This window comes from Acidimangrovimonas pyrenivorans (assembly GCF_042643245.1).
GTDB classification, from domain to species: domain Bacteria; phylum Pseudomonadota; class Alphaproteobacteria; order Rhodobacterales; family Rhodobacteraceae; genus Acidimangrovimonas; species Acidimangrovimonas pyrenivorans.
Window position 1 is genome coordinate 1,004,704 of the sequence record NZ_JBHRSK010000004.1, and the last position, 223,178, is coordinate 1,227,881.

Annotated in this window: 214 protein-coding genes and 1 tRNA gene (2 of these 215 only partly in view); 100 read left to right on the forward strand and 115 right to left on the reverse strand. The window is 68.2% G+C overall.

Features of this window, described 5'->3' with window-relative positions; translation table 11 throughout:
* The 7 genes from ACFOES_RS07775 to ACFOES_RS07805 form a co-directional block, all read right to left on the reverse strand.
* Positions 1–731, reverse strand: partial view of a phosphatase PAP2 family protein gene (locus ACFOES_RS07775; protein WP_377832635.1) — the 5' portion only. The gene continues 28 nt to the left of window position 1, outside the view; the window shows 731 of its 759 coding nt (coding positions 1–731); it begins with the start codon at positions 729–731; the stop codon falls past the left edge of the window.
* A 7-nt stretch (positions 732–738) separates the two neighbouring features.
* Positions 739–2,241, reverse strand: a complete 1,503-nt coding sequence (locus tag ACFOES_RS07780; protein ID WP_377832636.1) for an ArnT family glycosyltransferase — start codon at positions 2,239–2,241, stop codon at positions 739–741.
* Positions 2,213–2,464 (reverse strand): lipid-A-disaccharide synthase N-terminal domain-containing protein, encoded by a 252-nt coding sequence (locus ACFOES_RS07785; RefSeq protein ID WP_377833015.1) that lies wholly within the window; start codon positions 2,462–2,464, stop codon positions 2,213–2,215. Before ACFOES_RS07785 ends, ACFOES_RS07780 begins: the two co-directional genes overlap by 29 nt.
* A gap of 56 nt (positions 2,465–2,520) precedes the next feature.
* The gene (locus ACFOES_RS07790; RefSeq protein ID WP_377832637.1) at positions 2,521–3,282 is read right to left on the reverse strand and encodes a glycosyltransferase family 2 protein; all 762 of its coding nucleotides are present in this window, start codon (positions 3,280–3,282) and stop codon (positions 2,521–2,523) included.
* Positions 3,283–3,583: 301 nt separating this feature from the next.
* Positions 3,584–4,168: a histidine phosphatase family protein gene (locus ACFOES_RS07795; RefSeq protein ID WP_377832638.1), complete on the reverse strand. Its 585-nt coding sequence runs from the start codon at positions 4,166–4,168 to the stop codon at positions 3,584–3,586.
* A complete protein-coding gene (soxR, locus tag ACFOES_RS07800) occupies positions 4,161–4,643 on the reverse strand; it encodes a redox-sensitive transcriptional activator SoxR (RefSeq protein WP_377832639.1) in 483 nt (160 codons plus the stop codon). Before soxR ends, ACFOES_RS07795 begins: the two co-directional genes overlap by 8 nt.
* Before the next feature lie 147 nt (positions 4,644–4,790).
* Positions 4,791–5,186 (reverse strand): DUF3775 domain-containing protein, encoded by a 396-nt coding sequence (locus ACFOES_RS07805; RefSeq protein ID WP_377832640.1) that lies wholly within the window; start codon positions 5,184–5,186, stop codon positions 4,791–4,793.
* 149 nt (positions 5,187–5,335) lie between these two features.
* Between ACFOES_RS07805 and ACFOES_RS07810 the strand changes: the two genes are divergently transcribed.
* The gene (locus ACFOES_RS07810; protein ID WP_377832641.1) at positions 5,336–5,896 is read left to right on the forward strand and encodes a tetratricopeptide repeat protein; all 561 of its coding nucleotides are present in this window, start codon (positions 5,336–5,338) and stop codon (positions 5,894–5,896) included.
* 200 nt (positions 5,897–6,096) lie between these two features.
* Here ACFOES_RS07810 and ACFOES_RS07815 read toward each other — a convergent pair whose 3' ends face one another.
* The 7 genes from ACFOES_RS07815 to ACFOES_RS07845 form a co-directional block, all read right to left on the reverse strand.
* Positions 6,097–6,789 (reverse strand): hypothetical protein, encoded by a 693-nt coding sequence (locus ACFOES_RS07815; RefSeq protein ID WP_377832642.1) that lies wholly within the window; start codon positions 6,787–6,789, stop codon positions 6,097–6,099.
* Positions 6,786–7,625 carry an ABC transporter permease gene (locus ACFOES_RS07820; RefSeq protein ID WP_377832643.1) on the reverse strand — a complete coding sequence of 280 codons (840 nt, stop codon included), beginning with the start codon at positions 7,623–7,625 and terminating at the stop codon, positions 6,786–6,788. The genes ACFOES_RS07815 and ACFOES_RS07820 overlap by 4 nt, the downstream gene beginning before the upstream one ends.
* Complete coding sequence (locus ACFOES_RS07825) at positions 7,622–9,040, reverse strand: ABC transporter permease (RefSeq protein ID WP_377832644.1); 1,419 nt, start codon at positions 9,038–9,040, stop codon at positions 7,622–7,624. The genes ACFOES_RS07820 and ACFOES_RS07825 overlap by 4 nt, the downstream gene beginning before the upstream one ends.
* Positions 9,037–10,134 (reverse strand): ABC transporter ATP-binding protein, encoded by a 1,098-nt coding sequence (locus ACFOES_RS07830; RefSeq protein ID WP_377832645.1) that lies wholly within the window; start codon positions 10,132–10,134, stop codon positions 9,037–9,039. The genes ACFOES_RS07825 and ACFOES_RS07830 overlap by 4 nt, the downstream gene beginning before the upstream one ends.
* Before the next feature lie 128 nt (positions 10,135–10,262).
* Positions 10,263–11,387 (reverse strand): extracellular solute-binding protein, encoded by a 1,125-nt coding sequence (locus ACFOES_RS07835; RefSeq protein WP_377832646.1) that lies wholly within the window; start codon positions 11,385–11,387, stop codon positions 10,263–10,265.
* Between the two features lie 528 nt (positions 11,388–11,915).
* A complete protein-coding gene (locus ACFOES_RS07840) occupies positions 11,916–13,841 on the reverse strand; it encodes an elongation factor G (RefSeq protein ID WP_377832647.1) in 1,926 nt (641 codons plus the stop codon).
* 324 nt (positions 13,842–14,165) lie between these two features.
* Complete coding sequence (locus ACFOES_RS07845) at positions 14,166–15,551, reverse strand: M20/M25/M40 family metallo-hydrolase (protein ID WP_377832648.1); 1,386 nt, start codon at positions 15,549–15,551, stop codon at positions 14,166–14,168.
* Between the two features lie 209 nt (positions 15,552–15,760).
* Here ACFOES_RS07845 and ACFOES_RS07850 point away from each other — a divergent pair, with 209 nt between their 5' ends.
* The 12 genes from ACFOES_RS07850 to ACFOES_RS07905 all read left to right on the forward strand — a co-directional run bounded on the left by ACFOES_RS07850 (position 15,761) and on the right by ACFOES_RS07905 (position 28,832).
* Positions 15,761–17,047: a serine/threonine-protein kinase gene (locus ACFOES_RS07850; RefSeq protein WP_377832650.1), complete on the forward strand. Its 1,287-nt coding sequence runs from the start codon at positions 15,761–15,763 to the stop codon at positions 17,045–17,047.
* Positions 17,048–17,124: 77 nt separating this feature from the next.
* Entirely contained in the window at positions 17,125–18,375 is a 1,251-nt protein-coding gene (locus ACFOES_RS07855) for an FHA domain-containing protein (RefSeq protein WP_377832651.1), read from the forward strand.
* Entirely contained in the window at positions 18,359–19,318 is a 960-nt protein-coding gene (locus ACFOES_RS07860) for a PP2C family protein-serine/threonine phosphatase (RefSeq protein ID WP_377832652.1), read from the forward strand. The genes ACFOES_RS07855 and ACFOES_RS07860 overlap by 17 nt, the downstream gene beginning before the upstream one ends.
* A complete protein-coding gene (locus ACFOES_RS07865) occupies positions 19,315–20,727 on the forward strand; it encodes a hypothetical protein (RefSeq protein ID WP_377832653.1) in 1,413 nt (470 codons plus the stop codon). Before ACFOES_RS07860 ends, ACFOES_RS07865 begins: the two co-directional genes overlap by 4 nt.
* Before the next feature lie 126 nt (positions 20,728–20,853).
* On the forward strand, positions 20,854–22,905 hold the full coding sequence (locus ACFOES_RS07870; protein ID WP_377832654.1) for a dynamin family protein: 2,052 nt from the start codon (positions 20,854–20,856) through the stop codon (positions 22,903–22,905).
* Between the two features lie 26 nt (positions 22,906–22,931).
* The gene (locus ACFOES_RS07875) at positions 22,932–23,936 is read left to right on the forward strand and encodes a dynamin family protein (protein WP_377832655.1); all 1,005 of its coding nucleotides are present in this window, start codon (positions 22,932–22,934) and stop codon (positions 23,934–23,936) included.
* A gap of 73 nt (positions 23,937–24,009) precedes the next feature.
* Positions 24,010–24,435, forward strand: coding sequence for a hypothetical protein (locus ACFOES_RS07880; RefSeq protein WP_377832656.1), 426 nt, complete (start codon positions 24,010–24,012; stop codon positions 24,433–24,435).
* Between the two features lie 79 nt (positions 24,436–24,514).
* Entirely contained in the window at positions 24,515–25,276 is a 762-nt protein-coding gene (locus tag ACFOES_RS07885; RefSeq protein WP_377832657.1) for a hypothetical protein, read from the forward strand.
* 82 nt (positions 25,277–25,358) lie between these two features.
* Positions 25,359–26,084: a phosphatidylserine decarboxylase gene (locus tag ACFOES_RS07890; RefSeq protein ID WP_377833016.1), complete on the forward strand. Its 726-nt coding sequence runs from the start codon at positions 25,359–25,361 to the stop codon at positions 26,082–26,084.
* A 3-nt stretch (positions 26,085–26,087) separates the two neighbouring features.
* On the forward strand, positions 26,088–26,846 hold the full coding sequence (pssA, locus tag ACFOES_RS07895) for a CDP-diacylglycerol--serine O-phosphatidyltransferase (RefSeq protein WP_377832658.1): 759 nt from the start codon (positions 26,088–26,090) through the stop codon (positions 26,844–26,846).
* Positions 26,836–27,453 (forward strand): class I SAM-dependent methyltransferase, encoded by a 618-nt coding sequence (locus ACFOES_RS07900; protein ID WP_377832659.1) that lies wholly within the window; start codon positions 26,836–26,838, stop codon positions 27,451–27,453. The genes pssA and ACFOES_RS07900 overlap by 11 nt, the downstream gene beginning before the upstream one ends.
* 284 nt (positions 27,454–27,737) lie before the next feature.
* Positions 27,738–28,832 carry a YeeE/YedE family protein gene (locus tag ACFOES_RS07905; RefSeq protein WP_377832660.1) on the forward strand — a complete coding sequence of 365 codons (1,095 nt, stop codon included), beginning with the start codon at positions 27,738–27,740 and terminating at the stop codon, positions 28,830–28,832.
* Between the two features lie 179 nt (positions 28,833–29,011).
* Here ACFOES_RS07905 and ACFOES_RS07910 read toward each other — a convergent pair whose 3' ends face one another.
* Positions 29,012–31,378 carry a transketolase gene (locus ACFOES_RS07910; RefSeq protein WP_377832661.1) on the reverse strand — a complete coding sequence of 789 codons (2,367 nt, stop codon included), beginning with the start codon at positions 31,376–31,378 and terminating at the stop codon, positions 29,012–29,014.
* 120 nt (positions 31,379–31,498) lie between these two features.
* Between ACFOES_RS07910 and ACFOES_RS07915 the strand changes: the two genes are divergently transcribed.
* Positions 31,499–32,110, forward strand: a complete 612-nt coding sequence (locus ACFOES_RS07915) for an Lrp/AsnC family transcriptional regulator (RefSeq protein WP_377832662.1) — start codon at positions 31,499–31,501, stop codon at positions 32,108–32,110.
* 30 nt (positions 32,111–32,140) lie between these two features.
* Here the strand turns inward: ACFOES_RS07915 and ACFOES_RS07920 are convergent, their stop codons facing one another.
* Positions 32,141–33,340 carry a methionine gamma-lyase gene (locus ACFOES_RS07920; RefSeq protein ID WP_377832663.1) on the reverse strand — a complete coding sequence of 400 codons (1,200 nt, stop codon included), beginning with the start codon at positions 33,338–33,340 and terminating at the stop codon, positions 32,141–32,143.
* Between the two features lie 114 nt (positions 33,341–33,454).
* Here ACFOES_RS07920 and ACFOES_RS07925 point away from each other — a divergent pair, with 114 nt between their 5' ends.
* From ACFOES_RS07925 to ACFOES_RS07935, 3 genes are all read left to right on the forward strand, one after another.
* Positions 33,455–33,913: an Lrp/AsnC family transcriptional regulator gene (locus ACFOES_RS07925; protein ID WP_377832664.1), complete on the forward strand. Its 459-nt coding sequence runs from the start codon at positions 33,455–33,457 to the stop codon at positions 33,911–33,913.
* A 229-nt stretch (positions 33,914–34,142) separates the two neighbouring features.
* Positions 34,143–35,261 carry a THUMP domain-containing class I SAM-dependent RNA methyltransferase gene (locus tag ACFOES_RS07930; protein WP_377832666.1) on the forward strand — a complete coding sequence of 373 codons (1,119 nt, stop codon included), beginning with the start codon at positions 34,143–34,145 and terminating at the stop codon, positions 35,259–35,261.
* A gap of 93 nt (positions 35,262–35,354) precedes the next feature.
* The gene (locus tag ACFOES_RS07935; RefSeq protein ID WP_377832667.1) at positions 35,355–36,536 is read left to right on the forward strand and encodes a CaiB/BaiF CoA transferase family protein; all 1,182 of its coding nucleotides are present in this window, start codon (positions 35,355–35,357) and stop codon (positions 36,534–36,536) included.
* A gap of 396 nt (positions 36,537–36,932) precedes the next feature.
* Here ACFOES_RS07935 and ACFOES_RS07940 read toward each other — a convergent pair whose 3' ends face one another.
* Positions 36,933–38,351 carry an MBL fold metallo-hydrolase RNA specificity domain-containing protein gene (locus ACFOES_RS07940; protein WP_377832668.1) on the reverse strand — a complete coding sequence of 473 codons (1,419 nt, stop codon included), beginning with the start codon at positions 38,349–38,351 and terminating at the stop codon, positions 36,933–36,935.
* Between the two features lie 183 nt (positions 38,352–38,534).
* On the opposite strand from ACFOES_RS07940, the gene ACFOES_RS07945 reads away from it, so the two are divergent.
* The 3 genes from ACFOES_RS07945 to ACFOES_RS07955 all read left to right on the forward strand — a co-directional run bounded on the left by ACFOES_RS07945 (position 38,535) and on the right by ACFOES_RS07955 (position 41,354).
* Complete coding sequence (locus tag ACFOES_RS07945) at positions 38,535–39,026, forward strand: nucleoside deaminase (protein WP_377832669.1); 492 nt, start codon at positions 38,535–38,537, stop codon at positions 39,024–39,026.
* Between the two features lie 37 nt (positions 39,027–39,063).
* A complete protein-coding gene (locus ACFOES_RS07950; protein ID WP_377832670.1) occupies positions 39,064–39,765 on the forward strand; it encodes a creatininase family protein in 702 nt (233 codons plus the stop codon).
* 137 nt (positions 39,766–39,902) lie between these two features.
* Positions 39,903–41,354: a bifunctional enoyl-CoA hydratase/phosphate acetyltransferase gene (locus ACFOES_RS07955; protein ID WP_377832671.1), complete on the forward strand. Its 1,452-nt coding sequence runs from the start codon at positions 39,903–39,905 to the stop codon at positions 41,352–41,354.
* A 28-nt stretch (positions 41,355–41,382) separates the two neighbouring features.
* Here the strand turns inward: ACFOES_RS07955 and ACFOES_RS07960 are convergent, their stop codons facing one another.
* Complete coding sequence (locus tag ACFOES_RS07960; protein WP_377832672.1) at positions 41,383–42,099, reverse strand: GntR family transcriptional regulator; 717 nt, start codon at positions 42,097–42,099, stop codon at positions 41,383–41,385.
* Positions 42,100–42,390: 291 nt separating this feature from the next.
* Here ACFOES_RS07960 and ACFOES_RS07965 point away from each other — a divergent pair, with 291 nt between their 5' ends.
* From ACFOES_RS07965 to ACFOES_RS08005, 9 genes are all read left to right on the forward strand, one after another.
* On the forward strand, positions 42,391–43,941 hold the full coding sequence (locus ACFOES_RS07965) for an ABC transporter substrate-binding protein (RefSeq protein WP_377832673.1): 1,551 nt from the start codon (positions 42,391–42,393) through the stop codon (positions 43,939–43,941).
* Between the two features lie 82 nt (positions 43,942–44,023).
* Positions 44,024–45,004, forward strand: coding sequence for an ABC transporter permease (locus ACFOES_RS07970; RefSeq protein ID WP_377832674.1), 981 nt, complete (start codon positions 44,024–44,026; stop codon positions 45,002–45,004).
* Positions 45,001–45,840 carry an ABC transporter permease gene (locus tag ACFOES_RS07975; protein ID WP_377832676.1) on the forward strand — a complete coding sequence of 280 codons (840 nt, stop codon included), beginning with the start codon at positions 45,001–45,003 and terminating at the stop codon, positions 45,838–45,840. Before ACFOES_RS07970 ends, ACFOES_RS07975 begins: the two co-directional genes overlap by 4 nt.
* 1 nt (position 45,841) lies before the next feature.
* Positions 45,842–47,458: an ABC transporter ATP-binding protein gene (locus ACFOES_RS07980; RefSeq protein ID WP_377832678.1), complete on the forward strand. Its 1,617-nt coding sequence runs from the start codon at positions 45,842–45,844 to the stop codon at positions 47,456–47,458.
* 68 nt (positions 47,459–47,526) lie between these two features.
* A complete protein-coding gene (locus tag ACFOES_RS07985; RefSeq protein WP_377832679.1) occupies positions 47,527–48,915 on the forward strand; it encodes an amidase in 1,389 nt (462 codons plus the stop codon).
* Positions 48,916–48,986: 71 nt separating this feature from the next.
* The gene (locus ACFOES_RS07990) at positions 48,987–50,378 is read left to right on the forward strand and encodes an aspartate aminotransferase family protein (RefSeq protein WP_377832680.1); all 1,392 of its coding nucleotides are present in this window, start codon (positions 48,987–48,989) and stop codon (positions 50,376–50,378) included.
* A 337-nt stretch (positions 50,379–50,715) separates the two neighbouring features.
* On the forward strand, positions 50,716–51,270 hold the full coding sequence (locus tag ACFOES_RS07995) for a biotin transporter BioY (protein WP_377832681.1): 555 nt from the start codon (positions 50,716–50,718) through the stop codon (positions 51,268–51,270).
* Between the two features lie 8 nt (positions 51,271–51,278).
* Positions 51,279–51,968 carry an energy-coupling factor ABC transporter ATP-binding protein gene (locus ACFOES_RS08000; RefSeq protein WP_377832682.1) on the forward strand — a complete coding sequence of 230 codons (690 nt, stop codon included), beginning with the start codon at positions 51,279–51,281 and terminating at the stop codon, positions 51,966–51,968.
* Entirely contained in the window at positions 51,962–52,564 is a 603-nt protein-coding gene (locus ACFOES_RS08005; protein WP_377832683.1) for an energy-coupling factor transporter transmembrane component T family protein, read from the forward strand. The genes ACFOES_RS08000 and ACFOES_RS08005 overlap by 7 nt, the downstream gene beginning before the upstream one ends.
* Positions 52,565–52,573: 9 nt before the next feature.
* Here ACFOES_RS08005 and ACFOES_RS08010 read toward each other — a convergent pair whose 3' ends face one another.
* Positions 52,574–52,948: a RidA family protein gene (locus tag ACFOES_RS08010; protein ID WP_377832684.1), complete on the reverse strand. Its 375-nt coding sequence runs from the start codon at positions 52,946–52,948 to the stop codon at positions 52,574–52,576.
* Positions 52,949–53,137: 189 nt separating this feature from the next.
* On the opposite strand from ACFOES_RS08010, the gene pip reads away from it, so the two are divergent.
* Together pip and ACFOES_RS08020 are read left to right on the forward strand one after the other, a co-directional pair.
* A complete protein-coding gene (gene pip, locus ACFOES_RS08015; RefSeq protein WP_377832685.1) occupies positions 53,138–55,921 on the forward strand; it encodes a prolyl aminopeptidase in 2,784 nt (927 codons plus the stop codon).
* A gap of 245 nt (positions 55,922–56,166) precedes the next feature.
* Positions 56,167–56,319, forward strand: coding sequence for a hypothetical protein (locus tag ACFOES_RS08020; RefSeq protein ID WP_377832686.1), 153 nt, complete (start codon positions 56,167–56,169; stop codon positions 56,317–56,319).
* Between the two features lie 9 nt (positions 56,320–56,328).
* On the opposite strand, the gene ACFOES_RS08025 is transcribed toward ACFOES_RS08020, so the two are convergent.
* The gene (locus ACFOES_RS08025) at positions 56,329–57,516 is read right to left on the reverse strand and encodes an acetate/propionate family kinase (protein WP_377832687.1); all 1,188 of its coding nucleotides are present in this window, start codon (positions 57,514–57,516) and stop codon (positions 56,329–56,331) included.
* A 240-nt stretch (positions 57,517–57,756) separates the two neighbouring features.
* Here ACFOES_RS08025 and ACFOES_RS08030 point away from each other — a divergent pair, with 240 nt between their 5' ends.
* The 4 genes from ACFOES_RS08030 (at position 57,757) to ACFOES_RS08045 (ending at position 60,188) form a co-directional block, all read left to right on the forward strand.
* A complete protein-coding gene (locus ACFOES_RS08030) occupies positions 57,757–58,218 on the forward strand; it encodes an SspB family protein (protein ID WP_377832689.1) in 462 nt (153 codons plus the stop codon).
* A gap of 138 nt (positions 58,219–58,356) precedes the next feature.
* Positions 58,357–59,751: a class II fumarate hydratase gene (gene fumC, locus ACFOES_RS08035; RefSeq protein ID WP_377832690.1), complete on the forward strand. Its 1,395-nt coding sequence runs from the start codon at positions 58,357–58,359 to the stop codon at positions 59,749–59,751.
* Positions 59,752–59,766: 15 nt separating this feature from the next.
* Positions 59,767–59,973: a DUF4169 family protein gene (locus ACFOES_RS08040; protein ID WP_377832691.1), complete on the forward strand. Its 207-nt coding sequence runs from the start codon at positions 59,767–59,769 to the stop codon at positions 59,971–59,973.
* On the forward strand, positions 59,970–60,188 hold the full coding sequence (locus tag ACFOES_RS08045; protein WP_377832692.1) for a ribbon-helix-helix domain-containing protein: 219 nt from the start codon (positions 59,970–59,972) through the stop codon (positions 60,186–60,188). Before ACFOES_RS08040 ends, ACFOES_RS08045 begins: the two co-directional genes overlap by 4 nt.
* Positions 60,189–60,314: 126 nt before the next feature.
* Here the strand turns inward: ACFOES_RS08045 and ACFOES_RS08050 are convergent, their stop codons facing one another.
* From ACFOES_RS08050 to rplU, 3 genes are all read right to left on the reverse strand, one after another.
* A complete protein-coding gene (locus ACFOES_RS08050; RefSeq protein WP_377833017.1) occupies positions 60,315–60,854 on the reverse strand; it encodes a GNAT family N-acetyltransferase in 540 nt (179 codons plus the stop codon).
* Positions 60,855–61,160: 306 nt separating this feature from the next.
* Positions 61,161–61,430 carry a 50S ribosomal protein L27 gene (gene rpmA, locus ACFOES_RS08055; protein WP_377832693.1) on the reverse strand — a complete coding sequence of 90 codons (270 nt, stop codon included), beginning with the start codon at positions 61,428–61,430 and terminating at the stop codon, positions 61,161–61,163.
* A 6-nt stretch (positions 61,431–61,436) separates the two neighbouring features.
* Positions 61,437–61,883, reverse strand: a complete 447-nt coding sequence (gene rplU / locus ACFOES_RS08060; RefSeq protein WP_377832694.1) for a 50S ribosomal protein L21 — start codon at positions 61,881–61,883, stop codon at positions 61,437–61,439.
* A gap of 403 nt (positions 61,884–62,286) precedes the next feature.
* Between rplU and ACFOES_RS08065 the strand changes: the two genes are divergently transcribed.
* A tRNA-Ser gene (locus ACFOES_RS08065) sits at positions 62,287–62,376 on the forward strand.
* 263 nt (positions 62,377–62,639) lie between these two features.
* On the opposite strand, the gene ACFOES_RS08070 is transcribed toward ACFOES_RS08065, so the two are convergent.
* The 7 genes from ACFOES_RS08070 to ACFOES_RS08100 form a co-directional block, all read right to left on the reverse strand.
* Positions 62,640–65,744, reverse strand: coding sequence for a type I restriction endonuclease subunit R (locus ACFOES_RS08070; RefSeq protein WP_377832695.1), 3,105 nt, complete (start codon positions 65,742–65,744; stop codon positions 62,640–62,642).
* Positions 65,744–66,880: a DUF4268 domain-containing protein gene (locus tag ACFOES_RS08075; RefSeq protein ID WP_377832696.1), complete on the reverse strand. Its 1,137-nt coding sequence runs from the start codon at positions 66,878–66,880 to the stop codon at positions 65,744–65,746. The genes ACFOES_RS08070 and ACFOES_RS08075 overlap by 1 nt, the downstream gene beginning before the upstream one ends.
* A complete protein-coding gene (locus ACFOES_RS08080) occupies positions 66,881–67,456 on the reverse strand; it encodes a hypothetical protein (RefSeq protein WP_377832697.1) in 576 nt (191 codons plus the stop codon).
* Entirely contained in the window at positions 67,453–68,754 is a 1,302-nt protein-coding gene (locus ACFOES_RS08085; protein ID WP_377832699.1) for a hypothetical protein, read from the reverse strand. The genes ACFOES_RS08080 and ACFOES_RS08085 overlap by 4 nt, the downstream gene beginning before the upstream one ends.
* The gene (locus ACFOES_RS08090) at positions 68,754–70,274 is read right to left on the reverse strand and encodes a type I restriction-modification system subunit M (protein ID WP_377832700.1); all 1,521 of its coding nucleotides are present in this window, start codon (positions 70,272–70,274) and stop codon (positions 68,754–68,756) included. The genes ACFOES_RS08085 and ACFOES_RS08090 overlap by 1 nt, the downstream gene beginning before the upstream one ends.
* Before the next feature lie 172 nt (positions 70,275–70,446).
* Complete coding sequence (locus ACFOES_RS08095) at positions 70,447–70,710, reverse strand: hypothetical protein (protein ID WP_377832701.1); 264 nt, start codon at positions 70,708–70,710, stop codon at positions 70,447–70,449.
* Between the two features lie 61 nt (positions 70,711–70,771).
* The gene (locus ACFOES_RS08100; RefSeq protein ID WP_377832702.1) at positions 70,772–71,344 is read right to left on the reverse strand and encodes a hypothetical protein; all 573 of its coding nucleotides are present in this window, start codon (positions 71,342–71,344) and stop codon (positions 70,772–70,774) included.
* A gap of 158 nt (positions 71,345–71,502) precedes the next feature.
* Between ACFOES_RS08100 and ACFOES_RS08105 the strand changes: the two genes are divergently transcribed.
* Positions 71,503–72,810, forward strand: coding sequence for a hypothetical protein (locus ACFOES_RS08105; protein WP_377832705.1), 1,308 nt, complete (start codon positions 71,503–71,505; stop codon positions 72,808–72,810).
* 215 nt (positions 72,811–73,025) lie between these two features.
* On the opposite strand, the gene ACFOES_RS08110 is transcribed toward ACFOES_RS08105, so the two are convergent.
* Positions 73,026–73,643: an SOS response-associated peptidase gene (locus tag ACFOES_RS08110; protein ID WP_377832707.1), complete on the reverse strand. Its 618-nt coding sequence runs from the start codon at positions 73,641–73,643 to the stop codon at positions 73,026–73,028.
* A gap of 542 nt (positions 73,644–74,185) precedes the next feature.
* On the opposite strand from ACFOES_RS08110, the gene ACFOES_RS08115 reads away from it, so the two are divergent.
* The 14 genes from ACFOES_RS08115 to ACFOES_RS08180 all read left to right on the forward strand — a co-directional run bounded on the left by ACFOES_RS08115 (position 74,186) and on the right by ACFOES_RS08180 (position 85,458).
* Positions 74,186–74,413 (forward strand): hypothetical protein, encoded by a 228-nt coding sequence (locus ACFOES_RS08115; protein WP_377832710.1) that lies wholly within the window; start codon positions 74,186–74,188, stop codon positions 74,411–74,413.
* 270 nt (positions 74,414–74,683) lie between these two features.
* Positions 74,684–75,913 carry a DUF262 domain-containing protein gene (locus tag ACFOES_RS08120; RefSeq protein ID WP_377832712.1) on the forward strand — a complete coding sequence of 410 codons (1,230 nt, stop codon included), beginning with the start codon at positions 74,684–74,686 and terminating at the stop codon, positions 75,911–75,913.
* Positions 75,900–76,685, forward strand: a complete 786-nt coding sequence (locus tag ACFOES_RS08125; RefSeq protein WP_377832713.1) for a HEPN domain-containing protein — start codon at positions 75,900–75,902, stop codon at positions 76,683–76,685. The genes ACFOES_RS08120 and ACFOES_RS08125 overlap by 14 nt, the downstream gene beginning before the upstream one ends.
* 141 nt (positions 76,686–76,826) lie before the next feature.
* Positions 76,827–77,210 (forward strand): helix-turn-helix domain-containing protein, encoded by a 384-nt coding sequence (locus ACFOES_RS08130; RefSeq protein ID WP_377832715.1) that lies wholly within the window; start codon positions 76,827–76,829, stop codon positions 77,208–77,210.
* Between the two features lie 172 nt (positions 77,211–77,382).
* On the forward strand, positions 77,383–79,218 hold the full coding sequence (locus ACFOES_RS08135; RefSeq protein WP_377832716.1) for a hypothetical protein: 1,836 nt from the start codon (positions 77,383–77,385) through the stop codon (positions 79,216–79,218).
* Between the two features lie 8 nt (positions 79,219–79,226).
* Positions 79,227–80,648, forward strand: a complete 1,422-nt coding sequence (locus tag ACFOES_RS08140; protein WP_377832718.1) for a hypothetical protein — start codon at positions 79,227–79,229, stop codon at positions 80,646–80,648.
* A gap of 126 nt (positions 80,649–80,774) precedes the next feature.
* Positions 80,775–81,233, forward strand: coding sequence for a hypothetical protein (locus ACFOES_RS08145; protein ID WP_377832719.1), 459 nt, complete (start codon positions 80,775–80,777; stop codon positions 81,231–81,233).
* Positions 81,234–81,425: 192 nt separating this feature from the next.
* On the forward strand, positions 81,426–81,566 hold the full coding sequence (locus ACFOES_RS08150; protein WP_377832720.1) for a TA system antitoxin ParD family protein: 141 nt from the start codon (positions 81,426–81,428) through the stop codon (positions 81,564–81,566).
* A gap of 131 nt (positions 81,567–81,697) precedes the next feature.
* The gene (locus ACFOES_RS08155; RefSeq protein WP_377832722.1) at positions 81,698–82,099 is read left to right on the forward strand and encodes a hypothetical protein; all 402 of its coding nucleotides are present in this window, start codon (positions 81,698–81,700) and stop codon (positions 82,097–82,099) included.
* A 79-nt stretch (positions 82,100–82,178) separates the two neighbouring features.
* Positions 82,179–82,610, forward strand: coding sequence for a hypothetical protein (locus ACFOES_RS08160; RefSeq protein WP_377832723.1), 432 nt, complete (start codon positions 82,179–82,181; stop codon positions 82,608–82,610).
* A 356-nt stretch (positions 82,611–82,966) separates the two neighbouring features.
* The gene (locus tag ACFOES_RS08165) at positions 82,967–83,146 is read left to right on the forward strand and encodes a hypothetical protein (RefSeq protein ID WP_377832725.1); all 180 of its coding nucleotides are present in this window, start codon (positions 82,967–82,969) and stop codon (positions 83,144–83,146) included.
* Between the two features lie 58 nt (positions 83,147–83,204).
* On the forward strand, positions 83,205–83,747 hold the full coding sequence (locus tag ACFOES_RS08170) for a hypothetical protein (protein ID WP_377832726.1): 543 nt from the start codon (positions 83,205–83,207) through the stop codon (positions 83,745–83,747).
* 408 nt (positions 83,748–84,155) lie between these two features.
* Positions 84,156–84,566 (forward strand): Cu(I)-responsive transcriptional regulator, encoded by a 411-nt coding sequence (cueR, locus tag ACFOES_RS08175; protein WP_377832727.1) that lies wholly within the window; start codon positions 84,156–84,158, stop codon positions 84,564–84,566.
* Positions 84,567–84,615: 49 nt separating this feature from the next.
* A complete protein-coding gene (locus tag ACFOES_RS08180; protein ID WP_377832728.1) occupies positions 84,616–85,458 on the forward strand; it encodes a DUF4396 domain-containing protein in 843 nt (280 codons plus the stop codon).
* Positions 85,459–85,475: 17 nt separating this feature from the next.
* Here ACFOES_RS08180 and ACFOES_RS08185 read toward each other — a convergent pair whose 3' ends face one another.
* Together ACFOES_RS08185 and ACFOES_RS08190 are read right to left on the reverse strand one after the other, a co-directional pair.
* A complete protein-coding gene (locus ACFOES_RS08185; RefSeq protein WP_377832730.1) occupies positions 85,476–86,333 on the reverse strand; it encodes a class I SAM-dependent methyltransferase in 858 nt (285 codons plus the stop codon).
* A gap of 416 nt (positions 86,334–86,749) precedes the next feature.
* Entirely contained in the window at positions 86,750–87,292 is a 543-nt protein-coding gene (locus ACFOES_RS08190; protein WP_377832732.1) for a phosphatase PAP2 family protein, read from the reverse strand.
* A 34-nt stretch (positions 87,293–87,326) separates the two neighbouring features.
* Here ACFOES_RS08190 and ACFOES_RS08195 point away from each other — a divergent pair, with 34 nt between their 5' ends.
* Positions 87,327–87,809, forward strand: a complete 483-nt coding sequence (locus tag ACFOES_RS08195) for a DUF2127 domain-containing protein (RefSeq protein ID WP_377832734.1) — start codon at positions 87,327–87,329, stop codon at positions 87,807–87,809.
* A gap of 121 nt (positions 87,810–87,930) precedes the next feature.
* Here the strand turns inward: ACFOES_RS08195 and ACFOES_RS08200 are convergent, their stop codons facing one another.
* The 7 genes from ACFOES_RS08200 to ACFOES_RS08230 form a co-directional block, all read right to left on the reverse strand.
* Complete coding sequence (locus ACFOES_RS08200; protein WP_377832736.1) at positions 87,931–88,599, reverse strand: sulfocyanin-like copper-binding protein; 669 nt, start codon at positions 88,597–88,599, stop codon at positions 87,931–87,933.
* A gap of 24 nt (positions 88,600–88,623) precedes the next feature.
* Positions 88,624–88,869 carry a glutaredoxin family protein gene (locus ACFOES_RS08205; protein WP_377832738.1) on the reverse strand — a complete coding sequence of 82 codons (246 nt, stop codon included), beginning with the start codon at positions 88,867–88,869 and terminating at the stop codon, positions 88,624–88,626.
* 1 nt (position 88,870) lies between these two features.
* Positions 88,871–89,074, reverse strand: coding sequence for a CopZ family metallochaperone (locus tag ACFOES_RS08210; protein ID WP_377832740.1), 204 nt, complete (start codon positions 89,072–89,074; stop codon positions 88,871–88,873).
* A 30-nt stretch (positions 89,075–89,104) separates the two neighbouring features.
* Positions 89,105–89,500 carry a DUF302 domain-containing protein gene (locus tag ACFOES_RS08215; RefSeq protein ID WP_377832742.1) on the reverse strand — a complete coding sequence of 132 codons (396 nt, stop codon included), beginning with the start codon at positions 89,498–89,500 and terminating at the stop codon, positions 89,105–89,107.
* A 30-nt stretch (positions 89,501–89,530) separates the two neighbouring features.
* Positions 89,531–92,026 (reverse strand): heavy metal translocating P-type ATPase, encoded by a 2,496-nt coding sequence (locus tag ACFOES_RS08220; RefSeq protein ID WP_377832744.1) that lies wholly within the window; start codon positions 92,024–92,026, stop codon positions 89,531–89,533.
* A gap of 260 nt (positions 92,027–92,286) precedes the next feature.
* On the reverse strand, positions 92,287–92,895 hold the full coding sequence (locus ACFOES_RS08225) for a response regulator (RefSeq protein ID WP_377832746.1): 609 nt from the start codon (positions 92,893–92,895) through the stop codon (positions 92,287–92,289).
* A gap of 50 nt (positions 92,896–92,945) precedes the next feature.
* Complete coding sequence (locus ACFOES_RS08230) at positions 92,946–94,559, reverse strand: sensor histidine kinase (RefSeq protein ID WP_377832747.1); 1,614 nt, start codon at positions 94,557–94,559, stop codon at positions 92,946–92,948.
* A gap of 138 nt (positions 94,560–94,697) precedes the next feature.
* Here ACFOES_RS08230 and ACFOES_RS08235 point away from each other — a divergent pair, with 138 nt between their 5' ends.
* The 8 genes from ACFOES_RS08235 to ACFOES_RS08270 all read left to right on the forward strand — a co-directional run bounded on the left by ACFOES_RS08235 (position 94,698) and on the right by ACFOES_RS08270 (position 100,969).
* The gene (locus tag ACFOES_RS08235; RefSeq protein WP_377832749.1) at positions 94,698–95,330 is read left to right on the forward strand and encodes a hypothetical protein; all 633 of its coding nucleotides are present in this window, start codon (positions 94,698–94,700) and stop codon (positions 95,328–95,330) included.
* A gap of 13 nt (positions 95,331–95,343) precedes the next feature.
* Positions 95,344–96,438 (forward strand): cytochrome c oxidase subunit II, encoded by a 1,095-nt coding sequence (locus ACFOES_RS08240; protein ID WP_377832751.1) that lies wholly within the window; start codon positions 95,344–95,346, stop codon positions 96,436–96,438.
* A 27-nt stretch (positions 96,439–96,465) separates the two neighbouring features.
* On the forward strand, positions 96,466–98,295 hold the full coding sequence (locus ACFOES_RS08245) for a cytochrome c oxidase subunit I (protein ID WP_377832753.1): 1,830 nt from the start codon (positions 96,466–96,468) through the stop codon (positions 98,293–98,295).
* Complete coding sequence (locus tag ACFOES_RS08250) at positions 98,292–98,849, forward strand: cytochrome c oxidase subunit 3 (RefSeq protein ID WP_377832756.1); 558 nt, start codon at positions 98,292–98,294, stop codon at positions 98,847–98,849. The genes ACFOES_RS08245 and ACFOES_RS08250 overlap by 4 nt, the downstream gene beginning before the upstream one ends.
* 13 nt (positions 98,850–98,862) lie before the next feature.
* Positions 98,863–99,039, forward strand: coding sequence for a hypothetical protein (locus ACFOES_RS08255; protein ID WP_377832757.1), 177 nt, complete (start codon positions 98,863–98,865; stop codon positions 99,037–99,039).
* Positions 99,036–99,983, forward strand: a complete 948-nt coding sequence (cyoE, locus tag ACFOES_RS08260; protein ID WP_377832759.1) for a heme o synthase — start codon at positions 99,036–99,038, stop codon at positions 99,981–99,983. Before ACFOES_RS08255 ends, cyoE begins: the two co-directional genes overlap by 4 nt.
* Positions 99,984–100,076: 93 nt before the next feature.
* Positions 100,077–100,406, forward strand: coding sequence for an SHOCT domain-containing protein (locus ACFOES_RS08265; protein ID WP_377832760.1), 330 nt, complete (start codon positions 100,077–100,079; stop codon positions 100,404–100,406).
* A 101-nt stretch (positions 100,407–100,507) separates the two neighbouring features.
* The gene (locus ACFOES_RS08270) at positions 100,508–100,969 is read left to right on the forward strand and encodes a c-type cytochrome (RefSeq protein ID WP_377832761.1); all 462 of its coding nucleotides are present in this window, start codon (positions 100,508–100,510) and stop codon (positions 100,967–100,969) included.
* A gap of 19 nt (positions 100,970–100,988) precedes the next feature.
* Here the strand turns inward: ACFOES_RS08270 and petA are convergent, their stop codons facing one another.
* The 4 genes from petA to ACFOES_RS08290 all read right to left on the reverse strand — a co-directional run bounded on the left by petA (position 100,989) and on the right by ACFOES_RS08290 (position 103,487).
* Positions 100,989–101,543, reverse strand: a complete 555-nt coding sequence (gene petA / locus ACFOES_RS08275) for a ubiquinol-cytochrome c reductase iron-sulfur subunit (RefSeq protein ID WP_377832762.1) — start codon at positions 101,541–101,543, stop codon at positions 100,989–100,991.
* Between the two features lie 198 nt (positions 101,544–101,741).
* Entirely contained in the window at positions 101,742–102,284 is a 543-nt protein-coding gene (locus ACFOES_RS08280; protein ID WP_377832763.1) for a DsbE family thiol:disulfide interchange protein, read from the reverse strand.
* A 31-nt stretch (positions 102,285–102,315) separates the two neighbouring features.
* The gene (locus ACFOES_RS08285) at positions 102,316–102,702 is read right to left on the reverse strand and encodes a DUF302 domain-containing protein (RefSeq protein ID WP_377832764.1); all 387 of its coding nucleotides are present in this window, start codon (positions 102,700–102,702) and stop codon (positions 102,316–102,318) included.
* Positions 102,703–102,887: 185 nt separating this feature from the next.
* Positions 102,888–103,487, reverse strand: coding sequence for an EF-hand domain-containing protein (locus tag ACFOES_RS08290; protein WP_377832765.1), 600 nt, complete (start codon positions 103,485–103,487; stop codon positions 102,888–102,890).
* A gap of 308 nt (positions 103,488–103,795) precedes the next feature.
* Here ACFOES_RS08290 and ACFOES_RS08295 point away from each other — a divergent pair, with 308 nt between their 5' ends.
* From ACFOES_RS08295 to ACFOES_RS08305, 3 genes are all read left to right on the forward strand, one after another.
* Positions 103,796–104,518, forward strand: a complete 723-nt coding sequence (locus ACFOES_RS08295; protein WP_377833018.1) for a response regulator — start codon at positions 103,796–103,798, stop codon at positions 104,516–104,518.
* Complete coding sequence (locus ACFOES_RS08300; protein WP_377832766.1) at positions 104,515–105,936, forward strand: ATP-binding protein; 1,422 nt, start codon at positions 104,515–104,517, stop codon at positions 105,934–105,936. The genes ACFOES_RS08295 and ACFOES_RS08300 overlap by 4 nt, the downstream gene beginning before the upstream one ends.
* A 261-nt stretch (positions 105,937–106,197) precedes the next feature.
* Positions 106,198–106,818 (forward strand): class I SAM-dependent methyltransferase, encoded by a 621-nt coding sequence (locus ACFOES_RS08305; protein ID WP_377832767.1) that lies wholly within the window; start codon positions 106,198–106,200, stop codon positions 106,816–106,818.
* Between the two features lie 270 nt (positions 106,819–107,088).
* On the opposite strand, the gene ACFOES_RS08310 is transcribed toward ACFOES_RS08305, so the two are convergent.
* The 3 genes from ACFOES_RS08310 to ACFOES_RS08320 form a co-directional block, all read right to left on the reverse strand.
* On the reverse strand, positions 107,089–109,425 hold the full coding sequence (locus ACFOES_RS08310) for a heavy metal translocating P-type ATPase (RefSeq protein ID WP_377832768.1): 2,337 nt from the start codon (positions 109,423–109,425) through the stop codon (positions 107,089–107,091).
* A 120-nt stretch (positions 109,426–109,545) separates the two neighbouring features.
* Positions 109,546–110,001 carry a c-type cytochrome gene (locus ACFOES_RS08315; protein WP_377832769.1) on the reverse strand — a complete coding sequence of 152 codons (456 nt, stop codon included), beginning with the start codon at positions 109,999–110,001 and terminating at the stop codon, positions 109,546–109,548.
* 85 nt (positions 110,002–110,086) lie between these two features.
* Entirely contained in the window at positions 110,087–110,419 is a 333-nt protein-coding gene (locus tag ACFOES_RS08320) for a hypothetical protein (RefSeq protein ID WP_377832770.1), read from the reverse strand.
* Positions 110,420–110,632: 213 nt separating this feature from the next.
* Here ACFOES_RS08320 and ACFOES_RS08325 point away from each other — a divergent pair, with 213 nt between their 5' ends.
* From ACFOES_RS08325 to ACFOES_RS08335, 3 genes are all read left to right on the forward strand, one after another.
* Positions 110,633–110,998 (forward strand): hypothetical protein, encoded by a 366-nt coding sequence (locus ACFOES_RS08325; protein WP_377832771.1) that lies wholly within the window; start codon positions 110,633–110,635, stop codon positions 110,996–110,998.
* Between the two features lie 128 nt (positions 110,999–111,126).
* Entirely contained in the window at positions 111,127–112,473 is a 1,347-nt protein-coding gene (locus ACFOES_RS08330; RefSeq protein ID WP_449222433.1) for a multicopper oxidase family protein, read from the forward strand.
* Entirely contained in the window at positions 112,470–112,946 is a 477-nt protein-coding gene (locus tag ACFOES_RS08335; protein ID WP_377832773.1) for a c-type cytochrome, read from the forward strand. The genes ACFOES_RS08330 and ACFOES_RS08335 overlap by 4 nt, the downstream gene beginning before the upstream one ends.
* 44 nt (positions 112,947–112,990) lie before the next feature.
* On the opposite strand, the gene ACFOES_RS08340 is transcribed toward ACFOES_RS08335, so the two are convergent.
* From ACFOES_RS08340 to ACFOES_RS08365, 6 genes are all read right to left on the reverse strand, one after another.
* A complete protein-coding gene (locus ACFOES_RS08340; protein WP_377832774.1) occupies positions 112,991–113,218 on the reverse strand; it encodes a hypothetical protein in 228 nt (75 codons plus the stop codon).
* A 127-nt stretch (positions 113,219–113,345) separates the two neighbouring features.
* Positions 113,346–114,563 (reverse strand): chromate efflux transporter, encoded by a 1,218-nt coding sequence (chrA, locus tag ACFOES_RS08345; RefSeq protein WP_377832775.1) that lies wholly within the window; start codon positions 114,561–114,563, stop codon positions 113,346–113,348.
* Between the two features lie 108 nt (positions 114,564–114,671).
* Positions 114,672–115,685: a HoxN/HupN/NixA family nickel/cobalt transporter gene (locus ACFOES_RS08350; protein WP_377832776.1), complete on the reverse strand. Its 1,014-nt coding sequence runs from the start codon at positions 115,683–115,685 to the stop codon at positions 114,672–114,674.
* Positions 115,686–115,735: 50 nt separating this feature from the next.
* Positions 115,736–116,110 carry a hypothetical protein gene (locus ACFOES_RS08355; protein WP_377832777.1) on the reverse strand — a complete coding sequence of 125 codons (375 nt, stop codon included), beginning with the start codon at positions 116,108–116,110 and terminating at the stop codon, positions 115,736–115,738.
* 113 nt (positions 116,111–116,223) lie between these two features.
* Positions 116,224–116,502: a hypothetical protein gene (locus ACFOES_RS08360; protein WP_377832778.1), complete on the reverse strand. Its 279-nt coding sequence runs from the start codon at positions 116,500–116,502 to the stop codon at positions 116,224–116,226.
* A gap of 315 nt (positions 116,503–116,817) precedes the next feature.
* Positions 116,818–117,255 carry a MerR family transcriptional regulator gene (locus ACFOES_RS08365; RefSeq protein WP_377832779.1) on the reverse strand — a complete coding sequence of 146 codons (438 nt, stop codon included), beginning with the start codon at positions 117,253–117,255 and terminating at the stop codon, positions 116,818–116,820.
* Positions 117,256–117,323: 68 nt separating this feature from the next.
* Here ACFOES_RS08365 and ACFOES_RS08370 point away from each other — a divergent pair, with 68 nt between their 5' ends.
* The 4 genes from ACFOES_RS08370 to ACFOES_RS08385 all read left to right on the forward strand — a co-directional run bounded on the left by ACFOES_RS08370 (position 117,324) and on the right by ACFOES_RS08385 (position 120,723).
* A complete protein-coding gene (locus ACFOES_RS08370; protein WP_377832780.1) occupies positions 117,324–117,737 on the forward strand; it encodes a mercuric transporter MerT family protein in 414 nt (137 codons plus the stop codon).
* 22 nt (positions 117,738–117,759) lie between these two features.
* Complete coding sequence (locus ACFOES_RS08375) at positions 117,760–118,062, forward strand: heavy-metal-associated domain-containing protein (protein ID WP_377832781.1); 303 nt, start codon at positions 117,760–117,762, stop codon at positions 118,060–118,062.
* A 94-nt stretch (positions 118,063–118,156) separates the two neighbouring features.
* Positions 118,157–119,845, forward strand: a complete 1,689-nt coding sequence (gene merA / locus ACFOES_RS08380) for a mercury(II) reductase (protein WP_377832782.1) — start codon at positions 118,157–118,159, stop codon at positions 119,843–119,845.
* A gap of 167 nt (positions 119,846–120,012) precedes the next feature.
* Positions 120,013–120,723, forward strand: a complete 711-nt coding sequence (locus ACFOES_RS08385; protein ID WP_377832783.1) for an alkylmercury lyase family protein — start codon at positions 120,013–120,015, stop codon at positions 120,721–120,723.
* 264 nt (positions 120,724–120,987) lie between these two features.
* On the opposite strand, the gene ACFOES_RS08390 is transcribed toward ACFOES_RS08385, so the two are convergent.
* From ACFOES_RS08390 to ACFOES_RS08440, 11 genes are all read right to left on the reverse strand, one after another.
* Positions 120,988–122,013: an IS1595 family transposase gene (locus ACFOES_RS08390; protein ID WP_377832784.1), complete on the reverse strand. Its 1,026-nt coding sequence runs from the start codon at positions 122,011–122,013 to the stop codon at positions 120,988–120,990.
* A gap of 209 nt (positions 122,014–122,222) precedes the next feature.
* The gene (locus tag ACFOES_RS08395) at positions 122,223–122,378 is read right to left on the reverse strand and encodes a hypothetical protein (RefSeq protein WP_377832785.1); all 156 of its coding nucleotides are present in this window, start codon (positions 122,376–122,378) and stop codon (positions 122,223–122,225) included.
* A 178-nt stretch (positions 122,379–122,556) separates the two neighbouring features.
* On the reverse strand, positions 122,557–123,882 hold the full coding sequence (locus tag ACFOES_RS08400; RefSeq protein ID WP_377832786.1) for a DUF6538 domain-containing protein: 1,326 nt from the start codon (positions 123,880–123,882) through the stop codon (positions 122,557–122,559).
* Positions 123,883–124,275: 393 nt separating this feature from the next.
* Positions 124,276–125,007: an alpha/beta fold hydrolase gene (locus ACFOES_RS08405; protein WP_377832787.1), complete on the reverse strand. Its 732-nt coding sequence runs from the start codon at positions 125,005–125,007 to the stop codon at positions 124,276–124,278.
* Positions 125,008–125,233: 226 nt separating this feature from the next.
* Positions 125,234–125,536 (reverse strand): hypothetical protein, encoded by a 303-nt coding sequence (locus tag ACFOES_RS08410; RefSeq protein ID WP_377832788.1) that lies wholly within the window; start codon positions 125,534–125,536, stop codon positions 125,234–125,236.
* A gap of 226 nt (positions 125,537–125,762) precedes the next feature.
* Complete coding sequence (locus ACFOES_RS08415) at positions 125,763–126,914, reverse strand: methionine adenosyltransferase domain-containing protein (RefSeq protein WP_377832789.1); 1,152 nt, start codon at positions 126,912–126,914, stop codon at positions 125,763–125,765.
* Positions 126,896–129,886 (reverse strand): cation-translocating P-type ATPase, encoded by a 2,991-nt coding sequence (locus ACFOES_RS08420; RefSeq protein WP_377832790.1) that lies wholly within the window; start codon positions 129,884–129,886, stop codon positions 126,896–126,898. The genes ACFOES_RS08415 and ACFOES_RS08420 overlap by 19 nt, the downstream gene beginning before the upstream one ends.
* 66 nt (positions 129,887–129,952) lie before the next feature.
* Positions 129,953–130,243 (reverse strand): DUF2934 domain-containing protein, encoded by a 291-nt coding sequence (locus tag ACFOES_RS08425; protein ID WP_377832791.1) that lies wholly within the window; start codon positions 130,241–130,243, stop codon positions 129,953–129,955.
* A 231-nt stretch (positions 130,244–130,474) separates the two neighbouring features.
* Positions 130,475–131,668, reverse strand: coding sequence for an MFS transporter (locus tag ACFOES_RS08430; RefSeq protein WP_377832792.1), 1,194 nt, complete (start codon positions 131,666–131,668; stop codon positions 130,475–130,477).
* A complete protein-coding gene (locus ACFOES_RS08435) occupies positions 131,665–133,101 on the reverse strand; it encodes an FAD-dependent oxidoreductase (protein ID WP_377832793.1) in 1,437 nt (478 codons plus the stop codon). The genes ACFOES_RS08430 and ACFOES_RS08435 overlap by 4 nt, the downstream gene beginning before the upstream one ends.
* 42 nt (positions 133,102–133,143) lie before the next feature.
* Positions 133,144–133,467 carry an ArsR/SmtB family transcription factor gene (locus tag ACFOES_RS08440; RefSeq protein WP_377832794.1) on the reverse strand — a complete coding sequence of 108 codons (324 nt, stop codon included), beginning with the start codon at positions 133,465–133,467 and terminating at the stop codon, positions 133,144–133,146.
* Positions 133,468–133,945: 478 nt separating this feature from the next.
* On the opposite strand from ACFOES_RS08440, the gene ACFOES_RS08445 reads away from it, so the two are divergent.
* Both ACFOES_RS08445 and ACFOES_RS08450 read left to right on the forward strand, forming a co-directional pair.
* Complete coding sequence (locus tag ACFOES_RS08445; protein ID WP_377832795.1) at positions 133,946–134,410, forward strand: outer membrane lipoprotein; 465 nt, start codon at positions 133,946–133,948, stop codon at positions 134,408–134,410.
* 161 nt (positions 134,411–134,571) lie between these two features.
* Positions 134,572–135,363, forward strand: a complete 792-nt coding sequence (locus tag ACFOES_RS08450) for a dimethylarginine dimethylaminohydrolase family protein (protein WP_377832796.1) — start codon at positions 134,572–134,574, stop codon at positions 135,361–135,363.
* A 17-nt stretch (positions 135,364–135,380) separates the two neighbouring features.
* Here ACFOES_RS08450 and ACFOES_RS08455 read toward each other — a convergent pair whose 3' ends face one another.
* Positions 135,381–135,791: a hypothetical protein gene (locus ACFOES_RS08455; protein ID WP_377832797.1), complete on the reverse strand. Its 411-nt coding sequence runs from the start codon at positions 135,789–135,791 to the stop codon at positions 135,381–135,383.
* Between the two features lie 81 nt (positions 135,792–135,872).
* Here ACFOES_RS08455 and ACFOES_RS08460 point away from each other — a divergent pair, with 81 nt between their 5' ends.
* Together ACFOES_RS08460 and ACFOES_RS08465 are read left to right on the forward strand one after the other, a co-directional pair.
* Positions 135,873–136,877, forward strand: a complete 1,005-nt coding sequence (locus ACFOES_RS08460; RefSeq protein WP_377832798.1) for a hypothetical protein — start codon at positions 135,873–135,875, stop codon at positions 136,875–136,877.
* Between the two features lie 184 nt (positions 136,878–137,061).
* The gene (locus ACFOES_RS08465) at positions 137,062–138,348 is read left to right on the forward strand and encodes an O-acetylhomoserine aminocarboxypropyltransferase/cysteine synthase family protein (protein WP_377832799.1); all 1,287 of its coding nucleotides are present in this window, start codon (positions 137,062–137,064) and stop codon (positions 138,346–138,348) included.
* 93 nt (positions 138,349–138,441) lie between these two features.
* Here ACFOES_RS08465 and ACFOES_RS08470 read toward each other — a convergent pair whose 3' ends face one another.
* Complete coding sequence (locus ACFOES_RS08470) at positions 138,442–139,182, reverse strand: SIMPL domain-containing protein (RefSeq protein WP_377832800.1); 741 nt, start codon at positions 139,180–139,182, stop codon at positions 138,442–138,444.
* A 159-nt stretch (positions 139,183–139,341) separates the two neighbouring features.
* On the opposite strand from ACFOES_RS08470, the gene ACFOES_RS08475 reads away from it, so the two are divergent.
* Complete coding sequence (locus ACFOES_RS08475; protein WP_377832801.1) at positions 139,342–142,755, forward strand: hypothetical protein; 3,414 nt, start codon at positions 139,342–139,344, stop codon at positions 142,753–142,755.
* A gap of 48 nt (positions 142,756–142,803) precedes the next feature.
* Here the strand turns inward: ACFOES_RS08475 and hppD are convergent, their stop codons facing one another.
* Positions 142,804–143,898: a 4-hydroxyphenylpyruvate dioxygenase gene (hppD, locus tag ACFOES_RS08480; protein ID WP_377832802.1), complete on the reverse strand. Its 1,095-nt coding sequence runs from the start codon at positions 143,896–143,898 to the stop codon at positions 142,804–142,806.
* A gap of 115 nt (positions 143,899–144,013) precedes the next feature.
* Between hppD and ACFOES_RS08485 the strand changes: the two genes are divergently transcribed.
* Together ACFOES_RS08485 and ACFOES_RS08490 are read left to right on the forward strand one after the other, a co-directional pair.
* Entirely contained in the window at positions 144,014–144,490 is a 477-nt protein-coding gene (locus ACFOES_RS08485) for an Lrp/AsnC family transcriptional regulator (protein ID WP_377832803.1), read from the forward strand.
* A gap of 18 nt (positions 144,491–144,508) precedes the next feature.
* A complete protein-coding gene (locus tag ACFOES_RS08490; RefSeq protein ID WP_377832804.1) occupies positions 144,509–146,416 on the forward strand; it encodes a cation:proton antiporter domain-containing protein in 1,908 nt (635 codons plus the stop codon).
* A gap of 224 nt (positions 146,417–146,640) precedes the next feature.
* Here ACFOES_RS08490 and ACFOES_RS08495 read toward each other — a convergent pair whose 3' ends face one another.
* The 5 genes from ACFOES_RS08495 to ACFOES_RS08515 form a co-directional block, all read right to left on the reverse strand.
* On the reverse strand, positions 146,641–147,150 hold the full coding sequence (locus ACFOES_RS08495; protein ID WP_377832805.1) for a CarD family transcriptional regulator: 510 nt from the start codon (positions 147,148–147,150) through the stop codon (positions 146,641–146,643).
* Between the two features lie 290 nt (positions 147,151–147,440).
* Positions 147,441–147,779, reverse strand: coding sequence for a ferredoxin FdxA (fdxA, locus tag ACFOES_RS08500; protein WP_377832806.1), 339 nt, complete (start codon positions 147,777–147,779; stop codon positions 147,441–147,443).
* 48 nt (positions 147,780–147,827) lie between these two features.
* On the reverse strand, positions 147,828–148,223 hold the full coding sequence (locus tag ACFOES_RS08505; RefSeq protein WP_377832807.1) for an RNA-binding S4 domain-containing protein: 396 nt from the start codon (positions 148,221–148,223) through the stop codon (positions 147,828–147,830).
* A gap of 4 nt (positions 148,224–148,227) precedes the next feature.
* Positions 148,228–151,275 (reverse strand): helicase-related protein, encoded by a 3,048-nt coding sequence (locus tag ACFOES_RS08510; protein ID WP_377832808.1) that lies wholly within the window; start codon positions 151,273–151,275, stop codon positions 148,228–148,230.
* A 10-nt stretch (positions 151,276–151,285) separates the two neighbouring features.
* Positions 151,286–151,804 carry a tetratricopeptide repeat protein gene (locus tag ACFOES_RS08515; protein WP_377832809.1) on the reverse strand — a complete coding sequence of 173 codons (519 nt, stop codon included), beginning with the start codon at positions 151,802–151,804 and terminating at the stop codon, positions 151,286–151,288.
* A gap of 131 nt (positions 151,805–151,935) precedes the next feature.
* Here ACFOES_RS08515 and ACFOES_RS08520 point away from each other — a divergent pair, with 131 nt between their 5' ends.
* Positions 151,936–152,229 (forward strand): SCP2 sterol-binding domain-containing protein, encoded by a 294-nt coding sequence (locus ACFOES_RS08520; RefSeq protein ID WP_377832810.1) that lies wholly within the window; start codon positions 151,936–151,938, stop codon positions 152,227–152,229.
* A gap of 4 nt (positions 152,230–152,233) precedes the next feature.
* Entirely contained in the window at positions 152,234–153,181 is a 948-nt protein-coding gene (locus ACFOES_RS08525) for an alpha/beta fold hydrolase (protein ID WP_377832811.1), read from the forward strand.
* Positions 153,182–153,279: 98 nt separating this feature from the next.
* Here ACFOES_RS08525 and ACFOES_RS08530 read toward each other — a convergent pair whose 3' ends face one another.
* The 6 genes from ACFOES_RS08530 to ACFOES_RS08555 all read right to left on the reverse strand — a co-directional run bounded on the left by ACFOES_RS08530 (position 153,280) and on the right by ACFOES_RS08555 (position 159,304).
* Positions 153,280–154,107: a fumarylacetoacetate hydrolase family protein gene (locus ACFOES_RS08530; RefSeq protein WP_377832812.1), complete on the reverse strand. Its 828-nt coding sequence runs from the start codon at positions 154,105–154,107 to the stop codon at positions 153,280–153,282.
* Positions 154,108–154,208: 101 nt separating this feature from the next.
* Positions 154,209–155,123, reverse strand: a complete 915-nt coding sequence (locus ACFOES_RS08535; protein ID WP_377832813.1) for a hydroxyacid dehydrogenase — start codon at positions 155,121–155,123, stop codon at positions 154,209–154,211.
* A 220-nt stretch (positions 155,124–155,343) separates the two neighbouring features.
* A complete protein-coding gene (locus ACFOES_RS08540; protein ID WP_377832814.1) occupies positions 155,344–156,072 on the reverse strand; it encodes a peptidase in 729 nt (242 codons plus the stop codon).
* A gap of 43 nt (positions 156,073–156,115) precedes the next feature.
* Positions 156,116–156,931, reverse strand: a complete 816-nt coding sequence (locus ACFOES_RS08545; protein WP_377832815.1) for a transglutaminase family protein — start codon at positions 156,929–156,931, stop codon at positions 156,116–156,118.
* Positions 156,928–157,884 carry an alpha-E domain-containing protein gene (locus ACFOES_RS08550; protein ID WP_377832816.1) on the reverse strand — a complete coding sequence of 319 codons (957 nt, stop codon included), beginning with the start codon at positions 157,882–157,884 and terminating at the stop codon, positions 156,928–156,930. Before ACFOES_RS08550 ends, ACFOES_RS08545 begins: the two co-directional genes overlap by 4 nt.
* Positions 157,885–157,888: 4 nt before the next feature.
* Positions 157,889–159,304: a circularly permuted type 2 ATP-grasp protein gene (locus ACFOES_RS08555; protein WP_377832817.1), complete on the reverse strand. Its 1,416-nt coding sequence runs from the start codon at positions 159,302–159,304 to the stop codon at positions 157,889–157,891.
* A 430-nt stretch (positions 159,305–159,734) separates the two neighbouring features.
* On the opposite strand from ACFOES_RS08555, the gene ACFOES_RS08560 reads away from it, so the two are divergent.
* Positions 159,735–161,564 (forward strand): M3 family oligoendopeptidase, encoded by a 1,830-nt coding sequence (locus ACFOES_RS08560; protein WP_377832818.1) that lies wholly within the window; start codon positions 159,735–159,737, stop codon positions 161,562–161,564.
* 106 nt (positions 161,565–161,670) lie between these two features.
* Positions 161,671–162,840, forward strand: a complete 1,170-nt coding sequence (locus tag ACFOES_RS08565; protein ID WP_377832819.1) for a dipeptidase — start codon at positions 161,671–161,673, stop codon at positions 162,838–162,840.
* 27 nt (positions 162,841–162,867) lie between these two features.
* On the opposite strand, the gene ACFOES_RS08570 is transcribed toward ACFOES_RS08565, so the two are convergent.
* The 4 genes from ACFOES_RS08570 to ACFOES_RS08585 form a co-directional block, all read right to left on the reverse strand.
* Positions 162,868–163,374: a host attachment protein gene (locus tag ACFOES_RS08570; protein ID WP_377832820.1), complete on the reverse strand. Its 507-nt coding sequence runs from the start codon at positions 163,372–163,374 to the stop codon at positions 162,868–162,870.
* Between the two features lie 9 nt (positions 163,375–163,383).
* Positions 163,384–164,346 carry a Gfo/Idh/MocA family protein gene (locus ACFOES_RS08575; RefSeq protein ID WP_377832821.1) on the reverse strand — a complete coding sequence of 321 codons (963 nt, stop codon included), beginning with the start codon at positions 164,344–164,346 and terminating at the stop codon, positions 163,384–163,386.
* Between the two features lie 443 nt (positions 164,347–164,789).
* The gene (gene rpoH / locus ACFOES_RS08580; RefSeq protein WP_377832822.1) at positions 164,790–165,683 is read right to left on the reverse strand and encodes an RNA polymerase sigma factor RpoH; all 894 of its coding nucleotides are present in this window, start codon (positions 165,681–165,683) and stop codon (positions 164,790–164,792) included.
* 189 nt (positions 165,684–165,872) lie between these two features.
* Complete coding sequence (locus tag ACFOES_RS08585) at positions 165,873–166,925, reverse strand: RluA family pseudouridine synthase (protein ID WP_377832823.1); 1,053 nt, start codon at positions 166,923–166,925, stop codon at positions 165,873–165,875.
* Between ACFOES_RS08585 and ACFOES_RS08590 the strand changes: the two genes are divergently transcribed.
* The gene (locus tag ACFOES_RS08590; RefSeq protein ID WP_377832824.1) at positions 166,924–167,235 is read left to right on the forward strand and encodes a DUF6476 family protein; all 312 of its coding nucleotides are present in this window, start codon (positions 166,924–166,926) and stop codon (positions 167,233–167,235) included. The two genes, ACFOES_RS08585 and ACFOES_RS08590, sit on opposite strands and share 2 nt — an antisense overlap.
* Positions 167,236–167,256: 21 nt before the next feature.
* On the opposite strand, the gene ACFOES_RS08595 is transcribed toward ACFOES_RS08590, so the two are convergent.
* From ACFOES_RS08595 to ACFOES_RS08625, 7 genes are all read right to left on the reverse strand, one after another.
* Positions 167,257–167,787 carry a DUF2478 domain-containing protein gene (locus tag ACFOES_RS08595; RefSeq protein ID WP_377832825.1) on the reverse strand — a complete coding sequence of 177 codons (531 nt, stop codon included), beginning with the start codon at positions 167,785–167,787 and terminating at the stop codon, positions 167,257–167,259.
* A gap of 114 nt (positions 167,788–167,901) precedes the next feature.
* The gene (locus tag ACFOES_RS08600; protein WP_377832826.1) at positions 167,902–168,261 is read right to left on the reverse strand and encodes an Hpt domain-containing protein; all 360 of its coding nucleotides are present in this window, start codon (positions 168,259–168,261) and stop codon (positions 167,902–167,904) included.
* Between the two features lie 20 nt (positions 168,262–168,281).
* Positions 168,282–169,271, reverse strand: a complete 990-nt coding sequence (locus ACFOES_RS08605; protein ID WP_377832827.1) for a response regulator — start codon at positions 169,269–169,271, stop codon at positions 168,282–168,284.
* Positions 169,272–169,477: 206 nt separating this feature from the next.
* Positions 169,478–169,867, reverse strand: a complete 390-nt coding sequence (locus ACFOES_RS08610) for a response regulator (RefSeq protein WP_377832828.1) — start codon at positions 169,865–169,867, stop codon at positions 169,478–169,480.
* 89 nt (positions 169,868–169,956) lie between these two features.
* A complete protein-coding gene (locus ACFOES_RS08615) occupies positions 169,957–171,537 on the reverse strand; it encodes an ATP-binding protein (RefSeq protein ID WP_377832829.1) in 1,581 nt (526 codons plus the stop codon).
* A 192-nt stretch (positions 171,538–171,729) separates the two neighbouring features.
* Positions 171,730–175,323 carry a CHASE domain-containing protein gene (locus tag ACFOES_RS08620; RefSeq protein WP_377832830.1) on the reverse strand — a complete coding sequence of 1,198 codons (3,594 nt, stop codon included), beginning with the start codon at positions 175,321–175,323 and terminating at the stop codon, positions 171,730–171,732.
* A gap of 10 nt (positions 175,324–175,333) precedes the next feature.
* The gene (locus ACFOES_RS08625; protein WP_377832831.1) at positions 175,334–177,394 is read right to left on the reverse strand and encodes an ATP-binding protein; all 2,061 of its coding nucleotides are present in this window, start codon (positions 177,392–177,394) and stop codon (positions 175,334–175,336) included.
* A 518-nt stretch (positions 177,395–177,912) separates the two neighbouring features.
* Here ACFOES_RS08625 and ACFOES_RS08630 point away from each other — a divergent pair.
* Positions 177,913–178,188 carry a FeoA family protein gene (locus ACFOES_RS08630; RefSeq protein WP_377832832.1) on the forward strand — a complete coding sequence of 92 codons (276 nt, stop codon included), beginning with the start codon at positions 177,913–177,915 and terminating at the stop codon, positions 178,186–178,188.
* 7 nt (positions 178,189–178,195) lie between these two features.
* Positions 178,196–180,079: a ferrous iron transporter B gene (gene feoB, locus ACFOES_RS08635; protein WP_377832833.1), complete on the forward strand. Its 1,884-nt coding sequence runs from the start codon at positions 178,196–178,198 to the stop codon at positions 180,077–180,079.
* A 203-nt stretch (positions 180,080–180,282) separates the two neighbouring features.
* On the opposite strand, the gene ACFOES_RS08640 is transcribed toward feoB, so the two are convergent.
* Genes ACFOES_RS08640 through nthA form a run of 3 tightly spaced genes read right to left on the reverse strand, consistent with a single transcriptional unit; the run spans position 180,283 to position 181,900 of the window.
* Positions 180,283–180,609: a nitrile hydratase accessory protein gene (locus ACFOES_RS08640; protein ID WP_377832834.1), complete on the reverse strand. Its 327-nt coding sequence runs from the start codon at positions 180,607–180,609 to the stop codon at positions 180,283–180,285.
* Complete coding sequence (gene nthB, locus ACFOES_RS08645; protein WP_377832835.1) at positions 180,606–181,277, reverse strand: nitrile hydratase subunit beta; 672 nt, start codon at positions 181,275–181,277, stop codon at positions 180,606–180,608. The genes ACFOES_RS08640 and nthB overlap by 4 nt, the downstream gene beginning before the upstream one ends.
* The gene (nthA, locus tag ACFOES_RS08650) at positions 181,274–181,900 is read right to left on the reverse strand and encodes a nitrile hydratase subunit alpha (protein WP_377832836.1); all 627 of its coding nucleotides are present in this window, start codon (positions 181,898–181,900) and stop codon (positions 181,274–181,276) included. The genes nthB and nthA overlap by 4 nt, the downstream gene beginning before the upstream one ends.
* Before the next feature lie 230 nt (positions 181,901–182,130).
* Here nthA and ACFOES_RS08655 point away from each other — a divergent pair, with 230 nt between their 5' ends.
* Together ACFOES_RS08655 and serS are read left to right on the forward strand one after the other, a co-directional pair.
* Positions 182,131–183,147: a Hint domain-containing protein gene (locus ACFOES_RS08655; RefSeq protein ID WP_377832837.1), complete on the forward strand. Its 1,017-nt coding sequence runs from the start codon at positions 182,131–182,133 to the stop codon at positions 183,145–183,147.
* Between the two features lie 126 nt (positions 183,148–183,273).
* The gene (gene serS, locus ACFOES_RS08660; RefSeq protein ID WP_377832838.1) at positions 183,274–184,566 is read left to right on the forward strand and encodes a serine--tRNA ligase; all 1,293 of its coding nucleotides are present in this window, start codon (positions 183,274–183,276) and stop codon (positions 184,564–184,566) included.
* Positions 184,567–184,765: 199 nt separating this feature from the next.
* Here serS and ureG read toward each other — a convergent pair whose 3' ends face one another.
* From ureG to ACFOES_RS08705, 9 genes are all read right to left on the reverse strand, one after another.
* Positions 184,766–185,389, reverse strand: coding sequence for an urease accessory protein UreG (gene ureG, locus ACFOES_RS08665; protein WP_377832839.1), 624 nt, complete (start codon positions 185,387–185,389; stop codon positions 184,766–184,768).
* Positions 185,386–186,084, reverse strand: a complete 699-nt coding sequence (locus ACFOES_RS08670) for an urease accessory protein UreF (RefSeq protein WP_377832840.1) — start codon at positions 186,082–186,084, stop codon at positions 185,386–185,388. The genes ureG and ACFOES_RS08670 overlap by 4 nt, the downstream gene beginning before the upstream one ends.
* Positions 186,077–186,358: a YrhK family protein gene (locus ACFOES_RS08675; protein WP_377832841.1), complete on the reverse strand. Its 282-nt coding sequence runs from the start codon at positions 186,356–186,358 to the stop codon at positions 186,077–186,079. The genes ACFOES_RS08670 and ACFOES_RS08675 overlap by 8 nt, the downstream gene beginning before the upstream one ends.
* Complete coding sequence (gene ureE, locus ACFOES_RS08680; protein ID WP_377832842.1) at positions 186,355–186,921, reverse strand: urease accessory protein UreE; 567 nt, start codon at positions 186,919–186,921, stop codon at positions 186,355–186,357. Before ureE ends, ACFOES_RS08675 begins: the two co-directional genes overlap by 4 nt.
* A 159-nt stretch (positions 186,922–187,080) precedes the next feature.
* Complete coding sequence (ureC, locus tag ACFOES_RS08685) at positions 187,081–188,790, reverse strand: urease subunit alpha (protein WP_377832843.1); 1,710 nt, start codon at positions 188,788–188,790, stop codon at positions 187,081–187,083.
* 12 nt (positions 188,791–188,802) lie between these two features.
* Positions 188,803–189,051 carry a hypothetical protein gene (locus ACFOES_RS08690; protein ID WP_377832844.1) on the reverse strand — a complete coding sequence of 83 codons (249 nt, stop codon included), beginning with the start codon at positions 189,049–189,051 and terminating at the stop codon, positions 188,803–188,805.
* 63 nt (positions 189,052–189,114) lie between these two features.
* Positions 189,115–189,420, reverse strand: a complete 306-nt coding sequence (locus ACFOES_RS08695; RefSeq protein ID WP_377832845.1) for an urease subunit beta — start codon at positions 189,418–189,420, stop codon at positions 189,115–189,117.
* A 73-nt stretch (positions 189,421–189,493) separates the two neighbouring features.
* Entirely contained in the window at positions 189,494–189,796 is a 303-nt protein-coding gene (locus ACFOES_RS08700; protein WP_377832846.1) for an urease subunit gamma, read from the reverse strand.
* A gap of 10 nt (positions 189,797–189,806) precedes the next feature.
* Positions 189,807–190,628 carry an urease accessory protein UreD gene (locus tag ACFOES_RS08705; RefSeq protein ID WP_377832847.1) on the reverse strand — a complete coding sequence of 274 codons (822 nt, stop codon included), beginning with the start codon at positions 190,626–190,628 and terminating at the stop codon, positions 189,807–189,809.
* Positions 190,629–190,804: 176 nt separating this feature from the next.
* Here ACFOES_RS08705 and pyrC point away from each other — a divergent pair, with 176 nt between their 5' ends.
* The 4 genes from pyrC to ACFOES_RS08725 all read left to right on the forward strand — a co-directional run bounded on the left by pyrC (position 190,805) and on the right by ACFOES_RS08725 (position 196,341).
* On the forward strand, positions 190,805–191,842 hold the full coding sequence (pyrC, locus tag ACFOES_RS08710) for a dihydroorotase (protein ID WP_377832848.1): 1,038 nt from the start codon (positions 190,805–190,807) through the stop codon (positions 191,840–191,842).
* 169 nt (positions 191,843–192,011) lie between these two features.
* Positions 192,012–193,793, forward strand: coding sequence for a calcium-binding protein (locus ACFOES_RS08715; protein WP_377832849.1), 1,782 nt, complete (start codon positions 192,012–192,014; stop codon positions 193,791–193,793).
* 119 nt (positions 193,794–193,912) lie between these two features.
* Entirely contained in the window at positions 193,913–194,590 is a 678-nt protein-coding gene (locus ACFOES_RS08720; protein ID WP_377832850.1) for an orotate phosphoribosyltransferase, read from the forward strand.
* A gap of 257 nt (positions 194,591–194,847) precedes the next feature.
* On the forward strand, positions 194,848–196,341 hold the full coding sequence (locus ACFOES_RS08725; protein ID WP_377832851.1) for a replicative DNA helicase: 1,494 nt from the start codon (positions 194,848–194,850) through the stop codon (positions 196,339–196,341).
* Positions 196,342–196,428: 87 nt separating this feature from the next.
* Here ACFOES_RS08725 and ACFOES_RS08730 read toward each other — a convergent pair whose 3' ends face one another.
* Positions 196,429–198,066: an AMP-binding protein gene (locus tag ACFOES_RS08730; protein WP_377832852.1), complete on the reverse strand. Its 1,638-nt coding sequence runs from the start codon at positions 198,064–198,066 to the stop codon at positions 196,429–196,431.
* An 89-nt stretch (positions 198,067–198,155) separates the two neighbouring features.
* The gene (locus ACFOES_RS08735; RefSeq protein WP_377832853.1) at positions 198,156–198,608 is read right to left on the reverse strand and encodes a hypothetical protein; all 453 of its coding nucleotides are present in this window, start codon (positions 198,606–198,608) and stop codon (positions 198,156–198,158) included.
* A gap of 180 nt (positions 198,609–198,788) precedes the next feature.
* Here ACFOES_RS08735 and moaA point away from each other — a divergent pair, with 180 nt between their 5' ends.
* Together moaA and ACFOES_RS08745 are read left to right on the forward strand one after the other, a co-directional pair.
* A complete protein-coding gene (moaA, locus tag ACFOES_RS08740) occupies positions 198,789–199,793 on the forward strand; it encodes a GTP 3',8-cyclase MoaA (protein ID WP_377832854.1) in 1,005 nt (334 codons plus the stop codon).
* 1 nt (position 199,794) lies between these two features.
* On the forward strand, positions 199,795–200,238 hold the full coding sequence (locus ACFOES_RS08745) for a DUF1810 domain-containing protein (protein WP_377832855.1): 444 nt from the start codon (positions 199,795–199,797) through the stop codon (positions 200,236–200,238).
* Between the two features lie 6 nt (positions 200,239–200,244).
* Here the strand turns inward: ACFOES_RS08745 and ACFOES_RS08750 are convergent, their stop codons facing one another.
* From ACFOES_RS08750 to argE, 4 genes are all read right to left on the reverse strand, one after another.
* The gene (locus ACFOES_RS08750) at positions 200,245–200,985 is read right to left on the reverse strand and encodes a glutamine amidotransferase (protein WP_377832856.1); all 741 of its coding nucleotides are present in this window, start codon (positions 200,983–200,985) and stop codon (positions 200,245–200,247) included.
* Positions 200,986–201,103: 118 nt separating this feature from the next.
* Positions 201,104–202,270, reverse strand: coding sequence for a M20 aminoacylase family protein (locus ACFOES_RS08755; protein WP_377832857.1), 1,167 nt, complete (start codon positions 202,268–202,270; stop codon positions 201,104–201,106).
* A 301-nt stretch (positions 202,271–202,571) separates the two neighbouring features.
* Complete coding sequence (locus ACFOES_RS08760; protein WP_377832858.1) at positions 202,572–203,927, reverse strand: NAD(P)/FAD-dependent oxidoreductase; 1,356 nt, start codon at positions 203,925–203,927, stop codon at positions 202,572–202,574.
* Between the two features lie 4 nt (positions 203,928–203,931).
* Positions 203,932–205,095 carry an acetylornithine deacetylase gene (gene argE, locus ACFOES_RS08765; protein ID WP_377832859.1) on the reverse strand — a complete coding sequence of 388 codons (1,164 nt, stop codon included), beginning with the start codon at positions 205,093–205,095 and terminating at the stop codon, positions 203,932–203,934.
* A 225-nt stretch (positions 205,096–205,320) separates the two neighbouring features.
* Between argE and ACFOES_RS08770 the strand changes: the two genes are divergently transcribed.
* The 6 genes from ACFOES_RS08770 (at position 205,321) to ACFOES_RS08795 (ending at position 212,472) form a co-directional block, all read left to right on the forward strand.
* Positions 205,321–206,325: an ABC transporter ATP-binding protein gene (locus tag ACFOES_RS08770; protein ID WP_377832860.1), complete on the forward strand. Its 1,005-nt coding sequence runs from the start codon at positions 205,321–205,323 to the stop codon at positions 206,323–206,325.
* Positions 206,318–207,385, forward strand: a complete 1,068-nt coding sequence (locus tag ACFOES_RS08775) for an ABC transporter ATP-binding protein (RefSeq protein ID WP_377832861.1) — start codon at positions 206,318–206,320, stop codon at positions 207,383–207,385. Before ACFOES_RS08770 ends, ACFOES_RS08775 begins: the two co-directional genes overlap by 8 nt.
* Positions 207,382–209,082, forward strand: a complete 1,701-nt coding sequence (locus ACFOES_RS08780; RefSeq protein ID WP_377832862.1) for a peptide ABC transporter substrate-binding protein — start codon at positions 207,382–207,384, stop codon at positions 209,080–209,082. Before ACFOES_RS08775 ends, ACFOES_RS08780 begins: the two co-directional genes overlap by 4 nt.
* A 121-nt stretch (positions 209,083–209,203) precedes the next feature.
* Complete coding sequence (locus ACFOES_RS08785) at positions 209,204–210,211, forward strand: ABC transporter permease (protein WP_377832863.1); 1,008 nt, start codon at positions 209,204–209,206, stop codon at positions 210,209–210,211.
* Between the two features lie 106 nt (positions 210,212–210,317).
* Positions 210,318–211,202 (forward strand): ABC transporter permease, encoded by an 885-nt coding sequence (locus ACFOES_RS08790; RefSeq protein ID WP_377833019.1) that lies wholly within the window; start codon positions 210,318–210,320, stop codon positions 211,200–211,202.
* A gap of 211 nt (positions 211,203–211,413) precedes the next feature.
* Positions 211,414–212,472, forward strand: coding sequence for a YeeE/YedE family protein (locus ACFOES_RS08795; protein WP_377832864.1), 1,059 nt, complete (start codon positions 211,414–211,416; stop codon positions 212,470–212,472).
* On the opposite strand, the gene ACFOES_RS08800 is transcribed toward ACFOES_RS08795, so the two are convergent.
* The 4 genes from ACFOES_RS08800 to ACFOES_RS08815 form a co-directional block, all read right to left on the reverse strand.
* Positions 212,429–213,712, reverse strand: coding sequence for a DUF3422 family protein (locus ACFOES_RS08800; protein WP_377832865.1), 1,284 nt, complete (start codon positions 213,710–213,712; stop codon positions 212,429–212,431). The two genes, ACFOES_RS08795 and ACFOES_RS08800, sit on opposite strands and share 44 nt — an antisense overlap.
* Positions 213,713–213,840: 128 nt before the next feature.
* The gene (locus tag ACFOES_RS08805; RefSeq protein ID WP_377832866.1) at positions 213,841–214,506 is read right to left on the reverse strand and encodes a Crp/Fnr family transcriptional regulator; all 666 of its coding nucleotides are present in this window, start codon (positions 214,504–214,506) and stop codon (positions 213,841–213,843) included.
* A 75-nt stretch (positions 214,507–214,581) separates the two neighbouring features.
* Entirely contained in the window at positions 214,582–216,822 is a 2,241-nt protein-coding gene (locus ACFOES_RS08810; RefSeq protein WP_377832867.1) for a xanthine dehydrogenase family protein molybdopterin-binding subunit, read from the reverse strand.
* Position 216,823: 1 nt separating this feature from the next.
* On the reverse strand, positions 216,824–217,282 hold the full coding sequence (locus ACFOES_RS08815; RefSeq protein ID WP_377832868.1) for a (2Fe-2S)-binding protein: 459 nt from the start codon (positions 217,280–217,282) through the stop codon (positions 216,824–216,826).
* A gap of 223 nt (positions 217,283–217,505) precedes the next feature.
* On the opposite strand from ACFOES_RS08815, the gene ACFOES_RS08820 reads away from it, so the two are divergent.
* Together ACFOES_RS08820 and ACFOES_RS08825 are read left to right on the forward strand one after the other, a co-directional pair.
* Positions 217,506–219,179 carry a SulP family inorganic anion transporter gene (locus ACFOES_RS08820; RefSeq protein ID WP_377832869.1) on the forward strand — a complete coding sequence of 558 codons (1,674 nt, stop codon included), beginning with the start codon at positions 217,506–217,508 and terminating at the stop codon, positions 219,177–219,179.
* Positions 219,180–219,359: 180 nt separating this feature from the next.
* Positions 219,360–219,938 (forward strand): isochorismatase family protein, encoded by a 579-nt coding sequence (locus ACFOES_RS08825; RefSeq protein WP_377832870.1) that lies wholly within the window; start codon positions 219,360–219,362, stop codon positions 219,936–219,938.
* 64 nt (positions 219,939–220,002) lie between these two features.
* Here ACFOES_RS08825 and arsJ read toward each other — a convergent pair whose 3' ends face one another.
* The 4 genes in view from arsJ to ACFOES_RS08845 are tightly spaced (at most 41 nt apart) and all read right to left on the reverse strand, a layout consistent with a single transcriptional unit that may run on beyond the window.
* Positions 220,003–221,232: an organoarsenical effux MFS transporter ArsJ gene (arsJ, locus tag ACFOES_RS08830; RefSeq protein WP_377833020.1), complete on the reverse strand. Its 1,230-nt coding sequence runs from the start codon at positions 221,230–221,232 to the stop codon at positions 220,003–220,005.
* Positions 221,233–221,249: 17 nt separating this feature from the next.
* Positions 221,250–222,257 carry an ArsJ-associated glyceraldehyde-3-phosphate dehydrogenase gene (locus ACFOES_RS08835; protein WP_377832871.1) on the reverse strand — a complete coding sequence of 336 codons (1,008 nt, stop codon included), beginning with the start codon at positions 222,255–222,257 and terminating at the stop codon, positions 221,250–221,252.
* Positions 222,258–222,272: 15 nt separating this feature from the next.
* A complete protein-coding gene (locus ACFOES_RS08840; protein WP_377832872.1) occupies positions 222,273–223,115 on the reverse strand; it encodes an arsenate reductase/protein-tyrosine-phosphatase family protein in 843 nt (280 codons plus the stop codon).
* 41 nt (positions 223,116–223,156) lie between these two features.
* Positions 223,157–223,178 carry the end of a GntR family transcriptional regulator gene (locus tag ACFOES_RS08845; RefSeq protein ID WP_377832873.1) on the reverse strand. The gene runs 674 nt beyond the window's last position, so only the last 22 of its 696 coding nucleotides appear in the window; its start codon lies beyond the right edge, outside the window; it ends in the stop codon at positions 223,157–223,159.

Consider the following 223,178-nt stretch of genomic DNA (forward strand, 5'->3'; position numbering starts at 1 on the left):
AGCGCGCGCAGGTCGGCGCGCAGCGCGGCGGCGGTGAGATGCGGCAGCGCCGTGCGCAGCCGCAGCAGGCGGTAGAGGGCCAGTGCGACATAGGCGTCGAGGAAGCCGGCGAAGACAACGTCGGAGAGGAAATGCCCGCCGACCGCCACCCGCAGCCCGGCGCCGAGGGCGAAGAACAGCCCCAGGCCGGCGGCGAAGGCCGGGCGCCGGCGGCGCGCGACAAGCGGCCAGAGCAGCACGCAGGCGACCAGCGCCACCATCGCCGCCCCCGCCGCCTCGCCCGAGACGAAGGAGCAGTTGCGGTGGCAGGCGTCGGAGATCTGCCAGGCCGGCGTGAACTGCGCCGCGCCGCCGAACTCGGTCACCTGCCACGGCCGCGCCCGGCCCCAATGGGCCTTGAACAGCGCGTTGACCAGCAGCGCCGGGCCGATCAGGAAGCCGAGCACGCCAAAGCCCCAGATCCGCGCCGGCACCTGCCGCGCCCGGCCCAGCAGCAGCGAGGCCGCCAGCGCCAGGCAAAGGCCGAGGAAGACGACATAGGAGCCGGTCCAGTAGACCTGCCGCAGCGCCTCCATCAGTGGCAGCCGGCCGAGCGGGAAGCCGATGCCGGGGCGGTAGAACAGAGCCGAGACCCAAAGGTCGATCCATGGCGCGGCGGCGAAGAGCGCCTGGCTCAGCGCCAGTGCCGCGGTCAGGGACAGGGTCAGGCGCGTCTGCTGCGCGCCGCCCATCCCGGCGTCAATCCTCGTCGCGGGCACAGCGCGCCGGCACCTTGTAGAGCGCGATGCGCAAGCCGCGATAGGCGCCGACCTGCGGCGTGGTCTCGGCCTGCGGCTTCTCGTCGGGGTCGCAGGCCAGCTGGCCCTCACCGGTCTGGACCAGCAGCACCTCTCCCGTCATCTCGTCGGGGAACGGGTGGGTCAGCTCGTAATGGTCCTGCGGCGGGCCGTCGGGATCGGTGGAATAGAAGCGCAGCCCGCTGTCGCGGCCGCTATAGAACAGGTCGGCCAGGATATCGCGGCGCGAGGCGACGACGGTGCTCACGCCGACCTTCTGCGCCTCGGCGATGATCCAGTCGGACAGGGCGGCGCGGCCGAGATAGCGGTGCATGGCGTAGCGGCCGTCGCGCATCACCACCGCCTCGGGCCAGATCGTCATCGCCGGCAGCGCCAGGCAGACGGCGGCGTTGATCGCGATCGCCGCCAGCTTGGGAAAGCGCCCGGCCCGGGCGAAGACCAGCACCGTGCCTGCCAGGTAGGCCGCCGCCGCCCAGTTGGCATAGGCCCGCGACAGCAGCGCCTGGACGCAGATGATGGCGAGGATCGGCAGCGAGAAGGCCAGCAGCAGCCGGCCCTTCTGGCCCAGGTGGCCCCGCCTGCCCGGTCCCAACGCCCGCAGCGCGATCAGCAGCAGCAGGGCGAAGACCACCGGCCCGACCACGGCGAACTGGTTGGCCAGGAACTCGGCCAGCTTATCCCAGTGCAGCCCGGCCCGCTTGGCCGGCGCCTTGACCCAGCCGATATTGTGCTCGGTGTGATAGAGCGTCGGGAAGCCCATCAGCGCGTTCCAGATCACGTTGGGCGACAGGGTGAGCAGGAAGGCGAGCAGGCCGAGCCCGGCCGCCCGCCGGCTCGGCCGCAGCGCCGGCGCGACCAGCGCGGCGATCCCGGCGCAGATCAGGTAGTAGACGGCGGCGTATTTCGCCATGAAGCCCAGCCCGAGCGCGAGGCCGCAGGCCAGCGCCAGCCCGGTTTCGTGCCGCCGGTCCGGAGCGGGCCGCTCGCCCAGCCGCAGCCACAGCAGCAGCGCCAGCGCCAGGAACGGGAACATGATCGTGTCGGTCGAGATCGTCAGGCTGGCCAGCGCCACCATCGGCAGGGTGATGTAGCCCGCCGCCACCCAGACCGCCGCCCGCCGGCCGTAGAGCCGCGCCGCGACGGCGCCGAGCAGCAGCGCGGTGGCCCCGTGGAACAGCGGTCCCGGCAGCCGGACCCAGAACTGGCCGTCCGAGCCCGCCAGCGTGGTGAAGGCCCGGATCACCCAGCCGATCAGCGGCGGCTTGGAATAGTAGCCGAAGGCCAGCTCCTGACCCCAGAACCAGTATTGGGTCTCGTCGACGAAGAGATCGGCACGATTGAAGGCCAGCAGCAGGATGCGCAGCGCGGTGACGGCGCCGACCACCGCCAGCGCCGGCCCGAGCCAGCCGGCCCGCTCAGACGCTGTTGCGCTTGCGCTCGGCATGGATCAGCCACAGGTTCCGGGCATAGATCACGATCCCCATCGACTGGCCCAGCATGAAGACCGGATCGCGGCGATAGATCGCGTAGGTCAGCAGGATCAGCCCGCCGCCGATCGAGAAATACCAGAACATCACCGGCACGACCGAGCGCCGGACGCGTTCCGAGGCGATCCATTGCACCAGGAAGCGGGCGGTGAACATCAACTGGCCGCAGAGCCCGACCATCACCCAGGTGAATTCGCCCAGGCTGTCGACGTCGAACCATTCAAGCAGACTGTGAATCACGTGCCGCCCCCCGCTCTGGTTCCGGCCTTGCCCGGGCGCCGCTCCTCGCTCGGACGCGCCTTCTTGCGCCGGCGGATCAGCCAGGCGACGCCGGCGAGGTCGGAGATTCCGACCAGCGCGCGCTGGAAATTGTTGTATTTCGACCGTCCGGTCTCGCGTTCCCGATGCGCCACGTCGACCAGCACCACCTCCCAGCCGTCGCGCTTGGCCAGCGCCGGCAGGTAGCGGTGCATGTGGTCGAAATAGGGAAAGGCCAAGAAGGCCTCGCGGCGGAAGCCCTTGAGGCCGCAGCCGGTGTCGCGCGTCCCGTCCTTCAGGATGCGCTTGCGCAGCCCGTTGGCGAAGCGCGAGGCCAGCCGCTTCGACAGCGTGTCCTGGCGCTTGACCCGCTGGCCGGCGACCAGCCCGACATTGCCGGTGGCGTCCTCGAGCAACGGCCGGAACAGCTTGGGCAGTTCCGAGGGCGGGTTCTGGCCGTCGCCGTCCAGCGTGCAGCAGATCGGTGCCTCGGCCGCCAGCACGCCGCTATGGACCGCCGCGCTCTGGCCGCCGGCCTTGCGGTGGCGGATCAGGCGCAGCATCGGCACCGTCGCCATCAGGGCGCGCAGCCGCTCGGCAGTGTCGTCGGTCGAGCCGTCGTCGACGGCGATGATCTCGAAATCGGGCAGCTCGGCGCAGGCCGCGGCGATGCCCTCGATCAGCGGGGCGGCGGCCTCGGCCTCGTTATGCATGGGAATCACGATGGCGACTGATTTCACCGCACGGCCCGTCCTGTTTCGTCCGTTCGACTGCGCCCCCTCTACGGCGCGCCGGCGGGGGTGTCAATCGACCGGCCCCCGATCGCGAGGCGGCGGCGCCGATTGGCCGAGGCTGTGGCGTCGGCGCCGTGCCGGGGCCGCTTTGGCCTGAGCCGCAGGGCGGCGCGCGCTCTCTCGCTGCAGCTCGATCCGCCGGGTGCGCGCGGCAAACGCGCGGGGCGAACCCCTGCCCTGCCGACGTCGTGCCAGGTGGGAAGGTCGGAAAACTGCTCGGGCCGACAGGTCTTCGCCCCGCCCCGCCTCAACGCGCCCAGAGCCAGTCCTGCCGACCGTCCGCGACCCGGGCCACCAGCCCCTGGCCACCGCCGGGGGAGGTCATCCGGGCCGGATCGCCCCCGGTCAGGGCGGCGCGCAGGAAGCGCGAGGTGATACCGTGGGTGACGACGACGGTCGGCCGGCGCAACTCGGACAGGAAGGCGGCGCAGCGCGCGGTGATCGCGGCCACGCCCTCGCCGCCCGGGGCGCTGTCGTACCAGTCGAGCAGCCGCTCCTCGTCATAGCCGGCCCCGGGCCAGCGCGCGGCGACCTCGTCGCGGCTCAGCCCCTGCCAGTCGCCCATGTGGATCTCGGCCAGCCGCGCATCGGGCCGCGCCGCGGCCAGCCCCTCGAGCGCCAGTTCGGCGGTGTGGCGGGCCCGGCCGAGCGGGCTGGTGAAGAAATCCCATTCGGCCGTCACCCCCTCGGCGCGCAGGATTTTCCCCTGTTCGACCGCCTGGGCCCGGCCGCGGGCGGTCAGCGGCGAATCGAGCTGGCCCTGCATCCGGCCGTCGCGGTTCCAGGTCGTCTGGCCGTGGCGCAGGATCAGCAGCAGCGGCGTCTCAGTCATCGAGGCTCTCCCGCTCCTCCGGCCGGCCGAGCCAGCGCCGCGGCCCGGCGCCGTTGGCCCCCAGCCGGTCGTCGGCATTGTAGAGCGGGCAGTTGGTGAGCGACAGGCAGCCGCAACCGACGCAATGGCCCATCTGGTCGCGCAGCCGCTGCATCAGCTCGATGCGTTCGTCCAGCATCGCCTGCCAGGGCTCGGCCGCCGCCGCCCAGTCGGCGGCGCTGACGGCGCGGTCGCGCGGGATGCGGTCGAGCACGGTGCGGATCTCGGCCAAAGGCACGCCGACCGACTGGGCGACGCGGACGATCGCCACCCGGCGCAGCTCGCGCCGGTCGTAGCGGCGATGGTTGGCCGGCGTGCGCCAGCTTTCGATCAGGCCCTCGGCCTCGTAGTAATGCAGCGTCGAGACCGGCACGCCGGCCCGGGCCGCCATCTCGCCGACGCTCAGATCGTTGGGGCGTGCCCTCACCCGTGCCATCGCCATACCTCAAGCAAACTTCAGGTGCCAACCCTCCCAGTTCGCGCCGTTTTGCGCAAGTCCAGACATGCGAAGGGGGCGACATGCGAAGGGGGCGGAGGGGCCGCACCCGACCTCCGCCCCCTGTGGCATCCTGGGAGCCGGACCTCAGTCCAGCTCGCCGGATTCGCGCAGCCGCTCGATCCCGTCGGCGATATAGGTCGACACCAAGGGCTTGCTGAGCAGGTAGCTGCTCGCCATCCCGGTGTGACGCTCGCGCGCCAGGGACAACAGATCGTCCCATTCCTCGGGATCGGAATCGCCGCGGCCGATCCAGAACAGGGCGATGAGCGCATCCTGCTGCTCGTCGTTCATGCTCTCGATCTCCTGGGTGATCTCGTCTTCGGTCAGATCGCCCTCGACCTCCTGCAAGGTCTCCTCGACCTCGTCATCCGAGGGGTTGCCGCCCGCATCGGGAATATCGGTCCCCTCCTTCGCCATGACAGCGTTCAGACGCAGAAGCAGGGCGTCCAGTTCGGTAGATTCAAAGGGAAGCGTGGCCATATCTATCTCTCCCGTCCTTCCTTCTTATATGTAATGTTTTCGCCCGCATTCCATTGATTTAGATCACGTGGCGCGGCTTTTTCGCGCGTTTGCGCCCCAGGCCGGCGGCAGGCCTTGCGACAGCGCGCGCGGGCGGGCAGAACAGGGCCATGACCGGGCTTGAGAAACTCCCCGCGCTGTTAGCGGCGCAGGACTGGGCGGGCGCAGAGAAGCTGCTGCGCCGGGCCGCGCGGGCGCGCAAGGCCGATGCCTCGGTGCTCTACAATCTCGGCCGGGTGCTGATCGAACGCGGCGACTGGCGCGGCGCGCTGAGCTGGCTGAAGAAGGCGGTGGCGGCGAAGCCGACCCACGCCCATGCCTGGTTCGAGATCGGCCGCTGCGCGCTGGAAACCGGCGACCTGGCGCTGGCCTGCAAGGGGTTCGAAAGGGCGCTGGCGCTCGATCCATCGGACGCGGACGCGCGGCGCAATCTCGGCCGGGTGGCGCTGCGGCTGGGGCGCTACGAGCTGGCACGGGAAGCCTGGGCGCCGCTCGACGGCCAGGACGCCGAGGCGGACGCGGCGCTCTACCGCGTCGCCGCCGAGACCCGGTCGCCCGAGGCGGAAGCGCGGCGCGTGGCCCTGCTCGCCCGGCCGGAGGCGCGGGCGCTGGCGATCACCACGCTGGGCCGGGTGTCGAAGGGCAAGCTGCCGTTGAATTTGCGGGGCTGACCCTGTTTCGCCCGGCGGCACGCCGGGTGGTGCCTTCTACACGATTGCACCTTGTCCCGAGAAGCGCGCCCGGCCCGGGGTGGGCGCAATCGCGCGCCCCGTCGTGCCAGAGGCACGCCTCTGGCACGACGGGGGCGGCTCGGGCGCGATCCGGGGCTGAAGCCCCGGACGGCCGGATGGACAGTTCTCGCTCTATGGTTTCAGTGCCGGAACCGCTTGCGATAGACCCCGGCCGCATCCTGCAGCGCCTGCTGCACCTGGCGGTTGGCGTCAACCTGATCGGGCGTCATCGTCTCGACCGCCAGCCCCTGCGCGTCACGCGGGATCGCGATCACCTGCGCCACCGGGGTCCCCTTGGGCAGCACGCCCGAGAACCCGGCCTCCTGCCACAGCGCCGGAAAATGGACATAGCCGTCGCGGAACAGGTCGCAATCGACCACGCCCGACAGGGTGCGGAACGGCAGGTCCTCGCGGTTCAGCGGATGGGTGAAGAGCAGCGACCAGCCTTCCGGCGCCTCCAGCGTCCAGAAATTCATGAATTTCAGCACCGCGCCGACGGCCAGCCTGAGCGGCGCGCCCGTGGCCTGCTCGGGCACGTGCAGCCCGACCGGGGCGCGGGCGATCTGCGCGTCCGCCAATACCGGCGGGTCCCAGTCCCAGGCGACCTCTCCGCCCTCGACGGTCAGGTCGGTGGCCAAGGGGATCAGCACCCCCAGCGACAGCGCGTCGATCAGCGGCGGGCAATGCTTCAGCGTCCGCACCCGCTCGCCGCCCAGCGACGGCGCCGCGACCTCGGACGGCATCGCGCGCAGCCAGTCGGGCAGCATCCGTCCCGCCGGCTGAGGGCGGGGCAGCAGCGGTTCCAGCAGGGGATGGCAGCGGGCGGTGATCATCCCCCCGCCTTACCCTTCTCGCGCTTGAGAAGAAAGGTATGGGCCAGCGTCGCCGCCACCGTCAGCAGGATGATCGCGGTGCCGACGGCGTTGATCACCGGCGGGTGGCCGTTCGGGTTGCGCGCCATCGCCCCGATCTCGGTGGCGAAGGTGCACGAGCCGCCCTTGGCGAACATCGTCGTGTTGTAGTTCTCCATCGAGGCGAGGAAGGCGATGACGGCGGCCGAGGCCAGCGCCGGCAGCAGGAACGGCAGGGTGATCCGGCGGAAGACCCGGAACGGCGAGGCGCCGAGGTCGAGCGCGGCCTCTTCGAGCTCGACCGGCTGGCGCTGCAGCCGCGCCATCAGGATCAGCATCGGGTAGCCGGCGACGAAGGTCACCTGTGCCATGATGATGGTGAACAGCCCGGCATTGACGCCCAGCCGGCCCCAGAACACCAGCGCCGACAGGCCAAGCACGATCCCCGGCGCCAGCATCGGCGACAGCAGCACCCACCACAGCAGCCCGTTGGCCTTGCTGCGCCAGCGGGTCAGCATCACCGCCCCGGCAAGGCCGAGGACCAGCGACAGCGGCACCACCGCCGCCGCCACCTGCAGCGAATTGCCGAAACAGCCGACGAAGCGGCCGCGGTCGAGGGCGCGCAGCACCGGATCGGCGCGCAGTCGGGCCTCGTCCATCCAGAAGAAGGCGTACCACTTGTCGGTCAGCCCGTGCCATTCGGTCACCGAGGGCGGCGAGGCGTCGTTGACCGACGACAGGATCATCAGGATCAGCGGGCCGAACATGAACAGCAGAAAGGCCGCCATGTAGAGGTTGAGCAGGCGGTTGGATGTCATTGGACCCTCGCGAAGTCTTTCAGCCGGGTGCGCATGAGCCACATGAACAGCCCAACCACCGCGAAACAGACCAGCGTGAAGGCAAAGGAATAGGCCGCGCCGGTATTGGTGTTCTGGGATTCGAAGAACTTGTTGTAGATGGTCTGGCTGAACCATTCCGCCTGCAGCCCGCGGCTGATGATGCGCGGCACCGAGAAGGCGCCGGCCGAGAGCATGAAGGTGGCGATGCAGCCGACCGCGATGCCGGGCTTGGCGTGGGGCATGATCACCCGCCAATGCACCCGCCACGGCTTGGCGCCCAGATCCTTGGCCGCCTCGATCTGGTTGCGGTCCAGCGTCGACATGACGTTGAAGATCGGGAAGACCATGAACAGCACGTAGGTGTAGACGATGACGACGAAGATCGTCCCCGCCATGCGCTTGAACTGGATCGGGTCGGAAATCGCGCCGATCCACATCAGCAGGCTGTTGAGTAGGCCCTGGTTGTCGATGATCGCGGTCCAGGCGTAGATCCGCATCAGCTCGACGATGGCGTAGGGGATGACGAGGCCGAGGAACAGCCACTTGGCCCGGTCGGGCGGCGTCGCCAGCGCCACCTTGTAGGCGACGGGATAGCACAGCACCAGCGCCAGCAGCGTCGCGGCGACGGCGAAGGCCAGCGTCCGCGCCAGGGTGATCAGGCCGAGCCGCTTGTAGACATGGCCGTCCTGCTGGTAGCGCAGCCCGACCAGCTCGAACAGCTTGTTCGACAGCTTGGCATCCTCGACCGCCTTCTGATCGGGGCTGAGCGGGATCATCGTCGGCGCGGTCAGGGTGCGGAAATTGGCCAGGGTAAGCTGGGATTCGCTGGCCTCGCGATGCTCCAGCTCGCCGCGCAGCCCGGAGGCCAGCGTCGCGATCTTCTGCGCCGTCTCGATCTGCCGGGCGATCGGGGCGGTGTCGGAGACCTTCATCCGCGGCAGGTCGTAGAGCTGGTCGAGCCACTCGGTCTGCCCGGCCGGGCGGACCATCGACATATGCGTGTCGCTGCGGTCGCATTGCAGGATGTAGGGCCGGGCCGCCCCGGCCTTGGTCCCGCCCATCGACGGGATCGCCATCCCGCCCGGCGAGGGCACCGCCATGGCGCTGGCCGAGGGCACGGCCATGCCGCCCGGCGACGGGATCGCCAGGCCGCCATTGCTGACCGGGGCCGCATCGGCGGGTTTCTCGTAGGTCTTGAGCACGTTGATGCAGGTCCGCGCGTCGCGCTCCAGCGCCGCGGCGACCGAGCTGTCGAGCGCCCGCTTGGGCGGGGTGACGGCGCGTTCCAGCATGGTCAGCTGCGGCAGCACGATCAGCATCAGGCCCCAGCCCAGCACCGCCGCGACGAAGACGGCGACCAGCCCGCGCCCGTATCCGCGAATGAGATCGGTCATTGTGCCGCCATCTCCTGCCCGGTCGCCGCCAGCGCGCCCTCGGGCAGCACCAGCGCGTCCTCGGCCGCGAAGCTCAGCGCGACATCGCCGTCGAGCGCCGGCAGGGCGCCGGAATTGGTCAGGTGGACGGCGATTTCCTGCCCGCCTGCGGCGAAGAACAGGTTGACGAAGGGGCCTTCGAGGTCGCGCCGGGTCAGCTGGCCGGCAACGGTGTTCTCGCCGCCGCCCAGCCGCATCGCCTCGGGCCGGACGAAGAGCAGCGCCCCCGCCCCCGCCGGCAGGCCCTGCGGGTTGCGGGCGCGGAAGCCGCCCAGCGCGGTCTCGATGGCGGCATAGCCATCCTCGGAGCGGTCGATCCGGCCGGCCAGGATGTTGCTCTCGCCGACGAAGGAGGCGGCGAAGGCGGTGGCCGGCTCGGCATAGACCGCGTCGCCGGTGCCGACCTGCTCGATCCGTCCCTCGTTCATCACCGCGATCCGGTCGGACATGGTCAGCGCCTCGCCCTGGTCGTGGGTGATGTAGATGAAGGTGACGCCGGTCTGCTTCTGGATCGCCCGCAGCTCGGCCCGCATGTGCTGGCGCAGCTTGAGGTCGAGCGCCGAGAGCGGCTCGTCGAGCAGCAGCACGGCGGGCTCGACCGCCAGCGCCCGGGCGATCGCCACCCGCTGGCGCTGGCCGCCCGAGAGCTCGGTCGGTTTCTTGTCGGCCTGGTCGTGCAGCGCCACCAGCGCCAGCAGCTCGTCGGCCTTGTCGTGGCGGGCGCGGCGCGAGATGCCGCGCGCCTCGAGCCCGAAGGCGACGTTGTCGCGCACGCTCATCAGCGGGAACAGGGCGAGGTTCTGGAAGATCAGCGCGGTGTTGCGGTCGTTCGGCGTCCGGCCGCGCTGGTCCTCGCCGCCGATCAGCACCCGGCCCGCCGTCGGCTCGACGAAGCCCGAGACCGAGCGCAGGATCGTCGTCTTGCCGCAGCCCGAGGGGCCGAGGATGGAAAAGAATTCGCCCGCCTCGACCGTCAGGTCGGTCGGATGCACGGCGGTGAAACCGTTGGGATAGGTGATCGATACGCCCTCGAGGGTGACGTCCTTGCCGCGCATCTGTCGCTCCTGCGGGGCTGCCCCTGGGGCGCACCCGTCTTGCTTGTTTCAATGGGAAGCCCCGGCCGACGCCTGTCGGCCGGGGTGCAGGCCGGCGCCCCACGGGGAGAGGGGGCAGCCGCGCCGAATCAGGCGTTGGTGATGATCTCGACGTATTTGTCGCGGATCGGCGCGAAGAAGGCGGTATCCGCCTGCCACCACCACATGTTGTTGAGCACCGCCGGGGTGTAGACCTCGTTGAACTGGGTCTTGAACTCCGCCGTGGCGTGGTCGGCGGCGCCGTTGACGGCCGAGTTGTAGCCGGTGTTGTTGGCGAACATGCCGCCGACTTCCGGCTGCAGCATGAAGTTCATGAAGGCGACCGCCTGTTCCTTGTTCTCGGCGCCCTTGAGCATGGCCATCGAGTCCATCCAGGTGATGATGCCCTCTTTCGGCGCGCGGTAGACGAAATCGGCGTTTTCGCGGTTCAGCAGCAGGCCGGTGGTGTCCCAGGTCTGGCCGATGACGCAGCCGGCCTGCTTGAAGGCCGAGGTCGCTTCGGTGGCGTTGTTCCAGAAGGCGCCGATGTTTTCCTTGTGGGCCAGGATCCACTTGGTGACGGCGGCCCAGACGCGGTTGGCGTCCTCTTCCGACTTGTAGACGTCGAGCATGCGGTTCGACGGCACTTCGCCGATGGCGTCGAGGTAGAGGCCGACGCCCATGATCACCGACTTCTGGCGGAACGCAGCCTTGCCCTTAGCGGCTTCCTGCAGGAACAGGTCGCTGAAGGACAGGTCGGCATCCGCGATCGGCAGGACCTTGTGGTTCAGGGTGATGCCCTCGGTGCCCCAGTCGAAGGGCAGCGCGACCTGCTTGCCGGCATGGACGCCGCCCAGGGTGCCGCTGTCGCGCAGGAAGGACGGGATGATGTTGCCGGTGGTGACGTCGGCCGGCACTTCGGCGAAGAAGCTGTCGCCGTTGTCGTCAAGGTAGCCCGGCACGTTGGTGATCGACGGGAAGACGATGTCGAAGCCCTTGCCGCCATTGGCGCGCACGGTCGATTCCGCCTCGTCGTTCGAGCCGAAGGTGGTCAGCTCCATCTTGATGCCGGTGTCTTTCTCGAACTTCTCGACGATGTTCGGCTGGATGTAGTCCTGCCAGGCGAAGACCTTGACCGAGCCCGACGAGGCCAGCGCATCGGTGGCGCGCAGGATCATCGGCGCGGCGAGCGCGGCGGAAGACAGCTTGAGAACGCTGCGGCGGGTGAACGACATGGGTGTTTCCTCTCCTTGAGGCCGCGGGTCGTGCGGCCGGACTTGAGAGCGCGTAGTGCAACCATGTGACGTCCAGTCGATGGTTTGGTTAAGACTATGTGACAGTTGCGGTTGGGAAGAGCGGCCTCGGCAGCGAAGCCCTGGCCTCGAGGAAACGGGGCAAAGCCCCCAAAGCGCCCGCGCGGGTCCCTGCCAGGGCAAGAAGAGAGGTGACCCCGGGCGGGGCCGGCGTTTGCGAAAAGCGGAACGCGAGACGCGCGGCGCCTGCCCGTGGGGAGGCGCGCCGAACGCTTGAGCGGTGCGGTTTATGGGGCCAGATACCTCGTCTGCCCGAGGTCAGCGCGCGGCCCCCAAAGCGCCTCCCCGTCACGCCAAAGGCGTGCCGACGATATGCGGCGCACCTCTGGTGCGACGGGACGGGCAGGCGCTGCGCGGCGGCTGCGCCTTGATTCCGCGCCATCAGCGCACCGCAACCACTGTCGAGAGAACCGCCCGCGAAAGACGCCGGGAACCGAAGCCCCCCGCCGCTTACGCCTGTGCCGCCTCGGCGCGCTTGACGTCCTTGGCCGCGACCTCCTCGTAGTGGTCGAATTCGACCTCGAACCAGGCGGTGCCGCGGGTCGCGCTGCCCAGGCTGCGGAACAGGTTGTCCTGCTCGGCCGCCGGCAGGAGCGCGGTGAACACGTCCCAGCCCGCCGCCGTCGGATGGGCGTCGAAGCCCAGCACCTGGCCCTTGAGGCCGCTGACCGCCGGCACCAGCGCGCCGGAATAGATCGAGGGCACCTGGATCTCGGCCCGCAGGATCGGCTGCAGCACGAAGGGCCTGGCCTCGGCCAGCGCCTCGCGCACCGCGTTCTTGCCCGCCGTGCGGAAGGCGAAATCCGAGGAATCGACGGCATGGCTCTTGCCGTCCTTCAGCACCACGGCGACGTCGACGACCGGAAAGCCGTTCGGCCCGGCGGCGAGCGCCTCGCGCACCCCGGCCTCGACCGCCGGGATGTAGTTGCGCGGCACCGCGCCGCCCTTGACCTCTTCCGAGAACTCGACCCCGGCACCGCGCGCCAGCGGCCGCAGTTCGATCACCACGTCGGCGAACTGCCCCGCCCCGCCCGATTGCTTGCGGTGGCGGTGATGCCACTCGACCTTGCGCGCCACCGTCTCGCGGAAGGCGGGCGGCACCGCGCCGGCCTCGGTCTCGAGCCCGAACTGGCCCTCGAGCCGCTCGACCAGCCGCCGGGCATGGAGCTGGCCCTGGGTGCCCAGCACCACCCGGCCGCTGAGCTCGTCCTGGCCGACCGACAGGCCGGGGTCGATCTCGGCCAGCCGGGCCAGCGCCGTCGACAGCCTGGCATCGTCGCGCTCATGCGTGGCGGTCAGGATCTCGCGGAACATCGCCGGGCGCGGCCGGGCCCAGTCGGGCAGCGGCGCGGTGCCGGCGGCGCTGTAGAGCTGCCCCGGCACGAGGTGATCGGACTTCACCGTCAGCGCCACCTGGCCGGGCTCCAGCGCCGCGACCTGGGTCTTGCCGTCGATTGCGGTCAGGCTGCCCAGCGTCTCGCCCGCCAGCTCGGCCCCGGCGGCCACGCCCGGGCCCAGCGTCCGGACCATGACCATCTTGCCGAGGTGCTTCTTGACGTCGCCGAGGCAGCCGATGGCGGCGATCTCGGCATCGGCCCCCAGCCGCTCGCGCGCGACCTCGTGGCCCGGCGCCTCGTGGCGCAGGGTCTTCATCAGCCGCGTGATGCCGTTGGCGTGGCTGGCGGCGCCGACCAGGGTCTCGACCAGGTCGTGATGCTGCAGCACCTTGGCTGCGACCTCGTAGATCTCCTCGGTCATCGGCTGCTGATCCTCGATCAGCTCCTCCATCAGCGTGTCGTCGAAATCGGCCAGCGATTCCAGCAGTTCGGTCCGCGCCTCCCGCTCGCGCCCGGCCATGTCGGCGGGCAGCTCGATCAGCGCCGAGGGCTCGCCCTCGCGGTATTTCCACGCCCGTTCCGAGATCAGGTCGACGGCGCCGACCACCGCGCCGCCCTCGCGGATCGGCACCTGGCGCAGCACCAGCTTGTGGGTGCTGTAGGCCTGCAGCGCGGCGACGATGTCGGCCAGCCGCTCCTCGGTCGCGTCCATCTTGTTGACGAAGACGAGGCAGGGAATCCCCGCCTCCTCGATCAGCCGCAGGTAAGGGGCCGAGAGCACCGCCGCATCGGCCTCGGGCGGGACGCAGAGCACGGCGGCATCGCTGGCCGCCAGCGCCGGGCCGGTGAAGCAGAGCGCGTCGGGCCCGCCGGCGATGTCGATCGCCGCCCAGTCGTCGCCGAGATAGCCGAAGCTCTGCAGCGTCACCGCATCCGACAGGGTGAATCTGTCCGGGCTGCCGCCCTCGAGCCGGCCGAGCGCCTCGACCAGCGTCGACTTGCCCGCGTTGGACGGCCCCAGCACCGTGAATACTCTCATGATGAACTCCCCCGATCCTCTGTCGCGCCCGGTTGCTTCTTTGCACGATCTGATCGCGGAACGAGGATCCCCCGGGGCGCCTGACGTGGCGGCGCCGGCCCATGGCCAGCCTCGGCCCGCAGCGCGCTCGCCCCGCCCGACGGCGGAACCCGCCGCGCCCTCAGGTCATGTTCCGACTGTCCCCGAAAGCGGGAACCGCCGTCAAGGGGAAGCGGGCGGAACGGCGATCACGGCTGGCAGATCGGCGGCCCTCCCCAAGCTGGCTCGATGTCCAGGCGAGGCTGGCACGAAGGCACGCCGGGCGAAAGGGTGGAGCTGTTCCCCCTACCCCTTCGCCAACCCAGCCGGCTGCCGGCCGATGGCGTCGAGCAGCGCCGCCCCGCTGCGGATGCCGTTGAGGAAGCACTTCACCTCGAGATTCTCGTTCGGCGCGTGGTTGGCCTCGTCGGCATTGGCGTAGGGAATGACGAAGGCCGGCAGGCCGAGGATCTTGGTGAAGACGTAATCCGGAAGGCTGCCGCCCATGCAGGGAATGACGATCGGCTCGACGCCATGCGCCTCTCTCAGCGCCCCCTGCAGCACCGGCGACCAGGGCGAGTCGACCGGGGTTTTCGACGGCAGCATGCCGCCCTGCGCCACGACCTCGACATCCGGCGCATGGCGGCGGACATGGGCGCGGACGCAGTCCAGCGCCTGATCCGGCGTCATCGCCTCGACCAGCCTTATGTCGCATTTCGCCACCGCCTCGCAGGGCAGCACCGATTTCGAGCCCGGCCCGCCATAGCCGCCATGCAGCCCGTTGATCGTCAGCGTCGGCCGGAACATCAGCCGCTCGTAGAACGGCCGCCCGGCGGGAGCGTCGAGCTCCGCCATCCCCATCTCGGCTTTCAGCCCCTCGACATCGAGCGGCAGCGCCGCCATCGCCGCCAGGTCGGCCTCGGTCGGCGGCACGATCGGATCGGCCAGCCCGTCGATGGTGATGGTGCCGTCGGGCGCCTTCATCGTCGCCAAGAGCTGGACCAGCTTCCACACCGCGTTCGGCATCACGCCGCCGAAATTGCCCGAATGGGCGTCGCGCTTCGCCGTCCGCGCCCGCAGCTCGAACCCCATCATGCCGCGCACGCCATAGGTGATCGTCGGCAGGCCGGTCGGGTGCATCGGCCCGTCGGCGGTGATGACGAGATCGGCGCGCAGCTTGTCGCCGTGATCGCGGATGATCCGGGCGATGTGCGGGCTACCGACCTCTTCCTCTCCTTCCAGCAGGAACAACACGTTGCAGGGCAGAGTTCCCGTGACCTTGAGGTGGGATTCGATCGCCAGCAGCTGGGCGAAATGCTGGCCCTTGTTGTCGCCGACGCCGCGGCCGTAGATGCGGCCGTCGCGGATTTCCGGCTCGAAGGGCGGGCTGTCCCACAGCTCCAGCGGCTCGGGCGGCTGGACGTCGTAATGGCCGTAGAACAGCACCGTCGGCTTGGCCGGATCGACCGTGTAGCGGCCGAGCAGCACCGGATGGCCCGGCGCCGCCAGCCGCTCGACCTCCATCCCCAGCCCCTCCAGCATCCCGGTCACCAGGTCGGCGACCTCGGCGATGCCGATGTTCTGGGCGCTGATGCTGGGATGGCGGACATAGTCGATCAGCCGGGCAAGCGCCGCCTCGCGCCCGGCATCGATGTGGTCGAAAATCGCGTTCAGGCCGCTGTCCGTCGTCATGCCCCGTCCCTCCTGGCTGTCGGGCGCAGAGTAGCCGCTGGCACCGCGAGGTCCAGCCTCGAGACCGCCGGCGCCCGCCCTTCCGGCGCGGGAACGCATTCTGCCCCAATGGCTCCATGATTTGGTCAAATTCAACCGCAACGATCCGTGCAGGTACGGCTGTCGCGAACCGCACGGGATTCGGCGGGCACGGAGGCACACGGGAATAGATGAAAGCGGCATTGGACATGGACGGCGTTTCGAGCGCGGAGGAGTTCACCGACGAACTCAAGCCCGGCACCCGCCTGCTGCATGGCCAGTACACGATCGAGAGGTTCCTCAAGGTCGGCGGCTTCGGCCTGACCTATCTCGCCCGCGACAGCCTCGACCGCACCGTGGTGATCAAGGAATGCTTTCCCGGCACGATGTGCAGCCGCAGCGACCGCGAGGTCCGCGCCCGCTCGCGCGTGCACCAGGACGAGTTCAACTCGGTCGTGCGGCTGTTCGTGCAGGAGGCGCGGCGGCTGGCCAAGGTGCGCCACCCCAATATCGTCGGCGTCCACCAGGTGTTCGAGGATAACGGCACCGCCTACATGGCGCTCGACTATGTCGAGGGCGACGACCTGCTCGACATCGTCGAGGAGGCGCCGCAATTGCTGGGCCCCGCCGAGATCAGCGAGATGCTGCAGAAGCTGCTGCGCGCCATCGGCTTCGTCCACGACCACGGCCTGCTGCACCGCGACATCGCGCCCGACAACATCCTGCTGGGGCCGACCGACGAGCCGGTGCTGATCGATTTCGGCGCCGCGCGCGAGCAGGCGACCAAGGCCAGCCGGGTGCTGTCGGCGCTGCAGGTGGTCAAGGACGGCTATTCGCCCCAGGAATTCTACATCTCCAACGGTCCGCAGGCGCCGGCCAGCGATCTCTATTCCCTGGCCGCCACCTTCTACCACCTGATCGCGGGCCATGCCCCGGTGAACAGCCAGATGCGGCTCGCCGTCGTCGCCGCGCAGGAGCCCGATCCCTACCAGCCGCTGGCCGGCCGGTTCCCGGATTACGACAAGGACCTGCTGGCCTCGATCGACAGGGCGATGGCGCTGTTTCCCAAGCAGCGGCCGCAGACCGCGCAGGAATGGCTGGCGCTGATCGACGCCCGGCAGCGGCGCGAGGCGGCGCAGGCCCGCGTGCGCAACGACGCGCGCATCGACGAGTCGATCTCGCAGCTGGTGCAGGAGGTCAACCGCGCGGTGGAGGATGCCACCGAGGCGGACAAGCGCAAGAAGCGCGACATGGCACGGGTGCCGGCCAAGCCCGAGAAGAAGGTCTATTTCGCGTGGCAGCTCGAGGGCGACGGCAGTCTTTACAACTTCGAGGAAGGGGCGGAGGCGCCGGCCTCCGGCAAAGGCCAGTGGCGACAGGTGCCCGGCGCGGCATCCCAGCCCGTGCAGCGTCCCCGTCGCCTGGGGCTGCTGGGGTTTTTCTTCGGCCGCGGCCTGAAGCCCCGCCTGCGGGACTGAAGCGGCACTGAGATGGCACTGAGACGGCACTGAGGCGGGACTGAGGCGATACGGGGCAGAACAGGAAAGGCAGAGACATGAAGCTGTTCAGACGCAAGAGCGCAGGCACCTCCTCGGCCCAGGCCCCGGACGGCGCGGCGCAGGCCAAGCGCGGCGACGCCCCGGTCGGCCTGCAGCTCACGCCCGAGGCCAGTGCCGCCGAGATGCTGTCGTTCCGGCGCACGCTCGCCGGGGGCGACTGGGCCCCGTCGGTTCCCGTCATGCCCTCCGACTCCGCGCCTGCCGCCGCCGCGACGGAACCTGCCGCCGCCCCGGCTCCCGCACCGGACATCGCGGCCGCGGAGGATGACGCGGGGCTCGCGCCCCCGGCCGACAATGTCGCGCCCCTGTCTCTTGAGCGACCGGCGGTCGCGCCGGAGCCGGCGGCGGCGGTGGTCGACAAATACGTCACCTCGCGCCCGCGTGGCGCGCGGGCACCGTCGCAGCCGCCGCAGAGCCCGTTCTCGAACAGCTCGCGCCGCCAGCCGCCGCGCTCCTCGCGCACGGCGGATGCCGCGGAGGCGGAGGCCGGGGCCACGACCGCGCGCGCGCCGACCTCGCGGCCCCGGCCCTCCCAGCCCCGGTCGTACCAGAGCCGGGGCTCCCAGCCGCTTCCCCCTCAGGGCGCCGCCGCGCCATCGCCGGCGCCCGAGCCCGCCTCCCCACCGCCGTCAGCGCCGCCCTCACAGGCGTCGTCACAGGCGTCGTCACCGGCGCCGGCGGCCGCGCCGGCGGAACCGCTGCCCGATCTGTCGCTGGTCGAGATGCCCGGCGCCACCGCCGGCCGCACCGCGCGCCGCGCCGGCCGGGTCAAGACCCGGCTGATGGGCTTCGAGCACAGCGGCGAGGCCAGCGACCCGTTCGCCGCGGCGGGCGCGGAGGCCGGCAGCACGGCGGCGCCGGACGGGCGGCGCTGCCCGGTGGGCTGGATCGTGGTCGTCGCCGGCCCCGGCCGCGGCGCCTGCTTCACCCTGTTCAACGGCGTCTCGCCGATCGGCCGCGGCAGCGACCAGGCCGTCCGGCTCGACTTCGGCGACACCGCCATCTCGCGCAACAGCCACGCGGTCGTGGCCTATGACCCGGAGCAGCGGAAATACTTCCTCGGCCATGGCGGCAAGGCCAATATCGTCCGGCTCAACGACATGCCGGTGCTGAGCACCGAGGAAATCAGCGACGGCGACGAGATCCGGATCGGCGAAACCACCCTGCGCTTCGTCGCCTTCTGCAAGGACGGCTTCGACTGGCGTGACGGCGAAGAAGAGGAGGTCGACGATGTCGACGGTCTCTGAGATCGGCTTCGACACGGCCACGGCGACCAGCCGCGGCAGCCGCCCGCACCAGGAGGATGCGATCGTCACCGATTTCCCGATCGGCGGCGAGCTGGCGCTGGCGGTTCTGGCCGACGGCATGGGCGGCCACGCCGCCGGCGACGTCGCCAGCAAGATCGCGGTCACCGAGGTGTTCAGCGAGCTCAAGCTGCAGAGCGGCGATCCGACGCGGCTCGAGACCGAACTGCCGGGGCTGCTGCGCGAGGCCGCCTTGTCGGCGAACGACTGCATCAAGAGCCATGCCGACAACCACGAGGGCACCCGTGGCATGGGCACGACGCTGGTTGCGCTGGCGCTGCTCGACACGCGGCTCTACTGGCTCTCGGTCGGGGATTCGCCGCTGCTCTTGCATCGCGACGGCGCGCTGCGGCAGCTCAACGAGGATCACTCGATGGCGCCGCAGATCGACATGCTGGTCCAGGCCGGCCAGATGTCGCAGGCCGAGGCGAGCGGCCATCCCGACCGCAATTGCCTGACTTCGGCGCTGTGCGGCATCCACGTGCCGCGGATCGACTGCCCCGACACGCCCTTCGCGCTGCGCGAGGGCGATACCGTGATCCTGGCCAGCGACGGTCTGCAATTCCTGCCCGAGGCCCAGATCTCGGCGATCCTCGCCCGCCATGCCGCCGAGGGCAGCGCCCGCGTCGCCCAGGCGCTGCTGGCGGCGCTGGACGCCCAGGCCCATCCCGACCAGGACAACGCCACCTTCGCCGTGATCCGCGCCATTCCCGCCGCCCGGACCGGACGGGTGATGCCGCTGCGCGTCGAACCCACCCGCGCCGAGACCGTCGCCAGCAATTCCGAGCGCCCGCCGCGCGGCGCCACCGGCACCGGCCGGCCGGCCCGCTGGCGCACCGGCTTCCTGTTCGGCCGCACCGCCTTGCCGCGGAGCGGTTCGCAATGAAGCGGGAAGGCACGGTCGAAACGGTTCTCGCCAGTCTCGAGGCGATGCTGGCCGCGCCCGATCTGGCGCCGGCGCTGCGCGACCAGGGGGCGCGGCTGCGCGCCCGGCTGACCGCGCCGGTGCGGATCGCCGTCACCGGGCCGGCGGCCAGCGGCAAGAGCCGGCTGTTCAACCTGCTGGCCGGGCGGGAAATCCTGCCCGAGCGGCCGCCGCGCGCCGACCTGGCGCTGGTCCACGGCGCCGCCGCCGAGACGGTGCTGACCCTGGCCGACGGCGGCGAAGAGCGCCTGCCCGGCCACCAGTTCCCCGCCGACCGGCTCGCGGCGGCCGGGACGATCACCCTGACCGACCCGGCGCCGATCCTGAAGCGGATCAGCCTGTTCGAGCCGGCCACCGCGCCCTCGGTCGAAAGCCTGCGCGCCGCGCTCGAGCGGGCGGTGGCGCGGGCCGATATCCTGGTCTGGTGCAGCCAGGACTTCGGCCCCGAGGAACGGCTGCTGTGGCAGCACGTGCCCGACGCGCTCAAGGATCACGGCTTCCTGGCGCTGACCAAGGCCGACGCCCTGCACCGCGCCGGTGCGTTGCAGGATCGCCTCTCGAACCTGGCCGAGATCGTCGCCGAGGAGTTCCACAGCCTGCACCCGGTGGCGACGCTGCAGGCGCTCGCCGCGCTCGGCCGAAGCGCCGGGCCCGACGCCGCGGCGCTGGCGGCCAGCGGCGGCAAGGGGTTGATCGGGGCGCTGTTGCGCGATGCCGACCAGGGCCGGCGCGCCGATCTCGACAACGCGCTGCTGTTCCTGCGCCGCCACGGCGCGCTGCGGCCCGCGCCGCCGCGGCCCGGCCCGGAGACGAGCGGCCCCGACACTGGTGGCCCCGACACTGGCGCCCCGAAGGCGGCCCTTCCCGACGGGATAAGCGCCGTCGCGGCGCCCGCGCCGGCCAATCCCGACCCGGCGCCGGCAGCCGCGCCGGAGCCGCCCGGGGCCCCGCTCGCGGCGCTTCAAGACGAGATGGGGCCGCCGGAACTGCGGGCCGAGGCGGTGCGGATGCTGCGCGACAGGGCCGAGGCGCTCGATGCCCTGCGCGACGCCGCCGACTCGGACGACCACGGCCCGCTGCTCGAACACTGTGCCGAAAGCGTCGAGGCGCTCGACGCGCTGTTCGGCGCCGACGCGGAGGCCGCTTGCGGCGCCTATTGCGACGAGATCATGGACGCCTCGGAAATGCTGCTTCTGCTGCGGCTCGAGAACTCCGCCGCCGCGGCCGAGGACGCGGTGACGCTGCTGCTGCAACTGCGGCGCGAGATCGGCCAGGGCCTGTCCGCCGAGCGCGCCGCCTGCCCCGGCCCGCACCGCGCCGGGGCAGCTGTCGAATTGCGCCGGGAAACCGCCTTAGAATCGCCACGTTAACCCGCGTTAATGATTAAAATTGCGCCCGCTCGGCGAGTCCACGGTGAGTCTGCTTGCGACGATGGGGCCCGCAGCCCCCAAGGTTCCCGATACCGGTGCGCGCGACCTGGAACTGGGACATGCGACATGAATGCTGAGAGCGGCTTTCCCGAAATGCACGGTGCCATCGCCGATGCGGAAAACGCCCGCCTGCTGACCCTCGGCTTCGACGGTCTGCAGGGGCTCCTCGACAAGCTGTCCGAGCTCGACGACGCGCTCGGAACCCTGGCAGAGGTCGGCGACGAGGCCACCCGCAACGGCGCCCGGCGGCTGAAGGCCCAGATCGCCGGGTTCGAGCCGGGCGTGACCATGATCGGCCAGGTCAAGTCGGGCAAGACCTCGCTGGTCAACGCGATGATCGGCCGGCCCGACCTGCTGCCCGCCGACGTCAATCCCTGGACCTCGGTCGTCACCTCGCTGCATCTCGACCCGCAGGCGCCGCACGACGCCGGCAGCGCCGTGTTCCGCTTCTTCGAGACCGACGAATGGGCCAAGCTGCTGGACAAGGGCGGCCGGCTGGGCGAGCTGGCCAGCCGCGCCGGCGCCGACGAGGAGCTGGAAAAGCTCCAGCGCCAGATCGAGGAGATGCGCGAGAAGTCCCGCACCCGTCTGGGCGAGCGTTTCGAGCTGCTGCTCGGCCAGGAGCACGACTACGCCAGCTTCGACGCCGACCTGATCGAGCGCTATGTCTGCCTGGGCGATTTCTTCGACGACGCGGAAGAGGACGAAGACGCCCTGCAGCAGGGCCGATTTGCCGACATCACCAAGTCGGCCGATCTCCAGCTGCGCCGCGCCGAATACCCGATGAAGCTGTGCATCCGCGACACGCCGGGCGTCAACGACACCTTCATGATGCGCGAGCAGATCACGATCCGGGCGATCCGCGACAGCCGGCTCTGCGTCGTCGTGCTGTCGGCCCACCAGGCGCTGTCCTCGGTCGACATGGCGCTGATCCGGCTGATCTCGAACATCAAGTCGCGCGAGGTGATCGTCTTCGTCAACCGCATCGACGAGCTCTCCGACCCGGGCAAGCAGATCCCCGAGATCGACGCCTCGATCCGCGAGACCCTGCGCCTGCACCAGGGCCCGACCGATGCCCAGATCCTGTTCGGCAGCGCCTACTGGGCCCAGCACGCGCTGGCCGGCACGCTCGAGGAGATGGCGCCGGAAAGCACCGCCGCGCTGCTCAACTGGGCCGAGGCCTGCCTCGACAGCGGCGTGCCCGAGGGCTCGCCGCTGGAACTGGTCTGGAAGCTGTCGGGCATCTCGGCGCTGTTCAACGCCCTGTCGGACCGGATCGGCGCCGGCGTCGGGCAGGAACTGGTCGACCGCGTCGCGCGCAGCACCGCCAACCTCGCCAAGGGGGTCCAGACCGCCAGCGGCGCGCTGGCCACCCGCGACGGCGGCGCCCCCAAGCTGATCCTTCCGCGCGCCGAACTGCTGGCCGAGATCGACCGGATCGGCGGGCTCGGGCGGGATATGCTCGACAGCCAGTTCGAGAAGGTGATCGGCGACTACCGCGGGCGGATCGACCGCTCGCATACCAGTTTCCTCGAACGCGCCACCGCGGCGCTGATCTCGCATCTCGAGACCAAGGGCGACAAGGTGGTCTGGAGCTACGATCCGACCGGGCTGCGGATGCTGCTGCGCAGCGGTCACCAGCTGTTCAGCGCCCGCGCCCAGAAGGCCGCCAAGCTGGTCTACGAGGGCATGGCGGTCGAACTGGGCCAGCTTTACCAGCGCGCCTTCGACCTGAGCGAGGAGGTCCAGATCGCCGCGCCGCCGCCGCCGAGCATCGCCCCGCCGGTGGAGATCGGCCAGACCATCGCGCTGGACATCCGCGGCAACTGGTGGCGCAGCTGGTGGCAGCGCCGGCGCGGCTACCAGGCCTATGCCGCCAGCTTCTACCAGATGATCATGGCCGAGACCGAGCCGCTGATCCGCGACCTCAAGCAGGCCCAGGCCGAGGCGGTGCATGCCGATGCCGTGGCGGCGCTGCAGGGCTTCATGGACGAGCAGCGCGAGATCCTGGTCGGGCTGGCCGACCGGTCCGGCGCCGGCCCGGCCGACAACGGCGCCGAGGCCCGGCTGGCGGCGATCACCGACGTCATGGCCTCGCTGGCCCGCGACGCGGCCTGAACCGACAGGGAGCACAGGACATGTACATGGGAAATCCCCCTCCCGCGGAGGCCGCGACGGAAGATGGCGCCGGGTCGCAGACGCGCAAGCCGCGGATCGCCTTCATGGGCGAGTTCAGCGCCGGCAAGAGCACCCTGTCGAACATGCTGATCGGCGCCAGCCCGCTGCCGACCAAGATCACCGCAACCCAGCTGCCGCCGGTCTGGATCTCCTATGGCGACGAGGCGGCCTATTGCGAGGATCTCGACGGCACCCGCCGGCCGGTCTCGCTTGACGATCTGGGCGCGATCCGGCCCGAGGAAACGCGGGTGATCCGGATTTTCCAGAAGTCCGACATCCTCGAGCTGTGCGACCTGATCGACATGCCCGGCATCTCGGACCCGAACATGTCGCCCGAGGTCTGGCAGCCGGTGGTCGGCCATGCCGACATGGTGGTCTGGTGCACCCATGCCACCCAGGCCTGGCGCCAGAGCGAGGCGGCGGTGTGGGAATCGATGGCGCCGAAGCTGCGCGCCCACAGCCTGCTGCTGCTGACCCGCTTCGACAAGCTGTTGACCGACAAGGACCGGACCCGGGTGCTGCGCCGCGTCGCACGCGAGACCGAGGGGCTGTTCGCCGACTGCTTCCCGATCTCGCTGACCGAGGCGCTGGAAGCCCGCGACGACCGCGAGCGTTGGGAACGCAGCGGCGCCGAGGCCTTCATGGAGGCCCTGGTCGAACGGCTGCACAGCGTCTCGCAGACCCTCGGCATCGAGGTCACCGCGGGCATGGAACGGTCGCTGAACCAGCACGAGCCGCATGATTTCGGCGACGGCACCGGCGCGGCCGGGGGCGGCGAGGTCGAAACCGCCGTGGCGGCGGTGATGCCGCAATCGACGGTGCGGATCGTGCCGCGCCGGGTCCGGGTCGCGATTTCCAACCACCGCCGGCCGGCCCGGCCCGATCCCGACCAGGCGGCCGAGGCCGCGACGCTTGCCCAGGCGGCCTCGGCCGCGTATTACGGCGACGACGACGGGCCGATGCAGCCATAGGGCCGTCGCCGCGCCGCTCCCGCACGGCCCGCAAGGCTCCGCGGGGGCACGGCAGAACCGTCAGGGGGCAGGAATGGACATCGCGGCTCGGCTCGACAGTCTGCGGCAGGACGCGCCGGGCTGTGCCATGATCGCCTTCGGCGACATCTCGACCGGGCTCATCCTCTGCTCCAGTTCCGACCGCAAGCCGCCGCAGGAGCGGCTCGACCGGCTGTGCCGCACCGCGCAGGAGCTGCTCAACGGTGCCGCCGGTGCCAGTGCCGAGATCGCGCTCGACCGCGCCCCGGGCAGCGGCATCGACGCGGCGATCGCGTTCAACGGCGACATGGTCGAGGTCTTCCTGCGCTCGCCCGCGGTGGCGACCGACGCGCTCTGCTGCATTTGCGCCGCCGACATGGACGTCGAGAGCCTGATCGAGCGCGCCCGCGACAGCCTGGGCGCCATCGGCGGCCAGGACGGCTCCAAGGGTGGCGCCGGGGAAGAGGCGTGCGGCAAGTGACGGGAATGGGCAAGACGGCCAGGGTGAAGGCCAGGGCGATGGCCAGGGTAACGGGGTCAGGGTGACGGGGACGGACGGAGTGAAGGACAAGCTGGGGCAGCTGCGCGGCCGGACGGCGGCGGAGCGCGATGGCGGCCGGCTGCTCGATCTTGCCGGCCCGGGCGACGGCACCGCCGCGATCCTGCGCGAGATCGACGAGACCGTGCTGGGCCGCGAGCTCGACTTCACCAACGACGCCGGCGCGGTGCTGGGGCTCGACGTCTCGGGCCGGCGCCTGCTGCGGGTCCGCAGCGTGCCCGACGCGGCCTTCGCCGCACTGGCCGGCCAGGCGCTGTCGGGTACGCGCGACGAGACGGCCGCGACGCTGCACGGGCTGATCGAGCGTTTCGCCGGCACCAGCGCGGCGCTGACCGTGACCGCGCGCAAGCTGGCCCGGCGGCCGCAGGTCGGCGAGGAGCTGGGCTGCGCCCCCGCCGCCCTGGCCGAGGCCTGGCAGGTTTCACTGACGGCCCCGCCGCGCGGCGGCGGGCTCGACGGCTTTCTCGCCACGGCCGCGCCGCTGTCGCGCGCCTGGTTCGTGCTCGACGGCGACGAGATCACCGACCAGGCCGGCGACGACGCCCTGCTCCAGCGTCTCTACGCCGCCGCCGAGGCCGGCATCCCGCTGCCCGAGCCCGAGGGCGGCGACGCCGAGGCCCCGGTCTGCCTGATCCAGCGCGGCCCCGACCCGGACGCCCCGGCGGTGCTGTTCGGCGCCGCGGGGGCGCGCAGCCTGCTGATGCTGTTTCCGCCCGACCGGCTGCGGGCGCTGCGGCTGGCCTGGCGGCGCGCCTTCGGCTGATCTCTGCCCACGCGGCAGCGCCGGCAGCCCGGCCCGGCGCCGAACGCGACCGATTGGCGATTGAATCCGACCCCTCGCCCCGATACCACAGGCGCAAAGCAAAAGGGCCGCCCCGATGAAGATGCACGAGACCTTCCTCAAGCCGATGCACCCCGAAGGCTGGCGTTTCGTCGGCATCTTCGCCCTCGCCACGCTGGTGCTGTTCTGGATCTGGACGCCGCTGGGGCTGATCGGCACCGGGCTGACGATCTGGTGCTACTACTTCTTCCGCAACCCGGTGCGCAGCGTGCCGCAGCGCGACGGCCTCATCGTCAGCCCCGCCGACGGCATCGTCTCGATGATCGAACCGGCGGTGCCGCCGGCCGAGCTCGGGCTGGAGCCGATCGCCCTGACCCGGGTCAGCGTCTTCATGAGCGTGTTCAACGTCCATGTGAACCGCAGCCCGGTCGACGGCACCCTGGCCAAGATGGCCTACCGGCCGGGCAAGTTTCTCAACGCCTCGCTCGACAAGGCCAGCGAGGACAACGAGCGCAACAGCCTGCTGATCACCCTGCCCGACGGCCGCGACCTGGTCGTGGTCCAGATCGCCGGGCTGGTGGCGCGGCGCATCGTGCCCTTCGTCACTGCCGGCCAGAGCCTCGCCCGCGGCGAGCGTTTCGGGTTGATCCGCTTCGGCTCGCGGCTCGACGTCTACCTGCCGCCTGGCGTCTCGCCGCTGGTGGCCGAGGGCCAGACCATGATCGCCGGCGAGACCGTGCTGGCCGACCTGGCCAGCGAGGAAGCGCCGCGCCTCGGCCGGGCCGACTGATCCATGGCGCGCGACCGCAGAACCCGGCGCCCGGCGGCGCAGACGCTGACCCAGATGCTGCCCAACCTGCTGACGGTGGGGGCGATCTGCGCCGGGCTGACGGCGATCCGCTTCGCCATGTCGGGCCGGTTCGACATGGCGGTGGCGCTGATCCTGCTGGCGGCGCTGCTCGACGGCATCGACGGCCGCATCGCGCGGCTGCTGAAATCGGAAAGCGCGATCGGGGCGGAGCTCGACTCGCTGGCCGATTTCCTCAATTTCGGCGTCGCGCCGGGGCTGTTCCTCTATGCCTGGTCGATGCAGGAGGCCCCGCGCGAAGGCTGGATCGCGGTGCTGATCTACGCCGTCTGCTGCGTGCTGCGCCTGGCCCGGTTCAACGTCGATTCCAAGTCCTCGGCCAGCGATGCCGACCGCGCCTTCTTCGTCGGCATCCCGGCGCCGGCCGGCGCCTTCCTGGCGCTGATGCCCTATTTCATCTGGCGGCTGTTCCCCGACCACGCCCTACCCCATTTCGCGCTGGTCGCCGGCTGGATCGTGCTGATCGGCCTGTTGCTGATCAGCCGGCTGCCGACGCCGTCGCTCAAGGCAGTGCGAGTCCGCACCGAACGGGTCCGTTACCTGGTCATCGCCCTGGTCGCCGTCGCCGCGACCCTGTTCACCTATCCCTGGGCCGTGCTGATCGCGCTGGACGTCGCCTACCTGGCGCTGGTCGTGGCCTCGGTCCGCAAAGTCAGAAGGAGCCGCCGCGCCAATGGACATTGACGCCGTCCGCCGATCCTACCGCCGCTGGGCCCCGGTCTACGACCGCACCTTCGGCGCCGCCACCAATCCCGGCCGCCGCCGCGCCGCCGCCTATCTGAGCAAGCGGGGCGGCAGCCTGCTGGAAGTCGGCGTCGGCACCGGGCTGGTGCTGCCGCTCTATGGCGGCGACCTGGCCGTGACCGGGGTCGATTACTCGGAAGAGATGCTGGCCAAGGCCGAGGAGAAGGTCCGCGATCAGGGCCTGACCCGGATCAAGGCGCTGCGCCAGATGGATGCGCGCCAGCTCGACTTTCCCGACGCCAGCTTCGATTCCGTCGCCGCGATGCATGTGCTCTCGGTGGTGCCCGAGCCGGAACGGGTGCTGAGCGAGATGGCGCGGGTCTGCAAGCCCGGCGGCAAGGTGGTGATCGTCAACCATTTCTCGGGCAATGGCGGGCTGCTTGGGCTGCTCGAGAAGCTCTCGGCCCGGCTCGAGAACGTCATCGGCTGGCAGTCGGATTTCGCCATCGAGCACGTGCTGGGCGAGCCGCGGCTGGTCGAGCTGGAACGCGACCGCCTGCCGCCGATCGGGATGATGACCTGGCTGCTGCTCGAGCGGAAGGGCTGAGGGCGCGGCCGGCTGCTTGTTCGGGACTGCGGCGCAGTGGCCTTTTTGTGCGAACGGGGGGCGCCCCCGTCGGGCTCACAGGTGAGCCACGCCCTATACTGAAGTATCGGGCCAAATCTGGCCCGCCAGGCGGGATGCGGGCGCTGTCGCCCCCTCCAACCCCATGTCCTCAATGCGGAAAATTGTGCCGACCCCGGGGCCACGCGACACATTAACAAAATTCTATGCGATAATTTGTCGCAATGTTACAAAGGAAGCCGGGGAGGAACCGCAGGGAGGAGAACATGCTTGCGACCTTGAAGGAGACCGTTGTCGATTCAGCGGCGTTCTATCTCGGCTGGGGCGGGCTGATCATCGGCATCGTCTTCGGCTTCATCGTCTACCGGACCAATTTCTGCACCATGGGCTCGATCTCGGACATCCTGTCCTTCGGCGATTACCGCCGCTTCCGCTCGTGGCTGCTGGCCGTGGCCGTCGCCATGCTCGGCGTTGCCGGCATCGAGTGGCTGGGCGTCGCCGACATGTCGCAGACCATGTACGAGGCCTCGACCCTGACCTGGGGCGCCAACATGGTCGGCGGGCTGATCTTCGGCGTCGGCATGGTGCTGTCGGGCGGCTGCATCAGCCGCAACCTGGTCCGGGCCGGCAGCGGCGACCTGCGCTCCTGCGTGGTGTTGGTGATCACCGGCATCTTCGCCTACATGACCATCGGCGGGCTGATCGCGCCCTTGCGGGTGTCGCTGTTCACGCCGCTCTCGACCGACCTGACCGGGATGGGGATGCAGACCCAGAGCCTCGGCGCCCTGCTCGCCGCCGAGACCGGCATCTCGGTCCAGGCCGCGACGCTGGGCAGCGCCATCGTCGTCGCGCTGGCGGTGCTGGCCTATTGCCTCAAGGATGCCGGCTTCCGCAGCTCGCCGCGCCACATCGCCGCCGGGGTCGGGCTCGGCCTCTGCGTCACCGCCGGCTGGGCGCTGACCGGGCTGGCCTTCGACGATTTCGCCGACGTGCCGGTGCAGCTGGTTTCGCTCAGCTATGTCCGGCCGTCGGGCGACAGCCTCGACTACCTGATGCGCTTCACCGCGCTCGGCGCGCCGGGCTTCGGCGTGGTGACGACGGCGGGGGCGCTGATCGGCGGCTTCCTCGGCGCGCTGAGCGAGGGACGGCTGCACCTGACCACCTTCGCCGACACCTCGGATTCGTTCCGCAACATGGTCGGCGCGGCGCTGATGGGCGTCGGCGGCGTGCTGGCGCTGGGCTGCACCGTCGGCCAGGCGATGAGCGGCGTCTCGACGCTGGCGCTCGGCTCGTTCCTGACCTTCGCCTTCATCTTCGCCGGCGGCGTCGTCGGGGTGAAGGTGATGGAGCGGATCGCCTGATCCGCACCGGGAGTTCGTCACGGGCTAATCGCTCCGGGAACCGGCCACCGGTTTCCGGAGCGTCACGAAGCCAAGCAATGCCCGTCTGAAGAAGCCTACAGCGGCCCTCGCCCTGCATGTTTCACGTGCACACCGGGCGGAGTGCCGCAAGGTGCGGCGAGCTTTGGAAACCGATTGCTCTACCCCACCGTCAGCGGCCGGCCCGCGGTCAGGCCGCCGACTTTCTCGACCATCGCCTCGGCGTCGATGCCGTAATGGCGGTAGAGGTCGCCGATGGTGCCGGTCTGGCCGAAATGCTCGACGCCGAGCGGGATCGTCACATGCCCCGCCACCGCCCCCAGCCAGGACAGCGTCGCCGGGTGGCCGTCGAGCACGGTCAGCAGCCGGCAGTGCGGCGGCAGCTCGGACATCAGCCGCTCGACATGGCTGACGGCCCGCGCATTGCCCCGCGCCCGCGCCCGTTGCGCCGCGGTCCAGCCGGCGTTGAGCCGGTCGGCCGAGGTGACGGCCAGCACGCCGATATCGCGGCGCTGGCCGGCGATGATCCCCGCCGCCTTGATCGCCTCGCCCGCCACCGCGCCCTGATAGGCGATGACCAGCTCGCAATTCGGCCCCGGCTTGCGCAGCCAGTAGGCGCCGTCGATGGCGCCCTGGCGGAAGGCGTCGTCGGCGCGCTTGCCGGGCTGTTCGAGCGGGTTCGTCGTCAGCCGCAGATAGACCGAGCCGCCGGTCTCGTCACGCAGCCAGGTGCGCTCGTCCGGGTCGCCCTCGCCGTCGCGCTGGAGGTAGTCGAAGGCCCATTCCAGGATCACCGCCAGCTCGTCGGCGAAGGCGGGTTCGAAGGCGGCCAGCCCGTCCTGGCTCATGCCGATCAGCGGCGTGCCGATCGACTGGTGCGCCCCGCCCTCGGGCGCCAGCGTTACCCCGGACGGGGTGCCGACGATGAGGAAGCGGGCGTCCTGGTAGCAGGCATAGGTCAGGGCATCGAGGCCGCGGGCGACGAAGGGGTCGTAGACCGTGCCGATCGGGATCAGGCGCTTGCCGAACAACGAATGCGACAGCCCGGCGGCGCCGAGCGCGAGGAACAGGTTCATCTCGGCGATGCCCAATTCGAGGTGCTGGCCCTCGGGCGCGAAGGTCCACTTCGCCATCGACGGGATCCGGTGCTCGATGAAGGCGTCGGCCAGCGCGGTGCGGGCGAAGAGCTTGCGGCGGTTGACCCAGGGACCGAGGCTGGTGGTGCCGGTGACATCGGGCGACATGGTGACGATGCGGGCGGCCAGGTCGCTGTCGCCGCGCGCCAGGTCGTCGAGGATCTTGCCGAAGGCGGCCTGGGTCGAGGTCTCGCGCTCGGTCTGCGCCGCGATGGCGGGCACCGGCAGCCGGGCGCCGGAATAGCGCCGCGGCCCCTTGGCGAAGAACGGCACCTCGGAGAGGAAGGCGCGCAGAGCCGCCGGGTCGTCGACGGTGGCGAAGGGCTCCCATTCCTGGCCCTCGGCCACGCCCATCTCCTGCTGCCACGCGGCCATCTGGGCCTTGGTCATCAGCCCGCCATGGTTGTCCTTGTGGCCGGCGATCGGCGTGCCCCAGCCCTTGACGGTATAGGCGAGGAAGCAGGTGGGCCGGTCATGGTCGATGGCGGCGAAGGTCTCGGCCATGGTGGCGACGCAATTGCCGCCGAGATTCTCCATCAGCTCCGCCAGCTCGGCGTCCGAGCGCCGCTCGATCAGCGCGCTCACGTCGCCCTGGTCGCCCAGGTCCTCCATCAGCCGGGCGCGCCAGACCGCGCCGCCCTGATAGGTCAGCGCCGAGTATTCCTGGTTCGGGCAGGCGTCGATCCAGTCGCGCAGCTTCTCCCCGCCCGGCTCCTCGAAGGCGGCGCGCTGCAACACCCCGTATTTCACCCGCACCACGTCCCAGCCGAAGGCGTCGAAGATCTTCTCGACCCGGCTCCACAGCCCCTCGCGCACGATCCCGTCCAGCGACTGGCGGTTGTAGTCGATCACCCACCAGACATTGCGCAGCTCGTTCTTCCAGCCCTCCTGCAGGCATTCGTAGATATTGCCCTCGTCGAGCTCGGCATCGCCGACCAGCGCCACCATCCGGCCCATCGGCGCGTCGCCGCCCCAGTCCTTGGCCTTGATGTAGTCCTGGATCAGCGACGCGAAGGAGGTGATGGCGACGCCAAGGCCGACCGAGCCGGTCGAGAAGTCGACATCGTCGACATCCTTGGTCCGCGACGGGTAGCTCTGGACGCCGCCGAAGCCGCGGAAATTCTCCATCCGCGCGCGGTCGAGATTGCCCATCAGGTATTGCATCGCGTGGAAGATCGGCGAGGCGTGCGGCTTGACCGCCACCCGGTCCTCGGGCTTCAGCGCCGAGAAATAGAGCGCGGTCAGGATCGAGACCATCGAGGCCGAGGAAGCCTGGTGCCCGCCCACCTTGATCCCGTCCACCTTGGGCCGGACGTGGTTGGCATTGTGGATCATCCAGTGCGACAGCCACAGCAGCCGCTGTTCGATGGTCTTCAGAGGGTCGGTAGGCATGGCCATGTCCTGATGCTGGGTGGCGCGCAGTCTAGCGCGGCGGCGGGGTGGATTTCTTGCTATTGGCGCGGCTGCGGGGCTATCCCTTGGCGGGATGCGCTACGAAATGGGGAATACGTGGTGGAAAGCGACAAGATCGACAGTTTCGATATCCAGATCCTGCGGGAATTGCGCAAGGACGGGCGAATCTCGATCCAGGAGCTGGCCGAGCGCATCGGCCTCAGCCCGACCCCGGTGGCGCGGCGGCTGCGCCAGCTCGAGGGGCGCGGCATCATCACCGGCTATTGCGCCCTGATCGACGAGGTGGCGCTGGGATACGAGGTCTCGGTCTTCGTCTCGGTCAAGCTGGACAAGCAGATGGACCTGTCGATGGACCAGTTCGAGGCGGCGATCCGCAGCTTTCCCGAGGTGGTCGATTGCTGGCTGATGACCGGCAACCGCGACTACCTGATGCGGGTCGCGACCACCGGGCTGGCGGCCTTCGAGACCTTCCTGACCGGCAAGCTGACCAAGGTGCCCGGGGTGGCGAATATCGAAAGCTCGCTGCCGTTGCGGCGGGTGAAGTCGGGCGTGGCGCGGACGCCGCAAGCGACCCTGGGCGCAGTGTCGGCGCCCGCAGCTTTGAACGAAGGATCGCGCCCGTCCCGTGGGTGGGCGCAATCGCGCCCGCCCTGGGGGGCGGGTCGGGCGCGATCCGGGGCTGACGCCCCGGAGAACAGCAGAATAGAATAGCTTCATCTTCAGACCTGCCCGGCCATCGCCTCACGCCGCCCGCTCTGCCGCCGCACCCGGCAGCGCCTGCTCCAGATCGGCAAGGATGTCCGCGACATCCTCGAGCCCGACCGACAGCCGGATCAGCCCGTCCGAGATGCCGTGCTCGGCCCGTTCCTCGGCGGTGTAAGTCGAATGGGTCATGCTGGCGGGATGCTGGATCAGCGTCTCGGCATCGCCCAGAGACACCGCCCGGGCGATCATCCGCAGCCGGTTCATCATCTCGCGCCCCGCCGCGATGCCACCCTCGAGCTCGAAGGCGATCATGGCGCCGAAGCCGGGCATCTGGCGCCGGGCGAGATCGTGCTGCGGGAAGCTGTCGAGCCCCGGGTAGTGGACCGCCGTCACCCCCGGACTGGCCGCCAGCATCTCCGCCACCTGCTGGGCGTTGGCGCAATGCCGCTCCATCCGCAGCGCCAGCGTCTTCAGCCCGCGCAGGATCAGGAGCGCGTTGAACGGCGCCATCACCGCCCCGGTCATGTCCTTCATGCCGTAGAGCCGGATCGCGGCGACCTGCTCGGCCCCACCGACGACCAGCCCGGCGACGACATCGCCATGACCGCCGAGGTATTTCGTCGCCGAATGGACGACGAGGTCGGCGCCGAGCTCGATCGGCCGGGTCAGGCAGGGGGTGGCATAGGTGTTGTCGACCACCACCGTCGCCCCGGCGTCATGGGCGATGCGCGAGACCGCCGCGATATCCACCAGCCGCATGTTCGGGTTGGCCGGGGTCTCGAAATAGACGACGCGGGTGCGCTCGGTGAGCGCCTCGGCCAGCGCCTCGGGCCGGGTGAGGTCGACATGGGTCACGGTGATGCCGAACTTCGCCAACCCGTGGCGCAGGAAGGCGAAGGTGCAGCCGTAGAGCGTGGTGTCGACGATCACCTCGTCGCCCGGGCTCAGCAGGGTCCACAGCGTCGCCGTGATCGCCCCCATGCCCGAGGCCAGCGCCAGCCCGGCCTCGGCCCCTTCCAGCGCCGCGATCCGACGTTCGAGCAGGTCGAGCGTCGGGTTCGAGATCCGGGAATAGATGTGGCCGGGGCGGTCGCCGGCGAACATCTCGCCCCCGGCCTCGGCGCTCTCGAAGGCGAAGGTCGAGGTCAGGTGCAGCGGCGGCGTCAGCGCGCCCTCATTGGCCATCGGGTCATAGCCGTGATGGATGGCGCGGGTGGCGAAACCTTTCGGGGTCATGGCGGGAACCTTTGCTGTTGTCCGCGCCATGTTGCGCCTTCCAGAACGGCAAGAGATTGCTAAATATGCCACCATATGAATAACAATTGGCATAACCTGCCAATAGGGACCGCCATGGACCAGAAGGACCGCCAGATCATCCGCGCCCTGCAACGCAACGGGCGGGCGACGAATCTCGAACTGGCCGAGCAGGTGAACCTGTCGCCCTCGCCCTGCCTGCGCCGGCTGCGGCTGCTGGAGGAGCGCGGGGTGATCCGCGGCTACAGCGCCGAGGTCGACGCCAAGGCCTATGGCCTTCCGGTGACCGTGTTCATCCGGATCCGGCTCGAGCGGCATTCGGGCGAGCTGATCGAGCAGTTCGAGAGCCGGATCAAGGCGCTGGACGAGGTGCTGGAATGCCACCTGCTGACCGGCCCGGCGGACTATTTCCTCAAGGTCATGGTCGCCGACCTGGAAGCCTACGAGGATTTCATCCGCAATCGCATCCACCCGATCGGCGGCATCGGCTCGATCGATTCCAGCTTCGTCTACGGCACGGTGAAGAAGACCGGGGTCTATCCGGCGGTGGATTGAGGCGGCATTGCCGCAGCGTGGGCGGTGCAACGGTCGCATCCGCCCCCCGGGCACGCGCCCGCCTGTGGGGCGGGCGGCCGGGCGCCCGGCGAAAACGCCGGGCGGGAGGTCTGGCCATCGGGACCACGCTGCCGATCCAGGGCCTGACTGGACAACCCAAGCCCCGACCGCCAACAGACCCCCGCAAAAGGGTATCGCTGCCGCCCCGATTTGCGGCTAAGCAGGCCGGATGGAAACCGAGTTCGAGATATTCCTCGCCGCCCCGCCCGGGCTGGAAGAGGTGCTGCGCGACGAGGCCGCAGCGGCGGGTTTCGCGCACCCCGTGGCCGTGCCCGGCGGCGTCACCCTGCGCGGCGGCTGGCCCGAGGTCTGGCGCGCCAACCTGCAGCTGCGCGGCGCCGGCCGGGTGCTGGCCCGGCTCGGCGCGTTCCGGGCGATGCACCTGGCCCAGCTCGACAAGCGGGCGCGAAAATTCCCCTGGGGCGAGACCCTGCGCCCCGACCTGCCGGTCCATGTCGAGGTGACGTGCCGCAAGTCGCGCATCTACCATGCCAGGGCCGCCAGCCAGCGCATCGAGCGCGCCATCGCCGAGGAGCTGGGCGCGCCGGTGGTCTCGGACCCGGCCGAGGCCGAGGTAAGGATCAAGGCACGGATCGAGGACGACCTGTGCACGCTCAGCATCGACAGCTCGGGCGAACCGCTGCACAAGCGCGGCCACAAGGAGGCGGTCGGCAAGGCGCCGATGCGCGAGACGCTGGCGTCCCTGTTCCTGCGCCAATGCGGCTATAGCGGAACCGAGCCGGTGCTGGACCCGATGTGCGGCTCGGGCACCTTCGTCATCGAGGCGGCGGAAATTGCCGCCGGGCTGCAGCCGGGCCGGTCGCGCGCCTTCGCCTTCGAGAAGCTGGCCAGCTTCGATGCCGCCGCCTGGGACAGGCTGCGCGGGGCGACCGCGGCCGTCACGCCCGAATGCCGCTTCCATGGCTTCGACCGCGACGCCGGGGCGATCCGGATGAGCCAGGCCAATGCCGAACGCGCCGGGGTGGCGGCGTTCACCACCTTCCGCTGCCAGCCGGTCAGCGAGTTGCAGCGGCCCGAGGGCCCGCCCGGCCTGGTCATGGTCAACCCGCCCTACGGTGCCCGGATCGGCAACAAGAAGCTGCTGTTCTCGGTCTACGGCGCGCTCGGCAAGGTGCTGCTCGAGCGATTCTCGGGCTGGCGCGTCGGCCTTGTCACCAGCGAGGCGGGCCTCGCCCGCGCCACCGCCCTGCCCTTTCGCCCGCCGGGGCCGCCGGTCGCCCATGGCGGGCTGCGGATCACGCTGTTCCAGACCGATCCGCTGCCCTGACACCCGGCTTGACATCGCCGCCCCGGCGCCCGTTAGTTCCCGCGTCGCCTGTCATGGCGAGCATGGCGCGCGCGCAAGGGGGGAGAGCCGCAGATGAGAAGCCGCAGGGGGCCGCTGACCGGGATCACCATCGTCGAGCTGACCGGGATCGGCCCGGCGCCCTACGCCGCGATGCTGCTGGCCGACCTGGGCGCGCGGGTGATCCGCATCGACCGGCCGGGCGGCTATCCCGCCCTCGGGCCGGGGCTCGACTTCGAGAAGATGGAGGCCGCCTCGGTCTTCTACCGCTCGCGCCCGCTGGTCCGGGTCGATCTGAAATCCGAGGCCGGCCGGGCGTTGCTGTTGCGGCTGGTCGGCGAGGCCGACGCGCTGATCGAGGGCTATCGGCCCGGCACGATGGAGCGGCTGGGGCTGGGACCGGAGGAGTGCCACGCGGTCAATCCCGCCCTGGCCTATGTCCGCGTCACCGGCTGGGGCCAGGACGGCCCGCGCGCGCTCACCGCCGGGCACGACCTCAACTATATCGGCCTCTCCGGCGCGCTGTCGCTGTTCGGCCGCGACGGGGTGCCGCCGCGCGGGGTGCCGCCGCTGATCGGCGACATGGCCGGCGGCGCGCTGTTCGCCGTCATCGGGCTGCTCAGCGCCGTCCTTCATGCCCGCGCCAGCGGCGAGGGCCAGGTGGTCGATGCCGCGATCACCGACGGCTCGGCCAGCCTCTACAGCCTGCTGACCGCGCTGGCGGCGATGGGCGCCCACGATCCGCGTGGCGGGGTCAACGTGCTCGACGGCGGCCGGCATTACTACCGGACCTATGCCTGCGCCGACGGCCAGCATATCGCGGTCGGCGCGATCGAGCCGGCCTTCCGCAAGGTGCTACTGGAGAAACTGGGCCTGATGGGCGATCCGCGCTTTCTCAGCGGCGCGCCGGAGGACGAGAGCCATTGCACCCAGCTCCTCACCGCCCTGTTCCGCAGCAAGCCGCGCGCCCATTGGGTGGCGCTGTTCGAGGGCACGGATGGCTGCGTCACCCCGGTGCTGTCGCTGACCGAGGCGCCGCAGGACGCCCATAACCGGGCCCGCGGCAGCTTCGTCGAGATCGACGACATCCCCCAGCCCGCCCCGGCGCCGCGCTTCGCCGCCACCCCGGGCGTGGTGTCGCGGAGCCCGGCCGAGGCCGGCCGCGCCGATCCGGTGGCGCTGGCCGACTGGGGCCTGACCCGCGACGAGATCGAGACGCTGGTGGCACGCGGGACGGTCGAGCCCGGCCAGGGGTGAGGGGGGAGTTCAAGACCATGATACCCAGCCGAGTCGCCCCGTCCTGAGTGGACTCGGAACATCGGGGGCAACCGAGGATCGCGCCCGGCCCCGAGGGTGGGCGCGGTGACGCTCTTTCAGGCTTCTCCGCGAAGCGCCGAGGGCGCAGCAAACGGACAGGGCGGTACAAATCGCGCCCGCCCTGGGGGGCGGGGTCGGGCGCGATCCGGGCCGCAAGCGGCCCGGGAAAGGCAGGCAAGCGCGGTGCTCCAACATGCGCAGAGTCCCGCGAAACGGGGCGACACTCGTCGCAAGCATACCCCGATTTCATCTGCTCGAAGCGACCGGAGCGGATCGGACGGCTCAGCCTCGTCGAAATGGCCGCGGCCGATCCCTTCCCAGGCTGACGCCCCGCGCTTACCCCTCTCCCGCCGGTGGCGCCAGCAGGTCGACCCTTTCGTGCAGCCGCGGCCGGTAGCTGGGCCAGCCGCGCTCTTCCAGCGTGTCGCGGATCGCCGCCATCCCGGCCTCGTGCTCGCCATGGACGAGGAAGGTGAGCCGCGGCTTGCCGGTATGGGAGAGCCAGTCGAGCAGCTCGCTGCGGTCGGCATGGGCCGAGAAGCCGTTGATGGTGTGGATCGCGGCCTCGACCTGCACCTCCTCGCCCGAGATCCGCACCGATTTCGCGCCGTCGATGATCTGCCGCGCCAGCGTCCCCTCGGCGGCGAAGCCGACGAAGACCACGCTGCATTCGGGCCGCCACAGGTTGTGCTTGAGGTGGTGGCGCACCCGGCCACCGGTGCACATGCCCGACCCGGCCATGATCACCGCACCGCGATTGACGTGGTTGATCTCCATCGAATCCGAGACCTGGCGGGTGAAGTGCAGCCCCGGCAGCCTGAACGGCTCGCGCCCCGCGCGCAGCTGGCCGCCGACCTCCTCCGACAAGGCCTCGGCGTGGCGGCGGAAGATCTGGGTGGCCGAGATCGCCATCGGGCTGTCGAGATAGACCGCCAGCCCGACCGGCAGCAGGTCCTGGCGGATGCCCTCTTTGAGGTAGAACAGGATCTCCTGCGTCCGTTCCAGCGCGAAGGTCGGGATCACCACGTTGCCGCCCCGCGCCAGCGTCCGGCGGATGGCGTCGTAGAGTTCCTCGACCGACTCCTCCAGCCCGCGGTGGTCGCGGTCGCCATAGGTGGTTTCGGTGACGACGAAATCGGCCTCGGGCGGCCAGGCCGGATCGCTGAGGAGGCGGTGGCCGCGATTGCCCAGGTCGCCCGAGAAGACGATGCGCCGGCTCTCCTCGCCCTCGGTCGCCTCGATCACGATCGCGGCCGAACCGAGGATATGGCCGGCATTGATGAAACGCGCGCTCACGCCCTCGCCCAGCCGGATCACCTGGTCGTATTGCGCGATCCGGCCGAAATAGTCGAGCGCGTCGAGCACGTCGGTCTCGTCGTAGAGCGGCGCGATCCCCGGCTTGCCCTGGCGGCGCATCCTGCGCGAGGCATGGTCGGCATCCTCCTCCTGGATATGCGCCGAATCCATCATGATCAGCTTGGCCAGGTCGCGGCTGGCGGCGGTGGTGATGATCTCGCCAGTGAAGCCGCGCTTGACCAGGAGCGGAATGCGGCCGCAATGGTCGAGATGGGCATGGGTGAGCAGCAGGAGATCGATCTTCGCCGGGTCGAAGCCGAAATCGCCGGCATTCTCCTCGTCGGTATGGCGGCTGCCCTGGAACATGCCGCAATCGATCAGGATGCGCATCCCGGCGACCTCGAGCAGGTGGCACGAGCCGGTGACCCCGCGCGCCGCGCCGTGAAAGGATAGTTTCATGCCGCCCTCCCGCTGTTGGCGGCCGCCCGCGGCGCCGCACTGCCCAGTTGTTGGCCCTGCCCGGCCGGGGGTCAAGAGCCCGGCGCGCCGGCAACGCGGCCGTGATACCGCGACCGTCGCCCGGCCGGGCTTGCGCCGGCGCGCCGGCCGGGCGACAGTCGCGGCGGCGACAGGAGGCCCGAGATGACGCAAACCGGCACAGAGCTCGACCACGCGGCGCTGCTGCGGCTGACGATCGCGGAATCGCGCAAGGCACGGGAGGCGGGCAGCCATCCCTTCGCCGCGATCCTGGTCGGGCCGGACGGCAGCGTGCTGATGACCCAGCACAACGCCTATCTGCCCGATCACGACATGACCGGCCATGCCGAACGAGTGCTGATGACGCGGGCCTCGACCAGCTTTCCGATGGAGCTGCTGAGGGATTGCACCATCTACAGCTCGGCCGAGCCCTGCGCGATGTGCGCCGGCGCGATCTACTGGTGGGCCGGGCTCAAGCGGGTGGTCTACGGGCTGTCCGAGACGGCGCTGAAGGCGATCACCGGCGACCACCCGGAAAACCCGACGCTCGACCTGCCCTGCCGCGAGGTCTTCGCCGCCGGCCAGCGCACTGTCGAGGTGATCGGGCCGATGCTGGAGGACGAGGCCGCCGCCCCGCATGCCGGGGTCTGGGACTGAGACGCCGCCGGGCGCGTCAACGAGGAAAGGGCAGGACGTGAAAATCTCCGATATGAACTGGCAACAGGTCGAGGATTACCTCAAGGCCGACGACCGGGCGATCCTGCCGCTGGGCTGCACCGAGCAGCATGCCGGGCTGTCGCTGGCCACCGACTCGATCCTGTCCGAGAAGGTCGCGCTCGACGCCGCCGAACCGCTGGGCATCCCGGTCTTCCCGGCCGTGCCCTACGGCCTTACCCCCTATTTCCTGTCCTATCCCGGCTCGGTCTCGCTACGGATCGAGACCTATGTCCGGCTGCTGCGCGACATCCTCGACAGCCTGGCGCGGCAGGGCTTTCGCCGCATCCTGCTGGTCAACGGCCATGGCGGCAACCAGCCCGCCGGCAACCTGGCGGTGGAATGGATGGCCGACAATCCCGGCCACGCGGTCAAGTTCCACAACTGGTGGAACGCGCCCGCCACCCTGGGCAAGGTGCATCAAATCGACCCGGTCGCCTCGCATGCCTCGTGGATGGAGAATTTCGCCTGGACCCGGCTCGACGGCGTCGAGCCGCCGCAGCAGCGCAAGCCGATGATCGACCTCGCCCGGCTGCGGGTGAAGGCCCCCGAGGCCGCCCGCGCCTATCTCGGCGACGGCAATTTCGGCGGCTACTACCAGCGCGACGACGCCGAGATGGAGGCGATCTGGCAGGTCGCGGTCGCGGAAACCCGGGCGCTGCTCGAAGGGGGCTGGGACTGACCCCCGGGCACCGGCGCGCGCCTGCCGCAAGGTCAGGTGATGCGCTCTGGACTGCGGGGCCGGGGCTGCTACCTTGGCCGCGAGGCAACCGGACAGGGCGCCGCTGCACGCCCCGCCCCAATCAGGGAAACGCGTCGATGCAATATATCGAGAACCACACCTTCGACGAAATCCAGGTCGGCGACAGCGCGCATCTGGTCCGCACGCTCAAGCCCGAGGATATCGAGCTCTTCGCGGTGATGTCGGGCGACGTCAACCCGGCCCATGTCGATGCCGAGTTCACCCATTCGGACCTGTTCCACAAGGTCATCGTCCACGGCATGTGGGGCGGCGCGCTGATCTCGGCCCTGCTGGGCACCGAGCTGCCCGGGCCCGGCGCCGTCTACCGCAACCAGAACCTGACCTATCACCACCCGGTCGGCATCGGCGACACCGTCGACGTGCGAGTCACCGTGGTCGCCAAGGACGCCGCCAGCCAGGCGCTGACGCTCGACTGCCTGTGCACCAACGAAGCCGGCGAGACGGTGATCGCCGGCCAGGCCGAGGTGATCGCCCCGGCCGAGAAGCTGCGCCGGCCGCGCGCCGTGCTGCCAGAGATGCACCTGCACGAGCCCGGCGCCCGTTACCGCGAGCTGATCGACGCCACCAGCGACATCGCCCCGGTCTGCACCGCCGTCGTCCATCCCTGCGACGACGTCTCGCTCGAAGGCGCGCTGGAAGCGGCCTCGCAGGGGCTGATCGAGCCGATCCTGGTCGGGCCGCGCGGCAAGATCGAGGCGACGGCGCGCGCCGCCGGGCTGAAGCTCGACGGCATCGCGATCGAGGACGTGCCGCACAGCCACGCCGCCGCCGACCGCGCCGTGGCGCTGGTGCGCGAGGGCAAGGCGGCGGCGCTGATGAAGGGCAAGCTGCATACCGACGAGCTGATGGAGGCGGTGGTGCGCCACGATACCGGGCTGCGGACCGAGCGCCGGATCAGCCATGTCTTCGCGCTCGACGTGCCGCATTACCCCAAGCCGCTCTTCGTCACCGACGCGGCGATCAACATCTTCCCCGACCTTGATACCAAGCGCGACATCGTCCAGAACGCGATCGAGCTGGCCCATGCCCTCGGCATCGCCCGGCCCAAGGTGGCGATCCTGTCGGCGGTCGAGACGGTCTATCCCAAGATCCCCTCGACGCTGGATGCCGCCGCGCTGTGCAAGATGGCCGATCGCGGCCAGATCACCGGCGGCATCCTCGACGGTCCGCTGGCCTTCGACAACGCGGTGTCGAAGGCGGCGGCCGAGACCAAGGGCATCGTCTCCGAGGTCGCCGGCGACGCCGATATCCTGGTCGTGCCCGACCTCGAGGCCGGCAACATGGTCGCCAAGCAGCTGATCCACCTTGCCGGGGCCGAGGCCGCCGGCATCGCGCTGGGGGCACGGGTGCCGATCATGCTGACCAGCCGCGCCGACGGGGTGATGTCGCGGCTGGCCTCCTGCGCCATGGCGCAGCTGCTGACGGCGCACCGGCTGCACCGCGCCGCCCGGCTGGCCGCCAAGGCGGCGGCCGAGGACGCGGCCGAGGCTGCGGCGGCGCAAGGCTAGCGGGCAACGCCGACAGCGGCGGCGGCGGTTACGCCGAGCTCGCCGCCTCCCCGTCCCGCTCCAGCTCGCGGAAGCGGGCGACGACGGTCGCGCGGGCGACACCGATGTGATAGTCCATCGCGGCGCGCACTTCCGCCTCGTCGCCGGTCTCGAGCGCGTCGATGATCAGGTAGTGGTTCTGCGCGATCTGGCCCGGCTCGTCATAGAGCATGCGCTCGATCAGCGCGACGCAGGCGCGGATCTCCGAGGCGATCTGCTCGAACACCGCCAGGAAGCGGCTGTTGCCCGAGGCGGCGCAGATCAGCCGGTGGAACTCGAGATCGACGACGACCTGGTCGAAGAGCTGCTCCTGCGCCGACAGCGCCAGCATTTCCTCGATCTGCCGGCGCAGCTGCGGGATCACCTCATGCTGCGCCCCGGCCCGGACCAGCCGGGCGGCGGCCTCGCGCTCGATGCAGATCCGCAGCTCGTAGAGCGAATCCAGATCCTCGGCCGTCACCGTGCGGACGAAGAAGCCGCGATTGGGCTGCGACACCAGGAGGCCCGTGCTTTCCAATAGCCGCGCCGCCTCGCGCACCGGCGCCCGGCTTACGCCCAGGTCGCGCGCCACCACCGATTCCGCCACCCGGTCGCCGGGCTTGAGCTGGCCGGACACGATGGCGTCGGTCAGCAGCCGGGCGATGCGCTGCGACAGGGCATCGCGCGCCAGCGGCGCAAAATGCGGGGATGCTTTTTTTTCGCTCATGGGGGCAGCATAATTGTCCATCTGTCGTCTGTCGACAATTTTACCTTGACAGAAGCAAGCCCCCCCGTCGAGGCTGGTCCCGGATGGATGATCGCGGGCCGGCCGGCAGCGGCGGCTCCGGATTGCCATTGTCGTGCGATGCGGGTCCGGGGTCGCGACGCCACCGTCACGGGCCGCACCGCGCGGATCGAACTTTGCGGCACAGAAGGGGAATCCTCGGCCGCCCGCAGCATGGCCGGCCCGACGCGGGGCGGCTGCCGAAAGACCCTCCAATCAACAGGGAGCGTGAAAATGGAACTACGCAAAATCCTGGCCACGGCCTTGGTCGCCCTCAGCCTGGGCACCGCGGCACAGGCACAAGAGGCGGGGGGGCGGCTCGACGTCGTCGTCCAGCCCGAGCCGCCCAGCCTGATGCTCGGGCTGGTGACCAACGGCCCGACCCAGCTGGTCGCGGGCGAGATCTACGAAAGCCTGCTGCGCTACGGCACCGACCTCAAGCCGCAGCCGTCGCTGGCCGAGTCCTGGGAAATCTCGAAGGACGGGCTGACCTACACCTTCCACCTGCATCACGGCGTGAAGTGGCATGACGGCAAGCCGTTCACCTCGGCCGACGTGGTGTTCTCGGCCGACAAGTTCCTGCGCAAGACCAACGCCCGGCTGCGGGTCAGCCTGGCCCATGTCGCCTCGATCACCGCGCCGGACGACTACACGGTGGTGTTCAAGCTGAAGGAACCCTTCGGCCCGTTCATCAATGCCTTCGAAGCCTCGACCATGCCGATCGTGCCCAAGCACATCTACGAGGGCACGGATTACGCCACCAACCCGATGAACAACACGCCGATCGGCACCGGCCCGTTCAAGTTCGACAAGTGGGTCAAGGGCTCGTACATCCACCTGGTCAAGAACAAGGACTACTACCTCGAGGGCAAGCCCTATCTCGACGAGATCTATTACCGGGTGATCCCCGACGCCGCCTCGCGCGCGGTGGCGTTCGAGAACGGCGACGTCCAGGTCCTGCCCGGCGGCTCGATCGAGAACTGGGACGTCAAGCGGCTGACCGCGATGAAGGGCGTCTGCTCGACCGGCAAGGGCTGGGAATTCTTCGCCCCGCATGCCTTCGCATGGCTGAACAACCGCGAGGGCTGGACCGCGAAGAAGAAGTTCCGCCAGGCGATCATGTACGCGATGGATCGCGACTTCATGAAGGACGTGATCTGGAACGGCTTCGGCAAGGTCGCCACCGGACCGATCTCCTCGGCCACCAACTTCTATTCCTCGGACGTGCCGAAATACCCGCACGATCCGGCCAAGGCCAAGGAACTGCTGAAGGAAATCGGCTATGACGGCACCCCGGTGCGGATCCTGCCGCTGCCCTATGGCGAGACCTGGCAGCGTTGGGCCGAGGCGATGAAGCAGAACCTCGAGGAAGTCGGCATCAAGGTCGACATGGTGTCCTCGGACGTCGCCGGCTGGAACCAGAAGCTGAGCGACTGGGATTACGACATCGCCTTCACCTATCTCTACCAGTATGGCGATCCGGCACTCGGCGTCTCGCGCAGCTACCTGGCCAAGAACATCGCCAAGGGCAGCCCGTGGAACAATGTCGAGGGCTACAACAACCCCGAGCTCGACAAGAAATGGGCGGCGGCGGCGGTTTCGGCCGACCCGGCCGAGCGCGAGAAGATCTACGCCGAGATCCAGAAGGAGATCGTCGCCGACGTGCCGGTGGCCTGGCTGCTCGAGCTGCAGTTCCCGACCATCTATCGCTGCAACATCAAGAACCCGGTCAGCACCGCGATCGGGCTGAACGACAGCCTGCGCGATACCTGGATCGAGAAGTAACGACGCTTGCCTCACCGTCGCGGCGGCCCGGGACAGGCTCCCGGGCCGCCGCCCCCTGAAATGCCAAGACCGGACGCCCCGCATGTCCCTCGCCCTCATGATCCTCAGCCGGATCGCCAAGGCCGTGATCACCCTGCTGCTGATCGCGGTGCTCAATTTCTTCCTGATCCATGCCGCCCCCGGCGACCCGGCCAAGGTGATGGCCGGCGAGGCCGGCGCGGCGGACCCGCAATTCCTCGAGCAACTGCGCAGCCGCTTCGGCCTCGACCAGCCGCTGCACATCCAGTTCGCCAAATACATGTGGAACGTGCTGCATCTCGATCTCGGCATGTCCTACCGCCAGCAGATCCCGGTCCTGACCCTGATCCTGCAGCGCCTGCCCGCCACCCTGCTGCTGACCCTGACCGCCTTCGGCGTCTCGCTGGTGATGGGCATCGCGCTGGGGCTGGCCGCCGCCGCCCGGGTCGGCAAATGGGGCGACAGCGTGATCACCGGCATGGCGCTCTTGTTCTACGCCACGCCGCTCTACTGGGTGGCGCTGATGGCGGTGCTGCTGTTCTCGGTCCAGCTCGAATGGCTGCCCGCCTTCGGCTATGACAGCGTCGGCGCCGGCTATACCGGCCTTGCCATGGCGCTCGACCGGCTCAAGCACCTGATCCTGCCGGCGCTGACGCTGGGGCTGTTCTTCATGGCGGTCTACCTGCGCATGACCCGCTCCTCGGTGCTCGAGGTCAGCCAGATGGACTTCGTCAAGACCGCCCGCGCCAAGGGCGTGGCCGAGGGCACGATCCGCCGCCGCCACATCCTGCGCAACGCGCTGTTGCCGGTCGTCACCCTGGCCGGGTTGCAGGCCGGGCAGCTGGTCGGCGGCGCGGTGCTGACCGAGACCGTCTTCGCCTGGCCCGGCATCGGCCGGCTGATGTTCGACAGCCTCGCGGCGCGCGACTACAACACCCTGCTCGGCGTCTTCCTCGTTTCCGCGGCGATGGTGATCCTGTTCAACATCATCACCGATATCGTCTATCGCCTGATCGACCCGCGCATCGGAGGCGCCTCGCGATGACCGGTTTCCTCAAGCGTTTCGCCCGCAACCGCGGCGCCCTCGTCGGCCTGCTGATCCTGCTGATCGTGGTCGTCGTCGCCATCTTCGCGCCCATTATCGAGCCGCGCAGCCCGTGGCAGATGGTCCAGCGCCCGTTCCTGCCGCCCTTTACCATGTCCGGCCTGCCGCTGGGCACCGACACGCTGGGCCGCGACGTCGCCTCGGGCCTCGTCCACGGCGCCAGGGTGTCGCTGATCGTCGGCCTGGTCTCGACCCTGGTCGCGCTACTGATCGGCGTGCCGCTGGGTGCCGTCGCCGGCTTCTACGGCGGCTGGATCGACGAGGCGGCGATGCGCGTCACCGAGTTCTTCCAGACCATCCCCAGCTTCGCCCTCGCCATCGTGCTGGTGGCGATCATGGAGCCCAGCCTGACCTCGATCACCCTCGCCATCGCCATCGTCAGCTGGCCGCCCGTCGCCCGCCTGGTGCGTGGCGAGGTGATGGCCCTGCGCCACCGCGAATTCGTCGACGCGGCGCGGCTGGCGGGGCTGTCGAACCGGCGCATCCTGTTCGGCCATATCCTGCCCAACGCGATGTCGCCGATCATCGTCATGGCCTCGCTGATGGTCGCCACCGCGATCCTGCTGGAAAGCTCGCTCTCCTTCCTCGGCCTCGGCGATCCCAACATCATGTCCTGGGGCTACATGATCGGCGCCGCCCGCACCGTGATCCGCTCGGCCTGGTGGCTGAGCTTCATCCCCGGCGTCGCCATCCTGCTGACGGTGCTGGCACTGAACCTGATCGGCGAAGGGCTGAACGACGCGCTGAACCCGCGCCTGGCCAGAAAGGGACGTTGAGATGGCCGTTCTTTCGATCCGCGACCTGACCATCGCCCTGCCCCCCGGCGCCGACCGCGAAGACGCCGTGCGCGACATCAATTTCGACCTCGACGCCGGCGAGATCCTCTGCGTCGTCGGCGAAAGCGGCTCGGGCAAGTCGATGACCGCCAACGCGCTGATGGGGCTGCTGCCGCAGGAGGTGAAGATCCGCTCCGGCCGTGCCGAGTTCGAGGGCCACGACCTGCTCGCCCTGCCCGAGGCCCAGCGCCGGGCGCTGCGCGGCGACCGCATCGGCATGATCTTCCAGGAGCCGATGTCGGCGCTCAACCCGCTGATGCGGATCGGCGACCAGATCGTCGAGGTCTACGAGGCCCATGGCCGCTTTTCCGGGGCCGAGCGCCGGGCCAGGGCGCTGGCCCTGATCAAGGAGGTCGGCCTGCCCGACCCGGAAAAGATCATCCGCGCCTATCCGTTCCAGCTCTCGGGCGGCCAGCGCCAGCGGGCGATGATCGCGATGGCGCTGGCGCTCGACCCGGCGATCCTGATCGCCGACGAGCCGACGACGGCGCTCGACGTCACCACCCAGGCCCAGATCCTCGACCTGATCCGCCGCATCCAGCAAAAGCACGGCACCGCGGTGATGTTCATCACCCACGATTTCGGCGTCGTCGCCGAGATCGCCGACCGGGTGATCGTGATGCGGCAGGGCGAGATCGTCGAGGCCGGCAGCGCCGAGGTGGTGCTGAACGCACCCCAGCATCCCTATACCCGCGACCTGCTGGCGGCGATCCCGTCGAACGCGATCCCCGAACCCGAGCAGGTCGCCGCGAGGCCGGTGCTGGAGGTCCGCGAGCTGCGCAAGACCTACCAGACCGGCGGCGGCTTCCTGCGCCCGGCGCGCGAGGTCAAGGCGATCGACGGCGTCTCCTTCGCGGTCGCCAAGGGCGAGGTGCTGGGCATCGTCGGCGAATCCGGCTCGGGCAAGTCGACGGTCGGCCGCGCCATCGTCCGGCTGGTCGAGCCCGACAGCGGCCAGATCCTGCTCGACGGCCGGGACATGAACACGCTCGACCCCGAGGCGCTGCGCGCCGCCCGGCGCCGGGTCCAGATGGTGTTCCAGGACCCCTATGCCTCGCTCAACCCGCGCAAGAAGATCGCCCAGGCGATCACCGAGGGGCCGATCGCCGCCGGCACGCCCAAGGCCGAGGCCGAGGCCCGCGCCCTGCAGCTGCTGGAAACCGTCGGTCTCGACGCCGGCGCCGCCGACCGCTTCCCGCACGAGTTCTCGGGCGGGCAGCGCCAGCGCATCGGCATCGCCCGGGCGCTGGCGATGGAGCCCGAGCTGATCATCGCCGACGAGGCGGTCTCGGCCCTCGACGTCTCGATCCAGGCCCAGGTGCTGGAACTGCTGCGCGACCTGCGCACGCGGTTCGAGCTGTCGCTGATCTTCATCACCCACGACCTGCGCGTCGCCGCCCAGCTCTGCGACCGGATCGCGGTGATGCGGCACGGAAGGCTGGTCGAGATCGGCCCGGTCGATGCCGTCTTCCGCAATCCGCAGGACGACTACACCCGCAACCTGCTGGCCGCCGTGCCCGGGGCCGACTGGGGCACCGAGCTGGCCGCCCCCGGCTGACGCCCGCCTGTCTTTGGCGTAACAGGAAGCAAAGGCCGCGCGGGCGGCACAACAGGGACGGGCGAGAGATGACGGAGATTTGGGCGCTGACGGCCGAGGAAATGGCGGCCGGGGTGAAATCGGGCGAGATGACAGCGCGCGGGCTGGCCGAGGCGACATTGGCACGGATCGACGCTGCCAACGGGCCCTTGAACGCGGTCGTCGCGCGCTTCGACGACGAGGCGCTGGCGGCGGCCGATGCCGTCGACGCGGCGTGGGCGCGGGGCGAGACGCTGGGCCCGCTGGCCGGGGTGCCGGTGACGGTCAAGGTCAATGTCGACCAGCAGGGCCAGGCCACCACCAACGGGTTGCGCAAGCAGGCCGGGCTGATCGCCGAGGACGACAACCCCGTCGTCGCCAACCTGCGCAAGGCCGGGGCGGTGATCGTCGGACGCACGAACACGCCCGCCTTCTCGCTGCGCTGGTTCACCCGCAACAGCCTGCACGGCCACACCAGGAACCCGCTGAACCCGGCCCTGACCCCCGGCGGCTCGTCGGGCGGGGCCTCGGCCGCGGTGGCGGCCGGGATGGCGCCGATCGGCCACGGCAACGACATCGCCGGCTCGGTCCGCTACCCGGCCTATGCCTGCGGCATCCACGGGCTGCGGCCCTCCTTCGGCCGGGTGCCCGCCTATAACGGCTCGGCCGGCGACCGGCCGATCGGCGGCCAGCTGATGTCGACCCAGGGGCCGCTGGCGCGCTCGATCGGCGATCTGCGGCTGGCGCTGGCCGCGATGGCGGCGCCCGATACCCGCGATCCGTGGTGGATGCCGGTGCCGCTGACCGGGCCCGAAGCGCCGCGCCGCGCCGCGCTCTGCCTCGCGCCCGACGGCATGGCGGTGGCGCCCGAAGTCAAGGCGGCGCTGCGGGCGGCGGCGGACAAGCTGGCCGCGGCCGGCTGGCAGGTCGAGGAAGTCGCCCCGCCGCCGATCCGCGAGGCGCAGGAGCTGCAGCTGCGGCTGTGGCTGGCCGATTTCCGCCGCTCCGCCGGCATGGTGGCGGCCGAGGACGACCCGGACGCCAATTTCGTCTATGCCCAGCTCTGCCGCCTCAGCCCCGAGATCGACCGCGACGCCCTGCTCGACACGCTGCAGGCCCGGGCCCGGCTGGTCCGGCTGTGGCGCGGTTTCTTCGAGCGCACGCCGCTGCTGCTCTGCCCGGTCTCGGGCGAATTGCCCTTCGCCGACCTGCGTGACGTCGCCTCGGAGGCCGATTTCGACGCCATCATCGAGGCCCAGATGACGATGATCGGCCTGCCCTTCATGGGCCTGCCCGGGCTGACCGTCACCACCGGCCGCGCCGAGGGCCCGCTGGGCCCGGCGCCGGTCGGCGTCCAGCTGGTCGCGGCGCAGTTCCGCGAGGACATCCTGCTCGAGGCCGGCGAGCTCCTCGGCCCGACCGTGCCCGCCCTCGCCTGACGCCCCTTGCCTGCACCCCGCCGCCCGGCTAGGCCGGACGGGCCCGCCACTTGATCTGAAAGGACCGCGCGATGAAACCGCTTTCCAATTCGCTCCAGCACATGGACGTCACCACGACGCTGCACCCCTATACCGACGCCCGCGTCCACGAGGAGAAGGGCCCGCTGGTGATCGAGCGCGGCGAGGGCATCCACGTCATCGACTCGACCGGCAAGAAATACATCGAGGCCCTGTCCGGCCTGTGGTCGGTGGCGGTCGGCTTCAGCCAGACCCGGCTGCGCGACGCGGCGGCGGCGCAGATGGAAAAGCTGCCCTACTACCACACCTTCGCCGGCAAGGGGCACGAGCCCTCGATCCGGCTGTCGGAAAAGCTGGTCGAGATGACGCCGGAGAACCTGACCCGGGTGTTCTTCACCTCGTCGGGCTCGGAGGCCAACGACACCGTCGTCAAGATGGTCTGGTACATGAACAACGCCCTCGGCCGGCCCGAGAAGAAGAAGTTCCTGGCCCGCAACAAGGCCTATCACGGCATCACCGTCGCCTCCGGCAGCCTGACCGGCCTGCCCGCCAACCACCGCGATTTCGACCTGCCGGCGATCCCGGTCGTGCACCTGACCTGCCCGCATTTCTACCGCTTCGGCCATGACGGCGAGACCGAGGCCGAGTTCTCGGCCCGGCTGGTCAAGGAGGCCGAGGACACCATCCTGCGCGAGGGCCCGAAAACCATCGCCGCCTTCATCGGCGAGCCGGTGATGGGCGCCGGCGGCGTCATGGTGCCGCCCGCGGGCTACTGGGAAGGCATCGCGGCGCTGTGCAAGAAATACGATATCCTGCTGGTCGCCGACGAGGTCATCAACGGCTTCGGCCGCACCGGCGCGCGCTGGGGCTGCGAGAAGATGGGCTTCACCCCGGACATCCTGGTGACCTCGAAGCAGCTGACCTCGTCCTACATGCCGCTGGCGGCCGTGCTGTTCAGCGAGGCGATCTACGACGCCATCGCCGACAACAGCCACAAGATCGGCACCTTCGGCCATGGCTACACCGCGACGGGCCACCCGGTGGCCACCGCCGTCGGGCTCGAGAACCTCGCCATCATCGAGGAGCAGGGCCTGATCGAGAACGCCGCCAGGATGGGCGAGCAGCTGCAGGCCGGGCTGGCGAAATTCGCCGATCACCCGCTGGTCGGCGAGGTCCGCGGCACCGGGCTGATCGCGGCGATCGAGCTGGTGGCCGACAAGGCGACCAAGCGGCCCTTCGATCCGCTCGGCAAGGTCGGTGCCAAGGCCTTCGAGATCGGCCACGAGGAAGGCATGATCATCCGCAACCTCGGCGACTCGCTGGCGCTGTGCCCGCCGCTGATCGCCACCGCGGCCGATGTCGACGAGATCGTCCGCATCATGGGCGTCATCCTCGACCGCACCGCCGAATGGCTGGCCGGCGACGGCGCCGACGTGGTGCGCTGAGCGGCCCTCGGACCGGACTGACCAACGCCCCTGCCGGATCGGCGGGGGCGTTTTTCGTTGCAGGAGCGGCCCCGAAGACCCGGCATCGCGGTGCCTGCCCCCTGCCCTCAGGCAGCGGGCAGCGGGCGCGCACCCGCCCGGATGGGCGCCACCCGTTCGCGTCCCTCCCCCCGCAATATTGCACTTGTAAACAAGGTCTCCCGCGCCGCTGCCTTCCCCTACGCAAGGGGTTGACGTAGCGGAACCGGCGCGGGCACAAGGGCACGCCGGAAAGCGGCGCCCGCGATCGGGCGCCCACCGGACCGGCACAAGGGACACCGCAAAAGGGAGAGCGGTCATGGACACCAGGGATATCGTTTTCGTCGCATTGTTCGCGGCCATCATGGCCGCCTTGGCCGTCTTTCCGCCGATCACCCTGCCGGTGATCGCCGTGCCGATCACCGCCCAGTCGCTGGGCGTGATGCTGGCCGGCGGCGTCCTCGGCGCCAAGCGCGGCGGGCTGGCGCTGCTGCTGTTCCTCGGCCTCGTCGCCATCGGCCTGCCGCTGCTGGCCGGCGGCCGCGGCGGCTTCGGCGTCTTCCTCGGCCCGACCGGCGGCTACCTGATCGGCTGGTTCGTCGCCGCCTGGGCCATCGGTTTGATGACCGAGATGTTCTGGAACCGGCTCAACTACCTCAACGCCTTCTTCAGCTGCTTCGTCGGCGGCATCGTGCTGCTCTACGGCATCGGCATCCCGTGGAGCGCCTTCGTCGCCAAGATCCCGCTGACCACCGCCTTCATGGGCTCGATGCCCTTCGTGCCGGGCGACATCGTCAAGTGCCTGATCGCGGCGATGGTCATGGTCGCGGTCAAGCGCAGCTACCCGATCATCGAGCCCCGGCAGGAGGCCTGAGCCGCAAGATGACCGACACCACCCGCCCGGTGCTCAGCTTCCGGGGCGTCTCCGTCAGCAAGGGCGGCCGGCCGATCCTGCGCGATGTCGACCTCGACCTGGGCGAGCGCCGGATCGGCATCGTCGGCCGCAACGGCTCGGGCAAGAGCACGCTGGCGCGGCTGTGCAACGGCATCGAGCGGCCGACGCAGGGCACGGTGGCGGTGGACGGCCAGAGCGACCGCAAGGCGTTGCGCCGGGCGGTCGGCTTCGTCTTCCAGAACCCCGACAGCCAGATCGTCTACCCGATCGTCAGCGAGGACCTGGAATTCGGGCTGAAGAATCTCGGCCTGCCCAAGGACGAGATCCGCGCCCGGATCGACGCCATTCTTGCCCGCTTCGGCCTCGAGCCCCTGCGCGACCGCCTCACCCACCAGCTCAGCGGCGGCGAGAAGCAGATGGTGGCGCTGGCCGGGGTGCTGGTGATGCAACCGCGGGTGATCGTGCTCGACGAACCGGCGACGCTGCTCGACCTGTGGAACCGCAACCGGCTGATGACGGTGCTGCGCGAGCTCGACCAGACCGTGATCATGGTCTCGCATCACCTCGACCTGCTCGACGGCTTCGACCGCGTCCTGCATATCGGCGACGGCACCCTCCTCGACGACGGCCCGCCGGAGCGGGTGATCCCGGCCTACGTGGCGCGCGAGACATGCTAGGCGAGGCCTATGTCCCCGGCGCCAGCCCGCTGCACCGGGCACCGCCGCTTTACAAGATCCTCGGCCTGATCGCGGTCTGCACGGCGCTGTTCCTGGTCGAGGGCTGGGGCATGATCGCGGCCGGTGCCGCCGTCGTCGGCGCCGGCTTCGGCCTCGCCGGCCTGCATCCGCGCCATGCCGGACGGGCGCTGCGGCCGCTGTGGTGGATCTTCGCCGTCATCTTCGCGGTCCAGCTCTTGCTGGCCGACCTGTCGCTGGCCGGCTATGTCACCGCGCGCTTCGCCCTGCTGATCCTCGCCGCGACGCTGGTGACGCTGACGACGCGGTCGAGCGATTTCGTCGACGGCATCCTCGCCGCGCTGCGCTACGCCCCGCGCTGGGTGCCCAGGCGCAAGATCGCGCTGGCGATCTCGCTCTGCCTGCGCTTCATTCCGCTGGTCGCCGAGGTGCTGGAAGAGGTCCGCCAGGCCCAGGCCGCGCGCGGACTCGAGCGCAACATCCTCGCCCTGATGGTGCCGCTGCTGGTGCGGACGCTGAAAAGCGCCGACGAGACCGCGCAGGCGATCTATGCCCGCTCGGGCGGCGAGGCCGACTAGCCGGGCCGCCTAGCCGGGTCGCCGCACGATCAGGTCGATCTCGACCAGCGCGTCATAGGCCAGGCCGGTGACGCCGACGCAGGTCCGGGCCGGCAGCCGATCCGCGGCGAAATAGCTGCGGTAGACGGCGTTCATCGACTCGAAATCGCGTTTGAACTCGGTCAGGTAAACCCTTGCCATGACGACATCTTCCAGCCCCAGCCCGAGGCCCTTTAGGACCACGGAAAGGTTGTTCATCACGTTGCGGGTCTGGGCCTCGATGCCCTCGGGCAGGACGCCCTGCGCCGCCGGCGTGTCGGGCATCTGACCGGTGACGAAGACGAAACCGTCGGTCTCGACGGCATGGCTGAAAGGCGCGACCGGCTTGGGACCGGCTGCGATCATGTGAAACTCGATGGCTCCGTCCTCCTGCTGCCCGGCGACCCCGGGTCTGCACAGGCTAGAGGCATCGGCACGCCCCGGCAACGCCGGCCGCGCGGTTTCCGTCCCGGTGGCCTTGCGCCCGCGCAACTGCGGGACGATCCTGCGCCCGACTCCTCCCGGCCCTCGCGGCCCCAAAGACAAGGACCGACGATGACCGACGCGGCGCTCTATCCCCCGATCCGGCCTTACGCCACCCACGCGCTGCGGGTCGATCCGCCCCATGTCCTGCATGTCGAGGAAGCGGGCAATCCCGACGGCATCCCGGTGGTCTTCCTGCATGGCGGGCCCGGCGCCGGGGTCAGGCCGGCGCAGCGCCAGACCTTCGATCCCGCCCGCTACCGCATCGTCACCTTCGACCAGCGCGGCTGTGGCCGCTCGACCCCCTCGGCCGAGTTGGCGGGCAACGACACCCAGGCGCTGATCGCCGATATCGAGCGCATCCGCCAGCATCTCGGCATCGAGACCTGGATGGTCGCCGGCGGCTCCTGGGGCAGCCTGCTGAGCCTGTCCTACGCCATCGCCCATTCCGAGCGTTGCCGCAGCCTGCGCCTGCGCGGCGTCTTCCTCGGCCGGCCGCAGGAGGTGGAAAGCTGGTTCAGCGATATCGGCAAGCTGTTCCCCGATGCCTTCGAGGGCCTTGCCGGCCCGATCCCGGAGGCCGAGCGCGGCGACCTGCTGGCGGCCTATTACGTCCGCCTGACCGACCCCGACCCGGCCGTGCACATGCCGGCGGCGCAAGCCCTGCGCGGCTTCTCGGCCCGGACCCAGACGCTGGTTCCCAGCGTCGCCCATGTCCATGCCCTGACCGAGCCCAAGGCGGCGCTCGAGATCGCCCGCCTCTTCACCCATTACTGCGTCAACGGCTTCTTCCTGCCCGAGAACCACGTGCTGGCCAATATCGACCGCATCCGCCACATCCCCTGCGAGATCGTCCAGGGCCGCTACGACGTGGTGACGCCGCCGCGCAGCGCCTGGGACCTGCACCGCGCCTGGCCCGAGGCGCGCTTCACCCTGGTGACGCTAGCCAATCACAACGCCACGCCCGATGCGCCCGACCTGAACGCCGCGCTGCGCGCCGCCTCGGACCGGCTGGCCGACCGGGCGGAGGATGCCGCCCTGCCGCCGATCGAGACCTACCTCGCCCCGCGCGCCCATCAGTCGCCCGCCGTGTCCGAGGATGGCACCGTGCTGGCCTGGCTGGCCGACGAGACCGGCTTCAACCAGATCTGGTCGCTCGACCTGACCGAGGCCGGGGCCAAGCCGGAACTGCGCACCGCGCTGACCGAGCCGGTCGGAAGCCTGGCCTTCCGCCCCGGCAGCCGCGACCTGCTGTTCACAACGGATTGCGGCGGCGACGAGCATCTCCAGCTCCACCTGCTGCGCGACGGGGCGCTGACGCCGGAGGCGCTGACCGAGGCGCCCGGCACCGTCCATGCCTGGGGCTGCTTCGACGCCACCGGCAAACGCATCGCCTATGCCAGCAATGCCGAGACGGCGACCGACATGCAGATCCACCTGCGCGACCTCGAGACCGGCGCAGACGCGGTGATCCTGCGCGGCCCCGGCTGGCGCACGCCGCGCAGCTTCACCCCGGACGGCGCTGCGCTGCTGATCGAGGACGACCGCGACGGCATGTACGATGCGGCGCTGCATCTGCTGCCCTTGGACGGCGGGGCGGCGCGGGTGCTGCTCGCGGGCGGCAAGGGCACCGGCAAGGGCGCCCATGTCAACGCCGCGCGCTGGCTCGACGAGGGCGCGGCGCTGCTCTTGGCCACCGATGCCGGGCAGGAGTTCCACGGCCTCGCCGCGCTGGACCCGGAGACGGGCGCGCTGGACTGGCTGGCGCAGCCGGCGGGCGATGTCGAGCAGCTCGCCCTGTCGAAGGACGGCCGGCGGATCGTCTATGCCTGGAACGATGCCGGCTACAGCCGCCTTGTCGTCCTCGACCGCGACAGCGGTGCCGAGACCGAGCTCGCCCTGCCGGTCCCCGGCCGCGTCACCACCCTGCTCTTCGCCCCCGACCAGCAGGGGCTGATCGTCGCCGCGACCGGCTTCGCCACCCCGTCGCGCGTGCTGCGGATCGGGCTCGGCGGCACGGCGACGACGCTCTGCGCCGGCGCGCCGGTGCTGGGCGCGGCCGACACGGTCGAGCCGACACGCGCCAGCTTCCCCAGCTTCGACGGCGCCGAGGTGCCGGCCTTCGTCTTCACCCCGAACACGCCCGCCCCGGCCGAAGGCTACCCCACCTTCGTCATCGTCCATGGCGGCCCGGAATCGCAATATGCCGCCCATTGGCGGTCCGACGTCCAATACCTGGTCCGGCGCGGCTGGCTGGTGGTGGCGCCGAACGTGCGCGGCTCGACCGGCTATGGCCGGGCCTGGCAGGCGGGCGACGACCTCGACAGGCGCATGGACGCGGTGCGCGATCTCAAGGCGGTGCGTGACGGGCTGGCGGCGCGGGCCGATGTCGACAGCGACCGCATGGTCGTCTCGGGCCAGAGCTATGGCGGCTTCATGGTGCTGGCGGCGATCAGCGAATATCCCGACGACTGGCGCGCGGCAGCCGAGCTTTACGGCATCGCCGATTTCAACACCCTGCTGGCGGCGACCGGGCCGTGGCGGCGCAGGCTGCGGGCGGTGGAATACGGCGACCCGGAGACGGCGGAGGGCCGGGCGATGCTGGCCGGCTTCTCGCCGCTGGCCAAGGTCGACGCGATCCGGGCGCCGCTGTTCATCGTCCATGGCGGCGACGATCCCCGGGTCTCGCCGGCCGAGAGCGAACTGCTCTACGCCGCCCTGCGCGGCCGGGGCCATGATTGCGAATTGCTGCGGATCGACCACGAGGGTCACGGCTTCGCCCGGCTGCCCAACCGCGAAAGGGTCTTCGCCGCGATGATGCGCTTCCTCGAGACCCGCACCCGGCCCCGGCGCTGAAACCCCGGCGCTGAGAATCGGGACGCGCAGCCCCGTCGAGCGACCTTTCGCCGATCGGCGGGGCCCGGCGGAGGCCGTCACGGAAGGGTCACAGTCCGGCGGCAGAGTCCCGGCGCATTTCGATTCATCTAAAGCGACCATGACCGATGTCTTTGCACAGCCGCGCCCTCCGCGCCCCGCCCTGCCGGCCCGAAACCGGGCATGATCCCCGCAGCTGTCCCGATTGCCCCCGGATCGCCGAGCGGATGGCCCCCGATCCCGGTGCCGTCCTCGCCGCCTTCCTCGATCTCGGCATCACCCTGGCCGAGACCGCGCGCTATTTCGACATCCCGCTGCCCTGCCTCGTGCATCACCTGGTGTCGGAGAACGCGCCCGGACCGAGGGTCCGCGCCGCCTGAGCACACCGGCTAAACCGCCGCGTCGAGGAACCCCTTGGCGGCGCGGGCGATCACCAGTTCCTCGTTGGTCGGGATGACGAGGATGCGGGCCCGGCTGAGATCGGTCGAGATCACCGTCGCGTTCTCGGTATTGCGGCCACGGTCGAGCTCGATCCCGAGCCAGCCCATGCCCTCGCAGACCCGTTCGCGGATCAGGCGCGAGTTCTCGCCGATGCCGCCGCAGAAGACCAGCGCGTCAAGCCCGCCCAACGCGGCGGCCAGCCCGCCCAGCTCGCGCCGGATGCGGAAGACGAAATAGTCGATCGCCTCGTTCGCCTCTTGCGTGCCGGCGGCCTCGAGCGTGCGCATGTCGTTCGACAGGCCCGACAGGCCCAGCAGGCCGGACTTGGTGTAGAAAAGCTGGCGCACCTCGTCGATGCTCAGCCCCTCCTGCTGGACGAGGTAGAAGATCACCCCGGGGTCGATCTGCCCGGTCCGCGTCCCCATCGGCAGCCCGTCGAGCGCGGTGAAGCCCATCGTCGAGGCGATCGAGCGGCCGTTCTGCAGCGCGCACATCGAGGCGCCGTTGCCGAGATGGGCGACGATCACCCGGCCGTCATGGAGCAGCGGCGCGATCCGGCCCAGCTCGCCCGAGATGTAGTCGTAGCTCAGGCCGTGGAAGCCGTAGCGGCGCACGCCCTTGTCGTAATACTCGCGCGGCAGGGCGAAGACGTCGTTGACCTTGGGATGGCGGCGGTGGAAGGCGGTGTCGAAACAGGCGACCTGGAGCGCATCGGGAAAGGCCGCCTGCGCCGCCTCGATGCCGGCGATGTTGTGCGGCTGGTGCAGCGGCGCGAAGGGCGACAGGCGCTTGAGCTCGGCCATCACCGCATCGTCGACCACCACCGGCGCGTCGAAGCCCGGCCCGCCATGGACGACACGATGGCCGACCGCCGTCGCCTGCGCCTGCGGGAACTGCGCCCGCAGCAGGCCAAGCGCGGTGTCCAGCGCGCTGGCATGGTCGGCCGCCTCGGCCGCCGCCAGGTCGCGCGTCACCGCCGGGGCGGCACCGCCGAATTCGGCCTTCAGCCGCGGCTGGCGGCCGATCGCCTCGATCAGCCCCATCGCCATCTCGACCGGGGCGCCGTCGATGGCGTAGAGGCCGAATTTCAGCGACGAGGAGCCGGCATTGAGGGTGAGGACGACGGGATGTGTCATGGCGCAGCGGCCCCTGCTGTTGACCCGCCGGTCCCTGTCTGCCCGCAGGGCCGCCCGGCGCTGCCGACGGTAGCCGCGGCGGCCGGCGCCGACAAGCCCGGCCCGCCCTGGGCGCGTCCCGGGCGCGTCCCGAACCGCCCCGCATCGGCCCGGCGGGCATCGAAAAAATCCCGCGAGCCACCCTTTCCTTCGTCCTCGAATCCCCTATGCTGACCGCAAGACTTGGCGAAAGGGCGGACGATGTCGCGGTCGATCGATTACGGCAACCTGATGCACCGCGCGATGCGCGGGCTGATCCAGGAGGTCCTTACCGGCGTGGCCGAAAACGGCCTGCCCGGCGCCCATCACTTCTTCATTACCTTCGACACCCGCCACGCCGATGTCGACATGGCCGACTGGCTGAAACAGCGTTACCCGGCCGAGATGACCATCGTCATCCAGCACTGGTACGAGAACCTCGTCGTCACCGACGAGGGCTTCTCGATCACGCTGAATTTCGGCAACCAGCCCGAGCCGCTCTACGTCCCCTTCGACTCGGTGCGCACCTTCGTCGACCCCTCGGTTGAGTTCGGCCTGCGCTTCGAGACCAACGACGAGGATGAGGACGAGACGGACGAGGCCGAGGATACCGCCGAGGCGGCGGAGGACGAGGGCCAGCCGCGCGACGCCGAGGTGGTCAGCCTCGACAGCTTCCGCAAGTAGGACTGCCGGCGCCCCGGGGCGGCGCCTGGGGACGGAGAGCCGCCCGACAACGGTATGCCAAGGTATGCCGATTGATTTCGGCCCCCCGCGGGGCTATGACGGCGCCGTAACAGCCGTCATGCCAAGGAGGCCCGCCCGATGACCGCGACCCGCACCGAGACCGACAGCTTCGGCCCGCTCGAGGTTCCCGCCGACAAGTACTGGGGCGCCCAGACCCAGCGGTCGATCATGAACTTCCCGATCGGCTGGGAGCGTCAGCCGGTGCCGATCATCCGCGCCCTCGGCGTGATCAAGAAGGCGGCGGCGCTGACCAACAAGGCCCAGGGCGACCTGCCCGGCGAGATCGCCGACGCCATCGCCGCCGCGGCGCAGGAAGTCATCGACGGCAAGTTCGACAACAACTTCCCGCTGGTGGTCTGGCAGACCGGCTCGGGCACCCAGTCGAACATGAACGCCAACGAGGTGATCTCGAACCGCGCCATCGAGATGCTGGGCGGCGAGAAGGGCTCGAAGAAACCGGTCCACCCGAACGACCACTGCAACATGGGCCAGTCGTCGAATGACACCTTCCCGACCGCGATGCATGTCGCCATCGCCATGCAGGCGCGCGACGTGCTGATCCCGGGGCTGACCAAGCTCTACGAGGCGCTGGTCGCCAAGTCGGACGCGTTCAAGGACATCATCAAGATCGGCCGCACCCACACCCAGGACGCGACGCCGCTGACCCTGGGCCAGGAATTCTCGGGCTATGCCCACCAGGTCGCGATGGGCATCCGCCGGGTCGAGATGTGCCTGCCGGCGATTTACGAGCTCGCCCAGGGCGGCACCGCCGTCGGCACCGGCCTCAACACCCGCGCCGGCTGGGACCGCAGCATCGCCGCCAAGATCGCCGAGATCACCGGCCTGCCCTTCGTCACCGCGCCGAACAAGTTCGAGGCGCTGGCCGCCCATGACGCGATGGTGATGTTCTCGGGCGCGCTCAAGACCGTCGCCGCCTCGCTGTTCAAGATCGCCAACGACATCCGCCTGCTGGGCTCGGGCCCGCGCTCGGGGCTGGGCGAGCTGATCCTGCCCGAGAACGAGCCGGGCAGCTCGATCATGCCGGGCAAGGTCAACCCGACCCAGGCCGAGGCGCTGACCATGGTCTGCGCCCATGTCATGGGCAACGACGCCGCCGTCGGCTTCGCCGGCAGCCAGGGCCATTTCGAGCTCAACGTCTACAACCCGATGATGAGCTACAACGTGCTGCAGTCGATGCAGCTCTTGGGCGACAGCGCCGCGGCCTTCACCGACAACATGGTCGCAGGGATCCAGGCCAACGAGGCCCGGATCGAAAGGCTGATGAAGGAATCGCTGATGCTGGTGACGGCGCTGGCGCCGACCATCGGCTACGACGCCGCGACCAAGGTCGCCAAGACCGCGCACAAGAACGGCACCACCCTGCGCGAGGAGGCCGTCGCGCTCGGCTATGTCGACGAAGAGACCTTCGACCGCGTGGTGCGGCCCGAGCAGATGATCGGCCCCAAGGGCTGAGCCGGACGGAGACGCATGGCCGAACTCGTCAACCTCAACAAGGCCCGCAAGGCACGCGCCCGCGCCGCCAAGCGCGCCCGGGCGGACGAGAACGCGGTCAGGTTCGGCCGCAGCAAGGCCGAGAAATCCCTCGATGAGGCGCGGGCCGACAAGGCCCGCGCCACCCTCGACGCCCATCGCCGCGACCGGGACAGGCGTGACGAGACGCCGGAAGAGACATGAGCGGCCGGCCGGTCAAGCATTCGCTGACGCTGCACGGCCACCGCACCTCGGTGTCGCTGGAAGAGGAATTCTGGCGCGCCTTCCGCGCCATCGCCGCCGAGAAGAACCTGCCGCTGAACGTCCTCGCCGCCGAGATCGACGAGGCCCGCGGCACCGATGCCGGCCTCGCCTCGGCGATCCGGGTCTATGTCCTCAACCACTATCGCAACGGCTAGCGCGGGACGCCTCCGGCGGGAGTATTTGGGGCAAAGAAGAAGGGCAAGGAGCGCCCCTGCCCTTTCATCTTCACGCAAATATCCCAGGGGTCCGGGGGCGGCGCCCCCGACTTGCCTGCCGGCCCCTCACCCCAGCTTGCGCAGGTAGGTCCAGGTCGGCACCCTTGCGTCGCGGGCGACCGAGTAGCTCTCGGCATCGCCGAGATATTCGAAGCCGCAATTGGTCAGCACCCGGGCCGAGACCGGGTTGTCCTGGAAGACCTCGGCGAACAGCGTGCGCGCGCCCTGCGGGTTGGCCTCGACCAGCGCCCGCACCGCCTCGCTGGCGAAGCCGGTGTTCCAGAAGGCGGGCGCGATCCAGTAGCCGATTTCCGACTGGCCCCGGTCCATCTTGCGCAGCCCGATCATGCCCAGCACCTCGGCCGAGCCATGGGCCGAGCCGTCCAGCACCCAGACATCCTCGGCCCGGTCCTCGGCCGTCACCCGGTCGATATAGGCCTCGGTGGCGCCCGGCGGCAGCGGATGGGGGATCGACCGCGTCGCCTCGGCTACTCGCTTGTCGGCGGTGTAGAGGGCGATGAGACCGGCATCCGAACGGCGGATCGGCCGCAGTTCGAAGCGGTCCGCCCGGATGCTGGGCTGCGCGGGGATCGTGTCGAATTTCATGCCTTCCCTCCTCTGAAGCGCACGATTGACCAGGTCACCGGAGGCCGAACCACGGGGAGCGAGGGCGCGGCCGAAATCCACCTCCCCGCCCGGGATCAGCTCGTCCCGGTAGCCGGCCGCGATCAGCGGCCGCAGTTTCATCTGGGGTTTCGAGGCCGCCGGCACAAGCCGGCCGCCCGGGGTGACGGTCTGCGCCGCCACCGGTTTGTCCATCGCTCCGCCCATAGTCAGGGCCCTCCCGAAAACGAGGAAGGGGACCGGCCTTTCAGCCGATCCCCCCTGAACATTCACCTTGTCAGGTACGGCTTACTCGGCTGCCTCCGCGACCGGGAGTACCGAAATGAACGTGCGGCCCTTGAGACCCTTCTTGAAGGTCACCTGGCCCGGCACGGTCGCAAAGATGGTATGGTCCTTGCCCATGCCGACGCCTTCGCCCGGGAACCACTTGGTCCCGCGCTGGCGCACGATGATGTTGCCCGGCTCGACCGACTGGCCGCCATAGAGTTTCACGCCGAGACGACGACCGGCCGAATCGCGACCGTTGCGGGAGGAACCGCCTGCCTTCTTGTGTGCCATCTGGTGTTACTCCTTCGCTTCGGCGGCCGGCTTCTTGGCGGCGCGCTTCTTCGGTTTCGCGGGGGCCGCCTCGGCATTGTGGGCGGCGACGCGGGCAGCGGCGGTGCCGGTGGCGGCCGCGACGCCCGACTTGTCGGCGCCCTTCTCGAGGATCTCGGTCACGCGCAGCAGGGTCAGCTGCTGGCGGTGGCCCTTGGTGCGCTGCGACGAATGCTTGCGGCGGCGCTTGACGTAGTGGATGACCTTGTCGGCCTTGATCTGGTCGATGACCTCGGCCTGCACCGCGGCGCCGTCCACCAGGGGCGCGCCGACGGTCGGCTTGTCGCCGCCGATCATCAGAATCTCGTTGAACTGGACTTTGTCGCCAGCATTGGCCGCAAGCTTCTCCACGCGGAGCACGTCGCCCGCCTGGACCTTGTATTGCTTGCCGCCCGTCTTGAGGACCGCGAACATGGGTCTTTCCTTCTTCCGGTTTCCGCGCCCTGCGGCCCCCTTGCGGGTGTTCGTGCCGGGCCTGAGCCGCGGCGCCTTCGGACAGCGCGCCCCCCGTGCGGGAGCGATATTGCACAAACCCGGCCGGCACGGGGCCGTCCGAGATGGCGGCTTATCGGGGATCGTCCGGGCAAAGTCAAGCCTCGGAACGGGCCGAAGCCCAATATTCTCAGGCCCTGAGCCCCGTCCCTATGCCGGCGTACCGCTGCTGGCAGGCAACGCTTCCGCCTGTCTCCGGGTCGCGCCACCTCAGCCTTCCCTGCACGCCTGGCCGAAGGATACCGCGGTCGGCGCAGGAAATGTGAAATCGGGGCTTGCACCCGCCGTCCGGGGCCGCTAAATCGCTGCCCGTCGACCCCGATGCGGAGAGGTGCCGGAGCGGTCGAACGGGGCGGTCTCGAAAACCGTTGACCCTTCACGGGGTCCCAGGGTTCGAATCCCTGTCTCTCCGCCACTTGCCCTTACCGATAGGGCGACAATATTCCTTATTTCACAGGACTTCCAGCCAGAACTGACGGGCTATCACTCGTTTTACGCTACACATCTTGCTACACTTTTCTTAAGGCGTGCCGTTCCCGCGACAGGCTGTTTTCGCTCTGAGGCCCCTCCCCATGGGTCACCTTCGGACAACACATGTGCTCCTCTACGCGTTGCCGAACCTCGTCGCTTCATCATTCTGCCATCACGACCGCCCAGTTTTCAAAATGGGCGGAGGGTCTAACGAGAATCGTTGACGCTCTGAGCGAGTGCTTCCGCCTGCTTGATTACGGTCCTCACGGCATCGCTCTCCAAGTCTGGCGGATACCCATGGCGCCGGAGGATCTTGCGCACCGCGACCCGCATCTTGCTCCGGACGTTCTCCCGCCGCCACCAGTCCACCCCGGCGTTCCGCCGCACAGTGGCAACCAGTTCGGCGGCGATGACCCGGAGTTCCTCGTTAGACATGACCTCGACAGCGCTCTCGTTCTGCGCCAGCGCATCGTAGAACGAGCGCTCCTCCTCGCTGAGCGTGTCATCCGGCTCCTTCCGGAGGTCCTTCGCGATCTCGATCAGCTCCTGGATCACCTGGAGGGCGTCGACGCTGCGGTTGTGGTAGCGAGCGATCGCCTGCCGCAGACGGTTCGAGAAGGCCTCCTGCTGGACAACGTTGGTCCGGGTTCGCGCCGAGATCTCACCGTTCAGGAGTTGGCGGAGCGCCTCGACCGCGAGGTTCTTGCGGTTCATCTGCTGGAGCTCGAGTAGGAACTCATCGGACAGGACGCTGATGTCGGGGCGATCAACACCGCACATCGCCAGGATGTCTACGACCTCGATCGACGCGACGGCCTTGTTGACGAGCTGCTCGATCGCGAAATCCGCTCCCCCGGTCTTCGAAGTCTTCCCGATCCCCAACTTGTCGAGCCCGGCACGCACGGCCACGAAGAACCCCACCTCCAAAGCAAGTGCCTTCGCTTCTGCCGAGCCCGAAGCGAGCTTGAACGCGCGGACCAGCGCCGCCACAGCGTCACGGAACCGTTTCGCCTCGAGCCCATCTTCGTCGGTGGTTTCGTCTTCGATCGCCTGCCGCACGATATGGTCGATGGCAGCCGGGAGAAGGCGCAGACGATCCTCGGCCGTGCCGGAGAGCGCCAGGGCATAATCGAATCCGTGGAAAAGGCTCCGCGCCACATCGAGGGCGTCGAAGAGAGCGGCGACGGCCTCGCGCTCGTCGATGCCGGTCTGGTCACGATCCCCCTGCGAGTAGTAGGCCAGAGCGGACTTCAACTCCGCGGCCAGGCCGATGTAGTCGACAACGAGGCCGGAGGGCTTGTCGTGGAAGACGCGGTTTACCCGGGCGATCGCCTGCATCAGCCCGTGGCCTTTCATCGGCTTGTCGACGTAGAGCGTGTGCATGCTCGGGGCATCGAAGCCGGTCAACCACATGTCCCGGACGATCACCAGCTTCAGCTCGTCCTTCGGATCCTTGAAGCGATTGCGCAGCGTCTCCTGCCTCGTTTTCGAGCGGATGTGCGGCTGGAAGGCGGCCGGGTCCGTCGCATTGCCCGTCATCACCACCTTCACTTGGCCGGCATCGTCGGTCTCGCCGTGCCAGTCGGGCCGGGCCGCGACGATCCGGTCGTAGATCTCGACGCAGATCCGGCGGCTCATGCCGACGATCATGGCCTTGCCGTCCATCGCCTCGAGGCGGGCCTCGAAATGCTGGAGTATGTCGGCCACCACCGCGTCGAGCCGCTTGTCGGCACCGACCAATGCCTCCACCCGTGCCCATTTCTTTGCCGCGGCGCCCGCGGCCTCCTCGGGAAGAGTCTCGGTGGCCTCATCGAACTCCTCGTCTATCGAGGCGATCATGTCCTCGTCGAGTTCGATCTTGGCAACCCGGCCTTCGTAGTAGATCGGCACCGTGGCACCGTCCTCGACCGCCTGGGCAATGTCGTAGACGTCGATGTAATCGCCGAATACGCCCCTGGTGTTCGCCCCTACGAGTTCCACTGGCGTGCCGGTGAAGGCCACGAAGACCGCGTTCGGAAGCGCGCTGCGCAGGTGGTAGGCGAGACCATGGCGGACCTCACCCGTCGCGCGGTCGATCTTGGCGTCGAAGCCGTATTGGGTTCGGTGGGCCTCATCGACCAAGACGACGACATTGGACCGCGCCGTGAGTTCCGGGAAGCTATCGCCGGCGTCCGGACGGAACTTCTGGATCGTCGAGAAGACGATCCCCCCGACCTCCCTGTTCAGGAGTGTCCTTAGGTCAGCGACGCTGTCGGCCTGCACCGGGGCCTCACCGAGTAGCCCCTTGCAACGACCGAAGGTGGCGAAGAGCTGGTTGTCGAGGTCGTTGCGGTCAGTCAGCACCAGAAGGGTCGGGTTCTGCATCTCCGCGTGGTGCATCATCCGCCCGGCAAGAAACGCCATCAGAAGCGACTTCCCGGAGCCCTGAGTGTGCCAGATCACCCCGCCCTTGCCATCGCCCCCACGGGCTGCAAGCACCGTTTCCACGGCCTTCCTGACGGCGTGGAACTGGTGGTAGCCCGCGATCTTCTTGACCGGCCCCTTGCCCTCGTCTTCGAAGACCACGAACCAGCGCAGCAGATCGAGCAGCGTCCCGCGGGTCAGGAGCCCTTGGGTCAGCGTGTCGAGTTCCAGCGTCACGTGGCCCTTCACGACGGTCTCACCATCGACCGTGCGCCACCGCATAAAGCGCTCGAAGTCGGCGGAGAACGACCCATAGCGGGCGCTGAAGCCGTCCGAGATCACTGAGATCAGGTTGGTGCGGAAGAGGTCGGGAATGTGGGTCTTGTAGGTCTCGATTTGATTGAAGGCCGCAGGCAAATCGGCGCCCTCAGTCCCCTTGAGCTCGACCACCACGATCGGCAGGCCATTGAGGAACAGGACGACGTCGGGGATCCGGGGCGTCTTGCCGACGATGTCCATCTGGTTGACGGCGTGCCATTCGTTCAGCCCGTCGTCCCAGTCGACCAGGCGGGCGCGGTCACCCACCTCCTCGCCGTCGCGCAGGTAGGTGATGGGCACACCATCGTGCAGCGCGTCGTGCAAGCGCTTGTTCTCCTGGATCGGGTCGCCGGCGAAAACGGTATCGGTGAGCCGCGCCATGACCTCGGTGATGGCTCCGTCGGGCAGATGTGAGTTCAGCTTGTGCAGGGATCGCTCCAGGATCACCGGTAGAACCGGATCCCGGAAGCTCTCCCGAAGAGGCGAGCGCATCTCCGGGGAGACATCGGCACCATGAAGCACCGCGAAGCCCTGCCCCTTGAGGTTGGACAGGAACATGGCCTCGAGGTCGGCTTCCGAAATGAATGCCATTACACGTCTGCCCCAGAGGAGTTCGATAGGGTTCGGATTTCCGCGAGGGGCTTCTCGAACGCCGCTTGGAAGAGGGCCATGTTGTCAGCGATCCAGGCGCTCATGTCCGGCCATGCGTCCCTGTTGAAGCCATCAAACGGCGCATGGATTCCAATCCATGACATTTTCAGATGATCCAGCCGGTCCCAGTCGAGTGGTTTGCCGAAGGCCGCTTCGATCTCGACCTTCTTCGCCAAGAGCCCGTCGAAGATCACCTTGTTCCTCTCCTTGTCGTTCGAGGCGATCACGAGGCCGACGTTTGCCTTGCTTTGAGTGAACGACGTGTTGAAGACGGCGCCGCCAAGCCCGCTCCCGCAGTTGATCCAGTTGTCCTTGCTCGGGCTAATCGCCTCGTAGCGCTTCAGACCCTTGGCACGGAGGGCCTCAAGGGCGATTGGCCAAAACGCCAGCCGCATCGCATGGCTGCGCCGCTTCGCACCCAGCGTGGTCTTGGCTTCGCTCTCCTTCTCCGCCATGCCGATCATGAAGTCGGCCGCCTCTTGCGTCGGGATGACCGGCTGGATGTCGATCAGGATTTCCTCGCCCAGTTGCCAAGGCGTCACCTTGAAGCACCGCGCGTCGATCTGGTGCTCGCGCAGCCACAGCACCGTTGCGGTCACCTCCTTGCGGAAGTTCGCCGCGATGAACATCAGTCGCTGGCTGTAGCCGGGGTTGAGGGTCACCTCATCCAGTTCCTCGGTTTCGAGGAAGTCGCAGATGTTCTGTGCAGCATTGCCCCCACCGGCGTAGCGGTCGAGATACTGCTGGTAGATGTCGACGATCTGCGCCTTGGTCAGGCTCGAGACATAGGCGGTGTATTTTAACGCCTGCCAAGTCACGTCGCGCCCGCTGTCGTCGAGCTTGTTTTCGATGATGACGAGCTGCCCGTCCTTGTCCAGCGCCAGCAGGTCGAGACGCTCGCGGGTGTCAGCGAAGCCGTCGAACTCCTTCTGGATGATCAGGAGATCCTCCCCGAGGGCGTCCGGCTGGTTGGCCAGCCATTCCTGCAGGTGGTCACGCTCGCGCAGATTCAGGTCGGCGAACCGGCGCTTCTCGAGGCGCTGGAGCCGGTTGGAGGGGCGGTCGACCTGAAACATCTACTCGGCGGCCTCCCTCTGTCGATTTTTCCGCCAGACTTTGTCGAGCGCCTCGAAAGTCAGCGTCAAAGCGTCCCTCAGGGCCACGAAGTCCACCCAGATCTCGGGGGCATCCAAAGGCGCCTGTCCAAAGCTGACGACGGCACCATCTCGATAGCGGAAGGCCATACCCTTGGGGTCAAGCATGGCAAACTGTTCGAGGAAGTCAGAAAGCGCTCCGACCTCGACCTCGTCATAGTCTTCGAGCAGCCGCTCGCGCAGGATGTCGGACAGATAGTCGATGTGATGGCTGGTCTTGTCGCCTCGCCTGCTTTTCCAATCCGGCACAAGGCCTTTCAAATACAGCTCCAGCGTGTGCCGGGCCATGTAGAGAGCCGGGAACGCCGCCTCCGGCGTCCCCAAGTTCTCAAGGCCGAACTCAATGCTTCTGAGCGTGTTCTGTGCGTATGACCATGCCAGATCCTCTGGAGTCGCTGTCTCCGTGCGACCATGGTTCACAAGCAGAAAGCCAGGGAACGTGTCGCCAGAACCGTCGTGGTCAGAAAAGACTCGATGAAATGGCAAGGCCTTGGTCATGCGACTTCCTCCACCTGTTCGCGGGCCTCACCTACTCGGAGCTCACCGGACATCAGTTTCGGCAGTAGAGTGTCGCGCAGGACCGCGAGGGTCTCGGCCTCTTCTCGCGCTTCTTCCTGCCTCGCAATCATGGGTTTCACGATCCTGTCGAATGCGATGACCACCTCCCTCGGAGGGATCGGAATAGCCGGGATTTCGAAGGCATCCTGAGGGAGCATGTTGACTGTCGTTCCATTGGAGAACGAACGAATCTTGACGCCGATCCATGAGGCGTTCAGCGCGTAATACAGCCACTCCTTGCTCAGTGGTGAGTCTGCCTTGATCCCGACCTTGAAGAGATGCTGGGAGAAGAGCCCGCTCGGTCCGAAACTCGAAGGCACGAGCGCGGCGAACCCGATCAGTTCCAGGTCAAAGGCTTGCTCGGTGTTGGCAACGATGAGGTCCCCCGCCCTGATCTCGTGTCTGGCTTTGTGTTCCCCGTGGTAGAACTTGATGCCCTCCCTCTTGTATCCACCGCCCTCGAAGATCGAGTTCAGGTTGTGCATGGGAAGGCCGAAACCCTCTTCGCACAGGCCGCTGCCCTTGTAGCTGAGCCCACGGCTGACATCGACGTGGTCGCCGATCAATTTGTAGGTCCACCCTGCGGGCAGCCCGTCCGGACCGAAGGTGTCGGGAAAGAGCGCGGCGATGGCGGCGTCCACGTGGGCGGGCGCGCGGCCGGCGGCCTTGGCCTCGACCGGGTCGAAATCGACGAACCATGACCGGAAGAGCGCCCGCGCCATCTCCTCCAGCGTCGCCGCTGTTTTGCGGTTCAGCTCGATCTTGTCGTCGAGGGCGCCAAGAACTTCCCCGACACTCTTTCGTGTAACCCTTGGCAGGTCCGGGACCTCGATACTGGCCAACTGCTGCCAAGAAACACGCTGCCTGCCGGAAGTCCCCTCCATCCGCGAAATCGCAACCTCGCGGAACGCTTCGCTTCTCGATGCGTAGTAGACGAACTTCTCATCCGACGCGATTCTTGCTCTGGCGACAACGAACTCTGTTGAACCAAATGCCGAGTTCCCTGCCCCCAAACCACTGACCATTGCGCCTTTTCCATTCTCAAGACACGGCGTAATGCGCGCAATGAGAGTGTCCCCGTCTTGAAAGCGCGAACCCGAGCCGTTGAAGGAACGCACGGCGAAGTGCAGGATCCCTCTGTCATGCTCTGGCAATGACGCCATATCAATGAATGGGGCGTCTTCACCCTTCTGGATAGGAACCGTTGGGTTCAGTTCGGCGATGTGATCGAAGCGCATTATTCCAGTGCCCCCAACCGAGCCTCGATCTCGGCTTCCAGTTGCCGCCCCTCGGCAAACTGCTCACGCAGGTTCATGGTGAGGCGTTCGAACGTGACCCCGAAGGGCTCGTGGTCCTCTTCGGCGGCATCAGCGCCGACATAACGGCCTGGCGTCAGAACGAAGTTGTGGATGCGGATTTCGTCCAGTGTCGCTGACTTGCAAAATCCGGGCTCATCAGCGTAGGTGCCGGCCTCAGGCTCGCCCCGCCAAGCATGGTAGGCGCCGGCGATCTTGGCAATCTCGTCGTCCGAGAGCTGTTTCTGTCTGCGGCTTCCGGGGATCAAGGCACCCATCTTGCGGGCGTTAACGAATAGGATTTCCCCACGCCGATCACGCAACTTTGCGTCCATCGCGATACCGTTCGATTTGTCTTTGGCCAAGATCCACATGCAGGCCGGGATCTGGGTGCCGAAGAAGAGCTGACTGGGAAGGGCAACCACCGCGTCAACGGCGTCGCCCTCGACCATGGCGCGGCGGATCTCGCCTTCACCGCCGATCATCGAGGACATCGAGCCGTTCGCCAGCACGACGCCCGCCACACCGGCCGCGGAGAGGTGGGCGTAGATGTGCTGGAGCCAGGCGAAGTTCGCGTTGCCGACCGGGGGCGCCCCATAGCTCCAACGTCGATCCTCGCGCAAGAGGTTGCCCGACCAGTCGGAGATGTTGAAGGGGGGATTGGCGAGAATGTAGTCGAAGCGCTCGTCCGGGAAGGCGTCGCGCAGGAGCGTGCCCTCCTGATTCCAGCGCAGCTCCGCGAAGATGCCGCGGATCGCGAGGTTCATACGGGCGAGGCTGAGCGTGGTGTGGTTGCGCTCCTGGCCGTAGATGGCGATGTCGGCCTTTTGGCCAGCGTGGGCGTCGATGAACTTCTCGGACTGGACGAAGAACCCCCCGGTGCCGCAGCAGGGATCGTAGACGCGCCCGCGGGTCGGCTCGATCATCTCGATCAGCGTGCCGACGACGGATTTCGGGGTGTAGAACTCACCCCCGCGCTTGCCCTCGTTCGAGGCGAACTCGCCAATGAAGTATTCGTAGATGCGGCCGATCAGGTCGAAGTCGGCGCCGGTGCCCCCGAGCTTGAGATTGGTGAAGAGGTCGATGAGGCCCGAGACGATCGACTTGTCGAGGCTCTCCCGGCCGTAGACCTTGGGCAGCGCGCCCTTGAGGGAGCTGTTGTCCGCTTCGATCGCCCGCATGGCGTCGTCGACCATGACACCAATCCGGGGATCCTTGGCGTGACCGGCGAGGTAGGACCAGCGCGCCTTCTCGGGCACCCAGAAGACGTTCTCGGCGATGTATTCCTCGGGATCCTCGGCGTCGGCATAATCGTCGGCCACGAGCTGTTCATGCATCTTCTCGAAGGCGGCGGAGACGTATCGCAGGAACAGCAGGCCCAGGGCCACATGCTTGTATTCGCCTGCGTCCATCGCGCCGCGCATCTTGTCCGCGGCCGCGAATAGTGTCTTCTCGATGCTCACTCGTCCATCCCTGTTGTAGATCTGCTGCGTCTACGATCAGCCGACGCAGCAGACAACTTTTCGGGGAAACGTGCCCTGAAACTGGGCAAGGATCAATCCTTGGGGCGAGGTGCCTATTGATCCAGCCCATGGTCGGCGAGCTCGCTCGGCCCCTCGAGGACATCTTTATTGATCATGCCGCACCTTCGGTCGGCTGGTTGGCAGTCAACGCATCGACAATGCGGCCAACGCGGTCCTCAACATTGTAGGATTGGAACACGAAGCCGGGGCCACGTTTCCCGCTGCGGCTTTTCTTGAGCCCGATCTCGCGGGCGGCGTTCGAGCCAGGCTCCACGGGGAGAGCGTAGGCAGGGATGAAGTAGCGGGGATTGCCATAGATGTCGCGGTCGATGCGAACGGTCATCTCCAGGATTTCAGATTTGTTCAGGGTTTTCATTTCGGTGCTCTTGAGTTGTCAGGGTGAATGGGATGCTGTCTTTGGCAGTGACGCCCGGTGATCATTCCGGTTCGTCTTCGACCTCGTCGTCAGCCTCGAGAAGCGAACGCAGGTAGGTGACCTCCTGCCGGTAGCGTTCGGCCTCGGCCTTGGCCTTGCTGAGCTCTTCGGCATGATCGCGGTGCTGCAGCGCGAGCTGCCGTTGATGTTCTTCGAGAAGACTGCTGCGCTGGTTCAGCAGAAGGGTCTCAACCCCCTGCTTCAACCGCGCGAGACCGGACGCGAGTGCTTCCTGGAGGACAGTCGGCAGCGGGACCTCGGGCTGATGAAGTTCCGCCTCCTTTTCCCGGGTGGCCAGATGCTGCATCCAGATGCCCTCGACGCGGCCCAGATTGCCTACGCTCCCCATGTGCTTGTGAATCTCCCAGCTCGAGACCTCGCCCCCCTTGTCGGCCTCCAGGGCCTTGCCTGCCTGAATGATTTCTTCGCTACTGAAGATCGGTTTGCGTGCCATGTTGCGATCCTTTCGTGGTTGGCATGCATGAAAAGGGAGCGGTTCGGCGAAAACCAAAGCAAAAAGATTCTCCCCTCGCCCAGCCAGATCGCGGGGCGCGAAAGAGACGATCTTTTGCATTGTCTGATGTGTTCGTAAGTATGTTTGTCAGGTTGGTAAGTCAGTTCGATTGGTCGGTTTGAAAGTCACTGAACGGAACCGAGCCGTCTTCGTGGGAGCGGGTTCAGTTCCGACCGTGACACGCTTCTGCATTCTGGCTCTGGGCGCACTTCCGGGGGATGCAAAATCTGCCCTCCCGCGCCGCAGCGCCCCGTCTCGACCTCGCCGACCTCCAGCCCGAGGATTACGTCGACCTACTCCATCCTGCAGGCCAGCATGGCCGACCCGCGCTGTTGTGGTTCCAGGAAGATGCCCCTCGGAACCTCTGCGCTTCATCGGCCAGTTTGAACCTGGCCATGCCGGGCCTGATCGACGGCCGCGCCTATCTGTCGATGAATCGCTTCCGGGCCCGGCGCTGCTCCAGCCAGATCACTGCGCTCAATGCGCTCTACGCGGATCTCGACTGGCACAAGACAGCGCTTTGGAGGGATCATCCAACGGAGGATGTGGAGGACGCCATCTTCCGGCGCCTCGATGCCGCAAACGTGCCGCTCCCTTCGGTGCTGCTAAGCAGTGGTCGTGGAACCGCGGCTATCTGGCTTGTCCACGAGATGCCCACAGCGGCTCTGAGCCGATGGCAGGCCGCGATCGGGGCATTGAACGAATTCCTGCGGCCCTTTGGTGCGGACCGCGCAAGCCAGGATCCCGCACGTGTGTTCCGTGTGCCCGGAACCATCAACGAGAAATCCGGCAGACGGGTGCGAGTCGCGGGCGGATCCGGCCTGCGCCACGACTTCGACAGCTTGGCCGACATCATCTTTCGCGCCGTGGGGCGCCCGACGCGGGACGAACTGCAAGCAGCGCGGTTGTCGACGGCGAGGCGGTCGCGTCTCGCCCCCACGGGGGGCAACATGCCGCGCGGCCTTTCGCCCAGGGAACGGTTCCGGCAGATAAGGGAGGATCTCGACCGGGTTCGCATTGCCTGGGGCGGCGAGGTCCCGGAGGGAAAGCGCAACACTTGGCTCCACCTGTATGCGACTGCCCTGACACACGATCCAGACATCAAGGAGATCGCGCATGAGATCGCCGACGCGGCGCAGCGCGGCACGCCCGATCTGCCCGACAAGGAAGTCGCCGTCATCATCCGCGCAGGCGAGCGGCAGGCAAACAGCAGCATCGGCACCGGTGTGATGTCGGACGGGAGATACCACTATTCAGGGGATCGGATCGCGGAAATGCTCGACATCTCCGGCGAGGACGCACGCGCGCTCGGCCTGCGCCAGGTCATTCCGACGAATGCCCGTAGGGAAAGACGGGCAGACGCAGAGCGCGAACGCCGCGCTCGGAAGGGAGCGAAGTCACGGGCGGAGTGGCTCGCCGCCAACAGCGCGTCGCGCACCAGGCCGTGGGAACAACTCGGCATGGGTCGCAGCACCTACTACAAACACCTGAAGTCCGGCACCCTGCCAGAACTGCCCGTGGGCTGAGGCTGGACAGGTCCGTGTCCGCGACAAGGGGAACCACCGGGATGGGGCGACGGCCTTGGGAGCTTTTCTACCCAAAACCTCTACCCATGAAGGCTCCTCCACCAACTCACCACAAGAGCCTGAAACCGGCTGAACTGGCGCACATCCGACCGCTCAACACCAACTGGGCAACCTGTGCTCCCTGTGCTCCCTGCTCTCGCTGCCGCAAAACGACCCTACTCGTCGTCGATCAAGACCAGGAAGTGATCAGGCAACGGCCGCTGCAACTCGCAGGCAGTGCCAATGGGGGCGTTCAGCCAAGTCTCCCATTCTATCGGCTCGGTCAAGACCACGGGCATGGCCTTGGGGTGAAAGGCCCTCACCACGGCATTCGGCGCGCAGGTCAAGAACGCGAACAGGTCATCCTGGGTCTCACCGTCCTTGACTTTACGAACCGAGCGCCATCCACGGGTCTCGATCCCCGCGAAGAACATCTTCAGGCTTGGATCAGCCGGGCCGAACCACTGGTTCCCGCCCTTGACCGGCTCCGCGAAGGAGGTGACCGGCACGAGGCAGCGATGCTCCGGTCCCAGCCAACGCCGCCAGTGGGGCGAGCTTAGGTTGCGCACGTTGGTGACACCGGGATCGCGCTGCGTCTTGAGGACGGATGGCGGAGACGGCATGCCCCATCGCGCCTTAACCAGTTCAAGACCGTCGCGATCATGACGGATGATCGGTGCCATCTGGTCCGGGTAGAACCTGTCGGGTCCCAGGTTGCCCGCCCTATCCGACAGGCCCTTGAAAAGGCTGCGCATCGCTTCTTGGGCAGTGGTGCTGGAATAGAGGTTACACACCGCTCAGGCCCTCTCATCGCGCCATATCCAGCGAACAATCTGTCTGACGGGCCTGCGCACCGTCAAGTCAGGCAGATCGCTGGGCGCGGGAACGCGCCAGCTGACGTCCAAATCGGTTGTCTTGCACCTGGAACAGGGAAACGGCGCCATGTGCAGGGGATGGTCCGGCCCCAGCACCTTGACAAGATCCGAGGCCCAGTAGTGCGCCCTCTTCCGGCAAAATGGACAGCGCAGTGTGATCAACACACCTGAGGTCGCACCATCGACGAGACGCTGGGCACGAAAAGGGTTGGCTGATGGTCGCGGCACTGGCATGAGAGGAACATACCAGGAACATTTATTGATCTCAATCAACGCAGAGCCAAGCTGCACAAACGCATATGGCCCGCCGTTGCGCAGTGGGCCCCTGGCGCACAGTAAGAAAAAGAGAAGCAAAGAAAGTCAAAAAAACGGCGCGATTCTTCTTAGCTCGCGGCCGAGCTTCTCCATTTCCTTTCTTGGGGCAGGAAGACCAGACCCCGCGACAAGAGAAAGGCACGACAATGACCAAGAGTTATACGATCACCGGCAACTTCCAAATCCTCAAGCATCTTGGCCACACCAAGATGGGCAATCCGCGCTACCTCGTCGCGATCGACGGCGAGGTGTTCAAGACACTCCCGAACAGTGGAGAGGTCCACGGGTTGCGCGACTTGGCTGGGAAGACGGTTACCGCAAGCTACAAGTCCTACCGCAACGACCTCGCGGCCTTCAACTTCCGCGCCACCTGACACATCGGCAGTGCCGTCTCGGTCGCGACGGCATCCCTGGGTGTCGGCCCTCCCTCACGCTTCCGGCACAACAGATCTTTGAAGTGCCAAAGAGGACCGTCCGCATGCAATAGATGCGCTTGTCGCGAATGGGTAAAGAAGATATCGAAGTCGGAGGCTTCCAACTATATGTAGGTAGATCCAGATCTTGCGAGTTACGAACAAGTTTGCACGGTCGATCAAGTATAGTGCGCTCCGGATTGGACAGTCTTAAAGAGAAGGCCAAACGAGATGACTGAAATCGAAGGTTTGCAAGATGAGGATGAACCTCTTGGCGTTGGAAAAATGGTCATCGCGGCCGGAGCCTCTGACAAGGAAATAGAAAAGCATTTCGAAACTGGGCGTTTACGGGTCGTCCAAGAAAAGAACGACTTCTTCTTGGCGCATGTGCTCAGCTTCATCCAAGGAGGTAGTGAGAGTCGCGTCTGGGGGAACCTGCGGCCAGAATATCAGCGGCGTCTCAGGTGGGACAATAAGAAGAAGAGTAAGCTCATCGAGAGCTTCATAATGAACATACCGGTTCCACCGATCTTTCTTTACGAGAAGACGTTAGGAAAGTTCGAGGTCATGGACGGTCAGCAACGCCTCAATGCGATTTCTGAGTTCTGGGCAGGGAACTTTGCTTTGGAGGGATTGAAGATATGGGAAGCATTGAACGGTCGGACTTACGCTCAACTGCCACCACTTGTTCGGCGAGGGCTGGAGCGCGCCAAGATCTCGGCCATAACCTTAATGTCCGACACATCCGGAAGTGAGGACAATAGCATTGAACTGAGGGCTCAGGTCTTCGAGAGATTGAACACGGGAGGAGAGCGGCTAAACCCGCAAGAACTGCGGAACTCCCTATATTCTGGACCATTCAACGACATGATCGTTTCTCTTTCGAAAGAGAGCGATTTTACAGGTTCGTGGGACATTCCAAACCATGAAGAAAATACTCTGGCAGATGAGAGTGTTACTGAAGCTCTGCGGAACAACATCCTTTTTAAGAGGATGACAGACGTCGAGATCGTCCTGCGCTTTTACGCCTTTCAGAATGACGAAAAGATTTCCGGTTCCGTGCGATCCATGTTGGACACAACAATGAAGGTCAATCGGACCATGGATAGCGCGGGGATCGCAAAGGCAAGAAAAGAGTTTCTCGATACGATTTCGCTTGCACGTGACGTGTTCGGCGACGATGTGTTTCGGCTACCCTCAACGGCAGAAGGGAAGCCTGGGAAGTTGTCCAAGCCGCTCTATGATGCAGAAATAGTCTCCCTTTTCCGGCTTCTCGACCGCGCGGACAACATCAGGGCTCATGCGCCAGAGATTAAGGTTGCGGTGATGAATCTCGCGCTACCCGATGCCCCTACCTACGAACTGATGGTCGGACGAGGCAATACCGCACTTACAATCAAGGAAAGGATCACCAAGGTTCAAGATGTAATCCAAGGTATCCTCAACAATGGCGAGTCTTGATACAGCCAAAAGTCGCGCACTTGATTATGCCGCGGAGCTTCGAGCGACATCGGAAGTGCGTCAATACTTTACCGAAATCATCATTGGCAGAAATGGCCAGTTGATGGGTGCCTTCCAGCATGAGCCTGCGGCGAAAGCCAGATTGGTCGAGGCGGCAAAGCTCAAGGCCACACCTTCGTCCGCTCTCTACCGCGGCCTCTTCATTCAAGCCAACTCGATATTCGAGGCCTATGTTCGCGACCTCTCCTCAATAGTCGTAGAGCACAAGGCCTCCCGCGCCAAGAAATACTCTGAGCTTCCACACAGTTTCCGTCTCCAGCACATCTACTTCTCTGGACAAATCCTACAGCATATGAAAACAGGAACATTGGCAGGTCAGAAGTTCAACTTTGACGGCCTTACAGATGCACTCGGAAAGTGTTTCTCTGATGCACAACCATTCTCGATCATGCCAGAAGTCTTTACTCTGATGATGGGGAACGTGACTCCCGACAGGCTGGACAGCCTATTCCAAAAGATCGGGCTCCCTGAGCCCTTCAATCCTGGCGTCGGTCGAAATGCCGCAATCAAGAAAGTTCTCAACGAAACACGTCAACCCAGCGCAGCCAAGTTAGCCAGCGAGAAGCTCTTGGCCATAGTTGGCCTCAGAAACACACTCGTCCATGGCGACTTGAGCGCAACGGTAGAGCAATCTGACTTCGAAGAGGCGCTTGGTTTTCTGGAGGCCATGGTCGAGGCTCTGGACGAACTTGCGAGGCCGGTGCTCGTGTAGCCGTGAGAAGTTGAGCGACAATGGCAGGTTCTGCCCACCGCACGCTTTCTGATCAGAATATCACCCGCCGCCAACACTGATCAGCAAAATTTGGATTTGAACGGCGCTTTCCCTTTCTCCCCGGGAGAAAGGAAACCGCCGATGCAAAAAACCTCTATCCCCTCGCCCCAACCGACCGCCCTTCTCAGCCCGAGAGACCTGATCCGCCGCTGGCAGGCAGGCAGCCCGGCGACGTTCTGGCGCGCCGAGAAGGATGGCCTGCTGATCCCACGCCGCGAAGGTCGGCGTCGAGGCTACGACTGGGAGTCGGTTTGGGCGTTTGAAGGCGGCCAGCCCCCAGCAGGTTTGGAACAGGCCTATCGCAGAAATCTCCTGACCCCCGAGGAAGCCGCCGAACGCTGCCCACTGAAGCCCTCGACACTCGTCGCCAAGGCCAAGGGTGGCGTGTTGCCTTGCCGAAAAGTCGGCCGGCGCATCCTGTTCGTCCCTGCCGAATTCGACCTTTGGCTGGGGACCTGGAAGTGAGCGCGCACCTCTCCCATGAACGGTCAAATCGCCGTTTGAGCCCTATTCGCCCCCGTCTGAACGGAACGGCCCTGCAAGTTCATGGGCCAAATCTACGGGGCCGTCCCGTTCATCTTCCTGCGAATGAACGGTCCCGCCCAGCAGATGAAACCCCCACTGAAAGGATGAAACCATGAATCTTCAAGACGTCTACCTTGCCCTGCCCAGCCTCTACTCCGAGAAATCGGCCAAGACCTATGAAGCTGCCTTCCGCCGTGTCGAAACCCTCACTGGACGCAAGCTGCACCAGATCCCGGCCAATGACGTGGCCTGGTTTGAGATCGCCAAACACATCGTTTGGGCCGGCAGCTTCCGTGCAGCGACTCCGGAGGCAGCCGCACGCGCATTCAACACCTGGAGCAAGAAGATCGGTGCCGCGATCCGACTGGCGACTGCGGAAGAAACCCAGACCCCCGCGAACCCTGACGCTCGCCTCGCCTGGGACCGGCTGATCGCCTACGCCAAGGAAGTCCAGAACCGTCCCGACGAGACCGGCGAGAAGATCCTGCCTGGCATGGCCGACATGTCGCTGTTCAACCTGCGCGCGCGCGTCGGACATGTGTTGCCCGCGAAGCTCGACACCGCGACGGCGACTGAGACGCTTGCCTCCATCCCAGCGAACAAAGCGGACTCCTACCGCCGGGCGCTCCGGGCCTTCAACAACATCATCATTGAAAGGGAGCGCCACCAGCCGATTGCAGCGCTGTTGCCGGTGGCGCCCGTTGGTCCGCTTCCCGGGATGCGCGATGCTCCTCTGAACTGGACCTCCCTATCTCACTCGCTCGTCGTAGCCTGCGACGCCGCGATCGAGAAGGCCGTTCTGGGCGAGCGCGCCAAGCGCGACCGCTTCAGCGGCAAGCTGGGCGCAGACCCATTGCCGCGACGCACCAAGGGCAAGCGCAAGGTGGGCAACCCTGTGAACCGTCGCAAAGCGCACCGCAATGCGCTGTCCTGGCTGATCCGGCACGCGTGGGATGACCGCACCAAAGCCTGCCGGATCGAACGCCTCGACGACCTCCTAACCGCCCAGAATATCCAGAACGCCGTCAACCGCTATCAGGCGCGCGCGGCGCAGAGCAGTATCCTCAAGGCGACGGATGAAACCTCGTCGATGAACACCTGGCTTGCAAATCTCGAAACTCTGTCGACCCGTAACGGGCTCGGTGAGGAAGTTCTCGACACGCTCGCCGATCTGCGTTTCTCCGACGAGATGCACAGCGACTACGCGGGCGAGATGGCCGCCGCGCGGGCGGCCTTCGTGAAACTGATCGACCGCGATCCGGCCATCGTCCGGACAATCATAACCGGGCCGCGCCTGCTGGAACGCGAGGTCCGGCGCGGTCTCGAGCGGTGGGATGCACTGCGGAAGCACGGCCGCACCGAGGTGCTACATCTCTGCATTGCGGCCGGGATGATGGCGCTGCAGCTGTCGCGGCCACTGCGGACGCGTAACCTGCACGAGTTGACCTGCGACGGCGAGTCTGCGGAGCTTCTGGCCCCCCGGCGCGCGGGAGCCCCCGCGACCGTGGATATTCCCGGAAGCAAGGTGAAGAACGGGCAGGACCTCTGGCATGAGATCCCGGCAATGCAGTGGCAGATCCTGAGGCTGTGGCTCGACGAGGGTCGGGCCCTTTGGGCGACGGAGAAGGGGATCGCCCACGAGGCGAACCCCTATCTCGTCCCGGGCCTCAAGAAAGGCCAGCCGGTCTCCCGAAGCACGCTCAACAAGGCCTGGAACCGCGGTATGTCCCGGCTGGGTCTCACAGACATGACGCCGCACATGATGCGTCATGTCGGCGCGACGATCTACATCGCGGAGAACCCCGGACAATATGGCGTCGTCGCCGATCTCCTGGCGGACAAGCTCGACACCGTTCAGAGCTTCTATGCAAAGGGCGCCGGCAAGGAAGCCGCGCGTCTCTTCGCCGAGGTCCTGGCACGCCGCGATCCAACCCTGAACCTGTTCTGAGGCGACCGATGTCCCATCCTCCCTACTGCCGGGCCGAGCGCGAAGCCCGGCTCCTCGCCCGCATGCCCAGCGTGCCCCGCCCCGTCGCCGGGGCGGTGGCGGCGGCCGTCATCGACGGCACCCTGCAGGGCCGAGGTGTCCCGGCCGCGCTCGAGCGCTTCCATGCCGCCCTCGCCACCGCGGGTCGAACGCCCATGACGGCAACGACCGAGGACTTCGCCGCCGCCGCGAGCAGCCGAACAGGACACCGCGCGTTGATGGCTGCGCTCGCCCGGTTCGATCCATCCGTTCCGCTCGCGCTCGCCAGGGAACTGACCCGCGACTGGGACCGTTGGCTCAACGCCCGTTACAACGTGAAACCGAGACAGCCGCGCCGTTCGAACCGGATCGCGACCCTGCCCGAAGACTGGCCAAAGGCTTGGCAGGACGCACTGCCGCTGCTCGACCGCACCGTCCGGCGCGGCGAGACGGTCTACAGGCCGCTCAAGGAGAAGACCCGGGACTCGGTTATTGCCGCCGTCGGCACCTGCGCGGCGAGCCGGGCCTGGGCGACGGAGCGCGGCATCGAGGTCGGCGCGGCCTTCTCGGAGGATCTCGCCGAAGTCCTCCTGCGCTTCACGCTCGTCGAGCGCGGCGTCTCGCCCCGTTCGGCCGCCGACTATTTCGAACGCGTCGAGGGGTTCGCTTATCGTGGACGTCTGTTCGACCGCCCTGCTGCCGAGGCCTTCGCCGCGATCAGGGGACAGCTTCGGGCCGAAGCCGCGGAGGCGACGCCGGGGAAGCGCGCAAAGATTCGGACGTTCGCCAAGAACTTCGACCTGGCAGACATCCTCCATGCCGCCGTTCGCCACGCCGAGGCCGCGCTGGAATGGCGTGGCGACAGCGCCCAAGCCGAGCGACAGCGCCGCAAGGCGGTGGTCTTCGCCCTGCTGGTGAACGGCTCTGATCGTCAGGGTGACCTGTCCCGGTTTCGGGTGGGCCGCGAGATCCGCCGAAACAGCGAGGGCGACTGGGAACTTGACTTTCGCCAGGCCAAGACCCGGCGGAAGAAGGAGATCGGCCCCCTTTGGCCGTTCACCGGCCGCCTGCTCGACGCGCATGTGCTGGGAGACCGTCCCGCCTGGCAGATCGCCGACCGCGTCGCCGAGCTCGACGGCATGAACCTCCTCAGCCTCAGCCCCGAGGGCTTCGACACCTACCACCCCACTGCGCTCTTGAAGGAGGAGTTCGGGATCTCCGGCCATCTGGTCCGGACGCTGGTCACCAACCTCCTTCGGACCGAGGAACCCGATGCCGCCTGGGCCGCACAGGCCCTGCTCGGCCACTCGCACCGGTTCTCGCAGCGAGCCTATCAGACCGACTTCAGGGTCTCCGCTTCGGTGAAGGCCTGGCAGGCTTCGATCGAGAAGATCGAGCGGAGAGTGTCATGAAAGCATGAAGCCCCGGGCCGCAGGGGCATCCGCATCGTTCGCGCGCGCCTTGTGACGCGCGACCGATGCCGGACGCCCCGCGGGGCCCGAAAGACGTGCGTCGATCCTCAAACCCAGGAGAGACCCATGTTCGACACCGCCCCCACCACGACCATTAAGACCCAGCCCACCGACGGCCTTTCGTGGCCAGAGAAAGTCGCCGCCGGCGACATCATCTCGTTCCGGTTCCCGACCGACGACACCGGCGAGGCGCGGCCGAAGGCAAGGCCCTGCCTGGTCCTCGCGGTCGCGATGGTCGATGGCAAGCGCTGGATGTCCGTCGCCTACGGCACGACGGTGCTCAAGAAAGCCCGGAACGGCCGGGGAATCCTCGTCAACGCCAGCGAGGCCGCCGCCTGTGGGCTCGACCGGGCGACCGGCTTCCGGGGCGACCGCCTCATGACGATCAACACTGGCGACCCGGCGCTCGCGGTGAGCCCGGTCTTCCGGACCCCGGTGCTCGGACGGCTGAGCGGCCGCCCCCTGGAGCGGCTGAGACAGATTCGGGACAGTCTGCGCGCGGAGACGACCCAGGCGCTGTGCTGAAACAACGGACAGCGGCGTGGATCGTCAAGATCGCGCCCTCAGGTGAGGCGCGATCCCGACCGATCCTCGACCATCCCCATCCGGAACTTCGAAAGGAACCAGCACATGGCACGATCCGTGACATGCGGAGCAGAGATGATGGCACTTATACGCTGTGAAGCCGCGCTCCAGCGCAGATCTCTCGCGGGATAGGTGCGGCACTGGGCCCGCATCGGTCGCATCGTCGAGGAATCCGGTGTGCTCAACTACCGCCAGATCCGCATCTTGCTGCGCACCTACGACACGCCAACCCCGGCGGAACGCGAACGGATGTTCGCTGGTGATGGCGACTGACCGGGCAAGCCACATTCCACATGAGGGAGGGTTTTCAGGACGAAGCCCTCGATCCAGATGGGCACAGCACTGCTCACACGGCCGGGTAGAGACCGGCCGTTCTTGAAGCCCTGCAGGACGTTCTGGAGGGCATGACAGAGGTTATTGCCATGATGCATTCTCGGATCTTCCCCATCGCGCGTGTCGCGCTTGGAACCTACCTCCTCGACAACCTGGACCCGCTGCGCAGCGCCGCTGAGCTGCTCGGAGGCCCCAAGGCCGCGAAGCGCGTCATGGCGCTGGCGCAGGACCTGTCGGAACCGGTGCCCCTGACCACCCGGATGGGCCGGGCGCTTGCATGGTTCGAAGGGCTGCTGACCCTCGAGCGCGTCCACGACTTCGACACGGTGGAGGCCGAGCGGTTCGCCGCGATCGACCCGCTCGATCCGGTCGTCGCGGATATCTGCGCCCTTAGCGACGGCTTCACGGATGCCCTCACTGCGCTTCGTCTCGAGGCCCCCGAGATATTCCAAAGGCGCGCCGAGGCCGCCTGACGTCCCCGTGCTGCCCCACCTCCGGGCGGCACGGTCTTGAGCGACCGGCGATCCTGCCGGTCGATGCACGGAGAAGACCATGCAGATTACCCACGACAAATCTCTGATCGAGTCCAACGCGCTGGCCGCGATCGAGGCCGCCCGCGATCTGGAAGCGGCGATTGCCGAAAGCACCCTCGACCTCGGCCACGATGCGACTCGCATCCGCGGAATGCTCGACGCATTCCGCGGCGGGCATCTCTATCGCGACAACGAGGAGGCGTCCCTCGACGCGCTTCGGGCCCGCTTGCTCGGTATCCTGTCCCAGCGCGTGCCCGGCTACAGGGCGATCATGCTCGGCCGCTGCACCGACGACTACTGGTTCGCCGACGCGGAACTCGAAGGTATCCGGAAGATCTGGGAAAGCCTCCGCCTGTTCCGTCGGTTCCGGCGGCGGGTTCTCGATGAACTGGCGGCCGAGCAGCAGGTCGCTGCGCTGCGCCGCCGCCCGGTCGCCATCGCGGCGGAATGACAGTCGCAGTCAGGCCGGGAAACTTCCCGGCCTGACTGCCATTACCGAAGCATGAAATCGAACCATGCGACTGCTGTTCACATACAAGGGAAATGCGCACATGGCCAAAATCCAAGAGAGACCTGAAACGAACTGTTTCCAGGAAAGCCTCTACCCAGGCGTGTGCGAACTGGCTACGACACCGATCCGAGCTTCGGAGTAACGACATGTAAGCACCCCGTCCCTGCCCATGAAACCAGCCGCGCTTCCGCGGTGGTGGGGTAAGGAGTGCCATGTCGCCAAGACACGCCGCCCGGGCAGCGGCCACCGAAACCGCCCGCATCCCCAAGAGCCCGCTGGCACCTCTGCAGAGTAGGATGGACAGGATCCGCCAAGCCAGGAGGCTGATCTCCAAAAAGATCAAGGACGGCGAACTCTGGCTGTTGCCTTTGCTGAAACGGTTTAACGCCGAACTCGCCTCGCTCGAAGAAACCCAAGATCTTCTGCTTCAAGCAGTCGAAATCGCCAACCACGCCGCCCCTCACCGGGCGGCGTAATGCATTTGGCCATCCACGAACCTCTTCAAGCTGCGATCAGCTCGCCTCGTCAGACACCTTGGCCGACATCATCTACCGCGCCACAAGGCGCCCGACGCGTAACGAACTGCAAGCGGCGCGGTCAAACGGCAGCATCGGCGCCGGCATGATGTCGGATGGCAGATACCATTATTCAGGTGATCGGATCGCAGAGATGCTCGAAATTTCCGGCGAGGACGCCCGCGCGCTCGGCCTGCGCCAGATCATTCCCGCGAAGCCCCGTAGGGAAAGACGGGCAGAGGCAGAACGCAAACGCCGCGCCCAGAAGGGAGCGAAGCCGCGGGCGGAGTGGCTCGCCGCCAACAGCGCGTCGCGCACCAGGCCGTGGGAACAACTCGGCATGGGTCGCAGCACCTACCACAAACACCTGAAGTCCGGACCCTGCCAGAACTGCCCGCGGGCTGAGGCTGGACAGGTCCGTGTCCGCGACAAGGGGAACCACCGGGATGGGGCGACGGCCTTGGGAGCTATTATCTACCCAGAACCTATACCCACGAAGGCTCCTCCACCAACTCACCATATGAGCCTGAAACCGGCAGAACTGACGCACACGGGGACATGAAATGTCAGACCTCCCCTTGGCGGTGGAAACACTTTTTTCCCTTCCGCCTCTTGACCTTCCAGTTTCTGGAATCTGCATGTTCCGAACATGGCTTCTTGGTGAGATGGAGCAATGGCATGACAACGGACAAGATCTTCAAAGCTTTGAGTCAGCGAATAGCCTGCGCGGCTGCCATCGGCCGCGTCGAGCGGGCGTTCAAGGCAGTGCCGGGGTTCACGATGCCTCGGTCAGCCCTGCGAGTGAGACCGTGAACGAGCGCCACCAACGGGGTTGCAAAGCCGGCCATCATCGCACGGAAAGTGAGAGTATCAGGCGTTGTCATCAAGGCACCCGAACCCGTCGAACCAGCGCCAAGCTCCGCCTTCAACAGGCCGAATGGGCCGCAGACCAGAAATGAAAGGACAAGACATGAATATCGGAGAAGCAGCACAACACTCTGGCTTGCCGGCCAAGACGATCCGCTATTACGAGGACATCGGCCTCGTCACTCCCCTGCGCAACTTCAATGGCTATCGCGCATTCCGCGACTCGGACGTGCACAAACTGACTTTCCTCGGGCGGGCTCGCGCCCTCGGCTTCACGATCGAGGACTGTCGCACTCTCATGTCGCTCTACGAAGACCAGGGTCGCGAAAGCGCCGAGGTAAAGCGACTGGCCAGCAAGCATGTCGCCGAGATCGAGAACAAGATCGCAAGCCTTCAGACCATGCGCGACACGCTCAGCAATCTGATAAGCTGCTGCGCGGGTGACGACCGGCCGGACTGCCCGATCCTGTCCGATCTTGCCGGGGACCTGCAGGCAGCGCAGCACGCTGACTGACCGCAGGCAACGAAAAGGCCTTCCTCCCCCCGACAAAGGAGACCGAGAAATGCTTCAAGGCGTCATGCTTCTGTGGTTCCTGCTGACCGCGCTGTCGGTGGCCTTCGTCGCCATCGACATCCGTTCCACCCCGGAGTCACGGGTTCTGAAATGGGGCTTCGTCCTGCTGACCCTCTACACCGGTCCGGTCGGGGCCTTCCTGTATGTGCTTGGCTGCCGCGAGCCGCTGGAGGGAATGCACGAACGCTACGTCGCCGTGACCTGGCGCCAGGTGCTGGGCTCGACGATGCATTGTGTCGCCGGCGACGGAGTCGGTATTCTCGCCGGGGCGGTGATCGCGGGCCCGCTGCTGCTGCACGGACCGACCGAGATGGTGGTGGAATACGCACTCGGCTTCGGCTTCGGCTGGACGATCTTCCAGGCGCTGTTCATGCGGCAAATGGCGGGCGGCTCGTTCCTGCGCGCGTTGCGGCAGACTTTCAGCTCAGAACTGCTGTCAATGAATCTGCTGATGGCCGGCATGATGCCGGTCGCCGCCGCCTGGCGTGCGGCAGTTCCCGCGGCGGAGGATCCATTGCGGCCTGAGTTCTGGTTCGCGATGAGCATGGCGTTGCTTGCGGGGTTCATTGTCGCCTACCCGATGAACTGGTGGCTGGTCACCAACGGGCTGAAACACGGCATGATGACGGTGCGCCCCAAGGCAGAAAGCACCCCGAAGGCGCAGGGACACGACATGGCACAGGCCGGACCCGGCGACCCCAGCATGGAACATGGAGCCGGTCAGGGCGCGCATTCCAAGCGTGCTACGGGCCTGCAAGTGGTAGGAATGGCCGTCCTATCTTTCGTGGCGCTCGCGGCCGGAGTCGCTCTTGGCCTCGCGATCGGCCCCTGACCCGGCGCAGACCGAGGTCAGTTCGGACGGCGGGCCTCGAACAGGTTGACGCGAGCTGGCACGCGATACCGACCGTCAACGAGGAACGGGTCCATCGCAGCACGGCATTTCTCGGCAATGGTCCGGCGGTCTGCATCGGTCCCGCCCTTGAGCGCGATGATGCCCGCGGCCGGGCCAGCCGAGACGAGAAAGTCGATGACCTCGTCCGCGTCGCCGGGCGGGGTCAAAGCGACCTCCCATTCGGTGCCTGCGCACTCGGCCAGTCCGGCCGCCCGCAGCAAGCCGAGAACCCGGGCAATGTCGCGAAAAGCCATCGGACCCGGCGCGGCGGGATCGGGGCGTTCGACCGGCCCAAGCACAGACACCGCCATCTGCACCGGAACGGAAAACCATGGGTTCGCCTCGGCCATCGACCACGCCACGAAGGCCATTCGTCCGCCGGGACGCAGCGCTCCGCCAATGTTGCGAAAGGCAGCCACGGGATCGTCGAAGAACAGCACCCCAAAGCGCGAGATCATCAGGTCGAAGGCATCTCTATCGAACACGTGGGTCTGAGCATCCGCCCGGTGAAAGACGACATTGTCCAACCTTTCGGCACCGGCACGGGCGCTTGCATGTTCGACCAGTGGGGCGGAAATGTCGACGCCCAGGACGCTCCCTGCCGATCCGACATGTCGGGCGCCCTCCATGGTCGTGGTCCCTCCACCACACCCAATGTCGATAACAGCCTCCCCTGGCACCGGCCGGGCCGTATCGAATAGCAGGGAATGCACCTCGGCCATCAGCGCGTCGAGCGTCGGCTGCCGGCGCACCCAGTCATGACCACGCTGACCGTTCCAGGCCGCAGCTTCGGCCGCGTTCGCCTCATTGTTCATCCCGCTCCTCCCATGTCACTTCGCCTCGGCGAGTTCCAACGCTACCCGAGCGCAACCGTGGCGCACCGCCCTCCAAGACCAGGTGCTGCCCAAGGCCCATTCATCTCCCCCATGGGCCGGAGGTTCGCAGCGTCGCCATAGGCAACTCACATAGAGCGACATCATTCGACAGCAACTTGGAGAGGACGATACCGCTTGCGGCACAAGGAACGTAGACTTTGTTGAACGTGATCTCGCAGCACTCGAAGCTCTTGAAAGGGCGTGCAATGACTACGCCCGGGCGGTTGTTTCGGAAACCACCTTCCCGGGGCGTCACGAGCGCCAAGTTCAGAGAACCGCGACCGAACTCAAGCGCCTTGTTGGCTTTGCAGGCCACCCAGCAAACCGGAACTCACCTGCCGCGTCGCAAGATGCGCCTACAGGATGCTCGTCGCGAACCGGCTGAGCCTGCTGTCTTCCCGGTAGAGGGCGCGCACCGCGATGGCCGCGACGATCCCGGTGGCGGCCCCGCCAAGAACGTCAGTGACATAGTGGGTGCCGACATAGACGCGCGACAGGCAGACGAGGAAGGCCATCGCGAAGAGCGCCAGCGCCCGGCGTGGCAGCCGTAGGAGAGCGAAGGCCATTGCGACCGACATCGAAGCCGTCGCGTGATCCGACGGGAAGGACCAGTCGGCACTTTTCGCGATCAGCAGATGGGAAACGCCGGCGTCGTAGGGCCGCACGCGGTGAATGAAGAGAAGGACACCCTGGTTGATGGCGAGGCCCAGCAGGAAGGCAAGCCCGGCGCAGATCGCGGCGTGACGCACATGTTGCCTGTCTTCGCGGCTCCACCATTGCAGGACGACGACGAGAACGATGAACGGCACCCCGACTTGCGTGATCGCGACCATTGTGGGGTCGACGAGAGGGGTCTTACCTGCGAAGGAGTTGATCCAGTGGGTAATCGCGGCGTCCATTGCCTGCCTTTCTCGGAACGAGGACGATCACGGCATGCAAGTCGCCGAGCATCGCATCCATCAGGTTTTCCGCGTTAGCGTGATCCTCAAGGGATTGCACGCGCTGACCGAGATCGCTGGCGGACTTGTGTTCTACTTCGTTTCAGCACCGGCGATACTTGGCTGGGTCAACCTGCTGACGCAGGAGGAACTGACCGAGGATCCGCGGGACTTCATCGCGACGCACCTCTTGAGCGCGGCGCAGAACCTGACCGGCGCGACCGAGTCCTTCTACGCCTTCTACCTGATCAGCCACGGCCTGATCAAAGTCGTCCTGGTAGTGGGGCTGTTGCGCGAGAAGCTTATCGCCTATCCCCTGTCGCTCATCGCGCTTGGCGCCTTCATCGTCTACCAGCTCTACCGCTACAGCTACACGCAGTCGTTCGGACTGATCCTGCTGACGGTGTTCGATCTCATCGTGATCGTTCTCGTCTGGCATGAGTGGCGACTGCTGCGAAAGCACCTGCCGGTGGATTGACGCAGGTCTCAGCCGACGCGGTGGTCGGCTGTCCCGGAGCTGAGGCCTGTCCCACCCTACGGAATGGGTCATTCGCATCGCTCCCTCTGCTCCTCCATGTTGACGCTGACCCGCCCGGAGATCAGCCCCCCTGCACCAGAAGCTTGCCAAACATGCCCTTCGCCGCGTGGCCGGGTGTCTGGCAGACATACCAGTAAACGCCGGGCCGGCGGGCGGTGAAGGTCGTGCCTGCCTCGGCATAGTCGGCCTTGCCGGGATCCTCCGCGCTGCGCCACGGAATCGGCGGCGCGATCCGGGCCAGCCCGGGGCCGGTCTGCATCATGGCGTAGGCCCCGTAGGGTGGCGCGGCAGGAGAAACGACCACGCCGTGCTCCATATCAGAGCCGTAGTCCATGTTGACGAGATTGAGATGGACGGTCGCCCCGGCGGGCACGACGAGCGTGGGATTGGTGACGCCATGCACCTCGAAGGTGCCGTCGGGATGGTCGGGCTGAACTGCCACCATGTCGATGGTGATGTCCGACCCTTTGAACCGGACCGTCCTGCCGTCGACGACGCCCTCGGTCTCCGATGTGGCCAGATACCGCTTCACCCGCGCGTAGGACCAGACCGCGCCACCCCAGCCCAACGCGACGGGCCGGTCGTTCGCGGTAGCGCCCATCATGCCCGGACCGCCACCCACCATGCCTTGGCCGGAGCCCATCATTCCCTGCGCAAACGCCGCCGGGGCTGCCAGACCCGCAATGGCCACTATCAAGGAACTGCACTTCAGAAACGTCGCGATCTTCATCTTCGTTCTCCTTGCGAAGCCGGGTCAGGCCGACTGCCCGAAGGCTGCGTCGAGGCGCGGCTTCTGGCTGGCGAAGGTCCCGTAGGAGGCTTCGCCGTCGATCACGGTGATCGGGGCGACACGGACGCCGTAGCGCGCCTTCGCCTCCTCGGCCACCCCGGGGCGCGAGACGTCGCGTTCCTCGAACGCGACGTCGTGCTCGGCCAGGTAGCGCTTCACCGCCGCGCAGTCGGGACAGCCCGGGCTGGTGTAGACGAGCACCTCAGTCATCCTACTGGACCTCGGCCTCGTAGCCCTCTTCCTTGACCGCCGCGATCAGCGCCGCGGGATCGGCCGCACCTTTCACCACGGCAGCGCCAGGTTCCAGCGTGACTTCGGCGCTTTCAACGCCGGCGACGCCCTCCAGCGCCTTGGTCGCAGCCTTGACGCAGTGGCCGCAAGTCATGCCGGTGATCTTCAGATTGATATCGCTCATGGGTCTTCTCCTTTTCGGGGTTTCGATAGGTCAGGCGGAAAGCGTTTCGGCCACGCGGCGCAGCTTCGTGGCGACCTCGTTGCCAAGGCGTTCGACGTCGGGGTTGGCGACCATGCCCAGCACCGCCGCCGGGTCCATGAACAGCACGCCGACCGTGCCGTCGGCCTCTTCGCGGACGACGACGTTGCAGGGCAGAAGCGCCCCGATATCCGGCTCGGCCTCGAGCGCCTGATGCGCGAACTGCGGATTGCAGGCGCCGAGGATGACATAGGGGCTGCGGTCGAGCCCCAGCTTGGCCTTGAGCGTGGCGGCCACGTCGATGGTGGTCAGCACGCCGAAGCCCTCGCCCTTCAGCGCCTCGGTGACGCGCTCGACGGTCGCGTCGAAGCCTTCGGGGCTGGGGACAGCGAATGTGAACTGGCTCATGGTCTTGTTCCCTTCTCTTGGATTGGATTGTCAGGCTTCCGCCCCGGTCTCGAACGCTTGCAGGCGGCGCAGGCGCAGGCTGTTGCCCAGCACGAAGACCGACGACAGGCCCATCGCGACACCAGCCACCATCGGGTTCAGGTGAATGCCCCAGGGCGCGGCCAGACCGGCGGCGACCGGGATCAGGATGACGTTGTAGAAGAACGCCCAGAACAGGTTGCCGCGAATGTTGCCCAGCGTGCGCCGGGCGGCGCCGAGTGCGGTGACCACCTCGCCCAGCTGGCCGCGGGTCAGCGTCACGTCGGCGGCCTCGATGGCGATGTCGGTGCCGGTCGCCAGCGCGATGCCGACATCGGCCTGTGCCAGCGCCGGGGCGTCGTTGATGCCGTCGCCGACGAAGGCGACGCGGTGGCCGCCGTCCTGCAGCTTGGTCACCACCTTGGCCTTGTCCTGCGGCAGCACCTCGGCATGGACCTCGTCGATGCCCAGAAGGTCCGCCACCGCCCGCGCCGTCGCCTTGGCGTCGCCGGTGACCATCGCCACGGAAACGCCCCGGGCGCGCAGCGCGTCGACCACCGCCTTCGCCTCGGGCTTGGCGCGGTCGGCGATGGCCAGCAGGCCCAGCACCTTGTCCCCGGCGGCGACATAGACGACCGTGCGGCCCGCGCCCTCCATCTCGGCGGCGCGGCTGCCGAGGTCACCCAGCGCGATGCCCTCGCCCGCCATGAAACGGCGCGCGCCGACGCGCACCAGCCGGCCGTCGATGCGGCCCTCGATGCCGTGGCCAGCGACCGCGCGGAACTCCGTCACCTCGGGCAGGTCCATGCCCTTCTCGCGCGCGGCGGCAACGACGGCGCGGCCCAGCGGATGTTCCGACGACGCCTCGAGCGCGGCGGCGAGGCGCAGCGCCGCGTCCGGGTCGGGCGCCACCATGTCGACCAGCACCGGGCGGCCCTCGGTCAGGGTGCCGGTCTTGTCGAACAGCACGGTATCGACATGCGAAAGCGTCTCCAGCGCCTCGCCCTTGCGGAAGAGCACGCCGAGTTCGGCCGCGCGCCCGGTGCCGACCATGATCGCCGCCGGCGTCGCCAGGCCCATGGCGCAGGGGCAGGCCACCACCAGCACCGCGACCGCCGCCACCAGCGCCACGCTGATGTTGCCGCTGATCGCCATCCAGCCGATGAAGCTCAGCGTGGCGATCAGCAGCACGACCGGGGTGAAGATCCGCACCACCCGGTCGGCCAGCCCCTGGATCGGCAGCTTGCCGGTCTGGGCGCTTTCCACCAGCTTGATGATCTGCGCCACCACGGTGTCGCCGCCGACCGAGGTCGCCTCGATCACCAGCCGCCCGTCCTGATCGACGGTGCCGCCGACGACCTCGTCGCCCTCGGCCTTGGCGACCGGCAGCGGCTCGCCCGTCAGCATCGCCTCGTCGACATGGGCGCGCCCCTCGACGACCCGGCCATCGACCGGCATGCGTTCGCCCGGGCGCACGACAAGGCGGTCGCCGACGCGCAGCTGCGCGACCGGCACATCCTGTTCCACGCCCTCGGCATCCAGCCGATGCGCCGTCTTGGCCTGCAGGCCCACGAGCTTGCGGATCGCGGCCGAGGTCCGGCCCTTGGCGATTTCTTCAAGGTATTTGCCGCCCAGAACGGCGGCGATCACCACGGCGGCGCTGTCGAAGTAGACGTGGCGCGCCTCGGGCGGGAACAGCGCAGGCGCGATCAGCACCAGCGTGCTGTAGGCCCAGGCCGCGCCGGTGCCGGTGGCGACCAGAGAGTTCATGTCGGGCGACAGGTGTCGATAGGCAATCAGCCCGGGCCGGAAGAAACGCCTCCCCGGCACGAAGAGCACCACGCTGGCCAGCACGAACTGCACCCAGTCCCAGAAGCCCGCGAAAGGGCTGGCAGCGGCAAGCGCGCGGTCGAAGGCGGGCACGAAGGCGCCGCCCATCCCGATCACCACGATCGCCGCGCCGAAGACCGCCGCCAGCGTCACGTCGCGTCCCATCGCGCGCAGGTTGGCGCGGCGCTTGTCGGCCTCGCTCTCGGCGGCCTCGGCGGCGTCGCCGACCGGATGGGCCTCATAGCCCGCATCGGCCACCGTGGCGGCCAGCGTGTCCGCATCCGTCATCGCCGGCAGGAAGCGCACCTTGGCGCGCTCGGTGGCAAGGTTCACGCTGGCCTCCAGCACGCCCGGGGCCTTGGTCAGGGCACGCTCGACCCGGCCCACGCAGGACGCGCAGGTCATCCCTTCGACGGCCAGCTCGACCTCTGTGCTGACCGGGGTGTAGCCGGTGTCGCGGATCGCCTCGACGATCTGGTCGGCCGTGATCTGCTTCGGGTCGAAATGCAGTTCCGCCCGCTCGGTCGCAAGGTTCACGCCCGCATCGGAAACGCCGGTCAGCTTGTTCAGCCCGCGTTCGACGCGCGCGCTGCAGGACGCGCAGGTCATGCCCTCGACATCGACCGAAAGGGCCGGGCGCGGGGTCGCTGCGCGCGGGGATTGAACGGCAGTATCCATGACGGTTTCTCCTGTCTCGTGGCGCTCGGAATCGGTCTTCCAACCGCGTTCTGATAGCCAGATAGGGTTTCCAGTCACTGGAAGCTCAAGGGGTGAAGAAGACATATTCGCGTTTTTGTCGAGATGCCGCGCCAGATCACGCCGGTTTGATCCAAGAGACGGGCCTTCGCGCCTTCGGCAATATAGGGGAAGGGTCAAGCGCTTCAGTCTCTTGGATGCCGGTTGTGCACCGCCACCGCGAAAGGAGGAACATCCGGGCGCTACTCCGCGGCGGCGCCACCCTGTTCCGGAGGCGTTCCTCCAGAGGCCGCGAAAATGAGCTCTGCGCGGCTGCCGACGCCGAACTTTTCAAGCAGCCGCTCCTGATAGGTGCGGACGGTAAACTGCGAGATGCCGAGTTTTCTGGCGATCTCCTTGTGGGTCATCCCCCGCACGAGCCCCTCAAGCACGTTGCGTTGACGGGCACTCAGCCGTGCCGGCGCGTCTCTTCGGCCCGCAGGGGGATCAGGATAGATCCGATAGCCGCTCGCAACGGTCTCGAGCACCTGGACGAGTTCGCCCGAGTCGGTGTTCTTGAGGACGTATCCGCTGGCCCCCGCCTCCATTGCCGCCGCCAGATCCGACGCGTCCTCGGACACAGTCAGGACCACGACGGGTGGGTCGCCCCGCAACGCCTTCAGGGCTGACAGGCCGTCGCATCCGGGCATTTGAAGATCCATGAGAACCAGGTCCGGTGACTGATCGCGCACCGACGCCACACCCGAAGCGCCATCGCCATTTTCGGCCACGACGCTGTGGCCATAGTCTTCCAGCACGCGCCGAAGCCCGCTGCGAAAGATCGGATGATCGTCCACTATGATGATGCGCATTTATCCCGTTTCCCGTGGTCAGCGTAACATTGAACGCCGTCCCGTCAAACTCAGAGCGCAGGCAGATCCACGCGGACCTCCGTCCCTGCCTTGCCATGCGAAATCGAGAACTGGCCGTGCAGATCCTCAACTCGTTCGGCCATGATCTTCAGACCGTGATGGGCATTGGCGCCAGTATCCTTGAGCGCCGGATCGCGAAAGGTGCCGTCATCCAGAATCTTCAGGACGCGCCGGCCGCCGACGGTTTCAAGCGAAACGTCGATCGTCCGGGCCCTGCCGTGACGGGCGGCATTGCCGACCGCTTCCTGCAGGACCCGCCCGAGTTGCCAGGTCGCCTCGGGATCAAGGGCGACCTCGCCCGCCCGGAACTCGAGGGTGACCCCGTAGCGTTCGCAGGTGGTTTTGGCGAACCGCTCGAGGAAGGCTGCGGCCGTCTCGTTCGGGTCGGGCTTCTGGCGGAAACCGTCGACTGCCAGCCGGGTCGCCTCGTAGGCGTCGAGAGCAGCCTCGCGCAACTGATGGCAGCGCTCGGCCGCGCTCGACCTGCCCTCCGTGATCAGGGATTCGAGATGTCCCAGTTGCATGTGAACGGACGCGATCGACTGGCAGACATCGTCATGCAGTTCCCGCGCGACGCGACGGCGCTCGGACCACAGGATCTGCTGATAGCCATCGACGACGCGCGTCAGCGTCGCGCTGTGACCGGCGATCATCTGAACGAGGGGCGGATCCAGCGCGGCGGTGTCGATCTTGCCGGCATCGGACCTCTGCAGAACCAGGACGCCATCCTGCGTCCCCTTGATGCAGACGGTCGCGCCGTCATCCAGCGCCCACAGGCCAACAGGTCCTTGGAACTCCTCGGACCTCACCGGGTGCGTCTCTCCGTAATCGGCCCGCAACTCCCATTTCCCTGCCCTGCGCAGATAGAGGCTCGCCCCGTCGGCCTGGGCGGCGTCGCACATGACTTCGAGCAGCCGGTGGGTCTGGCGCGGACCCTCAACGCCCGGCAGGCCCTCGTCGACGGCGTCAAGAGCCGAAAGGGCGTTGGCCTCGACATGCCTGAGGCGCCAGCGCAGCCTCAGCTCGGAGATCAGGATCGACAGGGTGGTCTCGTCGTAGCTGTCCCAGTCCTCCGTCGAGACGGCGATCTCCCCCAGATCCGCGCTACCTTCGCGCACGGGAAAGACCCTCTCCGACCCCGATCCTGTCTTCCCCGCGCCGGGCTTCTCGACGACAACTTCGACCGGCGCGGTATCCGGGGCGGCCCAGCTCAGACGCAACCGATTGGCCCTGAGCGCTTCCCTCGACAGATCGGCCAGCGGTTTGACCACCGCCGACACGGAAGGCCCCGCGGCGAGCAGACGGACGGCACTGCTCAGTGCATCGTGCTGGCGGTTCTTCCGCGCCAGATCCTCCGCGGTGCGGCGCAGTTCGACATTCGCGGCCTCGAGCGTGCGCGCGCGGCGCTCGAGGGCGCGCAGGAAGAACGCCGTGAGTGTCGGCACGATGGCCGCGTGCATCACGATGATCATCGTCAACCGCTGGGAAGCGGTGTGGTTGAGCAGCAAGATGTGCGGCGTCAGACCGAAGACCGCGGAGAAGGCGATCGCAGGCCATCGGACGGCTTTCAGAAAACCGGATGAGGCTGTGTCGGTCGTGGGCATGTTGTCCCTCCCTGGCCTGATCTGGTGGGCGGCCTGTCGTCCAAACCGGGGACAGGTGTCCTCCATCGCGCGGCTATTCGGCGGCAAACTGCCGACTATCCTCCCCTGAAATCACCAGCGAAAGGGGGAGGTCGCAAGGTGAACGACAAGATTACCAAAGAGGCAAGAGGCGTGAGCGGCCGTTCGGTGCTGACGGGAGCGGTGGTCCTGCTGCTGCTTGCCGGTGGCATGGTGGCATGGGGCCGGAACGCTCAGCCTGCGAACCAGACGCGCTTCAGGATCCACATGCTCGACTACGCATTCAAGCCTGCGCACATGGTCTGGCATGTGGGCCAGACCGTGACGGTCACCCTCGTCGACGATTCCGACTCGCACCCCGGCAAGGCTCATGAATGGATGGTCGGGCGCGGGCCGAACCTGAAACAGACGGTCTTCGGGCCCCGTCACGTCGACGGGTTCCATGTGCCCTTCTTCAAGGGCGTGGACGTCAAGGTGGTCAGTGGCCACGACCTGGTCATGTTCATGGGCGGCGCCGCGCATCTGAGTGGCGAACCCGTCAAGGACGTGCTGCGCAAGGGGCCGATGGGTCCGATGGAAGAGATGTCGGGCTTCATGCCTCTGCTCGACGGCAAGGGGCGGCTGACGATCTCGTTCAAGGTTCCCGACAAACCGGGGACATGGATCTATGGCTGCTTCCAGCAGTCGGGCCAGCATTTCACAAACGGCATGCGCGGCACGATCGACGTCGTCGAAGACAAGCCGAAAGCTTGAGGGAGCACGGGCGATGGACCGCGAAACACGCAATCATATCCTCTGGCTCAGTGCGCTCTGGGTCGTGTTCAGCGCGCTCGGCGAATGGCTGGTGCAGGTGGCGGTGGAACACTGGCCCCTGATCGCCTCGACCCAGGGGGCCGTCACCGGCGAGGCGATCTTCTTCCTGATGCGCGCGACGGTGCCGGTCTTCGTGATCGTCGCGCTGATCATCGGCTATTCCATGATCCGCTTTCGCGTGCCTCAGGATGACACGCAGCCGGCCGAAGCGCAGTTTGCGACCAACGGCCTATTCATTGCCGGCTGGGTCGGGCTGAGCGTGATCCTGAACGTGATCTTCATCATCTACCCGGGCATCTACGGTCTTGAAACGCTGTGGTCGACCGCGCGGGCGGCAACCGCCGGCAATGCCCTGACCGTTGATGTCACTGCCAAACAATGGGAGTGGGATTTCAGTTATCCCGACCAGAAGATCGAGACCACCGACAAGCTGGTGGTTCCAGTCGATCGCCCGATCCATTTCATCCTCAAGTCCGACGACGTGATGCATTCCTTCTGGGCGCCCGCCTGGGGGATCAAGAAGGCGGTGATCCCCGGCGAGACCCGCAACCTCGTGGTGACGCCCACGAAGGTGATGGACACCCTGAACGACCCGACGATGCGCATCCAGTGCGCCCAAATCTGCGGCGCCGGCCACCCGGTGATGCGCAGCGAGTTGCGCGTGGTTTCAGCGGCTGATTTCGACAAGTGGGTCGCCAAGAAACAGGATGCCGCAAAGCAGGATTCCGGCTCCATGAAAGGCATGGACATGGGCGGCATGAACATGGGCGGCAGCGGCTCGGACCAGTCCGGCGGCATGAAGATGCAGGACAACGGTAGCGGCAGCATGGACATGGGCAGCTCGGACAGCGGCAACGCGGACATGGGCAGCATGAACATGGGCGGGTCCAGCCAGTCAGGCGCCAGGCAGATGCAGGACCAAAGCGGTGGGAACATGAACATGGATAGCGGAAACTCCGCCTCCGGCAGCATGGACATGTCGACCGACGGCCAGTCCGACAGTGGCATGAAGATGCCGAAAAACGACACCAACGGATCCGGGAACTGATCCGCGGACAGCGAGAGGAGGATGCCGATGAGCGATCATTCCGGCATGATGGACACTGGCACGGCGCGCCACGGCTGGCTTCACCACGCCGCGCCGATGCTGCGGGCGGTCCTATGGGCGGCTATCGGGTGCCTCGGCGCCGACTGGATCGTCGCGCTGTTGCTGAACGACCGGCTGGCAGGCGAATGGCCCGTGGTCGCGGCCTTCTTCGCGGGCTCGGCGGGCTGGATTCTCGGGGGTGGCGCGCTGGAGGCCTGCGTCCGGCCCTGGTTCGGCGATGCCCCGGCCTGGGACGAAGGCGAAGGCATCGGGCGGTTCCTGCGCTTCCACACCGATCACAAGATCATCGGGATGCAATACCAGGTCACGGCGATCCTGACCTTCCTCGCCGCGGGCATGGCGGCGATGATGATGCGGCTCGAACTGCTGACGCCGAACCTCGACGTGTTCCAGACCTCGCAGGCCTATAACGAGGCCTTTGGCGTGCATGGCAGCCTGATGCTCTTCGCGGTGTCGGTCGTGGCCATCGTGGGCGGCTTCGGCAACTACTTCGTGCCGGTGATGGTTGGCGCCGACGACATGACCTACCCGCGCCTCAACGGGCTGAGTTGGTGGTTCCTCGTGCCGGGCGTGATGGCAATCCTGCTGAGCCCCCTCGCCGGCGGCTTCCAGACCGGCTGGACCGGATATTCCCCGCTCGCGGCCGAGGATGCGGTGGGACAGGATCTCTACTACCTCGGGATCTTCGCGCTGGGGCTGTCGTCTCTGTTCACCGCGATCAACGTAATCTCGACCACGCTCTACATGCGCGCCCCGGGGCTGACCATCGGGCGGTTGCCGATGTTCGTCTGGGGCATGTTCGTGACCTCGGTGCTGAACCTGCTGTGGGTGCCGGTGATCGGGACCGGGATGATCTTCGGCCTCGCCGACCGCACCCTTGGCACGCATTTCTTCGACAGCCAGGGCTTGCCAGTGCTGTGGCAGGATCTGTTCTGGCTGTTCGGCCACCCGGAGGTCTACATCATCATGCTGCCCGCCTGGGGGCTGTGGCTGGAAATCATCCCCGTCTTCTCGCGCAAGCGGCTGTTCGGCTACGGCTGGGCGGTGGCCGGGATGATCGGCGTCACGGTGCTGTCGAGCTACGTCTGGACACACCACATGTTCACCACCGTGTCGGACAGCCGGCTGGTGCCGTTCATGACCACGACCGAGCTGATCTCGATCCCTACCGGCTTCATGTATATCGCCGCGCTGGGGACGCTGTGGAAAGGCAGGCTGCGGCTGCGCACGCCGATGCTGCTGGCCCTGATGAGCGTGTTCAACTTCCTCATCGGCGGCTTCACCGGGGTGTTCCTGTCCGACGTGCCGGCCGATTTCCAGCTGCACAACACCTATTTCGTGGTGGCCCACTTCCACTACACGATCATCGGCGGCATGGTCTTCGCCTGGCTTGCCGGCCTCTACTACTGGTTCCCGAAATACTCGGGCCGGATGTATAACGAGGGCTGGGGCAAGCTGTCGGCCTGGCTGGTGTTCTTCGGCTTCAACTTCTCTTTCCTGGGAATGTTCGTGGCCGGGTTTGACGGAATGAACCGCCGCGTCGCGGAATACATGCCCTACCTCGGCGGCATCAACGAATGGATCTCGATCTGGGCCTTCCTGCTGGGCCTCGCCTTCGGGATCGCCCTTCTGAACCTGCTGGTCAGCGCGATCAGTGGCGAGCGGGCGGGCGACAACCCGTGGGGCGGCAAGACGCTGGAATGGCAGACCAGTTCGCCGCCTCCGCACGGCAACTTCGCGCGCGAACCCGTCGTGACGGATCATTTCTACAACTACGGCGCGGGAGACCGGACATGAGCACTGCAACCGTCAACGCCCCGGCGGATCTGAGCGACCGCCAGCGCCGGATGTATCGGGGGTCCTTCTTCCTCGTCATCCTCGGCGAGGCGATGATCTTCATCACCCTGTTCTCTACACGCTTCCTGCTGGCGGGCACCGGGCACCCCGACACGGCGAACGGCACGCTGGGGCTGGCGGTGACAATCGTCTTGCTGATCAGTCTCGCCCCGCTCGCCACAGGTCTTGGCCGGGTGCAGCGCGGCGCAAGCGGCGCCGGCTGGCTTTGGCTCTCGGTGTTGCTCGGGCTCTGTGCACTGGCCGTCATCGTCTACGACTGGTCGACGCTCGCGTTGGCGGTCGGAAGCCGCTACGGCGAGAACTACGTCCTGAGCACCGGCTACCACGCCCTGCACATCGTGCTGGGGCTGGTCGGGCTGGCGGTGGTCGCTGGCGCCGACGGTCGCGGCAGCTTCAGTAAGGGCAATCACTGGCAGGTCGAGGCGGCAGCCATGTTCTGGACCTTCGTCGTGCTGACCTGGCTGATGCTCTACGCCGTCTTCTTCATCTACTGAACGGAGGCCCGAGATGTTCACCCTCAATGTCCCCCAAAGCCCCGGCGAACCGATCCTATGGTGGCTGTTCTGGTTCGCGGTCTCGGTGGTCGTCTACACGCTGCTGGTCGTCTGGTTCTGGCGCGCGCTGAAACGCGAGACACGCGATGTCCCCGAGCCGGGCGAGCGCAGCGAAGAGGCTGCGGAATGACCCGCACGGCCCAGACCGTAACGGCGACCACCGCGGTGCCCGCCCCAACCGGCGGGCTGGTGAGGGCCTACCTGGAGCTGTGCAAGCCAAAGGTCGTCGCCGTGATGATCTTCACCGCGCTGGTGGGCGAGCTTCTGGCAGACCCGCTGGGCCTGCCGGTCAAGGCGCTGCTTTTCGGCAATCTCGGCATCGCGATGGCGGCGGGGTCCGCGGCGGCGATCAACCACCTGATCGACCGAAGGATCGACGCGCGCATGGCCCGCACCCGGCGCCGCCCGATCCCGACCGGCGTCATTCCCACAGGCCACGCCCTTGCCTTCGCGCTTGTCCTCGGAACCGCGGGGCTGACCCTGCTCTACACCCTCGTCAACCCGCTGACCGCCGGGCTGACCTTCGCCTCGCTGATCGGCTATGCCGTGGTCTACACCGGCTTCCTCAAGCGCGCGACGTCGCAGAACATCGTCATCGGCGGCCTTGCCGGGGCGGCCCCGCCGCTTCTGGGCTGGACTGCCGTGACGGACCAGATCGAGGCGCTGCCGGTTCTTCTGGTGATGATCGTCTTCGTCTGGACACCCCCGCATTTCTGGCCTCTCGCGATCCATAGGGTCGAGGATTATCGCCGCGCCGACGTGCCGATGCTACCGGTGACCCACGGCGAGGCCCACACCCGCTGGCAGGTGCTGTTCTACACGGCCCTGCTGGTCGCGGTGACGCTGGTGCCCGCGCTGATGGGGCTGACCGGTTTCATCTACCCGGCGGCGGCGCTGACGCTGGGCGGCATGTTCCTGTGGTATTCGGGGTCGATGCTGGTCTCGTCCGATGCAAGCTGGCCGATGCGCACCTTCCGCTTCTCGATCATCTACATCCTGCTGCTGTTCGGCGCCTTCCTCGCCGACAGCTATGTCTCGGCGTTGCTGGGCCAGGGGAACGTCACGTTTCGGTGAGCCCGCCCCTCCCGCGGCGCGTCGTTGATCTCTCTCAACGTCTTGAACAAGTGAATGGCGTAGCAAGCCCGCATTGGAACCATGGAGGCGCACATGACCAGACTTCCTGTCTACACCACCCTTCTTTCGACACTCGCCGCAGGCGCGGCCTGGGCCGACGCGCCCGGTGGCGGCTACGGCGGCGGCTATTACGGCCACCCCATGATGTGGGGCGAGGGTTACGGATTCTTCGGCGTCGGCATGATGGTGATCTTCTGGGGCGTCCTCATCGTCCTTGCCGTCCTTGCCGTGCGCTGGCTGATGGAGCAGCGCGGCGGGGCGCAGGGCAAGACCGACGCGCTCGACATCCTCAAGGAGCGGCTCGCCAAGGGCGAGATCGACCCCGAGGAATACCAGGCCCGGCGCAAGGCGCTGGAAGAGTGAAAGAGCCGCTCACGCGCGCTTGACCTTCCCGTGAGGGAAACCTTTAGACGGTTTCCCCCGGGCCGACTCGCCGCCCGGGATGTTCGAGAAGGAGAATCCGCGTGAGCAAGCTGTTGCCCTATGTGATCGGGGGCCTCGCCCTCGCCGGTGTCGCCGTCGTTGTGACGAAGGTATTGACGCCGACACCGGCCGCGTCGGGCCACAACATGGCGATGCCCGACCTGTCGCAGATCGCGCAGGGGGCGCCGATCGTGAAGGTCAAGCTGCCCGCCGAACTGAGCCCCCTCGCTCAGATGGGCAAAGTGGCTTTCGATGCCAAATGTTCGACCTGCCATGGCGAGAATGCCGCCGGCCGCAACGGCAAGGCGCCGCCACTGGTTCATCCCTACTACCGGCCGGGACACCACGCCGACGCGGCCTTCCTGATCGCGGCGCAGGCTGGCGTGCGGGCACACCACTGGCCCTTCGGCAACATGCCCCCGGTCAAGGGGGTGACGCAGGCCGACGTCAAGGCGATCGTCGCCTATGTCCGCACTCTGCAAGAGGCGAACGGGATCTTCTGACGGATCTGGCAGCCGCGGATTAGCCGATGCGCAAGAGCGTATCGGACTCGTATGTGTAGGGCGGCAGGTCGAGGTTGCGCGGTGCGGGACCGGCCCGGATCCGCCCCGCGGTGTCGTATTGCGATCCGTGGCAGGGGCAGAACCAGCCGTCCCACTTGCCCCTCGGATCGGTCGGCTTCTGCCCCAGCGGGATGCAGCCGAGATGGGTGCAGATGCCGATCTGCACCAGCCACTCGGGCCGCTGCGCGCGCTGTGCGTCCGTCGCCGGGTCTACCAGATCGGGATTGTGGTCGTCGCGCCGCGCCTCTTCGATCCGCTTCTTCGTCCGGTGGTCGATGAAGATCGGTTTTCCGTGCCACTTGAGCGTGATGCGCGAGCCGAGCTCGATGCCCGAAAGATCCACCTGGACCACGGAGAGCGCGGTGACATCGGCGCTTGGGTTCATACTGTTGATCAGCGGCCAGATCGCTGCGCCGGTCGCGACGGCGCCGACACCGCCGGTCGCGTAGTAGAGAAAGTCGCGTCTTCCCTTGTTCGGCGTCGGAGGTTTCGACGCGCTGTCACTCGGTGCCATGACTGGACCCTCCGTGATCCGATCTCTCCTCCAGAGCCTTCCCGGCAATCCGGGGTGGCCGGGAGAGATAGGCGTTTGGGGGTAAGATGCGCCTTCCCCCAGGGGGCAGGTCAAGCAGGGCCCTTGTCACGAGATCGTGCGCTCCAGACAATCCGGGATGCACCCGCGCGTTGTCAGATCATCGCCCCTTCGGGGGGTCTATGCCCCGCGGGCGGCTTTCTGCAGCATGGGCCGGATCGTCTTGTCCCAGACATCGGGCGTGATCGGCCCGGGGAAACGGAGCAACACCTTTCCCTGACCGTCGATCACATAAGTTTCTGGGACGCCATAGACACCCCAGTTGATCGCCATCTGCCCCGCCCGGTCGGCCCCCATGCCGACAAAGGGATTTCCAAAGTCGGCAAGGAACTTCAGCGCATCGGCGGGCTTGTCCTTGTAGTCGACGCCATAGATGGGAACACCAGCGTTCGCGATCTTTTCCAGCATAGGCGCCTCGACGCGGCACGAGGTGCACCAGCTGGCCCAGTAGTTGACCAGTTTGGCGCGACCATCACGCAGGGTCGCATCGGTGAACGGCGCACCGTCGCCAAGCTGGGTCAGCACCACCGGCGGCGCATCCTTCCCGATCATCTGCGACGGCAGCGCGTTGGAATCGGCCCGCTGCATGCCGAAATAGAACGTCGCCGCCAGCGCCGCGAACGCAATCGGTGGCAGCAGCGCTAATATGGAAATCCTGGCCATCCGGGGCCTTCCCTTCTGTGGGGCGCCCTGCTCAGACGGCGGCGACCACGTCCTTCAGCATCCTGCGCACCTGACCGGCGACCGCCTTCAGGTCTTCGTTCGGGATCGCGGCCATCGAGGCGACCGGGTCGATGGCGCTGATCTCGGTCCCGCCGTCGACCGCGCGCAGGATCACGTTGCAGGGCAGCATCGCGCCCACGCGCGGCTCCAGCCCGATCGCCTCATGCGCCATCTGGGGATTGCAGGCGCCGAGGATCTTGTAGGGCGCGCCCTCGACGCCCAGCTTCTTCTTCATCGTCGCCGCGACGTCGATCTCGGTCAGCACGCCGAAGCCCGCGTCCACCAGCGCCGCCCGGACGCGGGTTTCGGCTGCGTCGATCCCGATGCCGGGCAGCAGGCGGTCAATCGTGTAGCTCATTGTGTTTCCCTTTCCTGGCATCAGTTTCCGCCGGTGTTCCGCAGCAGCGAGACGACCAGCACGACGATGAGGACGGTGATCAGCACCATCCCCAGGCCTCCGAATCCAAAACCCATCATGGTTCCATCCTCCGGTTGCGGGCGGCGCCGGTAAGGCGCCGCCGCTGGTTTCAACGGTGGCGGCGGTCAGTTGCCGTCGCCGTCCTTCATCATCGAGCCCGGCCCACCCTGGGGCGTGGCCGCACCGCCTTGGCGCGATTGCCAGAACTTCTGCATCTGCTCGAAGCGATCGGCCGGGGCAGTGATCTCGTCTGCCGTCACCTTGCCGTCGCCATTGGTGTCGAGCGCCTGGAAGTGGCGCACGGTCGCCGGGCGGGTGATCGCGGCGTAGAGCGTGGCGAACTCGTCGAGCGACAGCGTGCCGTCGCCGTTGGCGTCGTATTTCTTGAGCTCGCCCTGAAGGCCGCTGCGCAGCTCGTCCGGGCTGACGGTTCCGTCGCCATTGGCGTCGAACTGGGTCATCAGAGTGCCCATCATGCCCGGCCCGCCGGTCATGTAGCCACCGCCATGCATCGCCATCATGCCGCCGCCCATGCCGCCGTAGCCGCCCATCATGCCCGGCCCGCCTTGGCCGCCCATCATGCCGTAGCCGCCCTGGCCGCCCATCATCCCGGGGCCACCGCGTCCACCCATCATGCCATAGCCACCACCGGGCATGCCCTGGCCGTAGCCTCGACCCGTCGGGCCGTAGCCGCCGGGGCCCTCGTCGCCATCATTCCCCATCATGCCCATCATGGCACCCGGGCCATAGCCTTGCCCCGTGCCCCAACCACCGGTGCCATGTGCCAGGACCGGCACGCTCACCGCAGCAGCAAGTGCAACAATCAGGCCAGTGGCCAACACCGTTTTGCGTTTCATGACATCACCTCTTGGTCTGTCGGTTTCGTTTCGATGACGTCAATCTGCGCCCTGCATGTCGCAGAACGATCCCGCGAGAGCGCCTTTTTGTATCCATTTGTAACGGCTTCGCGGGTTGATACAGACGGCGACACGCTTTTCCCCCACGCCCGTTCCGAATGGTCTATCAGGGGGACATGGAGAACGAGCCGCATATCCTCATCGTCGACGACCATCGCGAGATCCGCGATGCGGTGAGCCGCTACCTGGAGCGCAACGGCTTTCGCGCCTCCTCGGCCCGCGACGCGGCCGAGATGGACGAGATGCTCCGCACCGGCCGCTACGACCTGATCGTGCTCGACGTGATGATGCCGGGCGAAGACGGGCTCTCGGTCTGCCGCCGGCTGAGCACCGAGGGCACGACCCCGATCCTGATGCTGACCGCGCTGGGGGAAGAGACCGACCGCATCGTCGGGCTCGAGGTCGGCGCCGACGACTACCTGCCCAAGCCCTTCAACCCGCGCGAGTTGCTGGCGCGGATCAAGGCGATCCTGCGCCGGACCGACCGTCCGCCGCACCAGGTCGGCGGCCCGGGTGGGCATGTCCTGCGCTTCGCCGGCTGGACGCTCGACACCGACACGAGAAGGCTGGTGGCCGAGGACGGACGCGAAGAGACACTGACCACCGCCGACTTCCGGCTGCTGACGGTGCTGCTCGCTCGGCCGCGCTTCGTGCTCAGCCGCGACCAACTGCTCGACCTGACCTCGGGACGCAGCGCCCATGTCTTCGACCGCACCATCGACAACCAGATCAGCCGGTTGCGCCGCAAGATCGAGCGCGACCCCTCGGCCCCCGAGATCATCGTCACCGTGCGCGGCGGCGGCTACAGCCTGGCCGCCGACGTGGAGCGCGCGCCATGAAACGGCTTCTCCCCCGCACCCTGCGCGGTCAGTTGATCGTGCTGATCATCGCCGCGCTGGCGGTCGCCCAGGCGATCACGCTGTGGCTGTTCATCGACCAGCGCGCGCTGGCGGTGCGCTCGGCCCTGTCGCTGGAAGCCGCGGACCGGGCGGGCAACCTCGTGCGCCTTCTGGAAGATGCCCCCCCTGCCCTCGTTCCGGAAATCCTGCGCGCAGCGAACTCGCCGCTGGTCCAGTTCTCGATTGCGAACGCGCCAGCCGTCAATCACCTGAACCATGCTGGCCCGATGCACATCGTCAGCCGGATTCGGGCGCTTCTTGGCGCTGATGACAAGCGGGCGATCCGGGTCGAACTGCACCAGAGCGCGGGGCCGATGCCGGTGATGCCCGGCGCCTCGCCCCAGATGATGCGGATGCATCAGGAGATGAACGCCGGCCAGATGAGCGCGGTCGAACTGTCGCTGTCGATCCAACTAAAGGACGGGCGCTGGCTGAACATGACCTCGCGCTTCCACGATCCGCCCTATCAATGGGTCTGGTCCGAAACCGCGACCTTCGCGCTGACGGCGGCGCTTCTGGGGCTGGTGCTGTGGCTCGCGCTCGGGCGGCTCGTGAGGCCGCTGAAGCGGCTCGCCGCCACCGCGGACCGCATCGGCCGGGGCGAAGAAGCCGGGCCGATCGGGATCGGCGGGCCGGAGGAAATGCAGCAGCTTGCCGCGGCCTTCGCCGAGATGCAGGACCGGCTGGCACGCTTCGTCGGCGAACGCACCCGTCTGCTTGGTGCGCTCGGCCACGACCTGCGCTCGCCGCTGACGGCGCTCAGGGTGCGGGCCGAGATGGTCGACGACGACGAGACGCGCGAGCGGATCATCGCGAGCGTCGCCGAGATGCAGGAGATGGTGGAGGCGACGCTGGCCTTCGCCCGTGGCATGGCGACGGCGGAGCGGGTCGAAACCGTCGAGCTGTCGCTGTTCCTCGGCGCCATCGTCGACGAGTTCCGCGACGCGGGTGGCGAGGTCGCCTTGCAGGGTGCCGATACCAGGCTGCGCCTGCGCCCCAACGCGATGCGCCGCGCGCTACGCAACCTGATCGAGAACGCCCTGCGCTACGGAAAACGCGCGCGGATCACCACTTCGGTGGGCAAGGCGGATGTCCGGATCACCATCGACGACGACGGCCCCGGCATCCCCGAGGACAGCCTCGAGCGGGTGTTCGATCCCTTCGTCCGTCTCGAGGGCTCGCGCTCGCGCGAAACCGGGGGCACCGGGCTGGGCCTGTCGATAGCCCGCACCATCGTCCACGCCCATGGCGGCGAGGTCACCCTGGGAAACCGTCCCGAAGGGGGCCTGCGCGCCGAGATCCGCCTGCCGCTGGGATCGGGCGAAGGGCCGCGCGCAGACGCGACGGTCGGCGTATGATCGTCCTCACCATGGAAGACAGAATGGATCATCATGTTCTCGGCAGCAGGCTGAACAACAGGGTGGCGTATAAAGCATTTCAAATCCAGAATGTGAATGCATTGCACTCTCGCCACGAGGGTTTCGCGTGGCCTTTCAATGCTACGGCGTCAAAGCATCCGGGGCGTTGCCGAGGCCGGTTTCGAAACCGGTCGAAAATGGAGGGAAGAGCGGTCTTTTGAAGAATCCCTTCGCCTCAATAATCAGGGAGAGCTTGGAGACATGACGATCGACAGAAAGGCGCACTGGGACAACGTCTATGGCGAGAAGTCTGAGGCGCAGTTGAGTTGGCATCAGGATGATCCCGGGGTGTCGCTTGAACTGATCGCTATGACCGGTCTAACCTCGGTTTCATCAGTCATCGACATTGGCGGCGGAACTTCACGTCTGGCGAGCGCTTTGCTCGCGATAGGCCTCAATGACGTGACGGTTCTCGATCTGTCGCAGGTCGCGCTGGACGCAGCCCGGGATCGGCTGGGACAAGCCGGTGAAACAGTGACATGGATTTCCGCAGACATCACCTCTTGGGTCCCTGATCGCCCCTACGACCTGTGGCACGACCGGGCAGTGTTCCACTTCCTCGTCGACAGGTCGGAACGCGCGGCCTACCTGAAGAACCTCGAGAGAGGGGTAGGCATCGGCGGCCACGCGATCATCGCCACCTTCGCGCCAGATGGGCCGGAGACGTGCAGCGGCCTGCCGGTCGCCCGCTACAGTCCGGGCGACCTCGCCGAGCTGCTTGAAGAAAACTTCGAGCTCGTGGCGGAGCGCCATCCTCTGCATCACACCCCGTCGGGCAAGAGCCAGTCCTTCCAGTTCAGTCTTTTCCGCCGGCGCCGCTGAGGCCGCGACAGACACCGGTCGATGGCCGCCCTCACGACCCGCCGACGATGAAGCCGGTCCTGCCGCCGCAGGCAAGGGGCGTTACCTTGCCCGTCGTCGGCCCGCTCACGGTGCACCCGGCGGGAATCCGTGCGGCCTCCACCTGCGGAGGCTGCCGCAACGGACAATAGGCGCCCCGCGTGACGGCAGGGGCGCATCCCGCCAGGGCGAGCCCCCCCAACAGAAGAACCCAGCCGCGCAGTCGGGGGCTCCTTCCCGGTCTTGCCGTGCTCACAGCTTCACCCCCCGCAGCCTGAGCGCGTTGCCGATGACCGAGACCGAAGACATGCTCATTGCCGCCGCAGCGATCATCGGCGACAGCAGGAGGCCGAAGACCGGGTAGAGGATGCCCGCTGCCAGCGGCACGCCAAGGCTGTTGTAGACGAAGGCGAAGAACAGGTTCTGCTTGATGTTGCGGAGCGTCGCGCGCGCCAGCTTGCGGGCGCGGACGAGGCCCGCGAGATCGCCACCCAGCAGGGTGATACCCGCGCTTTCCACCGCCACGTCGGCGCCAGTGCCCATGGCGATACCCACGTCAGCTGCCGCCAGTGCAGGCGCATCGTTCACCCCGTCGCCCGCCATCGCGACATAGGCGCCACGCTTGTGCAGCTCGTCCACCAGCGCGGCCTTGTCGGCGGGCAGGACGCCCGCGCGCACCTCGTCGATGCCCAGCTTTCCCGCCACCGCGCGGGCCGTGCGCTCGTTGTCGCCGGTGGCCATGATCACGGTCAGCCCCGCCGCATGCAGGTCGCGGATCGCCTGCGCCGTGGTTTCCTTGATCGGGTCCGCCACGGCGATCAGCCCGGCCAGCGCCTCGCCCGATGCGAGATACATCACCGTCTTGCCTTCGGCCCGCAGATCGTCGGCCGTCTCTTCGGCCTTCGACGGGTCGAGGCCGAGGTCCCGCATCATCGCGGCATTCCCAAGCGCCACGCGCGTGCCGTCGATCGTGCCCTGCACGCCCTTGCCGGTGACGGCTTCGAAATCCTCTGTCCGGGGCGGGTCGATCCCACGGTCCTTCGCCCCCGCGACGATGGCTTCGGCCAGCGGATGCTCGGACCCGCGCTCGATCCCGGCGGCAAGGCGCAGGACTTCGTCTTCGCTGCCGTCCAGCGCCACCACGTCGGTCAGCTTCGGCGCGCCCTCGGTCAGCGTGCCGGTCTTGTCGACGATCACCGTGTCGATCCGCGCCATGCGTTCCAACGCCTCGGCATCCTTGATCAGCACACCGGCCTGCGCGCCCCGCCCGGCGGCGGTGGTGATCGAGATCGGCGTCGCAAGCCCGAGCGCGCAGGGACAGGCGATGATCAGCACCGACACCGCGGCGGCGATGGCAAAGGCCAGCGCAGGCTGCGGGCCGAAAATCAGCCAGACCACGAAGGCCAGTAGCGCGCAGCCCACCACCGTCGGCACGAAGACAGCCGAGACCTTGTCGGCCAGCCCCTGAATCGGCGCGCGCGAACGGCGCGCGTTCGAGACCATCGAGACGATCTGCGACAGCACGGTGTCCGCGCCCACCTTCTCGGCCTCGATGACCAGCGCGCCGGTGCCGTTGATCGTCCCGCCGGTGACGCTGTCGCCCGCCTCCTTCTCGACCGGGACAGGTTCGCCCGTGATCATGCTTTCGTCGACCGACGACCGCCCCTCGATCACCTTGGCATCGACGGGAATACTGTCTCCGGGCCGCACTCGCAGCCTGTCGCCCGCCATCACGTTTTCCAGCGGCGCGTCGTATTCGCTGCCGTCGGGCAGCACCCGCCTTGCCGTCTTTGGCGCCAGATCCAGAAGCGCGCGGATCGCGTCACCGGTGCGTTCACGGGCGCGCAGTTCCAGCACCTGGCCCACGAAGATCAGCGCGACGATCACCACCGAGGCCTCGAAATAGGTGCCGACGCCCTCGCCCGAGCGGTATTCGGCGGGGAAGACCCCCGGCAGGAAGGTCGCGACGAGAGAGTAGAGATAGGCCGCCCCGACGCCGAGCGAGATCAGCGTCCACATGTTGGGCGAGCGGTTCAGGATAGACTGCCAGCCACGTTGGAAGAACGGCCGCGCGGCCCATAGCACGATCGGCGTGGCCAGCACGAACTCGATGTAGCTGGACAGCTGGTGCCCGATCCAGTCACGGATCGGCAGGCCCACCATCCCGCCCATCGTCAGCACGATCAGCGGCACCGCCGCCCCCGCGCTGATCCACAGCCGACGGGTGAAATCGGTGAGCTCGTCGCTGGGTTCGTCCGAGGGCACGATCGGCTCCAGCGCCATGCCGCAGATCGGGCAGGCCCCCGGTTCGTCGCGCACGATCTCGGGGTGCATGGGGCAGGTCCATTGCGTGCCCGGGGCCACGGTGCCCCCTTGCCTGGCCGCGTTGCCGGAGGCGTAGAACCACGGGTCCGCCTTGAAGGTGTCGTGGCACTTGTCCGAGCAGAAGTGGAACGTCTCGCCGCCGAAGGTCTCGCTGGGGGTATCGGGACCGGGGGTCACCGTCATCCCGCAGACCGGATCTGTCACGCTGTCCCCGCCCTGCGCAGCGGCGTGGTGATGGTGCGAATGATGCGCGTGTTCGCTCATGGCGGCCTCCTGACTCTGCAGTTCGGCAGCCAACATGGAGGTTCCAGAGGCTGGAAGGTCAAGGGCGCGCCCGAAATATCACTGGCGGCCCCATCGCGGGAGCCGCCAGTCCGGCTCCGGTCAGTCGCCTTCCATGTGTTTCTTGATGCTCTCGGGAATGTCCGCTTCCGAGAACTTCTTCTGCTCCATCGGATCATGCACGAAGGCGATGATGTCTGCCAGTTCCTGCCCGGTGAACTGGATCTGGGCGCCCAGTTCATTGTTCTGCATCGCGATCATCGCCGGGGCCCCGTGCCACATCTTGGCGGCGAAATCGAACGGATCCATCGGCATCTTCATCGTGCTGGCGTCGAGATTCGGCGCGTCGGTGCCGCCGACCCCGTTGATCGAATGGCAGACCACGCAGCCCTTCGACGCAAACAGGTGCCGGCCGGCGACCGGGTCCATTCGCGGCATGACGAGCCCGCCCATCATCCCGCTTCCCTGCATGGTGCCGGATTGCTGTGCGCCCGCCGGGAGGACGAGCATCAGTGAGGCAGCCATCGCGGCCACCGATACGATTTGAAAACGTTGCATATTCCTTGTCCTTCGTCTGATTGGAGGCGCCGGGACCAATGCCGTCACACTGGCGCCACAGGCCCACGAAGGGCCGCTTCTGCCGTCAGACGAAGGATTTGGGAGGGGGGGCGCTCAGGCCATCGACATGGCCGAGCATCGCGACCGCCTTCACCGGCGGCACATGGCTGGTCCGGGCCTTCGACCCGAGCTCGGTATGCTCCACAGGGATGACAGGCGGCGCACAGAGTGAATGCGCATGATGCCGCGCATGATGGCAACCAGTCAGGGACAGGGCACCGCCATCGTGATGTGCGCCTGCTTGAGCCGTCATGGAGAAGGGCGCGTTGCCGTCCGCGGCGTCGAGCGCGGCCGGCGCATGCAGCGCAACGGTGGCAAGCGCGATCAACAGGCAGATGCTGCGCAGGATCAGGCACATCTTCCGGGCCCGGCAGTGCCGAAATCCGTTGCCAGATGCTGATGCCACCCCATGTCCCATTCTCCCTCGCTACCCGAAGCAGAAGCGCGCCGCGTTGACGTGGGTCAAAGCGCCGCCCTGCCGCGACCGCGCATCCGAGCAGGCGAGAAGAGCGGCTGACGGCTGTGGCAGGAGGTGCTATCGTCGGCTTCCGACAAGACGGAGAAGATGGCCTTGAAGCTATGGACGGCGTGGACGGTTCGGCTGGGAGCGGCGCTGCTCGGCGTATTGCTGGTCTTTTCCGTTCTACCGGAACGGGCCGTCGCTGGCGCAAATCCCGACTGCGCCATCGCCTGCAAAGACCATGACTCTGCCATGCGCGCGGCCACCGCCGACGATCCATGCGGCACGGCCGGACATTGTGCCATGAGCGGCCTCTGTCATTCTGGCGATTGCGCCGCGTCGCCAATTGCGGTGAGCGATGTAAACCGCCTACAACAGCTCGACCGCGGCCTTCGCGCCCGTTTCGAGTGGGCGCAACGGGTGGCCATCGGCAGTTCACCCTCCTTCGATCCTCCGCCTCCACGGTCCTTCGCGTGATCCGACGGGCCGCCGGCCCGATCAATCATCGAACCATTGAAAGGGGCGCGGGCATGGATCCGGCCCCGAAGCGAAGGATCAATCGCGTGAACCTCACACGAAGACACCTGCTTGCCGGCAGCGGTGCGGTGCTTGCCGCGTCCGCGCTGCCGCGGGCAAGCCGCGCCGCCCCCGTGTCGCTGGAGGCCCGCACGGCGCGGGTCCAGTTGACCCCCGAGACATACCCCGCGACCGAGGTCTGGGGCTATGACGGCCGCAGCCCCGGCCCCGAGCTGCGCCTGCGACAGGACGAGAGGCTGCAACGCCGCCTCGTCAACCGGCTGGCGCAACCGACGACGATCCACTGGCACGGCATCCGCATTGCCAACGCGATGGACGGGGTGCCGGGCCTGACGCAGCAGGCCGTCCCGCCGGGGCAGAGCTTCGACTACGATTTCGTGCTGCCCGATGCCGGAACCTACTGGTATCACGCCCACCAGGCCTCGGCCGAGCAGGTGGCCCGCGGGCTGTCGGGCCCGCTGATCGTCGAAGAGGCGGAGGCGCCCGAGGTCGATCACGACCTCGCCCTGATGCTCGACGACTGGCGCATCGACCCGGCGACCGGACAGATTGCCGACGACTTCGGCAACCTCCACGACCTCAGCCATGCCGGGCGCTACGGCAATCTCGTCACCACCAACGGCGCCTTCGACTTCGCCCGCGACCTGCGCCCGAACGACCGGCTGCGTCTGAGGCTGATCAACGCCGCCAACGCGCGGATCTTCGAGTTGGGCCTCTCCGGCCTGGAAGGCTGGGTGGTTGCGCTCGACGGCATGCCGCTGCCCGCCCCCCGGCCGCTGACCGAGGCGCTGGTGCTCGCTCCGGCGCAACGTGCCGACCTGATCGTCGATGTGACAGCCAAGGCGGGAGAAACCGCGTGGCTGGCCCGCGCGGAACGCGATGGGGCGGTCGGTCAGGCGCGTTTCCCGGTGGCCGGCACGGGCACGAAGCCCCGCCGAGACGCCCCTGCCCCCCTTCCCCCCAACCCGCGAATGGAGGTGACCGGTCTTGCCGACGCCCGCAGCATCTCCTTCCGCATGGAGGGCGGCGCAATGGGGCGGATGCAAGCGGCGGTGCTGGACGGCAAGCGCCAGAGTTTCCGCGATCTGATGCAGGCCGGGCAGTTCTGGGCCTTCAACGGCGTGGTCGGGCGCACCGAGACACCGCTCGTCACCGCCGCGCGCGGCGAGACCCTGCGCCTGCCGATCGTCAACGACACCGCCTTCCCACATGCGATGCACCTGCACGGCCACCACTTCCGCGAGGTCCGCTCGGATGGCACCCTCGGCCCGATGCGCGACACCCTTCTGGTGATGTCGGGCGAGACGCGGGAGATCGCCTTTGTCGCCGACAACCCCGGCGACTGGCTGTTCCATTGCCACATGCTTTCGCACGCGGCGGCTGGGATGACGACCTGGCTGAGGGTGACGGCATGAAGACGATGCAACTTGCGATCCCGCTTGCCGCGCTTCTCGGGGGTGGAGCGTTGTGGCTGGCGTGGCCCCAAGGAAGCTCTGCGCTTCCGGTCCAGCCGGCGACGGTCGACGTCGCGGCGGGCGAAACCCTCTACCGGGCCAACTGCGCTTCCTGTCATGGCACCCGCCTGGAGGGCGCCGCGGACTGGCGCGAGGCACGAAGCGACGGCACCTTCCCGCCGCCGCCGCATGACCGGACGGGCCACACCTGGCACCACGGAGATGCGCTGCTGTTCGACTACACCAAGCTTGGCGGAAAGGTGATGCTGGCGCGCGGGGGCATCGCCGGCGCGAGCGGCATGCCGGGCTTCGGCACGACCTTGAGCGACCAGCAGATCTGGGACGTCCTCGCCTATATCAAATCGACTTGGCCGCCGCGCGTCCGGGCGGTCCAGACCGAGCGCACCAAGGCCGAAGCGGCCCAGGGAGGGTGACTACCGGCGCGGGCCGCGGGCGGCGACCCCCGCGGCCCGTCCGATCATTCGGCGGCGACAAAGGCCGCCTTCTTCGAAAGGCGGGCGCGCAGGCCCCATGCCTGAAGGCGCAGGATACCGAACACCGCGCCCCAGTAGACCAGCCACGCCCTCACGGTCACCGCGTCGGGCACCGAACGGTAGCCGGTCAGCGCAGCGACCAGCCCGCCCAAACGGCTGCCGTCGTCGAGGATCGCGCCGGTATCCCAGAGCGGCGCCATGAAGAGCAGCACGCCCGCGGCCAATCTTGCCGTTCACACGACCGCCGCCGTGCCGCGACGCGGCCAGGCGAGCCGGTCGTTTGCCGTTCTTGCCTGAAACTGGCGCTGGGGAAGGCCCGCCATGCAGACCGAGCTGTCGCTATGCCAGCGACTTGAGAGCCGCTCCACCCAGGGCCGAAACCATCACCACCAGCCATGGCGACGCCTTCCAGGCCGTCAGCAGGACGAAACAGATCAGGGCCAGCGTGAAATCCCTCAGATCGCCAATCGCGCTGGTGAACACGGGCGCATAGAGCGCGGCGCCGAGGATCCCGACGACTGCGGCATTCGCCCCCTGCATCAGCGATTGCGCGCTGGCCATCGACCGGAAGCGGTCCCAGAACGGCAAGACGCCGATAAGGATCAGGAAGCCGGGCAGGAACACGGCGAGGAGCGCGAGAGCTGCGCCAGCGATGCCGTTCGGCGCCGGCCCCAGCACCGCGCCCAGGTAGGCGGCAAAGGTGAACAGCGGTCCCGGCACCGCCTGCGCCGCGCCATAGCCGGCAAGGAAGGCGTCGGGCGTCACCCAGCCGGGTTGCACGACCTCTGCTTGGAGGAGCGGCAGAACGACATGGCCGCCACCGAACACCAGCGCACCAGAGCGGTAGAAACGATCAAAGACCGCCAGCGCCTGCGACCCGCCCGCGACCAGCGGGAGCACGATCAGTATCCCGAGGAAGGCGACGAGCGCCACCATGGCGGCCCGGCGCGTGACCGGCATGGGGACATGTCCGCCGACGGGCGCCCCTGTGCCGCGGCCCAGGGCAAGCCCGGCTGTCGCGCCCAGAAGGATTGCTCCTGCCATTCCGAACACCCCAGGCACAAAGGCCAGGATCGCGACCGCTGCGACCGCGATGGAAGCGCGCTCCCTGTCGGGGCAGAGGGTCCGCGCCATGCCCCAGACCGCCTGCGCGACGATCGCCACCGCGACAATCTTCAGCCCGTGCAGCGCCCCGATACCGACCGGTCCCGCAATGCTGGCGGCGGTCATCGCGAAGACCAGAAGCACCAGCGCCGAGGGCAGCGTAAAGGCCGTGAAGGCGGCCAGGGCCCCGAGCCAACCCGCGCGCATCATCCCGAGGGCGAAGCCTGTCTGGCTCGAGGCCGGGCCGGGAAGGAACTGACACAACGCCACCAGATCGGCATAGGCGCTGTCGCTCAGCCACTTTCGCCGCGTCACCAGCTCGTCGCGGAAATACCCCAGATGCGCGATCGGGCCGCCGAAGCTGGTCAGGCCCAGCTTCAGGAAGGTCGCGAAGACCTCGCGGGGCGTTCCTTGCGCCGGGAGCGCTTCCTTTCCCTGTAACCGGTCGGTCATCTCGTCCTTCTGCATCCCCGAGGTCGACCGAGCTCCGCGCCCAAGACGGTCCACGCCTCGAATACGCAATCCCACGCCTCGCGTAAATGTCGCGTGGATACGGCGCGGTCAGTCGCCCGAGCGCTGATACTCGAGATAATCGTAGCCGCGGGAGCGGTAGATGAAGAACGAGATCAACCAGGTGCCGACGAAGATGCCGATGATGAGAAAGCCGATATTGCCGAGGTTTTCGTTCAGCGCGCCGATGGCGTCCCATACCGGCCCCGTCAGATGGAAATGCGCGCCGATCAGGCCAAGCGCCTCGACGCCGCCGACGACGAGCGCGACGATTACCGACACGCCGGTGATCGTCATGTTGTAGTAGAGCTTGCGGATCGGCTTAACGAAGGCCCAGCCGTAAGCGCCGAGCATCAGGATGCTATCGAGCGTGTCGATCAGCGACATGCCGGCGGCGAAGAGGGCCGGAAACACCATGATCGACCAGATATCCAGCCCCTTGGACGCTTCCGCCGCGGCGACGCCGAGCAGGCCGACCTCGGTCGCGGTGTCGAAGCCCAGACCGAACAGAATGCCAAGCGGATACATGTGCCACGACCGCGTCACGAGGCGAAAGGCGGGCCGCAGGATTGCGGTCAGGTAGCCGCCGCCGCTCAGCAGGTCGTCCATGCAATCCTCTTGGAGCCGGCGGCCCGCCTTGACCTGCCGGAAGGTGCGGTAGGTCCGCTGCAGGATGACGATGTTGATCAGGGCGATCAGAAGCAGGAAGACCGCCGAGACGCTGGTGCCGACGATGCCGCCGACGGAGTGGAACTCCTCGATCCGGTCCTTGAAGGCGGTGGCCGTCGCGGCGACGGCGATCGTGGCCAGCACGACGATGGTCGAATGCCCCAGCGAGAAGCAGAGCCCGACCCCGATCGGCTTCTTGCCATCCTGCATGAGTTTGCGCGTCACGTTGTCGATCGCGGCGATATGGTCGGCATCGACCGCGTGGCGCAGGCCAAAGCTCCAGGCCAGCAGGGCCGTGCCGATCAGCACCGGATACTCGCGAAAACTCACGAGCGCCCAGCCCCAGGCCAGCAGGTTCATGCCGATCAGGAAGGTGAGAAGGCTGAGTATTCTCATGCGTAGCGCGGGATCATCGAATATCCGCCCAACTGATACGGTCATGCCTTCTACCCAGGTTGCCTCGACCAACAAACTCCCGGCGACGGTAGATCACCGACTCCATAATGCATAGCCCATAGGATTCTCTCGACGAGGCGTTGCAGGAGATCGTGGATGAACTGCTGCTGGTGACCCCACTCCTTCACCGATCGCCAAAGTTTGGATTTGATCGACGCTTTCCCTTTCTCCTCGGGAGAAAGGAACGGTTTAACGCAGAACTCGCCTCGCTCGAAGAAGCCCAAGATCTTCTGCTTCAAGACATCGAAATCTCCAGCCACGCCGCCCCTCACCGGGCGGCGTGATGCATTTTGGACAGCCACGAACCTCTTCAAGCCGCGAGCTACAGCCTCGCCGCCACGGGCACCGGTGACGAAGAAACTCATGCCATCGGTTCTTGGGCCGCGGGAAGGCCGGGCAGCATCTTCCGTTCCCAGGTTTCGATCAGGAAAAGTGCGACAGTGCTCGCGGCGTGGAAGGCGGCGGCACTGCCGAGGCGTCAGGCATCGAAATGATCGAAGATTTCAGGCCATGAATCGCTCATGTGCGAGAATGTGTCTCGGCGATCGAGCTTGGAGAGGCTCACTCCGTAGATCTCTCGGGCCTCTTTCTCGGCCTCCCTGCGCGTCAAGACATGGCGGCGGCGCGGATCTTCATCGCACCAGGCCGCGCGCTCTGCCTTCGAGTCGAAGCCCGCGAGACGCTCAACGGGCCGCCCATTTATCGTCGTGAGGCTCCCTGCCTGCGCTTGCCTGAGCGCGTAAAATGTTCTGCTCATGCTCTTGCCTTTCGTGTTTGTCCGGGGTGGGCTTCTTCCCTTGCCCCTTCCAAGAAGATAGGGACGGCAGGCCAAACCGAAAAAATGGCTGGCGCCACTTTTTACGCTTTTTTCAATAGCTTTGAAGATTTATGAAAGTTTTTCCCTATTATCCACGAGAAAAAGCAGAGGATGTGCGAGCCTTGCAGGTTGCAGCTTCGCGAGACATTACTGCCACTCGCTCGATATCCGCTGCGCCTGCGAGGGGGCCAGGAGGGCGGAGAGCTGCCGTTCGCCGCGCCTAAGACGAGCGGCAGCAATGCGCAAAAGCGGACTTTACAAAACTGGTGTTCCGTCTCGGAAGAGAGCTGAAATCATCGGACATCCCGACTGATCCCCCGCGTCGCATTGGGCGATGAGCCCGGCCAGCGCGGACTGCATGGCCCTCAGATCGGCGATTTTGGCGGTCACCTCGTCCAGATGACGGGCTGCCATGTCCTTAACCTCGGAACAGTCGACATCCCGGGAATCTGCAAGCGCGAGAAGTGCCCGAACCTCATCCAGGCTGAATCCGAGAGCCCGGGTGCGACGGATGAAGGACAGTCGCTCGACCTGCCTCTCGTCATAGAGGCGGCGGCCACTGTCCGTGCGCGGTGGTTCTGCAAGAATGCCGATCTTCTCGTAGAACCGGATCGTTTCGATGTTTGTGCCGGTTCGCTTTGCCAGCGTCCCAATCTGGATCAATGGCTCGTTACTCAAGAAATCGCGCTCCATACCAGAATCCCTCTTGATCCTGTAGTTACTACAGGACCTATGATGATTGTCCAGACGAACCGAGACTGATGGACGGGATGATGAGCGGAGACTTCGCAAACTCAGGGCCGAACTCGACAGGTGCGGGTAGAGAGCGCGAAACAGGTGTTCGGCTCCTATCCTTGGGTGGGATCGCCGCTGCAATCGGTGCTGCCTCATGTTGTGTGGTCCCGTTCATTCTCTTTGCGCTCGGCGTCAGCGGAGCCTGGATCGGCAATCTTACGGCTCTTGAGCCCTATCAGCCGATCTTCGCAGCTGCCTCTCTCGGGTTCATCGGGTATGGCGCGTGGCGGCTGCGCCGAAAACGGCAGGTCGCCTGTTTCGATGGCTATTGCGCCTCGCCGCAATCCGACCGCGTCGCCCGGATCGGGCTCTGGACCGCCGGCATCCTCGTCATCATCGCCGTCGCCTTTCCATACGTCATCCGTGCGGTCGTGTTCTGACCTCGTTTCATAGGAGATCCTGATGCAGAAACAGCTATTTGCCGCAGCCCTTGCGCTTGGCCTCACTGCAGCACCGCTTGTCGCACTTGCGTCGGACAGCAACACCGTCATCCTTGACGTGCATCACGCGGGCTGCGTTCTTTGCGGCCCGATCATCAAGAGCAGCCTACAGCATGTGCCAGGGGTCAATTCAGTCGCGGTGAGCCAACCCAACGGCATGGCCGACGTCACCGCCACCATCGCCTACGATCCAGCAAAGACGACCCCGACCAAGTTGATCAAGATCGTGACCGATCGCGGCTATCCCGCGGAAGTGATGCAGTAGAAGCGCAGGTCATTGATCTGGTCGCGGCGGGAACAAAAGCTGTGACAGCATTTTGGCGCAGCAACAGAAGCATGAGCTTGAAAGAAGAGACGCGATGACGGACCTGAAGATTTTGGGGATGACCTGCGAGTCCTGTGCTGCGCATGTGAAAGCCGCGCTTGAGAATGTGGAGGGTGTGGGGCAGGCCGATGTTTCGTATCCGTCAGGGTCGGCGAGGGTGATGACCACCGAGAAAGTCCCGATGGAGGACCTGCTCGGCGCCGTGGCGAACGCCGGATATCGCGCAGAATTCAGGGGCGCAGATCAGCAGGCACGAGATCAGCGTGCCCCGGGTCCGAAAACGGCACGGCTGGCGGATATTCCACTGCAAGAGGGTCCAACAGCAGGCAAGCTGCATGTCGTGGTCATCGGCAGCGGCAGTGCGGCCATGGCGGGCGCCCTCAAGGCCATCGAACGGGGCGCCAAGGTCACGCTGATTGAGCGCGAAACGATCGGTGGCACATGCGTCAATGTCGGCTGCGTCCCGTCCAAGATCATGATCCGTGCCGCCCAAATTGCGCATCTGCGGCGCGCCAGCCCGTTCGACGATGGAATTGACGCGGCGATGCCGACCATCCATCGCGACCGGCTTCTGGCTCAGCAGCAAGCCCGGGTGATCGAGCTGCGCAAGGCAAAATACGAAGACATTCTGGATACCAATCCGGATATCACTCTGCTTCGCGGGGACGCGCGCTTCGAGAGCGAGCAGTCCGTGATCGTCCGCGGCCCAGACGGTGAAGAACGGTCCATCGGTTTCGACCGGTGCCTGATCGCCGTCGGTGCCAGCCCTCAAATCCCGGATATTCCCGGGTTGCAGGGCACCCCCTACTGGACCTCGACCGAGGCCCTTGCAACCGATCAGATCCCAGACCGCCTCGCGGTCATCGGCTCGTCGGTCGTCGCCGTGGAACTGGCGCAGGCGTTCGCGCGGCTCGGCAGCAAGGTCACGATCCTCGCACGTCACCGGCTGTTTTCCTATGAGGATCCCGCGATCGGCGAGGCGCTTGCCGATGTGTTCCGCGAGGAAGGCATCGAGGTCAGGGAAGGGACCTCGGCAATGTCGGTCGCCTACTCCGAAGGCGCGTTCGTCTTGGCTATCGACCAAGGCGAACTGAGGGCCGATCGCCTGCTCATTGCGACCGGGCGCGCGCCCCAAACAACGGATTTGTGTCTCGAGACTGCCTCTGTCGCCAAAGATTCCCAGGGTTCCATCCTGGTCGATCAGGAGATGCGGACGAGCAATCCGCGCATCTACGCCGCGGGCGATTGCACCGATCAGCCGCAATATGTCTATGTCGCTGCCGCTGGCGGTAGTCGGGCGGCGGTCAACATGACAGGTGGAAATGCCGATCTCGATCTCTCCGCCATGCCCGCGGTGGTGTTCACCGATCCTCAGATCGCGACGGTCGGATACAGTGAGGCTGCTGCCGCGAAGATCGGAATCCAAACCGAAAGCCGGACGCTAACTCTGGACAACGTCCCTCGCGCCCTCGCCAACTTCGATACGCGCGGCTTCATAAAACTCGTTGCCGAGGCGAAGTCGGGTCGGCTGATCGGTGTCCAAGCCGTGGCGGACGGGGCCGGAGATCTCATCCAGAGCGCCGCGCTTGCGATACGGAACCAGATGACGGTGGCCGACCTTGCCGATCAACTGTTCCCGTATCTGACGATGGTCGAAGGGCTGAAGCTGGCCGCGCAGACCTTCTACAAGGACGTGACCAAGCTGAGCTGCTGCGCGGGCTGACCCATGCACGCCAAGGGACCGAATTGCCCATTCCTTTCCAAGGCGACGCGGGATGCCAGCCCCAGTTTGCCGGTTTCCGTGTCTGCGTCGGGGCGCTTGGCCGCAGAGACATTTCAAGAATCGTGCATTGCAACAGGAACGCGAGATCACAGTATGATGGAGAACAGATGACCAAAGATCAAACCAGGGAGACACCCAACCAGTCTCTTGTCGCCAGCCCGAAGGTTGATGAAGCTATGTCGGCCCTTATGACGGAGGCCCGGCTGGCTGCGCGCTGGAGTGATCTTTCCCCGGATGTCCGTGCAGCGCATCATAGGATACTGCGAGCCTATATCGCAGATGGTGCTCCCCCGAACATTTCCGAATTCTCCACAGAAATTCGTGGGGAATTGAGTCGACGCGACCTGGTCCATATTCGCGATGGAAAAATCGCACTGGCCTATCCGTTCTCGACGGCGGTTACAGACTTTGCCGTCCGCGCCGCTGGCGTCGAAATGCACGCTATCTGCGCGATTGACGCCCTGGGCGTCGCCGCGATGATACAGCACGAGACGAAAGTCACCTGTCTCTGCCCCGTTTGCCGGGCACCAATGGCCCTGACAATTGCGGCTGACGGCTTGACCATGACCAACGTGACTGACCCGACGGCCCGTGTTTGGACAGGCGTGATGGAGGTCGGCTCCTGCGCTGCCGACAGTCAATGCACCTCGATGCGAATGTTCTGCTCACCGGAGCATCTGGAGGTTTGGCGGTCGGATCGGCCCGGCATGCGTGGTTTCGATCTGACGCTTGAAGAAGGCGTGCAACTCGGAGCAGAAATCTTCCGAGCCTTCTTGCGAGAACCGGCAGAGCCTGGCCCTGAAGCCGTGGATACATGAGGCTCTGCGATCAGAGGGTTTCCGCGCCCGGTGAGAGTTTCTACGCCGCTCGAAATTCCAGTTGTTCCATCATTGCCCCCGCTGACCTTCGCGCTTGGCGTTTCTTGGGGTCCGTTTTCAGGCTCGGTCCGGTCATCCGCTGCGACAAGCCCGAATGTCCTGTGAGGGCCGTCCGCGACCGACCGCACCACACTTCATCTGCGAGCTTGACCCGGCACGTTGCGGACAAATCGGGCTTGGAGGCGTCCTTCGCCGTGAAGTGGATCATGGCCACCGAAGCCCCCAAGCGGGAGTGCGCCTCATTTCGCGCCCAACGGCGCAACGGAGCAGCCCGCGCATCTGATCGACGACCGGGATGGGCTTCCAGACCGTCGTCGTTTCAGCGGATGCATGTCCCGAGGCCGACTTCCGGGTCCGGACCTTCGTCGTCGGCACACGGTGGTTCCAGCGCCACAGGATCTCATCGAGATACCGCTGGAGGTGCTGTCTCCCCAGCCGATGGTAAACCCCGATCAACGCGCGCTGCACGACGGCGTTCACGGCCTCCGCGGTGTTGATATGCGCCCCGGTCCTGCGGTCGGCATATTCGTGCTTGTTGTGCTGCACCGTCATGTGCCCGGCGAAGGCGGTGCCGATTTTCTTGTAGGTCGAGTTCTTGTCGGTGATCATGACCGAGCCCAGGTCGATCCAGTCCTTGATGACCGGCCCCATTGTCCGCCCCTGGGCATTCGGGACGAGAACCGCACGCGCCTGGCCATTTCGAGCGGCGGCCACCAGGACGATCGGCTTCCCGGTGCCGCGGCCCCTCTTGTTCTTTACCCCGTGCTTGAACTTCGGCTTCCCACCGACAAAGGCCTCATCGACCTCGACGACGCCGGACAACTGGCCGGCGATCCCCTCACGGTCGTCCATCAGTTCCCGGATCGCGTGGCCGAGCTTCCACGCCGTTTTCTGGTTCACCCCAAGGATGCGCGCCATGACAACTGATGAAATCCCCTTGGACGAAGTCAGCACGAGGAACATGGCGGCGATCCAGATGCGCAGGTCAAGCTTCGTCGCGTGGAGCGGCGTCTTCGTGGTGACGGTGAACTGCCGCCGACACTCCTTCTCGGCGCACTGGTAGAGACCGGCGCGCGTGGTGTCGCCCCGAAGCCGTGTCGAGCGCAAGCTGCCACAATGCGGGCAGAAGCGGTCCCCGGCCCAGATCGCCTGCTCGAGGAAGATCCGGGCATGGCGCTCGGTCGGCATCTTCTTCCAGACATCGCGCACGGACTTGAGTTCGGTGATCATAATCGAGCCTCGCTTTAGGGGATCCCATAGATTGGCTCTTTCCTGAAAACGCGAAGCGACTACGTGATGGCCGTCATTAGGCGCCGATGTGGCAACCTACATTGGGAATACCGGGGAAACGGCTTTGTTTCGTGGATAATGGCGAAGTTTTTCGCGGTATGGGCTGGTGCCCGGGGATGGGCCCCGCGCCGGGGCCCACTGCCGGGGTGTCAGAACGGGCGAAGGAACACTCTGTTTTCCTCAAGCCAATCGGGCAACTCTCTCGGGGAAATCCGCCAATGGGTTCCCCTTTCCGCGTCTTCGAAAAGAAGCCCAAGCGCCTGCGCGGCTTTCATCGTGGCGATGAACTCGGCGTCGTCGATCATCGAGAGCTGGATCAGGAGACCCTTGAGATCGCCGTCAAGGACGCGCCAGCCAACGCACTTGCCACTGTCGAGTTCGGTGCTCGGGACTCCCAGGCCACTGGCGCAGGTGGAGACCGACCGCTCGCCGCCTTCCTCGAAGCGGGCCGTGAAAGCCGGGCGCTGGTAGAGGGCCGCGCCTCTACTCCAAGTGCGTGGGAACCGGCAGCACGACGAGATTGGCAAGCCGAACCTTCTCCTGCAACGTCATCTCGTCCCCATACACTTCGCGGTCACGGATCGCCTTGACGCTGTGGCCCATCATTTCGCCACGGTCTTCCTGACTGATACCGGCCTTTTTCAGACGGCTCTCCCATGTGTGGCGCAAACCGCCGATTGTGTGATCAGGCGTCGGTAATAGCTTTCGGCTACGGAGCCGTCCGTTGATGTTGGCCGAATAGCCGCTGGTGCCACGGTATCGCGGAAAGCCGTCGGGATGCCGCCGTGCCGCGGCCAATGCCACGCCCACGAGCGGCACACGGCGACCGGAGGGGGCGTTCTTGATCTCGCGCCGGTATTCGCCACTTTCGAAACCGATCCGCAAATGGGGAATCGGGTGGTCGAGAACGATTGCCCCGGGCGGCAAGTCATAGATCTCGGACTGCCGACATCCCGTCTCAATGGAGATGAGCAGAATGTCCCGCGCTTCGAGATTGATGCCGTCCAGTGCGGTCGGCGCGAACCAGCGTTCGGTGATCCACTCGACCGGGATTTCCAGTTTTCTGCTTTCCTTCTTGTGCCGATCCTTCAACGACACCCGGTGATAGGGCTCTGGAGGATCAGGCTGCGCAATGTCCTCATAGTAGCGGCGGAGCATGCCCGCCATATTCGCGAAGTCTTTGTTGGCGCTCTCGATGGAAAGGCTCTCTGCGGCGATCTTCCGCTGCCACCAGACTTTGTGCTTGAGCGCGGCCGCGTGGTCGATTTCCGATACAAGAACGTCCTTGCCGCCGAGCGCCGCCATCAGGTTCGCGGCGGCCCGCTTGCGGGGATTGCGCCACAGCCGCATCTGGTTCTCGCTCTTGAATCGGTTCTCATGGGCCGCAATGCGTTCGACCTCGCCAACCAAGGCCGAGAGCCGTAGAGCGGGCTCCTGGACGCCCCCCAGGAGCGCCTTCGTGACTTCCATGGCGGAATCCGCACTGACGGCCTCAACGCGCTCCAAGATCTCGTCCAGGGGCGCCTCAGAGACCTTGGTGACCGGGCTGTATGTGAATCCCCGCGCTTGAGCGATCTTCTGTGCAGCGCGGTAAGCATCGGCATCCTCAGGGCGCAGCTTCAAGACAAGCATCTGCTCGAAGTCCGCGATAATATTCGCCTCGACGGCTGGCAGCAGTTCCCGCGCGCGGCGCTCACTGTCTGTCTTCAGGCTTCGATGGACTGTCTTGTGCTCCGCGACTTCGAGAAATCGTTTCGGGACCCTCATCCGCAGATACCACGTCTTCCCACGTTTTATCAGTCCTGCCATCCATCACCCATTGTCATTTTCTCGGAAGCTCCCGGCCGCAATGGCCCGAGAGCTTGCTACACATTATGCTACACATTCGGGGTCACCCCTGAAGCTCAATCGTGGCAAAATATCCTTACAAATAAGGCATTTTCGTTGTGCCGTTCGTCACGCTCGAATCTCTGTCTCTCCGCCACTTGCTTCCCTGAGCATCAACAGCTTTTCCCGACCCCGGGCGCGCGCCGCTTGACGGCCGCGGCCGCGCATAGCAGTCGAAGTCACCGGTTTCTGACTGCCGCTCACCTGCCGCTCACCTGCCGCTCACCTGCCGATCGCGCCGACCATGCCGGCTTCTCCCGGCCCGATGCGCGGACGCCCCCCATGATACGCACCCGGCGCAACTTGCGGCGGAAGTCAGGCTCCGTTGCCTTCGTCAGGCCCGATGCGCGCCTGCCGCTCATCGCCCGGGCCCCCGTTGAGGAATGTCGTGACGGCAGCGGACAGCACTCTCGGCGCCTCCAGGGGGATCATGTGTCCCGCCTCGATGACCCGCAATTCCGACGCCCAGATCGCCCTCTTCAACTCTCTGGCCTCGTCCAGCGAACGCAGCCGGTCCTCGCTTCCGGCAACGATCAGGGTCGGGCAAGCGATGCTCGCAAGCCGGTCCAGATCGTCCTCGCGCCGCAGGCGGGCCTGACGGTGGAAGGTCTCGCCGCCGAGCCGGAGACTCATGTCCCGTATGCGTTCGACGAGGGCGGCGTCGCCCTCGCGCTGCGGTGAAAGGGACTTGCGGATCGACTGGCGACTGATCCCGCGAAACCGGGGCAGCTCTGCGCCGGACATGGCCAGTTTCCTTTGCGCCTGTATCTCGCCATCGCCCCGGGCCGAGGTGGCGATCAGGACAAGCCGCCCGACACGCTCCGGCGCCAGCCTCTGGATCGCACGGGCGACATAGCCGCCCATCGAGAACCCGATCAGGTCGAACCGCTCCGGGGCGATCTTCAGGGTCTCGCTCGCCATTGCCTCGATCGTGTCTCCACGGGTCGGGTCGGCATGAACGATGGGGCCGAAAGGCGCGAGATCGTCGATGATGTCGCCCCAGAGATCGGCGTCCAGCATGAACCCGGGCACGAGAACGGTCGCCATCCGGTGGCCCCTTCGCCAATTCGTCGGCTTGCACCTCCGCCCCGTTGGGACGAACTGTCAAGGCCGGTTCAGCGGGCGCAGCTCCCGTCTTGCGCCAGGAGCGCCCGGCGGAAACGGGCCGCCCCCGGTGCTCGATGGCGGCAAGGGTGCGACCCGAACCATGAATGCGTCGCGCTGCAGGCCTGCAGGACCGGGTCGCAGGCCGAGGCCGGCGGCGGAGGCCGGATCAGCTTCTGCGACCGCCGGCAACCTCGCGCCGCCGATGCTGGACAGCCGCCGGCCGCAGCGGGTCGGAGGTCTGCTCGCCAACGCCTGCCAGCATGGCGAGAGAGGGGAGAGCCGATCCTAGCTGCTTCAGCCAGTCCCGGATATGGGCTGCCGGCGCTCCGTGAAACTCTGCGCGGCTCAGCTTGTCCGGGGTCGCGTCACCCGGCCTGGCCAGGCGCGGCGTGGCCTTGCCGCCCACATACCAGACGCTGACCACGCGCCGCTCACTGTCGGTTTCGGCAACGAACATATGGGAAGTCATCTTTCAGGACCTTCCTGCCTACTCAGGTGATGTAATCACATCTCTGTTACCTAGATAGGCCAGCAATCCCCCGGAGGCGCTGAGACATAGTGCCGCCGCGCGGTTCCCGCGCACACCGAGCGGATCGGCGCTTTGATCAGAAGTCCGCCTCGTCCCGCAGGGGGGCGTTCTCCGCTCGGGCCAAGGCAGTTGACGGTCTCCATGGCGGCTCTGCGGCCGCCGGCACTCAGGCCAGATCGGCGGCGACCTCCGTCTCCTCCCAGGGCGGCGCGAGATCGTCGCGGCCCATATGGCCGTAGCGGGCGAGGTCGCGGTAGAAGCGGCCGCCGCGCTCGGCCGGCAGCTCCCACAGCCGCAGCCGCTCGGCGATGGCGCCGACGCGGAAGTCGATCACCTCGCCCAGCCGGGCCGAGATCGCCGCGTCCGGCACCGAGCCGCTGCCGTAGCTGTCGACCTCGACGCTGACCGGCCCGGCATCGCCGACGATATAGGACAGCTGGACCTCGCATTCCCGCGCCAGCCCGGCGACGACCACGGCGCGGGCGGCCTGGCGCGCGGCATAGCCGGCGATGCGGTCGATGCGCGACGGGTCCTTGCCGCTCAGCGCCGGGCCGCTGCGGCGAACGAAGCTGCCATAGGCGTCGTCGGCCGATTTGCGCCCGGTCAGGCCGGAATGGGCGGCGGGACCGGCCGGGCTCTCGGCCGGCAGGAAGACCAGCCGGGTATCGTCGTCGATGCCCGGCAGGCTCCCTAAAGGCGTGGCGGCCAGGGCCGGCGCGAGAACCTCGTCGCGCAGGGCGCTGCGCGCCTCCGCCGCACCGATCTCCGCGCGTTGGCCATAGGTCAGCGCGATCGCCTTCAGCGCCACCGGGCGGCGGTTCTCGAAGCCGACGGCAACCTGGGCCTGGGCGTCGGGCGACAGCCAGGGCAGGCGCCCGTCGCGCCGGGCCGCGTCAAGCGCGGCGCTGATGCGGTGGGCGGCGTCGATCGGATAGGGCATCGCGGTCGGGGTCTGGTCACAGGCATAGCCGAAGGCGCTGACCATGTGGCGCGCCCGCCCCGTGGCAAGCGCCTCCGGCGCCAGGCCGCGATCCTGCGACAGTTCCAGCATCACCGTCGGCACCCGGCCGTGGTCGCTGTCGTCGTAGCCGGCATCGGCCATGACCTGACGCGCGAGCGAGGTGAGGTCGACCGGCAGCTCGGCGCCGGCCCGCACCGAGAGAAAGATCACCCCGGTCGCGATCGCGCATTCGGCGACGATGCCGGCCCGGGCGCCGGCGGACAGGTAGGCGTCGACCACCGCGTCGCTGATCTGGTCGCAGAGCTTGTCGGGATGGCCTTCCGTGACCGATTCCGAGGTCAGGACGAAGTTTCGCATGCCTCCCCCTCCAGCGTTTCGAGTTCGAGCAGCTTACCCTGACGGCCGAGAACCGCCAGCGTCGGCGCCACGGCGGCGGCCAGCGACAGCGCCGCGTCGCCCGGCCCCAATGGCGCGATGCGCAACAACCGACGCAGCGGCGGCACGAAGAAGGGCAGCACCGCGACCCCGGCCGAGGCGAGCAGCGCGCCATTGAGCATCCGGTTGTCGAACAGCCGCCCCGGCTCGGGCCCGGCGCCTTCGCCGCGCTGACGGCTGAGCGCGTAGACAAGCTGCCCCAGCGACAGGGCCAGGAAGGTCATGCCGCGGGTCTGCGGGCCGGGGCCATGGCGGGCCAGACCGGCGAAATGCGCCGCCAGCGCCGAGGCCGAGATGATCGCGCCGTCCACCGCCATGCCGCGGAAGTCCTGCGCCGGGATCACCGGCGCGCCGGCCGCGCGCGGCGGCCGGGCCATCGCCTGCGGATCGGGTTCGGCGAAGGCGAGGCCGAGCCCCGGCAGCACGTCGCTGATCAGGTTGATCCACAGCAGCTCCATCGGCGACTCCACCTCGCCCGGGCCGTGGGCGGCCTCGACGATGCCGACGATGATCTCGGACATGTTGGTGGCGAGCAGGTATTCCAGCGCCCTGCGGATATTGCCGTAGACGGTGCGGCCCTGGGCGATGGCGTCGACCAGCGTCGCCAGCTCGTCGTCGCGGATCACCACATTGGCGACGTCGCGGGCCAGGTCGGTGCCGCTGGCGCCCATGGCGATGCCGACATCCGCCGCCTTCAGCGCCGGGCCGTCATTGACGCCGTCGCCGGTCATCCCGACCACGGTGCCGTCGGCCTGCAGGGTCTGGACGATCTGCAGCTTCTGCGCCGCGCTGACGCGCGAGAAGACATGCGCCTGCCGGGCCAGACCGCCCAGCAGCGCCGGGTCCATCTCGGCGATCTCGGGCGCGTCGATGATCCGCAGCGGGCCGCCGTTCGACAGGTCCAGCTCGCGGGCGATGGCGCCGGCGGTGGCGGCCTGGTCGCCGGTGATCATCACCGTGGCGACGCCGGCGCGGTGCATTGCGGCGATGAAATCGGCCGCGCCCGGGCGCAGCGGGTCGACCATCGCCAGCAGGCCGAGCCAGGTCAGCCCCTCGGGCTCGCCGTCGCGCGGCGGCGCGGTGCCGTCGGCGAAGCCCAGCACCCGCGCCGGGCGCGCGGCCAGCCGGGCGTTGGCGGCAAGGATGCGGCGGCGCTGCGCCGCGCTCAGCGGTCGCCGCCGCTCGCCGGTCAGCACATGGCTGCAGCGCGCCAGCACCTGCTCCGGCGCCCCCTTGACCAGCGTCTTCGGCCCGGCGCCGCCATGCACCGTCACCATGTAGGGCCGGCCCGGCGTGCGCTCGATCAGCCCCGCGCGCGGCCGTGTCGCCCGCAGGCCGGCGGTGTCGATGCCGCCGGCCATGGCATAGTCGAGCAGCGCCCGTTCGGTGGCCGACGAGCCCTCGGCGCCCTCCGGCCCGGGCATCGCATCGTTGTTCAGCGCCGCGACCGCGAGCATCCGGGCCAGCGCGGCGGGCTCGGGCGCACCGTCGAGCCCGGCCTCCGCCGCGACCACCTGCAGCCGGTTGCGGGTCAATGTCCCGGTCTTGTCGAGGCACAGGGTCTGCAGCGCGCCGAGGCTCTCGACGGTGTCGATTCGGCGCACCAGCACGCCGCGCCGCTCCATCCGCCGCAGCCCGATCGACATCGTCGTCGTCGCCACCACCGGCAGGCCCTCGGGCACCGCCGCCACCGCCAGCGCCAGCGCGTCCTTCAGCATCGCCGCCAGCCCGATGCCGCGCATCCAGCCGATGCCGAAAAACACCCCGCAAGCGGCCAGCGACAGCTTGGCCAGCCGCGCGCCCAGCCGGTCGATCTCGGCCTCGACCGGGGCGCGGGGACGGGCCGCGCTCTGGCTCAGCAGGGCGATCCTTGCCGAGGCGGTTTCGCGCCCGGTGGCGACCACCACCGCCCGGCCGCGACCCTCGGCCACCAGCGTCCCGGCATGGAGCATGGTCGGCCGCGCGCCGATCGGCGCCTCCCGCGCGGTCTCGGCCCCGGGATGCTTGGCGACCGGCAGGGTCTCGCCGGTCAGGGCCGACTCGTCGACCTTGAGCCGCTCGGCCGCCAGCACCCGCGCATCGGCGGCGATCACCGTGCCGGGACTGGCGACATAGAGATCGCCGCGCACCACCTCGGCAGCGCGCACCACCAGCCGGCGGCCGTCGCGGATCACCGTCACCGACTCGTCGGAACTGTCCATCAGGCGGTGGATCGAGGCTTCGGCCTGGCCCTCGGTAACATAGCCGAAAACGGCGTTGATCATCACCACCGCCAGCGTCGCCACGGCGTCGGCCAGCCCGCCGGTCGCGACCGAGACCACGGCCGAGCCGGCCAGCATCGCCACCGGCAGGCTGTCGAACTGCTCGGCGAAGAGCTCGGCCTGCGATCGCTGGCGCGCCTGCGGCAAAGTGTTGGGCCCCTCGCGCGCCAGACGGTCCCGGGCCTCGGCATCGGTCAGCCCGTGGTCGGGATCGCTGGCGACATGGCCGCTGACCTCGGCCCCGGCCATGCTGTGCCAGGCCGTCTCGCCCTCGGCCGCGGCCCGGCGCATGCTGCGCGCGACGGTGCCGTCCGGCGCGCGCAGCAGCGCCGCGTGCAGCGCCTCGATCAGCTCCCCGGTCGGCGCCGTGGCGTCGCTGTGCAGGATGACGCTGCCGGTCGCCGGGCGCAGCTCGACCGCGTGGATCGACGGGTGGCGCAGCAACAGCGCCTCCAGCGCCGGCAGGTGGGCGGACAGGCGATGCAGTGCCGGGCAGCGCAGGCGCACCCGGCCGCCCTTCGAGCGATGCGCCAGGGCGACCCGCGGTCGCCTGGCCGATCCGCCCGCGGGCCCCGCGCCCGCGCCGGCCTTCCCGACCGGCTCGGAGGGGGCTGCATTCCAGCGCAGTGTCATCGGCCGCCTTCGCCTCCGCCCGTCAACGCGCGTCCGGCCTTGCGGGCCAGACGCCAGATCGGGGGCTCAAGTCCTGGCCGCCGCCGTCCTTGCCGCCGTCTTCGCCGCCGTCTTCGCCGGTGCCTTCTTCGCCGGTGCCTTCTTCGCGGCCGACGAGCTGGGGCGTGCCCGTTTCGTCGCCGTCGACTTGGCAGCGCCGGACCGGCGCGCCGTCTGCCGGCCGCCCTCGGACAGCTCCTTGCGCGCGCGCTCCCAGTGCAATTCGTGGCGGCCATCGGGCTGCCCTTCGGCAAGCCAGATGAAATAGGCCGCGGTGCGAATGGTTTCCTCTTCGTGTTCGTTGCTCTCTGCGGTCATGGTTTGGCCTCTCCCAGGTGAAAATGCTGGCAACTGAAATGGGCAGGTCCAACCCGGCCCCCGTTTGCAGCCCTGTCTCCGGCCGCTCTCTCGTCGAGGACCCGCCATCGTTCCATTACGATGCCCGATTATGACAATCAGATGACGGCTTGGCATCCCCGGACAAACCGCCACAGGGCGGAAACGGCCAAACCCGCGGTCACGACTCGCGGAGCGGCGGCCGTCGCCGCCTCAGCGCAGCGCGTAGCGGTTGCCGCCGCGGTTCAGGTCGAGCAGCAGCAGGATCGCGGCGCCCAGCGGCACCAGCGCGCCGAGCACCAGCGCGGTCAGCATCGCGTGCGGCCCGTATGCCTGTATCAGCAAGGCGCCCAGAAGCGGCGCCACCGCCGAGGCGAGCAGCATCGGCCGCGCCAGGCGGCCCATGATCCGGGCGTAGTCCTGCGGATCGAAGATGGCGAGCGGCAGCGCGCCGCGGGCGATCGACCACAACCCGTTGCCCGCTCCGAAGGCGACCAGCGCCGGCCCCGCTGGCAGGCCCAGCATCAGCCCCGAGAACCCCGCCAGCACCAGGCTGGCCGAGGCGATCATGGTCCAGATCGGGTGATGGCGTTCGCGCCCCAGCATCTCGACGATCCGCGCGCCGACCTGCGCCGGACCGATCACCGTCCCCAGCGCGACGGCGGCGGCCATCGCGTGGCCCTCGGCGGTGAGGATGGTGATCAGGTGGATCGACCAGATGGCGCTCAGCATCGAGAGCGCGGCCCCGGCGACGGCGATGCACCAGAAGCGCAGGCCGAAGGCGTTCGTAGCGGGGGACGGCCGGGCCTGTCCCGGCGATGCCGCCGCCTGGGCGGGGGGCGCCTTCGGCAGGGCGAACCAGCACAGCGGCGCCGTCAGCACCAGATGCAGCGCGGCATAGGCGAAGCAGGTCGCCCGCCAGCCGACGCTGTCGACCAGGAAGGCGGAGACCGGCCAGCAGACGGTGCTGGCGAAACCGCCCCAGAGCGTCAGCGCGGTGATCGCCTTGCGCGCCCCGCGGCCGTAGAGCCGCCCGAGCGTCGAGAAGGCCGCGTCGTAGAGGCTCGCCGCCATGCCCAGGCCGAGGACCGCCCAGGCGGCGAGGTAGAGCGGCAGGCTGCGCGACAGGCCCAGGATCACCAGCCCCGCCGCGATCAGCAGCACCCCCGCGACCAGCACCCTGCGCCCGCCCTGGCGCTGGATCAGCAGCCCGATCCGGCTGGCCGCGAGGCCCGAGACCAGCAGCGCGATCGAGATCCCGGCGGTGACGGCGCCGGCGCTCCAGCCCGTTTCCGCGCGGATCGGGCCGGAGAGCACCGCGAGCAGGTAGAAGGTGCTGCCCCAGGTCAGGATCATCACCATGCCAAGGGCCGAGATCACCCGGCCGCGCTCCCCGATCCGTTTCATTTCGCCAAGCTCTCCGGCTCTGCCTCGCTGCCGCAGCCGCAGCCGGTCCTGCCGACGGCCCTGGCGGCCTCGTCCCGGGCGCAGCAGGCGGCGGGCTCGACCTTGGGCGGACCGCCACAGCAACCGCTTTCGGCGATGCCGGCCAGACCGCGCTCTGCCGCCGACAGGGCCGGACCGCTCTGGCAGACGCCGGTCTCGGGCAGCTTCAGCCGCACCTCGCGCGCGGCCACCAGGTCGCCGGCGAGGTCCGCCACGACCGAGCGGACCTGTTCGTAGCCCGTCGTCATCAGGAAGGTCGGCGCACGGCCATAGCTCTTCATGCCGACGATGAAGAAATCCTTCTCCGGATGGCTCAGCTCGACCACGCCATGGGGCCGCACCGTGCCGCAGGAATGCAGGTTCGGGTCGATCAGCGGGGCGAGCGCGGGCGTCGCCTCGACCACCGGGTCGAGCGCCAGCCGCAGCTCGGACAGCATCGCCAGATCGGGCCGGAAGCCGGTGGCGACGACGATCCGGTCGACCTCCAGGACGGTGTCCACGCCGCCGACCTCGCCCGCGACCTCAAGCCCGTCACCTTGGGCGGCGATGCGCCGGGCGGTGAAGGGCGACAGCAGCGCCGCCCGGCCGTCGCGCAGCGCCTCGGCGGCACGCAGGCCAAGCGCGCCCCGCCCCGGCAGGGCGTCGTTGAGCCCGCCGCCCAGCAGCCGCTCGATCCCGCCCGAGCGGGTGGCCCAGCTGACCCGCGTGCCCGGCGCCTCCCCCGCCAGCGCGATCAGGTCGAGCGCGGCGTTGATCGCCGAATGGCCGGCCCCGATCACCAGCGTGTGCCGGCCGGCATAGTCGGCCCGCGCGGCGCCGCGCACATCCGGGATGCCGTAGGCGATACGGGCAGCGTTCTCGACCTCGCCCTCGACCGGCAACCCGTCGCGCCCGATCGGGTTGGGCCGCACCCAGGTGCCCGAGGCGTCGATCACGGCACGGGCAAGCGTGCGGTGCCGCGCGCCCTGGGCATCGCGCCAGACGATCACGAACGGGACCGCGTCCCGGCCTTCGGAAGAGAGCTTGGAATGATCGTGCCGGGCAATCGCCTCGACTTCGGCATTCAGGCGCAGATGCGGGGCAATCGCCGGATGGGCCGCCAGCGGCGCCAGATAGTCGCGGATCAGCTCGGCCCCTGTCGGCAGGTGGTCCGGGGCGGGCATGTGCCAGCCCTCGGCCTCGAGGAGGGCCCGCGCGGCGGCGTCGGTGTTGAACTCCCAGGGCGAGAAGACGCGGACATGGGCCCAGTCGGCAATGGTCGCCCCGGCCTGCGCGCCGCGCTCGAAGATCAGCGGCGTCAGGCCGCGCTCAATCAGCCGGGCGGCGGCGGCCAGGCCGACCGGCCCCGCCCCGACGACGGCAACCGGAAGATCGGCGTGTTGCGGCCTGTCCATTTTTCCATCCTTCCAGCATATTGGAAATTACAGGCAAAACCCTCACCCGGCTTCTGCCTGCGCCACCGCCTCCTGCGCGGGCGCGCATCCGCTCTCGTCGGCGCAGCATTCGTCGGCGAGAAAACCCAGAAGCGCCTCCATTGCCGGGTATTCGGCGTGACAGATCAGGCTTGTCCCGGCCCGCTCCTGCCGCACCAGCCCGGTATCGACCAGCCGCTTCAGGTGATGCGACAGCGTCGAGGCCGGCATCCCGAGACGCTCCTGCACCTGCCCGACCGCCAGGCCGCTGCGTCCGGCGCGCACCAGGATGCGATACAGGGTCAGCCGGGTGGTGTTCCCGAGCGCCTCGAGCTGTCGCGATGCCATTTCGATATTCATGGAAATACCATGCGACCTAGCGCAGCGTGAGTCAAGCCATAGTTCGACAGATATCGAAATAGGTGCGCCCTACGCCCCGCGGCGCAGCGGAGGGCCTGATGAAACGGCCCGGCGCCGCGCCCTGAGCCTCGGGCGGCAGCTGGTCGGGGCCGATCTCATCGGGATGGGGGCGGCGGCGGCCGGGCGCCGGCTTTCGACCGCGTCGAGGGTCAGCCGGGCATCGAAACCGGGCGACGGATTGGTCCAGGCGGCCCCGACCGCGATGCAGGCGAGATTGCCCATGACCATGCCGAAGCAATGGCAGAGCGGCACCGGAAGGCACAGCCGGTCCCCCGGTCCCAGCGGCCCCGCCCCGCACGGCCGGGGCGTTTTCCCCGCAACTCGGTGACATGGATCAATTTCCTGCGCGGAATCGCGCACTATGTTGGGGGGATGTCCCCTTGTTCGACTCATGGGAGTGCTACCGATGAACAAGCGTCTTCTGATCCTGCCCCTCTGCACCTTGATGGTCGCCGGCTGCGTCGATAACGGGCCCGGCCCCTATACCCAGCCGCCGCCGGTGCAGCAGCAGGCGCATGTCCGCCACGGCACCATCATCGGCGTGCGCAACGTCGAGATGCGGCGCAACACCCAGGGCGACCAGGTCGCCGGTGCGCTGGTCGGCGGCATCGTCGGCGGCATCATCGGCAACCAGTTCGGCGAAGGCAGCGGCAAGAGCCTGATGACCGGCGCCGGCGCCGCCACCGGCGCGGTGGTCGGCAGCAACATGGCCAAGAGGACCAGCTCGGGCACCTACTGGTCGCAGGCCTGGGAGATCCGGCTCGACAGCGGCCGCGTCATGACGATCATCCAGAGTTCCAACACCTTCCGGGTCGGTCAGCGCGTCCGCGTCATCACCCGCGACGGCCGGACCTGGCTGGCGTCCCAGTAACGCGCTTCGCAAAGCGCCTCGCAAAGCGCCTCGGCCCCGCGACAGCGCCGGCCGCCCCGCCCGGGCGGCCGGTGTGCCGGCCGGTCCGGGCCGGTCCGGGCCGTCTCGACGCCTCCCGCCGCCCGCGCTATGACGGGGCGGAGCATTCCAGCGAGGCGCCGATGTCCGATCGTTCCTTCCGTTTCACCCACGCCATCACCCGCGCCCCGGCGCCCAGCATCGTCGACGGGTTGCGCGCCGTCGATACCGGCACGCCGGACCTGGCCGTGATGCAGGCCCACCACGCCGACTACATCGCCACCCTGCGCGAGACCGGCGCGACCGTGGTCGAACTGCCCGCCCTGCCCGCCTATCCCGATTCCGTCTTCGTCGAGGACACCGCCCTCTGCCTGCCCGAGGGCGCCGTGGTGATGCGCCCCGGCGCGCCGTCGCGGCTGGGCGAGGCGGCCGAGATGGCGCCGACCCTGCGCGCCCTCTACGGCGAGGTCGTCGCCATCGAAAGCGGCCATGTCGAGGGCGGCGACATCCTGACCACCGAACGCGAGATCCTCGTCGGCCGCTCGGCCCGCACCGACGCCGACGGCGTGGCCGAGCTGGCCCGGCTCACCGCCCGCTGGGGCTACGCGGTGCGCGAGGTCGAGACGCCGCCGGGCGTGCTGCATTTCAAGACCGACTGCTCGCTGCTCGACGCCGAGACCATCCTCACCACCGAACGGCTGGCCGCCTCCGGCTGCTTCGACGGCTACAAGGTGATCCATACCGCCGAGGGCGAGGAGGCCTGCGCCAACACCATCCGCTTCAACGACCTGGTGCTGATGCCGGCGGGCTTTCCGAAGACGGCCGAGAGACTGGCGGCGGCGGGCTACGACATCCGCCAGATCGGCAACAGCGAATGCGCCAAGCTCGACGGCGGCATGTCCTGCCTCAGCCTGCGCTTCACGCCCCGGGGCTGAGCACGACAAGCCCCCGCTCAGTTCACTTCCACGAAGGCGCGGGGAAACTCGGCCGTCTCCTCGCTGCCGTCGCCATAGACCACGGTGACCGAGACCTTGGAGATCGAGCCCAGCGGCCGGGTGACATAGGGCAGGTGATCGGCCGCCTTGAAGGCGTTGGGCTGGGCCGTGCCCCGGTAGCAGGGTTCCATCTCGCGCACCGTCTCGGGCTCGTCATTGACCCGGTAGCGGACCTGCGCCAGCCCGCAGCGCCAGGCCTCGATCTGGGTGAAATAGAGCAGGTCCTTGCCATCGAACGCCCGCACCGCCACCCAGCGCGCCCGGGTCGCGGAGAGGATCGGCCTGACCTCGGCGGCGGTGGTGAAATCGCCCGCCGCGGCGGGCAGCGCAGACGCGGCAACTGCCGCACAGACCAGGAAAACGCGCATCGCAACACCCTTCGAGAATTTCGCTTTTTCGGAAACCGGCACAAGCTATACTGCCCGCAACCAAGACCGGGCAGGCACAGTATGGCAGCACAGGCGGCGCGAGGCCAAGGCTTCAACATCTTCATCATCGCCCAGGCCGGCCGACTGCAGATCGAGGCGCTGCTCTTCGCCGCCAGCCTGCGGGCGACCAATCCCGGCCTGAGCGCCCGGCTCTATATCGGCGAGCCGCAGCCGGGGCCGCTCTGGCCCGCCGATCCGCGCATCATCGATCCGGCCGTGCGGGCGATGCTGGAGGAGCTCGGCGCCACCTTCCTGCCGTTCGAGAGCCGGCATTTCGGTTCCGCCTACCCCTATGGCAACAAGATCGAGGGCCTCTTCGCCCTGCCCGAGGGCGAGCCTTTCGTCTTCTTCGACACCGACACGCTGATCACCGGGCCGCTTGCCACGGTCGGCTTCGATTTCGGCCGCCCCGCCGCCTCGATGCGGCGCGAGGGCACCTGGCCAGAACTCGAGCTTTACGGGCCCGGCTACGGCGCGACCTGGAAATCGCTCTACGACAAGTTCGGGCTCGACTACGCCAGCTCGCTCGACCTGTCGCAGCCCGACGAATACTGGCAACGCTATCTCTATTTCAACGCCGGCTGGTTCTTCCACAGCTGCCCGCACGCATTCGGCCGGCGCTTCCTCGACTATGCCCTGGCGATCCGCGACGACCCGCCCGCCAAGCTGGCGCTGCAGTCGCTCGACCCGTGGCTCGACCAGATCGCGCTGCCGCTGGCGATCCACGCCCTCGGCGGCGGAAGGCCGGGGCCGGGGCTGGCCGGGCTAGATGGCGATGTCAGCTGCCATTACCGCTGGCTGCCGCTGCTCTACGCGCGCGAAAGCGACCGGGCGGTACAGGTGCTGGAAGAGATCGCCGCGCCCCAGCCGATGAAACGGCTGCTGCGCCAGAGCGAGGCGATGCGCAAGCTGGTCTACCAGGGCAAGGGCGAGAAACTGCGGGCGATGTTCGACCGCGATGACCTGCCGCGCAAGGAGCAGAAGATCCGCAACCGGATCAAGCGGGCCAAGCTCTGGCTGCGCTGAGGGCGGCCACGGCTGTCGGCAAGGCCGGGGGCCGGCCCCCGGACCCCCGGAGTATTTGGCCAAAGAAGAAGCAGGAGAGCGCCCGCATTTCTTCTTTGCGAAAATACTCCCGCCGGAGGCGTCTCACTTGTGGGCCGCAGCGCCTTCCCCTAACGTCTGGGCAACGCATTTCAGGGAGGCCCAGATGACCAAGACCTACGGTTTCGACACCTTGCAGATCCATGCCGGCGCCCGGCCCGATCCGGCCACCGGCGCGCGCCAGACGCCGATCTACCAGACCACCGCTTACGTCTTCCGCGACGCCGACCATGCCGCGGCGCTCTTCAACCTGCAGGAAGTGGGCTACATCTATTCGCGCCTGACCAACCCGACCGTCGCCGTGCTGCAGGAGCGGATCGCGACGCTGGAGGGCGGCGTCGGCGCCGTCTGCTGCTCGTCCGGCCACGCCGCCCAGATCATGGCGCTGTTCCCGCTGATGGGGCCGGGCCGCAACGTCGTCGCCTCGACCCGGGCCTATGGCGGCACGCTGACCCAGTTCAGCCAGACCATCAAGCGTTTCGGCTGGGAAGCGAAATTCGTCGATTTCGACGATCTGGCCGCCGTCGAGGCGGCGATCGACGACAATACCCGGGCGGTGTTCTGCGAGACCATCGCCAACCCGGGCGGCTATGTCACCGATCTCGACGCCATTGCCGCGATCGCCGACCGCGCCGGCCTGCCGCTGATCGTCGACAACACCTCGGCCACGCCCTGGCTGTGCCGGCCGATCGAGCATGGCGCGACGCTGGTGGTGCATTCGGCGACCAAGTACCTGACCGGTAACGGCACCGTCACCGGCGGCGCGGTGATCGACTCGGGCAATTTCGACTGGTCGGCCTCCGACAAGTTCCCGTCGCTGTCGCAGCCCGAACCCGCCTATCACGGGCTCAAGTTCCACGAGACCTTCGGCGCGCTGGCCTTCACCTTCCACGGCATCGCCGTCGGGCTGCGCGATCTCGGCATGACGCTGAACCCGCAGGCGGCGCACTACACGCTGATGGGGATCGAGACCCTGAGCCTGCGGATGGAGCGCCATGTCGCCAATGCCCGCAAGCTGGCCGAGTGGCTCGAGGCCGATCCGCGGGTCGAGGCGGTCACCTATGCCGGGCTGCCGTCGTCGCCCTATCACGACCGGGCGCAGAAGATCTGCCCCAAGGGGGCGGGCGCGCTGTTCACCGTGGCGCTCAAGGGCGGCTACGAGTCCTGCGTCAAGCTGGTCGACAGCCTCGAGATCTTCAGCCATGTCGCCAACCTCGGCGACGCCCGGTCGCTGATCATCCACCCGGCCTCGACCACGCACCGCCAGCTGACCGAGAAGCAGCAGGTCGCGGCCGGCGCGGCGCCGAACGTGGTCCGGCTGTCGATCGGGATCGAGGATGCCGACGACCTGATCGCCGATCTCGACCAGGCGCTGGCCACCGCCACCGCCTGAACCAGCTCCCGGCCTTTGCCCTCTGCGCCGCTCCCGGCGCGGAGGGAGACCGAGGCCCGGCCCGCGACCGCCGCCGCCCCCTTCCGGGCGGCGTTACGGCTTGATGGCGAAGACCATCGTCACGGTGGCCGAGAGGTTCACCTCGCCCTGGGCCACCGGCACCGGCGCCGAGATGGGTTCGGCCATCCCCGCGGACCGCATCATCGGCTGCGGTTCGGACACGTAGCCGTCGCCGATCGAGATCACCCGGCCGAGCGTCACCCCCGCCGCCTCCGCCATCAGTTGCGCCTTGCGCCGCGCCTCTTTCACCGCTTTCTGCTGGGCCTCGTCCTGCAACGGCCCCGGCTTGGCGATGCCGAAGTCCAGCCCGTCGACCGTGTTCGCCCCGGCCTGGACCAGGCTGTCGAGCACGCTGCCCAACTCATCGAGCTGGCGCACCCGCACCGTCACCCGGTTCGAGGCGACGAAGCCGGTGATCTTGCGCTCGCCCGACGGCTTCACCGTTTGCCAGCGCGGGTTGAGCGCCAGGCCCGAGGTCTGGATGTCGCGCGCCGCGATCCCGGCGCCTTCGAGCCCGGCCATCACCCGCTCGAGCTGGCTCGAATTGGCGGTCATCGCCGCTTTCGCGGTCTTGGCCTCGGTGGTCACGCCCAGGGTGACCGTCGCCATGTCCGGCGCGGCGGCGACATGGCCGCGACCGGTGACGGTGATCCGGCCCTGGGCCTTGGCCGGGGCTTGACTGGAGTCGGCCCGAACCGGCCCGGCGGGGACGGCCAGCGGCAGGGCCAGGGCGACGACGAAGAGCACGGCAAGGCGGGAACTGGAAAAACGCATCGGAAATCCTCCTGATTGGCCCTCAGCTTTCCTGCGTCAGAGCCGCGCGGCAAGGCATTTCCGGGGTGTTTTTCTTTCATTCGGCGATTTCCTGCTGTAGGAATTGTGCAATTCGGCGGCAGACTCCCCGCCCTTCGGTCCCTGTGCTAGACCCACGGAATGAAACCCAGTTTCGCTCTCGACCTCTCGCCCGACGGCATTCGCCTGCTGCATCGCAGCCGCGGCGGCTGGCTGCCGGTGGGCGAGGTTTCGCTCGACGATCCCGACATGGCCGGGGCGTTGGGCTACCTGCGCTCGACGGCGCTCGGCCTGACCCCGCGCGGGCTCAGCACCAAGCTGGTGCTGCCGCCCGACCAGATCCTCTATACCACCGTTTCCGCCCCCGGCCCCTCGGTGGCGCAGCGGCGCGAACAGATCGCCGTCGCGCTGGAGGGCATGACGCCCTACAAGGTCGATGACCTCGTCTTCGACTGGTCGGGCACCGGGGCCGAGGTCAAGGTCGCCGTCGTCGCCCGCGAGACGCTGGACGAGGCCGAGGGCTTCGCGGTCGAGCATCGCTTCAACCCGGTTTCCTTCGTCACCGTGCCGCCGGCCGGCGCCTTTGCCGGCGAGCCGTTCTTCGGCCCCACCCGGGCAGCCAAAGGACAATTGCCCGAGGGCGAGAAGGTCGAGCGCGACCAGGACCCGGTCCGGATCGTCGGCCCCGCCACCCCGCCGGAAGACGGCGGCGCGCCCGGGACCACGGCCGAGACCGCCGCCGAAGCGGCCCCGCAGGTGCCGGAGCCGACGGCCGGCGAGCGGGACGCGGAGCCGGGCCCGAAGGCGCAGCCGGAGCCCGAGGCGGCAAGCGAAGCGGAGGCGGCGGCGGAAATGCCCGATGCGCGCGCGCCGTCCCCGCCGCCCTCGGTCCTGGCCGACGAGATCGTCGACCCGGAAGCCGACAAGCCGCGCCGGCACAAGGCCAGGGCACCCCGGAAGGGCAAGGCCGCCAAGGAGAGCTCCGGGACCGAGCCCGCGCCGGACAAGACGCCCGCCCGGGAAGGCGCCCCGGATGATGCGGCAGCGGAAAAAACCGCCGTGGCGGAAGCGACCCCGGAGGAGGCGACCCCGGCGGAGGCGACCCCGGAGTTCCCGACGGCCGAGGAGCGGGCGGCGGAGGCCGCGGAAGCCGCCGACTTGGACCGATCTGCGCGTCCTGCCCCCGGCCTCGCCACAAACGCGCCTCAGGGCATGGCCGCCCCGGATATGACGGCCCGGGCAACGCCCGGGCTTGCCGCGCCCGAGGCCGCGCCGGTCCCGTTCTCCAGCCGCCGGCAACTGATGGCCGAGGCCCCGGCCACGCCCGGTGCCGACGCGGCGCCGAAGCTGGGCAGCGCCCGGCAAGCAGCGCCGGACGGCGACATCCCGGCGCCGCGCGCGCTCAAGGCCGCGACGGCGCCCGAGACGAGAGCCGAGACGGGAGCCGAACCGGTGCCCCGGCTCCGTCCCGCCGCCAGCCCTCAAGCGGCTCCGCGCCCGGCGGAAGTGATCTCGGAAACCGCGATCCCCGAGCCGCTGCGTTCGCGCATCGCGGCGCAGGCGAGTTCGGCGGTCGAGAGCCTGACCAATCGCGGCGGCCGCAAGTCGGGCCGCAAGGCCAGGGCGAAGACCCGCAGCACCCGCGCCAAGACGCCGCCGCCCGCGGTGACGGCGCCCGCGGTGACGGCGCCCGCGGTGACGGCGCCCGAGCCCGAGCCCGTCTCGAAACCCACCGCGAAGTCCGCCGCCCTGGCCGCGACCCGAGCCGCGACGAGGGCCGCCGTGGGGGAAGAACCGACCCCGGTGCCGCAGGCCGCGGGCGCGCCGGGCGGCGAGGCGCCGAAGGACGAGGCCGAGGCGATGACCGTCTTTGGCGCCCGCCGGTTCGAGGAGCAATACGGCAAGCCGCGCTACCTGGGCCTGATCCTGACCCTGATCCTGATCGTCCTGCTGGGGTTGGCAGGGCTGTGGTCGGCGATGGTGCTGGGCCGCAACGACAGCCCCCCGGCCCCCGTCGAGACCGCCACCGTCGACCCGACCTCGGCCCCCGCTTCCGCCCCGGAGGCGTCCTCCGCCACGGCACCGACCGCCACGTCACCGGCCGCCACGACAGCCGCCACCGACAGGCCGGCCGCGCCGGCGATCGTCGAGCCGGCGCCGCTGCCCGAGCTCGCCCCGCCCGCGACCGATCTCGCGACAGATCTCGCGGCCGAGGCGCCCGCCCCCTCCGGCGCGGCACCGGCTGAGACGGCTCCGGCGTCCGACGGCGCGACGCCCGAAGCCCCGGTCGCCACTCAAACGCCGTCCGGCGACAGCGCCCCGAACGCGGATGCAGCGGCGGCGGATCCAGCGACGGCGGATCCAGCGACGGCGGATGCGCCGGCGGCCGGCGCCGATTCCGATGCCCCGGCCGTCGCGACTGGCGAGGCTCCCGCCGCCCCGTCGACCGCGCCCCGGACCATCCGTCAAACCGATGGTGGCGTGCCGGCGCTGCCCGCCGATCCAGTCACCCGGCTGGTGCCGGCGGATATCCTCGTCCAGCAGGCGCCGACGGCGCCGAGGAATCCCGTCGCGGGGCAGCTGGGCGAGGTTTTCGTCGGCCACTGGGCCCCCGGCGTCTCGGCTCCGGCGGTCGCGCCGTTGCCGCAACTGGCGACGATGCGCAGCGATGCCGACTTCACGGCACCGGTGAACCCGCCGCCCTACGGCACCGTCTTCGCGCTGAACGCCAAGGGGCTGGTGAAGGCGACCCCGGACGGCGCCGTGACACCGCAGGGCGTGGTGGTCTATGCCGCCGCCCCGCCGGTGGTGCCGCCCGCACGCCCCGGCAGCGCACCGGCCGGGGACGCGAGCGCAGGCACGCCGGCGGCGGATGCCCCGACCGCCGCCCCCACCGCCGCGCTCGAGGCCGCTCCGGGGGCCGCTCCGGCGGCCGACCCGGCGCTGGCCGGCAAACGGCCGAAACCGCGCCCGGCCTCGGCCGCGCCCGCCGACAGCACCGCGCCCGACCAGGGCGCGCTGCCGCCGCCCGCCGACCCGCGCCTGGCCGGGGTCCGGCCCAAGCCGCGCCCGGCCGACCTGATCCCCGACACCTCGGCCGCCGACGCGGCCTCCGCGGCGGCCGCCGCCGCTGCCGATGCCGCGGTCAGCGCGCTGGCCGTGCCGGCCTCGCCGGTGCCCGAGGACCGGCCCGCGGACCTGGAGCAATCGGTCGCCGCCGCCGTCGCCGCGGCCAACCGCTCGTCCGATCCGGCCGTCGCCGAAAGCGACGGCGCCGGCGATTCCGTCAGCACGGCGCCGTCGATCCCGACCAGCGCCTCGGTCGCCCGCCGGGCCACGGTGAAGAAGGCGCTGACGATGAACCGCGCCAGCCTGCTCGGCGTCGTCGGCAGCGCCTCGAACCGCAAGGCGCTGGTGCGCCTGCCCAGTGGCCGGATCATCAAGGTGAAGGTCGGGGATCGGGTGGATGGCGGCAAGGTCGTCGCCCTGGGCGAGCACGAACTGCACTACGTCAAGAACGGCCGCAACCACATCCTGAAGATGCCGAAAGGCTGATCCCCGGCAGCGCGTCCACGCCGCCGGAGACCTTGTCGCGTTGGCAGCTCAGTTGGCTTCCAGCACGCCGCGTTCGATCTGGTCCTGCTCGATCGACTCGAACAGCGCCCTGAAGTTGCCCTCGCCGAAGCCGTCATCGCCCTTGCGCTGGATGAACTCGAAGAAGATCGGGCCGATCACGGTGCGCGAGAAGATCTGCAGCAGGATCCGCGTCTCGCCGCCGCCGACGACGCCTTCGCCGTCGATCAGGATGCCGTGCTTCTCCATCGCCTCGAGCGGCTCCTCGTGGCCGTGCACCCGCTCGCGGCTCATCTCGTAATAGCTGTGCGGCGGCTTGGGCATGAACTTGACGCCCTTGTCGGAGATCGCATCGACCGAAGCATAGATGTCCTCGGTGCCGACGGCGATATGCTGGATGCCCTCGCCGTTGTAACGCTTGAGATATTCGACGATCTGGCCGGTCTCGCCGCGGTCCTCGTTGATCGGGATGCGGATGCGGCCGTCGGGCGAGGTCAGGGCGCGGCTGAAGAGGCCGGTATACTTGCCCTCGATGTCGAAGAAGCGGATTTCGCGGAAGTTGAAGATATCGCCGTAGAACTTGAACCAGACATCCATGTTGCCCTTGTGGACGTTGTGGGTCAGGTGGTCGAGGTAGTAGAAGCCGACGCCCGCGGGCTTGGACTGGGCCAGCCACTCGAATTCCGCGTTATAGGGCGAGGTGTCGTAATACTGGTCGATGAAGTAGATCAGCGAGCCGCCGATGCCGACGATCGCGGGCACGTCCATCACCTTGCCGTCGCCCTCGTAGGGCGTGGCGCCCTTGGCAACCGCGTGGTCGAAGGCGTGCCGGGCGTCGGCCACGCGCCAGCCCATCGACGGGGCGCAGGGGCCGTGCTCCTCGATGAAGGCCGCGGCATGGGTGTTCGGCTCGGCGTTGAGCAGGTAGGTGACGTCGCCCTGCTGCCAGAGCTCGACATTCTTGGTCTTGTGGCGGCCGGTCAGCGCGTAGCCCATCTTGGCGAAGGTCTCGCGCAGCTTCTCGGGCTCGGGATGGGCGAATTCGACGAATTCGAAGCCGTCGGTGCCGGCCGGGTTCTCTTCGGTGATCGTGGCCCGGGGGGCCGTATGCGGGAAAGGACCCATGGTTTCCTCCTGTGCGCGGTTATCCGGCGACACTACGCCGCGCGACGCGGGATTTGCGCGCATTCTGCCCCGATCCATGCTAGGCTGACGCGCGATCCACGCAGGAAAGACGGATATGACGCGCGATCCACGCACCGAACTGGACGAAACCGATTCCCGCCTGCTGGCCGAGCTGCAGATGAACGCCCACCTGACCGCCGAGGCGCTGGGGGCGCGGCTGCATCTCTCGGCCAGCCAGGCCGGGCGCCGGCGGCAGCGGCTCGAGGCCGAGGGCTATATCCGCGGTTATTCGGCCCGGCTCGACCCCGAGAAGATCGGCCTCAGCGTCCAGGCCTTCGTCCAGGTCGAGATGGCGACCCATGCCCCGGATGGTGCAAAATCGTTCCACAGCCTGCTCGGCACCCGGCCCGAGATCATCAGCGCATGGACGCTGACCGGCGAAGCTGATTACCTGCTCAGGGTCTACTGCACCGACCTGCCGGCTCTGAACAGGCTGATCCACCAGGTGCTGCTGCCCCACCCGGCCGTCGCCCGGGTGCAAAGCCAGATCGTGATGGACCAGTTCAAGCCCGATGCTCCGCTGCCCACCTGACCGCCCGGAAGGACCGACATGGAAGGCTTTCTCTACCTCGCCAGCCTCTACCTGCTCTCGGCGGTGCTGCTGGTGCCGCTGGCCGCCCGGCTCGGCCTCGGCTCGGTGCTGGGCTACCTCGCCGCCGGCATCCTGATCGGGCCGGTCCTCGGCCTGACCGGCGCCGAGGCCGGCGACCTGCAGCATTTCGCCGAGTTCGGCGTCGTCATGATGCTGTTCCTGATCGGGCTCGAGCTGGAACCGCGGGTGCTGTGGAACATGCGCCACAAGATCCTCGGGCTGGGCGGGCTGCAACTGGTGCTGACCGCCGGCGCGATCATGGGCGCCGGCATCCTGCTCGGGCTGAGCTGGAAGATGGCGCTGGCGATCGGGCTGATCCTGTCGCTGTCCTCGACCGCCATCGTGCTCCAGACCCTGACCGAGAAAAGCCTGATGCGCACCGCCGGCGGCCGCTCGGCCTTCTCGGTGCTGCTGACCCAGGACATCGCCGTGGTGCCGATGATCGCCTTCCTGCCGCTGCTCGCCTACGGCATGTCGCAGGAGGCGCTGCTCAAGGCGCTGGGGCTGCACGGCACGACCGAGCCGACCCACCCCGCCAGCGCCGTACTCGGCCTGGTCGAGGGGCTGCCGGCCTGGGGCATGACGCTGCTGACCCTCGCCGTGGTCGCCGCGATCGTGCTCGGCGGCCATTACCTGACCCGGCCGGTCTTCCGCTTCGTCCATGCCGCGCACCTGCCCGAGATGTCGACCGCGATCTCGCTGCTGATCGTCCTCGGCATCGCCTTCCTGATGATCCTGGTCGGGCTGTCGCCGGCACTCGGCACCTTCCTGGCCGGCGTGGTGCTGGCCAACTCGGAATTCCGCCACCAGCTCGAGGCCGATATCCAGCCGTTCAAGGGCCTGCTGCTGGGGCTGTTCTTCATCACCGTCGGCGCCGGCTTCAATTTCCGCGTCTTCGAGACCGAGCCCTTCCTCATCCTCGGCCTCACCGGCGCGCTGATGCTGGTCAAGATGCTGATCCTGCTCGCCCTGACGCTGGTCTTCCGGCTGCGCGGCCATGACCGCTGGCTGTTCGCCCTCGGCCTCGCCCAGGCCGGCGAGTTCGGTTTCCTGCTGGTCAGCTTCTCGGTCCAGCAGGCGGTGCTGCCGGCCGGCGTCGCCGAGCTTCTGCTTTTCGTCATCGGCCTGTCGATGCTGCTGACGCCGCTCTTGTTCCTGTTGCAGGACTGGATCGCCCGCCGCCTGGCAGAGACCCGGCCCGAGGCCGAGGCCGACACGATCGACGACAAGGGCCGCGTCATCATCGCCGGCATCGGCCGCTTCGGCCAGGTCGTCAACCGGCTGGTGCGGTCGAGCGGCGCGGCGACGACGGTGCTGGACGCCGACATGGCGACGGTGCAGCTGATGCGGCGCTTCGGCGTCAAGGGCTTCTTCGGCGACCCGAGCCGGCCCGAGCTGCTGGCGGCGGCCGGCCTGGCCGAGGCCGACGTGCTGGTGGTGGCGGTCGACAACCCGGATTCGGCGATCAAGATCGTCGCCCATGCCCGCCAGGTCCGGCCCGACCTCCATATCGTCGCCCGCGCCCGCGACCGCACCCATGTCTACGAACTCTACCAGGCCGGCGCCGACGACATCGTGCGCGAGACCTTCGACAGCTCGGTCCGGGCCGGGCGCTACGTGCTCGAGAATATCGGCCTGACCGCCTACGAGGCGGCGAAGATCTCGCAGACCTTCTACAAGGTCGACCGCGCCGCCCTGCGCGACCTGGCCGAACTCTGGGTGCCGGGCCAGCCCTCGCATCTGAACGAGGATTACGTCGCCCGCGCCCGCGAGCTCGACCGCGAGCTGGAAACCGCGCTGATGCAGCAGCTCGACGAGGAGCGGCGACCGAAGGAGGTGCCGGAGGTCGAGGTCGACGGCCGCTGAGCCGGCGCCGCCGGCAGGCGCCTCCGGCGGGAGTATTTGGGCAAAGAAGAAAGCCCGGGCGCCCCACCCATTTCACCTTTGCGAAAATACTCCGGGGGAGACGCGCGCAGCGCGGCGGGGGCAGCGCCCCCTCCCTGTCCCGGGAGCGTGCTCGCCGATCCCCCGATCGCAAGAAAAAACCGTGCCCCGAAGGGCACGGCTTGCCTCGCGATCTTGCGAATTGCTCAGGCCGCGCGCGACAGCAGCACGTCGTCGACCTTCTTCTGGGCGTTGAGCTCGTCGACGCCCGAGACCGCCGCCACCTCGCGGGTCAGCCGTTCGAGCGCCGCCTCGTAGAGCTGGCGCTCGGAATAGGACTGCTCGCGCTGGTCGTCGGTGCGATGCAGGTCGCGCACCACCTCGGCGATCGACAGCAGGTCGCCCGAGTTGATCTTCTGCTCGTATTCCTGGGCCCGGCGCGACCACATCGCGCGCTTGACCCGGGCCTTGCCCTTGAGCGTGTCGAGCGCCTTGGACACCACGTCCGGGGTCGAGAGCGAGCGCATGCCGATCTCGCTGGCCTTGTTGGTCGGCACCCGCAGCGTCATCTTGTCCTTCTCGAAGGAGATGACGAACAGCTCAAGACTCAGCCCGGCGATTTCCTGCTCCTCGATCGACACGATCTTGCCCACGCCATGGGCGGGGTAGACCACGAAATCGTTCGGGCGGAACTCGTTTTTCTTCGTTTTGGTCATTCAGTCGCTTCCTCACAAGGCGCCCGCCTCCCCTGGCAGCACAGCGAAAGAAAACCGCCGGGGACACGGTATGCCCCGGTGCTTCAATGCTATGCCGACAGAAATACCACCGCACAGGCGAGCAGCGCTGCGGATGGGGATCAAGCGTCCACGTCTATTTGTAACAGATATATAGCATGAAAAGCGCCCGAATCAAAGCCGCTCAAAAGTATGGAACCGGGCTTGCGATGTCGCAGGACGTTGCGTCACCTGCATTTTTGCCCCCTTCCGGCCGCGACGATTCGGCGCGCTCAGCCGCCCTCGCCCGGCTTTTCCGAGAAGTACTTGTTCAGCTTGTCGGGCTCGCCGTCGCGTTCCTCGGCCTCGGGCAGCTGGTCCTTCTTGGTGATGATCACCGGCCAGAGCTCGGAATACTTGCGGTTGAACTCGACCCAGCTCTCCATCTCCGGCTCGGTATCCGGGCGGATCGCGTCGGCGGGGCATTCCGGCTCGCAGACGCCGCAATCGATGCACTCGTCGGGATGGATCACCAGCATGTTCTCGCCCTCGTAGAAACAGTCCACCGGGCAAACCTCGACGCAGTCGGTGTACTTGCAGGCGATGCAGTTGTCGATGACGACGTAAGTCATGCGCAGACTCCCTTGACGACGCAGGACTAGCTAGACCACCTGCCGGGATCATTCAAGCGGGGGAGAGCGCCTTTGATCGAGGTTGCGACGATCTTTCTTGGTCGGGCGCGGCCCGCCCGAGGCCGGGGCATCCAATGCCGGCGGCGACAGGTCCTCGTAGAGCGCCTGCGCCTCGGGCGCCGGTCCGCGCCGCAGGCCGATGGCGAGGATGCGCACCACCCGCACCCGGCCGCCCACGGCGAAGGTCAGCGTGTCGCCGGGGCCGACCGCCTGCGCCGGCTTGGTCACCCGCGCCGCGTTGACCCGGATGCGGCCCTCCTGGACGGATTTGGTGGCCAGGCTGCGGGTCTTGTAGAACCGCGCCTGCCACAGCCACTTGTCCAGCCGCAGGGTCGGGCGCGGCCCCTGGGGGCCGCCCGGCGCGTCCTGAGCCGGCCCGGCCATGGCGCTACTTGCGGTCGCGCAGGGCGGCCAGCACGGCGAAGGGATTGTCGGGGTCGACCTTCTCCTTGCGCGGCGGGCGGGCCTCGAAACTGCGCGGCTTGTCACCGCCCTTGCCGCCGGGCTTGCCCTTGCCTTTGCCCTTGCCGCGGGGCCGCTCGCCCTCGCCCCGGCCCTCGGCCTTGCCCTGGCGTTCGCGCGGCTTGCCTTCGCCGCGCGGGCCGCCCTGGCCCCGGCGCTCGCCACGCGGACGGCCATGGCCGCGCGGCCGCGGCGCCCAGGTGAAGGTGTAGTAGATCTCGGTCTCGGTCGCCTCGCCCGGCTCGGCCGCGGTGGCCTCGGCCGTCATCTCGGCCGTCATCTCGGGCGGCATTTCGGGCGACATCTCGCCGGGCAGTTCCGACGGCATCTCTGCGGGCAGTTCCGCCGGCGCCTCGGCCGGGCTTTCCGCCGGCGCCTCCACCGGCGCCTCCGCCGGCGTCTCGACCGGGGCCTCCGGCACCGGTTCCGGCGCCTCGCCCGGCTCTTCGGCCGGGGTCTCCGCCGGGCTCTCGGCCGGCGCCTCGGGCGCCTCCACCGGCGGTTCCGCCGGAGTCTCGGCCGGCGCCTGCGGGGTTTCCTTCGGCGCTTCGGGCGTTTCCTTCGGCGCTTCCGGGGTCTCCTCGGGCGTCGCCGCCTTGACCTTGGCCCGCTCGCCGCGCTCGGCCTTGTAGCCCAGCCCGCCCATCAGGTCGGCGAACTGTTCCAGCGTCATGCCGGTGATCGACAGCATGTCGGCGGTGGCCTCGAAGCCCGCCCGGCTGTCCTTGGCGCGCAGCATGTCGGCCAGCCGTTCCAGCATGTCGATGCGGATCGCCCGCGTGCCGGCCGGGTGGTAGCCGGCAAGCGTGTAATGCAGCTTCGGCGTCTCGGGCTGGTTGGGGATCGTCACCAGGCCCGGCGGCGGGCTTTCGGGGAACTCGTCCAGCCCGTTGGCCAGCGACCACAGCACCAGCCGCAGCCGCGTCGGCGCCGGCTTGAGCAGCGCCGGCAGGAAGATGGTGTATTGGCCGAAGCGCACCCCGTGCTTGCGCAGCGCGCCGCGCGCCTCCTGGTCGAGCGCCTTGACCTCGCCGGCCACCTCGGCCCGCGGCAGCACGCCCAGCGCCTCGACCAGCCGGAAGGCGAAGCCACGGGCCAGCCCGGTCATCGCCTCGTCGCGGCTCATCGCCAGCAGCGGCTCGAACAGGGTCGCGACCTTGCGGTCGATAAAATGCTGCAGCCGGCGGCGCACCTTGTCGGCGACGTCCGGGCCGGCCTCCTCGTCGACGAAGGCTTCCACTTGCGGCTTGAGCGGCTCGGCGCCGGCGACCAGCTTGCCGACCGCCAGTTCGCCCCACATCAGCCCGCCCTGCTCGGTGAAATCGAGCTCGGTATCGGGCGCGTTGTAGAAACGGTCGGCGCGCAGGTGGAATTCGGGCTTCAGCGCCTGAACCGCGGCCTGGCGCAGGGTGCGGGCCTCGTCGCTTGTCGCCGTCTGGTCCTGGCGGAACCGGAACCCTTCCAGACGGCCGATGAATTCGCCTTCGACCGTCACTTCACCCTTGTCGTTCACCTCGGCCACGAGGGTCTCCTTCTGCTTCAACCGGCGCAACAGAACCGATGTGCGCCGGTCAACAAATCTCTGCGTCAAACGTTCGTGAAGCGCGTCCGACAGGCGGTCTTCTACCGCGCGAGTCTCGCCGCGCCAATGACTTTCGTCACGCACCCAGCCAGAGCGTTGCGCGACATAGGTCCATGTGCGGATGAATGCCAGTCTCTTGGACAGCGCGTCGATATCGCCCTCGGTCCGGTCGATGCGCTTGACGGCCTTGGCCAGCCAGTCGTCCGGCACCCGTCCGCCGTCATGGACGAAACCGTGGATCCGGGCCAGCAGCCCGGCATGCTCGCCGCCCGAGATGCCGCGGAAATCGGGGATGCGGCAGACGTCCCACAGCCGGCGGACATCCGGCCCGGTGGTGACGCGGTCGCGCACCTCCTCCATCGCCGCCAGCATCTTCAGCGCCCGCAGGTCGTCGGATTCGCGCACCCGTGTCAGCCAGTCGTCGCTGGTCGGTGCCTCGAGCGAGGCGATCAGCCGCTCGACGGTGCCGAAGTCGAGCCGGGAGTTGCGCCAGTGCAGCTTGCGCACCGGCAGGAACTCGTGGTTCTCGATCGCCTCGACCACGTCTTCGGGCAAGGGCCGCGCCTCGCCGGTGACGCCGAAGGTGCCGCTGTCCAGGTGCCGCCCGGCGCGGCCGGCGATCTGGCCCAGCTCATGCGGGAACAGCGCCCGCATCCGGTGACCGTCGAACTTGCCCAGCGCCGAGAAGGCGACGTGGCGGATGTCGAGGTTGAGCCCCATGCCGATGGCGTCGGTCGCCACCAGGTAATCGACGTCGCCGTTCTGGTAGAGCTCGACCTGCGCGTTCCGGGTTCGCGGGCTCAGGGCCCCCATCACCACCGCGCAGCCGCCCTTCTGGCGCCGGATCAGCTCGGCAATCGCATATACATTTTCAACCGAAAACCCGACGATGGCCGAGCGTGTCGGCATCCGGCTTATCTTTTTCGAACCTGAATAGGTCAATTCCGAGAACCGCTCGCGGGCCATGAACTGGACCTTGGGCACCAGCGCCGCGATCGCCTTGCGCATCGTGTCCGAGCCCAGGAACAGGGTCTCGTGCAGGCCGCGCGCCTTCAGCAGCCGCTCGGTGAAGACATGGCCGCGATCGGGATCGGCGCAGAGCTGGATCTCGTCGACGGCGACGAAATCGGCGCCGATCTCCATCGGCATCGCCTCGACGGTGCAGACCCAGTATTGCGTCCGCTCGGGCACGATCCGTTCCTCGCCGGTGACCAGCGCCACCACCGAGGGGCCGCGAATGGCGACGATGCGGTCATAGACCTCGCGCGCCAGCAGCCGCAGCGGCAGGCCGATGACGCCGGTGCGGTGGGCCAGCATCCGCTCGATGGCATAATGGGTCTTGCCGGTATTGGTCGGTCCGAGGACCGCCGTGACCCGCCCCTGCTCGCGCATATCCGTGTTCCTAGAGTTCCTGCCCGGCCGCCTGTTGCTCCAGCCGGGTGATCGCCTTGTTCACCCCGGACTGGTGCGGGTTGATCGCCGCCGAGGCCTTGTAGGCCGCCAGCGCCCGCTTGTCGTCGCCGGTATCTTCGAGAATCGTCCCCAGCCCGGCCAGCGCACCGTACTGGTGGGGGTTGAGCCGCAGCGTCCGGGCGATGTCCTGCAGCGCCGGACCGAACAGGCCCTGCTGGAAATAGGCACGGGCGCGGGCGTTGTAGCCCTCGGCGAAATCCGGCGCATGGTCGATCAGCGCCGTCAGATGCTCGACCGCCAACTTCGGATCGCCGTCCTTCAGCGCCTTGTGGCCGCGTTCGAGCAGCAGATCCATCGCCGGAGAGCCCGATTTCGACCACAGCCGCAGCAGGTCCGATTCCGCCTTGCGCCAGGTGTCGGGATTGTCCGACTTCAACTCGGCCAGCAGCCGGGCCGGATCGGCATTGTCGGCCGCCCGGGCCGGGCCGGAAAGGGCCCCGGTCGCCATCACGAGGCCGAGCGCCAGCCCGGCTGCCGTAACGATACGATTGAGATATGCGGCGCGATTACCCATAACGGAACCGAATGTAGCGCAGCGACCGGGAAATACCATAGCCCGGACCGGACAGGAGACGGATGATGAGCGATGTGATCAACGCCGCGGTGGAGGCCCTGAGCAGCCGGTTTTCGGGCGGCTTCGACGGGGTGGCCAAGTTCGTGGTCGAGGGCGAGGGCGCGCTGGTGATCGACGGCGACGGCGTCCGCGCCTCCGAGACCGATGCCGAGGCCGACGTCACCCTGACCGCCAATACCGACACCTTCAAGGCGATCCTCGAGGGCGACATGAACCCGACCTCGGCCTTCATGAGCGGCAAGCTGGCGGTTGACGGCAACATGGGCCTGGCGATGCAGCTCGGCTCGGCCCTGGCCTGAGCCGATGGCCGGGCCGGTGCGCGCGGTGGCGCCGTTCTTCGCCGATGTCGCCGGAGGCCCGGCCCCGGCGCATTGCCTGTGGCTCCATGCCGGCGACGGCACCCGGCTGCGGGCCGGCTTCTGGACCGAGGGCGCGCAGGGCACGGTGCTGCTCTGCCCCGGCCGCACCGAATATGTCGAGAAATACGCCGCCGCTGCCGGCGATCTGGGCCAGCGCGGCTATGCCATGGTGGCGATCGACTGGCGCGGCCAGGGCCTGGCCGACCGGCCGCTGGCCGACCGCAATACCGGGCACGTGGCGAAATTCGTCGATTACCAGAAGGACTTGCAGGCCGTTCTTGAGGCTGCCCAGGGGCTGGGCCTGCCCGCGCCCTTCTACCTGATCGGCCATTCGATGGGCGGCGCCATCGGGCTGCGGGCGCTGTTCGAGGGCCTGCCGGTCAAGGCGGCGCTGTTCAGCGCGCCGATGTGGGGGATCAAGATCGCGCCGCTGACCCGGCCCTTCGCCCATGCCCTGTCGGCCTCGAGCAAGGTGCTCGGCTTCGGCCATCGCTACGCCCCCGGCACCGGCCCGGTCACCTATGTCGCCGAGGCGCCGTTCGAGGACAACACCCTGACCACCGACGCCGCGATGTGGGAGATGATGCGGACCCAGGTCACCACCCATCCCGAGCTGTCGCTGGGCGGGCCGAGCCTGAACTGGCTGCACGAGGCGCTGGCCGAGTGCCGCGCGCTGGTCGCGGCGCCGGCGCCGGCGACCCCGGTGATCACCTTCCTCGGCGGCAACGAGCGCATCGTCGACGTGCCCTCGGTCGAACGCCGGATGGCCAGCTGGCCGGCCGGCACGCTGGAGCGCGTCGCCGGCGCCGAGCACGAGATCATGATGGAAGGCCCGGACACCCGCGCCCGCTTCTTCGACGCGGCGGCGGCCCATTTTGCCGCACATCGCTGAGGCACCTTTCCCGGGCGGGCTTTCCTCTCAGCGAAAATATCCCGGGGGGAGTCCCGGGCCCCGGCCCGGGACGGGGGGCAGCGCCCCCCTCCCCGCTCTCACTCCGCGCCGACCTCCTGGCGCTGGGTGCCCAGCCCCTCGACCGTCAGCTCCATCACGTCGCCCTTGACGAGGAACCGCGGCGGCTCCATCCCCATGCCGACGCCCGGCGGGGTGCCGGTTGCGATCACGTCGCCCGGCTGAAGCGACATCATCTGGCTGAGATAGGAGATGATATGGGCGACCGGGAAGATCATCTTGTCGGTCCGTCCCTGCTGCATCACCTCGCCGTTCAGGCGCAGCGACAGGGCCAGGTCCTGCGGGTCGCCGACCTCGTCCGGCGTCACCAGCCAGGGCCCGACCGGGCCGAAGGTGTCGCAGCTCTTGCCCTTGGTCCATTGCCCGGCGCGCTCGGTCTGGAAGGCACGTTCCGAGACGTCGTTGACGACGCAGTAGCCGGCGACGCAGTCCAGCGCCTCTTCCTGGCTGACATATTTCGCCGTCTTGCCGATCACCACGCCCAGCTCGACCTCCCAGTCGGTCTTTTCCGAGCCGCGCGGGATCATGACCCTGTCGTTCGGCCCGACGATGGCCGAGGTCGCCTTCATGAAGACGATCGGTTCCGGCGGCGCGTCCATGCCGGCCTCGGCGGCGTGGTCGGAATAGTTCAGCCCGATGCAGACCAGCTTGCCGATATTGCCGACGCAAGGGCCGATGCGCGGGTTGCCCTCGACCACCGGCAGGCCCTCGGAGGACAGCGTGCCGAGCTCTCCCAGCACCTCGCCCGACAGGTCGTCGATCACGCCCGACAGGTCGCGCAGCCGGCCCTCGTCGTCCAGAATGCCCGGTTTCTCGGCCCCGGCTTCGCCATATCTGAGGAACTTCATGTCCTGCCTCCCGTTCGTTTGCGGCGGCATCAAAGGCCGGGCCGGCGGGAAGGTCAAGCCGATGTCGGCGCGGGCTCGGGGCGCGGGCTCGGGGCGCCGGTTCAGCCGGGCGGCGGCACCACCAGGCAGGTCGGGTCGGCGCGCCCGGCCAGCGCATCAAGCACGTTCCGCGCCGCCATCATCCCCATGTTGCGGAACGCCTCGCCGGTCATCGCCGCGCTATGCGGGGTGACGATGCCGTTCGGCGCCCGCAGCAGCGGATTGTCGGGCCGGATCGGTTCGCCCGCGACCACGTCGAGACCGAAACCGCCGAGGTGATCGGCCGCCAGCAGCGCCGCCTCGTCGATCAGCCCGCCGCGGCCGGTATTGATGACCAGCGCCCCGCGCGGCAGCAGCGCCAGCTCGGCGGCGCCGAGCATCCCGCGGGTCTCGGGCACCAGCGGCAGGTGCAGGCTGACCACGTCCGATTGCGGCAGGGCGGCGCGGAAATCGGGCGCCACCGTGTACCCTTCCGGCGTGGTCGCTCCTTTCAGGCTGCGCGACCAGACCGTGACCCGCATCCCCAGCGCGGCGGCCAGCGACGCCAGCCGCTTTCCGCTCTGGCCGTAGCCAGCGACCAGCAGGCGGCGCCCGGCCAGCTCGATCACCTGCGCCGCCGGGTCGGGCAGCCCGCCGGCCCGCGCCGCCCGCTGCATCGCCGGCAGCGCCTTGGCCAGAGCCAGCATCAGCATCAGCGCATGCTCCGCGACCGAGCCGGCATTGGCGCCGGGCGTGTTGGTCACCGCGATCCCGGCCGCCCGCGCCGCCTCGAGCGGGATGTTGTCGACCCCGACGCCGTGCTTGGAAATCACCTTGAGCCGCCCCGGCGCCAGCGCGCCGGCCGGGATCGGATCGGTGCGGACGATGACGGCATCGACCTCGTCCAGCGGGGCGTCGGAGGTGATCTCGCAGCCGGCCTCCCTCAGCAGGGCGACGGCATCGTCATGGATCGGTTCGGTCACTAGGATACGGGGCATGGGACAAGCTCTTCAACAAGACCGAAACGCGGGCATCTGCCCTACCGGAAGACGGGCGGCGCCCGCCCCTGGGAGGGCGTGCCGTGACGCCGGTCTCGGGACCGGAAAGCGCAAGACACCCGACGCCAAGGCAGCATGAAACCGCGCAAAGCGCCCTCCCGGGGGGAGGGGCGGGCGCCGCCCGGCGGGGCGCCGGGCGCAAGACAGGCCTCGCGGCATCCTAGATCGAGATCCGGCTGAAGCCGTCGCGCAGGGCCTGGCTCCAGGCCTCGCTCATCTCGCGGAACTGCTCGTCGCCGGCCTCGATCCGGCGCTGCATCGTCACCTTCAACGCGTCGCGCTCGATCACCGTCAGGTCGAGCGGCATGCCGACCGAGAGGTTCGAGCGCAGGGTGGAATCCATCGACAGCAGCACCGCCTTCTGGGCGTCCAGCAGCGGGGTCTCCGTCGTCACCACCCGGTCGAGGATCGGCTTGCCGTATTTGTGCTCGCCGATCTGCAGGAAGGGGGTGTCCTCGGTCGCCTCGATGAAGTTGCCCTCGGGATAGATCAGGAACATCCGCGGCCCGCCGCCCTTGCGCTGACCGGCGACGATCATCGAGGCCGAGGTCGAGACCTTGGCCGCGCTCATCTTGGCGTCGACGTCCTGGCGCACCGAGGCCAGCGTGTTGCCGACCACCTCGGCCACCGCCAGCATCGTCGGCGCGGTCATGATCGAGGGCGCCTCGTCGCCGTGCTCCGGATCGTCGATCTTGTCGCGCAGCCGGGCGATGGTGGTCTGGGTCACCGACAGGCTGCCGGCGGTGAGGATGGCGATGACCCGCTCGCCCGGCTCCTCGAACAGGAAGGTCTTGCGATAGGTCGCGATATTGTCGAGCCCCGCATTGGTGCGGGTATCGGACAGAAGGACCATGCCTTGATTGAGCAGCAGGCCGACGCAGTAGGTCATGGGAAGCCCCGGGGAAACGGACCGATGGACAGACCGGCGGACACTATTGCTGCACCGACTGGATGGCAACCGTGACATCGAGGCTCTCGCCGCCGGTGCCGCGGGCCGAACCGCGGATCGGGGCGGCGTCGCGGGCGTCGAGGCCCGAGCCGAGCCGGATATAGCGGTCGTCGGGGCAGCAGCGGTTGGCGGCGTCGAAGCCGACCCAGCATTTCAGCCCCTCGACCCAGATCTCGGCCCAGGCATGGGCGGCCTCGTGCCGGGTGCCGTCCTCGGCCGCCATCAGGTAGCCCGAGACGTAGCGCGCCGGCAGCCCGACCGCGCGGGCGGCGCCGATCAGGGCGTGGGCATGGTCCTGGCAGACGCCCTCGCCCAGCGCCAGCGCCTCGGCGGCGGTGGTATGGGCATGGGTGACGCCGGGCCGGTAGGCGATCGCCTCGCTCACTGCCGCCGACAGCCGGTGGGCGCAGTCGAGCCGGTCGTCGCAGCCCGCGACGGCCGCGGCCGCCAGCGCGGCCAGCGCGGCATCGGGCCGGGTCGGCGCCGTCTTGCGCAGGTAGACCTCGGGCGCGATGCCCTCGCGGTGGCCGCGCAGCATCCCCGTCGTGTCGCGGGTCTCGACCGTGCCCTCGACATGGACGGTGATTTCCGAAACCGGGCCGGGCACCGAATGGCTCTGCACCCAGTCGCCGGCGCCGTCGCGGAAGCCGCCGCCGACGATCCCGCCCGACACCGTGACCTGCCAGGCGCGCGGCTGCTGGCCGTCGAATCGCGACGGCGTCAGCCGGTGGCTCTGGACGACGCCGCGCACCGGCGCGTCGTAGCGGTAGAGCGTGGTATGGGTGACGGTCAGGATCATCGGACATCCCCGCTGAGATAGCCTTCATGCACCAGCCCGCCCAGCCGCGCGACCTGGTTGATGACGCGGCTGAGGAACTCGTGCAGCCCTTCCTCGAAGACGTCGTCGACCGACAGCTCGGCCAGTTCGCCCAGCATCGCCCGCGCCCGGCTGCGCGCCTCGCTGCTGCGGCCATAGGCCTTGGACAGCCGGTCGAGATGGTCCACCGCCCCCACCGCACAGGTCAGGAGCGAGCGCGGGCATTGCGGGTTGAGGATCAGGAAATCGGCGATCTTCTGCGCCGTGACCTCGCCGCCATAGGCCCAGTGGAAGGCGCGATGCACCGACAGGGCGCGCAGCAAGAGCACCCATTGGTAATTGTCGAAGCCCGAGCCGACGAAATCGGCCCGCGGCAGCAGGACGTAGTATTTCACGTCCATCAGCCGGGCGGTGTTGTCGGCCCGTTCGAGGTAGTAGCCGAGGTTGAGGAAATCCCAGCCGTCGTTGCGCAGAAGCGTGGTGTCGATGGCGCCGCGCAGCATCGCGGTCTGGCGCATGGTCCAATCGGTCAGCCGGCCGAGATCGAGTTCCGAGCGCGGCGTGCGTTCGAGCTGGCGCAGCTCCTGGAAGGCGGTGTTCAGCGCCTCCCAGACCTGCCCGGTCAGCGCGGTGCGGACGATGCGGGCATTCTCGCGCGCCGCCTCGATGCAGGAGGCGATCGACGAGGGATTGTCGTGGTCGAAGAAGAAATAGCTCTCGATGTTGCGCTGCACCGGGTCGCCGTATTTCCTGGCGAAGCCCTCGGCGGTGCCCGAGGCCTGCAGCAGGCTTTCCCATTCGTTGCTCATGCCGCCGCCCCCGGCCGAGGGCAGCAGCGCGATGCGGCCGCCGACATGCAGCAGCCGCGCCATGGTCTCGGCGCGCTCCATGTAGCGCGCGATCCAGTACAGGTTGTCGGCCGTCCGGCTCAGCATGCGATCACTCCGCCAGCACCCAGGTATCCTTGACGCCCCCGCCCTGGGACGAGTTCACGACCAGGCTGCCCTCGGTCAGCGCGACCCGGGTCAGCCCGCCCGGCACCAGCTCGATCTGCTCGCCCACCAGGCAATAGGGCCGCAGGTCGACATGGCGCGGCGCGATGCCCTCCTCGACGAAGGTCGGCACCGTCGACAGCGCCAGCGTCGGCTGGGCGATGTAGTTCTCGGGCACCTCGCGCAGCTTGTCGGCGAACCAGGCGATCTGCTCCTTGGTCGCCTTGGGCCCGACCAGCATGCCGTAACCGCCCGAGCCGTGCACCTCCTTGACCACCAGTTCGGGCAGATGGGCGAGGACGTATTTCAGGTCCTCCTCCCGGGAACATTGCCAGGTCGGCACGTTGTTCAGGATCGGTTCCTCGCCGAGGTAGAAGCGGATCATCTCGGGCACGAAGGTGTAGATCGCCTTGTCGTCGGCCACCCCGGCGCCCGGCGCCGAGGCGATGGTGACGCCGCCCGAGCGGTAGACATCCATCAGCCCGGCGATGCCCAGCGCAGAATCGGGCCGGAAGCAGAGCGGATCGAGGAAGGCGTCGTCGATCCGGCGATAGAGGACGTCGACCTTCTTCGGCCCCTCGGTCGTCCGCATCCAGACGAATTCGCCCTCGACGAACAGGTCCTGGCCCTCGACCAGCTCGACCCCCATCAGGTCGGCGAGGAAGCTGTGCTCGTAATAGGCGCTGTTGAAATGGCCCGGCGTCAGGATGGCGACGGTCGGATTGCGGTCGCATTTCTCGGGCGCCACCGAGGCCAGCGTCCGGCGCAGCAGCTCGGGGTAGCGTTCGACCGGCTGGATCCGGTTCTCGCGGAACAGCTCGGGGAACATCCGCATCATGATCTCGCGGTTCTCGAGCATGTAGGAGACGCCCGAGGGCGTGCGGCAATTGTCCTCGAGCACGAAGAACTCGTCCGGCCCGGTGCGCACCAGGTCGATGCCGACGATATGGCTGTAGACGCCGCGCGGCGGCACGATCCCGGCCACCGCCTTCTCGTAGGCCTCGTTGAGATAGACCAGCCGGGCCGGGATCCGCCCCGCCCGCACGATCTCGCCGCGGCCGTAGACATCGACGAGGAAGGCGTTGAGCGCCCGCGCCCGCTGCTTGATGCCGCGTTCCAGCTTCGCCCATTCGGCCCCGGTGAAGACCCGCGGGAACATGTCGAAGGGGATCAGCCGGTCCGGGTCGCCGCCCTCGCCATAGACCGCGAAGGTGATGCCGATGCGGCGGAACAGCGCCTCGGCCTCGGCCTGCTTGAGGCTGCGCAGCTCGGCCGGCATCGCGCGGGTCCAGTCTTCAAGGCGTTGATAGGGCGGGCGAACCTGCCCCGAATGATACATCTCGTTGAAATAGTCTGGCGCCATGCGTCCCGCCTGTCGTTACAACACCAGTTAAGCAGCGCCCGCCGGCCAAGGGAAGGGCTCGTCTCTCCGCACCCGAAAAGCGCGCCAAGCGGTGCCCGGAAATTGGGCAGACGGGGGCCGCGCCCGGGACAGCCCCCTAACGCACGACCATGCCGCTCCAATTTCCGCCCGTATTCTCGGCATGGAGCGCGGCAGGGGGCGCTGCCCCCGCCCGTTCCGGGCTCCCCCGGGCCAGTGTCGCTCACAAAAAGCCCGGAAACGTCCTGCCCCACTTTCTGCTCTCAAATATCCCGGGGGGTCCGGGGGGCTGGCCCCCCGGCGCTGACCGACGGCGCCGTCCTCGCCCCCCCACCCGCCCCGTCACATGCGCTTGCCTTGCACCCCGGGGCGCATCGCGCCTAGATGGGGCGACCATAAAGAGAGGATCATCATGACGCTGCCCCTGCCCTTTCCCGTCCTCGATGCCAATGCCTCCGCGCAAGGCGGGTTCGGCGCGCTGCCGGAATGGGATCTGACCGATCTCTACGCCGCCCCCGACGCGCCGGAACTGGCGCGCGACATGGCGTGGCTGGAACAGGCCTGCGCCGATTTCGCCGCCGATTACGAGGGCAAGCTGGCCGCGCTCGACGCCGCCGGGATGCTGGATTGCGTGCTGCGCTACGAGAAGATCGACGTCGTCGCCGGCCGGCTGATGTCCTATGCCGGCCTGCGCTACTACCAGAACACCATCGATGCCGAGCGCGCCAAGTTCCTCGGCGACTGCCAGGAGAAGATCACCGTCTTCACCACGCCGCTGGTCTTCTTCAGCCTCGAGTTCAACCGCCTCGACGACGCCCATCTCGACGCCCTGCTGGCCGCCAATGCCGATCTGGCGCGCTACAAGCCGGTCTTCGACCGGATGCGGGCGTTGCGGCCCTACCAGCTGTCGGACGAGCTCGAGAGGTTCCTGCACGACCAGTCGGCGGTCGGCTCTGCGGCCTGGAACAAGCTGTTCGACGAGACTCTGGCCGGGATGACCTTCGAGGTCGCCGGCGAGGACGAACCGCTGCCGCTGGAAGCGACGCTGAACCTGCTGACCGACACCGACCGGGTCAAGCGCGAAGCCGGCGCGCGGGCGCTGGCCGAGGCCTTCGGCAAGAACCTCAAGCTGTTCTCGCGCGTCCACAACACGCTGGCCAAGGAGAAGGAGATCGAGGACCGCTGGCGCAAGATGCCGAGCCCGCAGATGGCCCGGCACCTCGCCAACCATGTCGAGCCCGAGGTCGTCGAGGCGCTGCGCAACGCCGTGGTCGCGGCCTATCCCAAGCTTTCGCACCGCTACTACCGGCTCAAGGCCAAGTGGATGGGGCTGGAGAAGCTGGAAATCTGGGACCGCAACGCGCCGCTGCCGACCGAGACGCCGAAGACGGTGGATTGGGACGAGGCCCGGGCGACGGTGCTGGACGCCTATGCCGCCTTCGACCCGCGCATGGCCGAGATCGCCCGGCCGTTCTTCGACAAGGGCTGGATCGATGCCGGGGTCAAGCCGGGCAAGGCGCCGGGCGCCTTCGCCCACCCGACCGTGGTCGACGTCCATCCCTACGTGCTGCTCAACTACCTCGGCAAGCCGCGCGACGTGATGACCCTGGCGCATGAGCTTGGCCACGGCGTCCACCAGGTGCTGGCCGCCGACCAGGGCGAGCTGCTGTCCTCGACGCCGCTGACGCTGGCGGAAACGGCCAGCGTCTTCGGCGAGATGCTGACGTTCAGAAAGCTGCTCGACGGCGCCAGGACCAAGGCCGAGCGCAAGACGCTTCTGGCCGGCAAGGTCGAGGACATGATCAACACCGTGGTGCGCCAGATCGCGTTCTACGACTTCGAGTGCAAGCTGCACGCGGCCCGGACCGAGGGCGAGCTGACCCCGGACGACATCAACGCGCTGTGGATGTCGGTACAGGCGCAGAGCCTGGGCGACGCCTTCGAGTTCATGGACGGCTACGAGACCTTCTGGGCCTATGTGCCGCATTTCGTCCACTCGCCCTTCTACGTCTATGCCTATGCCTTCGGCGACGGGCTGGTGAACGCGCTCTACGCCGTCTATGCCGAGGGCGAGCCGGGCTTCCAGGAGAAGTATTTCGAGATGCTGAAGGCCGGCGGCTCGAAGCATCACAAGGAGCTTCTGGCGCCCTTCGGCCTCGATGCCTCGGACCCGACCTTCTGGGACAAGGGGCTGAGCATGATCGCCGGTTTCATCGACGAGCTCGAGGCGATGGAAGACTGACGGCAAGGCCGGGGGCGCTGCCCCGTCGCCATTGTCTCTCGGAGCAATGGCGCGACAATGGCGACCCCCGGGATGTCTATGAGCAGAAAGTGGGCAGGGACGCGGGATGGTTCTGGAGATTGTGCTTGGTGTCCTTGCCGTTGCCCTGGTCGGGCTGGCGGGGTTCCTGACCTTCGGGCCGGGGATCGCCGAGAAGGGGATGAACAGCGTCATCCCGCATGACCCCTACGAGGTGCCCGAGGCGGCGCGGGCGCTGCACGAGCGGCTGGTGATCGGCGACTGGCATTGCGACTCGCTGTTGTGGAAGCGCGACCTGCTCCGGCGCGGGCGGCGCGGCCATGTCGACCTGCCGCGGCTGCGCGAGGGCAATGTCGCGCTGCAGGTCTTCACCACCGTCACCTGCGTGCCGGTCGGGCGCAACGTGATCCAGAACGAGCCCGGCGGCGACCGCATCACCCTGCTGGCGATGGCGCAGCTCTGGCCGATGCGGACCTGGTGGTCGCTGTGCGAGCGCGGGCTCTACCAGGCGCAGAAGCTGCACCGTTTTGCCGCCCGGGCGCCGGGCGAGCTGCGGGTGCTGCGGACGCGGGGCGACCTACAGGCGCTGCTGGCGGCACGGGCCGGCGGCCAGCCGGTCGTCGGCGCGGTGCTGGGGGCCGAGGGCGCCCATGTGCTGGACGCAAGGATCGAGAATCTCGACCGGCTGTGGGACGCCGGTTTCCGGCTGATCGGGCTGCACCATTTCCTCGATACCGAAATGGGCGGCTCGCTGCATGGCGCCTCGGGCGCGGGGTTGACCGACTATGGCCGGCGGGTGGTGGCGAAGCTGGTCGAGAAGGGCTTCATCATCGACCTGACCCATTCCAGCGTCCAGACGGCGCGCGACGTGCTGGCGATGACCGAGGTGCCGCTGGTCGTCAGCCACACCGGCATCTGCTCGCATTGCCAGTCGCCGCGCAACTTCCCCGACGACCTGATGCAGGACATTGTCGCCCGTGGCGGTGTCGCCGGCATCGGCTACTGGCAGGAAGTGATCGGCGACACCTCGCCCGCCGGCATCGCCGCGGCGATCCGGGCTGCGATCGAGGTGCTGGGCGAGGACCATGTCTCGCTCGGCTCGGATTTCGACGGCACCGTGCCCGAGCCCTTCGACGCCTCGGAACTGGCGGTGGTCACCGCCGCACTGCTGCAGGCCGGGCTGGACCAGGCCACGATCGCCAAGGTGATGGGCGGCAACATGGTGCGGGTGCTCGATCGGATGCTGCCCGACGCCTGATGCCGCCCTGCCCCTCGCGAGTGCCGGCTAGACCGCGAGCACATCCTTCAGATGGGCCTCGAGCTCGGTCAGCGGGATCTTGAGCAGGTCCTTGTCGAGCTCGGCGCTGATCTTGCTGCGCAACGCCTCCGAGAGGTCGGCACGCAGCTCTCCCAGCATCCGCGGCGCGGCGGCGATCACCAGTTGGTCGGCCCCTTCGCCGTCGAAAGCGGCGGCGATTTCCTCGACCAGCCGCGCAGCGAACCGGTCGCGGATCTGCTCGCGCTCGGTCTCGTGCGGCTGGAAGCCGTGGCGGGAGCCGCCGTCGGAGGCGGTGTTGCGCCCCGGACGGTCGGAGAATTCGGTCTCGACCTCGGGGAATTCCTCGCGCCCGCGATCCTCAATCTCGGTCAGCCCCTTGCCGACCCCTTCGTTCATCAGCAGCCGGAAACGTTTTTCGTTGGCCAGAACGATCATCGTGCGAACGGGTTTCATCCTTCCCTCCTGAAGCAGGTCTGTTGCAGGAAGTCTGGACCCGCCCGCGCGCGCCGTCATTGATTCCGCTCAAGTCCCGGCGGCATAGATCATGTCGATCATGCGCTGGTTCCCGCGCGAGAATTCCAGCGGGCAGCCGAACGCGTCGCCGTCCAGCACCGTCGCGTTGAAGGCATCGATCTGGGCCGTGTACTGGTCGACCGCGGCATGGCGCTCGATCCGGCGGGCACCGGTCCGGTCGGCGATCTCGATCACCTCGTCGGCATAGGCACCGGCATTGAAGGGGGCGTTGACGCGGATCCAGCCGGCGGTGCCGTGGAACAGCATCTGCTGCCACGGATGGCGCCGCATCGAGACGAAGAAATCCATGGTGAAGGAGGGAAACTCGGCCCAGACCCGGGCGCTGGCGTCGATGCCGTGCTCCCAGTCGATCCGCGCCGTGACGTTATCGGGCTCCTCGCCGGTGACGAAGCGGGCGGTGACCGAGGGGTAGACGCCGATGTCGCGCAGCGCGCCGCCGCCCTGGGCGGCATCGTTGCGAATGTTCTGCGGGTCGTCGTTGAAGAATGAGAACCCGCCCTGGACATGGGTGAGACGACCGATCGCGCCCTCGGCGATCAGGCTGCGGACGCGGTGCCATTGCGGGTGATGGGTGACCATGAAGGCCTCGGCGGCGAGCAGCCCGGTCTGGTCGCGAACCCGGATCAGGTGGTCGATCTGGTCGGCCTCGAGCGCGATCGGCTTTTCGCACAGCACGTGCTTGCCGGCCTTCAGCGCCCGCTCGGTCCAGGTGACATGGGCGGCGTTGGGCAGCGGGATGTAGACGGCGTCGATATTGGGATCCTCGAGCAGCGCGTCGTAGTCGGAATGGCACCAGACATCGCCATAGGGGGCGGCCAGCGCCTCGGCCTTGCCGGGGGTGCGGCTGGCAATGGCGGCGATGCGGCCGCGCTCGGAATTGTGGATCGCCGGCGCCACCCATTCGCGGGCGATCTTGGCGGCGCTCAGAATACCCCAGTTGACCATGTCCATCGTTCCCTCCGCTACGCCTGTTTCCGTTGCCCGCACGCTACTGCGGCCACGGGCGGAGGACAATGGCGCGGGAGAGACGAAGGGGGCATTGCGCATCCCGCGAGACGGAGGGCCGCGCTCACTCACGGGAAGGAGGGAATGGCCAGATCAAGACAGCGCGAAGGGCAGGCAGAGGGTTGGAGTCGGCCGCGCCCAAAGCAGGGCGAGCGCCTGCCCGTGGGATGGCGCTCGCAACACCCGAACGGCGCGCTTCATGTCAGCCCAGCCCTCCACAATACGAACGTCGCGCACGGGCGCCCAAAGCGCCAGCCCGCGTCGTGCCGAAGGCACGCCTCCGGCGTGACGACGGGCAGGCGCTCGCCCTGCGCGGTTCCCGCGCGCACCGGGCGGATTAGGTCGGGCTACAATGGCGGGTCCTCTGGCGCGGCGCGGTCCCGCGCCTCTTACGCCGGCTGCATCAGCCCCTTCTCGGCCGCCAGCTCGCGCATCCGCTTCTGCAGCTTCTCGAAGGCGCGGACCTCGATCTGGCGGATCCGTTCGCGGCTGACGTCATATTGGCCCGACAGTTCCTCCAGCGTCACCGGCTGCTCCTTGAGCCGGCGCTGCATCAGGATGTCCTTCTCGCGGTCGTTGAGCACGTCCATCGCCTGCACCAGCAGCTCGCGCCGGGCCTCGAGCTCGTCCTTCTCGGCATAGGCGCTGGCCTGGTCGGCATCCTCGTCCTCGAGCCAGTCCTGCCACTGCGCCGAACCGTCCTCGGTGCCGACCGTGGCGTTGAGCGAGGCGTCGCCGCCCGACAGCCGCCGGTTCATCGAGATGACCTCGTCCTCGGTGACGTTCAGGTCATGGGCGATCTTCTGGACGTTCTCGGGCCGCAGGTCGCCCTCTTCCAGCGCACCGATCCGGGCCTTGGCCTTGCGCAGGTTGAAGAACAGCTTCTTCTGGGCGCTGGTCGTGCCCAGCTTCACCAGCGACCACGAGCGCAGGATGTATTCCTGGATCGAGGCCCGGATCCACCACATCGCATAGGTCGCCAGCCGGAAGCCCTTTTCCGGGTCGAAGCGCTTGACCGCCTGCATCAGGCCGACATTGGCCTCCGAGATCACCTCGGCCTGCGGCAAGCCGTAGCCGCGATAGCCCATGGCGATCTTGGCGGCGAGGCGCAGGTGGCTGGTGACCATCTTGTGCGCCGCCTCGGCGTCCTGGTGGTCGACCCAGCGCTTGGCCAGCATGTATTCCTCTTCGGGTTCCAGCATCGGGAACTTGCGGATCTCCTGCAGATACCGGTTCAACCCCTGTTCGGGCGACGGTGCGGGAAGATTCGTGTAGCTGCTCATGCAATTCTCCCTATTTCCCACCTCTCCCTGGGCGGGGAACATTCGGACCTAGGCACTCGCACAACGTGGTTCAAGACCCGATTGACGTTGAAACTACTGGGGCAATACGCCCCGGCCCATGATTTCGCTCAAATAGTTATACGCAGGATAACTGTTTTTCCGTCGCCGGCCGGGCAGGTTTTTGCGCGTTCACGCCGAATTGTGCCGCGGTGCGGCGCGGAGCAGCGCCAACAGCGCCGCCATGTCGGCCGGCAGCGGCGCCTCGAAGGCCAGTTCCTCCCCGGTTACCGGGTGGACGAATCCCAGCGTCGCGGCGTGCAGCGCCTGGCGCGGGAAATCGCGCGCCGCCTCGGCCGCCTGCTCGCCCACCGCCGCCGGGGACAGCTTCCGCCTGCCGCCATAGGTGGCGTCGCCGATCAGGCCGTGACCGGCATAGGCCATGTGGACCCGGATCTGGTGCGTCCGCCCGGTCTCGAGCCAGCAATCGACCAGCGCCGCCGCCGCCGGCTGGCCGAAGCGTTCGACCACCCGCGCCCGGGTCACCGCGTGGCGGCCGCCGCTTTCCAGCACCGCCTGGCGCTGGCGGTCGGTCCTGTGGCGGCCGATCTGGGTGGCGATCCTCAGCACGTTGGCCTGCTCGAACCGCACCCCGCGCAACCCGCGCAGCCGCGGGTCGGAGGCCTCGGGCACGCCGTGGACCAGCGCCAGGTAATGGCGCATCACCGTGTGGGCCTCGAACTGCGCCGCCAGCCCGTGATGGGCGCGGTCGGATTTCGCGACCACCAGCAAGCCGCTGGTATCCTTGTCGATACGGTGGACGATGCCCGGCCGCTTCTCGCCACCGATGCCGGACAGGCTGTCGCCGCAATGGTGCAGGAGCGCGTTGACCAGCGTGCCCGAGGACGATCCCGGCGCCGGGTGCACCACCATGCCGGCGGGCTTGTTGACGACGATCAGGTCGGCATCCTCCCACACCACCTGGAGCGGGATGTCCTCGGCCGTGGTCTCGACCTCGGCCGCCTGTTCGAGCCGGATCGCGTAGCACTCGCCCTCGGCCACCCTGGCCTTGGTGTCGGTGACCGGCGCACCGTCGCGGCTCACCGCCCCTTCCCCGATCAGCCGGGCGAGGCGCGAGCGCGACAGCGCCGCCGCCTCTGGCACATCGCGGGCCAGCGCCTTATCAAGGCGGTCGGGCGGATCGGCCTGGATGGTTACGGTGAGCACGGTGGACAACGGCGACATGAACGAGGCTCCCGGGGCGGAAGGGCTGCCCCCTTCGCTGCGGCTGTTGAAGTGGCTGGTGATCGTGCTGACCGTCACCATGATCGTCGGCCTGATAACCCTGATCGGCCTGCTTGTCATCCGGATGCCGGATCCGGCGAACGATCTTTCGATCCCGACCAGCCTGCAACTGCCCGACGGCACCAAGGCCGAGGCGGTGACCAAGGGCAAGGGCTGGATCGCCATCGTCACCGCGAAGAACGAGATTCTGGTCTTCGACGCCCTGACCGGCAAGCTGCGCCATCGCTATCCGCTGGGGCCGGCGGAGTAGGACCCGAACGCCAGCCCGGCCCTACTCCGCCGCCGCGCCGCCCTGCCGCAGCCGTTCCCGGCACCAGTCCAGCACGGCGTCGATATCGGCCGGCAGCGGCGTCGCCAGCCCGCCGGTGAAGCTTTCGAAGGCGTCGCGGATGCCCTCGCCCCCGCCGACGCCGATCAGCACCGGGATCTCGGCCATCGCCGCCTCGGCCAGCAGGGCGCGGAAGCCCCGGCCCTCGGCCTCGTGCTTGCCGAACTTGTTGAGGATCACCAGGTCCACCGGCCCGCCCATCGCCGCGCCGACTTTGCCCACGGCCTCTTCCAGCGCGCCGGGATCGAGCCGGCAGCCCGTGGCCTTGCGGCCCAGATCCTGCGAGATCCGCAGCCGGTCGCCCATCGGCAGCAGTTCCAGGTCCATCGCGTGCTTGCCGGCGCCGGGGGCGCGGCTGTTGCGCTGCACCGCCCCGGCGAGGCGCACGTTCTCGGCCGCCAGCCGCGCGGCAATCTCGGCCAGCACCCGGTCGGTGCGTCCACGTTCATTCGATGTGATATAGGCTATGGTCATGCCGGTCCCGAACGGCCCGCCCGGGCCAGGCTCCGGTGATGCCATATCCGCGCGGTTCGGGAAAGGGGCCAGCGCCGCCCAAGCGCCCGCGTGGTCGCCGCCTCTGCCCTCGTTTCAGCCCTCGTTGACGATCAGCGCCATCTCGCCCAGCAGGTCGTCGACCAGGTCGAGCGCGTCGCCATATTGCTCTTCGTCGACCTCGTCCGCGGCCATCAGCGCCTCGAGCGCGTTTTCGGCTTCGCGGGCACAGTCGCCCAGATCGGCGGCGCCGAACATGCCCGCCACCCCGGCCAGCTTGTGCGCGCCATGGGTCAGGGCGGCGATCGCGTCGCCGTCCTCGGGTTCCTCGTCGAGCCGGTCGCGCAGCGCCTCCAGCGTGCCCAGCCGCTCGGTCACTGCCGCCACGAAGCGCGGCCGCATCGCCTGCAGCTTGGCCTGCAGCACCGCCTGGGCGTCGTCCGCCATCATCGTCATCCGTCAGCCCCCTCCCGGCTTCAGCCCACCAGCAGCCGGCGCCACGGCGCCCGCGCCACCGGCTTGCGCAGCTCCTTGGAGCGGAACTCGTCCTCGATCCGCTCGATAGCGACATAGAGCGCCTCGACCGCGGCCGAGCCCGAGCGCAGCATGCCGACCCGGATCGGATCGCCGAAATGCAGCGCCACATCGAGCGGGTTGCCGCGGCTGTCGGTCAGCTCCATTTCGAACAGCGCCGCGTTGGCGGCCTCTTCGAAGACGTCCTTGGTCTCGATCTCGCGGCCCTGCAGGGCGCAGACGAACACGCCGCCGCCGGCATAGGCGATGAAGAATTCCTTGGTCTGCAGCGCCGTGGTGATCGCCTCGGCCGCGTCGGTCAGCAGGTAGCGGAAATCCGACGGCGTGCTGCGGGCATAGAGCTTCTCGGCATTCTCGAGCTTGATGGCGAAGATGTTGGTGGCGAACAGCCCGCCGCGCGACATCTGCAGCAGGTAGTTCTCGAGGTTCAGCAACCCGATCGCGCCGTCGACGCCCTCGATGGTCATCGGCTCCGAGAACACCACGCGGCGCTGCTCTTCCAGCTCCTGGCGCAGGGTGCGGGCGGCGAAGCTGCTCTCGTTGGCGCGGCTCTGCTCCTGCACCAGGCGCTCGGCCATGTTGACCCGGGCGCCCAGTTCGAGCGCGTCGAACGGCTTGGTGACGTAGTCCGAGGCCCCGGCCGCGAAGGCCGCGTTGATGTATTGTCGTTCCGACATCGCCGTCACCATGATGATCGGCGTGCTGCTGTATCCGGGCATCTTCCGGATCGCCCGGCACAGGTCGATGCCGGTGATCTCGGGCATCTGGATATCGAGCAGGAAACAGTCGAAAGGCGATTCGGCGGCCGCGATGATGCGACAGGCCTCCTCGGCCGAGGTCGCGGTGGTGACATCGCTGTGCCCGCTCGCGGCCATCGCCTCGACCAGAATCTCCAGGATCAGTTCGTCGTCATCGACAGCAAGAATACGCATGTGCCACCCATCATTCCTTCGCCGAGCCCGCCACGGGCGGCTTCCACCGGTCCCGCGGGTTCATTCCAGGGGACCAACAACTCTAAGGAGTATTGGTGGAAATGGGCATTTTCGTGGCGAGGGAAAGGATTTGCTGGGAACATGCATGGCGCGGATCGGGCAGGTCCGTCTTCCGGCCCGGCAGGCGGAAGGCGCGTCCGGGCCGCTCAGGCGCCGGCGCCGCGGCGCCAGATGGCGAGGATTTCCTCGGCCAGGGTCATCGGGTCGAAGGGCTTGGTGATCACGTCCAGCGCGCCCATCTCGAGCAGGCGGTCGACCTCGGATTGCTGCGCCTTGGCGGTCATGAAGATCGCCGGGGTGTCGGCGAATTCGGGCATCTGGCGCAGCGCCAGCAGGGTCTCGTCGCCGCTCATGCCCGGCATCATCACGTCGAGCAGGAACAGGTCGGGTTTCTCGACCGGCGCCATTTCCAGCGCCTGCGCGCCTGACTCGCATTGCACGACATCCAGCCCGCCAACCGTCTCCAGAGCAATCAGAGCGATCTCGCGGATATCCATGTCGTCCTCGACATGCATGACTTTCGGCAATTCGGCCATGGCTGCGGAATCCTTTCAAAAACAGGCGACGCCGCAGCGCCGCCTCCCTCATCTCCCCCGTTGCCAATCGCACAAAATCGCGCTCTTGGCTACGCCGCTTTCTCAATCCGCTCCTGTTTCGGCAATTCGACATAGAAGGTCGTGCCGACATTCGGCTCGCTGACAAAGTGGATGCGACCGCCGTGTTTCTCGACGATCGTCTTGACGATGCTGAGCCCCAGGCCGGTGCCCGGATGCTTGCGATGGTGCTCGGTATCGGCCTGGACGAAACGCTCGAACAGCCGTGGCTGGGTCTCGTACGGAATGCCGATGCCGTGATCGATGACCGAGATCAGCGCCGCATCGCCGCGATCCTCGAGCCCGACCTCGACCTCCCCGCCCTCGCGCGAGAACTTGATCGCGTTCGACATCAGGTTCGTCATCACCTGCAAGAGGCGGCTCTTGTCTCCGCTCATCGGCAGGCGCGCGGGCATCGGACGCGCCTTGAGGCGAATTCCGAATTCCTTTCCGTAACAGTCGTTTGCCGCGATCGCTTCATCTACCAGCTCGACCATGTCGAGCGGCTCGCGGCTCACTTCGCCGTGCTCGGCGTCGAGCTTCTCGAGATCCAGCAGGTCGTTGATCAGCTCGATCAGCCGGTCGACATTACGCAGCGCCAGCCCCAGCATCGCCTTCGGCTTGTCCGGAATCGCGCCGGTGGCGCCCGAGGAGATCAGCTTGAGCGCGCCCTTGACCGAGGTCAGCGGCGCGCGCAGCTCGTGGCTGACGGTGGCGACGAAGGCCGAGCGTGCCATCTCGACCTGCTTGCGCTGGGTGATGTCGCGGACCACCGCGACGAAGCGCGGGGGGCCGTCCCAGCCATGTTCGAGCTGGATGTTGATCTCGACCGGCCGGCCGTTGAGATGGGATTCGTAGATCATCGCCTCGGTCTCGCCGTCCAGCACCGGCTGGACGCGGGCGCGGAAGCCGTCGGGATCGAAGCTGTCGGTGGTGTCGGCGATCGTGCGCCCGCGATAGTCGTCCTCGGTCCAGCCATGGAATTCGCGCGCCCGCTTGTTGAGGTAATGCAGCTTGAAATCCTGGGTGGCGAAGACATAGACCTCGTCCTGCAACTGGTCGAACATGGCCCGGATCGGGCCCTCCTCGCGCCGCAACTTGGTTTCGGTGATGTCGGTGCGCAGCGAGATCGCCTTGACCAGCTTGCCCTCGGGCGACAGCTGGGGAACGATCGTGGTGCGGGTCCAGAGCATCCCGCCATCCTTGCGCCACAGCTGGCTTTCGCCGCTCCAGATCTTGCCCGCCGCCACCGCGGCGAAAACCTCGCCCGGCCGCAGGGCCTCCTTGACCAGCAGCAGGTCGCGGGCTCGCGTGCCGAGCAGGTCCTGCGACGAGAATCCCGTCGTCGCCATCAGGTTTTCGTTGACATAGGTGATCCGCCCCTCGGCATCCGAGATGTTCACCATCGCGTGGGCGGCCAGGGCCCGGCGCTGCAGTTCGAGCTCACCTTCCTGCAGATCGAGCTGGCGGGTCTGAACCCGGACCAGGGTGAAGCTGCGCACCAGCACGATCAGCAGGGCCGCAGCAAGGGCCAGGATGGCAATCCAGTCGGCGGTTCCGGCAAAATCGGGACCGAAAAGCCCGGCAAGAATGCTCTCCCTCAATCCAACCATGACGCGTTCCTTTCGCCCGAAGGCTCACTTTTCAACACATTCCCTTGGGCAGCGCTCCCATCCCTGCCCGCGGGACCATCCCTAACTGCGGCGACACTGTCAGCCCGGCATGGCAAGAATGGGTCCGGTTGCGGCAGAAATTGGGGCACTGGCGGAATTTGTAACGAATGCGTTGAAAAATGATGTCATTCTTCAGGCCCGGCTGGCGGTCGCGGTCGCCTTGCGGCTGCTGATCGTGTCGAGGCAGACGGCGACGATCTCGTCGAATCGGGTGCGCGACTTGATGATCACGCGATCGATACGCGGATCGACCACGGTCTTGTCGCTGGCGGTGAGCGCGATCAGCGGCGTCCCCGGCTGGGCCTGGCGGACCAGGTCGATCAGCCGGGCGTCGGCGCCATCGGGCTGGGCGGAGTCGAGGATCACCAGGTCGTAGCGGCCGTTGCCGATCACCTCGGCGATATCGGTCTGGCGCTCGGCATGGACCAGCGCCGCCTGGCGACCGAAGGAGGCGGCGATGATCTCGGCGAAATCGGTGTCGTTCTCGACATGCAGGATGCGCGGCAGGGGCCTTGCCGCGCCCGGGACCGCCTCTGCCCCGTCGCGCGCCGCCCTTTCCCGGGCGGCCGGGGCGGCCGCGGCCCCCTCGAGCGGCAGGGTGAACCAGAAGGTGGTCCTCACCCCCGGCTCGGAGACGAAATCGATCTGCCCACCCATCCGCTCGATGATCTGCTTGGTGATGTTCAGCCCGAGCCCGGTGCCGCCCTTTTCGCGCGTCGCCGAGCTGTCGGCCTGCGAGAAGGGCTGGAAGATGCGGCTGCGGAATTCGGGCGGGATGCCCTTGCCGGTATCGGTGACCGAGATCTTCAGCATGCCGCCCTCGCGCTCGATCGCGATCTCGACCGTGCCGCCCCGTTCCGAGAATTTCGAGGCGTTGGACAGCAGGTTGGCCATCACCTGCTGGAAGCGGTTGACGTCGATCGTGGCCGTCGCCTTGGGTTCGTTATGCACCAGGCGCAGGCGGACGCCGAACTGGTCGGCATAGGGCTTGTTGTCGACGAGGGCGCGGCGCACCAGCTGCGAGATATTCTCCTGGCTGAAGCTGAACTGGACCCGACCGGAGGCGAATTTCTCGAGGTCGAGGATGTCGTTGACCAGCGGGATCAGCCGGTCGCAGTTCTTCTGCGCGATGTTGAGCAACCGCAACGCCCGGTCGGGAATATTCGCGGCCATCGTGTTCAGCACCAGGCTGAGCGAGCCGTTGATCGAGGTCAGCGGCGTGCGCAGCTCGTGGCTGACGGTCGAGACGAATTCGCTCTTGGCCTGGTCGGCCTTCTTCTGTTCGGTGATGTCCATCTGGACGCCGATCAGCCGCAGCGCCCGGCCCGAGGTGTCGCGCTCGGCCACCACCGCGTCCGAGCGCATCCAGCGCCACCCTCCGTCCAGCGCCCGCAGCCTGTAGATCGTGTCCGACCGCTCGGTGACGCCGTCGATGCAGTCGCCGTCGCTCTTCTCGACCACCGGCAGGTCCTCGGGATGGACCCGGGCGCGCCATTCCGCCTGGGCGTCGATCATCGCCTGCGGCGGGAAGCCCAGCAGCATCTTCCAGGTATCCGAGACGATCGATTCGCCGGTTTCCAGATCGACGTCGAAGACGCCGATATTGGCGCCCTTGAGCGCGACGTCGAGCCGGTACTGGGTGTCGCGCAGCTGGGCCTCGATCCGCAGCCGCTCGGCGACGTTGCCCATCACCACGGTGTAGCGCCGCTTGCCCGCCCCGGTCAGCCAGGCGCGGATCTGGATGTCCAGCGCCAGCGCCGCGCCGTTGCGCGACACCGTCTTGACGATGCCGCGGAAGCCGGTGGTGTCATGCGGATTGTCGGAGCGGTTGAAGTAATCCGTCGTCTCGCCCGACAGCAGGTCGGTGAAGGCCATGCCCTCGAGTTCTTCGCGGGCATAGCCGAACAGCCGGCCGATCGCGTCGTTGGCGGTCAGGATCACCCCGTCGCCGTCGAGCAGCGCGATCATCACCACCGCGGTCTCGATGATCGAGCGGGTCTGTTCCTCCTGGGCGGCGATCTCGCGCGTCTTGCGCGTCACCGTCGCCCGGACCAGCGCCTCGCGCCGCGCCGTCGACAAAAGGAAGATCACCAGCAGCATGGTGAAGGCCAGCCCGCCGACCAGCAGCAGCGCCGGGCCGCGGGTATGCAGACCGCTTTCGAAGGCCGGCGTGCTGGTCCAGGCGATCGACCAGCTGCGGCCATAGACCGGCAGCACGGTGACCTTGCGGAAAGAGGGGGCAAACCCCGCCTCCCGGGGGGCGGGGCTGGCGTAGATGTCGCTGCCGGCCGAGACGTCGCGGACCTGGATGCGCAGGTCGCGCCCCTGGCTCACGGTCAGGCCCGACAGCAGGCCGCTGCCGCTGAAGGGGGCGTAGACCCAGCCGCGGAAGGTGGCGCGGCGGGCCTCGAGGCTGCCGGGCACGGTGCCGGTGGAATAGACGGCGCGCAGCAGCAGGAAGCGCGGACCGTCGGCGCCGTCGGGGCCTGTCTCCGGCCGCGACAGCACCGGCTTGCCGCTGTCGCGCGCCTGGATCGCCGCAAGCCGCTGGCCGGTATCGGCCGCAAGGTCACGTCCCAGCGCCCCGGGGTTCTTCGCCAGCGGCGCGATGAAGCGGGTGAGGAACAGGGGCCGCTTGGCTGCCGCTCCGGTCGCCGCGGACGGGTCGGGATGCGGCGTCAGGTCGAGACCGTCCTCCAGCCGCACCGCTTTCAGGTAGTCGTCCAGCCGGCCGCGCGGCACGACCTCGACATAGCCGATGCCGCTGGCGCCGGGCAGGTGCGATCCGGCCGACAACCCGGCGACGAAGCGGCGCCAGTCGACGCTGGTGACCCGGTCCGAGGCGGAGAACAGCGCCGTCGCGGCGTCGAGGCTGAACTCGGATTGCGTTACCCGGCGCTCGATCGCACGCAGGCTGTCCTCGGTCAGGCTGTCGAATTGCTGCTTCGCCCCGGTCCAGATCACCACGGCCGCCAGCATCCACAGCGAGACCGCCGCCAGCAGCGACAGCATCAGGTAGCCGAAGGCGCGCAGCCGGAAGCGCGGCAGGGCGCTGCCCAGCCAGATCACCAGCCCCGGCCGGGTCCAGGGATTGAGCAGCGTCAGCGGCATCAGCACGAAGACGCCGACCGCGCCAACGACCCAGCGGACCGCGGCCTCGGCGACAAGCAGCGGCGACAGCGCGATGCCCTGCAACAGGGCGCTGAGCAACGTCGCGGAGACGCCGATCAGCCCGGCCAACGGCCCGGCGAGCAGAAGCGCGACCACGAAGCTGCGCAGGTTGCAGAATTCCAGCGGCAGGCCGAAACGGCGGCGCAACACGCTGGCCGCCGCCATCGCCTGAAGCACCGCCCCGGCGGCGATCACCAGGTCGCCCGGCAGCATCAGCGGCGACGGCGGACCGCCGGCGCCGTAACCGTGCAGCAGTGCCTGCCCGGCCATGACGCCGACCATGATCGACGGCCACAGCCGCGGACCGCGCATCAGCAGTGCCGCGGCCGCCGGACCACCGCCCAGTGCCACACCCCAGGCGGCGATCGGCATCGCCTGGCTGGTGACCGGACGGATCGCCACCTCGAGCCAGCCGAAGAGGACGAAAGAGCCGGCCAGCAGCAGCCAGGGCCAGGTCAGTTCGGGCAGGCGCAGGCCGGCCCAGCGCCCGGCCCCCGCCCGCTGTCCGCTCCGGCCCGTGCCCGGGCCCGTCTGCTCGAAGCTGCGCCAGCGCACGACCCGGTCCCTATGCTGCACAGAAAGAAGCCGAGCGCATGTCGCCCGCCGGCAGGGTGAAGGTGAAGGTGCTGCCCTCGCCCGGGCGGCTGACCGCGGTGATCCGGCCGCCATGCATCTCGACGATGCGGCGGGCGATGGCCAGGCCAAGCCCGGTGCCGCCGGCCCGCCGGGTCGAGGAGGAATCGGCCTGCTGAAACTCGAGGAAGACATGCTCGATCTTGTCTTCGGGAATGCCGCAGCCGGTATCCGCGACCGAGACCGCCACCAAGTCGCCCTCGCGCCGCGCAGTGACGCGGATATGACCCTCGTCGGTGAACTTGACCGCGTTGCCGATCAGGTTGAACAGGACCTGGCGGGTACGGATCGGGTCGGCATAGGCGGCCACGTCGCCGACATCCGAGATCAGCGCCACGCCCTTGGCCTCGGCGGCGCCGCGCAACTGCTCGATCACGTCGTCGGTCAGCAGGGCCAGCGGAAGCACCTCTGCTTCCATCTCCATCCGGCCGGCCTCGATCTTCGAGAAGTCCAGCAGGTCGTTGATCAGCTGCAGCAGGTGGTTGCCCGACTGCTCGATCCGCCCGGCGCGCTTGGTGACTTCGGCAATGTAGTCGTCGATCCGCGCCCGGACCGCGGCATCGACATCGGCCCCGGCCTCGAGATTGCCGCGCAGCGCCCGCAGCGCCGGCGAGATCTTGTCGTCGGAGAGGAAGCGGGCGAAGCCCAGGATGACGGTCAGCGGCGTGCGCAATTCGTGACTGAGCACCGACAGGAACTCGGCCTTGACCTTGTTGGCATGTTCGGCCGCGTCCTTGGCCCGCTTGAGCTCGGTGATATCGACGCGGAAGCCGACGGTGCCGCCGTCCTCGGTATGGCGCTCGGCAATCTTGAGCCAGCGGCCGCCGGCAAGCTGCTGCTCGAGCTCGGCATCGGCGCGGCGATGCCACTCCAGCCGCTGGGCGATCCACGCCTCCTCGTGCCCCTCGGCCTCGGGATACTGGCCGCGGGCGACACCGACGCGCAGGATATGCTCGAAGGTGTTGCCCGGCACCATGGTATCCGCCGATTTCTTGTAGAGGTCGCGGTATTTCTGATTGCACAGGATCAATCGGTCCTGCGCGTCGTAAAGCGCGAAACCGTCATTGATGGCATTGATCGCCCCCAGCAGCCGCTGCTTGGCGCGGCGCTGGCTGCGGAACTGGTGCAGGCTGAACGCCGACAGGCCGAGGATCACCAGCGCCAGCAGCGCCATCACCAACCGGCTGCGCAGGTAATCGGGAGCATGGACCGGCCAGCCGCCCGCAGGAACCGCCGCCAGCTCCCAGCGGCCCTCGGGCAGGAGGATCTCGTCGATCACCGGCTGCTGGTCGAACACCGCCGGGTCGCCGAAGAACACCTCGCCGACGCGCCCCGGCCCCGCCTTGCGGCGCAGCGCGATGTCGAATTGCGCGTCGTGGTTGAACAGCCCGGCACTGAGATAGAAGTCGCGCGCGTTCATCACCAGCGAGATGATGCCCCAGAACCGGTCGCCCTTGGCGGCGCCTGCCCCGGTTCCGTTGCCGGCAACCGCGTCGGCGCCCGAGAGAAAGACCGGCGCGCGCAGGATGAAGCCCATCTGGCGGGCCTGGAGCAGCGGCAGGGGCCCGTCGACCACCGTGCGGCCGCTCTTGCGCGCCAGCTCGATCGCCGCGCGCTGGCCGGACAGCTGGTCGTAGGACAGGCCCAGAAGCGACTTGTTGGGCGCCAGCGGGTAGACATACTTGACCACCAGGTCGGGCGCCGCGGCGATGTTGATGATTTCGGGATGATTGCGGATCATCACGCTGGCCAGCGCCTTGTAGCGTTCCTGCGACATGTCGGGCGCCGCGTCGATCGCCGCCTCGAGCCCGCGCATCATCAGCGACAGCCCCATCAGCCGGCTTTCCAGCTGCGCCCGCTGGGCGTCGAGCTGATCGGTCAGCCCGGTGCGCAGCTCGGCCCGATAGGCCTGGGTCCGGGCGCTTTCGAGATGGACGGCGCCTGCCAGCAGCAGCACCGCGACCGGCAAGAGTACAGCCAGATAGGACCGCACCGCAGAGGGCGGCCTCTTGTACTTCCCTTGCCTCTTCCCCAAATCCGCCACGGTCCTCGGTGCCGCCCTGTTGCGACGACGTCTTGTTGTTCTTCTTGCGCGACATCCCCGGCCTTGTTCCGCCCGGTTGACCCCGCCCTGCTCGATCCTTCGGGCCGGCGGGCCGTCAAGCCCCCCCGCCCGCTCGCGCTACCGACTACCTGGACACACTCACCGACCACCAGCGCATTCCGCCGCGCGCCGCGCCCCGAGGCTCAACCCACAGCTGCGTGTAACACTTGCTTGTTCGGCGAATTCGCGCAAGCAAATTTGCCGACCATGGCATTTGGGAAACACTCTGTTGCTTCCCGGCACCCCCTCCGCAGCGCCCCGCGGGCCGCCGTCATGCGCCCCGACAGGGACGAAAGGGCTCACCCAAACTTGACTAATTAACTCGGTTTCTTATTGCAAAGCCGTCCGCCGCCCGTATATCAACAAGAAAGCCGCCCCCGGGACGGCGCCAACGGAGTCGATGCGCCATGACCATTGCAGTGCAACCCGATCAGCCTTTCCCGCTCGGCCTTGCCGCGCGCGGCTATGCCGGCTCGATCCACCGCATCGAGGTTTCCGAGGGCCATCCCGGCCTGCCCGCGATCGAGATCGAACGCCGCCTGATCGAGCTCGGCTTCGTCGAGGGCGCCACCGTCTCGGTGCTGCACGAGGGGTTGTTCGGCCGCGACCCGATCGCGATCCGCGTCAACGGCGCCACGGTTGCGCTACGACGGCGCGAGGCGATGGCGATCCTGACCCGCTGAGGCATCCATGGCTGATTTCGCTCCGCTGCCGGTGCCGCGCCTGGCCCTTGTCGGCGCGCCCAATTGCGGCAAGACCGCCCTGTTCAACGCCCTGACCGGCAGCCGCCAGAAGGTCGGCAACTACGCCGGCGTCACGGTGGAACGGAAGACCGGCACCGCCCGCACCCCCGGCGGCCACAGCTTCGACGTCACCGACCTGCCCGGCACCTATTCGCTGCGCGCCCGCAGCCCGGACGAGCAAGTCACGCGCGACATCGTCCTCGGCCACCGCCCGGGCGAAACGGCGCCCGACCTGCTGCTCGCCGTCGTCGACGCCACCAACCTGCGCATGGGCCTGCGGCTGGCGCGCGAGCTGCGCCAGACCGGCCGGCCGGTGCTGGTGATCCTCAACATGATCGACATCGCCCGCCACCGCGGCATCGAGATCGACACCGCGGAGCTGTCGCGCGAACTCGGCCTGCCGGTGGTCACGGCGACGGCGGTGCGCAAGGTCGGGATGGCGGAACTCTGGTCGCGGCTCGACGAGATCGCCGCCGCCGGCCTGCCCGCCCCGGCCGAGAATGCCTGGCGCGAACCCGGCGTTCTCGAGCTGCGGACCGCCCAGCGCGAGGTCGACCGGATCATCGCCCGCACGGTGCGCACGCCCGCCATTCCCCATGGCACGACCGCGCGGATCGACGCGGTGCTGCTGCACCCGGTCGCCGGGCTGGCGATCCTGCTGGTGCTGCTCTTCGTCATGTTCCAGGCGGTCTTCACCTGGGCCCAGCCGCTGATGGACCTGATCTCGGCCGGCTTCGACGGGCTCGGCGCCGCCACCCACCAGCTGCTGCCACCCGGCCTGTTCCAGAGCTTCATCGAGAACGGCCTCATCGCCGGGGTCGGCTCCGTCCTGGTCTTCCTGCCGCAGATCCTGATCCTGTTCCTGTTCATCCTGCTGCTCGAAGACCTCGGCTACATGGCCCGGGCCGCCTTCCTGATGGACCGGATCATGGGCGGCGCCGGACTGCACGGCCGCGCCTTCATCCCGCTCCTGTCCAGCTTCGCCTGCGCCATTCCCGGGATCATGGCGGCGCGGGTCATCGACAGCCGCCGCGACCGGCTGACGACGATCCTGGTGGCGCCGCTGATGACCTGCTCGGCCCGGATCCCGGTCTATACCCTGATCATCTCGGCCTTCATCCCGGCCCGCACGGTCGCCGGGCTGTTCAGCCTGCAGGGGCTGGTGATGTTCGGCCTCTACGCCGCCGGCATCGTCAGCGCGCTGGCCGTCTCCTTCGTCGCCAAGCTGCTGTTCTGGCGCCGCGATCCCGCCCCGCCCTTCATGATGGAGCTGCCCGATTACAAGCTGCCCCGGCTCAAGGGCGTCGCCATCGGCCTGCTGACCCGGGCGCGGATGTTCCTGCGCCGCGCCGGCACGACGATCTTCTCGATGATGGTGGTGATCTGGGTGCTGGCCACCTTCCCCGGCGCCCCGGCAGGGGCCGAGGGGCCGGCGATCTTCTACAGCTTCGCGGCGATGATCGGCCACCTGATCGAGCCGCTGCTGGCGCCGATCGGCTTCAACTGGCAGATCGCCGTCGCGCTGGTCCCGGGCATGGCCGCGCGCGAGGTTGCGGTGGCCGCGCTCGGCACGGTCTACGCCATCCAGGGCGGCGGCGACACCGCCCAGGCGATCGGCCACGCCCTGGCCCAGCACTGGAGCCTGGCGACGGCGCTGTCCTTCCTGGTCTGGTACATCTTCGCGCCGCAATGCGCCTCGACACTGGCCGTGATCCGGCGCGAGGCCGGCGGCGCGCGCTGGATGTGGCTGACCTTCGGCTACATGCTGGCGCTGGCCTACGCCGCTTCCTTCCTCACCTACCACATCGCCCTGGCGCTCGGCGCCGGCTGAGGCTGAGGCCGGGATCGGGGCCGAGGCCGGGGGTTTCACACCCCCGGACCCCCGTGGAGTATTTGGGCAAAGAAGAAGACAAGAAGCCCCTTCTGCCTTTCACCTTTGCGAAAATACTCCGGGGGAGTCGCCGCAGGCGACGGGGGCCGCGCCCCCGCCTGCAGGCAGCGCCAGAAGGCTTGCGGCGCAGCCGCGCAATCGGATCAGCCGGCTTTCAGCTTCACCGGCTTGCCGTGCGGGGTGCTGAGATAGGCGTCTTCCCAGGCGGCGCGGGTCGCCTCGACCTGGTCGGGCGCGGCGAGACCGCGGGCGGCGAGCAGCGCCTCGAGCGTTTCGAGCCAGGCGGCGAAGTAATCCGCGCCGCCGTCGAGATCGCGCGACAGGCCGTGGCGGGCCAGCGTGGCGCCGAAGGCCTCGGTCCAGTCGGACCAGGAGAAATGACCGGCCTCGTTCAGCGCCACGGTCAGGCTGAAAACCTGGGCGTGCCAGGGTTCGTCGAAGCGGGTGACGGGATGCGGCGTCTCGCTCATGCCACGGGCTCCAGGTAGCTCTCCCACAGGTCGATCATGACCTCGTCGCCGGCCCGTTCCGACCAGCCCCACAGATCCGTCGCGTCGAAGGCGACGCCGTAGAGCGGCTGCGGCGCCTCGCCGAGGAAATGGGCGTTGCTGTCGGGGAAGACATGGGCGCCGTGGCTTTGCACCACCACGCCGACATGGCCGGCGGCATAGGCCGGCAGCCTCGTGTGGCCGCCCTCGACCAGCGTGTTATGGGCCGGCAGCCGGGCGCGGACCCGGTCGCCCGGCCGGAAACGTGGATCAGGGCCGAGGCGCAGGCTGGGGCTGCCGCGCGACAGGGCGCCGGCGACATCGCCGCCCTTCAGCGCCTTGTCCTGCAGCGGCGCCTCGGCGATCGCGCCGCCCGCCAGCTCCTCGCGCGTCACCAGCCCGCGCGCCGCCAGCAGGTCGGCCAGCGCCGCGATCCATTTCTCGTAATAGCTGAAGCTGGCGTAATCCTTCGGCGCCAGCGCCTCGCGGGTGAAGCGCGCGGCGTCGATGCTCCATTCGCCCAGCGCGCCGGCGGCCAGCGTCAGCGCCATCGCCTTGCGGTGCCAGGGCTCGAGGAACAGCGGCTCGTCCGGGATCGGCGTCACCGGCCCGTCGCCGTAGCGCCCGCCCATGTCGTGGACCCGGGTCATGCCCCGCCCCCGGGCCGCTGCGGCAGGCCGGTGCCGATCATCGAATCCCGCGTCACCCACTGCATCAGCTCGTCCTCCGACAGCCCCTCGCTGCCCTCGGGACGCATCGGCAGCACGAGATAGCGGATCTCGGCGGTCGAATCCCAGACCCGCACCTTCTGCTCCTCGGGCAGGGTGAGGCCGAAATCGGCCAGCACGGCGCGCGGTTCGCGCACGACGCGGGCGCGGTAGGCGTCGGACTTGTACCAGGTCGGCGGGATGCCGAGCAGCGGCCACGGGTAGCAGCTGCACAGGGTGCAGACGACGACGTTGTGGACCTCGGGCGCGTTCTCGACCACCACGACATGCTCGCCCTGGCGGCCGATCAGTCCCATATCGGCCAGCACCGCGGTGGTATCGTCGCGCAGCGCCTGCAGGAAGGCCGGATCGCGCCAGGCCCGGGCGACGACCCGGGCGCCGTTCTGCGGCCCGACCTTGTTCTCGTAGGTGTCGAGGATCTCGTCGATCGCGGCGGGATCGACGAGGCCCTTCCGGGTCAGGATGGTTTCCAGCGCCCGCACCCGCAGCGCCGGGTCGGGCGGCAACAGGGCATGGTCGTGATCGTGATGATGGTCATGTGGCATGGCGGCAGGATGCCGCCAACCGCGCGGGCTGTCCATGGCTTTGCGCACCTGCCCTGCCCCGCGGATCACGGCGCGGATTGCCGGACAATGCCACCACTCTTCCTCGACCGTTGACAATTCTTGCCCAATTCCCGCCGCATCCGGCGAATACTCCCGAATATGTGATCTGCTCCGTTGCGGCAAAGGCCGCTGCGGGGCACCCAACTGCCGACGACTGCCAGGACCCCGCCGTGACGGACTACACGCTCGACTATGCCGCCTATGATGGCTCGTTGCTCTCGACCGAGCTGTTCTCGCAGAACACGACCCTGTGGCTGAACGATTTCGGCCAGCCCCAGTCGGGCAGTTTCAGCGACGACAATGACCGGCTGACCGTGGGCGAGACCTTCCAGCTCAACGGCCACGAGGTCGAGATGATGGGCTCGGGCACGGTGCAGCCCGGCATCGATGCCTTCGGCGTGGTCGTGCCGCTGGGCCAGAGCAAGGATGTCATCGTCGCCAGCGACACCTCCTCGGGCCAGCACTATTTCCTCTACCCGGACGGGCCGCCGAACCAGCTCGGCAGCGTTGCGCTGGTCAGCGACGTCCAGCCCGTCGGCTACGATTTCCGCACCAGCGGGCCGCTCTGCTTCGTCCGCGGCACAAGGCTGCTGACCCCGCGCGGCTACCGCCGGGTCGAGAGCCTGTGCGCGGGCGATACGCTGCTCGATCGCGACGGGCGCGAGGTGCCGGCGCTCAAGGTCTTCTCGACGACACTGACGCTCGGCCCCGGCACGCGCGAGGCGCTGGCACCGGTCGAGATCGCGGCCCATGCCTACGGCCATGGCTGCCCGCTGCGCCCGGTGCGGCTGTCGCCGCAGCACCGGCTGGTGATCGCCGGGCCGCAGCTCGAGCTCTACATGGGGGTCGAGGAGGCGCTGGCGCCGGCGCGGGCGCTGGTCAATGGCGGCACCATCCGCCGGGCGACCGAGCTGGACGAGGTCGCCTATTACCATGTCCTCTGCCCCGCCCATACCATCCTCGTGGCCGAGGGGCTGGAAGCCGAAAGCCTGCTGCTGGGCGATATCACGCTGGGCCGTCTGCCGGCCGAGGAGATCCGCGAGGCGCTCGACCTGTTTCCCGACGCGGCCGAGGGCTTTCCGCGCGCCGCCCGCCAGCCCTGCCTGCCGCTCTTGAGCCGGCGCGAGGCCGAGCTGATCCTGCTGGCCGAGCGTCAGGACTTCGCGCCACAGCATCACGCCGCCTGACCGCCCCGCCCGTTGCGGAATATTCCCCCGGCCGCGCCGATCTGCTAAGGGCTGCGCGCGCTTCCCCCTTGCGCCGCAATCGGGCATATCGGGGCGGCATAACGCGTTCAACCAAGGTGAGAGACCATGCACGACATCCGCGCGATCCGCGACAACCCGACCCAGTTCGACGCCGCCCTCGGCCGCCTCGGGGTCTCGGGCATGTCGTCGCAGATCCTCACCATCGACGAGGAGCGCCGGACCCAGATCGCCAGGGCCGAGGAGGCCCGGGCCGAGCAAAACCGCGCCTCGAAGGAGGTCGGCGCCGCCAAGGCGCGCGGCGACGAGGCCGAATTCGAGCGGCTGCGCGCGCTGGTGGCCGAGAAGAAGGCGGCGGTGCAGGAACTGACCGAGACCGCCAAGGAGCTGGACCAGAAGCTGAACGACCTGCTGATGGCGATCCCCAACCTGCCGCTGGACGACGTGCCGGACGGCGCCGACGAGGACGAGAATGTCGAGATCCGGCGCTGGGGCGCGCCGCGCAATTTCGACTTCGACCCGAAGGAGCATTTCGAGCTTTCCGGGGTCCGGCCGGGGATGGATTTCGAGACCGCGGCCAAGCTGTCCGGCTCGCGCTTCGTGGTGCTGCGCGGCGCGGTGCTGCGCATCCACCGGGCGCTGGGGCAGTTCATGCTCGACACCCATGTCAGCGAACACGGCCTGACCGAGACCTGGACCCCGGTCCTGGTCAAGGAAGAGGCGATGTACGGCACCGGGCAACTGCCGAAATTCGGCGAGGACAGCTACAAGACCACCAATGGCTGGTGGCTGATCCCGACCTCGGAAGTGACCCTGACCAACACCGTCTCGGGCGAGATCGTCGACGAGGCCCAGCTGCCGATCCGGATGACGGCGCTGAGCCAGTGCTTCCGTTCCGAGGCCGGCTCGGCCGGCAAGGACACCTCGGGCATGCTGCGCCAGCACCAGTTCGAGAAGGTCGAGATGGTCTCGATCACCCATCCCGACAAGTCGCTGGAAGAGCACGAGCGGATGACCGGCTGCGCCGAGGCGATCCTGCAGAAGCTCGGCCTGCCCTACAGGGTCATCGTGCTCTGCACCGGCGACATGGGCTTCGGCGCGCGCAAGACCCATGACCTCGAGGTCTGGCTGCCGGGCCAGGACACCTATCGCGAGATCAGCTCGGTCTCGGTCTGCGGCGATTTCCAGGCCCGGCGGATGAACGCCCGCTACAAACCGGCGGACGGCGGCAAGCCGGGCTATGTCCACACCCTGAACGGCTCGGGCCTGGCGGTCGGGCGCTGCCTGATCGCCGTGCTCGAGAACGGCCAGCAGGCGGACGGCTCGGTCGAGCTGCCCGAGGCGCTGCACCCCTATCTGGGCGGCAAGACCCGGCTCACGGCGGAGGGCGAGCTGGCGTAAGGCGCCACTCCGGCTGGTTCAAAGCAAGAAGGGCGGCGCCCGACCCTGGGAGGGCGCTCGCCGGCTTCAGACATAAGCGGCAGGGTGCCAGATGCCCGGCGCCTGTTCCGCTTGAGGGGCCGCGATGCGCCCTCCCGGGGGGAGGGTCGGGCGCCACCCGGCGTGCCGCCGGGCGAAACAATAGGGCGGTGTTTGCCCCCTATAGCCCGCCTTCGCGCTTGATGAACGCCACCACCTCGGCCACGCCCTCGCCCTGGCGCAGGCTGGCCATCACGTAGGCCCGCTTGCCCCGCGCCGCCCTGGTGTCGCTTTCCAGCAGTTCCCGGTCGACGCCGACATGCGGCGCCAAGTCGGTCTTGTTGACGATCAGCAGGTCCGAGCGCGTCACCCCCGGCCCGCGCTTGCGCGGGATGTCCTGCCCGGCGGCGGTGTCGATGACGTAGAGCGTCAGGTCGGCCAGCTCGGGGCTGAAGGTGGCGGCGAGGTTGTCGCCGCCGGATTCGATCAGCACGATGTCCAGATCGGGCAGCTTCTCGCGCAGGTCGGCGACGGCGGCGAGGTTGATCGAGGCGTCCTCGCGGATCGCGGTATGCGGGCAGCCGCCGGTCTCGACGCCCCGGATCCGCTCCAGCGGCAGCGCCTGGGCCCGCATCAGGTATTCGGCATCCTCGCTGGTATAGATGTCGTTGGTGATGACGGCGATGGAATAGTCGTCGCGCAGCGCCTTGCAGAGCTGCTCGGTCAGGGTCGTCTTGCCGGCGCCCACCGGGCCGCCGATGCCCACCCGCAGGGGCCCGTGGGGGGAAGCGTGGGGGGAACTCATGTCCGGAATATCCTCACATCCATGGTTTCGTGTTTCATCGCCGCGAGGTCCGAGCGCAGCGCCGCCGAGCCCAGCGCCTCCAAGGGTGCCGCGGCCGCTTCCGCCGCGAGCCGCAGGATCAGGGGTTGCAACGCTGCCAGCACCGCCTGGCCCTCGGTCTGGCCGAGCGGCACGAAACGGACCCCGGCCAGCACCAGGTTGCCGGCGAAGGATTGCAGATAGAGGGCGATCGCCTGTTCCGGTGCCACCTCCAGCCCCTGTGCCGCGCGGCCCAGCGCCACCGGCAGCACCGCCGGATCATGCTCCAGCCCCAGCAGCGCATTGGTGGTGCGGGTCAGCGCCGCGCCCTGCTCCAGCACCTCGGCCAGCCGCTCGCGCGAGGGCGCCAGCGCCCGGCCCAGCGCGTCGAGCGCGGCGTGATCCACCCCCGGCCGCAACGCCTGCGCCAGCAGGATCGCGTCGCCGCGCCCCGCCCCCTCGGCCAGCACGCCTTCGAGCCAGCGTTGCAGCCCGGCGGCATCGGCGATCTCGCCGGCCGCCACCGCCCATTCGATCCCGTGCGAATAGGCGAAGCCGCCGAGCGGGAAAGCGGGCGACAGCCATTGCGTCAGGGTCAGCAACCCGGCACTGGACACCCCGGCACTGCCCCCCCCGGAACTGGCCCCCCCGGCACTGGGCGCGGCCGGGTCAGACATCCAGTTCCTCCGCCACGTCCTCGACATCGCCCAGCCGCAGCAAGTGGATCTCGCGCACCAGACGGAGCGTCGGCTTGAGGCCGAAGCAGATCGAGCCGACCAGGAACAGCCAGGTCGCCAGGTAGGTCGTGGCCTGATCGAAGAACAGCGCCGAGCCGATCACGAACATGCCGGCGGCGGAGAAATCGACGAAGGTATAGGCGACCTCGTAGGCCGCCCATATCCTGCAGTGCTGCGGCGTGCGGTTGCGGTTGTCGGGATTGAACAGGCTCATCTAATGGTCTCGGGCTCGCCGTCCTCCTCGTCATCCTCGTCGGGATGGTAATGCGAGACATGGTGATGGACATGGCCATGATCGTGGCCGTGCTCATGGCCGTGATCGTGACCATGGTCATGGCCCATGGTGCGGCCGTGACCGTAGGCGCCGCCCTCGGGCCGGAACGGTTCGGTGACCAGCGCGATGCCGGCGCCCAGCTTCTTCAGCATGTCCTCGAGCACGTGGTCGCGGCGGATCAGCAGCCGGTCCTCTTCGACCTGGCACGGGGTGTGACGGTTGCCGACATGCCAGGCCAGCCGCGGCAGATCGCCGGTGACGGCGACCAGCGGCTCCTCGGCAGCGGCGACGGCGATCTCGCGCCCGTCCTCGAGAACGAAACAGTCGCCCTGATCCAGGCTGACCGTTTCCGCCAGATCGACCAGCAGGCTGTCGCCGGCATCCGTTTCCAGCCGCTTGCGGCGCAGGAAGCGGTCGTCATAGCTCAGCGTGACTTGCCCCTGCGGGGCGGCGGAGGCCTCGCTGGCGCGGCGGATGCTGCGGGCAGGCGGAAGATCGGTCATCGGCGAGTTCCTTCAAGACAGGTCAGCTGGGCAATATGTCCCGGAAAACATAGACCGGAATCCGCGCCCGCGTCAGCCCCATTGCGGACAATGCGGCATCGGGCGGCGCATCGAGCCGGGGGGCCGATTTGCACCGCCCTCCGTGGCCTCTCCGCCCGCTCAGAACAGGAAATACCGCTGCGCCAGCGGCAGCTCCTGCGCCGGCTCGCAGGTCAGCAACTCGCCGTCGGCCCGCACCTCGTAGGTCTCCGGGTTGACCTCGATCGCCGGCGTGGCGCTGTTGTGCACCATGTCCGCCTTGCCGATACCGCGGGTGTGCTCGACCGCCAGCACCTGCTTGGCCAGTCCCAGCCTGTCGCCGATCCCCTCGGCCACCGCCGCCGCCGAGGAGAACACCACGGCAGAATTCTCGACCGAGCGGCCGAAGGCGCCGAACATCGGCCGCGAATAGACCGGCTGCGGCGTCGGGATCGAGGCGTTCGGGTCGCCCATCTGCGCCGCCGCGATGGTGCCGCCGATCAGCACCATCTCGGGCTTGACGCCGAAGAAGGCCGGGTTCCACAGCACCAGGTCGGCGCGCTTGCCGACCTCGACCGAGCCGATCTCGCGGCTGATGCCATGGGCAATGGCCGGGTTGATGGTGTATTTGGCGATGTAGCGCCGGACGCGGAAATTGTCGTTGTCGCCGGTCTCCTCGGCCAGCCGCCCGCGCTGCTGCTTCATCTTGTGGGCGGTCTGCCAGGTGCGGATGATGACCTCGCCGACCCGGCCCATCGCCTGGCTGTCCGAGGACAGGATCGAGAAGGCGCCCATGTCGTGCAGGATGTCCTCGGCGGCGATGGTCTCGCGCCGGATCCGGCTTTCGGCGAAGGCGACGTCCTCGGGGATATTGGCGTCGAGGTGGTGGCAGACCATGAGCATGTCGAGATGCTCCTCGATCGTGTTCACCGTGTAGGGCATGGTCGGGTTGGTCGAGGACGGGATGACGTTCGGCGCCGCCACCACCTTGATGATGTCCGGCGCGTGGCCACCGCCTGCACCCTCGGTATGGAAGGCGTGGATGGTGCGGCCCTTGAAGGCCTTGAGCGTGTTCTCGACGAAACCGGATTCGTTCAGGGTGTCGGTGTGGATCATCACCTGGACGTCGTAGTCGTCGGCGACGGACAGGCAATTGTCGATCGCCGCCGGGGTGGTGCCCCAGTCCTCGTGCAGCTTGAGGCAGGCGGCGCCGGCCTTGATCTGCTCCTCCAGCGCGGCCGGCAGCGAGGCATTGCCCTTGCCGGCGAAGGCGAGGTTCATCGGGAAGGCGTCGGCGGCCTGCAGCATCCGGCCGATATGCCACGGGCCGGGCGTGCAGGTGGTGGCCAGCGTGCCATGGGCCGGGCCGGTGCCGCCGCCCAGCATCGTCGTCAGGCCCGAATGCAGCGCGTCCTCGATCTGCTGCGGGCAGATGAAGTGGATATGGGCGTCGAAGCCGCCGGCGGTGAGGATCTTGCCCTCGGCCGCGATCGCCTCGGTGCCCGGGCCGATGACGATGTCGACCCCGGGCTGGGTGTCGGGATTGCCCGCCTTGCCGATCTTGACGATGCGGCCGTCGCGGAGGCCGACATCGGCCTTGTAGATGCCGCTGTGGTCGACGATCAGCGCGTTGGTGATGACCGTGTCCACGGCCCCCTCGGCCCGCGAATATTGCGACTGGCCCATGCCGTCGCGGATCACCTTGCCGCCGCCGAATTTCACTTCTTCGCCGTAGGTTGTCAGGTCTTTTTCAACCTCGATGACGAGGTCGGTATCGGCCAGGCGCAGCCTGTCGCCGGTGGTCGGGCCGAACATGTCGGCATAGGCGGCGCGGGAAATGCGGGCGGGCATGGCGGCTCCTGTCTAATGCGTCGCGGGACGGGTCGGCCTGGCCGCGGCCGGCTTGGGCGCCGCCGTCTGGGGCGCGACTTTCGGTTTCGGCACCGAGACGGCGTTGGGCGGCAGCTCGGGTCTGCTGCCCCTGGTCTCCTCGTCGGTGACGCGCCACAGGCCGGTCGCCGCCATCATCTGCATCGTCGCTTCCATCTGGGCCTCGTAGGCCCGGGTCCAGAACGCGAAGGACGCGCGCCAGAGGTCGATCGGGGTCATCATCTCGGTCTCCTCTCAAATCTCTTTCATGTCGGGTCGGCCGCGCCATCGCGGCCCCGGCCCAATCTACAGCTCGCCCATGACAGCGGCGTTGAAGCCGTAGACCCGGCGGGCGCCGCCATAGGGCACCAGCCGCACCTCGCGGCGCTGCCCCGGCTCGAAGCGCACCGCGGTGCCGGCGGGGATGTCGAGCCGCATGCCCTTCGCCGCCGCGCGGTCGAAGGACAGGCCGGCATTGGCCTCGGCGAAATGGTAATGCGAGCCGACCTGCACCGGCCGGTCGCCGGTATTCGCCACCATCAGCGTCACGGTCTCGGCGCCCGCGTTGAGCTCGATCTCGCCCTCGGCCGGAATGAGTTCGCCGGGTATCATTCGCCTCTCCCCTGCTGCGCTTCTTCTTTGTCCAAATACTCCCGCCGGAGGCGTCCGCCGCCGGCCAGACCGCCTAGCGGATCGGGTGATGCACCGTCACCAGCTTGGTGCCGTCGGGGAAGGTCGCCTCGACCTGCACCTCGTGGATCATCTCGGGGATGCCCTCCATACATTGCCCGGCCGAGATCACCCCCGCCGCCGCTTCCATCAGGTCGGCGACCGAGCGGCCGTCGCGGGCGCCCTCGACCACGTAATCGGTGATCAGCGCGATCGCCTCGGGATGGTTCAGCTTCACCCCGCGCTCCAGCCGCCCGCGCGCCACCATGGCGGCGAGGCTGACCAGCAGCTTGTCCTTCTCCCTCGGGCTCAGGTTCATCGCCCCTCCTTCACATCTGCCAGACCCGGGGCAAGGGCCTGCCCCGCAGCACATCCAGAACCGCCGCCACCGCCCGCTTGAGCGGCAGGGCGTCGCCGGCCAGCAGCCGGACCACGCATTTGCCGTCCCAGCCCGAGGCCGCCGCCTCGACCCCGTCGGGCAGGGCGCCGACCAGACAGGCGCGCACCGGCCCCAGCGCATCTTCGCCGCCCGGAGCGACCAAGGCAACGGTGGCGAAGGCGCGGGCACCGTTCAGCACCGCCGGCCCGGCGGCCAGCGTGGCCGACGTCATCCGCAGCGGCTCGACCAGCACCGGCCGGCCGTCGCGCCGCACTTCGCGCCAGTCGGCAAGATACATCTCCCCGATCACCTCGCCCATCGCCGCCCGGCCGAGAACGACCATCTCGGCCATCGCCAGCCGGGCCTCGCCGGCCAGGTCGGCAACGGTCCGCCGGGCCAGGGCCGAGCGGTCGAACAGGATCGTCTCCTGCGGCAGCCAGTCCAGCGCCGCCCCCGCCCCCAGCGTCAGCGTAACGTTCAGTTCGGCGGCGCCGCCGGAACTGGCATAGGCGCGCTCGGCGGTCTGGGTGGTGGCGACGGCGCGGGCGCCGGGCGCCAGCTCGACGGCGTAGTCGAGCCGGTCGCCGCCGGTCAGCCCGCCGGCGGTGTTGAGGAACACCGCCTCGGGCACGTCGCTGTGGATCCGCGGCAGGAACAGCTTGGCCGAGCCCGACTGGTGCAGCCCGGTCAGACGGCCGGACGCGCCCAGCGCAACCGCCGCGCGGCCCCGGGTGCGTTGCAGGTGGATGGACGGCGCAGGCGCATCGAACATACCCCTTCCTAGCCGGTCCGGCGGCGGCGGCCAGCCGCCATCGCCCGGCCCCGCGCGGCCGGCCCGCCCCGCCGGACCATCTGACAGCGAATTGACCATGGGCGCCCAAGATTGCGGCAGATTGCGAATCCACCATTGCTGTGGATATTGCGCGCGAACTTGTATAGGGCCAAGCCATGACCGACAGCCTCACCCTCCGCCGCCCCGACGACTGGCACCTCCACCTGCGCGACGGCGCCATGCTCGCGGGCGTGCTGCCCGAGACGGCGCGCCATTTCGCCCGCGCCATCATCATGCCCAACCTGGTGCCGCCGGTGGTGACCGGCGCCCAGGCCGCCACCTATCGCGACCGCATCCTCGCCGCCCTGCCCGAGGGCGCCGCGTTCACCCCGCTGATGACGCTCTACCTGACCGAGGACACCGATCCGGACGACGTCGCCGCGGCGGCCGCGTCGGGGCTGGTGACGGCGGTCAAGCTCTACCCGGCCGGGGCGACGACCAACTCGGCCTCGGGCGTGCGCGATTTCGACAAGGTGCGGGGCGTGCTGGAAAAGATGGCCGAGATCGGCCTGCCGCTCTGCGTCCATGGCGAGGTGACCAGCCCGGAGGTCGACATCTTCGACCGCGAGGCGGTGTTCATCGACACCGTCCTCGACCCGATCCGCCGCGCCACGCCGGGGCTGCGGGTGGTGATGGAGCATATCACCACCGCGAACGGGGTCGACTACGTCAAGGCCGGCAACGACGACCTCGGCGGCACGATCACCACCCATCACCTGGTCATCAACCGCAACCACATCCTGGTCGGCGGCATCAAGCCGCATTACTATTGCCTGCCCGTCGCCAAGCGCGAGGAACACCGGCTGGCGCTGCGCGCGGCCGCGATGTCGGGGACAAGCCGCTTCTTCCTCGGCACCGATTCCGCGCCGCATATCGACGCGCTGAAGGAGAACGCCTGCGGCTGCGCCGGCTGCTTCACCGCCACCAACACGATGTCGATCCTGGCCGAGGTCTTCGAGCAAGACGGCAAGCTTGCCAATCTCGAGGCCTTCACCTCGCTCAACGGCCCGGCCTTCTACCGCCTGCCGGCGAACGAGGCGACGATTACCCTGCGCAGGGGCGATGCCGTCAGCTATCCGGACAAGATCACGACCGGGGCCGGCCCCGTGACCGTCTTCAATCCCGGCTTCGAACTGCACTGGTCGGTGCAGTGATGCCGTCGGGCAACGGTTCGCTTAATTCGTTAAGCCATATGCGCACGATCATTTGAAGCTCGGCCTCGGGTCTTGAACCTCTGCGCCGGGTAAAGTCACATTCCTCTCACACCTAAGTGAGTGCTGGGCCGCTTTCAGCACATGCCATTTTTCTGGGGAATGATCAGACATGACGACTTTCACAATTCCGGGCATCCGCGTCGATTACAGCTATGACACCGCAGTCGGTGTGAGCTCGTCCCAGGCCGAGGTGACGGTCCCCTCCGACAGTTCGACCTTCAGCTACCAGATCACCGGAACCAACCCCTACGGCCAGCCGATCATCGAGATCAACGACGACAGCTACCAGATCCTGCTCAACGGCACGCTGCTGAGCGATCTCAATCCGAGCGCGGTTGAAGCCAGCATGTCCGCAGTCACCTGGTCCGGCGGCACCACCACGGCCCTGCAAGTGAGCATCGACACCGGCCCCAACAGCAGCAGCGACCTGATCTTCATCCTCGGCGGCGCCCCGGCGCCCAGCATCGCCTCGATTTCGGACTGGAATTCGTTCGACGCCGACATCACGGGCGTATCCGCGCCCAGCGGCGCCTTCGCGCAGGGCGTCGACATCCTGTGGAGCGAGTTCGACAACAGCACGGTGACCGAGGATGACACCTTCGCCGGCACCTCCGGCGCCGACAACTTCCTCGGCGGCATCGGCGACGACTACTTCAACAGCTCGCAGGGCAACGACACCTATCACGGCGGCGCCGGCACCTTCGACCAGCTCTCCTTCGCCCACGACCCCGGCGGCGTCACCGCCAACCTCGGCACCGGCACCGCTACCGACGGCTGGGGCGGCACGGACAGTTTCGATGGCATCGAGGTGCTGCGCGGCTCGGCCTTCGACGACTGGCTGCATGGCGATGCCGGCCACAACGTCCTGCGCGGCCTGGCCGGCAACGACACCCTGATCGGCGGCAACGGCACCGACGAGGCCCGCTACGACCTCGACGCCCGCTACGGCGGCACCGCCGGCGTGACCGTCAACCTGGCCCAGGGCACCGCCACCGACGGCTTCGGCGACAGCGACCAGCTCACGGCGATCGAGGACGTGCGCGGCAGCGACGCCAACGACAACTTGATCGGCAACGGGGTCGCCAACACGCTTCAGGGCGAGCTTGGCAACGACACGCTGAACGGCCTCAACGGCGCCGACACCCTGGACGGGGGGGCCGGCCATGACAAGCTGCTCGGCGGCGGCGGGGCCGACAGCCTGATCGGCGGCGCCGGCTACGACACGCTGTTCGGCCACAAGGGCACGGACATGCTGATCGGCAATGCCGGCAATGACAGCCTCGATGGCGGCTCCCACAACGACACGCTGTTCGGCGGCACCGGCAACGACAAGCTGCTCGGCGGCGACGGGGCCGACCTGCTCAACGGCGGCGGCGGCCAAGACAGCCTGTACGGCGGCAACGGCAACGACAAGATGCTCGGCCTGGCCGGCAACGACGTGCTTGTCGGCCAGGTCGGCGCCGACAAGCTCGATGGCGGCGCCGGGAACGACCAGCTGTTCGGCAATAACGGCTTCGACACGCTTCAGGGCGGCGCCGGCGCCGACAAGCTCAATGGCGGGGCGGGCAACGACAAGCTGTTCGGCGGCAACGGCGTCGACCAGCTGATCGGCGGCACCGGCAACGACCTGCTCACCGGCGGCGACAAGGCCGACAAGTTCATCTTCGCGGGCGCTTTCGGCGAGGACACGATCACCGACTTCCAGACCGCCGGCACCGACGAGAAGATCAACCTCGCCGGCGTCGCCGAGATCACCTCGTTCCAGGACCTGACCGCCCACCACCTGACCGAGGTCGCCGGCAACGCGGTGATCGACGACGGGCTGGGCAACACGATCACGCTCGACGGCGTCGCGATGGCCGACCTGCTGGCCAACGACTTCATCTTCTGAGCCCGTCGCCAGACGAAAATCCCCGCCCGCCCGCATCGCCGGGCGGGCTTTTCTTTTCGCAGCGCCTGATCTATGCCCCCCGGAAGCCCGACAGCCCCCAGCCAGCGAAAGGACCGCGCATGCTGCCCTCCGCCTACCCGCCCAAGGAAGAGATCGCCCGCCTGACCGCGCGCATGCTGCTCGAGATCAAGGCGGTGCATTTCAACGCCGCCGAGCCCTTCACCCTGGCCTCGGGCCTGCCCTCGCCGACCTATATCGACTGCCGCAAGCTGATCAGCTTCCCGCGGATCCGGGCGACGCTGATGGATTTCCTCGCCTGCACCGTGCTGCGCGAGGCCGGCTTCGAGGCCTTCGACAACATCGCCGGCGGCGAGACCGCCGGCATCCCCTTCGCCGCTCTGGTCGCCGAGCGGCTGGGCCTGCCGATGACCTATGTCCGCAAGAAGCCCAAGGGCTACGGCCGAAACGCCCGGATCGAGGGCGCGATGACCGAGGGCGAGCGGGTGCTGCTGGTCGAGGACCTGACCACCGATGGCGGCTCGAAACTCAGCTTCGTCGACGCGATCCGCGAGACCGGGGCAAGCTGCGGCCATACCGCGGTGATCTTCTACTACGGCATCTTCCCGGAAACGGTGAAGACCTTGGGCGATCACGGGGTCCAGCTGCACCATCTCTGCACCTGGTGGGACGTGCTGGCCGAGGCGCGCGAGTCGGGCGCCTTCGACGCCGAGACGCTGCGCGAGGTCGAATCCTTCCTGACCGCCCCGCGCGCCTGGCAGGACGCCCGCAAGGGCTGATCCCGCGCCGATCCATCCCCCGCCGCTGCGGATTTCCTGTGGAAACGGCTGGGGACAGATTCTGAATATCCGACCGGGGAATCGGCGATCCCTTGCGATGCTCGTCGATTTCGCGGCCAGATATGGTATGGTGACTCGAAACCGCGCCGCAGCCAGACCATATCCACAGGGCTCGGGGATTTCTGCCCACAGAGATATCCCGATTTCCTCGACAGGCGGCGTCGGCTATCACGTGAGCCGGGGACAGAGGCAGTGAAATGAACGAAATCGCGCCAGTTCGCAGCGCCCTTCCGGAAACGGAAGAGCCCGAAATCGCACCGCATAATATCGAGGCCGAGCAGCAGTTGCTCGGCGCGATCCTGACCAATAACGACGTCTACGACAGAATCGCGTCGGTGGTTCGCGCCGAGCATTTCTACGATCCCGTCCACCGCCGCATCTTCGAGGTCGCGGCGGCCCGGATCCACAAGAACGCGCTGGCCTCGCCGGTGACGCTCAAGGCCTTCCTCGCCGATGACGAGGGGCTGCAGGAACTGGGCGGGCCGGCCTATCTGGCGCGGCTGGCGGGGGCGGCGATCTCGGCCCATGCGGCACGCGACTACGCCCAGATGATCTATGACCTCGCCGTCCGGCGCGAGCTGATCGCGCTCGGCCGCGACATCTCGGCCAAGGCGGCCAAGGTCGATGTCGCCAGCGAGCCCAAGGAACAGATCGTCGAGGCGGAACAGCGGCTTTACAAGCTGGGCGAACAGGGCGTCGCCGAGCGCGGCTTCCAGTCCTTCCTCAAGGCCGTGACCGAGGCGGTCAACGTCGCCAACGCCGCCTATCAGCGCGAGGGCGGGCTGGCCGGGATCTCGACCGGGCTCGTCGATCTCGACAAGAAGATGGGCGGGCTGCACCCGTCCGACCTGATCATCCTCGCCGGCCGGCCGTCGATGGGCAAGACCTCGCTGGCGACCAACATCGCCTTCAACATCGCCAAGGCCTACAAGCGCGGCCTCACCCATGACGGCACCGAGGGCGCGGTGGAAGGCGGCGTCGTCGGCTTCTTCAGCCTCGAAATGAGCGCCGAACAGCTGGCCGCCCGGATCCTGTCCGAGGCCGCCGAGGTGCCCAGCGAGCAGATCCGCAAGGGCGACATGACCGAGGGCGAGTTCCGCCGCTTCGTCGAGGCCGCCAAGGCGCTGGAAAGCTGCCCGCTCTATATCGACGACACGCCGGCGCTGCCGATCAGCCAGGTCGCGGCGCGGGCGCGGCGGCTCAAGCGGACCCACGGGCTCGACGTGCTCATGGTCGACTACCTGCAGCTGCTGAAAGCGGCCAGCGCCAAGGACAGCCGGGTCAACGAGGTCAGCGAGATCACGCAAGGTTTGAAGGCGATCGCCAAGGAGCTGAACATCCCGGTCATCGCCCTATCCCAGCTCTCGCGCCAGGTCGAAAGCCGCGACGACAAGCGGCCGCAGCTTTCGGACCTGCGGGAATCGGGCTCGATCGAGCAGGACGCCGACGTCGTCATGTTCGTCTTCCGCGAGGAATACTACCGCGAGCGGGAGAAGCCGGGCGACCACGATCTCGAGGCGATGGCGAAATGGCAGGAGATCATGGAGAACGTCCACGGCAAGGCCGAGGTCATCCTCGGCAAGCAGCGTCACGGCCCGATCGGCACCGTCGAGCTGTCCTTCGAGGGCCGCTTCACCCGCTTCGGCAACCTTGCCAAGCCGTGGCAGGGCGGCGACAGCGACGGGTTCTGAGCCCCGATCCAGGGTCAGCGCCGGACGGAGAGGCCGGGGGCGCTGCCCCCGGACCCCCGGGATACTTACGAGCAGAAAGTGGGGAGCCTAGGCCCCTGTCTCGCGGGCGCGGAGTTCGCGGCGCATGATCTTGCCGGTGGTGGTCATCGGCAGGCTGTCGACCTTCACCACGCTGCGCGGCGCGACATGGGGGCTGACCCGGGCCTTGACCCGGTCGATCAGGATGCGCTCCATGCCCTCCCAGTCGGCGCCCTCGCGCAGGATGACGAAGGCTTTCACCACCTCGGTGCGCAGCTTGTCCGGCACGCCGATGACGGCGGCCATGACGACGTCGGGATGGCCGGTCAGGCAATCCTCGATCTCGGTCGGGCCGATGCGGTAGCCGGCCGAGGTGATGACGTCGTCGTCGCGGGCGACATAGGTGAAATAGCCCTCGGCGTCGCGGCGGCCGAGATCGCCGGTGCGCATCCAGTCGCCGTCGAATTTCGCCGCCGTCTGTTCCGGCTTGTTGAGGTATTCGAGGAACATCGACGGGGAACCGCGGCGCACCGCGATCTCGCCCAGCTCGTCCGGCGCGGCCGCGCTGCCGTCCTCGCGCAGCACGGCGACGTCATGGCCGGGCAGCGCCTGGCCCATGGCGCCGGGCTTGACCGCCATGAAGCCGGCGCACATCGAGACGACCAGGTTGCACTCGGTCTGGCCGTAGAGCTCGTTGATCGGCGCGCCCAGGGTCTCGCGGCCCCAGGCCAGCATCTCGGCGCCCAGGCTCTCGCCGCCCGAGCTGACCGAGCGGATGTTCACCCCCTCGGGCACCGGCGTGCCGCGCATCAGCTTGAGCGCGGTCGGTGGCAGGAACAGGTTGCGGATCCTGTGCTCGGCGATCATCGCGTAGGCTTCGGCGGGATCGAACTTGCGCATCCGGCGGGCGATCAGCGGCACGCCGTAATAGAGGCAGGGCATCGCCATATCCATCAGCCCGCCGATCCAGGCCCAGTCGGCCGGGGTCCAGCCGCGATCGTCCGGCTGGGGGAATCCCTCGTGGGTCAGCTCCATCGACGGCAGGTGGCCGAGCAGGAAGCGGTGGGCATGCAGCACGCCCTTGGGCGCGCCGGTCGTGCCCGAGGTATAGATCAGCACCGCCGGGTCCTCGGCCAGTGTCGGCTCGGGGGTGATCTCCGGAGACGCGGCGGCGATCTCGGCCCAGAGGTCGCGCGCCTCCCCCGCCGCGCCGTCGATGCTGTAGACCTCGGCCAGCTCGGGCAGGTCGGGGCGCAGCGCCATCAGCTTGTCGAGGTTCTCGCCATCGGTGACGACGATCTTCGCGGCGCTGTCGGAGAGGCGGTAGGTCAGCGCCTCGGCGCCGAACAGGGTGAAGAGCGGCAGCGCCACGGCGCCCAGCTTCTGGGCCGCGAAATGGGCGATCGGCACCGCCGCGCCCTGCGGCAGCAGCACGCCGACCCGGTCGCCCTTCTTCAGCCCGCGCGCCCGGAAGGCATTGGCGAGCCGGTCGGAAGCGTCCTTGAGCTGGCCGTAAGTCCATTCGCGCGCGCCGCCGCCGGCCAGGTCGATCAGCGCGACCCGGTCGGGCTCCTCGCGCGCCCAGCTGTCGCAGCACATCTCGGCGATGTTGAAATGCGCGGGGATCGACCAGCGGAAGCCGGTGCGCAGGCTGGCCCAGTCGCTGTCGTCGGACTCCGGCCTGACCCGGAACAGTCGGCGGTCCATGTCTCCTCCCTTATTGAACGCGCGTTCAATTCATAGGAGCCGGCGCGCGCGCCTGTCAAGCGCGGCAGGCGCGGCCCGGGCCCGCGCCCTCACGGCCCGGAGACGGTCAGCTCCGGCAAGGCGGTGAGCGGCAGGCCCAGCGCCCGGTAGGCGGCGAGCGAAAGCTGGCTGCCGCCGCCCCTCGGTCCCGGCAACGGGATCAGGGTCACCGCGAGGCTCTTGCCGCCGACGGCGACGCGGCCCGGCGTCTCGGCCGCGACCAGCGGGGTGCGCAGCCACAGGCCCGGCCGTGCCGGGGAGCCGAGACTGGCGACGGTGGTGCCAAGCTGGCGCAGGCTGGCGGGCGCGGCCGGCGACAGGCCGGGCGCCAGCACCGGGGCGGGCGCCGGCCGCGCCCGGGGATGCGAGGACGGGACGGCAGGCGCTTCGGGGGCGGCTTGAGGCGCCGGGCGCTGCCACGGCAGCGTGGCGCAGCCCGCGAGGGACAGCGCCAGCCCCAGCCCGAGACCCGGCCCAAGGATCGTGCGGATCGCTCTGCCCATGCCCCTCTCCTCACCGAATGCGACAAGACTAGGCCCCGGCACGGAGCGCCACAAGTCTCGGCAATGGTCGCGGCGGCGGGGCCGGAAGCGCCGGTTTCGCCGCGATATGCCGCAACGGGGCGGGCCTTGCGTCGCCTTTGGCCCTTGCCGGCCGCCCCCGGCGCAACTAGTTTTCCCGGCATGACTGCTCCGCTGATCGACCCATTCGCCCGTGCGATCTCTTACCTGCGCGTCTCGGTGACGGACCGCTGCGATTTCCGCTGCGTCTATTGCATGTCCGAGAACATGACCTTCCTGCCGAAGAAGGAACTGCTGACGCTGGAAGAGCTCGACCGGATGTGCAGCACCTTCATCCGCCTCGGCGTCGAGAAGCTGCGCATCACCGGCGGCGAACCGCTGGTGCGGCGCGGGATCATGACCTTCTTCCACGCCATGACCCGGCATCTCGACAGCGGCGCGCTGAAGGAACTGACGCTGACTACCAACGGCTCTCAGCTGCGCAAATACGCCGCCGAGCTGGCCGAATGCGGGGTCCGGCGGATCAACGTCTCGCTCGATACGCTGGACGAGAGGAAATTCGCCGAGGTCACGCGCTGGGGCCGGCTGGCGCAGGTGCTGGACGGGATCGAGGCCGCCAAGGCGGCGGGCATCCGGGTCAAGATCAACGCCGTGGCGCTGAAGGGCTTCAACGAGGACGAGCTGTTCCCGCTGGTCGACTGGTGCGCCCGCGAGGACCAGGACCTGACCTTCATCGAGGTCATGCCGATGGGCGACCTGGGCAACGAGGACCGGCTCGACCAGTACTGGTCGCTCGAGGACCTGCGGGCCCGGCTCGAGGAGCGTTTCACCCTGACCGATCTGGCCGAGCGTTCGGGCGGCCCGGCGCGCTATGTCCGGATCGAGGAGACCGGGCAGAAGATCGGCTTCATCACCCCGCTGAGCCACAATTTCTGCGAAAGCTGCAACCGGGTGCGGCTGACCTGCACCGGCGAGCTTTACATGTGCCTCGGCCAGGAGGATCAGGCCGACCTGCGCGCGCCGCTGCGGGCCAGCGCCGACGACGCGGTGCTGGAACAGGCGATCCGCAACGCCATCGCGCGCAAGCCCAAGGGCCACGATTTCGACTATTCGCGCCAGCAGGTGGCCGGCCAGATGTCGCGCCACATGAGCCATACCGGCGGCTGAGATGGGCAGCGGTGCGACGGGCGACCTCTCCCGCTTCGCCAGGGCGCAGGACGGGGTCTACGAGATCGCGCTGGCCGAGCTGCGCGCCGGCCGTAAGGCGACGCATTGGATGTGGTTCATCTTCCCGCAGCTGGCCAGCCTCGGCCGCTCCGCCACCGCGAAATTCTATGGCATCGCCGATCTGGCCGAGGCCCGCGCCTACCTCGCCGAGCCGGTGCTGGGGCCGCGGCTGGCCGAATGCTTCCGCGCCGTGCTGGGCCATGACGGGCTGACGGCCGAGCAGATCATGGGCCATATCGACGGGCTCAAGCTGCGCTCCTCGGCGACGTTGTTCCGCGAGGCCGGCAGCGGCGAGATGGCGCAACTGGCGCAGGCGGTGCTCGACCGGTTCTACGGCGGCGAGGCCTGCCCGCTGACGATGGCGGAACTGGGCGAAGCGTCCTGAACGCCCCTATCCCCGCCGATAGCGCGCGACGAAATTGCGCAGCAGCTTCGCCGGCTCGGTGACCTGCGCCGCCCGGCACATCGCGATCAGGTCGTCGGCCTCCTCGGGCCGGAAATAGCCGCGGTGGCGGTAGATCCGGATCCGGGTCTCGAAACCGGCGGCATCGGCCTCGGGGTGGAACTGGGTGGCATAGACGTTGCGGCCGTGGCGGATCATCTGGAACGGACAGGCGGGCGAGTCCATCAGCCGGACGCAGCCGTCGGGCAGCGCCTGCACCGCCTCCTTGTGGCCGACGAAGGCGTCGAAACCCGGCGCCAGCCCGGCCAGCAGAGGGTCGTCGCGCCCCGCCGGGGTAATGCGGCAGGCCGAGGTCCCGACCGGCTCGCCATAGCGCGCCTTGGAGACCGGCGCACCGAGGTGATGGGCCAGCACGCCGATGCCGTAGCAGCAGCCGAGGAAGGGAAAGTCGCGCGCGGTGATCTGCGGCATCAGCCCGAGCACGGCGGCCTCGATCCGCGCCTCGACCGGCGATTTCGTCTCGGGCGGGTCGGAGACGCAGCCCGGCCCGCCGCCGACGATGACCCCGGCATGGTCGTCGAGCTCCAGCCCGGCCGGCAGCGTCTCGCAATCCAGCCGGACGCGCCTCACCTCGGCCGCCTCGAGCCCGCCCATGCGCAGGAAGGCGGCGAACTCGTCGTCCGCCGCCTCGGTTTCCGGCCGCAATTGCAGGATCAGGAAAGGCTTCACATCTCGTTCCCGCCGGCAGCTCTTCGAGCCCTGTTCAGGCTCTCATCGCCCGTCGCATCGACCGCGGGGCGATGAGAGCCGAAGGGCCCGAAAAGCCGCGCCGGCTCTCGCCGCCGGCTCAGGCCGCCGGCATCCGGGTTTCGACCATCTCGGCATACCAGCTCGACCCGAACGGGATCGCGTTGTCGTCGAAATTGTATTCCGGGTGGTGCACCATCGCGGTGTCGCCATTGCCGAGGAAGATATAGGCGCCGGGCCGCGATTCGAGCATGTAGCTGAAATCCTCGGCCCCCATCAGCGGCGCGATCTCGGTATCGACCTGGCCCGAGACCTTCTCGGCCGCCGCCACCGCGAAATCGGTGTTCTCGGGCGCGTTCATCGTCACCGGGTAGCCGCGCTGGTAATCCACTTCGGCGGTGCCCGCGAAGGCCTCGGCCGTGGCCGTCGCGATTGCCTTGATCCGGGCCTCGACCTGGTCGCGCACCGCCGGGTCCATCGTCCGCACCGTGCCGCGCAGGGTGACGGTCTGCGGGATGACGTTGAACGCCTCGCTTTCGGTGCGGAAGGTGCAGACCGAGACGACGGCCTGCTTCAGCGGGTCGACATTGCGGCTGGCGATGGTCTGCAGGGCGATGACGATATGGCTGCCGATCACCGTGGTGTCGATGCAGCTGTGCGGCTTGGCGGCATGGCCGCCCTTGCCGGTCACGGTGATCTCGAACTGGTCCGCCGCCGCCATCATCGCGCCGGGGCGGATGGCGAAATGGCCGACCGGGATGCCGGGCATGTTGTGCATGCCATAGACCTCCTGGACGCCGAAACGGTCCATCATCCCGTCCTCGACCATCTCGCGGCCGCCGCCGCCGCCCTCCTCGGCCGGCTGGAAGATGACGATCGCGGTGCCGTCGAAATTGCGGGTCTCGGCGAGGTATTTCGCCGCCCCCAGCAGCATCGCGGTGTGGCCGTCATGGCCGCAGGCATGCATCTTGCCCGGCTCGGTCGAGGCATAATCCAGCCCGGTCGCCTCGTAGATCGGCAGCGCGTCCATGTCGGCGCGCAGCCCGATCACCCGGCCCTTGCTGTCGCTCTTGCCCTTGATGACGCCGACGACGCCGGTGCGGCCGATGCCCTCGACGACCTCGTCGCAGCCGAATTCGCGCAGCTTCTCGGCCACCAGCGCCGAGGTGCGGTGGGTGTCGAACAGCAGCTCGGGATGGGCGTGGATGTCCTGGCGCCAGGCGGCGATCTCGGACTGCAATTCGGCAAAGCGGTTCTTGACCGGCATTTCTGTCTCCCTGAAAGGCCGACCACACGCCGGTCCGGCGCGCTCAACGGGTCGGTGAGATGTGTCTGATCTGCGCCGCCAAGGGCGCGAACGCCCGGATCGTTACCGGTTTCAAATCCGGCCGCAAGCCCCGCCGGGCACAAACCATTGCACCAATTCCCCCTTTCACCCGCGTTCAAATATCCCCGGGGGGAGCAGGCTTCCCGGAAACGCTCCAGCGGAGCGTTTCGCCTGCGAACGGGCGGAGCCCCGGGGCGTAAAGCGCAAGGAGGGGGCAGACGCCCCCTGCCCCCGGCCGCCGTCACAGCGTCGGGCCGATCTCGATCTTCGAGCCGTCGCTGAAGCGGGTGAAGCGGAAGCGGCGCATGTCGTGGCCCGGCGCCCCGCCCGAGACCATGTCGGCCACCACCCGGCCCAGCCCCGGGCCGATGCCGAAGCCGTGGCCGCTCAGCCCCGTCGCGACGACGAGGCCGGGCAGCGCCGGGACGTGGTCGACCACCGGCACGACGTCGGGCATGGTGTCGATCATCCCGGCCCAGGCACGCGCCAGCACCGGCCGGCCCATCGCCGGGAAGGCGCGGGCGAAGGCGTTCTGGACCTTGGCCAGCGCGGTCATGTTGGGACGCGGGTTCAGCACCCGCATCGCCTCGAAGGGCGACTCAGCGTCGGCCGCCCACTTGCGCGGCGTGCCCCAGGCATCGGGGAAGCCCTTCGGCGCGGCCGGCAGGTAGCGCGAGCCGAACGGGTCCTTCTTCAGCTGGGGAATGAACTTGGGCAGGCGGCGGAAGGCGTCGGGGCCGATGTAGGATTCGTGGAAATCGCCCGGCGCGATGGTGTAGCCGCCGTCGAGTCGGCGCCGGAAGGCGAAAGTTCCGTCGGCCGCGCCGCCGAGGAAATGCTCGGGCAAGGGCTGGGTCGCCGCCGCGCTCGAGATCACCGAGAGCTGGGGGATCTCGACGCCATGGTTGCGCAGCAACAGCGACGACCACGCCCCGCCGGCCAGCACCACCGCGTCGCAGGCGATCCGGCCGCGCTCGGTCACCACCCCGGCGACCTTGCCGGCGGCGATGTCCAGCGCCCGCACCGCGCAGTGCTCGGCCACCACGCCGCCGCGTTCGACCAGCGCCCGCGCCAGCGCCGGCACCGCGATCCAGGGCTCGGCCCGGCCGTCGCTCGCCGTCCACAGCCCGCCGGCACAGCCGCCCGGCCAATCGTCGGAAGCCCCCGGCATCATCGCCAGGGTCTCGGCCCGGCTGAGCAGTTTCGTATCCAGTCCGTGGGTCTTCGCGATGCCCTGCCAGGCCTCGAACCCGGCGATGTCGCCGGGCTTGTTGGCCAGGTAGAGCACGCCGGTCCGGCGAAAGCCCAGATCCTCGCCGATCTCGGCCGAAAGGTGCTGCCAGATCCGGTTGGCCTCGATCATGATCGGCAGCTCGGCCGGATCACGGCCCTGCTGGCGCACCCAGCCCCAGTTGCGCGAGCTCTGCTCGGCCGCCACCCGGCCCTTCTCGCAGACCACGGCGCGCAGCCCCTTGGCGCGCAGGAACCACGCCGTCATGATCCCCATCACGCCGCCGCCGATCACCACGACGTCGGTGGCCTCGGGCAGCGTCGGGGCGTGTTCCGGCGCCCCCTCGGCGGTGAACGGGAACTGCATCGGCTCAGGCCGCGAGATGGGCGACGAGCCGGCGCATGAAGTCCTCGCCGGCCTCGAGCTGGGACAGCTCGAGGAACTCGTTGGGCTGGTGCGCCTGGGCGATGTCGCCCGGGCCGCAGACGATGGCGGAATAGCCGCCCTGCTGGAACTGGCCGGCCTCGGTGCCGTAGCTGACGACATGGGTCTCGTTGTCGCCGGTCAGCTGGCGCACCAGCCGTTCCGAAGCGCCGTCCTCCTCGGGCTTCAGCGCCGGGACGCCGAAACGTTCGGTCAGGGTGATGCCGGCCTCGGGGCGGAGCTTCTTCATCTCGGCCTCGACCTCGGCGACCTTGGCCTTGTAGGCGGCCTTGAACGCCTCCATGTCGTCGCCGGGCACGACGCGGAAATCCATGCTGAAATGGCAGTCCTTGGCGGTGATGTTGTTCGCCGTCCCGCCCGAGATCATGCCGATATGCGCCGTCGTCCAGGGCGGATCGAACATCGCCGCCAGCGGCCCCGGCTGCTTGGCCCGGTTCTCGTCGTTGACCTGGTTGGCCCAGTCGATCAGCTTGGCCGCCTCCATGATCGCGCTGACCCCGGTATGCAGGATCGAGGAATGGACCTCGAAGCCGCGGACATGGGTGGCGAAGCCGAAGCCGCCCTTATGGCCCGACACCGCCTTCATCATCGACGGCTCGCCGACGACGACGGCGGCGGCGCGCGGCAGGCGCTGCGCCATCTCGGCGATCATCGACGGCGCGCCGACGCAGCCCAGTTCCTCGTCATAGCTGAACGCGATCTGCAACGGCCGCTTGATCCCGGCCTCCAGCGCCATCGGCACCGCGGCCAGCGCCAGCGCGTCGAATCCCTTCATGTCGCAGGTGCCGCGGCCGTAGAGCTTGCCGTCGCGCTCGGTCACGGTGAACGGGTCGGTGTCCCATTCCTGGCCGTCGACCGGCACCACGTCGGTATGGCCCGACAGCACCACCCCGCCTTCGACTTCGGGCCCGACATTGGCATAGAGGTTCGCCTTGGTGCCGTCGGCGTTGTAGACCCGGTGCGCCGCGATGCCGTATCCGGCGAGATATTCCTCGACCCAGTCGAGCAGCGGCAGGTTGCTGTCGCGGCTGACGGTTGGAAAGGACACGAGCTTGTCAAGCAGCTCTCGGGCGGTCAGGCGGGCGGCCATCTGGGTCTCTCCTGTGCTGGCGGTGATTGGCAGCCTGCGACCAGCTTGGGCAAAGGTCAAGACACCTGCCCTATCCTTACGCAACCGATGTTAGCGCATAAAAAAGCGCCAGAAAGGTTCTTGCCGCCCCCGCAGAATTTGTTATCACTGGCCATGTAGCGATCACGGCAGAGCCACTCCGGCGCCGGATAACGATAAGAAAACCAATAGGTTGGGGAGCACTACATGCCCGACGGGGCGCTGCCAGTCCTTGACGTCAAGGACCTGAAGACCGTTTTCACGACTCGCGGCGGCAAGGTCCACGCGGTCAATTCCGTCAGCTTCGATCTGAAACCCGGCGAGCTTCTGGGCGTCGTCGGCGAGAGCGGCTCGGGCAAATCGGTGACGATGATGTCGCTGATCGGCCTGTTGCCCTCGCCGCCCGCCGATGTCTGCGGCGGCCAGGTGAATTTCGAGGGCCAGGACCTGCTGCAATGCGACGAGGACGCGCTGCGCGCGATCCGCGGCGCCCGCATCGGCTTCATCTTCCAGGACCCGATGACCAGCCTCAACCCGGTCTTCACCGTCGGCTTCCAGCTGATGGAACCGCTGCGCAAGCATATGGGGATGGACAAGAAGGCCGCGCGCAAGCGGGCGGCCGAGCTGCTCGAGCTGGTCGGCATTCCCGACGCCGCGCGCCGACTGGGCGACTATCCGCACCAGTTCTCGGGCGGGATGCGGCAGCGGGTGATGATCGCCATCGCCCTGGCCTGCGACCCGCAGGTGCTGATCGCGGACGAGCCGACGACGGCGCTCGACGTCACCATCCAGGCCCAGATCCTCGAGCTGGTGAAGGAGCTGCGCCAGAAGCTGGGCATGGCGATCGTCTGGATCACCCACGATCTCGGCGTCATCGCAGGCATCGCCGACCGGGTGATGGTGATGTATGGCGGCCAGGTGGTCGAGCAGGCGCCGGCGCGCGAGCTGTTCGCCGATCCGCAGCATCCCTACACGCGGGCGCTGCTCAAGACCGTGCCGAAGGTGCATGGCGAGCGCGACCCGAAGCTGAGCGTGATCGAGGGCCAGCCGCCGATCCTGATGGCAGAGCCCAGCGCCTGTTCCTTCCGCGACCGCTGCCCCCATGCCTTCGATCGCTGCGCCCGCGAGAACCCGCGCCGCCGCGACGTCGCTCAGGGCCATGATGTCGCCTGTTTCTGGGATGCCGCCAGCGGGGAGCCCCACAATGCTTGACGCATCGAACACGCCGCGCAAGCTGGTCGAGGTCAGCGGCCTGAAGATGTATTTCCCGATCCATGCCGGCGTGCTGCGCCGCAAGGTCGGCGACGTGAAGGCGGTCGACAACGTCAGCTTCCACATCTTCGAGGGCGAGACCCTGGGGCTCGTCGGCGAATCGGGCTGTGGCAAGTCGACCTGCGGCCGCGCCATTCTGCGGCTCTACGAGGTCACCGACGGCATCGTGAAGATCGACGGCAAGGAGATCGCCAAGGCCGACCGCGAGGCGCTGCGCAAGATGCGGCCGACCATGCAGATGGTGTTCCAGGACCCGCAGGCCAGCCTCAATCCGCGGATGACCGTCGCCTCGATCATCGGCGAGCCGCTGGACGAGCACACCAAGCTGTCGAAGAAGGAAAAGCTCGAACGGATCTACGAGCTGATGGACCAGGTCGGGCTCAACCGCGCCTTCGCCAACCGCTACCCGCACGAGTTCTCGGGCGGGCAGCGCCAGCGCATCGGCATCGCCCGCGCCCTGGCCCTCAATCCCAAGTTCATCGTCTGCGACGAGCCGATCGCGGCGCTGGACGTCTCGATCCAGGCCCAGGTGGTCAACCTGCTGGAGGAACTGCAGGAACGGCTCGGGCTGACCTATCTGTTCATCAGCCACGACCTGTCGATGGTGCGCCATATCGCCGACCGGGTCGCGGTGATGTATCTCGGCCAGATGGCCGAGCTGGCCCCGCGCGAGGCGCTCTACGCGCGGCCGAAACACCCCTATACCGAGGCGCTGCTTTCGGCGGTGCCCGATCCCGACCCGACGCTGGAAAGCGAGCGCGAGCGGATCATCCTCAAGGGCGACGTGCCGTCTCCGGCCAACCCGCCCAAGGGCTGCAACTTCTGCACCCGCTGTCCCAAGGTGATGGAGATCTGCCATTCGGTCGAGCCGACCTTCGAGGAGGTCGCACCGGGCCATTACGTCGCCTGCCACCTTTACCAGTCCAACAGCCAGAACGCCGGGGCAACCGGCGCGTCCGAGGCCCGAAAAGAGCACATCCAACAAGGAGAGGAAGCATGAGACTCAAGACAGCCCTTCTGGGCGCTGCCGCTGCGGCCGTATTGGCGCCCGCGGCCTTCGCCGGTCGCGGCGATGACGGCCATGTCAACATCATCTACTGGCAGGCCCCATCGATCCTGAACCCCTACCTGTCGAGCGGCACCAAGGACATCGAGTCCGCCTCGCTCGTCATCGAGCCGCTCGCCCGCTACGACCAGGACGGCAACCTCGTCCCCTACCTGGCCGAAAGCGTGCCGACCGTGGCCAATGGCGGCGTGTCGAAGGACCTGACCTCGATCACCTGGAAGCTGAAGCAGGGCCTGAAATGGTCGGACGGCTCGCCGGTGACCTCGAAGGACGTGGTCTTCACCTGGAAATACTGCACCGACCCGGCCGGCGGCTGCGCCGAGCTGCAGAAATTCGACGGCGTCAAGGACGTCAAGGCGGTTGACGACCTGACCGTCAAGGTCGAGTTCAACGAGCCCAAGCCGGTGCCCTACGGGCCCTTCGTCGGCGGTCAGTCGCCGATCATCCAGGCCAAGCAGTTCGAGAACTGCCTCGGCGCCAAGGCCCCGACCTGCACCGATGCCAACTTCGGCCCGATCGGCACCGGTCCCTTCGTCGTCACCGAGTTCAAGCCGAACGACGTGATCCAGATGAAGGCCAACCCGAACTACCGCGACCCGAACAAGCCGGCCTTCGCGACGCTGACCTTCAAGGGCGGCGGGGATGCCGCCTCGGCCGCGCGCGCGGTGCTGGAAACCGGCGAATACGACTACGCCTGGAACCTGCAGCTGGCCCCCGACGTCCTGGCCAACATGGTCAAGGGCGGCAAGGGCCACATCGTCGCCGGCTTCGGCTCGCTGGTCGAGCGCCTGATGCTGAACATGACCGACGCCTCGCCGAACCTGCCGGCCGACGAGCGGTCGACCGCCAAGCATCCGAACCCGATCCTCAAGGACAAGGCGGTGCGCGAGGCGCTGTCGATGGCGATCGACCGGCCGCTGCTGGTCAAGATCGGCTACGGCGAAGCCGGCAAGCCGACCTGCGACCTGGTCCCGGCGCCGAAGAACTACGCCGCCAACAACACCAGCTGCATGAAGCAGGACATCGAGGGCGCCAAGAAGCTGCTCGACGAGGCCGGCTGGAAGCCGGGCCCGGACGGCATCCGCGTCAAGGACGGCGTCAAGCTGCACCTGGTCTACCAGACCTCGACCAACGCCGTGCGCCAGGACTTCCAGTCGCTGATCAAGCAGTGGTGGAAGCAGATCGGCGTCGACACCGAGCTGAAGAACATCGACGCCTCGGTCTTCTTCGGCGGCGACCCGGGCAGCCCGGACACGTTCCAGAAGTTCTACGCGGACGTGGAAATGTACGCCAACAACTTCGACGGCACCGATCCGGAGACCTACCTGGCGCAATATGCCTGCGACAAGGCTCCGCGTCCGGAGACGCAATGGCAGGGCACCAACATGGTCCGCTACTGCAACCCGGACTACGACGCGCTGCTGAAGGAGCTGAGCAAGACCGGCGACCTGGCCAAGCGCGGCGAGATCGCCAAGAAGCTCAACAACATGCTGACCGTCGACAGCTTCTCCATCCTGCCGCTGGTCGACCGCGGCCGGGTGTCGGGTCAGGCCAACTCGCTGGGTGGTCACGTGATGAACACCTGGGACAGCGAGCTCTGGGACGCGGCCAACTGGTACCGCATCAAGTAAAGGCAATCGCGCATCCCGGCCCGTGCCGGGATGCGCCCCCTCCCCGCCGGTTCGAACCTGATCCGAACCGCGCCCGATCCGAACCGCAATCAATCAAGACCGCTGAACAAAGGCGCCGCGCATGCTCAACTACACGATCCGAAGGCTGCTCATCGCGATACCGACGCTTTTGTTCATCAGTCTGATCATCTTCTCGCTGCTCAAGCTCGCCCCCGGCGACCCGATGGCACAGATCCCGCTGACGGTGCCGCCCGAGGTCAAGGAGAAGATGCGCGAGGCGCTGGGGGCCAACAAACCGCTGATCGTCCAGTACGGGCTGTGGCTGAAACAGTTCTTCATGGTCGAACCGCTGCACATGTTGGACGGCTGGTTCGGCACCCACATGTCGGACGGCATGCAGCGGGTGATCTCGTGGCAGACCCGGTCGCCGGTGGCCGACATCATCACCCAGCGCCTGCCGCAGACCCTGTGGGTCGTCGGCCTGGCCTATGTCATCGGCGTGCTGATCGCGCTGCCGATCGGCATCGTCTCGGCCTACCGCCAATACTCGGTCTTCGACCAGGTCGGCACCTTCGTGTCGATGATCGGCTACTCGGTGCCGCCCTTCTTCTCGGGCGTGCTGGTGATCGTCATCTTCGCGGTCAAGCTGCACTGGTTCCCGTCGATCTACGACACCACGCTCAAGGTGGACAGCTGGTCCGCCTTCGTCGCCCAGCTGCAGCAGATGATCATGCCGGTGATGGTGCTGGCGCTGCAGACCACCGCCCAGATCAGCCGCTACATGCGCTCGTCGATGCTCGACAACCTGGGCCAGGACTACGTCCGCACCGCCCGCGCCAAGGGCATGAGCGAGGCGGTCGTCGTCCTCGTGCACGTGCTGCGCAACTCGATGATCCCGGTGATCACCGTGATCGCCCTCGGCGTGCCGGGCATCTTCGGCGGCGCCATCATCACCGAACAGATCTTCAAGGTGAACGGCATCGGCCAGCTGCTGATCACCGCGATCTACGCCAACGACCTGCCGATGGTGCAGACGCTGACCTTCATCTTTGCCGTGCTGATCGTGCTGTTCAACCTGATCGCCGACGTCCTCTACGGCATCCTCGACCCGAGAATTCGCTATGACTGATCCCAACGATCCGACCGAGCCGCACGACGTCGCCGAGGCCCTTGTCGCCGAGACCCTGACCGAAGGCGATCCGTCCCCCGCCATCGCCGCCGCGCCGGCCGCCGCCATGCGCCCGCCGCGCAACCAGTGGTGGGATGTCTGGGACCAGTTCAAGACCCACAAGGGCGCGCTTGTCGGCGCCTCGATCTTCGGGCTGGTGCTGATCATCGTGCTGTTCGGACCTTACGTCTGGACCATCGACCCGACCTATATCGATATCCTCGCCCGCAACAGCGGCATGTCGCTGGCCCACCCGCTGGGCACCGACCAGCTCGGCCGCGACCTGCTGGCGCGGATGATGGCCGGCGGCCGGGTGTCGATCGCGGTCGGCATGACGGCGATGATCATCTCGGTCTTCCTCGGCACCCTGATCGGCGTCGTCTCGGGCTATTTCCGCCGCCTCGACGGGGCGCTGATGCGGCTGACCGACCTGTTCCTGGCGTTGCCGCTCTTGCCGCTGCTCCTGGTCATGGTGATGCTGTTCCGCCAGACCCTGGCGACCCAGTTCGGCGTCAATACCGGCATCTTCATGCTGATCGTCTCGGCCATCGGCATCACCAGCTGGATGCCCTCGGCCCGGATCGTCCGCGGCGAGGTGCTGGCGCTGAAGGAGCGCGAGTTCGTCCTCGCTGCCAAGTCGATCGGCACGCCGTCGCGGCGGATGATCCTGCGCCACATCCTGCCCAACGTGATGAGCCCGATCATGGTCGCCGCGACGCTGGGCATCGCCAACGCGATCATTACCGAATCCGCGCTGTCCTTCCTCGGCCTCGGCTTCCCGCCGGACTTCCCGACCTGGGGCCGTCTGCTGTTCGACGGCGTCGACTACCTGCAGGACTACCCGGCCCGCGTGTTCTGGCCCGGCATCGCCATCTCGCTCGCCGTGCTGAGCGTCAACTATATCGGCGACGGCCTGCGCGACGCGCTCGACCCGCGCATCCGGGGCCGCTGAGCGCGACCGGCAAATAAGAACGCCAGAGCGGCCGCGACGCCTCGGGACGACCGGGGATCGCGGCCGCTTCCGTTTCGCGGGCGGGTGTTCGGGCGAGTTTCCGGTTTCCGGAACATTGTCCCAACGAGCCGCCGCCTCTCCACCCTCCGAAATATTGAAATACACGAATTCGGGCGCCAATCAGGAAGAAATTCCAATTCGGAGCCGTGCCATGTTCGAATCCCTCGGTTTTCAGGCCCTCACCCCGGTTCAGGCCAGCGCCATCCTCGGCCTGCTCATCGGCCTTGCCTATGGCGCTCTGGCCGAGCGCAGCCGATTCTGCCTGCGCCGGGGCCTTGTCGGCCCGGCCGGGGAACGGCGGGCGGCGCTCGGGGTCTGGGCTCTGGCGCTGGCCGTGGCGCTGATCGGCACGCAGGCGGCGGTCGGCGCTGGCCTGATCTCTTTTTCCGATCACCGCTTCCTCGCCGCCGACCTGCCGCTGGCGGCGGTGCTGGGCGGCGGGCTGCTGTTCGGCGCCGGCATGGTGCTGAGCCGCGGCTGCGCCTCGCGGCTGACCGTGCTGGCCGGCACCGGCAACCTGCGGGCCGCAACCGTGATCCTGGTCTTCGCCGTCATCGCCCATGCGACGCTGAAGGGCGTGCTGGCGCCGCTGCGCGTGGTCCTGGGCGGCCTGACCGTGCCGCTGGGCGACAATACCTCCTTGGCCGCCCTGCCCGGCGGCGCCCTGCCGTGGACCGGCTTCCTGGCCTTCGCCCTGCTGGTCGTCGCCCTGCGCTCGGGCGCCCGGCCCGGCACGCTGGCGATGGGGGCCGCCATCGGCCTGCTGGTGCCGCTGGCCTGGGTCGGCACCGGCTTCCTCCTCTACGACGACTTCGACCCGATCGCGCTGGAAAGCCTGTCCTTCACCGCGCCCTCGGCCGACGCACTGTTCTGGACCATCGCGGCGACCTCGATCCCGGCCGGCTTTGGCACCGGGCTGATCGGTGGCGTGCTGCTGGGCGCGCTCGGCGCGTCGCTCACCGCACGCAGCTTCCGCTGGCAGAGCTTCGCCTCCCCGCGCGATACCGGGCGCTATCTGGCCGGCGCGGCGCTGATGGGCGTCGGCGGGGTCCTGGCCGGCGGCTGCACCATCGGCGCCGGGCTGGCCGGGGTGCCGACGCTGGGCCTGTCCGCCCTGCTGGCGCTCGCCGCGATCGCCGCCGGGGCCAAGGCCACCGACCGGTTGCTCAGTGCATCCCCTTCCGGATCCGCCGCAGCGCAAGCCACATGATCAACACCACCACCGGGGTCAGCACCGCCGAGGTCATGCCCTTGCTGATGCCGAGGTGCTCGGTGAACGGATAGGCGACATAGGTCGCCAGGTTGACCGCGTAATAGCTGATCGCGACCACCGACAGCCCCTCGACCGTGTGCTGCAGCCGCAATTGCAGGTCGGCGCGGCGGTCCATGCTTTCGAGCAGCTTCTGGTTCTGCGCCGAGCGTTCGACATCGACCCTCGTGCGCAGCAGTTCGGCCGCCCGGGCGGCGCGTTCGAGCATGGTGCGCAGCCGGGTCTCGGCGGATTTCACCGTCCGCATCGCCGGGTCGTAGCGCCGCATCATGAACTCGGTGAAGGTCTGCCGGCCCTCGAACCGGGCCTCGCGCAGCACCCCGATGCGCTGCATCACGATCGCCTCGTAGGCGCCGGTGGCGCCGAAGCGGAAGGCGGTCTGCACCGCCAGTTCCTCGAGTTCCGAGGAGATACCCAGCAGCGCGTGCAGCGTCTCCTCGGCCGAGCGGCTGTCGGAGGTCATGGCGCTGACCATCTCGGCCAGCTGCGGGTCGAGCGCGTTGAGCCGGTCGGTCAGCCGCCGGGCCCGGTTCAGCCCCAGCATCGACATCGTCTTGTAGGTCTCGATCTCGCACAGCCGCTGGACGATGCGGCCGATGCGGCGGGCGCTGATGCCGCGACGGACGAAGACGGCGAAACGCATCTGGCCGTTGCTGTCGATGCGGAAATCGCCGGCGATCACCGCCGCCCCGTCCAGCACCCAGGCGCAGGCCATGCTTTCGGGCACGAACCACTCGGCAAAGAGCGGCGACAGCTCGGCCGGCTCCTCGGGCAGGAAATCGACCCGGATCTGCACCGCGGTCAGCCGCCGGCCCGGCGCCTCGGCCAGCCAGTCCTCGGGGAAGACCTCGGTCTCGGCCGGGTCGAAGGGCCGCTTGCCCAGCCCCGGCGTGAAGGCCGAGTAGGTGACGAACTCGGTATGGCTTTCCCATTTCAGCAGGTGGCGGCCGATCTGGCCCGAGTAGTGGTTGGCATCCTCGGGCGGCGGCGTCGCACCGTGACGCTTCAGCAGCGCGACCAGATGGGCGTGATCGGCGGCGCGGTCGCGATTGGCGGCATCGACGGGCTGCTTGATGGCGACATAGACGGCATGGCACGGCGCCTCGAGCGAGGGGAACGGCCGCGCGTGCAGCTCATTGGCCAGCGCATAGCGCAACGGGTGGTCTTCGATCGGGCTCATCCGGATGGTCACCGCGCAAGGGGTTTCGCCCGGACCCTAGCCGCAATTCCCGCCAGCGCAAAGAAAAAATGCTGCGTTTTCCGCGCCTTGTCGGCATGCAACGGGATACCGACCAGCGCCCCGCCGATCTAGAGCCCGTCGAGCAGGGCCTGGATATCGCGGAAGGTGACGCTCTGGCGCCCGGTCTCGATGATGCCCTCGGCCGACAGCCGGGCGATGGCGCGGCTGACCGCCTCGCGATTGGCGCCGACATAGGTGGCCATCTGGTCCCGCGTCGGCGCCGGCTTGAGCCGGCCGCCCGGGCGCAATTCGCCCCGCGCCTGGGCCAGCCGCGACAGCAGGATGCGCACCCGCTTGTCGACATCGTGGACGACAAGGCCGAAGATCCGTTCCGACAGAACCCGGTTGCGCTCGGCCAGGGTCAGGGCGAGGTTCTGGCCGATCACCGGTTCGCGCACCATCCAGTCGCGGAAGGTCTCGGCCTCCAGCCGGCCCAGCCGGCTTTGCGTCACCGCCGAGATGGTCAGCGAGCGCGGCTGGCCGTCCAGCGCCGCGATCTCGCCGAAATAGCGGCCAGGGCCGAGATCGCTGAAGGCGACCTCGCGGCCCTCGGGCGACAGCAACAGCCCGAGCAGCCGGCCGGAAAAGACGAAATAGACCTCGCGCGACAGCTCGCCCTGCTCGATCACCACCTGGCCGGGGGCGACGGTCAGCGGCTTGAGATCGGCCGCGAAGCGCCGCAGCGAGGCCTCGGGCACGCCGGCCAGGAGGGCAAAGCCGGCGATCTCGGTCATGGACGGGGTATCAGGCGTGTTTGTCGGCGCCATCGTGCTACTCTTCATCGCTCTTCGGGTCGGCCGCCAGCCGGGTCACAGGAAGGTCACCTCGCGGTTCAGCGGCAGCTGCCGGATGCGCTTGCCGGTGGCGGCGAAGATCGCGTTGGCCAGCGCCGGCGCCGCCGGTGGCACCGCCGGTTCGCCGATGCCGCGCAGCTTGTCCGATGTCTGCAACGCCTTCGCCTCGATCACCGGGCATTGCCGCAGTCGCATCGCCGGGTAGCTGTCGAAATTGGTCTGCTCGATCTCGCCACCGGCGAAGGTGATCTCGGCGCCCATGGCATGGCCCAGCCCCCAGACGACGCCACCCGTCATCTGCGCCTCGATATTCACCGGGTCGATGACGGCGCCGACCTCGGCCGCGACCCAGACCTTGTCGATGCGGATGCCGTCGGGCGTGTCGGTCACCTCGACCACCTCCGCCGCCGGCACGCCGAAGGACAGGGTGAAGGCCAGCCCCCTGCCCTTGCCCTTCGGCAGCGTCGCACCCCAGCCCGACATCTTCCCCACCGCCTCGAGCACCGCGCGGCTGGCCGGGTCGGTGACCAGCCGCAGCCGCTCGGCCAGCGGGTCGGCCCCGGCGGCGTGGATCAGCTCGTCGAGGAAGCTCTCGTGGAAGAAGCCGTTGCCCGAGGCCCCGACCGAGCGCCAGGAACTGACCGGCGGCATGTCGGGCACGCGGTAGCCCGAGACGCGATAGGCCGGGATGGCGAAGGGCTGGTCCCAGGCGCCGGCGACGATGGCGGTGTCGGGCCCGGCGGCGGGAATGCCCAGCCGGCCCATCTGCGACGCCGTCACCGAGGGCGCGGCGATGCCGAGGTCGAGCGCCGTCACCTTGCCGCCGGCCACGGCGCCGCGGCCGCGCGCCATCGCCAGCGGCCGGCAGAAGTCATGCGTCATGTCCTCTTCGCGCTGCCAGGTCATCTTGACCGGCACGCCCGGCACCGACTGGGCGACCTCGACCGCCTGGCGGATGTAGTCGTCCTCGAGCCGGCGGCCAAAACTGCCGCCGATCGGCAGGACATGAACGTGGATATTGTCGCCCGACAGGCCGGAGAGCGCGGCGGCGCTGGCCACCACCTGCAGCGGGATCTGGGTGCCGACCCAGATGTCGAGCCGGTCCTTGCCCAGCTTGACCGTCGCGTTCATCGGTTCCAGCGGGGCATGGGCGAGGAAGGGAATGCGGTATTCGGCCTCGACCACATCCGCCCCGGCGAGGGCGGTGTCGACATCGCCCGCGTCCTTGAACCGGCTGTCGCGCCGGGCCTCGGTGAACGAGGCCGCGACCTGCTTGAACAGCGCCGCGCTGTCGGCGGCATAGGGCGCGGGCTCCCACTCGACCTCGACCAGGTCGGCGGCCTGGAAGGCGCGCCAGGTGTTGTCGGCGATGACGCCGAAGCCGTCCTCGACCGGCACCACCATCTTCACGCCGCGCGCGGCCTCGGCCTTTTTCGTGTCCAGCCGCTTGATCCCGGCGCCGAAGCGCGGGCTGGTGCGGACCGTGGCGTAGACCATGCCCGGCAGTGCCATGTCGATGCCGTAGCGGGCCGTGCCGGTGCATTTCGCCACCATGTCGCGGCGCTGGACCGGCTTGCCGATTAGGGTCCAGTCCTGGCGCGGCTTCAGCGGCGGGTCGGCCGGCGGCGCGATCCCGGCGCAGGCCGCGGCCAGCGCGGTATAGGGTTTGCGCGTGCCATCGGGCAGGACCACGGCGCCACCCTCGGTCTTCAGCCCCTTGGCCGGCACCCCGGCCTGCTTCGCCGCCGCCTCGATCAGCACCGCGCGCGCCGCCGCGCCGGCCTTGCGCATCTTGTCGAAGCCGTCGACCATCGACGACGAACCACCGGTGAGCTGCAGCGACATGAACTTGGACACGACATCGCCGAAGGCGCGAGCATTGCGGGCGAGGATGCCCTGGTCGGTCGAGGCGAAAGGCAGCCCCTCGGCCACCACCGCGCCGTTGTAATAGACCACCGCCGGCGGGCCATGGTCGATCTTGACCTGATCCCAGGGCAGGTCGAGCTCTTCCGCCACCAGCATCGCCAGCGCCGACTGCACCCCCTGCCCCATCTCGGCCCGCGGGGCGATGACGGTGACGCCCTCGCCGTCGATCATGACATACGGGGTCAGCGCCGCGCCGCCCTCGGGCAGCTCGGCCAGCAGCGGGTTCGGCCCGGTGTCGCGATAGCGCCAGATGCCGAAGGCGACGCCGCCGGCAATGGCGGCCGAGCCGATCAGGAAGCTGCGGCGGGCGATCTTTCCGGCACGCGACATCTCAACCCTCCTGCAACATCTTGGCCGCCGCCTTCACCGCGGCGCGGATGCGCGGATAGCTGCCGCAGCGGCACAGGTTGCCCGACATCGCATCGTCGATCTCGGCATCGCTCGGCGCCGGGTTGGCCCGCAGCAGCGCCACCGCCGAGACGATCTGCCCCGACTGGCAATAGCCGCATTGCGCCACCTGGGCGTCGATCCAGGCCTGTTGCACGGCATGCGGCGCGTCCGGCGTGCCCAGCCCCTCGATCGTCGTCACCGGCCGGTCGACATCCGACACGAAAGTCTGGCAGGCGCGCACCGCCTCGTCGCCCAAAAGCACGGTGCAGGCGCCGCATTGGGCGATGCCGCAGCCGTATTTGACGCCGTGGATGCCGAGCACGTCGCGCAGCACCCAGAGCAGCGGCATGTCGTCCTCGACATCCACCTCGTGGGCCGTTCCGTTGACGGTGATGCGCATCCGGACCCCTCCCTTTCATTCAAGTTGCAGGATAACCGCTTTTGCCGCGCCTGAACCAGAGGTTGCGGAAACTGCCCTTGCGGCATCCGACGCCGCTTGTCGCCGCGGCCGCCGCGGCGCTAGTCTGAGGCGACGACGACACGGGCCAAGAATGCGAATTTCACCAGAAAAGGCAAGGCGATGTGCAAGGTTGTGAATGCCGGCGGCAGGGCGGGCGCGGACCGTGGCTAGGGCGCCGGCACCGCTCTTCGCCGCCCTGCGCGCGCCGGGCCGCGCCCACGTGCCGCGCGAGGCGCTGGCGGCGCTGAGCCTGGCCGCGATCGCCCTGCCCGAGCAGCTGGCGACCGCCCGGCTGATGGGTCTGCCGCCGGCCGCCGGGCTGGTCGCCTTCCTCGCCGGCACGCTCGCCTTCGCCGCCTTCGGCACCCACCGGACGCTGTCGGTCGGCGCCGATTCGACCATCGCCCCGATCATGGCCGCCGGTCTGGCGACGCTCGCCGTCACCGGCAGCCCGGCCTATGCCGCCCTCGCCGCGATGCTGGCGCTGATGGTCGGGGCGGTCCTGGTCCTCGCCCGGCCGCTGCGGCTGGGCTGGGTCGCCGACCTGCTGTCGATCCCGGTGACGACGGGCTTCATGGCCGGGATCGCGCTGCATATCATCGCCGGCGCCCTGCCGCAGATCCTCGGTCTGCCGGTGCCGGCGGGCGAGCTGACCCGGAAGCTGGGCGTCCTGGCGCGCGATCTCGCCGCCGCCCGGCCCGAGACGATGGTGCTCGGCTTCGGCGTCGCGGCGCTGGCGCTGGCGATCGACCGGCTGGCCCCGCGCCTGCCCGGGCCACTGATCGCGCTGGCGGCCAGCGCCGGCGCCGCCTGGGCGCTGGGGGCGACCGCCATCCCGATGCTCGACCCGCTCAGCCTGGCCAGCCTCGGCGGCGGCCCCTGGGCCGGGCATTGGGAACTGCCGGACATGGAGGCGCTGGCGGTGCTGCTGCCGCTCGCCCTGATCGTGGCGCTGGTGGTGATGATGCAGAGCGCCGCGGTGCTGCAGAGCTTTCCCGACAGCCAGGCGGTGCCCGCCGATCCCGGCCGCGACTTCGCCGCCATCGGCGCCGGCAGCCTGCTGGCCGGGCTGCTGGGCAGCTTCGCCGTCAATGCCAGCCCGCCGCGCACCGCGATCGCAGAGGCCGAGGGCGCGCGCAGCCAGTGGTCGGCGCTGATCGCGGTGGCGCTGGCGCTCGGACTGGCGGCACTGGCGGCCGGCGCCATCGCCCATGTGCCGCGCGCCGGGCTGAACGGCGTGCTGCTGGTGATCGGGCTGCGGCTGATCCGGCCCGCCACCCTGGCCCGGATCGGCCGCAAGAGCCCGAGCGAGCTGGTCCTCGCCCTCGCCACCACGGCGCTGGTCGCCGTGCTGCCGGTGATGTCGGGGGTCGGGCTGGCGATCGTGCTGTCGCTGATGCACGCGATCTACACCATCGCCCGGCCGCCCTGCACCGAGCTGGCCCGGGTGCCCGGCACCACGATCTGGTGGTCGCGCCCGCCCGGCGCCCCGGCCGAGCAGGAGCCGGGCGTGCTGGTCTTCGCCCTCGGCGCGCCGCTCAACTTCATCAACGCGCGCTACCTGCTGGGCCGGCTCGGCGCCGCGATCCGGCGCAAACGCCCGCAACTGGTGGTGATCGAGGCCAGCGGCGTCATCAACATCGACTTCACCGGCTCGTCGCTGCTGCAGCAGGCGATCGCCGACTGGCGCGCCGCCGGCATCGCGCTGGCCCTGGCCCGGCTGGAAAGCACAGAAGCCGCCGCCCAAGCGGCGCGCACCGGCCTCGTCGCGCAGCTCGGCGCGGATCACGTCTTCCTCTCGGTCGAGGAGGCGGTGCGGGCGCTGCGCCCGGACTGACACGCCCCCGCCCCCCTTTCCGCGCGCCTCTCACTTTCTGCTTGGAAATATCCTCCGGGGGTCCGGGGGTGGAAAACCCCCGGCGCCGGCCTCGCCGGAACCGCCGCCTCCCTGCCCGGCCCCTTACCTTCCCGGCCCCGCCCGGATATTGCTGGACCGGGACGGCGGAGGAGAAGAGCGATGGCGGATTTGATGATCGACCGGGCCCGCTCGGTGCTGGCGGTGATCGACGTGCAGGACGGATTTCTCGACAAGCTGGAGCCGGCCGAGCGCGCGCCGCTGGTGGCCCGGATCGCCTGGCTGATGCGGGTGGCGCGGGCGCTGGAGCTCCCCGTGATCGCGATGGGCGAGGACCTGCCCGCCAACGGCCCGCCGGTCGCCCCGGTTCTGGCCGAACTGCCGCCCGGGACCCCGGTCCATGACAAGCGCGTCTTCGGCCTGGCCGGCGAGGCCGGGATCCTGAGCGCGCTGCAGGCCACCGGGCGCGACCAGGCGGTGCTGGTCGGGCTCGAGACCGATGTCTGTGTCGCCCAGTCGGCGCTCGGTCTGGCGGGCCTCGGCTGGACCGTCGCCGTGGCCGCGGATGGCTGCGGCGCCCCCGGCCCCGCCCATGCCGCCGGGCTGGCGCGGCTGAGCGCGGCCGGGGTGATCGTCGGCACGGTCAAGAGCCTCTATTACGAATGGGTCCGCGACCTCGACACCCATGCAGCGGTCAAGGCGGCGGTTGGCGGGGAACTGCCCGAGGAGCTGAGCCTGTAAGAGGGGGCGCTGCCCCCGTCGCCCCGGGGGCGACTCCCCCGGGATATTTTCGAGCAGAAAGGGGTCAGGGCGTCAGCCGGGCGGCGAGGCGCCAGCTGGCCACGGCCAGGGCGGCGGCGGTGGCGAGGCAGAGCGGCAAGCCGCCGAGCTGGTAGCTGATGCCCGACAGCAGCGTGCCGACGAGGCGGCCGGCAGCGTTGGCCATGTAGTAGAAGCCGACATCCATCGTCACCCGGTCGCCCCTGGACAGGGCGAGGATCAGGTAGGAATGGAGCGAGGAGTTGACGGCGAAGACGAAGCCGAAGACCAGCAGCCCGGCGGCCAGCGTCAGGGTCAGCCAGAGCTGCGGCGCGCCGGCGGCGAAGGCGGCGAGCGCCAGCGCGGCGGGGATCAGCGACAGCCCCCCGGCCCAGCGGCGGGCGAGGCCGGCGATCTCGGGCAGGCCGCGGCTGGCGGCGCGCAGGATCCGCGGCGCGCCGGCCTGCACCGCGCCGTAGAGCACGATCCAGGCGGCCATGAAACCGCCGACCATGAAGAAGGCGGCGCGGGCGCCGGCCTGGGTGCCGTCGGAGAGCACCGCCTCGAAATAGATCGGGATGCCGACCACGAACCAGACGTCGCGGGCGCCGAACAGGAACAGCCGCGCCGCCGACAGCCGGTTGATCGCCGGGTCCTTGGAAAAGACCTCGCGGAACTTCGCCCCCTTGCGGCCGGCGGGCAGGCCGCGCGGCATGAACAGGGCGACGGCGAGCAGGATCAGGGCGAGGCCGACCGCCATGGCGAGGACCGAGGCGCGGAAGCCGAACAGCGCCAGCAGGGTGGCGCCGAGGGCGAAGCCGATCCCCTTGATCGCGTTCTTCGACCCGGTCAGCGCCGCGACCCAGCGGAACAACGCCCCCTCGCCCTCGGGCACCAGCAGTTTCACCGCGCTTTTCGCTGACATCTTGGCCAGATCCTTGGCGACGCCGGACAGCCCCTGCACCGCCATCACGAAGGGCACCGACAGCGCCATCGCCCAGCCGGGATCGAGCCGCGACAGCGCCGCCAGCGCCACCACCTGCAGCGCCAGCCCGCCATAGAGGGTGCTGGCGAGGCCGAAGCGGGCGGCGATCCAGCCGGCATAGAGGTTGGTGACGACGCCCATCACCTCGTAGAGCAGGAACAGCCAGGCCAGCGTGATCGGCGAGAAGCCGAGATCGTTGAAATGCAGCAGCACCAGCATGCGCAGGGCGCCGTCGGTCAGCATGAAGGCCCAATAGGCCGCCGTCACCGCGGCATAGGCCGCGCCCTGCATCGCCGGTTTCGCCGCGCTCACAACGCCCCCGCCACCACCCGGGCGACATCGGCCAGCCGGTTCACGTAACCCCATTCGTTGTCATACCAGGCGTAGATCTTCACCTGGGTGCCATCGACGACCATGGTCGAGGGCGCGTCGACGATGCTCGAGCGCGGGTCGTTGACGTAATCGGCCGAGACCAGCGGCCGCTCCTCGTAGCCGAGGATGCCGGTGAGCGCGCCCTCGGCGGCCGCCTTGAACAGGGCGTTGACCTCTTCGGCCGTGGTCGCGCGTTCGACCTCGAAGACGCAGTCGGTCAGCGAGGCGTTGAGCAGCGGCACGCGGACGGCGTGGCCGTTCAGCCGGCCCTTGAGTTCCGGGTAGATCAGGGTGATCGCGGTGGCCGAGCCGGTCGTCGTCGGGATCAGCGAGTTGAGCGCCGAGCGGGCGCGGCGCAGATCCTTGGCCGGGCGGTCGACGATGGTCTGGGTGTTGGTGACGTCGTGGATCGTGGTGATCGCGCCATGCTTGATGCCGAGGCTCTCGTGGATCACCTTGACCACCGGGGCAAGGCAATTGGTGGTGCAGGAGGCGGCGGTGACGACGTGATGCCGGGCCGGGTCGTAGAGGTCGTGGTTGACGCCGTAGACCAGGTTGAGCGCGCCGCCATCCTTGACCGGGGCCGAGACCACCACCTTCTTCACCCCGGCGGCAAAATAGGGCGCCAGCCTGGCCTCGGACTTGAACACGCCCGAGCAGTCGATGACCAGGTCGACGCCGAGTTCGGCCAGCGGCAGCGCCTCGATCGTTTTCTCCGCCGTCATCCGCATGGTCTGGCCGTTGACCGTCAGGCTGTCCGGCCCGGAGGAAATCCCGGCCGGCCAGCGGCCGTGCACGGTGTCGAATTCCAGCAGGTGGGCATGCTGGGCCGGGTCCCCGGCCGGATCGTTGAGCAGGACGATCTCGCCCACCGGGTTTTCCGCCAGCACCCGCAGCACCAGCTTGCCCATCCGTCCCAAACCGTTCACGGCGATACGTGTCATGTCATCTTCCCTATGTCAGACGTCGGCGCCGCCGATCGCGTCCAGCCGGCGCTGCAGCGACATCCGGTCGAGCTCGGCCAGCGGCAGGCTGGTGAAGGCCTCGACCCGGCGACGCATGGCGGCATAGGCCTCGGCGAAGGCGAGCGATTTCTCGGCATCGGTGCCCTCGACCTTGACCGGATCGGGCAGGCCCCAATGGGCGGTGATCGGCTGGCCCGGCCAGGGCGGGCAGTCCTCGTTCGCCGCCGTGTCGCAGACGGTGAAGACGAAATCCATCGCCGGCGCGTTCGGGCCCTGGAACTCGGCCGTGGTCTTGGCCCGAAGCCGGTCAATGTCATGGCCCTGCCGGCGCAGCAGCTCGACCGCGAACGGGTTCAGTTCCGGCGCCGGGCGGGTGCCGGCCGAGAAGGCACGGAACCGGTCGCCGCCCAGATCGCGCAGCAGCGCCTCGGCGAAGATCGAGCGGGCGGAATTGCCGGTGCAGATGAACAGCACGTTGAGCGGACGGTCGGTCATGGCCTGGGTTCCTTGCGGGGTGAGCGCCTGGGTGGCGGCCTCGGCGCAGAGGTCGGGGCGGCCGCGGCAGCAATCGGCGACGAGGAAATCGACCAGCTTGCCCATCCGCGCCATGTCGGCGCGGTAGAGCACCGCCCGGCCCTGGCGTTCGGACTGCACCAGCCCCGCCTGTTCCAGCACCGAGAGGTATTGCGACAGGGTGTTGGGCTTGAGGTCGAGCGCCAGGGCGATGCCGCTGGGCCGCACGCCCTCGGGCATCCGCCGCACCAGCAGGCGGAAGACGGCCAGGCGGCCCTCATGGGCCAGGGCGGCGAGCAGAATGGTGGCGGTGTTCGATTCCATAATTCATGAATACATGAACTATGTAACGAGTCGATGACGGATCACAGCACCGTGTGCAGCCGG

What these genes read in the sequence shown, in the direction of transcription:
- ACFOES_RS08425 (WP_377832791.1), bottom strand. Translation starts at nt 130,243, where the DNA reads ATGACCGCAGAGAGCAACGAACACGAAGAGGAAACCATTCGCACCGCG.
- ACFOES_RS08465 (WP_377832799.1), top strand. Translation starts at nt 137,062, where the DNA reads ATGACCAAGACCTACGGTTTCGACACCTTGCAGATCCATGCCGGCGCC.
- ACFOES_RS08450 (WP_377832796.1), top strand. Translation starts at nt 134,572, where the DNA reads ATGTCCGATCGTTCCTTCCGTTTCACCCACGCCATCACCCGCGCCCCG.
- ACFOES_RS08280 (WP_377832763.1), bottom strand. Translation starts at nt 102,284, where the DNA reads ATGGCCAGGATTTCCATATTAGCGCTGCTGCCACCGATTGCGTTCGCG.
- ACFOES_RS08245 (WP_377832753.1), top strand. Translation starts at nt 96,466, where the DNA reads ATGAGCGATCATTCCGGCATGATGGACACTGGCACGGCGCGCCACGGC.
- ACFOES_RS07860 (WP_377832652.1), top strand. Translation starts at nt 18,359, where the DNA reads ATGTCGACGGTCTCTGAGATCGGCTTCGACACGGCCACGGCGACCAGC.
- ACFOES_RS08205 (WP_377832738.1), bottom strand. Translation starts at nt 88,869, where the DNA reads ATGACTGAGGTGCTCGTCTACACCAGCCCGGGCTGTCCCGACTGCGCG.
- fumC (WP_377832690.1), top strand. Translation starts at nt 58,357, where the DNA reads ATGACCGCGACCCGCACCGAGACCGACAGCTTCGGCCCGCTCGAGGTT.
- ACFOES_RS08195 (WP_377832734.1), top strand. Translation starts at nt 87,327, where the DNA reads ATGCAAGTCGCCGAGCATCGCATCCATCAGGTTTTCCGCGTTAGCGTG.
- ACFOES_RS08785 (WP_377832863.1), top strand. Translation starts at nt 209,204, where the DNA reads ATGCTCAACTACACGATCCGAAGGCTGCTCATCGCGATACCGACGCTT.
- ACFOES_RS08605 (WP_377832827.1), bottom strand. Translation starts at nt 169,271, where the DNA reads ATGCGTATTCTTGCTGTCGATGACGACGAACTGATCCTGGAGATTCTG.
- ACFOES_RS07845 (WP_377832648.1), bottom strand. Translation starts at nt 15,551, where the DNA reads ATGACGACGGACAGCGGCCTGAACGCGATTTTCGACCACATCGATGCC.
- ACFOES_RS08400 (WP_377832786.1), bottom strand. Translation starts at nt 123,882, where the DNA reads ATGGCAGGACTGATAAAACGTGGGAAGACGTGGTATCTGCGGATGAGG.
- ACFOES_RS08455 (WP_377832797.1), bottom strand. Translation starts at nt 135,791, where the DNA reads ATGCGCGTTTTCCTGGTCTGTGCGGCAGTTGCCGCGTCTGCGCTGCCC.
- argE (WP_377832859.1), bottom strand. Translation starts at nt 205,095, where the DNA reads ATGGCCGCCCGCCTGACCGCCCGAGAGCTGCTTGACAAGCTCGTGTCC.
- ACFOES_RS08210 (WP_377832740.1), bottom strand. Translation starts at nt 89,074, where the DNA reads ATGAGCGATATCAATCTGAAGATCACCGGCATGACTTGCGGCCACTGC.
- arsJ (WP_377833020.1), bottom strand. Translation starts at nt 221,232, where the DNA reads ATGCAGGGCGCGGCCTATGCCGCGGTGACGGCGGCCTATTGGGCCTTC.
- ACFOES_RS07855 (WP_377832651.1), top strand. Translation starts at nt 17,125, where the DNA reads ATGAAGCTGTTCAGACGCAAGAGCGCAGGCACCTCCTCGGCCCAGGCC.
- ACFOES_RS08020 (WP_377832686.1), top strand. Translation starts at nt 56,167, where the DNA reads ATGGCCCCCGATCCCGGTGCCGTCCTCGCCGCCTTCCTCGATCTCGGC.
- ACFOES_RS08800 (WP_377832865.1), bottom strand. Translation starts at nt 213,712, where the DNA reads ATGAGCCCGATCGAAGACCACCCGTTGCGCTATGCGCTGGCCAATGAG.
- ACFOES_RS08105 (WP_377832705.1), top strand. Translation starts at nt 71,503, where the DNA reads ATGCAAAATCTGCCCTCCCGCGCCGCAGCGCCCCGTCTCGACCTCGCC.
- ACFOES_RS08240 (WP_377832751.1), top strand. Translation starts at nt 95,344, where the DNA reads ATGGACCGCGAAACACGCAATCATATCCTCTGGCTCAGTGCGCTCTGG.
- ACFOES_RS08715 (WP_377832849.1), top strand. Translation starts at nt 192,012, where the DNA reads ATGACGACTTTCACAATTCCGGGCATCCGCGTCGATTACAGCTATGAC.
- ACFOES_RS08375 (WP_377832781.1), top strand. Translation starts at nt 117,760, where the DNA reads ATGCAGAAACAGCTATTTGCCGCAGCCCTTGCGCTTGGCCTCACTGCA.
- ACFOES_RS08085 (WP_377832699.1), bottom strand. Translation starts at nt 68,754, where the DNA reads ATGCGCTTCGATCACATCGCCGAACTGAACCCAACGGTTCCTATCCAG.
- ACFOES_RS08730 (WP_377832852.1), bottom strand. Translation starts at nt 198,066, where the DNA reads ATGGACCGCCGACTGTTCCGGGTCAGGCCGGAGTCCGACGACAGCGAC.
- chrA (WP_377832775.1), bottom strand. Translation starts at nt 114,563, where the DNA reads ATGACCGACCGGTTACAGGGAAAGGAAGCGCTCCCGGCGCAAGGAACG.
- ACFOES_RS08485 (WP_377832803.1), top strand. Translation starts at nt 144,014, where the DNA reads ATGACGCGCGATCCACGCACCGAACTGGACGAAACCGATTCCCGCCTG.
- ACFOES_RS08410 (WP_377832788.1), bottom strand. Translation starts at nt 125,536, where the DNA reads ATGACTTCCCATATGTTCGTTGCCGAAACCGACAGTGAGCGGCGCGTG.
- ACFOES_RS08415 (WP_377832789.1), bottom strand. Translation starts at nt 126,914, where the DNA reads ATGCGAAACTTCGTCCTGACCTCGGAATCGGTCACGGAAGGCCATCCC.
- ureG (WP_377832839.1), bottom strand. Translation starts at nt 185,389, where the DNA reads ATGAGTTCCCCCCACGCTTCCCCCCACGGGCCCCTGCGGGTGGGCATC.
- ACFOES_RS07875 (WP_377832655.1), top strand. Translation starts at nt 22,932, where the DNA reads ATGGGAAATCCCCCTCCCGCGGAGGCCGCGACGGAAGATGGCGCCGGG.
- ACFOES_RS08030 (WP_377832689.1), top strand. Translation starts at nt 57,757, where the DNA reads ATGTCGCGGTCGATCGATTACGGCAACCTGATGCACCGCGCGATGCGC.
- ACFOES_RS08770 (WP_377832860.1), top strand. Translation starts at nt 205,321, where the DNA reads ATGCCCGACGGGGCGCTGCCAGTCCTTGACGTCAAGGACCTGAAGACC.
- ACFOES_RS07780 (WP_377832636.1), bottom strand. Translation starts at nt 2,241, where the DNA reads ATGCCGAGCGCAAGCGCAACAGCGTCTGAGCGGGCCGGCTGGCTCGGG.
- ACFOES_RS08775 (WP_377832861.1), top strand. Translation starts at nt 206,318, where the DNA reads ATGCTTGACGCATCGAACACGCCGCGCAAGCTGGTCGAGGTCAGCGGC.
- ACFOES_RS08070 (WP_377832695.1), bottom strand. Translation starts at nt 65,744, where the DNA reads ATGGCATTCATTTCGGAAGCCGACCTCGAGGCCATGTTCCTGTCCAAC.
- ACFOES_RS07995 (WP_377832681.1), top strand. Translation starts at nt 50,716, where the DNA reads ATGGACACCAGGGATATCGTTTTCGTCGCATTGTTCGCGGCCATCATG.
- ACFOES_RS08755 (WP_377832857.1), bottom strand. Translation starts at nt 202,270, where the DNA reads ATGCCGGTCAAGAACCGCTTTGCCGAATTGCAGTCCGAGATCGCCGCC.
- ACFOES_RS08255 (WP_377832757.1), top strand. Translation starts at nt 98,863, where the DNA reads ATGTTCACCCTCAATGTCCCCCAAAGCCCCGGCGAACCGATCCTATGG.
- ACFOES_RS08700 (WP_377832846.1), bottom strand. Translation starts at nt 189,796, where the DNA reads ATGAACCTGAGCCCGAGGGAGAAGGACAAGCTGCTGGTCAGCCTCGCC.
- ACFOES_RS08390 (WP_377832784.1), bottom strand. Translation starts at nt 122,013, where the DNA reads ATGATCACCGAACTCAAGTCCGTGCGCGATGTCTGGAAGAAGATGCCG.
- ACFOES_RS08510 (WP_377832808.1), bottom strand. Translation starts at nt 151,275, where the DNA reads ATGCGCGAGCAGGGGCGGGTCACGGCGGTCCTCGGACCGACCAATACC.
- ACFOES_RS07940 (WP_377832668.1), bottom strand. Translation starts at nt 38,351, where the DNA reads ATGAAACTATCCTTTCACGGCGCGGCGCGCGGGGTCACCGGCTCGTGC.
- ACFOES_RS08155 (WP_377832722.1), top strand. Translation starts at nt 81,698, where the DNA reads ATGACAGAGGTTATTGCCATGATGCATTCTCGGATCTTCCCCATCGCG.
- soxR (WP_377832639.1), bottom strand. Translation starts at nt 4,643, where the DNA reads ATGGCACGGGTGAGGGCACGCCCCAACGATCTGAGCGTCGGCGAGATG.
- ACFOES_RS08120 (WP_377832712.1), top strand. Translation starts at nt 74,684, where the DNA reads ATGACTGAAATCGAAGGTTTGCAAGATGAGGATGAACCTCTTGGCGTT.
- ACFOES_RS08530 (WP_377832812.1), bottom strand. Translation starts at nt 154,107, where the DNA reads ATGAAGTTCCTCAGATATGGCGAAGCCGGGGCCGAGAAACCGGGCATT.
- ACFOES_RS08130 (WP_377832715.1), top strand. Translation starts at nt 76,827, where the DNA reads ATGCAAAAAACCTCTATCCCCTCGCCCCAACCGACCGCCCTTCTCAGC.
- ACFOES_RS07785 (WP_377833015.1), bottom strand. Translation starts at nt 2,464, where the DNA reads ATGGTCGGGCTCTGCGGCCAGTTGATGTTCACCGCCCGCTTCCTGGTG.
- ACFOES_RS08190 (WP_377832732.1), bottom strand. Translation starts at nt 87,292, where the DNA reads ATGGACGCCGCGATTACCCACTGGATCAACTCCTTCGCAGGTAAGACC.
- ACFOES_RS08735 (WP_377832853.1), bottom strand. Translation starts at nt 198,608, where the DNA reads ATGGGCAGAGCGATCCGCACGATCCTTGGGCCGGGTCTCGGGCTGGGG.
- ACFOES_RS08630 (WP_377832832.1), top strand. Translation starts at nt 177,913, where the DNA reads ATGACCATTGCAGTGCAACCCGATCAGCCTTTCCCGCTCGGCCTTGCC.
- ACFOES_RS08460 (WP_377832798.1), top strand. Translation starts at nt 135,873, where the DNA reads ATGGCAGCACAGGCGGCGCGAGGCCAAGGCTTCAACATCTTCATCATC.
- ACFOES_RS08550 (WP_377832816.1), bottom strand. Translation starts at nt 157,884, where the DNA reads ATGCTGAGCCGGACGGCCGACAACCTGTACTGGATCGCGCGCTACATG.
- ACFOES_RS07920 (WP_377832663.1), bottom strand. Translation starts at nt 33,340, where the DNA reads ATGACCCCGAAAGGTTTCGCCACCCGCGCCATCCATCACGGCTATGAC.
- ACFOES_RS08760 (WP_377832858.1), bottom strand. Translation starts at nt 203,927, where the DNA reads ATGCAGTTCCCGTTCACCGCCGAGGGGGCGCCGGAACACGCCCCGACG.
- ACFOES_RS08690 (WP_377832844.1), bottom strand. Translation starts at nt 189,051, where the DNA reads ATGATGACCCCGATCGACCTCTGGCGCGCGTCCTTCGCGTTCTGGACC.
- ACFOES_RS08590 (WP_377832824.1), top strand. Translation starts at nt 166,924, where the DNA reads ATGAACGAGGCTCCCGGGGCGGAAGGGCTGCCCCCTTCGCTGCGGCTG.
- hppD (WP_377832802.1), bottom strand. Translation starts at nt 143,898, where the DNA reads ATGGGTCCTTTCCCGCATACGGCCCCCCGGGCCACGATCACCGAAGAG.
- fdxA (WP_377832806.1), bottom strand. Translation starts at nt 147,779, where the DNA reads ATGACTTACGTCGTCATCGACAACTGCATCGCCTGCAAGTACACCGAC.
- ACFOES_RS07930 (WP_377832666.1), top strand. Translation starts at nt 34,143, where the DNA reads ATGGAAACCGAGTTCGAGATATTCCTCGCCGCCCCGCCCGGGCTGGAA.
- ACFOES_RS08290 (WP_377832765.1), bottom strand. Translation starts at nt 103,487, where the DNA reads ATGATGGGGAATGATGGCGACGAGGGCCCCGGCGGCTACGGCCCGACG.
- ACFOES_RS08265 (WP_377832760.1), top strand. Translation starts at nt 100,077, where the DNA reads ATGACCAGACTTCCTGTCTACACCACCCTTCTTTCGACACTCGCCGCA.
- feoB (WP_377832833.1), top strand. Translation starts at nt 178,196, where the DNA reads ATGGCTGATTTCGCTCCGCTGCCGGTGCCGCGCCTGGCCCTTGTCGGC.
- ACFOES_RS08300 (WP_377832766.1), top strand. Translation starts at nt 104,515, where the DNA reads ATGAAACGGCTTCTCCCCCGCACCCTGCGCGGTCAGTTGATCGTGCTG.
- ACFOES_RS08180 (WP_377832728.1), top strand. Translation starts at nt 84,616, where the DNA reads ATGCTTCAAGGCGTCATGCTTCTGTGGTTCCTGCTGACCGCGCTGTCG.
- ACFOES_RS08675 (WP_377832841.1), bottom strand. Translation starts at nt 186,358, where the DNA reads ATGAGCCTGTTCAATCCCGACAACCGCAACCGCACGCCGCAGCACTGC.
- ACFOES_RS07905 (WP_377832660.1), top strand. Translation starts at nt 27,738, where the DNA reads ATGCTTGCGACCTTGAAGGAGACCGTTGTCGATTCAGCGGCGTTCTAT.
- ACFOES_RS08365 (WP_377832779.1), bottom strand. Translation starts at nt 117,255, where the DNA reads ATGGAGCGCGATTTCTTGAGTAACGAGCCATTGATCCAGATTGGGACG.
- ACFOES_RS07985 (WP_377832679.1), top strand. Translation starts at nt 47,527, where the DNA reads ATGACGGAGATTTGGGCGCTGACGGCCGAGGAAATGGCGGCCGGGGTG.
- ACFOES_RS08670 (WP_377832840.1), bottom strand. Translation starts at nt 186,084, where the DNA reads ATGTCTGACCCGGCCGCGCCCAGTGCCGGGGGGGCCAGTTCCGGGGGG.
- ACFOES_RS08135 (WP_377832716.1), top strand. Translation starts at nt 77,383, where the DNA reads ATGAATCTTCAAGACGTCTACCTTGCCCTGCCCAGCCTCTACTCCGAG.
- ACFOES_RS07910 (WP_377832661.1), bottom strand. Translation starts at nt 31,378, where the DNA reads ATGCCTACCGACCCTCTGAAGACCATCGAACAGCGGCTGCTGTGGCTG.
- ACFOES_RS08435 (WP_377832793.1), bottom strand. Translation starts at nt 133,101, where the DNA reads ATGGACAGGCCGCAACACGCCGATCTTCCGGTTGCCGTCGTCGGGGCG.
- ACFOES_RS08005 (WP_377832683.1), top strand. Translation starts at nt 51,962, where the DNA reads ATGCTAGGCGAGGCCTATGTCCCCGGCGCCAGCCCGCTGCACCGGGCA.
- ACFOES_RS07830 (WP_377832645.1), bottom strand. Translation starts at nt 10,134, where the DNA reads ATGCGCGGCAAGGACGTCACCCTCGAGGGCGTATCGATCACCTATCCC.
- pip (WP_377832685.1), top strand. Translation starts at nt 53,138, where the DNA reads ATGACCGACGCGGCGCTCTATCCCCCGATCCGGCCTTACGCCACCCAC.
- ACFOES_RS07810 (WP_377832641.1), top strand. Translation starts at nt 5,336, where the DNA reads ATGACCGGGCTTGAGAAACTCCCCGCGCTGTTAGCGGCGCAGGACTGG.
- ACFOES_RS07805 (WP_377832640.1), bottom strand. Translation starts at nt 5,186, where the DNA reads ATGGCCACGCTTCCCTTTGAATCTACCGAACTGGACGCCCTGCTTCTG.
- ACFOES_RS08405 (WP_377832787.1), bottom strand. Translation starts at nt 125,007, where the DNA reads ATGGCGACCGTTCTCGTGCCCGGGTTCATGCTGGACGCCGATCTCTGG.
- ACFOES_RS08795 (WP_377832864.1), top strand. Translation starts at nt 211,414, where the DNA reads ATGTTCGAATCCCTCGGTTTTCAGGCCCTCACCCCGGTTCAGGCCAGC.
- ACFOES_RS07870 (WP_377832654.1), top strand. Translation starts at nt 20,854, where the DNA reads ATGAATGCTGAGAGCGGCTTTCCCGAAATGCACGGTGCCATCGCCGAT.
- ACFOES_RS08430 (WP_377832792.1), bottom strand. Translation starts at nt 131,668, where the DNA reads ATGAAACGGATCGGGGAGCGCGGCCGGGTGATCTCGGCCCTTGGCATG.
- ACFOES_RS07955 (WP_377832671.1), top strand. Translation starts at nt 39,903, where the DNA reads ATGCAATATATCGAGAACCACACCTTCGACGAAATCCAGGTCGGCGAC.
- ACFOES_RS07975 (WP_377832676.1), top strand. Translation starts at nt 45,001, where the DNA reads ATGACCGGTTTCCTCAAGCGTTTCGCCCGCAACCGCGGCGCCCTCGTC.
- pssA (WP_377832658.1), top strand. Translation starts at nt 26,088, where the DNA reads ATGGCGCGCGACCGCAGAACCCGGCGCCCGGCGGCGCAGACGCTGACC.
- rpoH (WP_377832822.1), bottom strand. Translation starts at nt 165,683, where the DNA reads ATGAGCAGCTACACGAATCTTCCCGCACCGTCGCCCGAACAGGGGTTG.
- ACFOES_RS08835 (WP_377832871.1), bottom strand. Translation starts at nt 222,257, where the DNA reads ATGACACGTATCGCCGTGAACGGTTTGGGACGGATGGGCAAGCTGGTG.
- ACFOES_RS07925 (WP_377832664.1), top strand. Translation starts at nt 33,455, where the DNA reads ATGGACCAGAAGGACCGCCAGATCATCCGCGCCCTGCAACGCAACGGG.
- ACFOES_RS08560 (WP_377832818.1), top strand. Translation starts at nt 159,735, where the DNA reads ATGACGCTGCCCCTGCCCTTTCCCGTCCTCGATGCCAATGCCTCCGCG.
- ACFOES_RS07960 (WP_377832672.1), bottom strand. Translation starts at nt 42,099, where the DNA reads ATGAGCGAAAAAAAAGCATCCCCGCATTTTGCGCCGCTGGCGCGCGAT.
- petA (WP_377832762.1), bottom strand. Translation starts at nt 101,543, where the DNA reads ATGGCACCGAGTGACAGCGCGTCGAAACCTCCGACGCCGAACAAGGGA.
- ACFOES_RS08470 (WP_377832800.1), bottom strand. Translation starts at nt 139,182, where the DNA reads ATGCGTTTTTCCAGTTCCCGCCTTGCCGTGCTCTTCGTCGTCGCCCTG.
- ACFOES_RS08790 (WP_377833019.1), top strand. Translation starts at nt 210,318, where the DNA reads ATGCGCCCGCCGCGCAACCAGTGGTGGGATGTCTGGGACCAGTTCAAG.
- ACFOES_RS08395 (WP_377832785.1), bottom strand. Translation starts at nt 122,378, where the DNA reads ATGATCGACGACGCCGAGTTCATCGCCACGATGAAAGCCGCGCAGGCG.
- ACFOES_RS08385 (WP_377832783.1), top strand. Translation starts at nt 120,013, where the DNA reads ATGACCAAAGATCAAACCAGGGAGACACCCAACCAGTCTCTTGTCGCC.
- ACFOES_RS08315 (WP_377832769.1), bottom strand. Translation starts at nt 110,001, where the DNA reads ATGCAACGTTTTCAAATCGTATCGGTGGCCGCGATGGCTGCCTCACTG.
- ACFOES_RS07840 (WP_377832647.1), bottom strand. Translation starts at nt 13,841, where the DNA reads ATGAGAGTATTCACGGTGCTGGGGCCGTCCAACGCGGGCAAGTCGACG.
- ACFOES_RS08640 (WP_377832834.1), bottom strand. Translation starts at nt 180,609, where the DNA reads ATGAGCGAGACGCCGCATCCCGTCACCCGCTTCGACGAACCCTGGCAC.
- ACFOES_RS08215 (WP_377832742.1), bottom strand. Translation starts at nt 89,500, where the DNA reads ATGAGCCAGTTCACATTCGCTGTCCCCAGCCCCGAAGGCTTCGACGCG.
- ACFOES_RS08420 (WP_377832790.1), bottom strand. Translation starts at nt 129,886, where the DNA reads ATGACACTGCGCTGGAATGCAGCCCCCTCCGAGCCGGTCGGGAAGGCC.
- ACFOES_RS08040 (WP_377832691.1), top strand. Translation starts at nt 59,767, where the DNA reads ATGGCCGAACTCGTCAACCTCAACAAGGCCCGCAAGGCACGCGCCCGC.
- moaA (WP_377832854.1), top strand. Translation starts at nt 198,789, where the DNA reads ATGACTGCTCCGCTGATCGACCCATTCGCCCGTGCGATCTCTTACCTG.
- ACFOES_RS08025 (WP_377832687.1), bottom strand. Translation starts at nt 57,516, where the DNA reads ATGACACATCCCGTCGTCCTCACCCTCAATGCCGGCTCCTCGTCGCTG.
- ACFOES_RS08045 (WP_377832692.1), top strand. Translation starts at nt 59,970, where the DNA reads ATGAGCGGCCGGCCGGTCAAGCATTCGCTGACGCTGCACGGCCACCGC.
- nthA (WP_377832836.1), bottom strand. Translation starts at nt 181,900, where the DNA reads ATGCCACATGACCATCATCACGATCACGACCATGCCCTGTTGCCGCCC.
- ACFOES_RS08615 (WP_377832829.1), bottom strand. Translation starts at nt 171,537, where the DNA reads ATGGTTGGATTGAGGGAGAGCATTCTTGCCGGGCTTTTCGGTCCCGAT.
- ACFOES_RS08140 (WP_377832718.1), top strand. Translation starts at nt 79,227, where the DNA reads ATGTCCCATCCTCCCTACTGCCGGGCCGAGCGCGAAGCCCGGCTCCTC.
- ACFOES_RS08185 (WP_377832730.1), bottom strand. Translation starts at nt 86,333, where the DNA reads ATGAACAATGAGGCGAACGCGGCCGAAGCTGCGGCCTGGAACGGTCAG.
- ACFOES_RS07965 (WP_377832673.1), top strand. Translation starts at nt 42,391, where the DNA reads ATGGAACTACGCAAAATCCTGGCCACGGCCTTGGTCGCCCTCAGCCTG.
- ACFOES_RS08525 (WP_377832811.1), top strand. Translation starts at nt 152,234, where the DNA reads ATGGCCGGGCCGGTGCGCGCGGTGGCGCCGTTCTTCGCCGATGTCGCC.
- rplU (WP_377832694.1), bottom strand. Translation starts at nt 61,883, where the DNA reads ATGTTCGCGGTCCTCAAGACGGGCGGCAAGCAATACAAGGTCCAGGCG.
- ACFOES_RS08595 (WP_377832825.1), bottom strand. Translation starts at nt 167,787, where the DNA reads ATGACCATAGCCTATATCACATCGAATGAACGTGGACGCACCGACCGG.
- ACFOES_RS08095 (WP_377832701.1), bottom strand. Translation starts at nt 70,710, where the DNA reads ATGAAAACCCTGAACAAATCTGAAATCCTGGAGATGACCGTTCGCATC.
- ACFOES_RS08360 (WP_377832778.1), bottom strand. Translation starts at nt 116,502, where the DNA reads ATGAGCAGAACATTTTACGCGCTCAGGCAAGCGCAGGCAGGGAGCCTC.
- ACFOES_RS08565 (WP_377832819.1), top strand. Translation starts at nt 161,671, where the DNA reads ATGGTTCTGGAGATTGTGCTTGGTGTCCTTGCCGTTGCCCTGGTCGGG.
- merA (WP_377832782.1), top strand. Translation starts at nt 118,157, where the DNA reads ATGACGGACCTGAAGATTTTGGGGATGACCTGCGAGTCCTGTGCTGCG.
- rpmA (WP_377832693.1), bottom strand. Translation starts at nt 61,430, where the DNA reads ATGGCACACAAGAAGGCAGGCGGTTCCTCCCGCAACGGTCGCGATTCG.
- ACFOES_RS08840 (WP_377832872.1), bottom strand. Translation starts at nt 223,115, where the DNA reads ATGGAATCGAACACCGCCACCATTCTGCTCGCCGCCCTGGCCCATGAG.
- ACFOES_RS08505 (WP_377832807.1), bottom strand. Translation starts at nt 148,223, where the DNA reads ATGGCCGGGCCGGCTCAGGACGCGCCGGGCGGCCCCCAGGGGCCGCGC.
- cyoE (WP_377832759.1), top strand. Translation starts at nt 99,036, where the DNA reads ATGACCCGCACGGCCCAGACCGTAACGGCGACCACCGCGGTGCCCGCC.
- ACFOES_RS08145 (WP_377832719.1), top strand. Translation starts at nt 80,775, where the DNA reads ATGTTCGACACCGCCCCCACCACGACCATTAAGACCCAGCCCACCGAC.
- cueR (WP_377832727.1), top strand. Translation starts at nt 84,156, where the DNA reads ATGAATATCGGAGAAGCAGCACAACACTCTGGCTTGCCGGCCAAGACG.
- ACFOES_RS08540 (WP_377832814.1), bottom strand. Translation starts at nt 156,072, where the DNA reads ATGACCTACTGCGTCGGCCTGCTGCTCAATCAAGGCATGGTCCTTCTG.
- ACFOES_RS08725 (WP_377832851.1), top strand. Translation starts at nt 194,848, where the DNA reads ATGAACGAAATCGCGCCAGTTCGCAGCGCCCTTCCGGAAACGGAAGAG.
- ACFOES_RS07970 (WP_377832674.1), top strand. Translation starts at nt 44,024, where the DNA reads ATGTCCCTCGCCCTCATGATCCTCAGCCGGATCGCCAAGGCCGTGATC.
- ACFOES_RS07820 (WP_377832643.1), bottom strand. Translation starts at nt 7,625, where the DNA reads ATGACATCCAACCGCCTGCTCAACCTCTACATGGCGGCCTTTCTGCTG.
- ACFOES_RS08200 (WP_377832736.1), bottom strand. Translation starts at nt 88,599, where the DNA reads ATGAAGATCGCGACGTTTCTGAAGTGCAGTTCCTTGATAGTGGCCATT.
- ACFOES_RS07815 (WP_377832642.1), bottom strand. Translation starts at nt 6,789, where the DNA reads ATGATCACCGCCCGCTGCCATCCCCTGCTGGAACCGCTGCTGCCCCGC.
- ACFOES_RS08220 (WP_377832744.1), bottom strand. Translation starts at nt 92,026, where the DNA reads ATGGATACTGCCGTTCAATCCCCGCGCGCAGCGACCCCGCGCCCGGCC.
- ACFOES_RS08475 (WP_377832801.1), top strand. Translation starts at nt 139,342, where the DNA reads ATGAAACCCAGTTTCGCTCTCGACCTCTCGCCCGACGGCATTCGCCTG.
- ACFOES_RS07795 (WP_377832638.1), bottom strand. Translation starts at nt 4,168, where the DNA reads ATGACTGAGACGCCGCTGCTGCTGATCCTGCGCCACGGCCAGACGACC.
- ACFOES_RS08335 (WP_377832773.1), top strand. Translation starts at nt 112,470, where the DNA reads ATGAAGACGATGCAACTTGCGATCCCGCTTGCCGCGCTTCTCGGGGGT.
- ACFOES_RS08745 (WP_377832855.1), top strand. Translation starts at nt 199,795, where the DNA reads ATGGGCAGCGGTGCGACGGGCGACCTCTCCCGCTTCGCCAGGGCGCAG.
- ACFOES_RS07865 (WP_377832653.1), top strand. Translation starts at nt 19,315, where the DNA reads ATGAAGCGGGAAGGCACGGTCGAAACGGTTCTCGCCAGTCTCGAGGCG.
- ACFOES_RS08230 (WP_377832747.1), bottom strand. Translation starts at nt 94,559, where the DNA reads ATGCCCACGACCGACACAGCCTCATCCGGTTTTCTGAAAGCCGTCCGA.
- ACFOES_RS08165 (WP_377832725.1), top strand. Translation starts at nt 82,967, where the DNA reads ATGGACAGGATCCGCCAAGCCAGGAGGCTGATCTCCAAAAAGATCAAG.
- ACFOES_RS08515 (WP_377832809.1), bottom strand. Translation starts at nt 151,804, where the DNA reads ATGGCGACCGGGGCCCTTTCCGGCCCGGCCCGGGCGGCCGACAATGCC.
- ACFOES_RS08780 (WP_377832862.1), top strand. Translation starts at nt 207,382, where the DNA reads ATGAGACTCAAGACAGCCCTTCTGGGCGCTGCCGCTGCGGCCGTATTG.
- ACFOES_RS07850 (WP_377832650.1), top strand. Translation starts at nt 15,761, where the DNA reads ATGAAAGCGGCATTGGACATGGACGGCGTTTCGAGCGCGGAGGAGTTC.
- ACFOES_RS08490 (WP_377832804.1), top strand. Translation starts at nt 144,509, where the DNA reads ATGGAAGGCTTTCTCTACCTCGCCAGCCTCTACCTGCTCTCGGCGGTG.
- ACFOES_RS08080 (WP_377832697.1), bottom strand. Translation starts at nt 67,456, where the DNA reads ATGACCAAGGCCTTGCCATTTCATCGAGTCTTTTCTGACCACGACGGT.
- ACFOES_RS07880 (WP_377832656.1), top strand. Translation starts at nt 24,010, where the DNA reads ATGGACATCGCGGCTCGGCTCGACAGTCTGCGGCAGGACGCGCCGGGC.
- ACFOES_RS08350 (WP_377832776.1), bottom strand. Translation starts at nt 115,685, where the DNA reads ATGAGAATACTCAGCCTTCTCACCTTCCTGATCGGCATGAACCTGCTG.
- ACFOES_RS08100 (WP_377832702.1), bottom strand. Translation starts at nt 71,344, where the DNA reads ATGCAAAAGATCGTCTCTTTCGCGCCCCGCGATCTGGCTGGGCGAGGG.
- ACFOES_RS08115 (WP_377832710.1), top strand. Translation starts at nt 74,186, where the DNA reads ATGACCAAGAGTTATACGATCACCGGCAACTTCCAAATCCTCAAGCAT.
- ACFOES_RS08320 (WP_377832770.1), bottom strand. Translation starts at nt 110,419, where the DNA reads ATGTGCCTGATCCTGCGCAGCATCTGCCTGTTGATCGCGCTTGCCACC.
- ACFOES_RS08535 (WP_377832813.1), bottom strand. Translation starts at nt 155,123, where the DNA reads ATGCCCCGTATCCTAGTGACCGAACCGATCCATGACGATGCCGTCGCC.
- ACFOES_RS08010 (WP_377832684.1), bottom strand. Translation starts at nt 52,948, where the DNA reads ATGATCGCAGCCGGTCCCAAGCCGGTCGCGCCTTTCAGCCATGCCGTC.
- ureC (WP_377832843.1), bottom strand. Translation starts at nt 188,790, where the DNA reads ATGCCCGCCCGCATTTCCCGCGCCGCCTATGCCGACATGTTCGGCCCG.
- ACFOES_RS07825 (WP_377832644.1), bottom strand. Translation starts at nt 9,040, where the DNA reads ATGACCGATCTCATTCGCGGATACGGGCGCGGGCTGGTCGCCGTCTTC.
- ACFOES_RS08250 (WP_377832756.1), top strand. Translation starts at nt 98,292, where the DNA reads ATGAGCACTGCAACCGTCAACGCCCCGGCGGATCTGAGCGACCGCCAG.
- ACFOES_RS08050 (WP_377833017.1), bottom strand. Translation starts at nt 60,854, where the DNA reads ATGAAATTCGACACGATCCCCGCGCAGCCCAGCATCCGGGCGGACCGC.
- ACFOES_RS08810 (WP_377832867.1), bottom strand. Translation starts at nt 216,822, where the DNA reads ATGTCGCGTGCCGGAAAGATCGCCCGCCGCAGCTTCCTGATCGGCTCG.
- ACFOES_RS08520 (WP_377832810.1), top strand. Translation starts at nt 151,936, where the DNA reads ATGAGCGATGTGATCAACGCCGCGGTGGAGGCCCTGAGCAGCCGGTTT.
- ACFOES_RS07990 (WP_377832680.1), top strand. Translation starts at nt 48,987, where the DNA reads ATGAAACCGCTTTCCAATTCGCTCCAGCACATGGACGTCACCACGACG.
- nthB (WP_377832835.1), bottom strand. Translation starts at nt 181,277, where the DNA reads ATGACCCGGGTCCACGACATGGGCGGGCGCTACGGCGACGGGCCGGTG.
- ACFOES_RS08570 (WP_377832820.1), bottom strand. Translation starts at nt 163,374, where the DNA reads ATGACGGCGCGCGCGGGCGGGTCCAGACTTCCTGCAACAGACCTGCTT.
- ACFOES_RS08555 (WP_377832817.1), bottom strand. Translation starts at nt 159,304, where the DNA reads ATGGCGCCAGACTATTTCAACGAGATGTATCATTCGGGGCAGGTTCGC.
- ACFOES_RS08370 (WP_377832780.1), top strand. Translation starts at nt 117,324, where the DNA reads ATGGACGGGATGATGAGCGGAGACTTCGCAAACTCAGGGCCGAACTCG.
- ACFOES_RS07835 (WP_377832646.1), bottom strand. Translation starts at nt 11,387, where the DNA reads ATGTCGTTCACCCGCCGCAGCGTTCTCAAGCTGTCTTCCGCCGCGCTC.
- ACFOES_RS08440 (WP_377832794.1), bottom strand. Translation starts at nt 133,467, where the DNA reads ATGGCATCGCGACAGCTCGAGGCGCTCGGGAACACCACCCGGCTGACC.
- ACFOES_RS08695 (WP_377832845.1), bottom strand. Translation starts at nt 189,420, where the DNA reads ATGATACCCGGCGAACTCATTCCGGCCGAGGGCGAGATCGAGCTCAAC.
- ACFOES_RS08000 (WP_377832682.1), top strand. Translation starts at nt 51,279, where the DNA reads ATGACCGACACCACCCGCCCGGTGCTCAGCTTCCGGGGCGTCTCCGTC.
- ACFOES_RS08545 (WP_377832815.1), bottom strand. Translation starts at nt 156,931, where the DNA reads ATGATCCTGACCGTCACCCATACCACGCTCTACCGCTACGACGCGCCG.
- ACFOES_RS08285 (WP_377832764.1), bottom strand. Translation starts at nt 102,702, where the DNA reads ATGAGCTACACGATTGACCGCCTGCTGCCCGGCATCGGGATCGACGCA.
- ACFOES_RS07935 (WP_377832667.1), top strand. Translation starts at nt 35,355, where the DNA reads ATGAGAAGCCGCAGGGGGCCGCTGACCGGGATCACCATCGTCGAGCTG.
- ACFOES_RS08125 (WP_377832713.1), top strand. Translation starts at nt 75,900, where the DNA reads ATGGCGAGTCTTGATACAGCCAAAAGTCGCGCACTTGATTATGCCGCG.
- ACFOES_RS08585 (WP_377832823.1), bottom strand. Translation starts at nt 166,925, where the DNA reads ATGTCGCCGTTGTCCACCGTGCTCACCGTAACCATCCAGGCCGATCCG.
- ACFOES_RS08160 (WP_377832723.1), top strand. Translation starts at nt 82,179, where the DNA reads ATGCAGATTACCCACGACAAATCTCTGATCGAGTCCAACGCGCTGGCC.
- ACFOES_RS08815 (WP_377832868.1), bottom strand. Translation starts at nt 217,282, where the DNA reads ATGCGCATCACCGTCAACGGAACGGCCCACGAGGTGGATGTCGAGGAC.
- ACFOES_RS08075 (WP_377832696.1), bottom strand. Translation starts at nt 66,880, where the DNA reads ATGTTTCAGGTCGACCGCCCCTCCAACCGGCTCCAGCGCCTCGAGAAG.
- ACFOES_RS07980 (WP_377832678.1), top strand. Translation starts at nt 45,842, where the DNA reads ATGGCCGTTCTTTCGATCCGCGACCTGACCATCGCCCTGCCCCCCGGC.
- ACFOES_RS08805 (WP_377832866.1), bottom strand. Translation starts at nt 214,506, where the DNA reads ATGACCGAGATCGCCGGCTTTGCCCTCCTGGCCGGCGTGCCCGAGGCC.
- ACFOES_RS08495 (WP_377832805.1), bottom strand. Translation starts at nt 147,150, where the DNA reads ATGACCAAAACGAAGAAAAACGAGTTCCGCCCGAACGATTTCGTGGTC.
- serS (WP_377832838.1), top strand. Translation starts at nt 183,274, where the DNA reads ATGCACGACATCCGCGCGATCCGCGACAACCCGACCCAGTTCGACGCC.
- ACFOES_RS08610 (WP_377832828.1), bottom strand. Translation starts at nt 169,867, where the DNA reads ATGGCCGAATTGCCGAAAGTCATGCATGTCGAGGACGACATGGATATC.
- ureE (WP_377832842.1), bottom strand. Translation starts at nt 186,921, where the DNA reads ATGACCGATCTTCCGCCTGCCCGCAGCATCCGCCGCGCCAGCGAGGCC.
- ACFOES_RS08305 (WP_377832767.1), top strand. Translation starts at nt 106,198, where the DNA reads ATGACGATCGACAGAAAGGCGCACTGGGACAACGTCTATGGCGAGAAG.
- ACFOES_RS08310 (WP_377832768.1), bottom strand. Translation starts at nt 109,425, where the DNA reads ATGAGCGAACACGCGCATCATTCGCACCATCACCACGCCGCTGCGCAG.
- ACFOES_RS08825 (WP_377832870.1), top strand. Translation starts at nt 219,360, where the DNA reads ATGGCGGATTTGATGATCGACCGGGCCCGCTCGGTGCTGGCGGTGATC.
- ACFOES_RS07900 (WP_377832659.1), top strand. Translation starts at nt 26,836, where the DNA reads ATGGACATTGACGCCGTCCGCCGATCCTACCGCCGCTGGGCCCCGGTC.
- ACFOES_RS08225 (WP_377832746.1), bottom strand. Translation starts at nt 92,895, where the DNA reads ATGCGCATCATCATAGTGGACGATCATCCGATCTTTCGCAGCGGGCTT.
- ACFOES_RS08720 (WP_377832850.1), top strand. Translation starts at nt 193,913, where the DNA reads ATGCTGCCCTCCGCCTACCCGCCCAAGGAAGAGATCGCCCGCCTGACC.
- ACFOES_RS08575 (WP_377832821.1), bottom strand. Translation starts at nt 164,346, where the DNA reads ATGGACATGGTCAACTGGGGTATTCTGAGCGCCGCCAAGATCGCCCGC.
- ACFOES_RS08295 (WP_377833018.1), top strand. Translation starts at nt 103,796, where the DNA reads ATGGAGAACGAGCCGCATATCCTCATCGTCGACGACCATCGCGAGATC.
- ACFOES_RS08705 (WP_377832847.1), bottom strand. Translation starts at nt 190,628, where the DNA reads ATGTTCGATGCGCCTGCGCCGTCCATCCACCTGCAACGCACCCGGGGC.
- pyrC (WP_377832848.1), top strand. Translation starts at nt 190,805, where the DNA reads ATGACCGACAGCCTCACCCTCCGCCGCCCCGACGACTGGCACCTCCAC.
- ACFOES_RS08445 (WP_377832795.1), top strand. Translation starts at nt 133,946, where the DNA reads ATGAACAAGCGTCTTCTGATCCTGCCCCTCTGCACCTTGATGGTCGCC.
- ACFOES_RS08355 (WP_377832777.1), bottom strand. Translation starts at nt 116,110, where the DNA reads ATGAGTTTCTTCGTCACCGGTGCCCGTGGCGGCGAGGCTGTAGCTCGC.
- ACFOES_RS08600 (WP_377832826.1), bottom strand. Translation starts at nt 168,261, where the DNA reads ATGACGATGATGGCGGACGACGCCCAGGCGGTGCTGCAGGCCAAGCTG.
- ACFOES_RS07945 (WP_377832669.1), top strand. Translation starts at nt 38,535, where the DNA reads ATGACGCAAACCGGCACAGAGCTCGACCACGCGGCGCTGCTGCGGCTG.